The 230686-nt window shown below is 46.8% G+C and carries 185 protein-coding genes and 2 CRISPR repeat arrays (1 of these 187 running past the window's edge); of the genes, 145 read left to right on the forward strand and 40 right to left on the reverse strand.

The genetic code is table 11. The annotated features are described in order from the left end of the window. Window positions 1–110: the 5' portion of a LacI family DNA-binding transcriptional regulator gene (locus V6668_RS04930; RefSeq protein WP_036672606.1), read on the reverse strand. The gene continues 925 nt to the left of window position 1, outside the view; the window shows 110 of its 1035 coding nt (coding positions 1–110); the start codon lies at window positions 108–110; its stop codon lies off the left edge, out of view. Window positions 111–555: 445 nt separating this feature from the next. On the opposite strand from V6668_RS04930, the gene V6668_RS04935 reads away from it, so the two are divergent. The 4 genes from V6668_RS04935 (at window position 556) to V6668_RS04950 (ending at window position 5713) form a co-directional block, all read left to right on the forward strand. Beyond that, window positions 556–1842, forward strand: coding sequence for a maltose ABC transporter substrate-binding protein (locus V6668_RS04935; protein ID WP_338707848.1), 1287 nt, complete (start codon window positions 556–558; stop codon window positions 1840–1842). A 247-nt stretch (window positions 1843–2089) separates the two neighbouring features. After that, window positions 2090–3445 (forward strand): sugar ABC transporter permease, encoded by a 1356-nt coding sequence (locus V6668_RS04940; RefSeq protein WP_047841752.1) that lies wholly within the window; start codon window positions 2090–2092, stop codon window positions 3443–3445. Continuing rightward, window positions 3442–4278: a sugar ABC transporter permease gene (locus tag V6668_RS04945; protein WP_036672604.1), complete on the forward strand. Its 837-nt coding sequence runs from the start codon at window positions 3442–3444 to the stop codon at window positions 4276–4278. Before V6668_RS04940 ends, V6668_RS04945 begins: the two co-directional genes overlap by 4 nt. A 148-nt stretch (window positions 4279–4426) precedes the next feature. After that, entirely contained in the window at window positions 4427–5713 is a 1287-nt protein-coding gene (locus tag V6668_RS04950; RefSeq protein ID WP_338707849.1) for an MFS transporter, read from the forward strand. A gap of 148 nt (window positions 5714–5861) precedes the next feature. On the opposite strand, the gene V6668_RS04955 is transcribed toward V6668_RS04950, so the two are convergent. Continuing rightward, entirely contained in the window at window positions 5862–8018 is a 2157-nt protein-coding gene (locus V6668_RS04955) for an alpha-amylase family glycosyl hydrolase (protein ID WP_338707850.1), read from the reverse strand. Between the two features lie 447 nt (window positions 8019–8465). Here V6668_RS04955 and V6668_RS04960 point away from each other — a divergent pair, with 447 nt between their 5' ends. Genes V6668_RS04960 through V6668_RS04970 form a run of 3 tightly spaced genes read left to right on the forward strand, consistent with a single transcriptional unit; the run spans window position 8466 to window position 12633 of the window. Next, the gene (locus tag V6668_RS04960) at window positions 8466–9845 is read left to right on the forward strand and encodes an alpha/beta hydrolase (RefSeq protein WP_338707851.1); all 1380 of its coding nucleotides are present in this window, start codon (window positions 8466–8468) and stop codon (window positions 9843–9845) included. Then, entirely contained in the window at window positions 9842–11260 is a 1419-nt protein-coding gene (locus tag V6668_RS04965; RefSeq protein WP_338707852.1) for a hypothetical protein, read from the forward strand. The genes V6668_RS04960 and V6668_RS04965 overlap by 4 nt, the downstream gene beginning before the upstream one ends. Next, complete coding sequence (locus V6668_RS04970; RefSeq protein ID WP_338707853.1) at window positions 11254–12633, forward strand: fatty acid--CoA ligase family protein; 1380 nt, start codon at window positions 11254–11256, stop codon at window positions 12631–12633. The genes V6668_RS04965 and V6668_RS04970 overlap by 7 nt, the downstream gene beginning before the upstream one ends. Window positions 12634–13062: 429 nt before the next feature. Here V6668_RS04970 and V6668_RS04975 read toward each other — a convergent pair whose 3' ends face one another. Continuing rightward, window positions 13063–14835, reverse strand: a complete 1773-nt coding sequence (locus tag V6668_RS04975; protein ID WP_338707854.1) for an alpha-glycosidase — start codon at window positions 14833–14835, stop codon at window positions 13063–13065. Between the two features lie 223 nt (window positions 14836–15058). Further along, window positions 15059–15640, reverse strand: a complete 582-nt coding sequence (locus V6668_RS04980; RefSeq protein WP_047841757.1) for a hypothetical protein — start codon at window positions 15638–15640, stop codon at window positions 15059–15061. Window positions 15641–16065: 425 nt separating this feature from the next. Here V6668_RS04980 and V6668_RS04985 point away from each other — a divergent pair, with 425 nt between their 5' ends. The 13 genes from V6668_RS04985 (at window position 16066) to V6668_RS05045 (ending at window position 36077) form a co-directional block, all read left to right on the forward strand. Continuing rightward, on the forward strand, window positions 16066–17079 hold the full coding sequence (locus tag V6668_RS04985; RefSeq protein ID WP_338707855.1) for an iron-siderophore ABC transporter substrate-binding protein: 1014 nt from the start codon (window positions 16066–16068) through the stop codon (window positions 17077–17079). A 97-nt stretch (window positions 17080–17176) separates the two neighbouring features. Then, window positions 17177–18190 (forward strand): FecCD family ABC transporter permease, encoded by a 1014-nt coding sequence (locus V6668_RS04990; protein ID WP_036606207.1) that lies wholly within the window; start codon window positions 17177–17179, stop codon window positions 18188–18190. Then, window positions 18187–19230: an iron ABC transporter permease gene (locus V6668_RS04995; protein WP_338707856.1), complete on the forward strand. Its 1044-nt coding sequence runs from the start codon at window positions 18187–18189 to the stop codon at window positions 19228–19230. Before V6668_RS04990 ends, V6668_RS04995 begins: the two co-directional genes overlap by 4 nt. A 13-nt stretch (window positions 19231–19243) precedes the next feature. Beyond that, complete coding sequence (locus V6668_RS05000; protein WP_100526515.1) at window positions 19244–20065, forward strand: ABC transporter ATP-binding protein; 822 nt, start codon at window positions 19244–19246, stop codon at window positions 20063–20065. 542 nt (window positions 20066–20607) lie between these two features. Beyond that, a complete protein-coding gene (locus V6668_RS05005) occupies window positions 20608–21630 on the forward strand; it encodes a hypothetical protein (RefSeq protein ID WP_338707857.1) in 1023 nt (340 codons plus the stop codon). Between the two features lie 166 nt (window positions 21631–21796). Continuing rightward, window positions 21797–23152 (forward strand): diaminobutyrate--2-oxoglutarate transaminase, encoded by a 1356-nt coding sequence (locus V6668_RS05010; protein ID WP_338707858.1) that lies wholly within the window; start codon window positions 21797–21799, stop codon window positions 23150–23152. A gap of 11 nt (window positions 23153–23163) precedes the next feature. After that, window positions 23164–24579, forward strand: a complete 1416-nt coding sequence (locus V6668_RS05015; protein ID WP_338707859.1) for an MFS transporter — start codon at window positions 23164–23166, stop codon at window positions 24577–24579. Further along, a complete protein-coding gene (locus V6668_RS05020) occupies window positions 24557–26344 on the forward strand; it encodes an IucA/IucC family protein (RefSeq protein WP_338708892.1) in 1788 nt (595 codons plus the stop codon). Before V6668_RS05015 ends, V6668_RS05020 begins: the two co-directional genes overlap by 23 nt. Continuing rightward, window positions 26319–28298 (forward strand): IucA/IucC family protein, encoded by a 1980-nt coding sequence (locus V6668_RS05025; RefSeq protein WP_338707860.1) that lies wholly within the window; start codon window positions 26319–26321, stop codon window positions 28296–28298. The genes V6668_RS05020 and V6668_RS05025 overlap by 26 nt, the downstream gene beginning before the upstream one ends. Continuing rightward, window positions 28295–29071, forward strand: a complete 777-nt coding sequence (locus tag V6668_RS05030; protein WP_338707861.1) for an HpcH/HpaI aldolase family protein — start codon at window positions 28295–28297, stop codon at window positions 29069–29071. The genes V6668_RS05025 and V6668_RS05030 overlap by 4 nt, the downstream gene beginning before the upstream one ends. After that, window positions 29068–30477, forward strand: coding sequence for a type III PLP-dependent enzyme (locus V6668_RS05035; protein ID WP_338707862.1), 1410 nt, complete (start codon window positions 29068–29070; stop codon window positions 30475–30477). The genes V6668_RS05030 and V6668_RS05035 overlap by 4 nt, the downstream gene beginning before the upstream one ends. Further along, entirely contained in the window at window positions 30437–32284 is a 1848-nt protein-coding gene (locus tag V6668_RS05040) for an IucA/IucC family protein (RefSeq protein WP_338707863.1), read from the forward strand. The genes V6668_RS05035 and V6668_RS05040 overlap by 41 nt, the downstream gene beginning before the upstream one ends. Before the next feature lie 313 nt (window positions 32285–32597). Further along, window positions 32598–36077, forward strand: coding sequence for a glycoside hydrolase family 2 TIM barrel-domain containing protein (locus V6668_RS05045; protein WP_338707864.1), 3480 nt, complete (start codon window positions 32598–32600; stop codon window positions 36075–36077). Between the two features lie 114 nt (window positions 36078–36191). Here the strand turns inward: V6668_RS05045 and V6668_RS05050 are convergent, their stop codons facing one another. Then, a complete protein-coding gene (locus tag V6668_RS05050; protein ID WP_100526525.1) occupies window positions 36192–36641 on the reverse strand; it encodes a hypothetical protein in 450 nt (149 codons plus the stop codon). Between the two features lie 169 nt (window positions 36642–36810). Here V6668_RS05050 and V6668_RS05055 point away from each other — a divergent pair, with 169 nt between their 5' ends. Then, window positions 36811–37284: a DUF4362 domain-containing protein gene (locus V6668_RS05055; RefSeq protein WP_100526526.1), complete on the forward strand. Its 474-nt coding sequence runs from the start codon at window positions 36811–36813 to the stop codon at window positions 37282–37284. Between the two features lie 106 nt (window positions 37285–37390). Here the strand turns inward: V6668_RS05055 and V6668_RS05060 are convergent, their stop codons facing one another. Beyond that, window positions 37391–37666, reverse strand: coding sequence for a hypothetical protein (locus V6668_RS05060; RefSeq protein ID WP_100526527.1), 276 nt, complete (start codon window positions 37664–37666; stop codon window positions 37391–37393). Window positions 37667–37783: 117 nt separating this feature from the next. Here V6668_RS05060 and V6668_RS05065 point away from each other — a divergent pair, with 117 nt between their 5' ends. The 8 genes from V6668_RS05065 to V6668_RS05100 all read left to right on the forward strand — a co-directional run bounded on the left by V6668_RS05065 (window position 37784) and on the right by V6668_RS05100 (window position 47889). Continuing rightward, the gene (locus tag V6668_RS05065; RefSeq protein ID WP_133120404.1) at window positions 37784–38137 is read left to right on the forward strand and encodes a hypothetical protein; all 354 of its coding nucleotides are present in this window, start codon (window positions 37784–37786) and stop codon (window positions 38135–38137) included. A 407-nt stretch (window positions 38138–38544) separates the two neighbouring features. Then, entirely contained in the window at window positions 38545–39429 is an 885-nt protein-coding gene (locus V6668_RS05070) for a DUF4183 domain-containing protein (protein WP_133120405.1), read from the forward strand. 82 nt (window positions 39430–39511) lie between these two features. Beyond that, window positions 39512–39796 carry a DUF4183 domain-containing protein gene (locus V6668_RS05075; RefSeq protein ID WP_100526530.1) on the forward strand — a complete coding sequence of 95 codons (285 nt, stop codon included), beginning with the start codon at window positions 39512–39514 and terminating at the stop codon, window positions 39794–39796. 255 nt (window positions 39797–40051) lie between these two features. Further along, entirely contained in the window at window positions 40052–41227 is a 1176-nt protein-coding gene (locus tag V6668_RS05080; RefSeq protein WP_338707865.1) for a WXG100 family type VII secretion target, read from the forward strand. A 15-nt stretch (window positions 41228–41242) separates the two neighbouring features. Beyond that, window positions 41243–41722: a hypothetical protein gene (locus tag V6668_RS05085; protein ID WP_036606221.1), complete on the forward strand. Its 480-nt coding sequence runs from the start codon at window positions 41243–41245 to the stop codon at window positions 41720–41722. 257 nt (window positions 41723–41979) lie between these two features. After that, window positions 41980–45117: a DEAD/DEAH box helicase gene (locus V6668_RS05090; RefSeq protein ID WP_076319377.1), complete on the forward strand. Its 3138-nt coding sequence runs from the start codon at window positions 41980–41982 to the stop codon at window positions 45115–45117. A 53-nt stretch (window positions 45118–45170) separates the two neighbouring features. Beyond that, complete coding sequence (locus V6668_RS05095) at window positions 45171–45992, forward strand: hypothetical protein (RefSeq protein WP_036606223.1); 822 nt, start codon at window positions 45171–45173, stop codon at window positions 45990–45992. Window positions 45993–46029: 37 nt separating this feature from the next. Further along, window positions 46030–47889 carry a DUF2075 domain-containing protein gene (locus V6668_RS05100; RefSeq protein ID WP_036606224.1) on the forward strand — a complete coding sequence of 620 codons (1860 nt, stop codon included), beginning with the start codon at window positions 46030–46032 and terminating at the stop codon, window positions 47887–47889. 72 nt (window positions 47890–47961) lie between these two features. Here V6668_RS05100 and V6668_RS05105 read toward each other — a convergent pair whose 3' ends face one another. After that, a complete protein-coding gene (locus V6668_RS05105) occupies window positions 47962–48303 on the reverse strand; it encodes a helix-turn-helix domain-containing protein (RefSeq protein ID WP_036606225.1) in 342 nt (113 codons plus the stop codon). A gap of 141 nt (window positions 48304–48444) precedes the next feature. On the opposite strand from V6668_RS05105, the gene V6668_RS05110 reads away from it, so the two are divergent. From V6668_RS05110 to V6668_RS05140, 7 genes are all read left to right on the forward strand, one after another. Beyond that, entirely contained in the window at window positions 48445–48960 is a 516-nt protein-coding gene (locus tag V6668_RS05110; RefSeq protein ID WP_051446973.1) for a hypothetical protein, read from the forward strand. Between the two features lie 578 nt (window positions 48961–49538). Next, the gene (locus V6668_RS05115; protein ID WP_051446974.1) at window positions 49539–50663 is read left to right on the forward strand and encodes a WXG100 family type VII secretion target; all 1125 of its coding nucleotides are present in this window, start codon (window positions 49539–49541) and stop codon (window positions 50661–50663) included. A 1-nt stretch (window position 50664) separates the two neighbouring features. Next, window positions 50665–51141 carry a hypothetical protein gene (locus V6668_RS05120; protein ID WP_338707866.1) on the forward strand — a complete coding sequence of 159 codons (477 nt, stop codon included), beginning with the start codon at window positions 50665–50667 and terminating at the stop codon, window positions 51139–51141. A gap of 40 nt (window positions 51142–51181) precedes the next feature. After that, a complete protein-coding gene (locus V6668_RS05125; protein ID WP_338707867.1) occupies window positions 51182–51679 on the forward strand; it encodes a hypothetical protein in 498 nt (165 codons plus the stop codon). 225 nt (window positions 51680–51904) lie between these two features. Continuing rightward, window positions 51905–52231, forward strand: coding sequence for a nucleoside triphosphate pyrophosphohydrolase (locus V6668_RS05130; protein ID WP_036672582.1), 327 nt, complete (start codon window positions 51905–51907; stop codon window positions 52229–52231). After that, window positions 52215–54656 (forward strand): DEAD/DEAH box helicase family protein, encoded by a 2442-nt coding sequence (locus tag V6668_RS05135; protein WP_036672581.1) that lies wholly within the window; start codon window positions 52215–52217, stop codon window positions 54654–54656. Before V6668_RS05130 ends, V6668_RS05135 begins: the two co-directional genes overlap by 17 nt. Before the next feature lie 463 nt (window positions 54657–55119). Further along, window positions 55120–55719 carry a hypothetical protein gene (locus tag V6668_RS05140; RefSeq protein ID WP_307539568.1) on the forward strand — a complete coding sequence of 200 codons (600 nt, stop codon included), beginning with the start codon at window positions 55120–55122 and terminating at the stop codon, window positions 55717–55719. A gap of 147 nt (window positions 55720–55866) precedes the next feature. Here the strand turns inward: V6668_RS05140 and V6668_RS05145 are convergent, their stop codons facing one another. The 3 genes from V6668_RS05145 to V6668_RS05155 are packed head-to-tail and all read right to left on the reverse strand — an operon-like array spanning window position 55867 to window position 58872. After that, on the reverse strand, window positions 55867–56655 hold the full coding sequence (locus V6668_RS05145) for a MerR family transcriptional regulator (RefSeq protein ID WP_338707868.1): 789 nt from the start codon (window positions 56653–56655) through the stop codon (window positions 55867–55869). Next, entirely contained in the window at window positions 56630–57556 is a 927-nt protein-coding gene (locus V6668_RS05150) for a DUF2268 domain-containing protein (protein WP_338707869.1), read from the reverse strand. The genes V6668_RS05145 and V6668_RS05150 overlap by 26 nt, the downstream gene beginning before the upstream one ends. A gap of 59 nt (window positions 57557–57615) precedes the next feature. Beyond that, complete coding sequence (locus tag V6668_RS05155; protein ID WP_076319379.1) at window positions 57616–58872, reverse strand: MFS transporter; 1257 nt, start codon at window positions 58870–58872, stop codon at window positions 57616–57618. A gap of 276 nt (window positions 58873–59148) precedes the next feature. On the opposite strand from V6668_RS05155, the gene V6668_RS05160 reads away from it, so the two are divergent. Then, a complete protein-coding gene (locus V6668_RS05160; RefSeq protein WP_076319380.1) occupies window positions 59149–60447 on the forward strand; it encodes a galactokinase in 1299 nt (432 codons plus the stop codon). 166 nt (window positions 60448–60613) lie between these two features. Next, window positions 60614–60895, forward strand: coding sequence for a hypothetical protein (locus V6668_RS05165; RefSeq protein ID WP_076319381.1), 282 nt, complete (start codon window positions 60614–60616; stop codon window positions 60893–60895). A gap of 102 nt (window positions 60896–60997) precedes the next feature. On the opposite strand, the gene V6668_RS05170 is transcribed toward V6668_RS05165, so the two are convergent. Continuing rightward, the gene (locus V6668_RS05170; RefSeq protein ID WP_076319382.1) at window positions 60998–61534 is read right to left on the reverse strand and encodes a hypothetical protein; all 537 of its coding nucleotides are present in this window, start codon (window positions 61532–61534) and stop codon (window positions 60998–61000) included. A 209-nt stretch (window positions 61535–61743) separates the two neighbouring features. On the opposite strand from V6668_RS05170, the gene V6668_RS05175 reads away from it, so the two are divergent. Further along, window positions 61744–62106, forward strand: a complete 363-nt coding sequence (locus tag V6668_RS05175) for a hypothetical protein (protein WP_076319383.1) — start codon at window positions 61744–61746, stop codon at window positions 62104–62106. A 128-nt stretch (window positions 62107–62234) separates the two neighbouring features. On the opposite strand, the gene V6668_RS05180 is transcribed toward V6668_RS05175, so the two are convergent. The 3 genes from V6668_RS05180 to V6668_RS05190 are packed head-to-tail and all read right to left on the reverse strand — an operon-like array spanning window position 62235 to window position 65990. Further along, entirely contained in the window at window positions 62235–63398 is a 1164-nt protein-coding gene (locus V6668_RS05180) for a Ger(x)C family spore germination protein (protein ID WP_076319384.1), read from the reverse strand. Further along, window positions 63395–64897 (reverse strand): spore germination protein, encoded by a 1503-nt coding sequence (locus V6668_RS05185; RefSeq protein ID WP_338707870.1) that lies wholly within the window; start codon window positions 64895–64897, stop codon window positions 63395–63397. The genes V6668_RS05180 and V6668_RS05185 overlap by 4 nt, the downstream gene beginning before the upstream one ends. Further along, window positions 64869–65990, reverse strand: coding sequence for a GerAB/ArcD/ProY family transporter (locus tag V6668_RS05190; RefSeq protein WP_047841796.1), 1122 nt, complete (start codon window positions 65988–65990; stop codon window positions 64869–64871). Before V6668_RS05190 ends, V6668_RS05185 begins: the two co-directional genes overlap by 29 nt. Window positions 65991–66186: 196 nt before the next feature. Here V6668_RS05190 and V6668_RS05195 point away from each other — a divergent pair, with 196 nt between their 5' ends. From V6668_RS05195 to V6668_RS05310, 24 genes are all read left to right on the forward strand, one after another. Next, the gene (locus V6668_RS05195) at window positions 66187–67080 is read left to right on the forward strand and encodes an NAD(P)-dependent oxidoreductase (protein ID WP_100526557.1); all 894 of its coding nucleotides are present in this window, start codon (window positions 66187–66189) and stop codon (window positions 67078–67080) included. 277 nt (window positions 67081–67357) lie between these two features. Further along, window positions 67358–68089, forward strand: coding sequence for a nuclease-related domain-containing protein (locus V6668_RS05200; protein WP_036606252.1), 732 nt, complete (start codon window positions 67358–67360; stop codon window positions 68087–68089). 265 nt (window positions 68090–68354) lie between these two features. Then, window positions 68355–69245 carry a hypothetical protein gene (locus tag V6668_RS05205; protein WP_338707871.1) on the forward strand — a complete coding sequence of 297 codons (891 nt, stop codon included), beginning with the start codon at window positions 68355–68357 and terminating at the stop codon, window positions 69243–69245. A gap of 227 nt (window positions 69246–69472) precedes the next feature. Next, window positions 69473–71248, forward strand: coding sequence for a cache domain-containing sensor histidine kinase (locus tag V6668_RS05210; RefSeq protein WP_338707872.1), 1776 nt, complete (start codon window positions 69473–69475; stop codon window positions 71246–71248). Further along, a complete protein-coding gene (locus V6668_RS05215; protein ID WP_338707873.1) occupies window positions 71245–72309 on the forward strand; it encodes a response regulator in 1065 nt (354 codons plus the stop codon). Before V6668_RS05210 ends, V6668_RS05215 begins: the two co-directional genes overlap by 4 nt. A gap of 272 nt (window positions 72310–72581) precedes the next feature. After that, on the forward strand, window positions 72582–73499 hold the full coding sequence (locus V6668_RS05220) for an ABC transporter permease (protein ID WP_047844113.1): 918 nt from the start codon (window positions 72582–72584) through the stop codon (window positions 73497–73499). Window positions 73500–73513: 14 nt separating this feature from the next. Continuing rightward, on the forward strand, window positions 73514–74383 hold the full coding sequence (locus V6668_RS05225; RefSeq protein WP_036606256.1) for a carbohydrate ABC transporter permease: 870 nt from the start codon (window positions 73514–73516) through the stop codon (window positions 74381–74383). A gap of 60 nt (window positions 74384–74443) precedes the next feature. Next, window positions 74444–76099, forward strand: coding sequence for an extracellular solute-binding protein (locus tag V6668_RS05230; RefSeq protein WP_338707874.1), 1656 nt, complete (start codon window positions 74444–74446; stop codon window positions 76097–76099). A gap of 343 nt (window positions 76100–76442) precedes the next feature. Further along, the gene (locus V6668_RS05235) at window positions 76443–76889 is read left to right on the forward strand and encodes a tellurite resistance TerB family protein (RefSeq protein ID WP_036606259.1); all 447 of its coding nucleotides are present in this window, start codon (window positions 76443–76445) and stop codon (window positions 76887–76889) included. Between the two features lie 35 nt (window positions 76890–76924). Continuing rightward, window positions 76925–77518 carry a TerD family protein gene (locus tag V6668_RS05240; protein WP_101314690.1) on the forward strand — a complete coding sequence of 198 codons (594 nt, stop codon included), beginning with the start codon at window positions 76925–76927 and terminating at the stop codon, window positions 77516–77518. 90 nt (window positions 77519–77608) lie between these two features. Beyond that, complete coding sequence (locus V6668_RS05245) at window positions 77609–78184, forward strand: TerD family protein (protein ID WP_036606264.1); 576 nt, start codon at window positions 77609–77611, stop codon at window positions 78182–78184. Window positions 78185–78277: 93 nt separating this feature from the next. After that, window positions 78278–78859, forward strand: a complete 582-nt coding sequence (locus tag V6668_RS05250) for a TerD family protein (protein ID WP_036606267.1) — start codon at window positions 78278–78280, stop codon at window positions 78857–78859. Window positions 78860–78889: 30 nt separating this feature from the next. Next, on the forward strand, window positions 78890–80146 hold the full coding sequence (locus V6668_RS05255; protein ID WP_338707875.1) for a TerD family protein: 1257 nt from the start codon (window positions 78890–78892) through the stop codon (window positions 80144–80146). Between the two features lie 209 nt (window positions 80147–80355). Beyond that, the gene (locus tag V6668_RS05260; RefSeq protein ID WP_051449850.1) at window positions 80356–81558 is read left to right on the forward strand and encodes an HpcH/HpaI aldolase/citrate lyase family protein; all 1203 of its coding nucleotides are present in this window, start codon (window positions 80356–80358) and stop codon (window positions 81556–81558) included. Further along, window positions 81488–82921 (forward strand): phosphoribosyltransferase family protein, encoded by a 1434-nt coding sequence (locus V6668_RS05265; protein ID WP_338707876.1) that lies wholly within the window; start codon window positions 81488–81490, stop codon window positions 82919–82921. Before V6668_RS05260 ends, V6668_RS05265 begins: the two co-directional genes overlap by 71 nt. Next, a complete protein-coding gene (locus V6668_RS05270) occupies window positions 82918–84069 on the forward strand; it encodes a cysteine protease StiP family protein (protein ID WP_338707877.1) in 1152 nt (383 codons plus the stop codon). The genes V6668_RS05265 and V6668_RS05270 overlap by 4 nt, the downstream gene beginning before the upstream one ends. Beyond that, window positions 84069–84917, forward strand: coding sequence for a hydrolase (locus tag V6668_RS05275; RefSeq protein ID WP_338708893.1), 849 nt, complete (start codon window positions 84069–84071; stop codon window positions 84915–84917). Before V6668_RS05270 ends, V6668_RS05275 begins: the two co-directional genes overlap by 1 nt. After that, window positions 84918–85967: an ATP-grasp domain-containing protein gene (locus tag V6668_RS05280; protein ID WP_100526564.1), complete on the forward strand. Its 1050-nt coding sequence runs from the start codon at window positions 84918–84920 to the stop codon at window positions 85965–85967. Window positions 85968–86114: 147 nt separating this feature from the next. Continuing rightward, the gene (locus V6668_RS05285; RefSeq protein ID WP_338707878.1) at window positions 86115–86867 is read left to right on the forward strand and encodes a hypothetical protein; all 753 of its coding nucleotides are present in this window, start codon (window positions 86115–86117) and stop codon (window positions 86865–86867) included. A gap of 11 nt (window positions 86868–86878) precedes the next feature. Then, on the forward strand, window positions 86879–87982 hold the full coding sequence (locus V6668_RS05290; protein ID WP_036606281.1) for a toxic anion resistance protein: 1104 nt from the start codon (window positions 86879–86881) through the stop codon (window positions 87980–87982). Between the two features lie 140 nt (window positions 87983–88122). Beyond that, window positions 88123–88689, forward strand: a complete 567-nt coding sequence (locus V6668_RS05295; protein WP_149846317.1) for a hypothetical protein — start codon at window positions 88123–88125, stop codon at window positions 88687–88689. A gap of 365 nt (window positions 88690–89054) precedes the next feature. Continuing rightward, window positions 89055–90863: an ABC transporter ATP-binding protein gene (locus V6668_RS05300; protein ID WP_338707879.1), complete on the forward strand. Its 1809-nt coding sequence runs from the start codon at window positions 89055–89057 to the stop codon at window positions 90861–90863. Then, window positions 90844–92682: an ABC transporter ATP-binding protein gene (locus V6668_RS05305; RefSeq protein WP_074093724.1), complete on the forward strand. Its 1839-nt coding sequence runs from the start codon at window positions 90844–90846 to the stop codon at window positions 92680–92682. The genes V6668_RS05300 and V6668_RS05305 overlap by 20 nt, the downstream gene beginning before the upstream one ends. A 274-nt stretch (window positions 92683–92956) precedes the next feature. Beyond that, the gene (locus V6668_RS05310) at window positions 92957–93292 is read left to right on the forward strand and encodes a hypothetical protein (RefSeq protein ID WP_282319252.1); all 336 of its coding nucleotides are present in this window, start codon (window positions 92957–92959) and stop codon (window positions 93290–93292) included. A 102-nt stretch (window positions 93293–93394) separates the two neighbouring features. Here V6668_RS05310 and V6668_RS05315 read toward each other — a convergent pair whose 3' ends face one another. Beyond that, a complete protein-coding gene (locus tag V6668_RS05315) occupies window positions 93395–94999 on the reverse strand; it encodes a bifunctional UDP-sugar hydrolase/5'-nucleotidase (protein WP_338707880.1) in 1605 nt (534 codons plus the stop codon). Between the two features lie 258 nt (window positions 95000–95257). Here V6668_RS05315 and V6668_RS05320 point away from each other — a divergent pair, with 258 nt between their 5' ends. The 5 genes from V6668_RS05320 (at window position 95258) to V6668_RS05340 (ending at window position 99468) form a co-directional block, all read left to right on the forward strand. After that, window positions 95258–96262, forward strand: a complete 1005-nt coding sequence (locus V6668_RS05320; RefSeq protein ID WP_422395242.1) for a phosphate/phosphite/phosphonate ABC transporter substrate-binding protein — start codon at window positions 95258–95260, stop codon at window positions 96260–96262. Window positions 96263–96439: 177 nt separating this feature from the next. Then, window positions 96440–97237, forward strand: coding sequence for a phosphonate ABC transporter ATP-binding protein (phnC, locus tag V6668_RS05325; protein ID WP_036606306.1), 798 nt, complete (start codon window positions 96440–96442; stop codon window positions 97235–97237). Continuing rightward, window positions 97234–98085, forward strand: a complete 852-nt coding sequence (gene phnE, locus V6668_RS05330; protein WP_036672541.1) for a phosphonate ABC transporter, permease protein PhnE — start codon at window positions 97234–97236, stop codon at window positions 98083–98085. Before phnC ends, phnE (V6668_RS05330) begins: the two co-directional genes overlap by 4 nt. Further along, window positions 98082–98888, forward strand: coding sequence for a phosphonate ABC transporter, permease protein PhnE (gene phnE, locus V6668_RS05335; protein WP_127547295.1), 807 nt, complete (start codon window positions 98082–98084; stop codon window positions 98886–98888). The genes phnE (V6668_RS05330) and phnE (V6668_RS05335) overlap by 4 nt, the downstream gene beginning before the upstream one ends. Window positions 98889–99207: 319 nt before the next feature. Further along, complete coding sequence (locus V6668_RS05340; RefSeq protein ID WP_076253377.1) at window positions 99208–99468, forward strand: hypothetical protein; 261 nt, start codon at window positions 99208–99210, stop codon at window positions 99466–99468. 533 nt (window positions 99469–100001) lie between these two features. On the opposite strand, the gene V6668_RS05345 is transcribed toward V6668_RS05340, so the two are convergent. Further along, a complete protein-coding gene (locus tag V6668_RS05345; RefSeq protein WP_422395268.1) occupies window positions 100002–102788 on the reverse strand; it encodes a DUF5689 domain-containing protein in 2787 nt (928 codons plus the stop codon). 223 nt (window positions 102789–103011) lie between these two features. After that, complete coding sequence (locus V6668_RS05350; protein ID WP_076253376.1) at window positions 103012–103488, reverse strand: RNA polymerase sigma factor; 477 nt, start codon at window positions 103486–103488, stop codon at window positions 103012–103014. Window positions 103489–103704: 216 nt separating this feature from the next. Between V6668_RS05350 and V6668_RS05355 the strand changes: the two genes are divergently transcribed. The 17 genes from V6668_RS05355 (at window position 103705) to V6668_RS05435 (ending at window position 125111) form a co-directional block, all read left to right on the forward strand. Beyond that, a complete protein-coding gene (locus tag V6668_RS05355; protein ID WP_036606313.1) occupies window positions 103705–104418 on the forward strand; it encodes a response regulator transcription factor in 714 nt (237 codons plus the stop codon). After that, window positions 104415–105881 carry a sensor histidine kinase gene (locus V6668_RS05360; RefSeq protein WP_076319400.1) on the forward strand — a complete coding sequence of 489 codons (1467 nt, stop codon included), beginning with the start codon at window positions 104415–104417 and terminating at the stop codon, window positions 105879–105881. The genes V6668_RS05355 and V6668_RS05360 overlap by 4 nt, the downstream gene beginning before the upstream one ends. Further along, window positions 105878–107041, forward strand: a complete 1164-nt coding sequence (locus V6668_RS05365) for a hypothetical protein (protein ID WP_338707882.1) — start codon at window positions 105878–105880, stop codon at window positions 107039–107041. The genes V6668_RS05360 and V6668_RS05365 overlap by 4 nt, the downstream gene beginning before the upstream one ends. 216 nt (window positions 107042–107257) lie before the next feature. Then, complete coding sequence (locus V6668_RS05370; RefSeq protein WP_036606319.1) at window positions 107258–107941, forward strand: ABC transporter ATP-binding protein; 684 nt, start codon at window positions 107258–107260, stop codon at window positions 107939–107941. An 18-nt stretch (window positions 107942–107959) separates the two neighbouring features. Continuing rightward, window positions 107960–109330, forward strand: a complete 1371-nt coding sequence (locus V6668_RS05375) for an ABC transporter permease (RefSeq protein ID WP_083677543.1) — start codon at window positions 107960–107962, stop codon at window positions 109328–109330. 28 nt (window positions 109331–109358) lie between these two features. Beyond that, window positions 109359–110435, forward strand: coding sequence for an efflux RND transporter periplasmic adaptor subunit (locus V6668_RS05380; protein WP_076329418.1), 1077 nt, complete (start codon window positions 109359–109361; stop codon window positions 110433–110435). 570 nt (window positions 110436–111005) lie between these two features. Beyond that, complete coding sequence (locus V6668_RS05385; RefSeq protein WP_179086583.1) at window positions 111006–113450, forward strand: glycoside hydrolase family 6 protein; 2445 nt, start codon at window positions 111006–111008, stop codon at window positions 113448–113450. An 853-nt stretch (window positions 113451–114303) separates the two neighbouring features. Continuing rightward, window positions 114304–116640, forward strand: a complete 2337-nt coding sequence (locus V6668_RS05390; protein ID WP_076329479.1) for a rhamnogalacturonan lyase — start codon at window positions 114304–114306, stop codon at window positions 116638–116640. Between the two features lie 366 nt (window positions 116641–117006). Then, window positions 117007–118020: an AraC family transcriptional regulator gene (locus tag V6668_RS05395; RefSeq protein WP_338707883.1), complete on the forward strand. Its 1014-nt coding sequence runs from the start codon at window positions 117007–117009 to the stop codon at window positions 118018–118020. Between the two features lie 188 nt (window positions 118021–118208). Continuing rightward, window positions 118209–119714: an alpha-glucosidase/alpha-galactosidase gene (locus V6668_RS05400; RefSeq protein WP_338707884.1), complete on the forward strand. Its 1506-nt coding sequence runs from the start codon at window positions 118209–118211 to the stop codon at window positions 119712–119714. Between the two features lie 451 nt (window positions 119715–120165). Further along, a complete protein-coding gene (locus V6668_RS05405; RefSeq protein WP_036672526.1) occupies window positions 120166–120525 on the forward strand; it encodes a PadR family transcriptional regulator in 360 nt (119 codons plus the stop codon). Next, complete coding sequence (locus V6668_RS05410) at window positions 120522–121217, forward strand: permease prefix domain 1-containing protein (RefSeq protein WP_036672524.1); 696 nt, start codon at window positions 120522–120524, stop codon at window positions 121215–121217. The genes V6668_RS05405 and V6668_RS05410 overlap by 4 nt, the downstream gene beginning before the upstream one ends. Further along, the gene (locus V6668_RS05415; RefSeq protein WP_036672522.1) at window positions 121214–121771 is read left to right on the forward strand and encodes a DUF4825 domain-containing protein; all 558 of its coding nucleotides are present in this window, start codon (window positions 121214–121216) and stop codon (window positions 121769–121771) included. The genes V6668_RS05410 and V6668_RS05415 overlap by 4 nt, the downstream gene beginning before the upstream one ends. Window positions 121772–121903: 132 nt before the next feature. Next, window positions 121904–122674, forward strand: coding sequence for an amino acid ABC transporter substrate-binding protein (locus V6668_RS05420; protein WP_036672520.1), 771 nt, complete (start codon window positions 121904–121906; stop codon window positions 122672–122674). 112 nt (window positions 122675–122786) lie between these two features. After that, window positions 122787–123446: an amino acid ABC transporter permease gene (locus V6668_RS05425; protein ID WP_036672518.1), complete on the forward strand. Its 660-nt coding sequence runs from the start codon at window positions 122787–122789 to the stop codon at window positions 123444–123446. A gap of 33 nt (window positions 123447–123479) precedes the next feature. Then, the gene (locus tag V6668_RS05430; protein WP_036672516.1) at window positions 123480–124235 is read left to right on the forward strand and encodes an amino acid ABC transporter ATP-binding protein; all 756 of its coding nucleotides are present in this window, start codon (window positions 123480–123482) and stop codon (window positions 124233–124235) included. Between the two features lie 534 nt (window positions 124236–124769). After that, window positions 124770–125111 (forward strand): DUF4190 domain-containing protein, encoded by a 342-nt coding sequence (locus V6668_RS05435; protein WP_338707886.1) that lies wholly within the window; start codon window positions 124770–124772, stop codon window positions 125109–125111. Between the two features lie 131 nt (window positions 125112–125242). On the opposite strand, the gene V6668_RS05440 is transcribed toward V6668_RS05435, so the two are convergent. From V6668_RS05440 to V6668_RS05450, 3 genes are all read right to left on the reverse strand, one after another. Beyond that, window positions 125243–127429, reverse strand: a complete 2187-nt coding sequence (locus V6668_RS05440) for a YhgE/Pip domain-containing protein (RefSeq protein WP_338708895.1) — start codon at window positions 127427–127429, stop codon at window positions 125243–125245. Window positions 127430–127506: 77 nt separating this feature from the next. After that, window positions 127507–128085 carry a TetR/AcrR family transcriptional regulator gene (locus V6668_RS05445; RefSeq protein WP_338707887.1) on the reverse strand — a complete coding sequence of 193 codons (579 nt, stop codon included), beginning with the start codon at window positions 128083–128085 and terminating at the stop codon, window positions 127507–127509. Between the two features lie 343 nt (window positions 128086–128428). Continuing rightward, window positions 128429–128911: direct repeats of the CRISPR family, unit length 33 nt; unit sequence GTCGCACTCCGTATGGAGTGCGTGGATTGAAAT. Window positions 128912–129758: 847 nt separating this feature from the next. Beyond that, window positions 129759–129968, reverse strand: coding sequence for a helix-turn-helix domain-containing protein (locus V6668_RS05450; protein ID WP_338708896.1), 210 nt, complete (start codon window positions 129966–129968; stop codon window positions 129759–129761). Between the two features lie 365 nt (window positions 129969–130333). On the opposite strand from V6668_RS05450, the gene V6668_RS05455 reads away from it, so the two are divergent. From V6668_RS05455 to V6668_RS05510, 12 genes are all read left to right on the forward strand, one after another. Continuing rightward, complete coding sequence (locus V6668_RS05455) at window positions 130334–130684, forward strand: hypothetical protein (protein WP_017690358.1); 351 nt, start codon at window positions 130334–130336, stop codon at window positions 130682–130684. A 638-nt stretch (window positions 130685–131322) separates the two neighbouring features. Continuing rightward, on the forward strand, window positions 131323–132114 hold the full coding sequence (locus V6668_RS05460; RefSeq protein WP_338707888.1) for a hypothetical protein: 792 nt from the start codon (window positions 131323–131325) through the stop codon (window positions 132112–132114). Between the two features lie 615 nt (window positions 132115–132729). Then, window positions 132730–135186, forward strand: a complete 2457-nt coding sequence (cas3, locus tag V6668_RS05465) for a CRISPR-associated helicase Cas3' (RefSeq protein WP_338707889.1) — start codon at window positions 132730–132732, stop codon at window positions 135184–135186. Window positions 135187–135263: 77 nt separating this feature from the next. Further along, window positions 135264–135986 carry a type I-C CRISPR-associated protein Cas5c gene (cas5c, locus tag V6668_RS05470; RefSeq protein WP_100526597.1) on the forward strand — a complete coding sequence of 241 codons (723 nt, stop codon included), beginning with the start codon at window positions 135264–135266 and terminating at the stop codon, window positions 135984–135986. Further along, a complete protein-coding gene (cas8c, locus tag V6668_RS05475; protein ID WP_338707890.1) occupies window positions 135983–137911 on the forward strand; it encodes a type I-C CRISPR-associated protein Cas8c/Csd1 in 1929 nt (642 codons plus the stop codon). Before cas5c ends, cas8c begins: the two co-directional genes overlap by 4 nt. Then, window positions 137912–138781, forward strand: coding sequence for a type I-C CRISPR-associated protein Cas7/Csd2 (gene cas7c, locus V6668_RS05480; protein ID WP_338707891.1), 870 nt, complete (start codon window positions 137912–137914; stop codon window positions 138779–138781). Beyond that, window positions 138768–139427, forward strand: a complete 660-nt coding sequence (gene cas4, locus V6668_RS05485) for a CRISPR-associated protein Cas4 (RefSeq protein ID WP_338707892.1) — start codon at window positions 138768–138770, stop codon at window positions 139425–139427. Before cas7c ends, cas4 begins: the two co-directional genes overlap by 14 nt. After that, window positions 139424–140455, forward strand: a complete 1032-nt coding sequence (cas1c, locus tag V6668_RS05490; RefSeq protein WP_338707893.1) for a type I-C CRISPR-associated endonuclease Cas1c — start codon at window positions 139424–139426, stop codon at window positions 140453–140455. Before cas4 ends, cas1c begins: the two co-directional genes overlap by 4 nt. Before the next feature lie 9 nt (window positions 140456–140464). Then, window positions 140465–140755, forward strand: coding sequence for a CRISPR-associated endonuclease Cas2 (gene cas2, locus V6668_RS05495; RefSeq protein WP_074093754.1), 291 nt, complete (start codon window positions 140465–140467; stop codon window positions 140753–140755). Between the two features lie 193 nt (window positions 140756–140948). Then, a CRISPR array of direct repeats spans window positions 140949–141655; the repeat unit is 33 nt; unit sequence GTCGCACTCTGTATGGAGTGCGTGGATTGAAAT. Window positions 141656–141932: 277 nt separating this feature from the next. After that, window positions 141933–142193 carry an AbrB/MazE/SpoVT family DNA-binding domain-containing protein gene (locus V6668_RS05500; protein WP_100528578.1) on the forward strand — a complete coding sequence of 87 codons (261 nt, stop codon included), beginning with the start codon at window positions 141933–141935 and terminating at the stop codon, window positions 142191–142193. 2 nt (window positions 142194–142195) lie between these two features. Continuing rightward, a complete protein-coding gene (locus V6668_RS05505; protein WP_338707894.1) occupies window positions 142196–142594 on the forward strand; it encodes a PIN domain-containing protein in 399 nt (132 codons plus the stop codon). Window positions 142595–142989: 395 nt separating this feature from the next. Further along, window positions 142990–143766 (forward strand): hypothetical protein, encoded by a 777-nt coding sequence (locus tag V6668_RS05510; RefSeq protein ID WP_338707895.1) that lies wholly within the window; start codon window positions 142990–142992, stop codon window positions 143764–143766. 183 nt (window positions 143767–143949) lie between these two features. Here V6668_RS05510 and V6668_RS05515 read toward each other — a convergent pair whose 3' ends face one another. Then, window positions 143950–145686: a methyl-accepting chemotaxis protein gene (locus tag V6668_RS05515; protein ID WP_036606543.1), complete on the reverse strand. Its 1737-nt coding sequence runs from the start codon at window positions 145684–145686 to the stop codon at window positions 143950–143952. A gap of 581 nt (window positions 145687–146267) precedes the next feature. Here V6668_RS05515 and V6668_RS05520 point away from each other — a divergent pair. The 10 genes from V6668_RS05520 (at window position 146268) to V6668_RS05565 (ending at window position 161579) form a co-directional block, all read left to right on the forward strand. Further along, window positions 146268–146477: a tautomerase family protein gene (locus tag V6668_RS05520; RefSeq protein ID WP_100528580.1), complete on the forward strand. Its 210-nt coding sequence runs from the start codon at window positions 146268–146270 to the stop codon at window positions 146475–146477. Between the two features lie 56 nt (window positions 146478–146533). Further along, complete coding sequence (locus V6668_RS05525) at window positions 146534–147451, forward strand: ABC transporter permease (protein WP_197997778.1); 918 nt, start codon at window positions 146534–146536, stop codon at window positions 147449–147451. A gap of 12 nt (window positions 147452–147463) precedes the next feature. Further along, a complete protein-coding gene (locus tag V6668_RS05530) occupies window positions 147464–148342 on the forward strand; it encodes a carbohydrate ABC transporter permease (RefSeq protein ID WP_100528582.1) in 879 nt (292 codons plus the stop codon). 42 nt (window positions 148343–148384) lie between these two features. After that, window positions 148385–149422: a response regulator transcription factor gene (locus tag V6668_RS05535; protein ID WP_100528583.1), complete on the forward strand. Its 1038-nt coding sequence runs from the start codon at window positions 148385–148387 to the stop codon at window positions 149420–149422. Beyond that, window positions 149419–151257, forward strand: coding sequence for a cache domain-containing sensor histidine kinase (locus tag V6668_RS05540; protein ID WP_338707896.1), 1839 nt, complete (start codon window positions 149419–149421; stop codon window positions 151255–151257). The genes V6668_RS05535 and V6668_RS05540 overlap by 4 nt, the downstream gene beginning before the upstream one ends. Window positions 151258–151288: 31 nt before the next feature. Next, window positions 151289–152056: an SDR family NAD(P)-dependent oxidoreductase gene (locus V6668_RS05545; RefSeq protein WP_100528585.1), complete on the forward strand. Its 768-nt coding sequence runs from the start codon at window positions 151289–151291 to the stop codon at window positions 152054–152056. 34 nt (window positions 152057–152090) lie between these two features. Beyond that, entirely contained in the window at window positions 152091–154499 is a 2409-nt protein-coding gene (locus V6668_RS05550; RefSeq protein WP_338707897.1) for a DUF4962 domain-containing protein, read from the forward strand. A 141-nt stretch (window positions 154500–154640) separates the two neighbouring features. Further along, a complete protein-coding gene (locus V6668_RS05555) occupies window positions 154641–156191 on the forward strand; it encodes an extracellular solute-binding protein (RefSeq protein ID WP_338707898.1) in 1551 nt (516 codons plus the stop codon). A 95-nt stretch (window positions 156192–156286) separates the two neighbouring features. Next, window positions 156287–160603: an alpha/beta hydrolase fold domain-containing protein gene (locus V6668_RS05560; RefSeq protein WP_338707899.1), complete on the forward strand. Its 4317-nt coding sequence runs from the start codon at window positions 156287–156289 to the stop codon at window positions 160601–160603. Window positions 160604–160934: 331 nt separating this feature from the next. Continuing rightward, entirely contained in the window at window positions 160935–161579 is a 645-nt protein-coding gene (locus V6668_RS05565) for a Vat family streptogramin A O-acetyltransferase (protein ID WP_017690335.1), read from the forward strand. Between the two features lie 330 nt (window positions 161580–161909). On the opposite strand, the gene V6668_RS05570 is transcribed toward V6668_RS05565, so the two are convergent. Continuing rightward, window positions 161910–162182 (reverse strand): HU family DNA-binding protein, encoded by a 273-nt coding sequence (locus V6668_RS05570; RefSeq protein WP_036606368.1) that lies wholly within the window; start codon window positions 162180–162182, stop codon window positions 161910–161912. 99 nt (window positions 162183–162281) lie between these two features. Continuing rightward, entirely contained in the window at window positions 162282–162482 is a 201-nt protein-coding gene (locus V6668_RS05575) for a cold-shock protein (RefSeq protein ID WP_017690333.1), read from the reverse strand. Between the two features lie 168 nt (window positions 162483–162650). On the opposite strand from V6668_RS05575, the gene V6668_RS05580 reads away from it, so the two are divergent. The 7 genes from V6668_RS05580 (at window position 162651) to mglC (ending at window position 172452) form a co-directional block, all read left to right on the forward strand. After that, window positions 162651–163553, forward strand: coding sequence for a tyrosine-type recombinase/integrase (locus V6668_RS05580; protein WP_076329431.1), 903 nt, complete (start codon window positions 162651–162653; stop codon window positions 163551–163553). A 335-nt stretch (window positions 163554–163888) separates the two neighbouring features. Next, window positions 163889–165622: a response regulator transcription factor gene (locus V6668_RS05585; RefSeq protein ID WP_076329432.1), complete on the forward strand. Its 1734-nt coding sequence runs from the start codon at window positions 163889–163891 to the stop codon at window positions 165620–165622. A gap of 26 nt (window positions 165623–165648) precedes the next feature. Then, window positions 165649–167436, forward strand: coding sequence for a sensor histidine kinase (locus tag V6668_RS05590; protein WP_076253497.1), 1788 nt, complete (start codon window positions 165649–165651; stop codon window positions 167434–167436). Further along, the gene (locus tag V6668_RS05595) at window positions 167423–168601 is read left to right on the forward strand and encodes a substrate-binding domain-containing protein (protein ID WP_338707900.1); all 1179 of its coding nucleotides are present in this window, start codon (window positions 167423–167425) and stop codon (window positions 168599–168601) included. The genes V6668_RS05590 and V6668_RS05595 overlap by 14 nt, the downstream gene beginning before the upstream one ends. 174 nt (window positions 168602–168775) lie before the next feature. Beyond that, window positions 168776–169837, forward strand: a complete 1062-nt coding sequence (locus V6668_RS05600; protein WP_338707901.1) for a galactose ABC transporter substrate-binding protein — start codon at window positions 168776–168778, stop codon at window positions 169835–169837. Window positions 169838–169911: 74 nt separating this feature from the next. Next, window positions 169912–171417, forward strand: coding sequence for a sugar ABC transporter ATP-binding protein (locus V6668_RS05605; protein ID WP_338707902.1), 1506 nt, complete (start codon window positions 169912–169914; stop codon window positions 171415–171417). A 15-nt stretch (window positions 171418–171432) separates the two neighbouring features. Continuing rightward, the gene (gene mglC / locus V6668_RS05610) at window positions 171433–172452 is read left to right on the forward strand and encodes a galactose/methyl galactoside ABC transporter permease MglC (protein WP_338707903.1); all 1020 of its coding nucleotides are present in this window, start codon (window positions 171433–171435) and stop codon (window positions 172450–172452) included. Window positions 172453–172730: 278 nt separating this feature from the next. On the opposite strand, the gene V6668_RS05615 is transcribed toward mglC, so the two are convergent. Continuing rightward, a complete protein-coding gene (locus V6668_RS05615; protein ID WP_338707904.1) occupies window positions 172731–173066 on the reverse strand; it encodes a hypothetical protein in 336 nt (111 codons plus the stop codon). Between the two features lie 415 nt (window positions 173067–173481). Here V6668_RS05615 and V6668_RS05620 point away from each other — a divergent pair, with 415 nt between their 5' ends. Further along, complete coding sequence (locus tag V6668_RS05620) at window positions 173482–174897, forward strand: ATP-binding protein (RefSeq protein WP_051446985.1); 1416 nt, start codon at window positions 173482–173484, stop codon at window positions 174895–174897. Window positions 174898–175576: 679 nt separating this feature from the next. Here V6668_RS05620 and V6668_RS05625 read toward each other — a convergent pair. The 7 genes from V6668_RS05625 to V6668_RS05655 form a co-directional block, all read right to left on the reverse strand. Further along, window positions 175577–177409 (reverse strand): ABC transporter ATP-binding protein, encoded by a 1833-nt coding sequence (locus tag V6668_RS05625; protein WP_155985020.1) that lies wholly within the window; start codon window positions 177407–177409, stop codon window positions 175577–175579. After that, window positions 177402–179186: an ABC transporter ATP-binding protein gene (locus V6668_RS05630; protein ID WP_036606385.1), complete on the reverse strand. Its 1785-nt coding sequence runs from the start codon at window positions 179184–179186 to the stop codon at window positions 177402–177404. Before V6668_RS05630 ends, V6668_RS05625 begins: the two co-directional genes overlap by 8 nt. Window positions 179187–179269: 83 nt before the next feature. Continuing rightward, entirely contained in the window at window positions 179270–179704 is a 435-nt protein-coding gene (locus tag V6668_RS05635) for a MarR family winged helix-turn-helix transcriptional regulator (RefSeq protein WP_036606386.1), read from the reverse strand. 314 nt (window positions 179705–180018) lie between these two features. Further along, window positions 180019–180966 (reverse strand): iron-hydroxamate ABC transporter substrate-binding protein, encoded by a 948-nt coding sequence (locus V6668_RS05640; protein WP_036606387.1) that lies wholly within the window; start codon window positions 180964–180966, stop codon window positions 180019–180021. A 61-nt stretch (window positions 180967–181027) separates the two neighbouring features. After that, window positions 181028–182044, reverse strand: coding sequence for a FecCD family ABC transporter permease (locus V6668_RS05645; protein WP_036606388.1), 1017 nt, complete (start codon window positions 182042–182044; stop codon window positions 181028–181030). 2 nt (window positions 182045–182046) lie between these two features. Next, window positions 182047–183120 carry a FecCD family ABC transporter permease gene (locus V6668_RS05650; RefSeq protein ID WP_081745833.1) on the reverse strand — a complete coding sequence of 358 codons (1074 nt, stop codon included), beginning with the start codon at window positions 183118–183120 and terminating at the stop codon, window positions 182047–182049. Between the two features lie 99 nt (window positions 183121–183219). Further along, complete coding sequence (locus tag V6668_RS05655; RefSeq protein ID WP_036606389.1) at window positions 183220–184950, reverse strand: AraC family transcriptional regulator; 1731 nt, start codon at window positions 184948–184950, stop codon at window positions 183220–183222. 476 nt (window positions 184951–185426) lie between these two features. Here V6668_RS05655 and V6668_RS05660 point away from each other — a divergent pair, with 476 nt between their 5' ends. Both V6668_RS05660 and V6668_RS05665 read left to right on the forward strand, forming a co-directional pair. Next, window positions 185427–186428 (forward strand): Gfo/Idh/MocA family protein, encoded by a 1002-nt coding sequence (locus V6668_RS05660; protein ID WP_036606390.1) that lies wholly within the window; start codon window positions 185427–185429, stop codon window positions 186426–186428. 21 nt (window positions 186429–186449) lie between these two features. Then, window positions 186450–187073: a pyroglutamyl-peptidase I gene (locus tag V6668_RS05665; RefSeq protein WP_036606392.1), complete on the forward strand. Its 624-nt coding sequence runs from the start codon at window positions 186450–186452 to the stop codon at window positions 187071–187073. Window positions 187074–187973: 900 nt separating this feature from the next. On the opposite strand, the gene V6668_RS05670 is transcribed toward V6668_RS05665, so the two are convergent. Further along, on the reverse strand, window positions 187974–188816 hold the full coding sequence (locus V6668_RS05670; protein WP_338707906.1) for a 1,4-dihydroxy-6-naphthoate synthase: 843 nt from the start codon (window positions 188814–188816) through the stop codon (window positions 187974–187976). Further along, window positions 188813–189715, reverse strand: coding sequence for a futalosine hydrolase (locus tag V6668_RS05675; RefSeq protein ID WP_422395243.1), 903 nt, complete (start codon window positions 189713–189715; stop codon window positions 188813–188815). Before V6668_RS05675 ends, V6668_RS05670 begins: the two co-directional genes overlap by 4 nt. 1219 nt (window positions 189716–190934) lie before the next feature. On the opposite strand from V6668_RS05675, the gene V6668_RS05680 reads away from it, so the two are divergent. The 11 genes from V6668_RS05680 (at window position 190935) to V6668_RS05730 (ending at window position 202850) form a co-directional block, all read left to right on the forward strand. Then, window positions 190935–191324, forward strand: a complete 390-nt coding sequence (locus V6668_RS05680; RefSeq protein WP_036606399.1) for a GntR family transcriptional regulator — start codon at window positions 190935–190937, stop codon at window positions 191322–191324. After that, window positions 191317–192219, forward strand: coding sequence for an ABC transporter ATP-binding protein (locus V6668_RS05685; protein ID WP_076319422.1), 903 nt, complete (start codon window positions 191317–191319; stop codon window positions 192217–192219). The genes V6668_RS05680 and V6668_RS05685 overlap by 8 nt, the downstream gene beginning before the upstream one ends. Further along, window positions 192194–194221: a hypothetical protein gene (locus V6668_RS05690; RefSeq protein WP_076319423.1), complete on the forward strand. Its 2028-nt coding sequence runs from the start codon at window positions 192194–192196 to the stop codon at window positions 194219–194221. The genes V6668_RS05685 and V6668_RS05690 overlap by 26 nt, the downstream gene beginning before the upstream one ends. A 286-nt stretch (window positions 194222–194507) precedes the next feature. Further along, window positions 194508–195614: a hypothetical protein gene (locus V6668_RS05695; protein WP_338707907.1), complete on the forward strand. Its 1107-nt coding sequence runs from the start codon at window positions 194508–194510 to the stop codon at window positions 195612–195614. A gap of 92 nt (window positions 195615–195706) precedes the next feature. After that, window positions 195707–196720 carry an alpha/beta hydrolase gene (locus V6668_RS05700; RefSeq protein ID WP_338707908.1) on the forward strand — a complete coding sequence of 338 codons (1014 nt, stop codon included), beginning with the start codon at window positions 195707–195709 and terminating at the stop codon, window positions 196718–196720. A 52-nt stretch (window positions 196721–196772) separates the two neighbouring features. Beyond that, the gene (gene nikR / locus V6668_RS05705; protein ID WP_338707909.1) at window positions 196773–197309 is read left to right on the forward strand and encodes a nickel-responsive transcriptional regulator NikR; all 537 of its coding nucleotides are present in this window, start codon (window positions 196773–196775) and stop codon (window positions 197307–197309) included. A 286-nt stretch (window positions 197310–197595) separates the two neighbouring features. Next, window positions 197596–199254 (forward strand): ABC transporter substrate-binding protein, encoded by a 1659-nt coding sequence (locus tag V6668_RS05710; RefSeq protein WP_338707910.1) that lies wholly within the window; start codon window positions 197596–197598, stop codon window positions 199252–199254. Between the two features lie 42 nt (window positions 199255–199296). Then, the gene (locus V6668_RS05715; protein ID WP_338707911.1) at window positions 199297–200292 is read left to right on the forward strand and encodes an ABC transporter permease; all 996 of its coding nucleotides are present in this window, start codon (window positions 199297–199299) and stop codon (window positions 200290–200292) included. Beyond that, window positions 200289–201296, forward strand: coding sequence for an ABC transporter permease (locus tag V6668_RS05720; protein ID WP_338707912.1), 1008 nt, complete (start codon window positions 200289–200291; stop codon window positions 201294–201296). Before V6668_RS05715 ends, V6668_RS05720 begins: the two co-directional genes overlap by 4 nt. Before the next feature lie 2 nt (window positions 201297–201298). Next, window positions 201299–202255: an ABC transporter ATP-binding protein gene (locus tag V6668_RS05725; protein WP_338707913.1), complete on the forward strand. Its 957-nt coding sequence runs from the start codon at window positions 201299–201301 to the stop codon at window positions 202253–202255. Beyond that, window positions 202245–202850 (forward strand): ABC transporter ATP-binding protein, encoded by a 606-nt coding sequence (locus V6668_RS05730; RefSeq protein WP_338707914.1) that lies wholly within the window; start codon window positions 202245–202247, stop codon window positions 202848–202850. The genes V6668_RS05725 and V6668_RS05730 overlap by 11 nt, the downstream gene beginning before the upstream one ends. Before the next feature lie 191 nt (window positions 202851–203041). On the opposite strand, the gene V6668_RS05735 is transcribed toward V6668_RS05730, so the two are convergent. Then, on the reverse strand, window positions 203042–204235 hold the full coding sequence (locus tag V6668_RS05735; protein ID WP_338707915.1) for a MalY/PatB family protein: 1194 nt from the start codon (window positions 204233–204235) through the stop codon (window positions 203042–203044). Between the two features lie 411 nt (window positions 204236–204646). Here V6668_RS05735 and V6668_RS05740 point away from each other — a divergent pair, with 411 nt between their 5' ends. After that, entirely contained in the window at window positions 204647–205336 is a 690-nt protein-coding gene (locus V6668_RS05740; protein WP_338707916.1) for a stalk domain-containing protein, read from the forward strand. Between the two features lie 130 nt (window positions 205337–205466). Here the strand turns inward: V6668_RS05740 and V6668_RS05745 are convergent, their stop codons facing one another. Beyond that, the gene (locus V6668_RS05745) at window positions 205467–207476 is read right to left on the reverse strand and encodes a S9 family peptidase (protein ID WP_338707917.1); all 2010 of its coding nucleotides are present in this window, start codon (window positions 207474–207476) and stop codon (window positions 205467–205469) included. Window positions 207477–208039: 563 nt separating this feature from the next. Between V6668_RS05745 and V6668_RS05750 the strand changes: the two genes are divergently transcribed. The 6 genes from V6668_RS05750 to V6668_RS05775 all read left to right on the forward strand — a co-directional run bounded on the left by V6668_RS05750 (window position 208040) and on the right by V6668_RS05775 (window position 212197). Next, a complete protein-coding gene (locus tag V6668_RS05750; protein WP_338707918.1) occupies window positions 208040–208597 on the forward strand; it encodes an STM3941 family protein in 558 nt (185 codons plus the stop codon). Between the two features lie 46 nt (window positions 208598–208643). Further along, window positions 208644–209507, forward strand: coding sequence for an aldo/keto reductase (locus V6668_RS05755; RefSeq protein ID WP_165789840.1), 864 nt, complete (start codon window positions 208644–208646; stop codon window positions 209505–209507). 194 nt (window positions 209508–209701) lie between these two features. Continuing rightward, entirely contained in the window at window positions 209702–210088 is a 387-nt protein-coding gene (locus V6668_RS05760) for a GntR family transcriptional regulator (protein WP_036606428.1), read from the forward strand. Further along, window positions 210081–210779 carry an ABC transporter ATP-binding protein gene (locus V6668_RS05765; protein ID WP_338707919.1) on the forward strand — a complete coding sequence of 233 codons (699 nt, stop codon included), beginning with the start codon at window positions 210081–210083 and terminating at the stop codon, window positions 210777–210779. Before V6668_RS05760 ends, V6668_RS05765 begins: the two co-directional genes overlap by 8 nt. Continuing rightward, complete coding sequence (locus V6668_RS05770) at window positions 210776–211516, forward strand: hypothetical protein (protein WP_338707920.1); 741 nt, start codon at window positions 210776–210778, stop codon at window positions 211514–211516. Before V6668_RS05765 ends, V6668_RS05770 begins: the two co-directional genes overlap by 4 nt. A 180-nt stretch (window positions 211517–211696) precedes the next feature. Then, window positions 211697–212197 carry a hypothetical protein gene (locus V6668_RS05775; protein ID WP_036606430.1) on the forward strand — a complete coding sequence of 167 codons (501 nt, stop codon included), beginning with the start codon at window positions 211697–211699 and terminating at the stop codon, window positions 212195–212197. Between the two features lie 105 nt (window positions 212198–212302). Here V6668_RS05775 and V6668_RS05780 read toward each other — a convergent pair whose 3' ends face one another. Continuing rightward, window positions 212303–213187: a WYL domain-containing protein gene (locus tag V6668_RS05780; protein WP_338707921.1), complete on the reverse strand. Its 885-nt coding sequence runs from the start codon at window positions 213185–213187 to the stop codon at window positions 212303–212305. Then, entirely contained in the window at window positions 213135–214490 is a 1356-nt protein-coding gene (locus tag V6668_RS05785; RefSeq protein WP_338707922.1) for a WYL domain-containing protein, read from the reverse strand. The genes V6668_RS05780 and V6668_RS05785 overlap by 53 nt, the downstream gene beginning before the upstream one ends. A gap of 345 nt (window positions 214491–214835) precedes the next feature. Here V6668_RS05785 and V6668_RS05790 point away from each other — a divergent pair, with 345 nt between their 5' ends. From V6668_RS05790 to V6668_RS05810, 5 genes are all read left to right on the forward strand, one after another. Further along, the gene (locus tag V6668_RS05790) at window positions 214836–216329 is read left to right on the forward strand and encodes a TROVE domain-containing protein (RefSeq protein ID WP_338707923.1); all 1494 of its coding nucleotides are present in this window, start codon (window positions 214836–214838) and stop codon (window positions 216327–216329) included. Window positions 216330–216355: 26 nt separating this feature from the next. After that, window positions 216356–217156 (forward strand): nucleotidyltransferase domain-containing protein, encoded by an 801-nt coding sequence (locus tag V6668_RS05795; protein WP_338707924.1) that lies wholly within the window; start codon window positions 216356–216358, stop codon window positions 217154–217156. A gap of 428 nt (window positions 217157–217584) precedes the next feature. Then, complete coding sequence (locus tag V6668_RS05800; RefSeq protein WP_338707925.1) at window positions 217585–219201, forward strand: 3' terminal RNA ribose 2'-O-methyltransferase Hen1; 1617 nt, start codon at window positions 217585–217587, stop codon at window positions 219199–219201. 65 nt (window positions 219202–219266) lie between these two features. Next, complete coding sequence (locus V6668_RS05805) at window positions 219267–221876, forward strand: polynucleotide kinase-phosphatase (RefSeq protein WP_338708898.1); 2610 nt, start codon at window positions 219267–219269, stop codon at window positions 221874–221876. Between the two features lie 95 nt (window positions 221877–221971). Then, entirely contained in the window at window positions 221972–222604 is a 633-nt protein-coding gene (locus V6668_RS05810) for a copper amine oxidase N-terminal domain-containing protein (RefSeq protein ID WP_338707926.1), read from the forward strand. Window positions 222605–222736: 132 nt separating this feature from the next. Here V6668_RS05810 and V6668_RS05815 read toward each other — a convergent pair whose 3' ends face one another. Beyond that, the gene (locus V6668_RS05815; protein ID WP_338707927.1) at window positions 222737–223129 is read right to left on the reverse strand and encodes a RidA family protein; all 393 of its coding nucleotides are present in this window, start codon (window positions 223127–223129) and stop codon (window positions 222737–222739) included. Between the two features lie 275 nt (window positions 223130–223404). Between V6668_RS05815 and V6668_RS05820 the strand changes: the two genes are divergently transcribed. Next, entirely contained in the window at window positions 223405–223656 is a 252-nt protein-coding gene (locus V6668_RS05820; RefSeq protein ID WP_076251279.1) for a hypothetical protein, read from the forward strand. Between the two features lie 60 nt (window positions 223657–223716). Here the strand turns inward: V6668_RS05820 and V6668_RS05825 are convergent, their stop codons facing one another. Beyond that, window positions 223717–224637, reverse strand: coding sequence for an AEC family transporter (locus tag V6668_RS05825; protein WP_338708899.1), 921 nt, complete (start codon window positions 224635–224637; stop codon window positions 223717–223719). A 121-nt stretch (window positions 224638–224758) separates the two neighbouring features. Between V6668_RS05825 and V6668_RS05830 the strand changes: the two genes are divergently transcribed. The 3 genes from V6668_RS05830 to V6668_RS05840 all read left to right on the forward strand — a co-directional run bounded on the left by V6668_RS05830 (window position 224759) and on the right by V6668_RS05840 (window position 227703). Beyond that, the gene (locus V6668_RS05830) at window positions 224759–225274 is read left to right on the forward strand and encodes a mismatch-specific DNA-glycosylase (protein ID WP_211081847.1); all 516 of its coding nucleotides are present in this window, start codon (window positions 224759–224761) and stop codon (window positions 225272–225274) included. A gap of 259 nt (window positions 225275–225533) precedes the next feature. Further along, window positions 225534–226109: an RNA polymerase sigma factor gene (locus V6668_RS05835; RefSeq protein ID WP_062832928.1), complete on the forward strand. Its 576-nt coding sequence runs from the start codon at window positions 225534–225536 to the stop codon at window positions 226107–226109. After that, the gene (locus tag V6668_RS05840) at window positions 226087–227703 is read left to right on the forward strand and encodes a hypothetical protein (RefSeq protein ID WP_338707928.1); all 1617 of its coding nucleotides are present in this window, start codon (window positions 226087–226089) and stop codon (window positions 227701–227703) included. The genes V6668_RS05835 and V6668_RS05840 overlap by 23 nt, the downstream gene beginning before the upstream one ends. 237 nt (window positions 227704–227940) lie before the next feature. On the opposite strand, the gene V6668_RS05845 is transcribed toward V6668_RS05840, so the two are convergent. After that, window positions 227941–229002 carry a LacI family DNA-binding transcriptional regulator gene (locus tag V6668_RS05845; protein WP_338707929.1) on the reverse strand — a complete coding sequence of 354 codons (1062 nt, stop codon included), beginning with the start codon at window positions 229000–229002 and terminating at the stop codon, window positions 227941–227943. A gap of 330 nt (window positions 229003–229332) precedes the next feature. Here V6668_RS05845 and V6668_RS05850 point away from each other — a divergent pair, with 330 nt between their 5' ends. Beyond that, the gene (locus V6668_RS05850) at window positions 229333–230652 is read left to right on the forward strand and encodes a glycoside hydrolase family 125 protein (protein ID WP_338707930.1); all 1320 of its coding nucleotides are present in this window, start codon (window positions 229333–229335) and stop codon (window positions 230650–230652) included. Window positions 230653–230686: the final 34 nt, after the last annotated feature.

Consider the following 230686-nt stretch of genomic DNA (forward strand, 5'->3'; position numbering starts at 1 on the left):
TTCACTTTGAGAGACGTTTTGGTGCTGATTCTAGGATGGTTGGAAATCACCCGTGACACTGTAGAAGGGGAAACACCCGCCAATTTGGCAATATCCTTGATCGTAATCATGTAAAAAATCCCTTCTGAACAATCGTATAAATATTCTCCTATGGTAATCCAAAGGATACGAGAAATCAATTGCTAACTGCCGAGTAAGGGATGCACGTGAAGTGAAATTAAGGAAGAAAGAGTCAGAACAAGGAAACAGGAAATTACTGTAGGTAGAAGAAGGAAATTGGTTAAAATTGAGCAAATATGGCTTGTGCAAACGTTTGTGCAAATAAAGATCGTTATTGTATGATGTGATTGTTATTGTAGCGCTTACATCAGTGGATTTACATACTTCTTGGCTTGTTTACCCCTACATATTTAACCGATAGGTCATCTTGTCTCCCGTTTGAGCAAACGTTTGTACAAAAGAGGATATGGGATGCAAAACCTGACAACATACGCAGACAAAAGGGTGAAAAGCGCGAACTTTGTTGGACCAAGCAGAGGGAAGGGGACATTTTACATGAGAAAATGGCAAGGGGCAACATTGTCCGTCATGATGGCTTTTACACTGGCTGCGTGCGGGGCTGGAGGTGGAAGTCCATCTCCAACCACGGCAGGTGAAAATCCGGAGGAAGTTGTAGAGCTGACAGCCGAGAACCTTCAGCCTGAAGAAGGGGCAACCCTGGTGATCTGGGAGGATAAAAATCAAAGTACCTTTATTGAGCAAAGGGTCAAAAAATTCGAAGAAAAATATGGGGCAACGGTCAAAATGGAGGAATTACCTCCAACCGATCAGGTAACCAAGCTGACGACGGATGGCCCAGCGGGTCTGGCGGCAGATGTGGTTGTTTTCCCACATGATAAGATTGGTAGCGCTTCAGAGGCGGGACTTATTCTGCCCAATGACATATTCGAAGCAGAGACCGCAGAGAACACCAGCGACAACGCACTGAAGGCAGTGACGTTCAAGGATATCCTGTACGGCTATCCGTACAGCGTGGAGACCTACGCCCTTTTCTATAACAAGGCACTCTACCCAGAAGCTCCGAAAAACTTTGATGAGATTATCAGTTTCGCCAAGACGTTCAATAATGTGAAGTCCAATCAGTATGCGCTGATGTGGGAATTGCAGCAATTCTACTATAACTATGCATTCCTGGCTTCACAGGGCGGTTATATTTTTGGAGACAACGGGATGGATAGCACGGATCTCGGTCTGAATAACGAAGGAGCCCAGAAGGGTGGACAGTTTTTGCAGACGCTGAAGTCGGAAGTGCTACCGCTCAAGATGGGTGACGTGAACTATGATATCAAAAAAGGATTATTCTCCAGCGGCAAGCTGGCTATGGACATTAACGGTCCGTGGACCATTGCCGATTATCGCAATGCAGGTATTGATTTTGGCGTTGCTCCGCTTCCGGCAATCGATGGCAAACCGATGACCTCCTTCTCAGGTGTTAAAGCCTATTATGTGAATGCATTTACACAATACCCGAATGCGTCGAAGCTCTTGGCAGCGTTCCTTTCCAATGAAGAAGCTCAGATGGAGAACTTTGACCTGAACGGTACACTTCCTGCGAACAAAAACGTAGCTGCTGATCCGAAGTTGCAGGAGGACCCGATCAATAAGGCGTTCCTGGAACAGTTCAACAACTCGACCCCAATGCCTTCGCTTCCTGCCATGGACAGCGTATGGGGACCGATCACGTCGGCCATTACGGATATCTGGGATACCGATAAGGACGTGAAGGCATCGCTGGACAATGCCGTGAAACAGATCCAGGAAAGCCTTGCCACCGTCCAATAAGGACGAACGACGAGTGCGAAGATATGCATAAGAGCTGCATAATTGAACTTCATATTTACACCAAAACGTAGAGGACAGAAGAAAGCTGAAGAAGTGAAACTAAAAGCTTTCTGAAAGAAAGCTACTTCGGAAGCATAGGCTCGCCTTTATCACCCATCGGAAGCTTGTTCTGTCATCGGAGTGGTCAGTGTAAGTACACTTTTGTTCAATGTATACAGGTTAGCAATAGGCAGGGAGGAGAGAGCGAATGCAACAGCAGCATGTCCCGGTGCCTGTTGGACCGAACAGGGAAAGACAGCATCGGATGACAGCGGCTATATGTTCCATCATACTGCAAGGTCTTGGACAGCTGTACAATCGACAATGGATTAAGGGAATTTGTCTACTGTTACTGGAGGGAGCAGGGCTTGCGTACCTGCTTCCTCGGCTGTCACAGGCCGTATGGGGCATATGGACACTGGGGGAGAATACACAGCGTTTTGTCAAAGTGAATGGGTCCACCGTACTTCAAAGGGGAGACCATTCCATCTTTTTGCTGCTGGATGGCATTATCGTATTACTGGTGTTTTTTGTGTTTATTCTAATCTACATTCTGAATATTCGGGATGCGTACGTCACGGGACTCGCCAGGGAGGAAGGGAAACAGACCTTGGGCGCAGCGGCATCGCTTCGAAACATGATGGACAAAAACTTTCCGTATCTGTTCCTGTCCATCCCGGCACTAGGTATTCTTTTCTTCACCGTTATGCCCATCCTGTTTACGATCACGATCGCGTTTACCAACTATTCAGCTCCGGATCATATTCCGCCAGCCAAACTCGTGGACTGGGTGGGCTTCAAGACGTTCAGTGATCTGATTCAATTGAAATCCTGGAGCCAGACATTCTACGGTGTACTCACTTGGACGGTCATCTGGGCCATTCTGGCGACAGTCACCACCTATTTTGGTGGTGTACTTGTAGCACTGTTGATTGAACAGCGGGGCATACGCTTCAAGAAGCTGTGGCGGACCATTTTTATTCTGCCTTATGCCATCCCGCAGATCATCTCCTTGCTGCTCATGCGTAATCTGTTCAATGGTCAGTTTGGTCCAATCAATACGTACATGAGAGCGTTTGGACTGGAGGGATTACCCTGGCTGACAGATCCGTTCTGGGCCAAGGTTACCGTCATTGTTGTCAACATGTGGATCGGTATTCCGGTCAGTATGGTGCTGATTCTGGGTGTACTGACGGCCATCCCTCGTGATCTCTACGAGGCTGCCGAAGTGGACGGAGCATCTGCGTTTCAGAAGTTTCGGATCATTACGATGCCGTTCATTCTTTTTGCCACAACCCCGGTACTCATCATGCAGTTCGCCGGAAACTTCAACAACTTCAATGTCATCTTCCTGCTGACCAACGGAAATCCATTGCGGGGAGACTACCAGTACGCAGGGGCAACGGACCTGCTGGTGACCTGGCTCTACAAGCTCACACTCGACAATAACAAATTCAATATGGCTTCAGCGGTAGGTATCATCATTTTCCTCATTATCGCTTCATTCTCTATCTGGAACTTCCGCCGCTCCAAATCATTCAAGGAGGAGGACATGATTCAATGAAGACACGTAATAATCCGCTGCGTCTGGCTCTGAGTTATGTGCTGTTGCTGATCATCGCCGTTGTCTCCATCTATCCGGTGCTCTGGATCGTTCTCTCTTCCCTGAGACCCGGCGCGGCATTGTTTAGTGAACGGTTATGGCCAGAAGCATTCACGCTTACTCATTACGGTGAGCTGTTCAATAACCCGTCCTTTATGTACGGCAGATGGTATATGAATACGCTGAAAATTGCCTTTTTCACGATGATCTTCTCCACGTTGATGGTGACACTTGGGATGTATGCCCTGTCCCGCTTCCGCTTCCGTGGACGTAAAACGATTCTCTCCACCATGCTGATCCTCGGGATGTTCCCGAGTTTCATGAGCATGATTGCCATCTATATCATTTTGCTGCAAATTAAATTGCTCGACACCCATGCTGCGCTCATCCTGGTCTATTCATCAGGAGCGGTACTGGGCGGATTTATCGTCAAAGGTTTCTTTGACACCATCCCGCGTAGCCTGGACGAAGCGGCGCGCATGGATGGTGCGAGTCACCTGCGAGTATTCACCAGCATCATTCTGCCCTTATCCAAACCAATGCTGACTTATGTGGCACTAACCAGTTTCACCGGTGCGTGGATGGACTTTATCTTCGCCCGGCTGGTGCTGCGGACGAAAGAGAACTGGACCCTTGCGGTAGGCATGTGGGATCTGGTCAACCGTTATCAGGACAGTAACTTTACGATGTTTGCTGCGGGGGCGGTACTGATCGCTATTCCAATTACCCTGCTGTTTGTTTTCCTGCAACGATTCCTGGTTCAGGGTCTGACGGCAGGAGCTTCGAAAGGGTAATCCTGTGCCATAACAGCATAGTCAGCCGCGATACCTGCGGCACGCCAACCAGGCACTTCCGTGATGTCATGTCTTTATCGACTGGCAATGCTGCGGAAGTGCCTGGTTCTGCATGGGCTCGAATCATGATTAGGGAGGAACGTGATGTATGGGCATGAACCCGTCCAGTAAGCCCGAGATTATGGGATACCAAGATGGACAAGCTGCATTGCATAATACTAAAGCTCCACCAACACTTTGGCGTAATGTTACCTTTCGCAGGATATTGTACGGCTACGGCATCTCGGTCTTCGGGGATTGCTTCAATGGGATTGCGATTAGCCTGTGGGTGTTACAGACCACAGGCAGTGCAAAGAGCATGGCGGCCGTACAGATCTGCAATATGGCTGTCAGTTTTCTGTTTGGATCGGTGGCGGGTACGGTTGCAGACCGATTGGATCGCAGGAAGCTGATGCTGGCCTCGGATGTATTTCGGGGCGTAATGGCTGTACTGATTGCGATTAGCTTGTTCGGCTGGCATGCGCCGTTCCCAGTGGTGCTGCTGTTGCTCTCACTCTCCATGTTTTCAAGCTTGTTTCAGGCACCTGCATTCCACGCCTCTGTAGCAAGTATGGTGGGCAGAGAACATATTCAACAAGCGACCGGAACCATTCATATGGTGGATAATCTTGCCCGAATCAGTGGACTAGCCGCTGCGGGAGTGGCTGTTGCTGCTTTTGGCGGGTTCGTTGCCATATTAATTACAGGAGCAACCTTCCTGTTGTCTGCAGTCTGTGTGCTGATGACGGGTCGCTTTCCTGAGGTACAGCGATCCGGTAGTCAGCAGACCACGTTTGCTCAGGAATGGCGTAGTTCGTTTGGCTACATCTATCGGAATCCTTTGATCCGATCCATCGTATTGCTCAATCCGTTGCTGATTTTATTTTTCATGTCGGCCATGATGCTGGTTCAAGTGATGGCGGTCAAGGTATGGGAGGCGAATCCGGTACAGTTTGGATTAATTGAGACCTGTATTCCGCTGGGATACATGATTGGCTCTGCGCTACTGATTGCTTCGGGGAAACGATTGAAGCGAAGAGGGAGATGGGTGTTTATCGGTCTGATTGTGTTGGGGCCGATTTATATTTTTTTGGCGAATGTATCCTCTCCAATCATGGCGTTGCCGTTAATCGTGGGCGGAGGTGCGATGTTCGCGTGCTGTACGATGCTCACCCAGATTATGCTGAGGACAGCCGTTCCGGACGAGATGCAAGGAAGGGTCTATGGTGTAGTTGGAACAATCACCAGTACAGCGCCTATTCTGGGATTGACGATTGTCTCCGTATTGGCAGATCAATGGGGGGCAGCTTCTGTGCTGCAAGGCGTGGGCATATTACTGCTGGCGACAGGTATTCTGGCCGCTACAACACTGAAGTCGATCCGAACCTATCATTAGAAATGTGAGATATAGATCCAATCTATATTAGTTGAACTATAAACATTTACACGATCATTTGTTCAATTTATATAGCATAATCCAACAGCTAAACCCGGACCATACGCTGCGTTAGCGTAACTCCGGGTTAGCTTGTGGACTGGATATTCTATTGCCAGTTTACATTGACTGTGGCTGTACCGCTGGTTGGTGTGGTGAACGTGTGGTTGGAACCACCTTCCCACGTAATGGTTGCACCATTTTTCTTGAAGAATTTGAACTCCAGTTGTTTCCCGGCTGGCACGCTCACATCATAGTACCAAGTTGGGTAGGCGTGGATGACCTGATTGAAAGCAGGGCCGATAGCTGTTGTGCCCGTACTCCAGTTGCCCAGTTCTGCAACATTACCTGTTAGATAGATGTTCTGACCCAGTGTGGTGGAAGCATTGTTAATGACAAATCGTACAGTGACCTGATCACCCGTAAGGATGGTGAAGTTGTTATACGCATTGCTGTTAACACCGTTCGCAGCTACTTTCACAGCATAATTGCCTGCGGCAACCGCTGGGATCGTCACTTTGATCTGCGTATCTTCCCAGGATGTGATCGCAGCACCGGTAACGGCTGTTGTACCGAAGTATACCGTACCTTTGGTGGAGCCAAATCCACGTCCGCTAATGGTAACGACATTACCCGGTTTGCCCATCACCGGACCTACATGTCCGATCGTTGGTGTAGTTTCGCTCGTTGTATACTGCCATACCGCTGTTGCTCCGGCTGCCAGTGTGAAGGAAGAGACGTTGCCATTGGTGGAAGTGATGTTATTACCGTTCAGTGCACCGCCCAGTACATCGGTGTAGTTGCCTGTTGGCAGTGAAGTGCTTAGATTCGCAATGCTTGCTGGTGTGGAGAGATTACGGTTCACCGCAACAACAGCTACACTTTTGCCAAATTTGCGTTCATAAACGTACACATCATTATTGATCCAGCGTTGCTGAGTAGAGCCATAGGCGATTGCTGGATTGGATTTGCGCAGAGGGGCCAGTTTGCTGATCACGTTGAAAGCAGTGGTTGTTTTGGAGAAGGAAGGCATTTTGGCCCGATTATCAGGGTCTCCGTTACCCGTCAGATACTGCTCGGTACCATAATAGATGGCAGGTACGCCGCGTGAAGTCAGCGTGAAAGCCAGCGCTTGTTCAAGACGACGGTTGTTGACGGCACTTGTTTTGAACCGATCCATATCATGGTTGTCGATGAACGTAACTTGGTCATTCACCTGATTGTAATCTGCCGCTGTGCCTGTAATCATCGAATCCAGAGCATACATGTTGGATGTGTTATCCCGGAAGACATCACGTACGGCAGAGTTAAAGCGGAAATCAAGCAGGCTCATCCCGGATTCGTTGGCAAATTCCGTGTTATCCGCATCAGATGCAGCGGAGCCCAGGAACCATTCACCAAAGGTGAATACAGGTTTATGTGCATAGATGGAGGACATCCAGCTCTTTTGCCAGCCGAGAGGCATATGTTTCACCGCATCAACGCGAATACCATCCACGCCCATATCGAGCCATAGCTTGATTGCATCTTTGAAATATTGATCAATAGTACTGTTATTGTGATTCAGGTCAGCGAGGTCATAGAGGTTTTTGTAGATACCATTCTCCAGGGAGGAAAAATCGGAGCCGCCGTTGTGATGGAAATATCCATTTGTATCATTTGTGTATCCGCCAACAAGATTACCGTTGTCGTATAACTTGCCATTCTCCGCAAAGGAGGTATCTGTTTCCATGGCAGGAGACGTATGGTTCGGTGCAAAGTCAATGACGATCTTGATGCCTTTGGCATGAGCGGTGGAAATCAGATTTTGAAAGTCGGCCATCGTTCCGAAATACGGATTGGTCTTCTTGAAATCCCGTGCCCAATAGCCATGATACGCCGTGTTGGTCACGCCGCTGTAGTTGATGGTGGCGAAGATATTTTCGACCGGCTGGGAGATCCATAATGCCGTAACGCCCAGATCGCTGAAATAGTTATCGTTGATTTTGTTGATCAAACCCTGCCAGTCGCCGCCGCAATACAACTTCAGGTTGCTACAAGTGGCATCGTAGGCAGCTCCAGTTGGGTTGTTGGAAGGATTGCCGTCCAGGAAGCGGTCCGTAAAGATCTGATAGATGACGTCTGTACTGAAGTTCTGCTTGTTGGTAACTGCGGTATCGGCATCGGCATAGATCGCTGAAGCAGGCAGATAGGGAAGTGCGCCCCCTGCAAGTAAACTGAGTGTCAGTGTTGTGCTGAGGAGTACACGTTTGGCCATTTGAAACATAGTAATCCACCCTTCTCGTGAATGTAGTAGTTTAGATAAACAACCAACCCGGCTCTTGAATAATAGCGTTTTCAATACAGCGAAGTGTTACGCAGTGGATTGAAGACTTCCCTCCTTTTGACACGCCAACAACCCCGGCATCTCCTTCGGGAGTTACCGGGGTTGTCCTAAACCGCTCAGGTTTAAAAGCATGGCCCTCGAGTTATGATCACAACGTTATCGTAAGAAATATTGGATCTTATGTCAATAACTTTTTTGGGAGCATTTATTTTCTATTTTTATGTTTACAAAAGCACGTCCGGGGATTTAAACTATTCGCAGATTCACAATATAAGGGCTATGTATCCCGGGACACTTACGTGTTTTCTAGGACAACCCCGTCTCTTCTGAGGCGGGGTTATTTGTATTATGCAGTCGAATTGGGAGAAGAGAGGCGGTTGATGATCGTTGAGTACCCATTCTGTCATCGAATGTTTGGAAGGCATTCAGGCGTCGCGGCTGGGCAATATCCGCAACATTTATGTGTACCTCCCGCCCGGTTACCATGAGCAGACAGCTCGGCATTATCCGGTTCTGTACGTTCATGCGGGGCAGCGGGCTTTTGGTCCATCCGGGCCAGGCAATGAAACATGGAATATGGACCAGACAGCAGACGGTCTTATTTCCTCCGGGCAGATTGAATCACTGATTATTGTCGGCATTACGCATGTTCGTCCAGTCACGCACAACGAATTCTACCACTTCATTGCTCCGGAGAGAGAGGCCGTGAGTGTGGGGTGCTCAGGCATCGCCTATGAGCATTTCATCATTCATGAGCTCAAGCCGATCATTGATCATCGTTATCGGACGTTACCAGACAAGCATAATACCGGGCTGTTAGGTTCATCTGCCGCGGCGCTTTGTACATTGCACATGGGGATGCGAAATCCGGAGGTTTTTGGAAAACTGATCATGATGTCGCCATTTTATGTGGATGTGCAGCTGGACGAAACATCGGAGAGCGGGCTGTTGGAAGAAGACATGTATCGCTTGCCAGAGGAGGTACCCGCCGTTCGAATATGGATGGATATTGGAGATACGGAAGGTCTGTTTCTGCCTTCTCAGGTCAGAAGGGTAGCTCATCAATTACTTGAACGCGGAGTAGGATCGGATGAGGAGTTGGCGTTTCTGGAACAGCAGGGTGCCTGCCATCAGGAAGGTGACTGGGGAGCACGCGTTCACCTCCCGTTACTGTACATGTTCGGCCACGTAGGTAAGCCCTCCTCGCTCGAACTGCTTGGAAGGGATGTCATCGGACTAAAGGGTGGAATGACCGTGTGTATCAATGCACAAATGCACTACGAGAGTGGATTGGTTCAGAGTCTGCTGCATGGGAATTATACTTCGAGTGACCCAAATGTGCTTCAGGTTCATGCGAGTGGAGAGTTGGTTCCTGTCGGTATTGGAAGTGCATCCATCACGCTGACTATGGGGGAACTGTCTGCTACACGCATCTACACTGTCGTTCCTGAATTGTCCACTCATGTGGAGGTCTGCATTCATGCAGACGTAGCTCCCGACGAAGACTCGGAGGAGACGATATATGGTGGGATGGGCATGAAGCTTGTTCGTTCCGGTAAAGGTCGATATGAAGGTAGTTACCGAGTCCCGCGAGATAGTGGGTTCTCCTTCCGGTTTACTCGCGGTTTCCGTCGTTTCGAGACCGATGTGGATGGCAAACCTATTGCCAATCGGGTATTTCGAGCGACAGATGATATGTCTGTGCATTACCTAATCCAATCCTGGGGCAGTACGTCAGCCAAAACGGGAACAGGAGGCCCAAAATGATCATTCCTTCATTCGCTCCAGTGCTGGACATTCCTTATTATTATCCCTGCAATTTTCCTCTGATTCATGAAGTGCTCCATCGACAAGGATCCATCACAAGTCTTGCACTGCTGGCGGCAAGTCGGTTGTACAGCCTTCCTTCGTGCGGGGATAACGGACTGGTGAAGCCTTATTTTCACAAACTGGATTATGTAGAGCCAATCTGGGAGATGTATGGTCAGCGACAGCTGGAAAGCTTCGAGGAAGGCAAGACGCAGATCCGGCAGTATATTGGCGAAGGTGGGCTTTTTTTGGCTACAGGAACCAGTTATCATCTGCCTTACTGTGAGGATTATCAGAATCCCGAGTACATTCGCAAACACGTGAAGCAAGGTTCCCGACTACATCTGGTAGACCATTGGATTGCTGTATATGGTTTGGAAGATGAGCATGTTCACGTCTACGATCCCGTGCCCTCCAAGTATAAGGGAAAGGTTACTCAAAGGGCCTTTCATGACTTCTGGAAAGGAAACCAAAGCATACCCGAGCTTGCTCAGGCGAAGCGCAAAGAAGAACTCCGAACGTATGGAACCATGGACATTCGGGCGACTGTGAAGCTGGACTCTGACGGTTACCGAGACATGTTGATCCAGGCGTTAACAACGCAGATTGGAGAATTTCTGACAGGCCGGACGATTACACAAGGAGAGCGCAATTTTCATTTTGGACATGCGGTATCGCTACAACTGTTACATGCACTGCATGAGGTGAATGAAGGGGATCCGGCCAATGAAATGTTAATATCGGGTCTGTTGTTTGATATGCGATGGAGTCGATATTTTCTTCGAGATCTTCTTCAGGAGTCTGCCTTATGGCTCGGTTCTCCACTTGATCAATATGCGAGAGAATTCAGCGAGATCATTGTACGTTGGGAGAAGGCCTACAATATGCTTCAGGTCAGTCGGATAAAACAGCGTGAGCAGTGGAAAGTACAGCTAACAAGTGTAATTAAAATGTTGGTCACCGATGAATGGCAATGGTATGAGTCACTTCGACAGTCCATACCTCAGGCAGATTGCTTCCCACGTCAGGCCGTGTTGATGATTGGACAAGAACACAGGGAGGATTTGCTCCGTATCGTATTGGATAGTTGCCGGGAGTTAAACGCGTACCATAATACAACGATTCCACTTGGTGAGGGTGGTAACGCTCCACTGTACGGACGAAGTGGGCAACTGGATTCGCTGGAACTCGTGTCATTGCTTGCAGTGGTAGAGCAGGGAATTGAAGATCGATGGGGTACGGGGATGGGAGCCGCACTGGCGGAGATGGCTGCTGCTTCCATGCCGGAAAGCCCATATCAGACCGTAGGTTCACTTGTTGATTATCTCGCACAGCAATGGGCGCCTGCCGGTGAGGAGGATGCAAGATGTTGAACCAATTCTTGCTTGAACGATTCGCGGAGCAGGGACAGCAACCTGCGCTGATCTGGAAGGAACAGGAGTACAGTTACCGTTGGCTGCTGGAACAGGTTGGCATCATGAGTGAGCGGATTACAGCAGAAGGGCTGAATGGGCAACTTGTAACGCTGGAGGAAGACTATTCCCCCTATGCAGCGGCAGCGTTGGTTGCTTTGCTCGGACAAGGGTGTATCGTGCTCCCCATGGATCGGAACCTGGTTGAAGCCAAACGAGAGGAATATATCCAGCTGGCACAGGTGAAGTGGCGTTTGGGCGTTGAAGAAGGCAAGTTGTGCATTCGGCAAACATGTGAATTATCTGGAGAGGTTCCTGTGTTGTTATCCTCGCTGGCACAGGAGGGCGTAGGCGGACTGGTACTCTTTTCATCTGGATCAACCGGAGTAAGCAAAGCGACTGTCCATCGTGCAGATCGGCTGTTACATGGTTTTCGGCGGCAGGTTCGGCCCTTGCGAACGATTCCATTCATGATGTTTGATCATATCGGCGGTGTGAATACCATGCTGCAATCCCTGTCCAGTGGGGGCTGTCTCTGTATCATTGCGGATCGTTCTCCCGAAGAAGTGTGCCGAACGATTGAGAAGTTTCGTGTGCAGGCGCTGCCTGTCTCCCCAACATTCATGAATCTGTTGCTGCTGGGTAGAAATGATGAGGGGTATGATCTGTCGAGTCTCGAAGTTGTGTCATACGGATCGGAAGTGATGCCTGAATCCGTACTGGCAGCCTGGAACCGGAGATTTCCACAACTAAGGATGATACAAGCCTATGGCATGTCTGAACTTGGCATTCTGCCAACCCGCTCCAAAGAGCCAGGCTCGTTGCTGTTTTCCATTCAAGATGAAGGGGTCAAGTATCGGGTGGTGGAAGGAGAATTGCAGATTCACACGGAAACCGCGATGATTGGATATTTGAATGCACCTTCACCTTTTACAGAGGACGGGTGGTTACGTACTGGGGATGAGGCCGTGCTGGAGCAGGGGTACATTCGTATTCTGGGCCGCCGTTCCGAGATCATTAATGTAGGGGGACGGAAAGTGTATCCTGCCGAGGTCGAGGGTGTTCTGGAAGAGATGGAATGTATTGAAGCGGCTGTAGTTTCGGGAGAACAGAGTGGTATCACGGGTCAGAGGGTGAAGGTGACTATCCGGCTGGCTACAGAATGTACTCTCACCGATCTGCGGCGATCCATCTGGGAATATTGTCAGGACAAGCTGCCTTCATACAAGATTCCGCAGAAAATCGTAATTACACAGGGAGCGCTCGTAAGCTCAAGAATGAAGAAAATACGAAAACCAATGACTTCGACACCCTTCGCCTCGGCTGGAAAATAGGTCGCTGCCTCGAAGAGTTTCACCTTGCTTGAATCGGTATCGCTAACGAACCTCAGACATCGTATTGAGGGGATAAACAAGAAAAGTAAAACCTAACGAATCTCAGTAACGTTATTGCTTCAAAAATACGGCTTCTGGTCTCGAAAATCGACGTATTGGACGAAATAAGGTCTCTCTGATTCGTTAGGCATTTAACCCGCGTATAATGAAGCAAATAACGTGTGCTGGGTTCGTTAGGATATGACGTATAAGATGCACAAGACATACAAGACATACAAGACGTATAAGATACAGAAGAGGCTGTCCTTGGTCTGATATGCTCCCCATACAGTAACAGGATTTTATTATTTACCTGTCTACTTTATGGGGAGCATATCACCTAGGGGACAGCCTCTTTGAAGTTATTTTTCCTTGTTAGCTGTATTTATCTCAGGCCTCAGCTGGTTGTTTCACCTCAAGTTGCATCAGTGAGAATCCGTATGCTTCCAGATTGAGGGTCAGTTTATTTTGCCGAGCTTCCACGGTGTTGGATGTGAACAGATTTCGCCAGACGTTACGATCTCCCAAGGGGAGTTCAAGGGTACACGGCTCATCACCCGCATTAAGAACAAGAAGCATGCGCTCTCCCGTATGCGAATCCAATCGTTCGATGGCAAGACAAGGGTCTCCGGCTTTTGCATATACAATCTTCAGTTCCGTGCTGCACAGGGCAGGGTGCTGTTTGCGAAGGGAAATCGTACGGGTGAAGAATTCCAGAAGATCGCGATTCTGTTTGGTCTCATCCCATTCCATACACTTGCGGCAACCCGGATCATATCCCCCATCAAGTCCCACTTCATCTCCATAATAGATACATGGCACACCTGGATACGTAAGTAGTAACGTAACGGCAAGTTTCATCTTGCGCTGGTCTCCATCACATAAGGTCAGCAGTCTGGGTGTATCATGACTTCCGAGCAGATTGAAGGACGCTTCGGTCACAGGCTGTGAATAGGCTGCGAGCAGTTTGCCGATCTCATTGGCAAATGCGAGTCCGTCGAGCTTGCCGTGCACCGTATAGTCCAATACCGAATTGGTAAACGGATAATTCATCACGGCATCGAACTGGTCTCCCTGAAGCCACATGAGCGAATCATGCCAGATCTCACCGAGCAGATAGGCGTCAGGTTTAATGGCTTTTACCGTCTGACGGAATTCGCGCCAGAACTGATGATCCACCTCATTCGCCACATCGAGCCGCCATCCGTCAATGTCCATCTCCTCAATCCAGAAACGTCCTACCTCTAATAGGTATGCCTTCACTTCAGGGTGTTCCGTGTTCAGTTTCGGCATGAGCGGTTCAAAGGCAAAGGTGTCATAAGTCGGTATACCATCCTCCACACGCGGCGGCCAATCTTTGATATAGAACCAATCTGCGTAGGGAGAGGCAGCTCCATTCTTCATGACATCGACAAAAGGAGGGAACTCTCTGCCGGAATGGTTGAACACCGCATCCAGAACGACACGTATGCCGCGCTGATGACAGGCATCCACGAACGCCTTGAACTGTTCATTGGTTCCAAAGTGAGGATCAACCTTCATGTAATCGCCTGTATTGTATTTGTGATTCGTCGTGGCTTCGAACAACGGACAGAAATAAATGGCATTGATGCCGAGCTGACTTATATGATCCAGATGATCCAGCACACCTTGGAGATCGCCGCCGAAGAAGTTCACCGGTGTAGGTTCTCCTCCCCAGGGTTCAGCATTTTTGGGACTGAGGGATGGATCACCATTGGCATAACGTTCAGGGAAAATCTGATAAAACACAGCGTCCTTAACCCAGGCAGGCGGTTCAAAAATGTCGACTGGATTCATAAATGGAAAATCAAAGAATTCGAGCGGATGATCAGGCAGCGCCTGCTCGAATCCGCGCTCCGTCATCCAGACCGATTCCTCTCCTTGAATCAGTTGGAAACCATACCGTAATCGGCGATAGGGAGGTGAAGTCTCAGCTTCCCAATAATCGAACATTTCATCCCGGGCAAAGATATGCATAGGGGTGTGTGTGATCGTCCGATCCCAGGCATATTTGTCTCCCGTAATCGCAATCACCGCATCCAGGTCCCCACGTTTGGACCGAAGTCGGAGGTGCATGGTCGAGCGGTCATACGCATAGGACCAATTGAGTTTGGGGCGATGGTAAACGGCTTCAAGAATCATGTAAATCACTCCTCGTCAGATGATGAAATTCAGATAAAAGTGGCCATTAAACGCAAAAAAAGGCACAACCTCAATTGTTCACGAGGTTGTACCTTTCGGCAGCATAGCCTTTTGATTATAGTGCTATTATACGAACTAACTCAGCAAAAGAAAACACTTTTTTTCCTTAAATTTCAAATTGTTTTATTCGAAATGTAGGACGCATATCTGCAATTACTGTTTTTTATAAATCAAATCCAAGTTTATTGGCGTATGCAGAGAATTCTTTGTGAAATTTCTCGATATTTTTCTTGCCGGTAGCAATTTTGGCATTGGCTTGTTTCAGGACAGCGCTGTTTACCGTTGTTTTGGAGACAGATTTTTTAGCGAGTTGGAATCCTTCCAGCTGTGTATAGCTACCTTTGATCAAGTTGGCATGGATTTTTTGCAATTCCGCATTTTGCGGTTTGATCATCTTCAGCTTGGATACATATTTGGTGTAGTTAGGAATCGCTGTATTGGTCAGTTTCAGGAAAACGGACTTGCGATTGGATGATGTGATGTAAAATCCACCTCCCAAAGCATTGAAGGCTCTCTCCTCATATACCGATGCCATATCCAACTGATCAAGGTAGCCCAGGAAATCTTCTTCTTCGACTGTAGGGATCGGTTCTTGTTCTGACGTGTCAATTTCTTCATAGTATTCGTCTTCCGAATATGTAGTGGTTGAGTCATCCGCAGCAGCGGCATAGGACCCTACAGGTGCGAACACCCCGCCGAGCAAGACAAAACTCATAATGATTGATAGTACCCATGATTTCTTCACGTGTTAATATCCCCTATCTATAGATGTGATTTTATTCCAATGGATAATCTAACATAGTACAACAAGAAATTACAGGAATTGTTTTACAGTAAATTCATCAGTCAAACGCATATGAATGAATAATGAGTCACTAGCAAAAAGGACATGTATTAGATGAAACTAAAAGTAAAAAGAGAGATTTGTATATTTTGTAGGTAAGAAAAAAATTACATATATGGTTTGTGTGGAGGCGTATTGTATCGATATATATTGTATTGGTTTAGTTAATTTATCTTTATTTAATGTTGTTTTATGAAGTTACAGAGTTCGACAGGGAGTGAGAAGTTTTTCCAAATAAAATGCTTGTATAATGATTTCATCTCCATTACAATACAATTGATAATGAGATTCAATATCATTTAGATAAAAAAGGGGAGACGGATTTCATGTATAAAGTAAAGAAAAAGCTATACATTTATGCAGCACTTATTCTGATGATTTCATTACTTGCTGGTTGTGCTTCTGGTGGAAGTGCCGAGACAACAAATACGTCCAGCCAAGCTGCAAGCAGCAATGAGAGCAATAATGAAAGTGATACAACTGTCAGTACGACTGAAGATCAGACCCGAGTGATCAAACATGCCATGGGCGAAACCACAATCAAGGGAACCCCGCAAAAGATCGTGACACTGTTCCAGGGTGCGAATGATGTCGTTGTTGCACTTGGCGTGAAACCGACAGGCGTGGTGGAATCCTGGGTTCAGCAGCCAGTCTATGAATATCTGAGAGCAGATCTGGACGGAGTTCCACAAGTAGGACAGGAATCGCAACCCAATCTGGAAGAGATCAACAAGTTGAAACCCGACTTGATTATTGCTACGAAGATCAGACATGAAGAGATCTATGAGCAACTGTCGCAGATCGCACCAACGGTAGTGACGGAGACGCTTTTTGACTGGAAAGAAACGGTGAAAACTGTTGGGGAAGCGATGAATAGGGTTGAGCAATCGGATAAATTGTTGTCTGATTGGGATGGCCGTGTAGCTGATTTCAAAGAGAAAATGGGGGATCGTCTGCCAATTGAAGCAACCATCACGAACTTTAGAGCCGATCAAGTTCGTATTTTCTACATGGGATATGCAGGTAAGATTCTGAATGAACTTGGGTTCACTAGACCTGCCGGACATGACGCAGACACATGGGGAGTTGAATTGACTTCCAAAGAAAACATTCCAGATATGAATGCAGACATGATCTTCAACTTCAATTCAGGCACAGAAACAGATGCCATTCAGAAAAATTATGATGATTGGACCAGCAGTCCACTTTGGAAAAACCTTGATGCAGTCAAAAACAACCAACTGGTTCAGGTCGATGAAGTGGCCTGGAACATGGCAGGTGGATACACATCGGCCAACATGATGCTGGACGATCTATATAAGCAGTTCAACCTGAACTAACTAACAGGAGCAGGACCTGCCATGCACCAGAACATTCGTTAACGAAGTGTATGGGCAGGCAGGTCTTTTATCATTTTACAGATGAAAGAGTGAGAGTATGTTTCCCCTTTTTACAAAGGCAAGCGCCAAGATCTATGGACTGGTTGGTTTATTCATATTACTTCTACTTGCTTGCCTAGCCAGTATGATTCTGGGACGTACGCATATCACGTTTCAGATGGCATGGGAAGCACTGCAATTCTATGACGAGAGTTCTGTGGAACATGTGGTTCTGCTGACGGAACGGTTGCCACGTACAGTTATTGCTGCTGTTGTAGGAGCAAGTTTGGCCGTGGCGGGTGGGCTGATGCAGGCATTGACACGTAACCCGCTGGCATCACCGAGTGTGTTCGGAATTAATTCTGGTGCGATCTTTTTTATTGTTATTGCCATTGTTGTATTGTCCGTATCTTCGCTCACCACCATGATGTGGTTTGGTTTTGCAGGGGCTGCTGTAGCCGCGGCAATTGTATATGGGCTAGGTTCCCTCGGTCGTGATGGCCTGACACCGATCAAGATTGTACTGGCAGGGACGGCAATCTCCGCGTTATTTGCCTCGTTCACACAGGCCATTCTGGTGCTGGATGGAACCGGATTGCAGGATGTACTGTTCTGGCTTGCCGGTTCAGTAAGTGGTCGGACATTGGATATGTTATATCCTGTTCTGCCGTACATGACAGCCGCAGCTATTGTCTCTTTGTTCATGGGCAGAGCCATCAATCTGCTGTTGACGGGTGACGATATCGCCAAAGGCATGGGACAGAATGTACTTCTAGTCAAGGTGCTCATGGGAATTGTTACGGTATTGCTGGCGGGTGGTTCGGTTGCCGTAGCCGGTTCAATCGGTCTTGTCGGTCTGGTTGTCCCGCATATCATGCGTGCACTGGTGGGAAATGATTACCGCTGGCTCGTTCCTTACTCTATTGTAGGGGGAGCGATTCTGCTGCTGTCCGCGGATGTGGTTGCAAGGTTGGTGATCATGCCGCAGGAAGTTCCACTCGGTGTCATGACTGCACTGATTGGCGGACCCTTCTTCGTGTATATTGCCCGCAAGGGGGTGACGAAGATATGAGGAAGGTGTTGACTTTTCGCAACAAAAAAGACACTGTCTCAGTGCAAATGGAACGAAAATCACTGCTTGTCATCGGTGTATGTATCCTCTTGTTCCTGATGGCAGGAGTGGTCGGTACCAGTGTAGGCAGTGACTTTATTTCTCCGCTGGATGTGCTCAGAACGATATTTGGTCTGAATGCAGGAGAGCATGACTTCGTCGTGCTGACCTTAAGACTGCCACGGGTGTTATTATCTCTGCTCGTAGGAGCAGCCCTCGGTATGTCAGGCGCACTTCTGCAAGGCATTATCCGTAATCCGCTGGCCTCACCGGATGTCATCGGAATCACTGGCGGTGCAGCTGTTGCGGCTGTAGGTTTTGTTACATTGCTGGGCGGGGCGGTAAGCATCAAGTTGTTACCACTGTTCGCCATTGTCGGTGCGCTTGTGACTGCATTGATCATCTATGTGCTTGCCTGGAAAAAGGGAGTCAGTCCGATCCGCCTGGTGCTGATCGGAATTGGAGTGTCAGCCATTACCGGAGCTGGAACGACCTTTATGCTGATTCTGAGTCCGTTCTACACGGCAGGTCAAGCCTATATCTGGCTGACAGGAAGTATATACGGAGCATCGTGGACCGATGTCCGAACGATTTTGCCGGTTATCGTAATTGTTATACCGCTGGCGATCTGGTTCGCCCGTAGCCTGAATGCACAGGAGTTCGGGGATGATCTGGCCACAGGGCTGGGTGTAACTGTACAGCGGCATCGTTCAGCGTTGTTGTTATGCAGTGTACTGCTGGCGGGAATCGCCGTTGCGGTTGCCGGAACCATTGGTTTTGTAGGCCTGATCGCTCCACATATTGCCCGAAAGCTGGTTGGACGGATGTTTGGCAGTATGCTGATTGTGTCTGGACTGGTTGGTGCTCTGCTTGTATTTGCGGCAGATCTGATTGCCCGCACTGCCTTTCTACCGCTGGATGTTCCCGCAGGGGTATTCACCGCAGGCGTAGGCGCACCGTTTTTCCTGTATCTATTGTTCAAGAATCGAAATCAGTTTTGAGGAGGAGAGAGCTGTGAGTATTCTGGAAGCCAAGGAGCTTACGATCTCCTATGGAGCAGATCCCATTATTGAAAATTTGAACCTGACCATTCCCAAGGGACAGATTACCGTCCTCATTGGCAGCAACGGCTGTGGCAAATCTACGCTGCTGCGTACGATGGCCCGGTTGCTGAAATCCAGCTCCGGTTCGGTGCTGCTGGATGGCGAAGAGATTGCAAAGCTGCCGACCAAGGAGATTTCAAGGCGCATGTCCATCTTGCCGCAGGGTCCGACCGCTCCAGAAGGATTGACAGTGAACCAACTGGTCAAGCAAGGACGTTATCCACATCAAACATGGCTGAAGCAATGGTCACGAGAGGATGAGCGTATGGTCAAGCTGGCACTGGAGTCCACACATCTGACAGAACTCGCTGATCGACCTGTGGATGCATTGTCCGGTGGACAGCGTCAGCGTGCCTGGATTGCGATGACACTTGCGCAGGGTACCGAAACGCTGCTATTGGATGAACCTACAACCTATCTGGATATGACACATCAGATTGATATCCTCGATCTGTTGTTTGAGTTGAACGAACGGGAAGGACGCACGATTGTTATGGTACTTCATGATCTGAATCTGGCATGTCGTTATGCGCATCACATTGTGGCTGTTCACAACAAGTCGATCTACGCAGAAGGCAAACCGGAAGATATTGTTACACAGGACATGGTCCGTAAAGTCTTCCAGATGGAGTGTGAGATTGCGGTTGATCCACTGTTTGGCACACCAACCTGTATCCCGCATGGAAGGGGAAGGAAGCTGAATGGAGAACAGCGTTATACACAACTGGCTTAAGGATCAAAAAGTCCGTTTTTGATTCGTTCAATAGTTATTCAAAACTCTACATCGACTCCATTGTATGATCATGCAGATGACAAATTAGGCAAGCCGTTGGTAAAACCATGTCCCAGGCTTGCCTGGTTTGTTGTGCCTATTATTCGATAAAAGCATACCTGCATCGACTCAAACCCACACTAATTTAAATCTTATTTTTCCTTAAAAGTTTATTATTGACAATATAGCTCGATTTGCCATAAAATAGATTTTATATGATATTGATAATCATTATCAATATTAAACTACAATAAAAATTGATGAACGTATGAGCAATATAAGTTGAATTAATCATTTACATGCAACGGAGAGGACAGAAAAAACCTGAAAAAGCGAAGCGTTCGCCTTTATCCCCGGATTTTTCCCTTGAGAAAAGGGAATCAAAAAAATCTGGGGATAACAGCGATTAGAAGGTTGTTCTGTCATTGTAGTGTCAGCGTAAATAATCTTTAATTCAACTTATATAGGAGCGAGTACCTTCATTCGATCGAGGAGGATTTTCAGTGTTTCCGAAAGGGATTCATAATCTGCAAAACCGACTCATTATAAGCAAAGCGAGAGAAATGGGCATTACCTGTGAGCCACTTCTTGAGGGATGCGAAGATTTCCTGAAGCTGTCTGTAGGGGACCAAGAGATCATCATTAACAAAACCAGATCTCATCGTCTGCCGTTAATCGCTGGACTGCTCGCGAAGAACAAGCAGGCATGTAATATGTTGCTGCATGAACAGGGAATGCCTGTACCATCATTTATCGTGATCCCAGAGTTGGGAAGCGAAGCAGTAGCTTTTCTGAATAGATACGGCTCTATTGTAGTGAAACCGCTAGATGCGAGCAGCAGCATGGGCGTGACGCTGGATGTGCGTACTGAAGAAGAACTGGAGACAGCCATTCATCTTGCGAGTGTCCACGGCAGCAGCATTATGTTACAGCAATATGTGACCGGGATCGATTACAGGGTGCTGATCATCAACGGAGAAGTGGCGGCTGTGAACCAGTATCGGCCTGTCTATGTTGAGGGAGACGGAACTTCAACCGTTCGAGCGTTAATTGAGCAGTTGAATCAGGAACGAATCGAGATGACACTCATTGGCGAGTATGAAGCGTTTCCCGAGGTTAATGCAGAAACGGAACGACTGCTGGAGGTATTACATGCACAAGGGACAACACTGGATGAAGTTCCTGCCGCGGGAAAAGAAATTGAGTTATACAATCTCCGCAATTCTGCCGCCGGAAAAATCAGTGAATTCTACAAGGATTGTACCGAAATCATTCATCCCGAAAATGCCCGGATGATCATTCAGGCGGCGAAGACTCTTCAGATCGATGTAGCAGGAGTTGATGTTCGTTGTTGTGATATCCGCACTCCAATCTCCAGAGAACAAGGGGGCATTCTGGAAGTGAATGCTTTGCCAGATCTGACACACCACGTCTTTCCCCATGGTGGAACAACTCGTGATGTGGTTCGGTTATACCTGGAATACCTGTGTCAGGAGCAACTTGAATATAAGATATGTAGCTTATAACAACGTATAGATGACAATATATGACGGATGACAGATAACGGATACCATCATTTAATTCGGACCTCACCATGATTTTGAACCAATACCATGTCATATGCAAAATGTAGAACAAGAATCACAGGCAGCAGGTTCAGCCTGAATCGATTATAAGGAGCGTTAGAGGGCTATGTCAGTAGAGGTGCAGACGGAATATCTGAAGATGCAAAATGAGAAGGAATCCAATGCAAGATCGTACCCGAGACATTTCCCGCTTGTCATTAACAAGGCCCATGGGGTGAAGATTACCGATACGGAAGGCCGCGTATTCTACGACTGCCTGGCTGGTGCAGGAACATTGGCGCTGGGGCATAACCATGACACGGTGGTCAACGCCATTCGCGATGTTCTGGATCAGCAGATTCCGCTTCATACACTGGATTTGGCAACGCCGCTGAAACTTTCATATATGCAAGAACTGTTTTCCATTCTCCCGGCAGAGATGCGAGACAAAGCCAAAATCCAGTTCTGTGGTCCAACCGGAGCGGATGCTGTAGAAGCAGCCATTAAGCTGGTCAAATATGCTACAGGCGGCAAGTCCATTCTTGCCTTTCAAGGTGGTTATCACGGTTCAACCCAAGCGACGATGTCGATGAGTGGTAATCTGAGCAAGAAACAACATCTGCAAAGCCTGCTGCCCGATGTACATTTCCTGCCGTTTCCTTATGAATACCGTTGCCCATTTGGTGTTGGTGAAGGCATGACGGCCCGGTTGAGCGCACAGTATATCGAGAACCTGCTCGATGATTGCGAGAGCGGTATTGCCGCACCGTGTGGGGTCATTGTGGAGACGGTGCAGGGCGAAGGCGGGGCGATTCCGGCAGACATTGAATGGCTCAAGGAGTTACGCCGAATCACAGCGGAGCGAAGTATTCCCCTCATCATCGACGAAGTGCAGACAGGCATTGGACGGACAGGCCGAATGTTTTCGTTTGAACATGCAGGGATTGTACCCGATGTAATTGTCTGCTCCAAAGCAGTTGGCGGAAGTCTGCCGATGTCTGTTGTCATCTATAAAGAAGAACTGGATCAATGGCAACCTGGTGCACACACAGGCACGTTCCGTGGCAATCAGCTGGCCATGGCAGCGGGACTTGCGACACTTCGTTATATTCGGGAACAGGATGTTTTGTACAACGTACAACTGCGCAGTGAGCAGTTCATGAATCAACTGAATGTAATGAAAGAGCGGTATGCGGAGATTGGTGATGTGCGAGGCAGAGGACTGATGATTGGCGTTGAAGTGGTTGATCCAATGGGACGCAAGGATCGTCTGGGACATTATCTGCCTAATGGAGCGCTGGCTGAGTCTATTCAGCGTGAATGTTTCAAGAATGGATTAATTGTGGAACTGGGTGGGCGTCATTCAGCTGTTGTTCGTTTTCTGCCGCCGCTGAATATTACAGAGCATGAATCGGGTGCAATCCTTGCGATCTTTGAGAAATCGGTAGCTGAAGCGATTGCCTTAGCAACAGCCGCATGCTGAAGCTTTCCCTGATGAAAAGGCATGCAGTATTACTCGCGATTCTGATCGGTGCTTTTTCGCTGGTGCTGACCAACAGTGCATTTAACCTGCTGCTGCCTTATTTTGTGCAATACTATCAGATCTCTACGACAGCAGGCGGGTGGATTATCGCGCTGTACATGCTGGCTATGACGTTAACGATGCCGCTGGCTTCCCTGATTGTGGACCGACTAGGGCGTAAGCAGACGTATATGTTGGGCATCAGTATCTATGGACTGTTCTCGGTAGCAGGTGCGTTGTTTTATCACTCTATTGAAGTACTCTTGCTGGTTCGTTTCATGCATGGCGTTGCCGCGGGGCTGATGATTCCGTTATCACTTGTGCTGTTGTTTGATGTATACGGACCGGAGGTACGAGGGCGAATTACCGGAGCGTGGGGCTTGCTGCTTATGCTCGCTCCGGCTGCCGGACCAACACTGGGGGGCTTCATCATTCAGTATGGACGGCTTGAAATGTTGTTCTGGCTCAATGTGCCGTTAGCTGTGTTCTCGTTGATCGGCTGCGGTCGAGTCATTCAAACCTATATCCCTGCCCGTAGGAAAAAATGGCATCCATCCAGTGTCATAATGCTGATCTGCGCTGTAGGTGCCCTTAGTCTGGGGGTACAGTTGTACGCAAGTCCTGTCGTGGCAGTATGGGTACCTTGGATGCTGATTGCGCTCGGTGTGGTGCTGCTCATGCGTTTTGTCCAGACAGAGAACGGTCGCAAGGAACCGCTGATCCGGTACCAGTTGCTGCGGCGTAATGCCGTCTTTCCGCTGACCGTGCTGATCTCGACCATTCAGGATTGTGTCATGTTTGGCGTGATCTTTGCATTGCCACTATTGTTCCAGGACGTCTTCCACCTGTCACCGGCCCTGTCCGGTGCACTGTTCATTCCCTTATCGATCTGTACAAGTCTGTTCATGTGGATTGGCGGCAGCTTGCTGGATCGCGGTCGGTCCATACATTTTATCGCATGGGGGACGTTGCTGGTGTCGATATCGATCTTGTCGTTTGCGGTTCTGCCCCTGGGAGCATCGATCTGGATCATAGGGATGCTCATGGCATGCCGGGGAATTGGCGTTGGCCTGTCAGGTATGAGCATCTCTGCGATTGGTCTGCAAGCATTAGCAGACGAAGACATGCACGAAGGGTCGGTGTTATCAACCACGATTGAGCGGCTGGCTTCTTCGTTTGCGGTGATGGGCTTGACCCTGTATTACGATATGCGTTGGCAATGGCTTGCCGGGGCAGGAACGTCCATGGAGATGGCAAAATGGGGAGCGCTCAAAGAGATCTGTATCGGACTTGGCTGCGCCATACTGCTTACACTTCCCCTGGTCTTACTTATAACCCGAAAGAAGGTTGGCATCATTGTTCGAGATGGAAAACAAGCTCCGGTCTGAGGCTGAGCAGCAGGCCCATGAACATTCGTGCAAACTGCTGTTGAACTGTTACATCCGTGAGCTTGCGCTAGAGAAGGAAAGCGATATTTGGATCAATCCGAACACGCTGTCGTACACTGTTACTTTTCAAGCCAGTAGGTTGAAGGTGACAGGACGCTTGTCTTATTACTCTGCGATGGGGGAGCATGAATACCTCAGCATGGAATCTGGCGGGGAAGCGGTGCATTATGGCGACCTGGTTCGTTGGATCACATCTGAACTAAGCGGGAATGGGGAACAGGGAGCGAGTTCGGGTCAACATGGAATGATGAAAAGTGTGATGGAAATGAAGCGTTCACTTGAGCTGGAGAATGTACATCCATTGGGTGAGAATATGAATCATGTAGAGGCTTCATATGCCAAAGATTTTGCACAAAAGGTAGATAACAGTGTCGGTAACCTTACGTTGTATATCGAACAAGCAGCCGGTCTCGACATCCATGACTATCGCACATCTGAACAGTCACTGTTGTATGGTCATCCGTTCCATCCGTTTCCGAAGAACTCCAAAGGCTTCAGCGAGGATGATGTGCAGAAGTACAGTCCGGAGTTAAGGACATCATTTCAACTCTGTTATATCGCCGTGAGGCAGGATGTCTACGTGCAGGAATGGGTCGATGACGAGGCGGCAATGGATTTGCATGACCTCCTGCGGAGCCATGTGGAGCCTATTTTAAAAGAAAAGAGTGAAATGTATGGGCTGCTGCCTGTCCATCCATGGCAATACGCATACATATCACGATTGTCCGAGGTACAGTCCTATTTTCGAGATGAAAAATTAATTCTACTCGGTAGTGCGGGGCCTATCGTCTATCCAACTTCTTCGGTCCGTACAGTTTATGTTCCCGAATGGAACTGCAATATCAAGCTGTCACTGAACATGCAGATCACCAACATGATTCGCACTAACAGTGCTGAGCAGATGCGCAGAACACTGGATGCCTCCAAGTACGTCAGGCAGCATGACTGCTTCGGTGCTGAACCGAACACGCATATTGCGTATGAGACAGGCGTAGCGACTTGTGCTTTTGAAGATGAAGAGTTAACCAGTCTGTTTACGATAGCTTATCGGCCCATTGAGTTTGATGTTGAGAATACGTATGTCTTATCCAGTCTGGTTGAAGCACCGCTTCCCGGGATGCGGTCGAGACTGATGGCGATGCTGGGTGGTGGACGTGACATTGCCGAGCGTTGGCTGGAACGTTATCTGAAATGTTCTCTGCTGCCGATTGTACGGGCGGCGGGAGAGAAAGGCATTCATTTTGAAGCTCATTTGCAGAATACCCTTGTGACCTTAAAGGATGGGTTGCCTGTTGAGTTTATCGTCCGCGATCTGGAAGGGGTCAGTGTGGATGAGGAACTTATAAGTGAGCAGGATCGTGCAACGTCCGATTTATTATTTTATTCGCGAGAGAAAGCCTGGGCGCGGACATCGTACTATTTTATCGTCAATCATCTGGGGTCTCTGATTCATGCGATGGCGCGAGATGTGAACGTCCCGGAGGAGCATTTCTGGAAACAGGTACGTGAGGTACTTGTGGAGGAGCTGGAACGAACGGGCAATGCATATGTACGACATCTGCTGACAACGGATGCATTTCTGGCCAAACAAAACTTGGTGAGTTGTGTAAGAGGGATCAGCCAGACCCCGGCCTACGTGCCGGTGAGCAATGTAATGAAACGAATGGGGAGTGAAGTGCGTGGGAGTCGTGGGATACAGGGCTGAAGCAGGCGGCAAGACAGAAGCAGTCTACGTGGGTGTACAGGAACGGATCATGCGGCAGACACTGGAGGCGATGTGGTTCGAAGGCATTCTGGACAGTCATGTAAGTGGGAGCGAATGGCGAACCGAGGGACTTACATCTTCTGGCGATTCTGTGGCGTACACGTGTGAAGCCGAACGGAAGTTTTCATTTGGCCGGGTGAAGGTGAAGAAGGGTTCGATTCAAAGGGAAGGTGTACCCTGCACCGATCTGGATCTGTTTCTGGAGGAAATTGTGCTGAACGCGTTGAAGGGTGCAAATGTCACGGCTTTTATCCAGGAACTGCTCGAAACGATGGCAAAGGACAGCCAGTGCCAAGCTATATTGCCCTTGAACATTCCGAATGAAGATCGGCATTATGATGCGCTTGAAAGTCACATGACCGACGGTCATCTGTACCACCCGAGTTATAAGTCGAGGCTGGGATTTTCTTTGAAAGACAATCTGGCCTATGGCCCAGAATTTAACTCGAAGGTTTCATTAGTCTGGGTTGCTGTGAAAAAAGAATTGGCTCAGACCGCTGTATCCGCGGGTTATAGCTCGGAAGAACTGGTGGGACAACATCTGACCGCAGAGGACGTACAGCGATTTCAACAGATACTGCAACAACAAGGTTTTACGGACACGGGTGAGAACGTCAACGCATATGCGGCGAGTGCAGATCAGCTTGGGAGCAGTGCCGAGGTTGGTGAAATAACAGCTGTTCAAGATAGCTTAATAGGCTCTAGCGTTGGCAGCAAAGACAGCAAGGTAGATGGGGAAATAGGTTCTAAGGCGGGTGATCGATATGTATTCATTCCGGTTCATCCATGGCAGTGGGAGCACCAGTTGGAATCGGTATATGCCCGTCAGTTGATGGATGGAGACATCGTGTATCTTGGTCCATCGTCTTCGCCTTATCGTGCACAGCAGTCGATCCGTTCGCTATCGAACCGGGTAAATCCGGAAGCACCTTACATCAAGTTGGCACTAAGTATCACTAACACGTCGAGCACACGCATTCTGGCACAGCATACGACTCAGAACGCGCCACTGATCAGCGATTGGCTGGATGAACTTGTTCGTGAAGATGAGCTGTTGCAGCAGGCGCAGTTTGGCATTTTGAAAGAAATCATGGGACTGTCTTTCCGTTATGAGCAGTTGCCTGTAACTCAGTATGGACGAGCCTACGGTACACTCGGTGCCATCTGGCGGGAGAATGTTTCTGTTCACCTGAAGCAAGGTGAGACGGCGTGGCCGCTGAATGCATTGATGTTGGTGCAGCCGGATGGTGTTCCATTTATCCAAGATGCTGTAGAGCGACATGGTGTGGAAAAGTGGAGTGAGGCCCTTGTTCGCACAGTTACACTGCCGATTATTCATTTGCTCTATGCACACGGGATTGCGCTGGAATCTCATGCCCAGAATATTATTTTGGTACTGGAAGATGATCTGCCGAAACGAATCATTATCAAGGATCTGCATGATGGCGTTCGCTATGTACCAGATCAACTGTTGCACCCGGAACGGGCACCGAAGCTGAACCCCGAGCCGGAAACCCACCGCAAGTTCAATCGATATTCCTTCATCTATGCCGGAGATGTGTCGGAAGTCCGGGACTATACGTATGATGCATTCTTTTTTATTTGCATGACAGATATTGCGCTGGCTTTGGAGAAGTTTGGGTTGTCGGAGGAAGCGTTCTGGCAGCTGTGCGCAGGTGTAATTGTGGATTATCAGCGAGAGCACCCGGAGTACACGGATCGATTCGCTGCATTTGACCTTTTTGCCGAAGATGCACTGATCGAAGAGATGACCAAGCGCCGTCTGTATGGGGATGGAGAGTTATATTTCCGCAAGGCGAGCAATCCGCTCAAGATATCAAAGGATGCACTTGAATCACAGGGAACACCCGAATTAAAAGGAATCGCCAAATGAGAATTAACACGCTGAAGGAAAAAATTGCACGTAAACAGCCGGTTTATGGCCTTTTTGTATCGATCCCACACCCGGTGATCATCGAGATGATCGGACATGCGGAATATGATTTTGTCATTATTGATTTGGAACATGCCGCAACATCGATGGAATCGGTGGAAGAGTTGATCAGGGCGGCGGAACTGGTCGGCCTAACCCCGTTGGTACGTATCTCGAAAGTGGAGCGAGCGGAGATTCTTAAGGTGCTGGATTGTGGCGCACAAGGCATCGTCATTCCGCATGTCGAGCAACTGGAGCAGGTGGAAGAAGCGGTTCGTCATGCCTACTACCATCCGGTTGGCACGCGGAGCTTGAATAGTGGTCGTCCCGGTGTATTCGGGAAATATCCGCTCACGGGATACATTGGGGAAGCGAACGAACAAGTGATGGTTGTACCCATGATCGAAAGTGTGGAGGGCGTGCGGCAAAGTACACAGATTCTGTCTCACCCTCAGGTGAGTTTTGTATTGGAAGGGGCAGCGGATCTGTCGCAATCCCTCGGTGTGCCATGGCAGACAGAGCACCCGGATGTGAGACGTGCACTGGATGAATTGCATACTACCGCTCGGCAGTGCGAAGTACCTTATGCAACGGTCACCAGAGGTGTGGAGGATATGTCGCTCTGGACTGAGCGGGGAGTACATATATACGTGCTTGGTGATGATCGGAATACGGCGTTTCGGGCGTATGCCCAAAAACGGAATGACTACAGGAATGCGGGTGGGCAGATATGAAACCTGGTGTATGGCATACGATAGATGAACTGCAACGCGGAATGGAAGATCCGGTATGTGCGTATGTATACGATCTGGCTGGCATTCAGGAACAGGTGAGTCAGATGTTGGGCAGCATGCCTGGGAATACACAATTGTTCTACGCGATTAAGGCGAATCCTGATCCGCAAATCATTGAGGCGCTGCTTCCATTGGTGAAGGGTTTTGAAGTGGCTTCAATTGGAGAGCTGCTGAAGGTTAGAGCGGTAAGTCGCGAGGTTCCAATTCTGTTTGGAGGTCCGGGTAAAAAGGAGAGCGAACTGAGGCTGGCGATCGAGCAGGGCGTGAGCTACATCCATGTAGAGAGTTTGCTGGAGTTGCGCCGCATCATTGCGATTGCGAAAGAGCGAGCGAAGGATCAAGAGCATGGGCAGGAGCAGGGGAGCAGGCAGAAGCAAGAATGGGAGCAGAAGCTAGAGCAGAGATATACGCAAGAGTATGGAGAGGAACTGATGCAAGGCCTGAATCAAGAACATGAGCCGAAACACAAACAACAACAGGGTCTAGCGCAGGAGGTTCGCATTCTTCTTCGAATCAATCTGCGGAGCAGTACGTTACCTCGGACGAAGATTGTCATGGGCGGTGGGCCGAGTCCTTTTGGAATCGATGAAGAGGTGGTGGAAGAAGCCATTGAACTCATTCGTGTGGAAGGCGCGGGTGTGGTTCGGTTAAGCGGGTTCCATTTTCACTCTTTGTCTAACAATATGGACGCCAGGCTGCATGCCGAGATGATCGAACTGTATTTGCAAAAGGTGGAGCAGTGGCAGCAACAGTATGATCTTCCTGTGGAAGTGGTGAATGCAGGAGGTGGGTTCGGTGTCACGTATGATGGCAGCCCCGGATTCGACTGGCCCTTGTTCACTTCCCTGCTGGAGCAAAGTGAAGCCAGAGAGCGCCTTGCTTCACGCGGAGGTCAGCTGTATTTTGAATCGGGTCGACTACTGGTGGCAGACCATGGGTACTACGCATCAGAAGTTACGGATATCAAAACCTCTCATGATCAGTATTTTGCCGTGTTAAGAGGAGGTACGCACCATAATCGTCTGCCTGCTTCATGGGGGCATAACCACCCGTTCCAGATTATGGAGACGGACCGTTGGAAGCATTCATTTGCCCGTCCAGAGGTAAGAGATCGTCGAGTCCATATCGTAGGTGAGCTATGCACGCCCAAGGATCGCATGCATTCTGATGCGGAGGTAGCACTGCTGCGCGTGGGAGATATTGTTTTGTTTGAAAAGTCTGGGGCTTATTGCTGGACCATCTCGCATCATGATTTTCTGGGGCATCCGCACCCGGCATTCCATTATCTAACGGAGGACAATAATCATGTCAACACTGATGAAACGTTCCAGTCTGCAAGCCGCTGAACGCCGGATTATGGCGGATCTGATGAATTCATTTTTGTCGGAGCAATTAATCCCACTGGGGAATCACCCGTTCATTGATTTTGCCGCAGCACCTGCACCGTTCCGTCGATTGTACAAGGGATATGACAGCGAAGAGCATAATCAGAATGTAGCTTCTCGCTATAGATTGCACACTCAAGGCGTGCTGTGTCTGGTTGAAACTGGAGTAAGACAGGGGACTCAGTGGGTTCAGGGTTCACCGATCTACGAGGAGAAAACTGATGGAAGCTGGGTTCTCCTTGATACTCCGGCAGAAGTTGGACGTGCGGTGTTACAGAGGGCTTTGTCGGATAAGGACTATGCGCAGCCTGGGGTGGCGGAATTCCTGATTAGTCTGGACATTGCTGTGGAGCAGTATGCTTTGGGCTGGGAACAAGTCCAGTATCTGTCCGCTAATGTCCCGGCTTCTGCGTATGAATGGTTTATCAAAGGTGAGCGCGTTGCGGCATTGCGGGATCGTCCATTTCACCCATCGTCCAAAGCCAAGGTGGGATTCAACGCAGAAGATGTAACTCGGTATGCAGCAGAATTCGGGAAGGCGATTTCGCTGCGCTGGGTGGCTATACGGCTGGATGCCGTGCAGCAAGGGTGTGAAGATGGATTGTCCATTTTGGATATGTTAGACGATGTTCAGCGCGGAGTGGTGGAAGCAGAGTTTACCCGTAAAGGAATCACGTTGGACGAATATCTACCGATGCCTGTTCACCCGTGGCAATTGGAACATGTGATTCTGCCCCGTTTCACTGGGGAGATCGAAGAAGGCAGCATTGTCGTATTGGACATAGAAGTGGGCGACGTACAGGCCACATCCTCTCTGCGCTCGATGGCTCCGTCAATTGAATCCACCCTAATGCTCAAGCTACCGGTTAGTGTGCTGTCTCTGGGGGCTGCTCGTTATCTTCCGGTAGTCAAACTTCTGAATGGTCTTGCTGGAGAACGCATGTTAAGGCAGGCCGTTGCTTGTGACGAGACGTTGAAGGACAAGGTGTATATGTGTGAAGAGCAGAACTGGTGGGGCTTCATGCCAGAATCCATGGGACTGTTCGATGATCATCCCCGCCATCTGGCTGCACAGATTCGTGTGTATCCCACTGAGTTGTTGGGTGATGCTTACAAAGTAATCCCAATGGCCACACTGGGTGTGAATCTGGAAGGGCATCATCTATTAACGGAGATTCTGGGGGATAACCTGAGTAGCACGGATGTCCTCTACTTTTATACCAGCATAGTTACAACGTTTTATGATATCGTGATGCGCCTGTTCAAGGTGGGTGTTGTACCTGAGATTCATGGTCAGAACTGCTGTCTGGTGTTGAAGGATAATGAGGTAAAAGGTCTCTTGTTCCGCGATCATGATTCGGTGCGTTTGCATCAGCCTTATCTGGATAAACATGGCATTGCAGACCCTGCCTATCATATTCGTCCAGGCTACTCGAACAGCCTGTATAACGAGACGATCCAGAAGTTGATTTTCTATGTGCAGTCTTTGGGGACGCAGGTGAATCTGGCTGCGATCATGGAGGCACTTAGCGAAGTGTATCACATCCCGGAAACGAAGTTATGGGAGATCACGGAGCAGGCTTGGAAGGAAGCGCTGCAACATGTGCAGCTTCCCGAATCCGACCGGGCCGCGCTCGCTCATGCGATATTCGAGAGCAGGGAGTGGCCCGTGAAGTTAGTTGTCCGTCCGCTGCTTGAAGCGGATGGGGTGCCTGGTGCGATGCCATCGGGCAAAGGCATAGGGTGGAACCCTTTTTACAAGGGATAGAGGTTGAGTAGTGTTGGTGTAGGAGTGTATAGAGAAGAAGTACGTGCTATAGGATAGAACTAGAAGGTGACTCGTTTGACGGGTTGCCTTTTTGGCTTGTTGTCATCGAAAGTTACTATGTTTGGAGGGAATAAAACGTTCATCATTATGGCTAAAAAATCTTATGAAATGGAGGTATAGGAAAGAGACTGATGATATAATCGGGTTATGTGTTATAGTCATACTTGTGTATTACCGAAAAGGTTTTCGGAAAAAGCGACATCTACTGTTGTAACCGCAATCATAATTTACTTCAAGAAAGTGAGAATCTACCATGAATCAGAAGAGACTTTTTAATGATGGATGGCAATTTGCGAAAAGCAAGCTGGATGTTACGGAACCTGCGGGTCTGGTGTATGAACCTGTGGAGCTTCCCCATGATTGGCTGATATATAATACGCTTGAACTGTATGAGGACAGCATTGGATGGTACCGCAAGACGTTCCATTACACGAAGGATGGGCAGCAGCTTTTGCTTTGTTTTGATGGCGTATACATGGACTCTTCGGTGTATGTGAACGGGCAGCTGGTTGGGGAGTGGAAGTATGGATATTCTGCTTTTGAACATGAGATCACGAATGCACTGGTGGAAGGCGACAATGAGATTGTGGTCAAAGTGGTGCATCAGAGCCCGAACAGCAGATGGTATTCCGGGGCCGGAATCTATCGCCATGTGTGGCTGAAGACGAGAGACCGCAACCATATTGTTACGGATGGAACGTATGTATCTATTCAGCAACAACCGGTTGGCTGGCAAGTGGAAGTGGATACGGAGTTGAACCTGGAACAGAATCAGCAAGCAGAACTGGTGCATACGATCTTGTATGAAGGTCAAGTGGTGGCATCCAGCCAAGCGAATGTTACGGCTTCGGTGGGTGAGAAAGCAGTTGTATCAGATAGCCAACAGATCATTGTGGAGAATCCAAACTTGTGGAGCCCAGATGCACCGCATCTGTATGAACTGGTGACGGAGCTGCGGTTGAACTCGAATGATCAGGAACAACGGACAGTTGAATCGGTGTCACAGCGCATTGGATTCCGGGATATCAAGCTGGATGCCAATGAAGGGTTCCACCTGAACGGAGTCAAGATGAAGCTGAACGGCGTGTGTGAACACCACGATCTTGGGGCGCTGGGAGCTGCTTTTAACCTAACGGCACTGCGCAGAAGATTCGTTTTGCTCAAAGAGATGGGCGTTAACGCCATCCGCACCGCGCATAATATGCCTGCCAAAGAGTTCATGGAACTCGCCGATGAGATGGGTATGCTGGTTGTGTCGGAAGCCTTTGATATGTGGGAACGTGCTAAAACCCCATACGACTATGCGAGATTTTTCCCGGAGTGGGTGCATACGGATGTGAAGAGTTGGGTGAAGCGTGACCGTAACCATGCCAGTCTGATCATGTGGAGTATTGGGAACGAAATTTACGATACCCACGCCGATGAACGTGGACAGGAAGTAACCCGAATGCTGATGGATTATGTGCTGGAATTTGATCCAAAAGGCAATGCAGGCGTAACGATTGGTTCGAACTACATGCCTTGGGAAAATGCACAAAAATGCGCAGATATCGTGAAGCTGGCAGGTTACAACTACGCGGAAAAATATTATGACAAACATCATGAAGAACATCCGGATTGGATCATCTATGGTAGTGAGACGTCATCGGTGGTGCAGAGCCGCGGCATTTATCACTTCCCGTTCGAACAGCCGATTCTGGCAGATGATGATGAGCAGTGCTCGGCTTTGGGTAACAGTACGACGAGCTGGGGCGCGAAGTCGGCAGAATACTGCATTTTGGCAGAGCGGGATACACCGTATTCACTGGGGCAGTTCCTGTGGACTGGGTTCGATTATATTGGAGAGCCGACACCGTATCATACGAAGAATTCGTATTTTGGACAGCTGGATACAGCAACGTTCCCAAAAGACTCTTATTATATCTACCAAGCGGCTTGGACGGATTATAAGAAAAGTCCGATGGTTCACCTGTTCCCTTACTGGGATTTCAGCCCGGGTCAAATCATTGATGTACGCGTGTGCAGCAACGCGCCGAAGATTGAACTGCAACTCAATGGTAAAACCATTGGTACGTACGATATCGATCATGCCAATGGAACACAACTGTCCGGCTGGTGGAAGGTGCCTTATGAAGAGGGCGAGCTGAAAGCGATCGCTTACGATGAGAACGGTCAGATCATTGCAACCGATGTGCAAAGATCCTATACGGATGCGAAGAAAATTCGTCTGCAAGCGGATCGGGAGCAGCTACATGCGAATGGGACAGACCTCATTTTTGTAGAAATTGATGTTGAAGATGAATCGGGTAATCCAGTTCACAATGCAAACAACCGCGTACAAGTTCAGGTGAGTGGTGCAGGACGATTGCTGGGTCTGGATAACGGGGACAGCACGGACTACGATCCATACAAAGGGTTGAGCAGAAGACTGTTCAGTGGCAAACTGATGGCCATCATCGGAGCGACAAATGAAGCTGGAACGGTACGGATTGAAGTTTCTTCCGAAGGGTTGGAAGGAGCAACGGCTGAATTTGAATCTCTAGTTGTGACGGCTGAACTTAATGACGTGAAACAAGTACAACCTGTCTTCATGAACAATGAAGAACGTCCGGTGCTTACGGGAAATGCTCAGGAGATTCCTTTGCGGAAAATCGAGATCATCAGTAGTGCAGGACAGTTGCTCGATCCGTCCAACCCGGAGCTGGTCGTAACCGCCAAGCTGTATCCGGAGAACACCTCCTACCGCGACATCGAGTGGGCTGTTGTGAACGATGCAGGAATTGAATCCAACATTGCCAAGGTGGAAGCTGTTCAAGCAGAAGCGGGCGACAACGGTGAGCATCAACATGCGGTGAAGGTGTCGGCTATAGGTGACGGGGAGTTTAGACTTCGCGCAACCAGTACCAACGGTACGGATAAAACGAAACTCATCTCGCAGCTGGAGTTCAAGGCGGACGGTCTCGGCACAGCCTACAAAGATCCATACGGCTTCATCACGGGTGGACTGTACGATTACACCAAAGGTGAGGTTGGTAACGGCAATGAGCGCGGGGTAGCGACAAGTCGGGATGGAGAGACGCATGTAGGTTTCCGTAATATTGACTTCGGACCGTACGGCTCCGATACGATTACCATTCCAATCTTTACGTTGTCCACGGAGGACTACTTCATTCAGATCTGGGAAGGCATGCCGGATGAAGAAGGAAGTACGATGATCGCAGATGTGGTTTATGACAAAGAGTCCATTTGGAATGTGTACCAGGAAGAGACGTACCAATTGTCCAAACGCCTTAGCGGGATCACGTCGATCTGTTTTGTACTGAAACAGAAGATTCATATTAAAGGATTTTCCTTCGAACGTCAGAGTCGGGCCTTTGAACAGAATGCGGCTACATCCTGTGACCATCTCTACGGAGATACGTTCAAAATCGAGGGTGATGGAGTAGAGGGCATCGGGAATAATGTATCGCTGGAGTTTGAAAACATGGACTTTACGGCAGAAGGTACATCAAAGCTCGTGATCTACGGTCATTCACCAATTGATAAAAATACGATTCATATTCGCTTCGCAGGTGCGGACGGCCAGAGCAACCAGCTGGTTGAATTCACCCAGTCAGGTGGATATGAGGAGCGGGTGTTTGAGCTTGAGCAAGTGACAGGTGTGCAAAAAGTAAGCTTTATCTTCCTGCCAGGCAGTCAGTTTGACTTCGGCTGGTTCCGATTCGAGAAATAAATGTGATCGAAATATAAAACCCCTTCAAGCAGGCATCGGTTCATGGGAACATGGATCTGAATCGCTTGCGTGAAGGGTTTTTCTTGTTCTTGTATGTAGGTGTGAGAGAAAACATCAATGAAACTGCTCTGCTTCAACTGAGAGATCTAAGTGATGGCCTATTCTGCTATAAATGTACAACTTAATATCCGTGTCTTGTAATGCAAGCAGATTGATCGTTTTATCACTATTTTTGTTGATAGATGTTTCCATAGGTTCACTTACTTCATCTACATACATCTTCACATATACCGTGTGGTTGCTGTTGTTTTCAATCGATATGTTGGCATGTGTTCCATTCGAAGCAACCATTGTGAAGCTGCCGTTGTATGAGGAACGACCTTCATGTTGAGTTGGGGCAATGAGCAGAACAGATGTAGATGTTGGGAAGGAGCGCTCCATTTCATGGGCTAATCCCTTTGACTGCCGTTCGTTCGTTGAAGCTAGAGTCGCTGTATCGGCCGAATGGGTGGATATGAGTACAGATAGAGCCAGTGCTACACCGAGCATTGTTTTTAACGTCATTAAATTAACCCCCTGCTGAATGATAAATCATTAAAATTTTCGTTCCTGTTTATACATTTCTATGATTCTAAACGTTCGGGACAGTGAGGGAGTTACAGATAAATGACAAATTAAGCATAGTCATGCAACAAAGGATAGTATTGAACCGTTTCATACATGAGGTGATGGAATGAGAAAAAGTATGCTTATCCTATCGTTAGCTTTAATGCTGTTAACTGCCTGTCAGGCAAATGATCCATCAATGAATGCTTCCGGAATTACGCAAGCTTTTCCAGAAATTATCGAGCCCCATAATCCAGAGCAAGCGGAGCAAAGCGGGGATGTGGTTGTGCTTCATGGAGGCATACGGAACGAAGATAAGTGGAACACATTTATGAAGAATGTGGAGAAAAAACATCAGGATCAGGTTCGTGTAACGATGTATACCATTGAAGGTGGGCCCATTATCCAGGAATTGATCTATGATGGTACAGCTATTCAATCGACTTACGATAACTCAAGGGATGCCTACGGCTCCAAACAGGGAATGAAGACTGACACCTGCAAAGGGATCGGGACAATGAAGAGTGAGCAGGGACATATTTTTTACGTGTTAACCGGGTGTGAGAAGGAAGAGAACCCCTTTTGGATGCCTAAGTTGTAAATGAGATGTATCCACATGCAAATTCTTAATAAAAACTGTGAAGCCGAGGCTGGTATGCAGGTTTTTGTTTCTATTTGAAAGGTGAAAAATCGAGATTTTATCTGTACTAAGCATTGGACTCTTTATTATAAAACCCATATGTCAAATCATTCTCAGACTGTCCATCGCCCTGAATTTCATAACCCAACTGCACTTCATGATCTGTATAGGTTGCATTATGCATTGTGATGGTAAGCTCATCTACTGTTTTGGTTTGAAATGGGATGTTTGAATCGGGAAGTGCGGATTCTTCTTTATTAGTTACAGAAAAATAAAGCACAAGTTGAAGTATCAATATTATAAGAGCAATAATGATAGCGATGATGATATTCCTTTTGTTCAAAGTGCATCTTCCTTTCAGCGAATAGATTTTTTAATGAAGTGAAATTAATAGTTAATAACCAATTATATCATATTTTGGGTGATGATATAAATGAAGAGGCTTTGGGTGTTATGTATTTTGATACTTTTAGTGACAGGGTGTGGTCAGAACAATAGAGAGAAAGCCATTGATTATCTAACGCAAAATCAAAGAAATGATGCATCACTCATTGTATTTACCGACCGACCTTCGGAGCGACCATTTATTGTTGAATTACAGACGCAATTAAATGAAGTAAATAACGAGAATTTGAGGGCAGAAGGCCCAATAACTAACGTAACCTTTTATAATGTCCGTGATGAAAATAAGTTTAATTATGAGGAGATTTTTGGTCTGAAATCATATCCGTACATGATCCTGTTCGAGAAAGGCGAGATTACACTGGAGACGCAGGAACCGGAAGAGATCGTTCAGCATTTTAAGGAGAGGTAAGAGTCTACTGAAAAGAAGTTTGATCCCGATGGATCGGCTAAGTTAAACATAAAATGTGATCTGTGAGGTCCTACTGGGGAGACAATGAAGCCATGCTGGCAAGACAAAGGACAACTGTAGTAGGACTCTTGTCTTTTTTATTGGGCTTCCCCCATAGTTATTCGCACACTCTCCGAATGTGCTAAGGACATAGTATAGGGCATATATACTGTGTGCCTTGGCCTAAGGAGATGACCATTTTGAAGTATCTGAACAAGAGGACAGCCACCCTCAACAAATTAAGGCCCAGTCGTTCTACGCCGAAATGCAGAAACAAACACTTGGGAAAACGAAAGAGATGCCATATTATCCGTAGATCTAATCGGAGAAAGCGCTGCTCACTGAAGCGTCCATTAAAATCACAGAAAATGGCCCGTGACAAAAAAATCATTGCATTACCGAGAGGGGGAGGCAGCAACCCGGTATGTTGTGAGCCTACCCCCCTGCTCGCTCCGTTGAGACAACGTGAATTGGAGACTGTGAGCTTCCCTGGAACGAAAGGTGTGCCCGGTGCCCAAGGCCCCGCAGGCCCTCACGGCGGGCCGGGTCAACAAGGGGTTCCCGGAGCGCAGGGTCCCGCAGGCCCTCAAGGTGAACCGGGTCAAGTGGGGCTTCCCGGAGCACAGGGTCCTGTTGGTCCTCACGGCGGGCTGGGTCAACCAGGGCTTCCCGGAGCGCAAGGCCCTGCAGGTCCTCAGGGTGAGCCGGGTCAAGCGGGGCTTCCCGGAGCACAGGGTCCGGCAGGCCCTCAAGCTGAGCCGGGTCAACCGGGAATTCCGGGAGCGCAAGGTCCTGTTGGTCCTCAGGGTGAACCGGGTCAAGCAGGACTTCCCGGAGCGCAGGGTCCCGCAGGTCCTCAGGGTGAGCCAGGTCAACCGGGAACTCCCGGAGTCCAAGGACCAACGGGTCCCCAAGGTGAGCAAGGTCCGCCGGGCAGCGTACCCGGAATTGAAATCATTCCTAGGGCAAACCGTTACTTCTATTTTCCGGACACCGATCTGGATTTGTCGAACTCGGTTATAATTTCTGCCACAGAATTCACAAATGACGATGGCGACAGCATAACCGAATTTGCCGGGGGTGGACTTACTAGTTTCAACAATCTTTATATAAACGGGATCGTCCAACCAGGAAACTCATACAGTGTAAGTGCGGAGAGGTTGTTTTTTTCGTCACAAAACGGTGTGATCTTTGCAGGGACACCTATCACTATAGAGATAATTATAATAACAGCCAATATCATAAATGGTTAAAATTGGTTTTAGTTGCTGGTTCCTTTGCCTTCACTACTCCCAAACCTACCACATATACTATGTTAGGTAGGAGGTGAGAAACATGCCACTTGTGACACCCTTTCAGAACAGTTTAAGATTTGCTGCAACCATTGGTGATGGGACCGGCACTGGGGTAACGTTTGCCATTGCTGCGACTGCTTTTACAAACGACGCTGGTGTAGCTGCAACCGCATTTCCAGGCACCTACAACTACTACAATCTTTATATTAATGGCCTTATGCAAACAGCAGATACGTCCTCGGCTACGACGACTACAATTACAATTCCCGGTGGAGATGCATTAAATGATGGGACTCCAATTGTCGTACAATTTGTAGTGTCTTAAAGAAGATTTAATCCTACTGTATCGTTATCTTGTGCGACTTCTATCTGTGATAGAAGTCGTTCTTTTTGTACAAGATATCCAGTCGACTCAACAGCATTCATCCATGCATTAATGTGCAAAAATAGTTACCCAGGTTGTTGCCCAACTACCGGATAACCTCTGAGGAAATGATCCTTCCGTTTGATTCCAATCCTCCTTCTCACTTGTTAAAATTTAGGTACATAAACTACGGTCAGGTTGGCGGGTGATAAGGAAATGCAGAGAATCGAGGTACATCCCGATCTATTGGAGGAAAAGGCCCGGTTGGTCCAGCAGAAGAAACAGGAACTGGAGCGAATGGTCTGGGAACTGGAGAAATCCATTTATATGTTGCAATCCGATTGGTCGGGTGTGACAGGAGAGCGATTCTTTTGGGATTTTATGCAGGTGAAAGAAGTGTTCCCGACTACACTCGGGCTGTTGGACGAAATCCAGAAAGAGTTAACGTTTATCGCCATGAACTTTAGAACAACGGACGGCTCAGGTGAGGTCGCGCTGTACATTCCAGAAGAGCTGAAGCGCAATTTCGCTGTAGGGCTGCTTGATAAATCAGTAGGAGAAACAATAACGGGAATGGGGCAGACGGCAGAAGCTTTCTTCGATAACCCGTTCAGTACAATAGGCAGTGTGGCATATGCCATGACAGTGGGCAAAGTTGTAGACGTTGGGCGAGGTATTCAGTTTGCATGGGATACCGCTTGGGGTACAGGAACAGCGAGGTCAGATATAGAGCAATTTGTAGAAGAACAGAAGAAGCAGATCGATGAGAATGGTGCAGGGTATTACGGTGGGGCGATGACGGGACAGGCCCTGGCGTATGTTTTGTTTGGCAAAGCATTTCGTTCAAAGGACGACATTGGGTCGGGCGGAGGCAAGCCTGAGTCGAATAAGGAGAAAGGAAACGACAGGACGGGTAGAACTCATTATTTAGAATCTGTTAATAAGTTTGAGGATCAAATTCGAAATAAACCCTTGGAACACGGGCAATTTTTTGATAAGAATGGTAATTTAATAGGAGAAACGGTTGTTGGTACTGAAAAGTCTATAAATATAAGTAACCATAAAGATGTAGCTAAAGATACGGTATTTACTCATAACCATCCAACTAACGGGCCTTTCAGTCTTGAAGATATAGCCACTGCAATAGATTTTAATATGGCTGAGATAAGAGCTGTTTCTCCAAATGGTACTAATTTGAGTATGAAACGAGGGGCAGAAGGTTGGAAAGAAAATGCAGAAGACATAGGAATTATATTCGCTAATATTCAAAAAGAGCTAAGAAGTGATCTAAAAGCACAAGAATATTTCAAAACTGGTAATAAAGATGCAGTGTGGGATATGCTATTTGACAGAGTTGCTAAAAAAATAGGTGGGGAATATAAAAAACATTAAAAGGTAGGTTAAACAATGAATAAAGATTTTCTTTACACTAAGCCCTATGTTCCCGGGATAATAGACGATACACCAGTGGACCTCGAATCGTGGTTTCTAGATGATTCAAGAGAGAGGATGGAAGAGAAATTAAGAAATATTTCTCTGAATGACCTAATCATTGAGTTAATTAATATATTTAAAGACGGAGACCCGAATTATCAAGTTCTCTTAGGGTTATTAGGAGAAAAAGTGGTTAAGGAGGCTAGAGAAGACAAGATTGTCTATTGTCTAGGTGATATTTTGCGTGCTGATGACGATATAAAGAGAATTGAGATTGAAACTGATGATGAGGGTCTGAATATAAAGAAAATGAACATTTTTGTTATTCCAGCCGCGCTTTTGGTACTTCAAAAGGAGATAACTAGCCTTTGTGCTGATATTCAAACTCAAAAAACAAGCGATTACTTATCAATCTTTATTAAAGATAAGATGATAACCTTATTTTCAATTTAAGAGAGAAGACTGTCATACTAACTTATAATTCTAAGTGATACAGTGAAAAGATGATATGAGTTGCGCACATCTATGCACGATTTAAAGTCATATCATTAAGCACTTCTACCAGACCACAGGTAAAGGTGCTTTTTCCTATGAAATCAAACAACTAATGAAATCTTCCACAGATTGGTCGATAATATAGAAGAAGCAACTTTCAGCTAACATATACATAGAGAACTATCCACAAATCCTAACTCTCGCGAGGTACATTCATGAAACAAGGCATATATGAACAGCTTATCAACACCATCACCAGACAGGAGATTTCGGCGCTGGACCCGGATGTGTATAACATTGGGACCGAGAAGTTGAATGCAGAGGAAGCGCGCAAGCTGCTGTCCACGTATTTGGCGGCGGTAACCCGGCGAGCGCTCAAGATTGTGCGGGAACAGACGGAAGATAAAACGGCAGTATTGGCGCAGATTCGAACGTGTAATGAGATTATTGCTACCTTGAAAGGTACGCTGGGGGAAGAAGAGTACAATGAATTGCAACTGGATGAGCAGGGGGAAGTGTTGACCCATGTGTATTCCAAGCTGAACAGCATTCGTGCAGTCCGGGATACCAAAATCGTTCGTCCAGATACGCCCATCTCCCAAAGTTCTTTATTCACAGGTGCAAAGTCCGAGCCGAGTATGTTATTGGAGTTGCAAAAGGAGATCGTGACAGCCGATCGGATCGACTGGTTGGTGTCATTTATCAAATTCAGCGGACTTCGCCTGCTGCTGGAACAGCTTCAACAGTTCACGGCTAGTGGCGGGAAGCTGCGGATCATCACGACCACCTATATGGAGGCAACCGACCTAAAGGCCATCACTGAACTCAGCAAATTACCTAACACAGAGATCCAGATTTCGTATGATACCAAAGTGACCCGGCTGCACGCCAAAACGTATATTTTCCACCGCGATACCGGGTTCACAACAGCCTATGTCGGCTCCTCTAACCTATCCAACCCAGCGCTGACCAGTGGTATGGAGTGGAACCTCAAGGTGACGGAGAAAGATTCACTCGATGTGCTGCGCAAGATTGAAGCGACCTTCGAGAGTTACTGGAATGACCGTGAATTCACGCGATATGTAGCTGAGGATGAAGGGCATGAGGCACAGTTGAAGGCGGCTCTGAATCGTAAAAAAGATCAGTCCAACCACTTTCACCTCGACATCCAGCCTTACGATTACCAAAAAGAAGTGCTGGAACAGCTGAACGCCGAGCGTACGTTGTATGGACGAACCCGCAACCTGATCGTCGCCGCCACAGGCGTTGGCAAAACGGTCATCTCTGCCTTCGACTACAAGCGATTCCGGGCAAGCCATACGGGAGCAAAGCTGCTTTTTGTTGCCCATCGGGAAGAAATCTTGAAGCAAAGTCGGGACACGTTCCGGTATATCCTGAAGGATATGAACTTTGGTGAGCTGCATGTCGGGAATTACCGAGCAGAGGCGCTGGATCACTTGTTTGTTAGTATTCAGAGTCTTAACTCCATGAAGCTGACGGAGATCACTAGCCCAGACTATTACGATTACATCATTGTGGATGAATTCCATCATGCGGCTGCACCTTCATACCAGAAGCTGTTGTCCCATTACGAACCGAAGATTTTGCTGGGACTCACCGCGACGCCTGAACGGATGGATGGCAAAGACATTACCGCCTACTTCGATCATACGATTGCCGCCGAGATCCGTCTAACCGATGCAATTGACCGCAAGCTCCTGAGCCCTTTTCAATATTTTGGCGTCACCGATACTGTCGATCTATCTCAGGTGAAGTGGTCGCGTAAAGGCTACGATCTGAACGAACTGGAGAAGCTCTACACTCATAACAAAATCCGTGCCAACCAGATCATCCAAAGTCTGAACAAATACGTAACCGATCTGGACGATGTGAAGGGGCTTGGTTTCTGCGTAGGGGTGGATCATGCAATGTATATGGCAAAAATATTTAACGAAGCCGGCATTCCATCCATGGCCCTGCATGGCGGGTCGAGCGAACAGGAACGTCATTCTGCGAAAGGACAGCTGGTGAACGGGGAACTGCGCATGATCTTTGTCGTTGATCTGTACAATGAGGGCGTGGATATCCCTGAGGTGAACACCATCCTGTTCCTGCGTCCTACCGAGAGTCTGACCGTATTCCTGCAACAGTTGGGACGTGGACTACGGATGGCGGATGGTAAAGAGTGCCTGACCGTGCTCGACTTCATCGGGCAAGCGCATCAGGAGTACAGGTTCCAGGATAAATTCCGCGCCCTGATTGGCGCTACCAAACATTCCATCTCGTACTACGTCGAGAACGGCTTTTCGAACCTGCCTCGCGGCACGTTCATTCAATTGGAAAAACAAGCGAAGGAATACGTCATGCGCAACCTCAAGCAGATGAGTCGTAATCGCAGAGCGTTGATCCAGAAGCTGCAAACGTTCCAGCAAGACACCGGACTACCGCTGACCTTGGCTCATTTTGTTGAACATCACGGGATGACACTAGTTGAATTGTATGGTGGACGTACGGGCAAAAGGTATTTCCGCGGCATGTTGGCCGAAGCCGGATTAACAGCACCCATCGAAGATGAATACGAGGAGTACATCCGCAGACTGCCGTCTGTGCTTACGATTAACTCCCGAAGCTGGCTGACGTTCCTGATCGACTTTATTGAAAAAGGCAAAGAAGCAACCACCGCCGATGAACGGCGCATGTTGATTATGTTCTATTACACCTTCCATCGAGCTGCGCCCGAGAAGCTAGGACTGACCAGCATCGAAGAGGGTGTGCAGCGTGTGCTGTCTTGTGAAGCATACCGAGCAGAACTTGTGGATATTTTTAAATATAATCTGGCTCATCTGCGATTTGTGGATAAAAGCAATTCGTTCCCGTACACTTGTCCACTGGATATCCACTGTCTGTACTCTATTGACCAAGTACTTGCCGCCTTCGGTTACTGGAATGCCCAGCAATCACCTGCCTTCCGTGAAGGCGTGAAGTATTTTGCAGATGAACAGACCGATATTTTCTTCATTACGTTGAACAAATCGGACAAAGATTTCTCACCCTCCACATTGTACGAGGATTATGCGATTAACGAGCGTCTATTCCACTGGCAGACACAGAGCAGGGTGTCGGAGCATACAGCTACCGCGCAGCGGTATATTCATCACCGCCAGACAGGCCACCGGATCGTGCTGTTCGTGCGGGAGTATAAGGAGGAGCATAACTATACCTCTCCATTTGTTTTCCTGGGCGAAGCAGATTATGTGAGTCATGAGGGGAACAAACCGATGAGCTTTGTATGGCGACTGCGGGAAGAGATGCCTGCGAAGATGGTGGCGGTGGCGAATAAGTGTATTGTTTGAAGATTATTTGAAAATATAAGTTATATTATAAGTTGGAATGGAGCTGTAAGAAAGTGTGGAGTCAAATTGCGGAATGGTCAATAATATCAAAAATTAGTGGTCTGGGCAGTATAATTGTTTTCATTGGAACTTTAGTTGCTTTTATAAGAAAAAATCAAATAATAACTACTGTAACGTCTACTAAAATCGAGCAATTATTCTTCACTAAAGAAAAGAAGTTATATGTTAGAATGTTTAAATTTTTCATGAATTTTATTTTTTCTGTTTTGTGTAGTTGCCTTATAATTATTTTCTTTTACGAAATTAAAATTAGTTCGTCCATTGTCTACTATATTCTATGGGGAACTATTACTAGTTATGTTGTTCTAATTTATGTATCTTATTTTAAGATAGATGTTTTTGATAGATTACTTCCAAAAGCCAATAAATTTATTGTGGTATCCATAATCTTTATTTTTCATATTGGATGTTTGTTCTCATTTATACCTGGTTTTTTAGTTGCGACAATTTTAGAAAGTCAATTATCTATAAACTTTAATATAATTGAACAGTTGTTAGGTTCTATTATAGCTATTCTTTTAACCATTACCTTCGTGAATATTTGTTTTGTTGCTTTGACAATTCAGACAGCAACGCAACTATTGAAGAAATACAATAAATACTCTGAGGAGTGTTTTTACATTAAGGCTAAGGACAATATAAAATGGTATATCTATTATCCTATTGATAATGAGTATTTTTTACTTGGTAATGAGTTACATATTGAGGAAGCGACAGTATTCCGCACAAAACAACGATCAGAGATACTCTCTGAAAAAATTTATTTTTTAAGATTATTGAGAAACGGAGAAGAATCAATAGATTATCACATATAAAAATCAGATGAATTAATTCAATTACAGGCGGCGCATCATGATTATCTACAGCAGTAACGCATTAGCTTTCCGGGAATCAGTTGATAACAACCAAATTACAGTTCAGATTGAAGAAGCATTCATTAAAGGCATGGGAAAAAGACCTAATCAAGGGGAAGTACGAGCTTGGAACAACTCTATGCAGTTTATGGAGAAAATTATCCGTAATTCGAAGGTAGCAGATGACTGCGGAATATTGATTGAATATAATATTCCTTCTACAAGTAAGCGGATAGATTTTATCATTGCAGGTCAGGATGAACAGAAGAATGATAACTTTGTGATCGTTGAGTTAAAACAATGGGATTCAGTAGAGGCTATGGATCGAGAAGATGTAGTAAGGGCTTTTATAGGAGGTAGGACAAGAGAGACACCGCATCCTTCGTATCAAGCTTGGTCATACAAACAATATTTGAGTGATATGAATGAGGCTGTATACTCTAAAGATATTAACGGATACTCATGTGCATATCTACATAATTACAGAAAAGTTCAGCCTGACCCTCTCCAATATAATCAATATCAGGATATCATCCGTGAAGCTCCTTTGTTTCTAGCTGATGATGCATCTAAACTTCAAGATTTTCTGAAAAGGCATGTAGGTGAAGGAAATGGAGTTAATTTACTTTATTTAATTGAGAACGGTAAGATTCGTCCTTCCAAGAAGCTAATCGATCATATCGATGGATTATTTCAAGGGAACTCTGATTTTGTTTTACTTGATGAGCAGAAGGTTGCATACGAGGCCATTATGAGCCTTGCCAAGCAAACAGATGTAAAACGCACAATCATTGTGCAAGGTGGGCCTGGAACAGGTAAATCAGTGATATCTATGAATGCCCTTGGTGGATTACTTAAAAATAAGTTGAATGTTAAATTCATTGCCCCGAATGCTTCATTCCGGACGGTTATGGTAGAGACCTTGACTCAGCGACAAGCTAGAAACAAAACTAGGACAAAGATGTTATTTACGGGATCAAGTCAGTTTTACAAAGAGCCAGCTGATATGTTCGACGTACTTGTAGTGGATGAGGCGCATCGTTTAAAAGGTAAAGGAGCATATCAATATCTTGGGGAGAATCAGATCGAGGATATCATAAAAGCATCTAAAGTGAATGTGTTTTTCATAGATGACTTTCAACGTATTCGTCCTGAAGATATAGGTTCTATAGACGAGATTAAACGTTTAGCTGCCCTATATGATTCGGAAGTGCATGAATATTCACTAGCAGCACAGTTCCGTTGTTCTGGAGCAGAAGGATTTTTGAATTGGGTTGATGATGCTTTACAGATTCGTCCCACCGCTAATTTCGATGGTTGGGATCAAGATTCTTTTGAATTCAAATTAGTAGATACGCCTAACGAAGTATACGATCTAATCAAAAGTAAAAACGATCAGGGATATAAGGCGAGGATGTTAGCAGGATTTGCTTGGAATTGGACAGCTGATAAAGAAGGTAATCGCAATGGGGAAATTCCGGATGTCACTATTGAAGAACATCGTTTTGCTATGCCTTGGAATGCACGTTCTATATCAAGCACCTGGGCAATTCATGAGAGTGGTATAGATCAGATCGGGTGCGTTCATACATCTCAAGGTCTTGAATTTGATTATGTAGGCGTAATTATAGGGAATGATCTTAAATTCGATTCGGAGAAAATGGAACTTTATTCAGATTATGATGAGTACAAAGATAGAATGGGAAAACGAGGGCTTAAATTTAAGAATGAGGAACTAACAAAACTTATCAAAAATATTTATAAAATTTTGATGTCTCGGGGTATGAAAGGTTGTTATGTTTACTGTCGGGATCAAGAATTGATGAATTATTTATGTAGCAGAGCAAATTCAAAATGATGTGTACCATGGACTGTGCAAAGTAGAGAGAAACCCTATCCGTCCATAAATGGACGGATAGGGTTCGTGCTTTCACATCAATATTCCTTTAATAACATTTTTGGCTACTCGAATATTATCAGGAGAAGAATCTCTTAGCAGTTGTACAATTTCTTTGATTTGTTTCTCATCTTCAGTTACTTCAAACTCTTCTTCTATATAAGCAAATAATTGAATCAAATTAACATCCAAAGATTCAGCGATCTTTGCGAGGTTTACCAAAGAAACATTCTTTTCTCCACGTTCGATCTGTCCTATGTATGAAAAATGAAATCCACCTTTTTCTCCGAGGGATTCCTGTGAATACCCTCTTTCTTTGCGTAGTGCGCGAATTCTGGCTCCGACCAGCTTCAGAACTTCTCTGTCCTCGTTCATGGTATTCACCTCTCTATGTTCAAAAGTGTAGACAAGTTTCCTCAAGGTAAACACCAAACGAAGAATACAAATAATCTAATTGATTACTATATGTATCATTTTATTGTATAATACTGGTATTAACTCTTTGGAGGGATGACAATGGCAAGAAATTGGTCCATAACCGTAGCACATTGTAATCACCAAGTAGATTTTACCCCACGTTTGCAAGACCATGATATCTCCACACAACCTAGTTCCAAACATACTCCTGCTTACCACATGCTACGTACCACAATAATGGCCTACCACCAACATGCTAAGTATCATCTCAAACTTTCCGCCATCATGTGTAATCACAATCAGTTTAAAGCCTGCCTAATTCTATGTGATTGGGCTCTAGCTTCCATGATTAAGGCGCTTTATATCCATAAGTATCATTCAGTTCATCCCCCCAAAGAACTCACCATGAATGAAATCTTGCCTTTAGTGCATACGGACACTGAACTCGGATTGGATATTGCATTGTTCATCGGCACGATGCAACATATGTCATCTTTGGAGGATTGTCCACACGATCAACCACTAAAACTAAACAACATCGAAAGTCTTATTCAACGAACGGAAGAGATATTGGATGATCTATCTGCACGTTTGATGAAGGATTCATCAGAGTAAGATGTTTTTTTAATTGATCATTTGGGTTAAATGTTTGATTTATCTATGTTACGCTTACAAGATGACATCATCCAAATAAAGGATATATGATGCAGAGAATACAAAGGATGCTCTTTGCTTTGCGTCTAGAAAGTAGGTGTACATTTTGAAAAGAGTGATTGCTATCGTGTTTTTCATATTATCTATATTGGAATTGGTTACTCTAATCCTAATTGGTAAAAGCATGATGACTGGATACATGGAACCGAGTACGTTTAGAGGGATAATTTCATTCCCACTAGGCGCTACGTACCTCTCGATCTGGATGTTCTTTTCACGGCAAGAGTTTACCGGAGGACGAGTCGCGGCACAGATCAGTTTTACAGCGGCATTGTTAACGGCGTGCCCGTTGGTGTGTTTGTTAATTATTTTCTGTTAAATCAAGAGATTAAGAAGATTTCCTTTGAATTAAGACCTACGAAGTACGTTGTTGGAAATATTGTTATGGTGAGAAAGGAAAGATTAGGATGTTAGAAGGATGTATATACATCAAGCTTCTGCTAACATGGTAAAATCCTATTTCAAACGCGGAGAATGATATGAGTACAATTAAAGTGACACCAGAGCAACTGTTGTATGTATCCAGACAGATCGAGCAGGGTAGGCAGCAGTTGGAGGGTATACGTAATGACCTGACCGCACGGATCGGATTCATCCAGTCTCAGTGGGCGGGAGCAACACAAGAACGATTTTTCTATGATTTTCAGCAGTCACGTTCAGTACTTGATCGAGCACTGGAAAGTATGGTTAAGTCATCCCAAGATCTGTTCGCGATTGCTGAGAGATTCGAACAAGCAGATCAGGAACAGGTGAGCTTGGGAGCCGTTGCTGGACAGATTGCTGTCCATACAATGATGAACCATAATATAAGTAACACAGAAGAACAACGACGAATGGTATATAACCCTTTGTTTGGAGTTAACATGCCTGCCAGTGAAGCAGAGGATGGGATGCCAGGGCAAAAGGAGTTTGTTAAGTATTGGGAACAGGGTGGTACCTATGAGGAAATGAGGGCTGGGCCTAAGCAACCGGTGTCTAGTGGGGGAGATATATATGATGAACAGATCAGCGCATTTAAGGAAGGTCATCATCCCGTAACTGGAGAATCCATACCTGCATGGCAAGCAGCAGTTTCTATTGGAGGTTTACAGACTGCTAAGCTCGTGTTGGCTTTTACAGGAACGTATAATAGGGGTTATAAGGTTCCGAAAGATGGATCAGTTCTATCAAAATCTAGGTTAGATGGTGTGAGAGAGAGGACTTCTTCTAATAAAAGTCCCACGCCTGAACATGGAACTAAATTAACCAAGGAATCGACTACTGTAATAGGGAATTCGGCGGTTCTAAATACGATGGAATCGAAGTCGAAATTTTACAAAAAAGAGCTAGCGTACGATTGTTCGGAAATTGCAGATGATTTAGCTCATGCGGCAGGTGGGAGAGGCGAGATTTTCACGATTAAATCGAGGACAGAATTAAAGGATATCCAAGTTAAAGAGTATGGGGAGATGAAATCATACGTTTACCATACTGTATATTCTGATGGCAAATATATATATGATCCTCGTCTGACTAGTGATCCCGTTCCTGTAAAGGAATACATGGATACAGTGAGTAGACAGAACAATGGTGATATTGTAGTAAGTAAACGTACTCTCAAATGAGGTGGATAAAGTGTCAAAAAGTATTTACATGAAAAGTAAAGAAGAGGTGCTTATGCCGGAACTTATGGCGTATACCTTGGCCAAATTAGGTTCGTATGAATGGAATAGAACAGAGATGTATAATCCGAATCGGATATATGAGAAACCTGCGGGTTTTTATTTTAGATTCCATAACGCTGATCAGCTTTACGAGGAATTAAAGCATTGTATTCAGCACTTTAAGGGAAACCTTGAGTGGATGATCTATGTAAGTCCTTTAACCAAAAATCAAAATTATGTCATTGAGCCAGCGGATGTGCACCATGCTAAACAAACTGAGGCATATCAAGTGAATTTGGAACTTGAGGAAGTGCTTCAAGATTCATATAAAGAAATCTGTGAGCAAGCCATTCAAGACATTCCATTGTTATGTAATCATATTGAGCAATGGTTTGGGTTGGAACATAAGCAACTACATGCGCCTACAATACCGAATTAATGTGATATGAAGAATTACCTGATGTAAGAGGGTCTGTATTGTGCAAAGTTTAGAAATCATTTTAATTGATTTTAACAAAAATAATCTGGATCGATTCATTAAGAATGATTTGAACATTCAGGCGGATCAGATCAAAAGTTCTCACTTTTATGATAACCGTAGTGAAAACGATATTGAATTTCAGCAAATAGAGAGCCTTGAAGAGATTCTTTCTCCTAAGGGAACGGGAAATGTATTGTTGTCTCAGCTTAACCGGGGTCATACCTTTAACGACGTGATGATTGTATTCTCATTTGATGAGGAATTTGGAGATATTGTAATTAACTTTCCTGGAGAGGAATTGTTCAGCGGAGAAAATTCAGAGACAACGTTAAAAGCTCAGAAGTTAATAGAGTATATTCTTGATATTAAGAACAAGTATGCAATTGAGAAGGTTAGAATCGGTTATGAACCAGCTATGGATGATGACACTTGCTTGGTCGAGATTGATAAAGAAACAACGAATATTAATGCTATTATCGCAAAACTGTTGGCTTAGAATCCTTCTTAACCAGAGTTTGATGCAGAACAATTAGACTTTAATTGGCAGAAAGCCCATTTCAACTCGAATACGAGTAGTCATGGGTTATTCTCATCTCCTCAATCGAATCTACTGCACTACAAAATCAATCCTTCCCTTACCACGGCAAATGGTATAATGGCAAAAAGGGAGATTCTAGCGCGAGGCTCGAAGGCTCTCACAGCAGAAAGGATGTTATACCACATGCCTACATACAACAAATTGGTGCGGGACAAGATCCCGCATATTATCACATCCAGCGGTAAGGAATGCCGCACACGCATTCTGGACCCGGAGGAGTATAAGCAAGAATTAAGAACGAAGTTGCAAGAAGAATCGGATGAGTACGTAAATGCAGCGAGTGATCAGGAAGCCCTAGAAGAACTAGCCGACATGCTGGAGGTCATCCGGGCGTTGGCGGAGGTACACGGGGCGAATGCGGCCCAGTTGGATAAGCTTCGAGCAGACAAAGCCGAGGAGCGTGGTGGATTCCAGGAACGGGTGTATCTGATCGATGTCGACGAAGCTTAACGTTAAACTCATTACAGATAACTTGGCAGACGAACTGATTGCCCGGATGCAACATGCATCCGGGATTTATATTATGACGTCCTTTATTATGCAGTCTGGTGTGAAGCTGCTGGCCCCGCACTTAAAGCGGGCGGCGGAGCGTGGGACCGAGGTGCGGATGCTCGCGGGAGATTATCTGTACATAACACAGCCAGAAGGATTGCGGGCGCTGTGTGAGGTTCATCCCCGAATTGAGACACGGCTGTGGCGAAGTATGGGCACTTCTTTTCACCCGAAAGCGTATCTGTTCGATCATGACAACGGGGAAGGACTGCTGATTGTCGGCTCGTCTAACTTTTCGTTCACGGCGCTCAAGACGGGGTATGAATGGAATCTGGCGATGAATGCGGAAGCGGAGCCGTATACGTTCCAGATGGCTTTGGACAAATTCATGCAGAGCTTCTACCACGAGACAACCTTGCCAGTGAACCCGGATTCGATTGCGCTGTATGAGGAAGAGTACCGCAAATATCACCAGAAGAACCCGGAGATGATCCAGCGGATCATGGAGATGGAAGAAGCAGAGTTCGAGACGGGGCTACCTGAGGACAAAGAGGAAGAAGCCGCCGAGCTGTCGCTTGCCCCGATTCAGCCGCGTTTGGCGCAGTTGGATGCGCTTGAAGCACTCCAGGGCACGATGGAGGAGCAGTACGACAAAGCGATGGTCGTCATGGCGACCGGGCTTGGCAAAACGTATCTGGCGGGTTTCTTCGCCCAGCGGTTCCAGCGGGTGCTGTTTGTGGCGCACCGGGAAGAGATTTTGTTCCAGGCGAAGAAGTCTTTTCAGCGGATCATGCCGGAGCGCAGTCATGGGATCTATAACGGACAGTACAAGGATGGGGCGGCGGATTGTGTGTATGCTTCGATCTTTACGCTGAGTATGCAGAAGCACCGGGATGGATTTGCGGTGGATGCCTTTGATCTGATTGTGGTGGATGAGTTTCATCATGCGGCGGCGAAGACGTACATGTCAGTGATTGAGCATTTTCAGCCTAAGTTCCTTCTGGGCATTACGGCTACCCCGGATCGGCTGGATGGCAAGGATGTGTATGCGCTCTGTGATGGGAATGTGGCTTACCAGATGCATTTTATTGAAGCGATCCGGCGAGGTTGGCTGGCGCCATTTCAATATTACGGGGTATTCGACGATACGGACTATTCGCAGATTCGCTGGATCGGGACAAAGTATGATGAAGAACAGCTCATGGCCGTTCAATTGCAAGAGGAGCATGTAGAGACGATCTATGCAGCCTGGGTCCGACACAAGCAGACGAGAACGATTGGTTTTTGCTCGTCGATCCGTCAGGCGGATTATTTGGCTGCGTATTTTCGCAGTCAGGGGGTGAAGGTGCTCAGTCTTCATTCGCGAACATCGGAAATGTCGCGGGAGGAAGCGATTCGGCAGCTTGATGCGGGTGAGTTGGAGGTTGTGTTAACGGTGGACCTGTTCAATGAAGGTACGGATATTCCGAGTGTAGACACGCTACTCTTTGTGCGTCCAACGGAGTCGCTTACGGTGTTCACTCAGCAGGTAGGTCGCGGTTTGCGGCTGGCGGAAGGCAAATCACATTGCGTCATCATTGACCTGATCGGGAATTACCGCAATGCGGATGTAAAGTTGAGTCTGCTGGATGTGCGCGGGGAGCTGGAGGGAACCGCGAAAGACCGGGATTCGGCTGTACCGGAAGTTCCAGACAACTGCGGGATTCATCTGGAGACCCGAGTGGTGAATCTGCTTCAGGAGCTAAGCCGCAAACGGCTGCCGCGCCGCGAGAAGCTGCATCAGGATTTTTTGGATGTGAAGCGAGAGCTGGGGCGTATTCCGACTTATCTGGAGTTGCATCTGATGGGGCGTTCGAAGAGTATCGGATATCGAAGCGATTTTGGTTCCTATGTTGGATTTCTCTATTGGGCGGAGCTGCTGTCCCCTGCTGAGGGAGAGGTGTACGTCCGGCATGAGGCGTGGCTGCGTGATGTGGAGAAGACACTCATGAACAAAAGCTACAAAATGATCGTGCTGCTGTACATGCTGGAGCGAGGCGAAGCGCACTGGATGGACCCGATCACGCCGGGGGAGATGGCGAGTTTTTTCCATACGTACCTGACGGAGAAGGAATATCGGAAACGGAAAGACTTTTCGGACAAAGGCAAACTTGCGCTATGGGAATGGAATGAGAAGACGGCAACGGAGATTGAAAAGTTGATTATCGACATGCCAATGTCCAAGTGGAGCGGGGCGAAGAGTAGTATGACCCGTTTCGAGAATGGCGTGTTCTCGCTGAATGTAAAAGTGCATGATAGGGAGGAACAGGCAGTGTTATATCGCTGGACACGGGAAATATGTCTGTATCGGCTGCATACGTATTTTGAGCGAGGAAGTTATTGATAAGTAGCGAGAAGAAGTTCTTATACAGTCAGTCAAATTGAAATTTTACTTGGCAAATAAAAATTTACCAAGAAGAGAAAGCAAAAAGCGTACCAATGGAGTAGTGGTACGCTTTTTGCTTACTTGAAATTAACTTTTTGTAGTTCACTTATATTATTCGAATAGGGGGAACTGTCTAATAATTGCAGAGAGATCGAACAACAAATATATCAACTTAAAAAAGATTAGACATTATTAATATTAAAAGAGGGTTTTATTTTAATTTATTGAATAATATATAATATATGGAAGTGGTATCGTGATAAGGAGGTGAACTATTTAGACTTATTTTTTATTAAAAAGTAGATTGTGCCAGAAACTAGTCCAGCTAAGATAAGAAGGCTAACAACGAGAATAAGTATATTATTCCACACAATGTGCATTGTCGAAACCCCTTTCATAATAATTTTTAGGAGGTTTTAAAGTGAAGAAGATCAGTATGTTATTGACATTATTCTTGGTTTCAATATCCATTTCCGTTCTTTTTACTAATTCAGCCCACGCAAGTACAGGTGAGGAAGATACAGCCTTAAAAATACAAAATATACTAGATAAGTATGAAGTGAACGAACCATTTTCTGACGAAGATACACAATATTTAAAAGAAAACTCAGCTTTAAACAATAATATAACATATATTCAAAATAAAGGGGACGTATCAGTCTTTTCGGTATCAAAGAAATTTTTCACAGGTAACAATAAAACATTAGCTTTAACTGGTTATGTAGAATACGATAACGGATTCGGTAAAAATAGTTGGAATTTCTATATGGACGCATGGGACACAGCTGGCATAAAAAGAAACATCCGAGCAGAAGTTAAAATTGATTGTGTAGGTATTGTAAATTTTGAAACTGGAGCAATAGGTAAAATCTATAACAATACAGTAAGCCAGACATCGTCTGGCAAAGTGGATTTCCTTACCTTAAATAAGTCTGATTCATTCACAGGCCTACCTATGTTTGTTTATTATTATCCAAAGGCTACATTTGACGGAGTTGATTTAGCCGGTGAGTTCAGATAAAAACATTTCTAGAAATTAAAATATCCATCATCAAACCCATGGCTAAGGTGCTCTAGCCATGGGTTTATTAGATTGATCATTTACATAATGGGGCGTTTAATTGATATTACCATTGTTCCGTGTTTTTTCAGTGCGTTCTTTCGGAGGTCACCTAAAATCTTTCACACCTGATACCTCCCCAACCTCCACATAAACCATAATCGCTTGATACAAAAACCTCAAAAAATTCTCATCGTCAAACTGATCAAAATAACCCGCATAGCGACGATCCGTCGTATAGGCTTCAGCAATACACCTCAGAATCTCAATATCACAGACCATAAACTGCTCCAGACAACTCTTCCATTTACGCACTAACGCTTGTACCTCACCAGAAGCAGGGGACAGATCCTGATGTTTCGCCAATTCCCGAAATACCTGCTCTACGTTGACCGAGAACTGCTGGTAGGCTATTTCTTGCTCTTCCGCAGACAGCTCGCTCACATTAGCTTCGAATTCCTGATATTTCTCGGTGTCTCCATAGACAAACTTTGCCTCGGATTCATATTGCTCTTGAATAGACAGAATGGAAGAGTCATCAAACAGATTAAGATGAGAGATATCCGTTCCATCCACATACTCGTCCAACTGGTCGATGATGGTTTCGAGCTTTTGTTTTCGTTGAACGAGTGTACTGCGGTGCTCTCTCAGGATTTCTTTCTGTTCGTCTTTGGAGAGTTGCATCATGGCTGCAATGTCTTTTAATGAGAAATTCATTTCTTTGAACAAGAGAATCATCTGCAGATTCCCCAGTGCCTCTTGATCATAATAGCGATAGCCGTTGTCCTCGACTTTGCTCGGTTTCAATAGATCCGTTTTATCATAATAATGTAATGCGCGTTTGGTGATGCCAGTAATCTGAATGATATCTTTAACGGTGAAATAGGGTGTCTTCATTCCAAAATTCCTTTGTTTCAGCAAGAATGACACTTGCCGGAGTGATGGTTGCTTGGGTAATCGGTGTACCTGTTTTGTTCAGATAATATTGGATTAAGTGATAACCGCAAGAATAGCCAGCCGCATAGGGCATACCTACGGGCGTGAAGTTTTGCATGATGGCAAGTTCATCGCCGTATAGATACGGATTAATTTGGTCAAAACCGGTGACATGCAGCTGGTCTTTCATCTTCGGTTTGATTACTTTATTCAAAGTCTCCATATCCGTTTTAGCTACCCAGGGGCCTAGCAACTCTTCTCCATACAGGGATGTCGCAAAGCTCTCGGCCAGCCCCTCACTAACAACCATTTCCCCAAGCGTAATCTGTGGATTCCACTGGATATATTGATACCTTACGTTATGATTGCATTCATGGGCTAACACGGATTGCATACGAGGTAGAGTATACCTATTGGGGATCAGGTTCGCAATAATATAACCCGGGATTCCACCATCTCCGCTGATGCCTTCGTTCATGGTGAGTGATGGACTGTTCTTGTCGCCTAATAAAATCGTGTATAGATATTCGGAGACCGATAGCTCAATCCCATGATCTGTAAAGGTGGATAGACTCGTACGAACAGCTTCATGACACTGTTGCCAAAATGCCTCAGACGAAATCGCTGCTAACGATTCGTTAATCTCAGGTGTGATATCTGCTGGAGCGATATTCATAAAGTTATTCATCATAATCACGTCGAAGCCGTGAGGCTCTTGAGAGCGAAACGGGATCTGTTGAATGTTCCATTTGTTCATGAATGGACTCATCATTCGCTCGCGGTATAACTCCAATTTCTCATCGGGTGCAGCCTGGATGATCTCCTCATAGATTTGATCTGAACGTAACGCGGTAATCTTCATCTTTAATCTCTCCTTCATGTAAGCTTGAGATCATTATCAAGTATGACCTAACGTAACAGTCAAGCGTTGAAGTTACGCTGCTGGCTCTCTGAACGGTTCTTCATCTTCATAGTGAACACCAGACCAGACAGGATATAGATCAGGCTTAACAAGAGGTAAGGGAGTTGCAGCGAGAATACGCGATCAAATGTCGTTTCACTAACCCGCACCAATAATCCGCCGAGAAGCGTACCAATGGCACTGATCCCAAAGGACAAAAAGCGAAACACACTTCCGACCCGGCCAAGCATCTCATTAGGAACGGAACGTTGCAGGATGGAGGAACGGGTAACATTGTAGACAATAATGAAAAATGCAGCACAGAAATACAGGCCGCCTACCATATATGCATTTGTAGTAAGACCCACCACACCGTAGATGATTCCCATGCACAGAATGGAGGAAATAATCAATTGTTTTGTACTCCATTTCTTACGCATATATGCAACAGCCTGGCTCCCTACAATGCTGCCGATTGTTGCAATGGAGATGAGAATACCGAATGCAAAAGCATCCAACTGAAGCACATCTCGTACAAAAAAGATCTGAGTAGCCAAGATAATCGAATACATCAGCGTAATGGTGACAGATAGAATGGCTAATCCGCGGAGAAAACGATCATGATAGACATATTGAATACCGGACCACATCTCACGTTTCCAATTTTTCATCGGGCGAACTTCCTTCTTGGTTGTTTCCGTATCCCCTGGGTAGAAGTTTCCCTTCAAACTGATTAAAAAAAGCAGAGCAACTACAGCCGTTACGGCGTCTATGGCAAAAGGAAAAACAATATGCAGGGTGATAATGAACCCTCCCAGGGCAACGCCCAGAATATCACTTGTGATTAACTGTCCGGCGGTGAACTGCCCATTCGCTTTTTCCAATTTACTCTCATCTACCAGTTGAGGGATGACCGTCTGCACCGTGCTGTCGAATACAACTCGGCTCAGGCCAATACCAAACATGAACAGAGCCAGAATCGGAATGCTCACCCATCCTCCCCAGATGCATAACGTCAGTCCAAGCAGAAGGAGCATTCGAGTAAAACCTGCGCCAATCAGCATATGTTTGCGTGAGTAACGGTCGATGAGGACACCTACAGGAAGACTGAATAGTAGCCAGGGTAAACGAAGTGCCGTCATGGTGACAGAAGCATACAGCGTATCGCTTGTAAGGGTTGATATGAGCCAAGGAACCGCAGCCAGTGTAAGTCCATCACCCAAAAATGTAAGCGAAAATGCACCGAATAACTTGGTATAGTTTGACTTGATTTTCATCGTTCCCTCCACCAATAAGATGTTAAGCATAGCAACTCCGAGGTTGGAAAATAATGTGTTTTCACTTATACCAAATTTAAGTTATTACAAAATGGTTTTCAATCCTATTTTTACATTAAATAACTTCACAAAACGCTTACAAACTTTCAATTCTACCCTACCTTTTCCGCTACGAAGCTGAGATAATGGGAGAGGAATAAGGTATGAAACAGACGCGACAACCATGTTTACCAACAGTCTAAAAATAAAAGCTGCATATCCATAGGAGGATTATTAATGACGACACAACCATTGAATCTGATCCAATCCACGGAGGGCCAAGCGTTGCTTGCCCAAATGTATGGACAATCACAAGTAGAGGAACAGATCGCACGTTACACGAAGCTGAACGCAACGTTTGAAGAGTACTTTGGCGCACAAGAAGGAAGCAAGTTGTTCAGCGCATCAGGACGCAGCGAGATTGGCGGCAATCATACGGATCATAACCATGGTAAAGTGCTGGCGGGCAGCATTACGCTGGATACGATTGCAGTGGCTGCACCAACTGCGGATTCCGTTATTACGTTTTACTCAGAAGGCTATGACAAGAAATATGTAATCGATCTCACGAATCTTAAACCAAATACGGAAGACGATGGCACAACAGCATTGATTCGCGGTATGGCTGCAGGATTTGGAGAATTCGGATATAAGGTAGGCGGCTTCCAGGCGTACCTCTCAAGTAATGTGTTCTCAGCATCTGGGGTGAGTTCCTCGGCGTCATTTGAGATGCTGATCTGTACGATTTTGAATCATTTCTATAACGATGGAGCACTGGATGTTGTGACCTTGGCCAAAATCGGTCAGTATGCGGAGAATCACTATTGGAACAAACCTTCGGGTCTGCTGGATCAGATGGCTTGTGCGTACGGCGGACTCATTGCTATTGATTTTGAAAATCCTGCACAGCCGGTCATCGAGCCTGTTCAGTGGGATTTCCAACAAAACGGCTACTCATTGGTCATTGTGAATACGGGCGGTAACCACGCCGATCTGACGGAAGATTACGCTGCTGTGCCATATGAGATGAGAGCGGTTGCTCAGGCGCTCGGCAGTGAGTATGTTCGGGAAATTACAGCTGACGCAATCTACGCCAACCTCAAGAAGGTTCGTGAAGCTGCTGGGGATCGTGCCGTGCTGCGTGCACTTCATTTCCTGGAGGAAAATAATCGTGTCGATGGTCAGGTTCAGGCGTTGCGTGATGGACGTTTTGCTGATTTCTTGAAACTGATTACGGCGTCCGGGAACTCATCATGGAAGTGGCTGCAGAATGTATATCAGAGTGGTGCTGTGAAGGAACAGGAGATTGGCATCGCGCTGGCACTGACCGAGAATTATCTGCAAAACCTGGGTGATGGCGCTTGTCGTATTCATGGTGGTGGATTCGCAGGGGTTATTCTGACGATCCTTCCAAACGAAAAAGTAGAAGAGTATATGTCATGGATGCACGACATGTTGGATACGCCGATTATCGTCGTTAATGTGCGTGCACAGGGTGCGGTATGCTTGAATGCATTGATCGCTAACGCGAGCTAAATAGCACTCAGTTAAATAGTTCTAACATGATTCTACGAAGTCTGGGCTATGCCCGGGCTTTTTGGATTGTCCATTTTTTTTTAAAACTTCAAACCTTGAAGGTCTGTAATGTGTTATTTAAGTAGTGGCTATATCTCAATAATGTTCTTATGAGAGGAAGGGTTAGATGAGTACACCTACAGTGGCTGGGCAGGAAGAGGCTCAATTATACGAGGAGTTGCGGCATGCGATCGATGAATTCGAAGAGGGCGAGCAGCGGCAAATAGTTCTGAATCAAATGATCAGACGGCTCAAGTTTGCCAAGTGGCGTAAAGATCGGATGCGCAAGGTCGATGCATACTGTCAAAAGATCAAGCCCGCGACACTTTGGATCATATTAGCCACAGGCGCACTTGCACCAGTCTTGCTGTTTAGCATGTTCATCTGGGTATCGTTGTGGGTGGAATGAAGCTGTAGAGAAGAGTGTACATTATGAAGTTAATAAAAAAGAACCGTTAACCATCGGATTATCGTATTCCGACTGTAACGATTCTCTGAACTATCTTTAGGGTTAGTGGGACATTTGCGTAGACTTACCGTCTAAAGATTGCACTTGTCCCTGGATATACTGGTGGTAATCGCGGAAGCTGCTGATGTGATGCAAGGAATCGGAATTCTCGGACTGAATTTTAATTTTGCCGTCCTGAGGCAGATTTTTCATCTCAGCAATGACGGATTTGGAACCTTGGATATCGCCGGACATGTCCTGGATTCGCTGTAATAATGCCGGATGTCCTTCATGTTGGAGCATTTCGGCGAGCGGTCTCATTTCCTCCAACTTTTGACTCGACCGTTCAAGTGTGGTCATCACTTTGTCTCCATCTGTACTTGCGCTAAGCGAAACCATTCGGTGGATGTGATCTTTCTCCATGCGCTCAAGCGCTTCAAGATGGGAAGCTTCCAGTCGTTTGGGATCGCTCCAACTCTCCGATCGAACGGTGTCATTCTGTTGCTGGGAAGCATTATTCGCAGTGCCATTGCCACAGCCCCATAACAGAGTTGAGCAGGTTAACACGGCTCCAACGGCGATGATACTTTTTAACCTCATGCTGTCACTCCTTCAATAATTTCCTGAAGGTAGTATGAGCAATAATATCCAATATCATGCTTCATCTTTTCATTTCTTTCCCATAATAACCTTTAAAAATGGAGCGTACATACTTTTGGCTACGGATAATCAAAGTGATAGTAATGTAGCAAATGACCCCAATAAGTGAAGTTACAATTGCAACGTTATGTAATGAGGTGAGAAGCTTTATGAATCTTTATACTAATAACATATGGCGCTGGACCATAAATCTTCTGTATCCCGCCATTATCTTTGTCTTCCAGAGCTGGGGACCGATATTGGATTCTTGGATAGGTCCTATTTTGTTCGTCGCGGTGTTCTGCTTTCTATGGAGCGATGTAAAAGACATGTTCGTTTCGACAGGATTGACATGGTTTATTGCCATCCCGTGTTGGTGGTATTGGATTGAGCGTCCGAAACCATCGTTTGGTGCGGAGAATTTTGCCGCACATCTATGGTTAATTGTACTTATGTATATTGTTTTTGTGCTCATTCCTCAGACCTTAATCCTGACTACTCGGTTGCGGGTGATGCATTATTATAAGAAGTAAAAGTTAATGGAATGGAAACTTCGCTGTCATAGATCTGCATGATCCGAACTGCAAACGAGCGACATTCATATACACAAACACCCCTTATCCGTCGTTCCATACCGGACAAGGGGTGTTTTACGCGTTTCCTACACTTTCCTTTTATATTTCCCTGTATATGGGATGGTGAGATGGATTTTCAGATCTTTAATCGAGTCTTCGGTAAGCATCATCTTGCTGCCATTGTTGGATAACTTACGCCAGAGTTTCGGATTTTTGCGATACAGCTTCTCCTGAAGACCGTAAATATCCACACCACGCTCAAGGCCGTGACGATAGGTCTGCATGATCTGCTCCCGCAACTTCACTTCACTAATCTGGATCATCTCTTCATACGAGGTGGGCACCAGGTATTCGTACAGGGCAGTGAGGTAGTGGGCGTCAATGTTGAACGTAACGTCTTCACCCTGAATAACAGGTTTAATTTTGATCTTTGGTAATCCTACACTGAGTGCCCCATAGATCGTTCCATCCTTCTGCACAAGCAAGGGAGCACGACGCATGTCTTTGATTAGCCAGTGATAACCGGGAAGCTGACTGCGTGGAAAGTATTCAAAGTCATAGCCAGTCTTTTCAAAAAAGGCCCCTTCCACCAGAAACAAATCATGTTTCTTCTCATTCTCAGCCCACTGGGTATCGTTCAATGCAATACTTGGCAGATACGTCGTGGTAGCGGGATCATTATGTGTTGCAATGAGCTTAAAGCTAAGCACAGGCGGGTACAACGATTCTTCCATGTACGTGGGAAGTGGATTGTGAAGAATGCTGTCCAGTGGCGACATATTATAGATGGACGTTGCACTCAGGATTTTCTCCAGAGGCGCTCGTGTTCCATACACCCAGGTTGTATAACGGGATTCTGGAAACCGTCCCAGCATGTCGAACACTTCTTTGATATGTTTGCTGGTCAGCACACCTTCGGCCATAACGATGGCTGTCACATGCCCCCAAGCCATGTGTAATTGAGCCGTACGGAACAGTTCGTTCAGCGCCAGACTCATGGTTTTCCCTTCGGCATGTCCGACCCATACAGGCGGTGTATCAGCACTTTTGGTTGAACTTTCACTTTTGGCGACACTGGCAAAATCCAGCGTTTGTACATACAGGTGATACATGCCGTCCTTATAATCAATCCCAAAGGCTTTGGCGTAGTCCACCTGTTGAATCTCAAAGGCACTCCAGCACCCACTTGTCATCACGCACATCGATAGGCTTAACAAACCCAGCAAACATCGCTGTAACAAGTGTTTCATCGTTCGTTCCCTTTCTTGCGGGGCTCCTGGGTCTCGAGATAGACGGGTCTTCGTTTACCTAACCCCTTTGGCAGTTTGAATAATGAAGCTATCGCTTGTTTGAAATGAAGGGGTGTTAACGGCGTGAGATACGGAATGCCAAATGATTTGAGATCGGTCAGGTAGATAAGGAACATAATCAACGACAGGATGAACCCATAGATGCCGAGGGATGCCCCCAGGACAAAACAAAGGAACCGCAGGATCAGCACAGAACTGGTCATGACCTGATTCACAATGGTTGCTCCAGCTACGACAGTAACTGCGATGATGACAATCATGAGGGGAGAGACCATGCCGGCTCGAATGGCGGAATCTCCGATAATCAGACCTCCAACGACAGTTAGTGTCTGGCCGATGGCACTTGGCAAACGTACCCCTGCCTCACGGAACAGCTCCATCAGCAGCATAATGAGAAACATCTCCATTCCCGATTCCATCGGAAGTCCCATGCGTCCAACCGAGATCGTTGCGACTAGAGGAAAGGGGATCTGATCCATATGAAAGGATGTCAGCGCAATATAAAAGCCAGGTAGGAACACGGTGATCATCAGGCCAAGAAAGCGCAGCATCCGTCCTACGTTCACAGGCAAGAAGGGAAAGCTGGCATCCTCCGGTGATTTGAGCAAAAGAAACAGATTGACTGGCCCAATAATGGCGCTGGGATTGCCGTCTACAATGAGGATAAAACGTCCATTCAGGAGACATTCTGCAGCAAAGTCAGGCCTGCCCGTATAATGGGTGACGGGAAACAAAGTAATCTTCGAAGGCGACAGCAATTCTTCCAGTTCATTGGCGGTCAAGATGCGTTCGGTCTCAATCTTACGCAACCGATCCTGGACGTCTTCGATTAGCTCCGGATTGGCGATATTCTTGATATACATCAATGCCACCTTGGTTGCAGAACGTGTACCGATCAGTTCGATATTACAGGCCAGTTGGTTCGTACGCAGACGGGTGCGTATCAAGGCAACATTAACGGCAAGTGGTTCAATGAACCCATCTCTTGCCCCGCGGATCGAAACTTCGGTGGTCGATTCCTCCGGTGTTCGAGTAGGGATGTTAGATATATCAATACTCCACATGGTTTGAAGGGAAGGAATACAGATCAACATATGGCCTTCAAAAACACGGAGAGACATCAGTTCAGTTCCAAATGCCGGATCTTGGAGATCCATTCGGGTCCAATCTAGGCTGATGCACTTTTCAATATCGGATGTACGGATAAAGTGTGTATTTTCATATGTTCGTTTGAGTTCCGGGAGAATAATATCGTAGATCGCTTCACTATCTACCATACCGCTGCAATAGGTCATAATGAGTTGCATCGGAGGTTCTCCGATCATATGACTATTGATGATGACATCATCAGATCCGGCAAAAAAGGTATTCAGGTTATGCTCGTTCATTCGGAACGGTTCAACGTCAGGATTATTCTTGGGTTGGGTTGAGATCGGCACGTTTGGGAGCCTCCTTGTCCTTTTTGTGGATTAATGCGGCAATGGTCAATATTACGGTAACGATGGATACATAAGCGAGCATGACCGGGAACTGAATATGGTCCACATAATAATCCACGTAATCAATGCGCCACCATTGCATCGCCATGAAGCTCATGATGACGGTAATGGTGAGAATCGCGATATATCGTTTCTTCGGTCTGCGGAAATTCAGCAGATCCACGATGAGATACATGGATATGGCGACCCTTGCGAAGGAACCACTGAGCCACTGATAGATGGACAGAAAATCAACGTGTTGCAAAAGTTTGCCGATATTCACAAGTTTCCATTGCTCATAGGGACTGTTTCGTTGTTTGGCTGCTTCTTCGGGACCAAATTCCACGATGGCTCCGATGGTTGGTCCGATCGCCATACTGAGCATAAACACGCCAAGGATCAGAACGTGCCACCAACGAATTTTGCCTTTGACTTCATGTTGGAACAACATAAGAATCCAGATTTCCATAAGCCCGGCAAGAGAGTAGATCATGCCCCGCCACACGGGACCCATACCGTTCTCCATAATCGGGAACAATAGACTGTAGTCTTTGTATTTCATATTGGCGGACATTACAAAATAACCTAGCAAAATTACAAAGGGCAGCAGCAGACTGGAAGTCATCGCAATGGAGCGTATGCCTTTAGCCGCTGCCCACGCGGCAACCAATGCTCCGCCACCTGCCAGAACATAGGGAGGTGTGAATTGAAGATACGTTGATACGGTCCAGTTGGTTGTCTCATACAGCGTATGCGTGCCAAGCGTGAATAGCAGAATGGAAGCGGAGATCCGGAAGATCCAGGAAGGGACCGCCCCGAATTCTCGAGTAATCCAATCTGTTAATCGTTGTCCACGTACACGGCGAATAATGATGTACATCATACATAGAAACAACATAAAAAAAGGTCCTGCCGCCACGACAGACAACCATCCGTCTCTGCCGCCAGCTTCGAGAATTGCTGGAATGGACAAGACATGGCAGACCAGTCCGGCACTTAATAAAATGATGGAAAAGGATAACCAGATGGTAATTTGACCTTTTTCACGACTCATGCGAATCCTCCTTTCCAATGAAGGAAGTTTCCGTTAGGTTGTACAGCATACAGGAAGTTGATTCCTTTTTCAGATTTTTTCACAGAAAGCGGCAAACGAGATGGACGAGCCAGACAGAAAGCTTTAACATACAGATATAGCAATGTCCGAAGACAAGCACTGAGCGAAGTATAGAGAAATAGGGAGGAAACCGGCGATGACAAATACGACGAAGACACCTGGAGAGACAAAAGTTGGCTTTATTGGTACAGGCGTGATGGGTAAAAGCATGGCTGGGCACATCCAGCAAGCGGGATATCCGCTGCATGTGTACACACGAACTGCTGCCAAAGCGGAAGCGTTGGTGAAAGAAGGTGCCGTATGGCATGACACACCAGGCAAACTGGCAGCTGCGTGTGATGTCATCATCACAATGGTGGGGTATCCGAAAGATGTAGAGGAGATCTATCTCGGTAAGGATGGTCTCGTAGCCAATGCCAAACCGGGTTCATATCTGATTGATATGACAACATCCAGTCCGCTACTGGCTGCACGAATCTTTGAAGCTGCGGAAGCCAAAGGACTGCATGCACTGGACGCGCCTGTGTCGGGCGGTGATATCGGAGCGCAGAACGCGAAGCTGTCCATTATGGTTGGTGGTAGTTCGGAGGCCTTTGAAGCCGTGCGTCCGCTGTTTGAGCAGATGGGCACCAACATTGTGTTGCAAGGCAAGGCGGGAGCCGGGCAGCATACCAAAATGTGCAACCAGATTGCCATTGCCTCTGGCATGATGGGTGTATGCGAAGCACTTGCCTATGCCAAGACGTCTGGTCTGGACGCGGAGACCGTGCTGAAGAGCATTGCTACCGGTGCAGCCGGAAGCTGGTCGCTCAGCAATCTCGGTCCGCGCATGATCGCAGGCGATTATGAGCCTGGATTCTATGTGAAACATTTTATCAAAGACATGGGAATTGCACTGGAGTCTGCAAAAGCGATGGGCATGAAAACGCCTGGGTTGGCCCTGGCCGAATCCCTGTATCAGGAAATAGCGAATAATGGTCTGGAAGAGAAGGGTACTCAGGTGCTCTACACCTATTATCTTCAGGCTTAACAACCAAGAGAACAGCAGCGTATTCTTTTTCTATTCAGGAAAGGGTTGCGCTGTTTTTTTTAATTTTGCGGCTTGTTTATGCGTCTAAAGTCACGAAATTGGTTAAATATTCATATGTGCTTTGCGTATTGGAGAGATTTTGATCGTTTTCCCTTTATTTTTACCCCGCTTTATCCGACATAAGTAATAGAAGTTTACATAATGAATGTGTCAAAGGATGTTATTCCTCCTGTAATGGTCACCCGTAACCCACACTATAATAGAACGGAGCTTGCCCATGTTCAAGAAAATCCTGTCTCTGTTCAAGACACAACCAGAGCTTGCGAACCAGATTACAGCCTCCGCTTCAGCGTTACCATCAACGACAACCATTCCCCCGCGTATGGTCCGTAGTAAGCGCAAGAAAAAAGCGGAAGGGGATTGGACACGCCAGCCGGAGGAGCCTAGTACAGCAGATCAGCTGATAGGTCTTCCAAGTCAATATAAAGTGCTGAATGACCTGCTCGTTACCAATCCGAAGTCACGCTCCGGTTATTCGCAGATTGATCATGTCGTAATCGGTCCTCGGGCAATCTTCGTGATCGAAACCCGAAATCTGACGACAGGTGAGATTCGCGGCGGAAGAAGAGAGGCCAATTGGTCGGTCAGCAGCAGCCGGGTCAAAATGTACAATCCACTCATGCAGCATCGTGCACATGTGGAAGCCATCCATGCACACCTCGGAGACTACAAAAGAGTACGCCTTGTCTCCATGGTGACTTTCACCAACCGTTGCCGCATCAGTGTTGATCCTGCTGTGAGGTATGTGAACTCGGATGAACTGATCATCTACGATCATGAATTGGTGGAAACGATTCAGCGGAAGACGGAACGACTTGAGAGTGAGGTTCCCGAAACCGTATTTCAAGAGAAGGATATCCAGGCGATCTACGCTCTGTTATCATCGGTCAATTCCACCGATCCTCAGATTCGGTCAGAGCATATGGAGAAGGCTAAAGGTATCAAATAATTACGCTTTACGAACACTGTTGTCCATACGGGCGACAGTGTTTTGTGTTGCGGTGGTAGTTAATGTGCGAGTAGTAAAAGGCTTTAGACACAGGTATATCGTCGTATACAACCGATTTTTAACTTATGATAGAATGTAGACCATGTCCAATTGTGTGAATCAAGCATGTTATATGAAAGGATATTTCTGTAAGTGGGTGTTCAAGTCTTGGAGCAGGGGTTAATGGTTCTCAGGAATATACATACGATAAGGGGAAGATTATACGATGAAATGGAATTATACGATAAAAATGTTCACAGTTATGCTTGGTTTGACAGCGATTGTGACAGCTTGTGGTGGCGGAGCGAAAGAGACGTCATCACCGGAGTCTGCTTCCGGTACAGAAGTTGCTTCATCAGAAACAAACAGCTCGAATGCTGCCGTCACAGAAACCGCAGCAACCGGTTCGAAGGGGAGTGAGCAGACAGGTTCAACTACAGATGAATCTTCTTCAACTGACGACGGCAAGATTGGAAAGGACTCTACACTGGAAGAGTTGAAGCAGCAGTATGCCGATAAACTCGGTTATATCCGTATCCCGCTTACGGATCATCCGGTGCGTCGGGTAAGTGAGGCGGGTTCCAAAAACATTAATGTAGCCAACTACAGTGATGCCGTTGTGGACATGAATGCAGAGGTTCCAATCCATTCCGATTCGCAGCGGTTGATTGATGATGCCTTTCCTTTTTTTACAACCGTACAAGCACCTGATGAATCTTATATAACTTGGGAAGAAGCAACCAATCTGGAACGTGCCATGGTGAAAACACTGTTTATCGCCCGTGAAGGTCTGCTGATTACCGAAGATGCGATGAAAAATAAGGATTATAGCAGTACATCATTCCAGGATTCGATGGATTTCTTCAGGGTCACAGCGAAATTTGAATCCATGGCACCTGTTGCACAGCATCCACGTGACATTACGTTGAGTACGCTATACGACAAAGCACGCACGTCATGGGGCAAGCTTGCTGCGATGGACCCGGAGCAGGATGAAGCGGCGTTTGCCGAGATGTACAAGACGACGAGAACCGATGCCAATAATGCCATGGGGTTGCTTAACGTTCTCTTGTCTACCAATGAAGAAGAACGGGTCAAAGAGATTTACGGGGAATAAAAATGCCGTGATCCAGAGTTAATCTGGAACATCCCGGTAACATGTCTGGATCACATGCCTTCAAACTCTGACTACCGCTTGAAGCGGGGTCAGGGTTTTTCTGGTTTTTTCCAATAGGTGTATGATATGTTTTTAGGAGTAAGACATGTACGGAATATAGGTGAGGTGTGTGAAAGATGTGGTGGATGAACTTTTGTAAACGCTTTAAATTTAAAACGAAGCTAATCTTGTTTTTATCTACCGCAACGGTCTTAATCTCCGGAATCACAGGGTTGATCACCTATCGCATCCATATCGACCTGTTCAATGAAGAGGTCAGTCGCCAGTATGGTCTTACCGCAGAGCAGATTCTTGCACGTCTGGATTCGAGGGTACACGACATGTATAAAGTCACCGATTATATCACACTGAATCCCTCCGTAAAAAATGCCATCAAAGCACAGACCTCTGGCATCTCGTCCTATGATCAGATGAAGCTGGAAGATGAACTGGATGATCAGTTGTATCAGGTAAGGCTGGATGCACCGGAGATCATGGGGCTCCGCATATATGACCTGAAGGATAACATATTTAATCTCGGCGCCTTTGCTGGCTCATTTCAACAGATGGATCCTTCCTATCTAGCAGAGATGGTTCATAGACTGGAAGGAACGGGCGGCGAATATGGTTGGAATCGTTTGGGGCCGGATGCTTTCTTGCAGGAGGAACAATCCAATTGGATTCTGGCGGGACGATTAATGCGGTCTGTTGATCTGGAGACCTATGGCGTCATGCTAATTCTGTTTAACACCTCGTTGTTCGAATCGTATCTCAAAGATCTGCGACTGAATGAGGAAGTTGCTGTCTACTTGTTTGACGCAGATGGTGAGCTTCTATATGCCTTTCATAATCAGGATGCGGATCCACCACCACTGACCGAGCTAAGCCTAGGGGCGACGGAGATCAGGGACGAGCAGGGAACAACCCAATTGTATACGAAGCAAACGTCAGACAAAGCGGGCTTCACCCTGGTCAGCAAGGTCTCACTCGCTCAGATTCAGAACAAGGGAAAGATCATTGTAAAAGTTGCTGTGTTCTCTGCGGTAGCCAGCATATTATGCTCCTGGTTCATCATTACCGTAATTAGCGGCAGACTGTTGCGTCCACTTGCGAGTCTAGTCAACGCGATGAAAAGAGTGCGTGATGGACAGTTCGATACACGGGTACGGATCGAGACACGGGATGAGCTCGGTTTCATCGGTGAACGATTCAATGCAATGGCTTCCCGGATTGATACGCTTATACATGAAGTGTACGAGCGCGAACTCAGTGAAAAAGAAGCTGAACTCAAAGCTATTCAGGCCCAGCTGAATCCCCATTTTCTGTATAACACGCTGAGCATGTTTTTCTGGAAGTTCTATATGCTTGGTGATGAGAAATCGGCTCGCCTGGTCACTGCCTTGTCCGAGATGTTGCAGTATACGCTGGAACCTGTGCAGCAACTGACGACCGTGCAGGATGAGATGAAGCAAATAGATCACTACCTGCAGATTCAGCAGGCCCGGTATCAGGAAGCCTTGTCGATTGAGATTGCCGTTCCTGCTGAATTGCTTCGCTGTCAGGTGATCCGGCTGTTGCTTCAGCCCATCGTGGAGAATGTTTTTGTTCATGCCTTCTCGGACAAAAGGAACAACCGCCATCTGGAGATTCGTGGCTCGCGGCATACCGGGCATGAAGGAGAGCCGGATCTGCTCATCATTGAAATTTCAGATAACGGCTGCGGTATGCACGCATCGGTCATTGAACGCATTATGACGCCAGTGGCACATGCAGATGAGGAACGTCAGCACATTGGCATGCGGAGTGTACTTCGAAGAATTGAGTTGATTCACGGTGAACCCTACGGTGTACAGATCGAGTCGACTGTGGGAGAGGGTACGCTAGTACGTCTTCGTTTGCCTTATCAGATCGGTGAGGACTTATGCCGGGAAATTCAGGTGACTGAGAGGAGTGAGTTCTGTTGAATGGACGTATGCTCGTAGTGGATGATGAAGCATTATTTCGTCAGGGTCTGATTCATCTGGTTCGCAATAACCCCCTCGGGTGGGAGGTTGTTGGGGAAGCGGCCGATGGAGAAGAAGCGATACAGGCTGTACACAGCTACACACCTGATCTGATCATTACGGACATCAACATGCCTGTGATGGATGGTCTAGATTTGGCTGAACGTATACACGAGAGTGGACTGGACATTATGATTATCATTTTGACAGGTTATCGTGAGTTCGAATATGCACAGCGTGCCATCCGGTATGGGGCAATTGAATTTTTGTTAAAACCGTTCTCGCTCGATGAAGCATGCCAGGTGTTACAAAAGGCACATGAACGATATCGCCGAAAACAGTCCGACATTCGGATCAGGGAACAATACAGCCAGGTGGACCGTACCGAGAGACTGCGAGAGGAACTGACTTTGTTGTTGCTCCACCACCAATTCGGATCGATAATGAATCGGATCGAGATACTGCTGGAAGAAGTATCCGGGATGAGCTTGTCACAAGGCAAAGCGGAGATTCATATGCTTATGAAGGTCATGACGGACTTACTGGTACAACAGCTTCAGCCTCAGGAATCCAGTGGTATGGACTCAACTGCCCCAGATCCACTGCTCTGGATTCATACCATACCTGAAGTCATCGCTTGGGCCAGATGCAAGAGCGAAGAGTGGGTGGATATGCTGATGCGGCTAACTCAGGAACAGCAGGATCATGTCGTTACACGTGTTATACAGTATATTGAAATGAACTATTCCAGCACATGCACGTTGCAGGTCGTGGCTGCCCATGTTCATGTGACACCCAACTACTTGAGCCATTTGTTCAAAAAAGAAACAGGACAAGGCTTCAGCCAATATGTCAGCAAGCGCCGAATCGATAAGGCGAAGCTGCTGCTGCACAGCACTCGGCAGAGCATGGCAGATATCGCGGAACTGACCGGGTTCGATAACTCCAGTTATTTTACAACTGTATTCAAACAGATGACGGGGATATCGCCCCGCGAATATCGCAAGCAAGTCGCCAAGTGAAGTGCCCGGTAGCAATCCCCCATGAACTGCTGCAGGGTCTCAAATTAAAGAGAAGCCTTCTCTTAATATCTGTTCGTTTCCAAGGTCAACCCCACCATGTGGGGTTATTTTTGCGTAGAAAATTATAAAAGGATCGTTAAATAACAAATGTTTACGCTTACATTTTTATCTACAATACAACTATAGTACATCAACAGCAGAGAGGAGTGATGGATGTGAAGGGGGAACTGACCGCAGGTCCGCCGTCTGGATTACAACCGCCGGACAGTGAAATGAAGCATCGGATTCGGCAGCAGCGGCTTCGACGATTCAAGATGAATATACCGTTAATCTTGATGTTTGTTCCGGTGATTATGTTCTACCTGACCTTTCGTTATGCACCCATCGGAGGGCTGGTCATGGCCTTTAAGGATTACAACTTCTATGATGGACTGTGGAACAGTCCATGGGTGGGCTTTCAGCATTTTCAGACGCTGTTCAGTGATCCGCGCACGGTGGAAATTATTCGCAACACCTTGTTCCTCAGTCTGTTAAGCATCATTATCGGGTTTCCCATTCCGATCATTCTGGCCATTATGCTGAATGAAGTGCGAAACATGGCCTTTAAGCGAACGGTGCAGACGGTGGTCTATATGCCACACTTCTTTTCCTGGGTCATCATTGCGATGATGATCATGACGGTGTTCTCTTTGGAAAATGGGATCGTCAACCGCTGGGTCGAGGCCTGGACGGGAGCGCCTTATCCGTTCATGTACAACAAGGGTTCGTGGGTAGCGGTGTTTGTTGGCTCAGGGATCTGGAAGGACATGGGCTTTAATGCCATCATTTTTCTCGCGGCACTAACGACCATTGATCCGAGTCAATACGAGGCTGCACAGATGGATGGGGCCAGCAAAATGCGCCAGATCTGGCATGTTACCCTTCCGGGTATACGCTCTACCATTATTCTCCTGCTGATTCTGTCGATGGGGCGGGTGATGGAGGTCGGATTCGACCAGGTGTATATGCTTCAGAATTCCAATGTCAATGAGATAGCGGATGTAATTAGTACCTATATCTACCGCACCGGTCTTCAGGGAGCACAGTTCAGCCTGACAACAGCGATGGGATTGTTCGAATCACTGGTTGCATTTATCCTCATTTTTAGTGCAAATTATATCGCGCGTCGATTTAACGAAGGTTTGTGGTAGGGAGGGAGAACAGCATGAGAAAAACCAAAGGAGAAAAAGTCTTTTATCTAATCAATTATGTATTGTTGTCATTGGTTGCCGTCAGCTGTATCCTGCCCTTACTGAACATTGTTGCCTTGTCATTTAGTGATGCGAGAGCGGTTGTTTCAGGTCAAGTGGGGTTATGGCCCGTCGATTTCACCTGGTTCTCCTATCACAGCCTAATTACGGGAACGCCGATTCTGAATGCATTCTGGAACAGTGTGGAGATCACATTGATCGGTACAGGGCTCAGCATGGCGGTGACGATTATGGCGGCATATCCGCTGTCACGTAGACATTTTTATCACCGGCGCTTCTTTACGATGGCGATGGTGTTCACGATGATTTTTAACGGTGGACTCATCCCGACTTATTTGGTCGTGCAAAATCTCGGTCTTGTGAACAGTTACGGCGCGCTTTGGCTACCGGGTCTGGTGAGCACTTACAACATGCTGATTATGCGATCTTATTTTGAAAATCTGCCGGGGGAAGTGGACGAGGCTGCGCGCATCGATGGTTGTGGTGAACTGGGGCTTTTGTTCCGAATCGTGTTGCCATTATCCAAACCTTTGCTGGCAACTATTGCTCTCTTTTACGGCGTGGGTTACTGGAATTCGTTCATGAGTGTGATGATTTATATCAATGATACGTCCAAATACAACATGACCGTGCTCGTCCAAAATATGATTATGTCCAATCTGAATGTACAGGATTTTACCGATCCAACGATGATATCGAATCTGACCCCGGAAGGCATCCGGGCAGCAGCTGTCATTGTGATGGTCATACCCATTTTGGCAGTGTATCCGTTCTTGCAGAAGTACTTCGTTAAAGGGGTCATGCTTGGATCAATTAAAGGTTAAAGCAGTCTGTGGGTTAACCCGCATGAGTTCATATTACAGGAGAGAAAGAGGGTCTTATCTATGGCGTTAACGATGAAGGCATGGATGAAGTCGGGTCTCGTTCTGGGCTTGATCGGTGGTTTGCTGGCGGGATGTACAGGAGGTAACGGTAGCGAACAGGCGGAAGGCGAAGGCAACAGGGGGAACATTACGTCAACGATCTATGATCGGGGCGCGGTCCCAAGCGGCATGGGTACGATCGAAGATAATATGTGGTCCAAGTGGATTAACGAGAATGGCCCGGCAAATGTAAAATATACAGCAGTTCCCCGCTGGGAGTCCCAGTCGAAACTTAACGTATTATTCGCTTCTGGCAGTGCACCGGATATCATTTTTGAATTCGGTACGCCCATCCGTAACACACTGTTTAATCAAAAACAGCTGATGCCACTGGATGAGTTGATCGAGAACTCGAGTGTGGAATACAAAGCCTTGATGGAGAAATATCCCCAGCTCAAGAAGGCTGGCATCAAAAGCGATGGTAAGCTCTATGAAGTGGGACGTATGAACGAGGTGTTTCCACTAACGAGCTTTTTCATTCGGGAAGACTGGTTGGAAAAGTTGAATCTGGAGGTACCGACTAATGAGGAAGAGATGCTGGCGGTAGCCAAGGCCTTCACGGAGAATGATCCCGATGGAAACGGAGCTAAGGATACATACGGCATCGGTGGATTCCAGTTCGGTGATACAGCGGGTCTATTCCGCTATATGTACAACGCCAACTGGGTGAATGTGAAGGACGGAGAGATGGTGGTTGGTCCCAACAACATGAAAGAAGCCACGGCATTCAAACGTGCATTATATGAAGCAGGAGTAGTGGATAAGGACTTATTGACCGACAAGGACGGGGCCAAGGCGAAGCAGGATTTCCTGAATGGCAAAATCGGTATGTACGCGGCCATGACTTCGGATTATACCGGGTTTGCGGCGAAGGAACTGGATACGCTGATGCAGAATGTTCCTGAGGCCAAATTAAAGGTCATCGCTCTGCCAACCACGTCCGTAGGACAGCACACGATGGTGTGGAATAACCCGGTTCAGATGACTGCAGCTGTGAATGCACGAGCCAAAAATCCGGAAGCAGTTATGCAATATATCGATTTTCTGACCAAAATAGAGTCAGGCCGAACCTTCAAAAATGGATTTGAAAACACGCATTATACGCTGAACGATCAAGGCTGTCCGCGGATCTCGGATCAGGAGAAATACAAGCAGGAGATCAGCTGGGCAGGCGATTACGCCATGTTGTACAGCCGTCTGGAGGAAGGCAAATGCGGGTACACAGAAATGCTGTTCAGCGAAGAGATCCCGTCGCAGAAGGAAGGACTTCGACTATTCAAGGAAGCGCGTGAGGTATACATGACGGATCTTCCGGTAGGAGAGGGTGTTACCCATTCGGAACATATGCCGCAGCTACCCAAGGATCTTCAGGTGAAGTTGACCAATGTGACAACAGCGATCAATGATATCTTTACCCGTTCCATCATTGGCGGAAGCAAATATACAGTCGAACAGGCTGCAACGGAAGCACAGCAGAAGTGGGAGCAAGGCGGGGGCCCGGAGATTGAAGCATGGTACAAAGACTGGTGGAGCAAGGAAAAGGATAATGTACTAGTCTGGGACGACTTCTATGAAATCTATGAACAACAACAGGCTGATTTTGAAAAATCGGAATAAATTCACGGATTCAAATCATTCATGAAATTTATAATTTTGGTGTTGGTAGAAATAAGCGCTCTGATCCCCTGATCAGAGCCTTTTTATGTTTGGGCTTCAAATTGGGGAATATTTGCCTGAAAAATGAAGTGAATAGAAAGTTCTCGCATCTTGCTTGAAACTATATCCAGAACGATGCGTATCATAAGGTATTAATTGTTTTTTAATGTAGAAAATTGCCGTATTTCAGAGTATAGTTAAGGAATAATTTAACTTATATTCAACATGATGTAGACATGAAAGTTACTGAAAAATCTTGAAAAAAATGTACGGAACATCAGGTTGAAACTATTGGAGGTTGAGTATGAGTTCATTTAAAAGCTGGTTAAATTCAACAAAACAAGGACTTGAAGAGCAAGTCAAAAAGTTTAAAAATAAAGATTTTATGGATGCCGTGGTTGCAGGTTGTGCACTGGTTGCTTTTGCAGATGGTTCCATTGATGAAGCGGAAAAGAACAAGATGGCCGGTTATATCAACCTGAGTCAGGAATTGAAAGTATTTGATATGGCTGAAGTGATTACACGTTTTAATCATTATGTCGCGAACTTTGAGTTCTCTCCAGAGATCGGGAAGCAGGAAGCACTGAAAGCCATTGGGAAATTCAAAGCCAAGCCGGATGTAGGACGCGTTATTGTGGGTGTATGCAGTGCGATTGGTTCAGCTGACGGCAACTTTGATGATCAGGAGAAAAGAGTCGTTGCCGAGATATGCATCGTACTTGGACTGAACCCGAGTGAATTCAATCTCTAAGTAGCTATTTTACATATGAAGGGAGGTGAAAATCAGTGGCAAGCATTAATTTGGTCAAAGGACAAAAGATTGATTTAACCAAAGGCAATGCAGGACTTACTGAGGTGATTGCTGGTCTCGGTTGGGACCCGGTAACTGCCAAAGGTTTCTTTGGAAGAAAAAAACAAGCGGATATCGATTGTGATGCATCGGCGATCATGTTGAATGAGGAAGGCAAGTTGGTGAAGGACTCCAACCTGGTTTGCTTCCACAACAAGCAAAGTGCATGTCGTTCGGTTATCCATTCAGGTGACAATCTAACAGGACAGGGAGACGGTGACGACGAACAGATCAAAATGGATCTGTCCCGTATTCCTGCTGATGTTCATAAAATATTAATCGTTGTTAATATCTACGATTGTGTCAATCGCAAGCAAGATTTTGGCATGATTGAGAAGGCTTATATTCGTATTCTGGATGGTAAAAATTCCAGTGAGCTCGTGAAGTTCAATCTATCCGAAAACTACACAGGTTCAACGGCGTTGATCTGTGGTGAATTGTATCGTCATGGAGGCGAATGGAAATTCTCGGCAATTGGAGAGGGTTCCCATGCGGTACATATCAATGAACTCGCTCGCAGGTACTCCTAAGTACAAGATTTAACCTAAATCGACAATAATCCTGATATTCATATGTCACGATAACTACAATACACTTAAATAAGCGAGGATGATCATACGATGGCAATTAATCTCTCTAAAGGTCAAAAAATCGATCTGACTAAAACGAACCCAGGTTTGACAAAAATCACAGTAGGCCTGGGATGGGATACCAATAAGTATGATGGCGGAAAAGACTTTGACCTGGATGTATCGGTATTCTGTGCCAATGCAAACGGTAAAGTAGAAGGCGAGAAAAACTTCATCTTCTTCAACAATCCACAAAATGAAAATGGTTCTGTTGTTCACACCGGTGACAACCGTACAGGAGATGGCGATGGTGATGATGAGCAGATCAATATCGACCTGCCTAACGTACCCGCAAATGTAGAGAAAATTGCATTCTCCATTACGATCTACGAAGCTACAGAACGTAGCCAGAACTTCGGACAAGTCTCCCGTGCTTATGTGCGAATCGTCAACGAAGCAAACAGCGAAGAACTGATTCGTTTCGACCTGGGAGAAGACTTCTCCATCGAAACAGGTGTAGTTGTTGGTGAATTGTATCGTCATAGCGGTGAGTGGAAGTTCAGTGCCATCGGTAGTGGTTACCAGGATGGATTGGTTGGATTGACACGCGACTACGGTTTGCAATAGGACGTACAGTACGACTTACAGGATGGGAAGAACCGTCTCCTGGACGGTTCTCCTTTTCATTTAATCACATATTTTGGAAAGGTGGAAAAACAAATGACGATCAGTCTTGCCAAAGGACAACGTATTGACCTGACTAAGACGAATCCGGGCCTTACCCGTGTGGTGGTTGGTTTGGGTTGGGATACAAACAAATATAGTGGTGGAGTCGACTTTGACCTGGACGCCTCGGCTTTTTTGTTGTACGAAGATGGAAAAGCCAAAGGTACGGATGACTTTGTTTTTTACAACAATCCAAGCGGCGGTGCGGGTTCAGTAACACATACCGGTGACAATCGTACGGGTGAGGGTGACGGCGATGATGAGCAAGTTGTCGTTGACTTCAGCAAAATCCCTGCGCACATTCACCGGATCGGTATTACCGTAACCATCTATGATGGAGATGGACGAGGGCAGAATTTTGGACAAGTCTCCAATGCTTTTGTTCGTGTTGTAGATGCTGCAAGTGATCGGGAAGTGCTTCGTTTCGACCTCGGAGAAGACTACTCTACCGAAACAGCTGTAGTGTTCTGTGAGTTTTACCGTGCAGGTGCGGACTGGAAATTCCAGGCGGTAGGCAGCGGCTTCACTGGTGGACTATCTGCTTTATGCAAAAATTACGGGCTGGATGCACAATAACATAACTTGGCATAGAAAGGTGATTCTGCTATGGCGATTTCTGTCGTGAAAGGCCAGAAGAGTGATCTGACCAAAACCAATCCGGGCTTGTCCCGTCTAACGGTAGGCATTGGTTGGGAGGCAGCCTCGGGTGTAGAGCTGGACACATCAGCATTCCTTCTGGGTTCAGACAATAAAGTGGCTGGAGATGAGGATTTTATCTTTTATAATCAGCCCTCTACCTCGTTCATCACGTATATGGATGGTGGACAGGTTGGTGGCGAGAAGAAACAATTCGCCATTGATCTTGGCAAAATCCCTGCCCGAATTGAGAAAATCGCCTTCAGCCTGACGATTCATGACGGTGAAGCACGACGCCATCATTTTGGACAGGTTCAGCATGGTTTTCTACGGTTTGCCAATGCAGCTACAGGTCAGGAAGTAATGAGATATGATCTGGGAAGCGGTTTTACAGTGGAGACCGCGATTGTCATCGGTGAATTGTATCGTCATAACGGAGAATGGAAGTTCAATGCAATAGGGTCGGGTTTTGCAGGTGGTTTGAATGCACTCTGCGCTAACTTTGGTGTGGATGTGGATGGTGGATCAGACCCTGCACCAACGACTTCAACCGTTCCCCCGACAGCTGTACCGACTCCACCACCCCCGGCACCCACACCAGAACCGACGCCTGCTCCTGTGAATTCGATCAATTTCAGCAAAATTGAATTGAAGAAGAAGGGCGACACCATTAACCTCAAGAAAAATGCGGGGGGACTTGGTGAAATCCTGATTAACCTGAACTGGAATCAACAGGGTAGCAAAGGGTTGTTTGGTCGTAGCAAGAGTGTGGATCTGGACTTGGGCTGTCTGTTCGAGATGAAGGATGGTACACGAGATGTGATTCAGGCATTGGGACAAACGTTTGGTTCACTGAATCGTTTCCCTTATATTGCACTAGATGGGGATGACCGGACGGGATCGGTTAAGACGGGAGAGAATCTGCGGATTAATGGTGCCCGTATCTCGGAAATTGAGCGCATCTTGGTATTTACCTATATTTATGGTGGTGTGGCCAACTGGTCTCAAGTAGACGGTGTGGTAACTATCCAGCAGAAGGATGGCCCGGATATCATTGTCCGAATGAATGAATACGGGAGCCCGCTTGGCATGTGTGGCATCGCGATGTTACGCAATGTGAACAATGAGACATTCAGTATTGAACGAATCGTGCAGTTCTATAATGGCCATCAGGCGTTGGACGAGGCTCATGATTGGGGAATGCAGTGGGTTGCGGGAAGAAAGTAATCATTTGAATTTAATCAATATATAAACGCTGTATCGGTCAGCGCCATTGCAAGGATACTGTTGACCAACGTTATCCTCGATAATAGACCATCAATCCCTCCAGACTAAGGAGGGATTGGTTTTTATGCCCCGACAGCTGGAATCAACTATTGCAGATTGGCTATTGCCAAAGGTGCGAGGAGGAGACAACCCTGAAATATTTTAACTTTTTGAGTCTGGAAGAAGAAGATACTTTATTTTTCTCTTCACCCGTCTCGTTCAATCACCGGACTTCCAAAGATCTACTGGCATATGCTGTTGGGGCTGCTTTATATATGCCCGCGACGCGCACACATATCGCGGACGACATTATGAATGGTAAACATGAAGGTCTGACGACCATTATTATTGATCTGGAGGACGCTGTGGGTGACGACCAAGTAGAGTTTGCCGAGCAGTGTCTGGTACAGCATCTAACTCAACTGATGACTTATATGGAGACAGGCATGCTGAGTCAGGATCAAATGCCTCTTCTGTTTGCTCGTGTACGTTCACCACAACAGTTGGAACGTCTCATTGATACGTTGGGAGAATTGGTGTCCATGCTGACAGGCGTGGCTTTGCCCAAGTTTTGCGTGGGCAATGGAAGAGCCTATTTCGACCAGATCCGCAAGTATAATCAACGGAAGCCGGATCATTATCCCGTTCTCTATGGAATGCCTATATTGGAAACGGCTTCAATTATATATCGGGAGACACGTTGGGAGACCTTACTGGGCCTTCGTAACATCCTCGATGAAAATGTTGAATATGTGCTCAATGTACGCATTGGTGCGACCGATTTCTCCAGCCTGTTTGGACTACGCCGAAGCCCGGAATTGACCATATACGATATCGCCACGATCCGTGACTGCATCTCGGATATTATCAATCTGTTTGGACGAATGGACAAGCCGTATGTGATCTCGGGTCCTGTCTGGGAATATTTCAGTCAGCGGGAGCGCGTGTTCAAACCTCAATTACGACAGACTCCATTCGAAGAAACCCTGGGCAAATCAGGGCTGCATCTGAGAATGAAATATATTACGAACACAATGGATGGATTGATGCGTGAAGTCATGATGGACAAGGAAAATGGAATTGTAGGCAAAACGATCATTCATCCTTCTCATATTAAGCCCGTACAAGCGATGTACGTTGTTACACATGAGGAATATTCCGATGCCCAAGACATCATCGCCCGTAATGACGGTAGCCTGGGTGTGTTCAAAAGTAATTACTATAACAAAATGAATGAGATTAAACCACACTTGAGCTGGGCGAATCGAATTCTAATCCGATCACAAATATATGGGGTGTTACATGAACAGCAGCATTTTGTCGGGCTCTTGCCCAAGCACGAACAACAACATAACTACGTTCCCAATTCTTGATCAATTCAGTCTGAACGTTCAGGTTACACATAACCCGCTGCAACTTCCACTAGAATCTCTATTTTCCATGGCTGCACGCATCAATAAGAAACGTTCATTTCTGTTTGTAAGCAGACTGCTGGGCAAGCACATCCCGGTTAACCCGTATACCTCGCTTCTGAGTGGCGCGGCATTGGCTGTTCTGTTATATGAGCACCTGACTGAAAAGACGGAAGAGACGAAAGTTCAGATCACCGAGTGGAAACGGGAAATGGTCGAGGGGCTGATTGATCCCCAACAAGCCCGGCAAGTGTACAACATGCTGTTGCAAGAAAGCTTGAGTTTGCCGGAAACGATTCGTTTTGTTGGTTTTGCCGAGACAGCGACAGCGTTGGGTCACAGCATGTACGAGATGTTTGCTGATCAAGCTTCTTATATTCACACCACTCGCGAGTATGTTCCAGCGATGCATCCAGATATTCAATTTGAAGAAGAACATTCCCATGCGATGGCTCATCGTTGTTATGCGTTGGATCATGAAGCTTTTGCAGGAGAAGGCCCGATTGTTCTGGTGGACGACGAGATTACGACGGGCAAAACGACGTTGAATATCATTCGGGATATTCAGGCCAGATACCCCCGGAAGCAATATGTGATTGCTTCGCTGTTGGACTGGCGTACGGAAGCGGACGAACTTCGGTTTGTCGAACTGGAAGCTGAACTGGGGATTACCATTACACCGTTAAGCCTGTTGAAGGGTCGCATTGAAGTAGTGGGTACTCCACATTTGGAACCAACACAGCAAGATGAGCAGCTATTTCATCCTGCCGTAACGCTTCAGACTTCTACCGTTGCCGATGACTTCGAACAGCTACATGCCACTTCGGAGGATGGTGAAGGCAAACGCAGCACAGCGAGCTACGTCCAACATACGGGCAGGTTTGGTATGCAATCCCGTCATAATGGCGAATTGCGCCAGGAGATTAGCCGGATTGCAGAACGGCTTCGGACGCAGCGTACGGGAGAACGGACTTTGGTGATGGGAACAGGGGAGTTCATGTACATTCCGATGCGTATTGCTGCCGAGATGGGAGAAGGCGTGTTGTATCAATCCACTACCCGCAGTCCAATCCATACACATCCGGCTCCAGGATATGCTGTTCGTAGTGGTGCCGGATATGCCTCACCGGAAGACGCATCCGTTCGTAACTTTATCTATAACATCGCCCCGGGACAGTATGATGAGATTTTTGTTCTGCTGGAGAGACAGATGTCCGAAGAACGAATGGAACCGATGTTGAAGGTACTGGGGCAGTTGGGGTGTGGACACATTCATATTGTATATTGCGGCTTGCCAGAGAAGACAGGGGACAACGAGCAATGAACTTAACTACATTGGAGCTAATCAGACAACGTGAGATTCCGTCTCCCGAACCGATGGGCAGTTATGCTGCATCGGACGTTGTTTTCCTACTGAAGGATATCAGTCATGTGGATCTGGAAAAGGGAACGGGTGAACGGGAGCAGGCGATCCAATCCGGGGTTCATTATTCGGAGATGCTGCCCGTGGAATACCAGCCCACAGCAGAATACATCGAGCTGTTCCATCAGACACTGGAACAATCCGGTGCAAGAATTGCACGTCATACCGCCATTGTGGCTGAGAAGATTGTAGAGCGCAGGGGACTGAATCTTGTGCTGGTATCTCTGGCTCGAGCCGGAACACCTGTGGGCATCCTGATCAAACGTTATATTGAATTGAAATACAAAGTGACGATTCCGCATTATAGTATTTCTATTATCCGTGGCAAGGGTATGGACGAGAACGCAATTTTATATATTTTACAGCAGCATGGTCTGGGAACAGCTATTCAGTTTGTAGACGGTTGGACAGGAAAAGGGGCTATTCGCAAAGTGCTGAAAGAATCCTGTGACCAAATGGAACGGACTTATGGCATAAGTCTCGATGATGATCTTGCCGTGTTGGCCGATCCGGGGCAATGCTCAGGCACCTTTGGGACAAGGGAAGATTATCTTATTCCTAGTGCTTGTCTGAATTCCACGGTATCGGGACTGGTGAGCCGTACAGTACTTCGCGATGATCTGATTGGACCGGCAGATTTTCACGGGGCCAAATGGTATCGTGAATGGTCCTCTGCGGATGTGTCGATCCAGTATGTGGATACCATCGCTCAGCATTTTCCGCAGATGATGGAACAAGTGGAGATTCGCTCGGACGACAATGCTACCAGTACTTCGGAAATCACCTGGAAAGGCTGGCAGGATATCGAGTCCATCCAGCAATCCTTTGGTATTGCGAACATCAATCTAATCAAACCTGGAATCGGAGAAACAACCCGAGTGTTATTGCGACGGGTCCCCTGGAAGATTCTTGTGGACCGTCTGGATAATCCGGATTTGCAACATATCATGATGCTCGCCAGAGACAGAAATGTGCCGGTTGAGGTATATCCGGGATTAACCTATTCCTGTTGCGGCATTATTCAATCCCTGGGAGGTGGCGGAGAATGATGATCTACGCAAGTGATCTGGACCAGACGCTGGTGTACTCCCGTCGTGCGCTCCGTATTCCCGAAGATACACCGGGACTTGTTCCCGCAGAGTGGATTAACGGCAAGTTGTCCGCTTTTATGTCAGCATATGCACTGGAGCGGTTGCAGTCTTTGCCACAAGACATTGTATTTATGCCGGTGACGACACGTACAGTGGAGCAGTACCGGCGCATTCACATTTTTCAGAGCGAATGTATTCCGAAATATGCGGTGACGAGTAATGGTGGCAACATCATTGTTGACGGTCAGGTAGACGATGAATGGAATCTGTATATTCGTTCTTTGCTTCGTCAGCAGGCAGCTACTCCCGAAGAGATCCTGAATTTATTTGACGATGTGCTGAGCCCGGAGTGGGTAATTAATCAGCGATTGTGTGATGAGCTGTTCTTTGCATTGTTGATCGAACGTGACAAGCTTCCAATGGAGCATATTGCGGAAAAGATTCGGGTGTTAGAGACGCTGGGATGGGAGAGTTCGATTCAGGGGCGGAAGCTCTATCTGGTGCCTTCGCCCGTGAACAAACGAGCTGCAGTGGAGCATATTAGGCAACGCATTGGCGATGTGCCTGTGATTGCTTCGGGTGATTCCTTGCTGGATCGTTGTTTGCTGGACTTTGCGCACTACGCCATTGCTCCGTCTCACGGAGAGTTACATGTGGAGAGACAGCGTGTACCTGAGCAGGTACCGTATCAATTTACGGAACAATTCGGTGCTTTTGCAGCAGATGAGATTCTCGATTACGTTCACCGTATTCATAACGATCAACAGACCCAGATAGACCATGCCGAGATAAGGGAGACCGTATAAATGAAAAAAATGAAGATTTACTTCAACCGTTGGTTCTCTGTAACGTATCATTATATGAATGCGATTCGGGACAATGAGGACGGTATGGAATTTGAGATCTACGGTACTCATCCTGATCCTGGACATATGGCATTACAGGGCTGTGATGTTGCAGAAGTTGAACCGCGTCTAACGGGCCGGGAGTATGTTGATTTTTGCCTCGACTTTTGCCGTCGTCATCAGATTGATGTGTTTATTCCACGCTGGAACATGCTGGACATCAGCAGACATATCTCCCTGTTCGAAGAGATAGGTACAAGAGTTATCGTATGCTCGGACACGGAATTGCTGGAACAATTGATGGAGAAAGACCGTTTCTATGAATCAGTGCGTGAGAAAGGCATTATGGAGATTCCGGATTATTTCACGGTTAGTAATGCTGCACAATTCCAGCAAGCCTATGAGGCGCTACGTGCACGTGGACACGATGTATGCTTCAAACCATGTAATGGTGAGGGTGGTATGGGATTCCGAGTGATTAATAATGAACGTGATCCGTTGCAGGAGTTGTTCGGATACGCGCTTAACTCCATTTCGTATGAAGATGCCCTGCGTGCGTTCTCTTCTGCTCCGTCCTTTCAAAATGTCATGGTGATGGAGGTACTGGAAGGATATGAATACAGCATTGATTGTCTTTCGGATCGCAATGGGAAACTTATAACGGCTATCCCGCGTAGAAAAGAAAGAGGACGTTTGCGCTTGCTTGAAGAAAACGAGGAATTGCTGGCGATTGCCCGCAATGTGGCAGAGGTATATCAGATTCCTTATAATTTTAATATACAGATGAAATATCGCAAGGATACACCGAAGCTACTGGAGATTAATCCGCGTATGTCGGGTGGGTTGCACATGTCTTGTCTGTCGGGCGTGAACTTCCCGTATCTGGCGGTCAAGTCTGCACTTGGCCATGATATTGGACCACTTCATCCGAAGTTTGGCATACTGGGAAGTCATATCGAACAGCCATTTATAATCGACGTTCAGAAGGTAAGCGGAGTACACCACGTCTAGCTGAGAATTTCCCTCAACATTGACACCTTCTGGATGGTTTTTTTACAATACGGATGAGAGGTTATTCAAAAAGTCCATCTTCTTGGTACTGAAAATCAGACTTTTTGAATATGCACTGTATGTGTTGTTAAGGCAGGAGGACAAGTAATGTTACGGAAAACGAAGATAGGTATAGGCGCATTGGTCGGTTATGGTCTCGCGGCGATCTCGAGTCCCTTTCTACCGGATGTCATCACGTGGGCAATTCCGGCACTGGCAACTGTGGTCGGAGGATTGATTCCTTCACGTTCCACGTCACGTACACAGGTCCAGGGTTCGTCATCAGCCCCTGTACCCATTACAGATATCGGAAATGAACCATCCCGCTTGAATGGTGGACAAGCACCGAGCACAGTGCCAACAGGGGCACGAGAAGCTTCTCTGGCAGAGCCCCAACCGAGTTCCACTCCCGCACAGCATGCGGGCACAGAACAAGCGAAGCCTTCCCGGACTGAACCAGATCCTGTATTTGATCCAGTGATTGAATACCTGGAAGTTCTGGAGGACATGATCATCTCCGAAGGTCAGAAGAACGAGCTGGATAATGAGATCGTGGAGAAATCACTGGCGTTGTTTGCCCGTTTGCAGCGTGTGATCCCTTCCCTTCAGGAGTTAAATAACGGAGATATCAACCATACGGTGCGCAGACTTATTTTGAAAGACCTGAACGGTTTTATTAATCCATTTTTACGTTTAAGTGGAGAAGCCAAACGTAATAATCGGCGTATGCTGCTGAATGGTCTTCGAGACGTGGATTCCAAGATATCGGATATTGTATCAACGATTGAACATAAAGACTTAATGGAGCTCCAGAACAAAGCGGAACTAATACATCAACGGTATAACAGCTCTGAATTATAGGAGGGATTGGCATGGCAACGGAATGGGCTCAGTTGAAGCAGGAAGATGAGCAACGGATTAACCAGGAAGCAACACAGCTTATTCAGAAAGTGTCCCAAAGTGATCCGGCTCATCTGGATACCTTAATGGATGATATCGGCAAGTTGGGCGTGAAAACACAAGAGAGAGCAGGGCAGACTCTCAAGTTGCTTGATCGTCCAGTCAATGAACTGATGTCCGGGAATCGGGCAGAGGTATCAAACATGATCCTGAAGCTCCGTGATGAATGTGAGAGTTTGCAGCAGAGTAAAAATGTGAGTTTTGTCGGGAAGTTGTTACGTAAAAGCCCGTTGAAAAACTACGTATACCGTTATCAATCCGTTCGTACGAACATTGATGCCATCATTAACGGGTTGCGGGACGGCAAGGACAACCTGGAAGAAAGCATCGTGAACATGCGTCAATTGAAACGTTCTTCCATTCAGGAGATCTACAATCTGCAGACCAAAATCTCTTTTGGTAATCAATTGAAAGCATTGTTTGAAACTGAGATCGCAAAGCCCGAGAACGAGAATCGTAAAGCACATCTGGAGCGTGGGTTGCGCAAAGTGGTTACACGTACCCAATCCATGACAGAGATGATTATGCTGTACAATCAGGCGATCGCAGCTACCGACATCATTAATGATAACAATGACAAGTTGATTGATTCAGTGAATAATGCCATTGATAAAACAGCGAATCTGATCACCGTTTCGGCCATGATTGCTATGGCACTCAATGATCAGGAGAAGGTCATTTCTGCTGTGGAAGCGACGAATAAGACGATTGAAGATCAATTCAAGGAGAACGCCAGATTGTTGAAGACAACAACAGAGAAAACAAATGAACTGTTGTCCAAACCGGCGATGTCCCTTGAAGCCGTCAATCAGGCGATGGGTGATCTGATGTCTGCGCTGGATTTGTCCGAGCAGTCTAATCGCCGGATCATCGAGAGTTGTAATGACTATACCAACAAGATGACAACCCTTAACGCTAAAATGAGCGATCGACTGGGTCTGGAAGGGCCAAAAGCTGCTGCCATTCCGGAGAAAAATAAACCGGATTCCAGTGCATTAGGATCTTTCCTGGATTAGGGTAATAGGGCGAGACTCGCTGCATAAGCCAGGAGATTGCTAGATGTATATCTTTCTACGAGGGACGCCGAGTGCGTCTCTTTGTTTCATTTGATAGGATAAAGCTAAAATCTGGGGTTATACGAAGGAGCTTGCTGAACATGCTGGACTTTTCATTCGAGATTATTGATGAGACCAAGATTAATATTCAATACAAATATGGCAGTGAGTTCTTTAACTTTAACCTGTATTATGCAAACGGGGAGTGGACACTGCATCCATTTGACGGCATACTGATCCAAAACCGTGAAATGTGCAGTCTGATTGTATCTGAGCTGCTCCGTAACAAAGATTTTCATGTCATGCTGGCCAAAGAGAAAATCATTTTATCCCAACTACGTACGAGTGTTAATCTCCAGTCCAATGAGCCGGATGAATGGGTTGCAGATCGGAGAAACTCAGATTATTCCAGACATGATGATGAGTTGATGGATTACATAGGGAACCACAGTTTCGAAGACATATTACAGCTTGAGCGAGAACAGATTGAGGCCAGAGTGCAATTCTTCCAACAGATCATTCAGAGAATGTTTATGGAGGGGCTTGGACCGGAAGATGCTGATTTTATCAAAGTTCAGGCCGTGATTCGGATATATAAAGAGACATACGATCGCCTGGGAGAGTTGAATGATGACTACCGGGGTGATCGTGGACGCAGAAGATGGTAGTGAACATCTCGCTTGGTATGTAAACAGATAACTATATTTCTGCAAAGTTAGGCAGATGACCTGAGTGTAGATATGCATTTCTTTTGATCTGAAATATGTCTGTGAGCGGGCGAGCTGTAAGCACTTAACTAGTGTGGGGAAGGGAGACCTTCCTTTTTTTACTGCCAAAATGAAGAGAAGTTTATTGTATTGGGAAAAGTAGGGTAATAAGAATAGAAGCGGCATTGTAAAATACGCTATAATAACCATATGTGTACATAGAAATGATTACATATTGGACGCTGTGGAGAAAACAACATGTCTAATGGAGGCTCTGAGCTGGAACGTGTTATCGGTTTAGGGTGCTCCGAGCCGGAGGAATGCTTATGATCAAGCTGTTGTACTACTTGAAGAAGTACCGAGTTGCCGCGATTGCAGCCCTGGTCATGATGTTAATTGAGCTTGCGGTGGAGCTGGCTCAGCCTTATCTGATCTCCAAGATCATTGATAACGGGATTCAGCAGGGAGACCTTTCTGTCGTCTGGTTGTGGGGCGGTGTGCTGGTTGGCAGTGCTGTTGTGGCTTTTGCTGCCGGAATTGCGAGTTCGTTCTTTGCATCCCATGCAAGTCTGGGGTTCGGATACGATCTGCGGGAGAAGTTGTATGAGAAAGTGCAAACGTTCTCTTATGCCGTCTTTAACCGGTTCGCGACGTCGTCCCTGATTACCCGATTAACGGGGGACGTGACCCAGGTTCAGGACACCGTCTTCATGAGTCTGCGATTCATGACACGTGTGCCCCTGGTGGTGATTGGTAGCATGATTATGGCAGTAATCGTGAACCCGAGGTTGGGTCTGCTGCTGGTTGTCATGGTGCCTGTACTGCTCATTGTTGTAGTGTGGATGATCAAAAAGGCAGCGCTGCTGTTCCGCAATGTGCAGCGCAGACTGGATGCCGTCAATGGAGTCATCCAGGAGAATCTGACAGGCATTCGGCTGATCCGTGTCTTCGTACGGATGAGCCATGAGATCGAACGCTTTGCCGGATTCAGCGGCAAGCTGATGAAAGGCACAATTTCCGCGCTGCGCTTGACGGAGACCACGATGCCGTTCATGCTGCTGATGATGAACGTTTGTATCATCGCCGTGTTATGGTTTGGACGAGTCGACATTGCCTCCGGTAATGCAACCGTGGGTGAAGTGGTCGCGGTGATTAACTATCTGCTTCGCACAATTGGTGCCATGTCTGCGTTGTCATGGATTCTGGTAACCTTCTCCAGAGCAAGCGCTTCGGCGCAAAGGCTGAATGAAGTGTTTAATACGGAGGACACGTCGGAGACTGAACAGAATAAGGCAGAATCAACGTCTGCACCATCTGCTGGATCTATGAAATCTTCGCATTTTCCGCAATCTGTATTCCCGGCGAAGAAACAGCGCGCTGTTCAGGGAGCGGTCGAATTCCGCAGTGTAGGCTTCAGTTATCCGAATAGTGAAATTACAGTACTGGATAACATCACATTTACGGCAAAAGCGGGGGAGCGTATTGCCATTATGGGAGCAACAGGCTCAGGCAAATCCTCGCTGGTACAGCTTATTCCGCGTTTATACACAGAGGTTCAAGGAAAGGTACGGATTGATGGTGCCGATGCATCAGAGCTGGATCTGTCCATGCTGCGTGGTGCGATTGGTTATGTGCCTCAGGAGGTTGTCCTGTTTACCGGTTCCATCCGGGAGAATATTGCCTGGGGTCAGGAAGATGCTACCTTGGATGAGATCGTGGAAGCCGCGAAGCGCGCGCAGATCCATGAAACAATTGAGAATTTACCAAACGGTTATGATACATTGCTGGGTCAACGGGGAGTGAATTTCTCCGGTGGACAAAAGCAGCGACTTTCCATTGCACGAGCACTGGTACGTAGACCAAGAATTTTGATTCTGGACGATAGCACAAGTGCGCTGGATGTGGCTACAGAAGGCAGACTGCTCGATGCGCTGGAGGAATTGTCGTGTACCACGTTTATCATCACCCAGAAGATCAGTTCAACCACTTCGGCGGACCTGATTCTGCTGCTTGATGATGGACAACTCATTGGGCAAGGAAAACATGAAGACCTGATGGAGTCGTCAGAGCTGTATCGTCGAATCCATGAATCACAATACGGGGAGGGTGCACAGCATGTTCAAAGCATTCATTGAGCCTTTCCGTCAGCCGCCACCGCCGATTGATCCGGAGACGTTACGATCAGGCGGTGGTCGCAAACCCAAGGCACGGGCGAAGAACTGGTCCGGTACATTAGGTCGTATCTGGACCTATCTGGCACGGCGCAAGGTTAAGCTGTCCATGGTACTGTTGATGGTGTTTGCCAGTTCCGCACTCGCTTTGCTTGGCCCATACATGGTAGGGGTGGCCGTGGATGATTTCATCGCGGGCGAAGCCGGGGCAAGCTGGACTCGGTTTCTGATTGGATTAACCGCAGTGTATGTCTTGTTCTCTCTTACATCCTGGTTACAAAATATATGGATGATCGAAATTGCACAGGAAACCGTGTTCCGCATGCGGTATGATCTGTTCTCCCATCTGCACAAATTACCGATTCCATTCTTCGGTAAACGCCAGCAGGGGGAGATTATGAGCCGGGTGACCAATGATATCGAGAATGTCAGCGGTACGTTGAACAGCTCGGCGATCCAGATTTTTTCGAGTGTATTAACACTGCTCGGAACGTTTGGGGTTATGCTCTGGCTCAGTCCGCTACTGACCCTGCTTACCTTTATCGTTGTGCCTTTGATGGCCATCGGCATGCGTTGGATTACGCGCAGAACGGGACCGCTCTTCAAGGAGCGGCAACGGAATCTGGGTGAACTCAACGGTTATATCGAAGAGACGTTATCCGGGCAGCGGATCATTAAGGCATTCTCCCAAGAGGAGCGGGTGATTCGCGGTTTTGAGGAACGAAATACCCGCATCCGGATTTCCGGTTTCTGGGCACAGACGATCTCTGGTTTTATCCCGAAACTGATGAATGGATTGAACAACCTGAGCTTTGCGATTGTGGCGGGCATCGGTGGTATTCTGGCGATTCAGGGTTCCGTTACGGTTGGGGTGATTATTATCTTTGTGGAATATGCCCGTCAATTCACTCGTCCGCTGAATGATCTGGCGAACCAGTGGAATACGTTATTGTCCGCGATTGCGGGGGCTGAGCGCGTATTCGAGGTGCTGGACGAAGATGAGGAAGCGAAGGATGAAGGGGCAGCGATATCTCTGGACAAGGTAGAGGGAGCCGTTCGTTTCGACAAAGTATCCTTTGGATACGATGAAGGACGTAACATTTTGCATGAGATCAGCTTTGAAGCCAAACCGGGGGAGATGATTGCCCTTGTGGGTCCGACCGGAGCGGGGAAAACAACATTAATTCAGCTGTTATCCCGTTTCTATGATCCAACAGGTGGCACATTAACGGTAGATGGTCGCGATATGACCACCATTCGGCGTGAGAATCTGCGGTCACATATGGCATTTGTACTACAAGATTCATTTCTGTTTCAGGGCACAATTCGGGAAAATATTCGGTTTGGCCGTCTGGACGCAACGGATGAAGAAGTGGAAGCAGCCTCCCGGCTGGCGAATGCCCATTCCTTCATTGTGCGAATGAAGGATGGATACGACAAAGTGCTCCAGGCCGACGGTAGCGGCATTAGTCAGGGGCAGAAGCAATTACTCGCCATTGCCCGGGCAATCTTGGCAGATCCATCCATACTTGTACTGGACGAAGCGACGAGCAGTATTGATACTGTTACGGAGATTAAAATCCAGGAAGGGTTGCAACGCCTGATGCAAGGCCGTACCAGCTTTGTCATTGCCCACAGGCTGAACACGATCCGTCAGGCAGACCGAATTCTGGTGCTGAAGGATGGGCAGCTACTAGAGCAAGGCTCGCATGATGCATTGCTGGAACAAGGCGGTTTCTACAGCGAGCTGTATTACAGTCAGCTGCGTAAAAAGGCGCAATAGTCATTTTGGATAATATGGGACATGTATTAGAAAACTTGTAGGTATGTAAAATGAGCAGGGATGAGGGCACGATGCTCCTCACTTCTGCTCTTTTTGCATATTTTATTGAATAAACGTGGGAAATGGAACTGTGATTGTATGTTAAAATAAGGATATATTGGAATAGGTCCGTTTTTGGACGGTTGCCAGCGGTTTTGAAGCATGAGAATGAATTTTTACACGTATGCCTGTAGTCAGTCATGTGATGCATTAAAAGAGAGGAGGGCAATGCGGAATGGAATTCAAATTTGGGAATGTTGCTATTCTTCTACCCCCTGTTCACATTATTATTATCGCAATCATTATTATTTTCATTCTAGTAAGGTGGAGCAAGCAGTTAGAAACAAGACGTTTTACGGTTTTCTTTTACTTTTTAATTAGTACGTTCATTACGCCAATTTATTCTCAAAGTACAACAAATGGTGTCTTTGAGCTATGGATCCCCGCAGGGTTTATTTTGGTTTTCTTTTATTTGATTCGTAGCGAAAGATATCATCCATCTAAAATGAAAGCGAGTATCTTAGGATTTTCAATAGCATTATATCAGTTAATCCTTCAATATGTCGGATGAAGGGACAGGACAGGATAGGATAGGATAATTCAACAAGAACAAGTAAGCAATAGGTTGAAAACAAAAGAGCAGATCCTGATCACAGGACCTGCTCTTTCTCATTTAACTTCCGATAACTTTCCAGTTATTAGCCTGCTCCACCGTTAACGGCTGGTGTCTGCGGATGTAATCTTCCACCAGTGCGGCCATGTCCGTGGCACCTTCGTGTAGTACCTTTTTGCCCGGATACATTGCATAATCCCCGCCGCCAGCAGCGCGGTAGCTGTTCATCACCACAGAGTACATGCCATTCATGTCCATTGGCTTGCCTTCATGTTCCAACTTCACAACTCGACTGCCAACAGGTTGGGAGATATCTAGCTCGTATTCCATGCCAGCCCACATATCGTAATTATAATGTTGAGGTTTGGGTTCCATATAAGCCGGATTAACTGCCACCTCACCAGAAGTATTCACTTCAAAGTAACGTGCCGTTTGTTCCAGTGCCTCCCGGATATCCTGACCACTCAACTCCAGCACCGTCAGAGTATTAGGATAGATGAAGTTGGATAACACGTCCCGAACGGTGATGTGACTCCCGAAACCGCGAGCTTCTTCACTCAGCATGGCGGTATTGGAGAGCTGCGCTCCAGTCGCTTCCATCTGCACTTGATGTACAAAAGCAATGAATGGATGTGCCTTGAGTCGCAGAGCCGTAGCATTGGTGATGGATAAATCCCCAGCCACCTCGCCAATGGGTTGATCAAGCCATGATTGTGCCTCAGTTTCCAGCTCTTCCGTCAGTTTCATGACGGTTGCATCAGGTTCAACCTCATGATGTTCATCCAGAAGTAACAACCGAGCCTGCTTATCTGTAATCTGCCACTTGCCGCCCGATGATTGTTCCAACTGAAGGGATACATGCCCCGCACCATTTCCACTGAAGCCTGTCTGAATGACGGTTACACCATGAATATTAGCGGTAAACTGACGATGCTGATGTCCGGTAAGCAACACATCGATGCCTTCGATGTCCCGACAGATGGCATAGCCTTGATTTTCCCCAGTTAACCGTTCGGTGGGCTCGCCTGTCTCCAGATCACTCTCAAATCCGCCGTGATAACTGACAACCATTACATCTGGTTGTTCATGCTCATGGATATAGCTAACCCATGCACGAATAGTTTCCAAGGCATCAAGGAACCGTAACCCCTCAATATTTTTCGGGTGCTCCCAGTTCGGTATGTAGTGCGTAGTTGCGCCCAAGAGGGCTACTTTGACACCCGTAGATAAGGTTTTGATTAGATACGGAGGACCGAAGGCAGGTACGTCTGGTTGCTCATCTTTTACAATATTGGCAGACAGCCAAGGGAAATTGGAAGCTTCAACTGCTCCGCGCAACAGACTCTGACCATAGTTAAACTCGTGATTGCCCATCACCGCAGCATCATAACCGAGTTCATTCAGTACCGTTATGAATGGATGCACCTCGTTTTTGGAAACCTGTGAAGCTGCATAGGAGGCCAAGGGTGATCCTTGCAGCAGATCCCCGTTATCCACCAGCATCAATTCAGGTGAACGTTCACGTTCCTTACGAATCAGGGAAGCCAGCAGGGCAAGCCCAGCTGGGCGGTAGGCATTGGTATTGTAATGAATGGGACGGATCGCCCCGTGCAGATCACTGGTATACAGAATATCGAAGCTTGCCGTATGGTTTGTGGATGTCATTTTACAATCTCCTCTAATATATAAGTTCAGATATATGGAATTACTATAAAACGGAGAAGAATGAATAGCTTGAAGAACCGAAGTATGCGCCGTTATCTCCGATGTTCTTCTTATATCTTCAACCATAATGAGCCTATTCTAACAGATACAAGTCGCGCTGACAGCCTGACAGGAAACTTTACAAAACTCCAAATTTCGTTTCACATCGCGCTAATATTTGGCAACTATAGTAGATAAGTACTGAAAAATAGAAACTCTTTGGAGGGTGTTCGTTTGAAGAAGTCTGCTTTATTTTTACCATTGTTGATTTTGGTTCTGTTTCTGAGTGCTTGTGGGTCTAGCAGTAGTACAGCAGGTTCGGCTAACGGGGATAATTCGAGTTCGAATGCATCCGGTACGTCTACGGCAGAGACAGAGAAAGAGAAAGCTGTCGAAGGTTATGTGCCAACTGAACTGACGGTTCAATTTGTTCCTTCCCAGAACGCAGATACGCTTGAAGCCAAAGCGAAACCGCTGGAGAAGTTGCTTGGTGACAAACTGGGCATTCCGGTAAAAGTCAGCGTATCCACGGACTACAACACAATTATTGAAGCAATGGCGTCCAACAAAGTAGACGTAGGTTTCTTGCCTCCGACAGCTTATGTACTGGCTAAAGAAAAAGGCGCTGCGCAGGTTATCTTGCAAGCACAACGTTTCGGTGTAAATGATGAGACAGGTGCTCCAACCGAAGAGTTGGCGGATTCCTATAAATCCATGTTCATTGTAAAAAAAGACTCTCCGATTCAATCCATCGAGGACCTTAAAGGTAAAAAAGTGGCTTACCAAAACGTAACGTCTTCCGCAGGTTATGTATGGCCAGCAGGTCTGTTGCTGGACAGGGGCATTGATCCATTAAAAGATGTAACACCTGTAACGTTGAAAGGTCATGACCAAGGTGTTATCGCTGTATTAAACGGTGACGTTGATGCAGCAGCTATTTTCCAAGATGCCCGCAACACGGTAGCTAAAGACTATCCGACTGTATTTGAAGATACACGTGTACTGGCGTTCACTGAGCCTATTCCTAACGATACCATTGCCGTTCGTACAGACATGAATGCAGATTGGACTGCGAAGATCAAACAAGCCTTCATCGATATCGGTAAAGATACTGAAGGTCACCAGATCATCAAAGAAATCTATACGCATGAAGGTTATGTAGAGTCCGATGATAGCAAGTTTGAGATCGTTCGTCAGTATGGCGAAAAAGTGAAAGGTGAATAATTTTGATCCGAAAGTAGTTCGGGATCTGTTCACTTTGTAGTAGCTTTCTTGGATGGGAACAGCTTAATCGTAGCAATGGACAGGCCAGTTCAGCGTGATCTACGCTGCGCTGGCTTGTGCCATTATAGCAAGGACTCATGTATGGTTGATCATTATGAATGAAAGAAGGATATTGTCATGATTGAGCTTCATAACGTTACCAAAACTTACGCTAACGGCACCAAGGGCCTGGATAATATTAATCTGAAATTTGAGCAGGGTGAATTCATTGCTGTAGTGGGTCTGTCCGGTGCGGGTAAATCAACGCTCTTACGCTCCATTAACCGACTGCACGACATTAGTGAGGGAGAGATTCTGATTAACGGAAGCTCCATCACGAAGGCACAAGGCAAACGTTTACGTATGATCAGACGTGACATCGGCATGATTTTCCAGAGTTTCAATCTGGTGAAACGGTCCAGTGTACTACGTAACGTACTCGCTGGACGGGTTGGATATCATTCCACTATGCGCACCATTATGGGTCGTTTTCCAAAAGAGGATATTGAACTGGCGTTCACTGCGCTGGATCGCGTGAATATTTCGGAGAAAGCTTATTCCCGTGCAGATCAGTTGTCTGGTGGACAGCAACAGCGTGTCGCTATTGCTCGTGTACTGGCACAGGAAGCAAAAATCATTCTGGCCGACGAACCGGTTGCTTCACTTGACCCGCTTACAACAAAACAGGTCATGGATGACCTGAAACGCATCAATCAAGACCTTGGGATTACGACGATCGTCAATCTTCACTTTATTGATCTGGCGAGAGAGTATGCGACCCGTATTGTCGGATTGCGAGCAGGTGAGGTGGTCTTCGACGGCCCGGTAGAAGAGGCAACGGATGAGCGCTTTGCAGAAATTTACGGCAGACCAATTCTGGCTGACGAATTGTTGGACAAGCAGGCTGTGCATGAGCAGGGAGAAGTTGTGGTATGAAGGGGCAGTCCAACGTGCCACTTCAGAATTCAGGCGGAGTGGGGAAGGAACCTGGTTCCAGCCCGGCTCAGGTTGTGAATCGCCCAAAACCGCCTGGGCGTACGAAACATTTGCTCACCTTAGTGATCATTCTGCTCCTTCTGTGGGCCAGTGCCAAGCAGACGGATGCCAGCTTCACGGAGTTGTTTGAAGGTTTTCCCAACATGCTGGATCTGCTTAAGGAGATGTTCCCGCCCCGGTGGAGTTACTTTGATAATATTGTGCAAGGCATGCTTGAAACGATTCGAATGGCCCTGATTGGGACAACCATTGGTGCGATTATTGCGATTCCAGTCTCGATTATCTGTGCCGGTAACCTGATGCCAAGTCGCTGGATCTACTATCCGGCGCGCTTTCTGCTGAACCTGATTCGGACCGTGCCGGATCTGCTGCTTGCTGCTTTGTTCGTTGCTGTGTTTGGTCTGGGACCTATTCCCGGAATCTTGGCACTGGCTGTGTTCTCGATAGGTCTGATCGCGAAGCTGACGTATGAGACGCTGGAAACCATTGATCAGGGGCCGCTGGAAGCGATGACGGCTGTTGGTATGAACCGAATTCAGCTCATTGTATATGGCGTGGTGCCGCAACTGGCTGCCCAGTTCACATCCTATGTGCTGTATGCCTTCGAAATTAATATACGTGCTGCTGCCATTCTGGGACTGGTGGGAGCCGGAGGGATTGGACTCTACTATGAGGCCACACTTGGGTTCCTGGAGTATGACAAGACCAGCGTAATCATTCTGTTTACCCTCGTCATCGTTCTGGTCATTGATTATGTAAGTACTAAGCTGCGGGAGAAATTGCTATGATGAAAAATGAAATAAGCCGCATCCGGCCTAAACCACGGAAGAACCCGCTACGCTGGGTCATTGTGTTACTGTTAATCCTTGTGTATGTCTGGGCGCTTGCCGGTGTACCGTTTACTGGTTTCAAGGAAACTGCCGCTCAGATTATGAAAGCCATTGTAGCCGGAATTTTCTCACCGGACTGGGAGTTTGTATATTTGCCTGAGGGAGAAGACCTGCTGCGCGGACTGCTAGACACGTTGGCAATCTCCGTACTAGGTACTGTAATCTCGGCCGTGCTCTGTATTCCATTTGCCTTCTGGTCTGCCCGTAACATGAGTGGGCATCGTTCCATCTCGGGTGCAGGCAAAATGGTACTCAGCTTTATTCGCACGTTCCCTGAGATTATCATGGCCTTGTTGTTCATCAAGGCAGTAGGCCCCGGATCGTTCGCAGGGGTACTCGCCCTTGGGTTGCACTCCATCGGCATGTTAGGCAAGTTGTACGCAGATGAAGTTGAAAATATCGACTATGGCCCATCTGAGGCGCTGCTTGCCTCCGGAGCCAATCGTATGCAGCAGTTGTGGTTTGCCATCCTGCCGCAGGTTATGCCTGGATTCCTAAACTATACATTGTATCGGTTCGAGATCAATGTACGTTCCGCGACCATACTGGGGGTAATCGGAGCAGGGGGGATTGGTACACCACTGATCTTTGCATTGAGCACCCGGAACTGGCCGCGAGTAGGTATAATCCTGCTGGGTATAATCGTGATGATCACGATTATCGACTTGATCTCGGGTTATATTCGTAAGAAGCTGGTGTAGCGTTAATGTGGCGTTATGAATATATTAGATGATAAATTATGATAAGTTGATAGCGTAAGAAGAGAGGGCTATTCGGTGCCAGAATATTGGCAGGGGATAGTCTTTTTTGGTGTCTGTAAATAAACATCGGTGCATTCTTGTTGCTCAGCTAACCGTTGAGGAATAAGAGTGTTCCAAGAATATGCATCACAATGATTGAGTTATTTTCCAAATCCATGTAATATTAATAGGTTTCTATATAAAGGGAATTAAGGATATTAATCAATACTCCTCTTAGATACCCATACAAGAAATGAGTTTTTCGAAAGGAAGGTGACCTATGGAAATATTTTATTTTATATGGATTGTATTTATGGTATTGATATTGCTGTACAGAATGATCTTTCAGAAGTTTAAAAAACATAACAGAGAAAATATTGGACTCAGTGCAATCCTGATCATTTTCACGGGAAGCAGTTATACGTTTACACAGATGAACTTGATTTTTGTCATTAGTGTCATCGCCGTGGCCGTTTATTGTGCTGTATGGAACAGCATTCTATTTGTTAGAAATGGATATGAGCCAGAACGTTTGAAATGAACCACCAGGGTTCTATATCGTTGTTAAGGTATTTAGAAAATGTAAACTTGCAGGAGCTGGGCTAAGGAACCTGAGAGGCCCTATTTAGCCTTATAAGGCATCACTGGAATTCTAACGAATCGTAGTGGCGCTATTTGTTGCGTTTTGCCCGATTTAACCCTTTGGCAACTGAAATGTAGTTAAATAGCGATGCTGAGGTTCGTTAGATTTTAAAATTCGGCCCAAATGGCCGAATAAGGTCTGTCAGGTTCGTTAGCATTAGGAAAGTGAAACGACTAGGAGAGCCCTTAGTGTAAGTGAGTACTTTCTTGTCAGAGGTCCGATATCTACTTTCTTGCCAGAGGTCCAGTATCTACTTTCTTGCCAGAGGTCCAGTATCTACTTTCTGGACAGTGGTTCAATGTCTGCTTTCTGGAAAATGTCCAACTGTACTCAGCCAAAAAAAAACCGAAACCATGTTGCCCTGTGAATCAGGGAATGTTGGTTTCGGTTTTTTAGTTGCTTGGTTAAACGTTAGGCTTCTTAGCTGAGACTTAGCTAGCCAAAGGCAATGCTTTAGTAACTTGAACCGTAATTGTCTCGGTGCTGGTTACACCTGCGGCGTTGATCAGCTCAGCACGGTACGTGTACGTTCCGTTAGCGCGACCCGACAATTCAGTTGTAGCACTTTGGGAAGCTGGTGTTGCCGCGTTCAACGCTTGTGTATCAATCAATACATCATTCTCATAGAGACGGTACTCGGTTGCGTTTGTACCCCACCAGAGGTTCATGGATACGTTATAGTTGCCGTCACCATCCCAGTTGTTTTGGGACAACGTAGCTTTGCCTGGAGCAGCATTGGTTACTTGTACCGTCAGCACGTCACTGCGTGTTGTGCCTTTGTCATTGGTCAGCTCAGCTACATAAGTATACGTGCCGTTGGCTTTGCCTGTAATGGCGGTTTTGGAGGACTGAGCCGATGGCGAAGCTGCAGTCAACTTCTGCGTATCGATCAGAACGCCATTCTCATACAGTTTGTACTCAGAACCATTTTCGCCCCACCAGAGGTTCATGCTTACGTTGTACGAACCTTCGAACAGGCCAGAGGTATATCCATTATCAGAAGAAAGCACCGGTTTACCCGGTGCTCCTGCAGCTGGAGTGGAAGGCACTTCGCCGCCACCTTGCTCTTCAGCAGGTACAAAATCATTCAAGCTTCTAGGTTTCAATTGATATACATCTTTGAAAATAGCGGAAACGCCTGTGATATCGATTTTGTCACCAGCAGCATAAGGGAAGGAAGTCTCCGTCACACCTGTACGGGTGTCTACACGGATGTGTGTGCTCGTTCCATCTGCTGCTACCGCGTCGAATTCAAAAGATCCAACTGGTGTAGCACTGATGATATTCTCAATCGTTACATTTTTCAATTGAACCAGTTGACCTTGGTTCGCATCTGTAATTGCAGTAACCTCGATTGGAGCAGGTACAGAAGCCGTACCTGTTTTCTCAATCGCAACGATGTCGGTAAGCTCGAACTCGCTGTTATAGATGGTTGTTGCTGCCGTTACTTTCACCTTGTCACCTGCATGGAAGCCGCTAGTATGCTGGAATACGTAGATTCCGGCAGTTTCATCTTGAAGATAGAAGGCTTGTCCACCAAATGCACCTGGCTCTGTCGTCACAACACCTTCGATAGTTACGGTAGTACCAACAGCTTTGGTACGTGCTTCAGCAACGGTGATAGCCGCTGGAATCGGTCCTTCTTCTTCCGGAAGCTGTTCTGCTGGCACATTGCCAACAGTCACGGCATTGGTGATCAGGTTGCTGCCATTCAGACGCAGACGCAAGCTCGCAGCGCCAGTTGTACCTGGTTTGATCCGGACGTTCAGATCTTTGATTCCGCGACCTTGGCTGTCCGAGGTTACACTGAATGTGGAGCTATACCCGTACGAAGTTGGCCAAGTACCACTTTCATTCTGAATCATGGCGACCTGTGTTCCACCAGTCAGATAGATACCGGCACTATAACCGGATACGGTTGTGTTGGGAGCCATGTTCTCCACAACTACACGAATCTGGAAGTCTTCTGCATTCGGAAGGGTATCCTGTTTCACGAAGCTGTATGCAGCGTTCGCACTGGATGCAGGCCCACCGTAAGAACCAGCTTTGAATGTGGAACGATCGTACCACTTGTATCCGGCAGCAGGTGCGGACCAAGGTTCAGCTTGTGGTTCTGTGGAAGCAGCCGGCTCTTCGAATGGCAGCAGCGCTGTAGCTGTGTCCAGTTCAAGTCCGTTCACTTCAGTTAGGCTTGTGTAGTTCTCTTGTGTAGCAAGCCAGTTTACGGTGTTCACGAGCAACACGGCATCATCGGCTTCTTTAAAACCGTCATAAGTTGTTTTGCGTGTGCCTGTCTCTTCACGCAAGTATTTTGGTGATGCATCTTCTACTGGAGAGGAGTCACCGATGAAGGCAGCTTTACCTGCGCCCAGCTTGGATACAGCCACGTAAGGACCTTCTTCAATCCCGCCGCCGTTGTAGACACCTTGGTCTACCGCGTTATTCCATTTTGCGTTGGTTTTTGGCAGGTACACAATACCTTTTGCCTTTTCCGGATCGGTGATTGCAAGTGTTGAACCGGCGTGCATGGCTACAGCCGATACGCCTTCTGTGATGCCGAAGGCTTGATCTGCCGGTACAACGATATTGGCGTTGATATCGCCAAGTGCGTTATAGCGGAAACGTACGCCGAAGTTATCGGACAACCAGTCCGAGCCGGTTACATTTTGCATCGCTTCAGAATTACGCTCATCGGTGCTCATACCTTTGGCCGGATCTTCGAATGCTCCCCGACGATAGCCGTTGATGACTTCAGAGCCATCCCAGCGGTTTTTATTACGGTCTGCATTATAGTGATCTCCAACAAAGAAGATGCTACCGCCCGTTTCAACATATTGTTTCAGTGCTGCTTGTTCGGATGTTTTGAAAGGAATTTGAGGCTCTGCAATAACGAATACGTTATACTCTTTCAGATCATCATAGGTAAATGGAGTTGTCTTGCGAAGTTCTTTGACATAGTAACCATCATTCGCGAGTGCATTCCCGAAGTCGGAGAAACCTCCATCAATGACCCAGTCTGCAGCTCCAGCCGTTTGGCCGTGAGAGTTGTCGAACAATACTTTTTTACCTGCATTTTGGTTCACAACCTTTGCCTGGATGAACGGTGCCGGGTCTGTCGGTCCTTCCGCATGAACCGATGCATCTCCGTTCCATAATCCGACCTGAAGCGGCAAAGCCATGGACAATGCCAGGAGTGATTTTAAAAATACTCCTCGCATACCTGTTAATTTACCCAACCAAATCCCTCCCAAATATTAGTTGATTCATGAGTTCGTCCATATTCTACCACATGAAAATCTCACATAGTCATAACAATTTGTAAAAATTAACTCGATATTTGTAAAATTGGGTCTTTTGACATATCCATAGGTATTTTGGTCCCGTCATAATCCATTCATTTCTGCGTGCATATTGATTTTACGCAAATAAAAAAGCCATCTCTTATGAGATGACTTTGGCCCGAATTCGATTGACGGCATGGAAGACAGAGGATTTAATCATGCCTTCACTGCGATTCACCAGCTCTGCCGTTTCCTTAATGGAGTATCCATGGATGAGGCGAAGTTCTAATATTTTACGATGTTCGGTGTTGTTAATATGGGAAACAAGATCATGAACACCTTCGCTAATTTCAAGGTGGGATGTATCGACGTGATGGGTAGGTACCTCCAGACGACTGTCTCGTCTGAGTGTACGGGTTCGCCTGCGGAAGCTGTCCATCGCCAGGTTACGGGCAATGCGTTTGAGATAATAGAGAATGCGATCTTCAGGGATATCCACGGTAACGTTCATTAGTCGAATGAAACAATCCTGTGCCAAATCTTCTGCATCTTGCGGTTGTTTGACGATATGGGATAGATACCTTGTGATTTCTGATTTATAGTTGACATAAGCATCATTAATTTGTGTGCTGTTCATATGATGTGAATCCCCCTTGGATACAGATCAGGCTTCGGTCCGGTCTGGTATGAGTCTCTTTATGATCCAAGTATATCGGGTGGTTGTTTCCAAAAGGTTCAGAGTTGTATCGGAGTTGTAACATTTCGTGCTTCCCTCTATTCAAGCATACCGCTTGGGATACAAAATAAAGGCAGATGAAGGAAATTCATAGAGCAGGGAGATTACGAAAGTATCATGAGACAAAAAGAGATTTTAATTATTGAGGACGAGGAGTCCATTCGCGATATTTTGTCCTATTCGTTACGTAAGGAAGGATTTGAGATCAAGGAAGCAGCTACGGGAAAAGAGGGGCTGGATCTGCTTCGGGATTCGAAGCCGGATCTGATCCTGCTGGATCTGATGCTGCCGGATATGAGCGGTTTTGATGTGTGCAGGCAACTATCTGTGAACTCCAAGATACCTGTCATCATGATCACTGCGAAGTCGGACATGCTGGACAAGGTACTTGGCATGGAGCTTGGGGCGGATGATTATATCACGAAGCCTTTTGATATCCGTGAGGTGGTTGCGCGCATTCGGGCGATTTTTCGCCGGATTGATCTGATCAGCGAGACACTGGAGAATCAATCCTATGAGGTGGTAAGGCTGGGCAAGCATATTGAGATCCGCAAGGATGAACGGGAAGTGTGGAAAGACGGGGAACGGGCCGGACTCACGAATAAAGAGTATGATCTGTTGTTATTTCTCGTGACCCATCATCGTAAGGTGCATACACGTTCTGAACTACTGGACAAGGTATGGGGATTTGATTTTGCAGGGGATACCCGAACGGTGGATATTCATGTGCAACGGATTCGCAAGAAACTGGATAGTGGTGTGCAAGGAATATCGATGATTGAAACGGTATTCGGTGTGGGGTACAAGCTGAATATTCAGGTACAGACATGAAGTGGACGATCCAGTTCAAAATGGTGGTGTTATTCTCGGTCATTGTCTTTATCGGGTTCTCCGTCCTGCTGATTCTGTCCAATAAGGTAGCTCAGGAGAATATGTACCGGGAAGTGCATGAGGATATGGTGCAATCCAAAAGAAATCTGGACATCGCGCTGAATCAGTACTTCCTGATACATAACAAACGCATGAGCAGAGACTCGCTCGAAGCAGGGAGTCGCGAGCTCGCGGAGCAGATTGGATCAGCCGTTGGTGGGGAGATTGTAGTATATGGCCCCGATGCTTCGCCATACGAATCTGTTGGCAGCGAGGTTAACGTTGCTAAGCGGTCTGACCATCCTGATGTGGAGGAAGCCGTACATTCCCGGATTGCTTACACCACAGTTGTGGATAAGGGTCGGGTCACAGCCAGTCTGTCCTTCCCTCTCCAGATGGATCAACAATTGATTGGAATCGTACAGATGAAGAAGGATTACACGGAATTGTTCAAACGCAACCTTCGTTTTCAAAATACGATCAAGCTGTTTGCAGCGGTTATTTTCGTATTTGTATTTATCGCATCCATCTTTATTTCCCGGAAAATTACACAACCCATCCGTGTACTGACAAAACGTTCTGCGGAAGTGGCCCAAGGAAGTTTGAATGCGGACATTCAGATTACAACCAAGGATGAGATCGGTGAACTGGCTTCAAGCTTTACCGTCATGATTGATCGGGTTCGGGAGCAGATTGATGTGATTGAGCGAGAGCGGGACGAAGTGAAGCAAGTACAGGCCAGAAGCAAAGTCTTTTTTGACAATGTGACACATGAGTTGAAGACACCCTTAACGACGATTCTGGGATACGCCCAGATTTTGCGGGATAACGGATTTACCGACCAGGACTTTTTTGACAAGGGCATGAATTATATCATCAAGGAAAGCCAGCGTCTCAACACGATGGTTGCGGATATTCTGGAGGTCTCGGTCTCCTCTGCGGTCATTCAGGCATACCGGTTCGAACGTATCGATATATCAGATATTATTCGTGAAGCTTGTGAGGACATGTCGATTAAGGCGAGCAAGTACAATATAGGCATTCACTATGAGCTAGAGGAACATCAGTATTTACAGGGAGATCGGGATAAGTTGAAAGAGGTCTTCCTCAACATCCTGGATAATTCGGTCAAGTACAGTGATGTGAACTCCATTATCGAAGTACAATCCTTCCGGTTAGGTGATTCTATCGCTATTATGATCCGTGATCAGGGGGAAGGAATCGGTGCTGAAGCGCTCCAACATGTATTTGAACCCTTTTACCAGGATAAAGGAATCAACAGGGCCGAGAAAGGCAGTGCCGGGCTGGGTTTATCTATTGTGAAGAACATCGTTGAGCGTCATGGAGGAACAGTGGAGATGAAGAGCATCATGCGGGAAGGGACACAAGTGAATATCAGTCTTCCGGGGGAAATGAACGCATGAGACATTCTGGATTTTGGCGTAAAAACCGTGACAGATTGATGCTGTCAGGGTTGTTGATCGCATTTGTCAGCGGGATTTTTGGGATTGGGAGCCTGTTCAGTCTCGGAAATCTCAAACCAAGAACGGTGATTTTGCCAAGTGAGCAGTTCAACAGCCGTCTGGCACCACCACCGAGCAGTACGATTCAGATCGAGTCGGCTACCAAGATTCCAAATGACTTTGCGATCTTTGATTTTAAAGTGGTAGACCGGAACACGATTATATTAAATCAGCCGGAATTTTCCTATTCAGGGCTCAAGTTGTCTCTCCTGCATCTGGATGATAAGGAAGTGAAGAACATTGCGGCTAATACGGATTACGGTGTAACGATCAGCCCGGATCACAAGAAAATCATTTACTCCCAGTATCGGGCAGGTCAGACGCAGAAGACAACGTATGAGTATATAATACAGAGCGGGGAACGTCGCAAGCTTCCGTACGACAACTCGTATTATCGAGTGTTTGTAGGGAACGAATCCTACATCGGTCAGGATGATCTGTTATTTAAACAAGTTGATCTGAGCCAGGGGACGAGTCATGTCATCTACACGTATGAAGAGCTGATGAGCATGTTCACAGGACCAAAACAAGGGAAAGGTTCGAGTGATACGTTTATCGTTATGGATGTGTTGCAGGTCAGTGAGGATCACCAACAGTTTTATATACTGGTGATGCTGAAAGACAAGTATGCCATCTATCGTGTATCGCTTGAGGATGAGCATGAAGTGAAGGCGTATGCTGCAATGGAAGACATCCAACAGTACAAGTTGCTGAAAAATGGTGACATGCTCATCCAGGGAACGATGAATAAGGTTCAGGGGCTGTATCGGTATCACGCATCGGAGGAGCAGTATGATTTGGTATTACAAGGTTCCATCTGGAGCTTCGATCTGGATGCAGATGAATCCCGAATAGCTTACTTTTTCCCGATGGACAGTCAGAATCAGAAGAATGAGTTGCATGTTGCCTACCTGAATGACAGCAAGATTTCGTCGGATACGGTGATCTATCGCAATATTGATAACTTCATCAGTCTGAAATGGAATGACGATGAATTATTTGCTGTAAGCAGCTCAGTGGATAAAAGTGAAATGTACCGCTTTAGTTTCAGAGCCTGGTAAGCTGCGGAAGGTATACGAATATAAGACCTTGGTCTGATGGAGCGATAGCTGCTCTGTGGACAAGGTCTTTTTTTGTTATGACATGTTACAAGTTGGATACAACTCGGGCCAGCCCGGATACATCTCCACCCTATAATGATAAGGGAATGTGCTACGCGAATCTTTACGTAACAATCTCTGTACATATTTAGCAAGTAGAAAGGAAGACATGTAGTAATGCTTCAAGTTGAACAATTATCCCATTCGTTCCGCAATGGCCAGGGAACCGTGCCGGTGCTTCAGGATATCAACCTGACGATTGGAGAAGGCAAGATGGTAGCCCTGCTGGGCAGTTCTGGTTCGGGTAAATCCACACTGCTGAATCTGATGGCGGGGCTGATGAAACCGGATCAGGGCAAGATTCTAATTGCGGGACAAGATATTGTACGTTTCAGTGAAAATCGCCTGGCTGAGTTCAGGCGCAGTCATATCGGGTTTATTTTTCAATCCTATGAATTGCTGTCCAATCTTACGATCCGGGAAAATGTAGAATTACCCTTGGTGTTTATGGGGATAAGTCCTTCGAAACGCAAAGCAAAAGCATTGAAGCTGCTGGAACAGGTTGGACTGGGTGAAAAAACAAAATTGTTCCCGTCCCAGTTGTCGGGCGGTCAACAACAACGTGTCAGTATTGCACGCTCGCTCATTACCGAACCCTCGGTGATCTTTGCAGATGAGCCAACGGGAAATTTGGATACCGAGACGGAGGAAGAGATTATTGCGATTTTGCAACAGCTTAACCGGGATATGAATACAACCTTTGTCATTGTGACACATGAAGCAGAGGTCGCGGAGCAGATGCAAGTTGTGCTTACACTGCAACATGGAATATTGGTTGAAGAGGCTGTAAGGGAAGTTTGAGGCAAAAGGAGAGGAAATGTGAGAATACGGGATGTAGCACGTATGGCCTGGGGACAGATCATTCGCAGAAAAATGGTCACACTGCTGTGCATGATGGGGCTGTCCATCGGCTCTGCCGCCATGATCATTGCACTTAGTGTGGGGCAGTCTGTACAGACCTATAGCGAGAAAACATTGAACGACAATTACAAGATGGATGAAATTACGATTACGCCTAATGAGGGCATTCGTACCGGCAACGGCAAGGGGAATGGTCAGACATCGAAGTTTGAACGGGGAGCATTGACGTTGGAAAAGATTCAGATTATCCAAAGACTTCCTCATGTTGTTGCCGTGGCTCCCATGTTAAAGCTGGATTCGCTGGAAATGGTGCTTCCGGATGGTCGCAGCACGTATGTTGAGGTCATTGGTACCCAGCTGGAGACCCTGGGCGGGTTTGGATACAAGTATGCTGAGGGACGTGGGGCAGAGGATGGTCGTATGGCGGTAACCAGTTATGGGGCTGCATTTGGACTCGTGGACCCCAAAGTAACTCAGAAGTTATTCGAGCAGTTGAATGCTGATCCATATAACAACGAGCTTTTGGAGCAGTTTACGGAAATGTCAGCGAAGCAGGATCAGTTGGTTCAGCAGCTGGTTCAGTTCCGATATGAAGATTATGCGAATGCGAGCAAAACCAAAATGAGTGGTTCTATACGTGTGTCTGGAGAGTTGACGAAGCCTTCCAACATGGATGAGATGAGCGCTCAAAACGATAAAAAAGTATATCTGCCGCTCGATACAGCTCGTGCATTGCAGGATGAGCTTGGATTACAGCAGGCCGACAGCAGTGCGGCCAAGCATCTTAACTCGGCTCTGGTCAAGGTTGAGGATAAACGTTATGTATCCCAGGTGGAAGAACAGATTAAAAAGCTGACGTTAAACACACAGAGTAATCTGTTCCAAGAGGAAGCGATGGCAGGTCAATTGGCGATGTACCAAAAAGCGGCATTGGGGATCGGTGGTTTTATCATGCTGCTGGCCTCATTATCCATTATTGTAGCGATGATTATGTCTACGCATCAGCGTCGTAAACAGATTGGTGTGATGAAGGTGCTGGGCGCAAATCTGTGGCAGATCCGTCAGATGTTTATTACGGAAGCAGCGATGCTTGGATTAATGGGCGGCGTGGCTGGTGTGGGGATCGCCTTTGCTGCCCTCGGCGGGGTGAACAGTCTGCTGGCGAGTCAGATGGCAGATCAGATGAATGGTCCGATGACCGTCGTTATTCAGCAGTCGGCTCTGCCACTTGGCATCGTTTTTGCTGTGCTAGTTGGCATTGTATCAGGTATATATCCGGCAATCAGCGCATCTCGGACCAATGCATTAACTGTGATCAAATCAATGTAATTTTATCAGCGAAAGGGAAATTGGGCACATGAAGAAATGGATTAAAATTATCATCACCGTTGTACTTTTGGCAGGTGCAGGGTACTGGCTGTATGAAAAGTACAAGCCAAAACCGGAGGCGCCTATAGAGATTCCACCCCCGATTACCTTTGATGTGACACAGGAAACGATGACGCAAACGATACAGGTGAAAGGGAAATCCGTATACACCGATCAGACGGATATCTTCGCTCCGTATGCTTCCAACATCAAGCAGTGGCACGTGAAAAGTGGTGAGCAGGTGAGCAAAGGCGATATCCTGTTTAGCCTCGATACTTCCACGTTACAAACGGAAGTAGAACAGTTGCAGAGTGATCTGGAGAAAGCTCAGCTGGAAAACAAGATGAATCAGGTTACCCTGGATCAGGCGAATATGAGTGAGTCCCTTGGCGTGACGGAAGAGGAGCGCAAGAAGGCATTTGCAGATCGGGAAGGTAAACGCCTGACGAATGAATTGAATCAAAAAGCGTTGGTCCTCAAGGAGAAGGAGATACAGAAAAAGCAGGCAGTTATAAGTAAGTCTGTTGTGTATGCTTCCGCTTCCGGTATATTTCAGATGAATGAAGAGGATAGCAAGACACGTGCGGTGACGGAAGGACAGCTGATTGGGTCTATTACAAACATCAGCAAACTGAAATTTATGACGATTGTTGGTGAGGAAGAAATGTTCAGGCTCAAGGTGGGCATGCCAGTTAAGGTGCGAATGACAGCGCAGAAAGACCTGCAATTCACCGGGAAGGTGAGTAAGGTGTCCAAATTCGCCCGCAAGAGTACCGATACGGACCTCAAGCAAGCTTCACAGTTTGATGTGGTCATTGATCTGAAGCCTGACGCCAGAATGTATGGAGGCGTGAGTCTGGAAGGCGATATCGAGACAATGCGGAAGGATAAAGTGACGGTAGTGTCAAGCCTCGCGATCATGCGGGATCAGACCGAGCCTTACGTACTGTTAGACAAAGGCAATGGACAGACCGAGTCGCTGACGATCCAGGCTGGAATGGAATCGGGGGACAAGACAGAAGTAGTTAGTGGCTTGAAACCGGGAGATATTGTCGTTTTGCCTTAGATGTAGGAATATAAGAACAAGACATTATATGTAATGACTAGCTAGACGAACGGTTAATTCGGCATTGTAAAACACGAGGTTCATTGTGGCAGATTGCCACGATGGACCTCGTGTGTCTTTTGGAGCAAGGGATGTCCAGATTCCTGCCTGAATTATGGAAAAAAATATAATTAAATTTATATAATTCAATTTACAGTAAAATTTACATGTCGTATAATCAGAACATAAGGAGGTGACACCGAACATCATGTTTGTAGATGGATAGGCGAAGGCCTTTTTTTTAACCGTTTGAAGAAAGCGCTTACCCGATTTAGGATTCAGACATCCCATAAGTCATTGTTCACACTTCTTCATGTCTAACACACGTTCAACCACACCCACCATATTATACTCATTCACATGATTCGCCCTCACACACCATTTGTTTGCTCAAGATTCCAGTGATACAACCATTTCTTTTGGAGGTGATACAACCAACTCATCCGAACGTTCTCTTCGTGCTAAGCATCATAATGACACAGAGGATCAGACATGAGTACAACCCAATCTAACTAAAGGAAAGGTGGAACTATGAAGACTAAATTGAAAACCAAATCGAGAGGTAAGAAGATCCTGCGCAAAGGTGTAAAGCAAATGTTGGCAGCAACGCTGCTCGCGGCGGGGATTTTCCCTGGACTGTCTCCAGGCTTGGCTCAGGCGGCTGAAGCACATGTGGATAATCCATTTGTAGGGGCAACGGCCTATCTGAATCAGGACTATTCAGCTCTCGTGGATACATCCATTGCACTGACCAACGATGCGTCGTTGAAGGCCAAGATGGAGACCATCAAATCGTATCCAACCGCAGTATGGGTTGACCGGATTGCTGCAATCTATGGCGGTACGGACAACGCTGGTCGCAAAAGTGTAGAGCAACATCTTGATGCCGTTCTCGCTCAAAAGAAACCGGGTACACCAATCACCGCTTCATTTGTTATTTACAATCTGCCCGGACGGGATTGTCATGCACTTGCATCAAATGGTGAGCTTCCACTAACACAGGCGGCACTGCAGACCTATAAAACGGATTATATTGATGTGCTCGCAGATATCTTCGCAGATCCGAAGTATCAGGATATTCGCATTATTGCTGTCATTGAACCGGACAGTCTGCCTAACCTTGTGACCAACCTGAGTACACCAGCTTGTGGTCAAGCCAGCTCAACAGGTATCTATGAGGCGGGTGTGAAGTATGCATTGGACAAGCTGCACGCCATTCCAAATGTGTACAACTATCTGGATATCGGCCACTCCGGCTGGCTTGGATGGGATAACAACCGTTCTGCAGCAGTCGCGCTGTATACAAGTGTTGTGCAAGGGACAGCCGCAGGTCTGAGCAGTGCAGATGGCTTCATTACAAATACAGCAAACACTACACCGCTGGGGGAGCCGAACCTGTCTAACCCTGATCTCAATATCGGTGGACAACCGATTAAATCTGCCAAGTTTTATGAGTGGAATCCTTATTTTGACGAAACCGATTTCACTGCTGCGCTGTATGCCGATTTCGTACAAGCTGGCTGGCCAAGCAGTACAGGTTTCCTGATTGATACTAGCCGGAATGGGTGGGGCGGGGTGGACCGTCCAGCATCTGCTACGGGCAGCAACATCAACGATTATGTGAACTCCGGACGTGTAGATCGCCGGGAGCATCGGGGGAACTGGTGTAATGCCAGTGGCGCAGGTATTGGTGAAGCACCTAAGGCTGCACCAGGACCAGCGCATCTGGATGCTTATGTATGGGTGAAACCTCCGGGTGAATCCGATGGCTCCAGCTCCGAAATTCCGAATAACGAAGGCAAAGGTTTTGACCGGATGTGTGATCCAACCTTCACAACTCGGGATGGTGTATTAACAGGTGCATTGCCTAATGCTCCGGTATCGGGTCACTGGTTCCATGATCAATTCGTGGCACTGGTGAAAAACGCATTCCCTGTACTTCCTGCAAGTAACGGTGGAGGCAATCCTCCGGGCGGAACAACAGCTCCGGCAGCACCAGCAGCATTGACAGCTTCTGCCGGTAACGCTCAAGTCTCCTTGACGTGGACTGCTTCTACAGGGGCTACAAGTTATAGTGTGAAGCGGGCACTGAGTGCATCAGGTCCATTCACAACAGTTGCAGCTAATGTAAGTGGAACATCTTACAGCAACACCGGCCTGATCAATGGTACAACCTATTATTATGTGGTAACGGCAACAAATGCAGTAGGTGAAAGTGTTAACTCTGCAACAGCAACAGCTACACCTGTTGCAGGTGTAACGGCGCCAGCTGCACCGACTGCTCTCACAGCAACTGCAGGCAATGCGCAGGTGAGCCTGACGTGGACAGCTTCTACAGGTGCAACAAGTTATGATGTGAAACGCGCGCTGAGTGCAACAGGTCCGTTCACAACGATCGCGACGAATGTGAGTGGTACGTCCTACACCAACACTTCCCTGACGAACGGCACAACGTATCATTATGTGGTAAGTGCAGTGAATGCAGCAGGGCAAAGTGCCAATTCCGCTGTAGCTTCCGCGACACCTCAAAGTGTCGTTGTACCAACGAGTGATCTTGTCGTGCAATATCGTGCTGGAGATACCAATGCTCAAGATAGCCAGATCAAACCATATTTCAACATCAAAAATCTGGGCAGTACTGCTGTGAATCTGAGTGACCTGAAAATCCGGTATTACTTCTCCAAAGAAGGTTCGGCTGCGATGGATTCTGCCATCGATTACGCTCAAGTTGGCGGAGCCAATATCCAGCGGACCTTCACAGACTCGTATGTGGAGCTGAGCTTCACATCTGCAGCTGGCAGCATTCAGGCTGGTGGACAGACTGGAGACATCCAGCTTCGCATGTACAAAACAGACTGGTCCAACTTTGACGAGACGAATGACTACTCTTTCGATCCAACGAAAACATCCTACCAGGATTGGAATAAGGTAACACTCCACCAAGGTGGAAACCTGGTATGGGGCATGGAGCCTTAAACTTTATTTGTAACTGTCTTAACCGCGATCCTCAGTGTGTTAGAGGATCGCGGTTTTTTGCTATGCATTACAAGAGTCATTTTAGATTGAAGTTCTCACATGAAAATGTATTTAGAATCGCTTGAAGATCCGTAATTAGGATGTGAGAGTGAATGTATTAAGCTGGGCTGTCCTCTGGTCATGAAAATGATCAGGGGGAGGGGGCAGCCCTATTTCTTTTCTAACGAACAGAGGGCACGCTATTTAGTTGAATTGATGCATTTGAAAATTCTAACGAATCGTAGACACGCTATTCAGTTAATTTGGGTGGATTCTGCCCCGTTTAGACCCGATATGGTCCAAATAAGGTTGCTGAGATTCGTTAGGATTCGTTGTTGGAGTTTAACGCCCTAATAGGGTGTTTGAGATTCGTTAGAAAAACTTGGCGGTGAGCTTAAATCATCCTTACGACTGAAGCGTCATCGGGTTGATTTTCCAAACGACTCCTAAAAACACTGATTATTAATCGTTTTGGACGGATATTTGCCTAGGGTCTGGCAGACAGGATGTCTATAATAGAACCCGATGGGCGGGATTCCCTCGCTCGGATTGGAAAGAGAATGGAAGGGGGACCGCACTCTGGTAGTCGGGCAAGCTGATTTCTCTTTTTTAATTTTGTAAGCGTAATCATTATGGTGAGTCTGGTCCGTCGAAGAAGGTCTGTACGAATGATCGAACGTCTAATCATCATCAATGTGTATAAGCGTCACCTATTCTGTCTCAAGGAGCGTGAAGGTAGATGAACTCAGGAACAACAACGCCGGTACATAAAGGATCGGTGTCAGGTCGGCAATTCGGTCGCAAGAAGACTCGTATGCCACTTGCAGCCAAGGTGCTCTCTTCGGCACTCAGCGTAGCTTTGCTCATTGGAGGAACAGCTGGCGTTACGGGAGCGGAAGCTTCGAACGGTAATGGGGCGACGGAGGCTGGCCTGCAATCACATAAGGGGGGCAGTCACGTGAAAGAGATTCAACTGGAATATCTGGATCGGGGACTGGTGGCTGCATCGACATCTGAAGGTGTTTTTCTCAGTTGGAGATTGCTTGGTGACGAGGCCACAGGGTATAGCGACAAAGGGCTGACAGGTACGGACTTTAACGTCTATCGTGATGGCAAAAAGATCGCTACCGTCACCGACAGCACCAACTATGTAGATGCCGCGGGTAAATCGTCTTCCCGTTATGAAGTGGCAGCGGTGAACAAGAAGGGCAAGGAGAGCAAACGCAGTGCATCCGTCAAACCTTGGGCGAACGGCTATGTGGACATTCCACTGCAAAAACCCGCTGATGGCGTGACGCCTGCGGGAGAAGCTTATACGTATTCTGCCAATGACATGAGTGTGGGTGATGTGGACGGGGATGGTCAATATGAGTTTTTCGTCAAATGGGACCCTTCCAACGCCAAGGACGTATCGCAAAAAGGGTACACAGGTAAAACCTACATTGATGCTTACACCTTGGACGGTCAGTTGTTGTACCGGATCGATCTTGGGGTCAATATCCGTGCAGGTGCTCATTATACACAGATGCTAGTTTACGATTTTGACGGAGATGGCAAGGCCGAGATGATGTTCAAGACCGCTCCGGGCACGAAGATTATCAAATATAACAAAAAAGGAAAAGTGACATCCGAGAAGTACATCACACTTCCGAAGCAGGATCGCAAGGCAGGGTACTCAAACGAAGATGATTATCGTTTAAGTGCTGATGGGTACTACGATCATATGGTGGATATGTTCAGAAACTGGCATAAGCACGACGAGGTTGTGAAGGGGAACTGGCCTGCGACATTAGAAGAAGCTTTTGGAATCGAGAAAAAATATAATTACCCATTATCTCAGCAGGATGCCGAGAGTCTGGCCGACTACTTCATTGATGTGTACGCGGTAGAACGCAGTAACCGCAATGAGCTGCGCAAGTTTGAAGGTTTTATCGTGGATGGACCCGAGTACGTTACGGTATTTGAAGGTAAATCGGGCAAAGAGCTGGAGACCATCCCATATGAACCTGAGCGTCATGATGATGGCCTGATGTGGGGCGATTATGCGATGGCACGGATCGAACCGGGGAATCGGGTGGACCGTTTCCTGGCAGGCGTGGCGTATTTGGATGGCAAGAAGCCGTCTGCAATCTTTGCACGCGGATACTACACACGTTCAACGATGGTTGCCTACAATTGGGACGGCAAGAAACTGAAAAAGGAATGGAAAGTGGACAGCGGTTGGACGCCGATGAAGAACCCGTTCAATGATGGGCCGCATGGTGTGGATGGCACAGATCCGCAGTACGGCTCCATTACTACTCAGGGAGCGCACTATTTCAGTGTGGCGGATGTGGATGGAGACGGCAAACAGGAGATTATCTATGGCTCCGCTACGATTGATCATGACGGCAGCGTGCTGTACAGCTCAACAGACCTGATGCCTGCCGAGAGTGCTGCGCCGGGAACCATTGCCCGTCTGGGGCATGGCGACGCACTTCATGTGGCAGATATCGACCCGGATCGTCCGGGACTGGAGATTTTCATGGTTCACGAGGGTGGTCCGTGGGCGCCATACGGTTATTCCCTGCGTGATGCGAAGACCGGAGAAGTAATCTATGGTGGGTACACGGGGAAAGATACCGGACGCGGCATGGTGGGTGATGTTGATCCGACTCGTCGTGGACTTGAGACATGGGCTGTAGGTTTGTGGACAGCTAAGGGTGAGAAAATCAGTGATCAAATGCCGGGAACGAATATGAATATCCGTTGGGCTGGAGATATGACGACACAGATCGTAGATGGTGCGATTGATGTTACACCAACCATCAAAGACTGGAATCGTGGCACGTTGCTGACGGCAACAGGCACATTGACTAACAATCACACCAAAGGTACACCTTCTCTTGTAGCTGATATCTTCGGGGATTGGCGGGAAGAGATGCTGGTGAGAACCACGGACAGTTCCGCGATTCGTATCTATCTGAGTACCGAGAAAACGGACCGCAAGTTGTACACGCTCATGCATGATGCGATGTATCGTGTGGGCATTGCCGGACAGAACAGTGGATACAATCAGCCGTCCTATCCGTCCTTCTACATGGCATCGGATATGGACTGGTCAAAAGTGACGCTGCCTAAGTTCTACACGCCAGGTAAGGGCGGAAAGTAAGCAGGCCGGAGTAATAATAGCTAACAATAGCAACATAACATGTGTTCATGATCAGACTGTAACGTAAGGAAGCATCAGTTTTTAAGAGTTAGTATTAAAGCTTAGAAGCTCTGGAATCCCCATGTGTCTCGGCACATGGAGGTTTCAGAGCTTTTTTACATAAGGATCTGCGGGCAGAGCTTGGCTTGTTCCCAGCCATCTATGTTACGTCATTCTTTTACATCGTTGGAGTTTAGATGCTCGGTAGTATTTATCTAATTAAATAATACAATGAGGCTTCTAACGAAGACAGTTTATATCCAGCCGACAGAATTGTTACAATGGAGAAAAGTGAGGATCGATCGTTGTAGGAATGGAGGTATGGATATGAGCATTACGAAGCACTGGACAGGAAGCCTGTATCAGGAGGCATTGCGAACGGAGGACTGCGGGCCGCGTTTCTACGCGTACTATTACAAGCAGTGGGACAACTATCGTATGTCCTATCACCATCATGATTCCACAGAGATCATGTATATTATTTCGGGAATGTGCCGGGTGGATGTGCAGATGCCGGATGGGGGCTCGGAGCAGGCTGTTTTGAAAAAAGGACAGTTCATTATGCTCGACGCAGGTGTCCCGCACCGTTTGCTGGTGGAAGATGGTGTCCCTTGCCGGATGCTCAATGTGGAGTTTGGATTCTCAAGCTCACCTCCCGGACAGTTATCCATCCGTCAGCTCGCGCAAGAAGAGGAAGAAGTACATGTTTTATTGGCTAATGCTTCGCCATATCTGGTACTGCCTGACCCGGAAGAGGTGTACCACATTATGAAAAGTCTAGTGTTAGAACTCGATCAGCGTGGTCTACTGGAGCAGGGAAGATCAACTGTGCCGATGAGGATTATTCCACCAGAGGAAAGGTTACATTACCGTGAAGCCCGGAATCTCTCGTCACCGGAACAGGGAATACTGGTGCGTACACTGTTTATCCAATTGCTGGTCCGTGTTGCACGTCTGCGCGGAGAAATGAGCCGGAGTGCGCCAGATCAGGCGGAACTGTACGTCAAACGAACCATTGAATTCATGCATCACAATATGGATCGCAACATTCAGATGAAGGATATTGCGGCAGCCGTTAATCTGCATCCAGGCTATTTACATCGTATTTTTCGTCAGCACACGCAGCGCACACCTACCGACTACCTGACGATGCTTCGAATGGAGAAGGCCAAGATGCTGCTTCAGCAGACCAATATTCCGATTTCGGAAATCTCTGACTATGTTGGAGTAGGCAGTCGTCAGTATTTTCATATGTTGTTCAAAAAATATACAGGTCGTACGCCGGTTGAATTTCGCTCCTCTATGGAACGACATGTCAGTCAGTACCCGTTGGATGAATGAGCCGATTGCAGTTATTTCGAATACAACTGGATTATTGGAGCTAGCGCGTAAAAGTTAGGATTTTTGACAACAAGATCTTGAACAGGTCATGATTTTGATAACGCTTCCCTATATGCGGTTGGTACAATGATTTCATGAAGAGAGTTATTAACCGAAGCGAAAGATTCGGATTAGGGGAGGACATAGGGATGTCTTTTAAAGTGGCGTTTATCGGGGCAGGAAGTATCGGATTTACACGGGGATTGTTAAGGGATTTGCTCACGGTACCCGAGTTTAACAACATTGAAATTGCGTTCTGCGATATTAACCAACACAATCTGGACATGGTGACTGAGCTGTGTCAGCGGGATATCCGTGAGAATGGATTGAAGATTCAGATTCAGCCAACAACGGATCGGAAAGAAGCGTTGAAAGATGCGAAGTATGTACTGTGTACGATTCGTGTTGGGGGACTGGAAGCATTTGCAACCGATGTGGATATTCCACTGAAATATGGTGTTGATCAATGTGTCGGCGATACGCTGTGTGCAGGCGGCATTATGTATGGACAACGCGGAATCGCCGAGATGCTGGACATCTGTAAAGATATTCGTGAACAGAGTGCACCCGACGTACTGCTCTTGAACTATTCCAATCCGATGGCGATGCTGACATGGGCTTGCAACAAGTACGGCGGTGTGCGGACGATCGGACTGTGTCATGGTGTACAGCATGGTCATCATCAGATTGCGGAAGCTTTTGGATTGAAAAAGAGTGAAGTGGATATTGTCTGTGCCGGCATCAACCATCAGACCTGGTATATCCAGGCTTCTCATGAAGGTAAGGATCTTACAGGTGATCTGCTCGAAGCCTTCGAAAAACATCCCGAGTACAGCCGCACCGAGAAAGTGCGGATCGATATGCTGCGCCGCTTCGGTTACTACAGCACGGAATCAAATGGTCATCTGAGTGAATATGTGCCGTGGTACCGCAAACGTCCGGAAGAGATCAACGACTGGATCGACCTCGGCAACTGGATCAACGGAGAGACGGGTGGATATTTGCGGGTGTGTACCGAGGGGCGCAACTGGTTTGAAACTGATTTTCCAAACTGGATGAAGGATGAACCGATGCAATTCATTCCGGAAAAACGGGGCGAGGAGCATGGTTCGTATATTATCGAGGGACTGGAGACCGGACGCGTCTATCGCGGACATTTCAATACCGTTAATAATGGAGTCATCTCCAACCTGCCGGATGATGCGATTATTGAAGCACCGGGATATGTGGACCGCAACGGCATCTCCATGCCACGTGTAGGCGATCTGCCACTCGGTCCGGCTGCGGTATGTAATGTGAGTATTTCCGTGCAACGCCTCGCGGTTGAAGCAGCGGTCAACGGAGATGACAAATTACTTCGTCAGGCGTTCATGATGGACCCGCTGGTGGGTGCCGTGTGTAATCCAAAAGAAATTTGGCAGATGGTCGACGAGATGCTCGTTGCACAGGCCGAGTGGTTGCCGCAGTACGGAGATGCGATTGCAGCTGCAGAAGCAAGACTTGCTGCAGGTGACTTGATTCCAACAAATGAATATGAAGGTGCAGCACGTCTGAAGGTGAAAACAGTGGAAGAGATGCAGCAGGATCGCGATGCCGCGAACAAAAACGCGGGGGAATCCGATAAAGGGAAAGATCGCGAGAAAGTGCAGCAATAGATAAAAATGCGTAAGGGCCTCTCCGAAATGGAGGGGCCCTGTTTGTTTCTATTTTTTTTCGACACCACGGATAACAAAGGCAAAAGAGGTATCACCCAAGGAAACCTGGGAATTTTGAGGGGAAGTCCAGCGGGCAAAGGCTCCATAATAATGAGTACCTTTTTCCTGCGCTAACTGGAATGAACCTTCTCGCAAAGAGTTGAGGGTGAGGCAGTTTTGTTTGTACCATGACTTGGAGTAGGATTACAGCCGGATAATATAAGCAAAGTTGAAAGAAATAACAATGGGGTCAATGTTCTTATCGGATTGAAGAATTTTATTTGCAAGAGAGGAATGTTGCTAGTGTTACTCTTGCGATGCATATTTACCATGTGATACATATTACCTTTACAGACATAGTAATATGTCTTATAGTATACACAGGACGAAAGAAAGTCGGTGAAACTCGTAGATGGATGTGCAAGTGATTAACAGTGATCTGATTCGGGGCAATATTGACCCCATCATTCTGAGTGTACTTATACCCGCAGATAACTATGGTTACAGCATTATTAAGGAGATCTATCGTAAGAGCGGAGAGCAGTTTGAATTGAAGGAACCTACGCTTTATTCCAGTTTGAAGAGGCTAGAGAAGAGTGGATATGTGGAGTCCTACTGGGGGGGAGAGACGCAGGGAGGACGACGCAAATATTACCGAATTACAACGCAAGGCCTTGAAGCCTATAGAGAGCAGGTTCATGCTTGGCAAGCAGCCAAGGCACTGATTGATTGCATGATTGTCACTGGAGAAAAAGGAGATGAAGACCTATGAGATTGGATGCTCGCATCACCCGTCATGTGAATCGTTTGTTCGCTCACGCACAAGATACATTAGACAATCGAGAATTAAAAGAAGAGATTCACAGCAATCTCGCTGCGCGGATTGACGATTATATCTCGCAGGGTATGAGTGAAGAGAAGGCGTTCCAGACCGCCATTCAGCATATCGCTGGTATGGATGAAGTGATGAGTGACCATCGAAGGGTACAACGTGTTCCTTACTGGACAGCGTTGTTGCAGTCTGCTCTGATTTATAGCCTCATAGCCTGGATCATTACCATTCCAATGAGAGTGCTGATGCAAGGCTCCGCCATAAACAATCTGCTTATGATCGTGAGTCTCATTGTTGGTGGCACATATGTATTGTATCTGTTGATCAACAAGTCGAACGATTCTGCAACTTCCGTGAAAACAACGGTTATTCGAATCCCTGCCTTAGTGCAGTGGAATCGCAGGATATGGTGGTTGTGGGCAGCATTAATACTCGTACTATGGGGAACGCAGGCAGCGTTGCGATTCGGAAGCAACATCTGGTTTAATCGACCCATTCAGGTGGATGGACCCTATCAGTTTGCTGTGATCGTCATTGCCTTTGCCATCCCATTACTGAGTGTCATTATTCCTTTGGTTGTGCATCGGGCGTATCGGATTGTTAGTAAGTATGAAGTGAGTGATGCGTTATGAGAATTAGAAACATATGGATTATAACACTTGTTGTGTTGGGCATCAGTGGCTTAGTGATTGTTGAGGGCTTCGTTAATCCGAAGATCGAGGCGAAACAGGCTCGGTACGAGGAAGAGCAGCAGAATCCGCTGACACATGATTTTGCCGCTTTAGCCAAATATCGCAGTCCCTACATGGGTGATAATTCAAACCTTAGTCATCTGAATCAGGCTTTACCTTTACGTGAAAGATTGAATGGTTACCAACTGTATCCGGAGACCTTCACGGTCCAAGTGAATTATAGCTTGGATACGCGTGAGATGGATACAGAGGAACTTGAGCGGATACTTGTATATAATGCGGTTGCGAACTTCGTTATGATCGATAATCTGGAGCAGATCGTCTACCAGTTTGAGAATACCAGCCATACCTTACGTCGTGAATCTGCCCAACAATGGACAGGTACGGAATTAAAGGAACTTCAGAACCCGGAGCTATGGAATTCGACTGTACGCGAGAAGCTGGTAGAACCGGCACAAGTGAAAGAGGCTTTTTCACAGATTGTTGACAATTAAACTGCATGAAATAGAAGGAAATAGGCAAGAGACTCGACTCTTCTCCCATGCTATGTTATTATAAATCTCTGATAACGTGGTAACGAACTAAAGCGTTTGGGTTTTGGTTATAGACATGGAGGGGTTCGAGAGATGAGAAAAAAAGCGATTCTACTATTATTCATTAGCATATGTGTATTGATTGTGGCTGGTTGTTCCAGTTCCGCAAGCAAAGACGATAACACGATTGTTGTAGGAATTGATGACAAGTTTGCTCCAATGGGTTTCCGGGACGAGCAAAATGAAATTGTTGGTTTTGATATTGATTACGCAAGAGCTGCAGCGGAGAAAATGGGTAAAGAAATCACATTCCAGCCGATCGACTGGTCTTCCAAAGAGTCAGAGCTGAACAGTGGCCGGATCGACATGATCTGGAACGGGTACACCATTACGGATGAGCGTAAAGAGAAAGTACTCTTCACGAAGCCGTATCTGGAAAACAGTCAAGTAGCTATTACCTTGGCAGACTCGCCAATCACAAAGCTGGATGAACTTGATGGTAAAAATGTGGGATTGCAGGCGCTGTCCTCCGCGGCAGATGCACTGGCAGCAAGTCCTTTGAAGGATAAAGTGAAAGCTTCCGAATTTAAGGATAACGTGCTTGCACTAACGGATCTGAAGACAAAACGTCTGGATGCGGTCATCATTGATGAAGTGGTAGCGAGATACTACATGTCCAAAGAAGAGGGAACATTCAAACTGCTGGATGAATCTCTTGCACCGGAACAATATGGCATTGGTATCAAAAAAGGCAATGAAGAGCTTCTGAATCAGCTGCAAAAAGCGTTGGATGAGCTGAATGCAGACGGAACAGCTGCTAAAATCTCCACCCAATGGTTGGGTGAAGATAAGGTTCTGAAATAGGCAGGTTACACACCTGTTATATAGTTAGAAACAAAACGGACCCCGTATTCCATGCTGGAGCGATTTATGCCCCAGAGGAATGCGGGGTTAACAGATTAGAGGAGACAACACAATGAGTTGGGATTATTTATCGACCATTTTAAAACCTATGCTAGAGGGTGCACAGACCACCATTTTCATGTTCTTGCTAGCGATCGTGTTATCTGTACCGCTTGGATTTGCGGTCACGCTTGCGATGAGAAGCCAGATTAAACTGCTGGCGTGGATTGCCCATACGTATGTATATGTGATGCGAGGAACACCGCTACTGCTCCAAATTCTATTCTTCTGCTTCGGTTTACCGTTGCTTCCGGTGATTGGAGAGTATCTGGTGTTTGATCGTTTTGTTGCAGCGGGGATTGCGTTCATCCTGAACTATGCGGCGTACTTCGCTGAAATCTTCAGGGGCGGACTGCTTTCCATTGATAAAGGGCAACATGAGGCAGCGAAGGTACTGGGGTTAACAAAGTGGCAAACGATGACTAAAGTCATTATTCCTCAGATGATTCGTGTAGTATTGCCCGCAACGGCCAATGAATCCATTACGCTCATCAAGGATACGGCACTGCTCTATGCCGTGGCTGTACCTGAGCTGTTGTATTACGCCCAAGCGGCGGTAAATCGCGACTTACAGCTGACACCTTTCTTCGTGGCGGCGGTTATGTATCTGCTCATGACACTCGTACTCACCGTGCTGTTCAAGCTACTTGAGAAGCGGTTTTCATTTGAATAAATTAAATCTGATCAATCAAAGGACTGTCTGCATATGACACATATAATAGAAGTAAATCAGTTGAGAAAATCATTCGGTGCACTTGATGTACTGAAACAGGTATCTTTTAACGTGGAACCAGGCGAAGTAATTGCCGTCATCGGACCTTCGGGTTCGGGGAAAAGTACGATGCTGCGCAGCCTGATTCATCTGGAGGATATTTCGGGTGGAACGATTCGCATTCAGGATCAAACGTTGGTTGATAATGGCCGTTACGCGGGTGCCGCAGATATTCGCAAGATGACGGATCGTATGGGTATGGTGTTCCAGCATTTCAATTTGTTCCCGCACCTGACTGTACAAGATAATTTGGAACTTGCACCGAAAACTTTGAAAAAAGAAAGCTCAAGCGTCATTCGATATCGTAGTCTGGAATTACTCGGCAAAGTAGGGCTGTCGGACAAGGCCGATGTCTACCCTGGTAATCTGTCCGGTGGACAGAAACAGCGTGTAGCTATTGCCCGGGCACTGATGATGCAGCCGGACATTCTCCTGTTTGATGAGCCGACGTCGGCACTCGATCCAGAGCTGACCGGGGAGGTATTACGCGTAATCAAACAACTGGCACAGGAAAATATGACCATGATGATTGTCACGCATGAGATGGGCTTCGCCCGTGACGTTGCGGATCGTGTATTTTTCATGGATAACGGGGAAATTGCAGAGGCAGGTCCACCAGAACAGATCTTCGGCAATCCGAGGCTCGCACGTACCCGGACGTTTTTACAGCGGGTGAAAGTGGAAGGATAGAAGGTATTCCAAATCTAAGAAATGTCAAAAGAACGCAATCCTATGAGTAATAAGGGAGTGCGTTCTTTTTTTGAAAGTAATGGCTTATGTCCACAGGTATATGTTCCAGATAATCAGTACAAGGGTCAACAAGATATAAGTTGCTACATTCCAATGGGTTCGAATTCTAAATGTCGTATAACTCATGATTCCAAACAAAATAATACTAAAACATAGAACAGCTACATTATTTCGATAAACAGCGATGATCACAAGCATCAAAATCATAAGTATATTCATGACTTTATCGATTCTCATCGTAGTGATCCCCCAGAGATATTCAGAAAAGTATTACGACTATAATAATATCTATATGTTAGAAGTATTCTTGATTTATATCATCACAAGGATAAACGGTTCTTAAATTCATATCCTTGAAGTACAATCTATAAGATTATGGATTTATATGGTAATTTATAATTAACACAATATGGATATTGTTTTTCCTAATAATCGATTATAATGAACATACTTAAAGAACAGGGAGGATTTACCTTGGAACATCACGAAAATGATGTAGATCGTTATTATAACGACACATTGCCACCACCGCCTTATGTAGTACCAAAGACCAATAGCAAGTCGATTGTATCACTAGTTTTGGGGATACTGTCCGTCACGATTCCTTACGTGGGAATTTTAATGGGAATCGTCGCGATTATATTTGCATCTTTAGCCTTCAAAGAGATCAGAGTTCGCATGGAGCAAGGCAGAGGATTAGCCATTGCTGGACTTGTTTGTGGAATCATCGGTACAGCGATGTATGTATTACTTATTTTGCTCGTGCTATTGTTTAGTTTCGCTATCTCAAGTTCTGAAATTTACTCTACATACTAGAAATATGAAGTTAGCAAACTTAGATTGTAGCTAAAACTAAAAAAAAGCGAAGGCGTACCTTAGCTCACACCTCTTGTTATCTAGAAGAGGGTGGGCCTTAGGTACATGCCTTTGCTTTTTAATTTACGAATTTACAGGTGAAGTGCGACTTCACTGCTGACGTTTTCGTTCTCCGTGGTGCGATGCATCAGGAAATACGTTAGGGTTCCTCCAAGACCAATCACGGCGAAGATGCACAGAATGCCGATCTGATCCCAAGCCACGCCGAACTGACCACTTGATATAACGGCTTTATACCCGGTTACCGAATACGTCATTGGCAGCCATGGATTAAACACTTTCAACCAATTCGGAATAAGTTCCAACGGGAATGTACCGGCACTGGTTGTCAGTTGGAAGATTAACATGAGAATTGCCAGGAAGCGACCGGGATTATCCAGCCAAGTAACCAAAGCCTGAATGATGTACATAAAGCTCAAACTGGTGACAAAGCTGAATAAGAGGAACAACGGAACGCTATGAACCTCCAGACCCAATACGGACAATACGAGCCAGGAAGCGAGAAGGGACTGGACAGCACTCATGATCGTGAAAGCAAGGGTTCTGCTCACAAAACGATTCCAGCTACTCGCATCGGTAACCGTACTGCCGCGTGTGGGTACAACTAGCGTTGCAATCAATGCGCCGACAAACAGCCCCAATGAGAGGAAGTATGGCGAGAATCCTGTACCGTAGTTGGGCACTTCATTATGTTTATGCTCTTCCACCTGAACGGGCTGTGCATACATCTTCACAAGTTCATCCGTCTTTTTCACACTGCTCGTTTCAGCTGTCGCTTCATTTAACTTGGTGGCAAGTTCGCTAGAGCCGTCGGTTAATTTGGCAGTGCCTTCTTTTAATGTTCCCGCACCATCATCCAGCTTGCGGGAACCGTCGGCTATGGTGATGATTCCGTCTGAAAGCTGGTTCATACCCGTAACCAATTGGCCTGCACCTACATTTAACTGACTCGAACCATCTGCAAGTTTGACTCCTCCGGCTGCTGCTTCGGTCAACTTGGCGTTAAATTGTTGAAGGCCCGTTGCAAGCTGCTTATGTCCGGTCGATAATTGTGTTGCTCCTTGTAAAAGTTGCTGTTCACCCTGCACTAGTTGGGTGCTGCCTTGATGCAGTTGCTGTTGCGCAGCCTGGAGGCGTTTGCCGCCTTCCACTAATTGCTGTCCGCCTTGATAGATCTGTTCGCTACCAGTGGCAACGGCCTGACTTGCTGCCAGCAATTGCTGAACAGCAGGGCTCGCGGCAAGCTCGGGACTCGCTTCGGCTAATTGGGCAAGACCTTGCGCAACGGCCTTAGCACCTTCACTCACTTTGCTACTGCCTTCGACTGAGGTTTGCAATCCGGCTGCCAGTTTCGCACTTCCTTGCTCGGAAGCCGCGAGTCCTGCATCCAACTTAGCCGCGCCTTCCTGAGCGGATTGAATGCCAGCCTGTAACTGTTTGCCACCTGCTTCAGCCTGCAATGCACCGTTACCCAGCTTCGTGCCTGCTGCCGCCAATTGGGATAATCCATCGGACAGAGAGTTGGCTCCTGCATGAAGCGTGCCGATTCCTTGTGCCAAGGTAGCTGTACCCTCTTTTAACGGTGCCACACCTGTTTCTAGTTTGTCGGTTCCATCCGCCAGTTTGGACAGGTTCTTTTTCAATGTGGCAGCACCGTCATCCAGCTTGGTTGCGCCCTCGTTGATCTTGTCAGCACCAGCTCCGGCATCTGATAAACCGCTAGAGATCTTCTCCACCTGATCCAATAACGTTTCGGTATACGATTCTGTGACTTTGGCAGAGACTTTGGAGCGAATTTGTTTGACCGCCGTGCCGCCAATCTGACCCGCGAGGAAGTTGTATCCTTCATTGGGTTCGTAGATCAGGTCGGCCGGCTCGGGGTGCTCATCCATCAGGGTTGTTGCTTTGGTGGAAAAGTCCTCCGGAATCACAATCGTCATATAATACAAGTTGTTTTGCATACCTTGTTCTGCTTGTTCACGAGTCACGAATTGCCAGTTGAAATCATCACTTTTTTTCAATTCATCGACCAGATTCTGACCGACCTCCAGTGATTTGTCATTGTAGACTGCACCCTGATCTGTGTTGACCACGGCTACAGGTAATTCATTCATTTTGCCATAGGGGTCCCAGAATGCGTTCAGGAACAGGCCACTATACAGCACGGGAATGAACAGTACAACGAGAATCGGAATGAATACTTTGGGTTTCTTAAAGGCGGATTTCAAATCCTGTGCAAATACAGTTAATGATTTCATCATGTTCTCTCCCCATTATCACGCTACTCCGTTAGTACTATCTCTAATTTTAAAAGGGTTAAGCGACACAGCTTTCTCTATGTTGGGGATAATCCACTCTTGAGAAAGAGGCCCACAAAATCCTTGATCTGATCCTTATGCAGCGTAGGATGCGCTTTGTTCCAATCCGAGGTTAAGGTGACATACAGCTTCAGCAGGACAAAAGAAACCAGCTTGGGATCGTCTCTGCGAATCTGCTCTAATTCCATGGCACGGCTGACCTGACGCTCCAGATATTCGAGAATCGCTGTCTCTACTTTCTGCAGACCTTCCTTCGCCTGTGGCGTGCCGAACTCGTTCACTTCCTGGAACAGTTTGATTAACAGCTCATGCTCCTCCCTATACTCCAACAAAGAATCCATACTCATATGCACGTTATCCAGAAAGGAATTCTCTTCTTTCACCGTCTGCTCTGTAATCTGTCTCATATCCGCAATGATCGAGCGCAGAATCTCGCTGAACAGTTCTTCTTTATTTTCGAAAAAAGTATAGATCGTTCCCTTGCCCACATTGGCAAGTCTCGCAACCTGCTCCATCGTTGTGGCCTTGTAACCAAACAAGGCAAAGGATTTCTCGGCAGAATCCATCACCTGTTGCCTTCGATCTATCGTTTTCATCGCATATACACCTCCTTGTAGGTTGAAAGGATAATGGGTAAGGTAAACCCTATTTTTTGACCAATTTACTATTATGGTCAGTTGGTCGTTAACAACTGTAGCACTTGAGCAGGGAAGGTGGATGTGATCTTTGTCATAAACGGATAGGACAGGTGCGAATGTGATGCTCACATGAAAACCCTGGGGGATTCGCACCTCAGAATTTGTCGAAATGGGCAAAATTGTTGCCTTAAGGCAACATGTAGGCATAATTTGATTGAATAATGATATGGAAAGTCATAGAATAATAGTGAAAATACGTGTTTTTGATGGGTCAAATCGTTAAAATACGTACTTTTTCGCTGTCGCACTCCGTATGGAGTGCGTGGATTGAAATTGGACACGAATTCGGCTCTCTTAGCCTTTTTTACGTCGCACTCCGTATGGAGTGCGTGGATTGAAATATCGGGGCGTTAATTATTGGTATGGCGGGATGGTGTCGCACTCCGTATGGAGTGCGTGGATTGAAATTTGATAATCGTAAACAGTATGAAGTGCGTGGATTGAAATCGTTATCCAGGAGAGCTTTGAGAAAGATGGTCTAGGTCGCACTCCGTATGGAGTGCGTGGATTGAAATACCCTTCCAATCGCTCGTTATACGCTACTACCTTAGTTGCACTCCGTATGGAGTGCGTGGATTGAAATTAGCATGGGCTTTTATGATTATGTTTAAGGGTGGTACACGTCGCACTCCGTATGGAGTGCGTGGATTGAAATTTATCGCGGCTGTATGGGCTGGTATTAAGTTAGGGGTCGCACTCCGTATGGAGTGCGTGGATTGAAATTGTTAAGGAAGGGCTTCAGAAGCTGTCTAGCGAGGTCGCACGCGTGGATTGAAATGGTCTCCCAAAATAGGAGGATATACAAGATATGGTCGCATTCTGTATGGAGTGGCGTGGATTGAAATGTACTCATTTCGGGATCACCAGCTTCTGTCCCGGCGTCGCACTCTGTATGGAGTACGCGGATTGAAATCCTAAAAAGATTGATTTGGGTGGCCTGATTGGTAGTCGCACTCTGTATGGAGCGCATGGATTGAGTTACTCTTAATGATTTCAGGAAGTGGTTCGGGGAAGTGTCACACTTTATATGGAGTGCGTTGCTGGAATCAAAGTGCATGTATTGAAATTGGAGGAGACAATGGATGTACCTGAACGTGGTACTTATATTCAGCGCTGTTGGTGTAGAGTTTCATGTATATTTTTTAAAAGAATTAGTGGGTTCAAAAATTCTGGTACACAGTATAGATAGACCATCTATTATTTTCGAGGTGATAGATGTGAGCTTGTCTTTTTAGATTACTGGACGCCCGATTTTGGGGAACATTGAACCTTAATGGAATTAAGAGAGGATCTTTTATTCAAAAGTTATAAGAAATGATATTATATGTGCTAAATCAGGATAATATGAATTACCGTTATTAAAAAATAATGATTGGAACTCGTGTAGCATGAACATCAAATTATCTTATTGGAAAGGAGCATCGGTTGTGGTTTTAAATATCGTAGATCAAAGTGAAATGTAGGCAAGTTAACTTCTATAAAGTAAATCTGCACAAACAAAACTCCTTTTTTCAAATTCACTAAAAAGAAAAGTCTCTCGCATCGTATAGATTTGAGATATCCACTTACATTTACTCCTCTATAAATTCAACAACTTCTTCAATACGACATTGTAGTTCTTCGCAAATACGCGCAATCACACTTAACGCAACAAACTCTCCATTAGACATTTTGGCTAGAGTAGAAGGTGAAATACCTAGTTGAGTACGCAGGTAAGTTTTATTCTTGTCCTTTTTTATTAGGGTTATCTCCATTGGTTTATAGCTAGGTTTTAATGCCATCATTAACCTCCAAGAAAAGTGTGTATATACGTGTATTTTATTGAATATGGACTATAAATACAAGAAGTCGTACTTTTTGTATAAATTAGCATTGAATAAAAATCTAACTTGTTATACTATATGTATAATAAATCGAACTTTTAGTTCATTAAAAAGAATTTATTTATTTTTGAAATATGGAGGCGATATCTCAAAATGAAAAATTGTTATGCATGAAAAATGATTTTTGATTTAAGTAGATATATTAGAAAATTGTGAGGCATTTGCTGAGGCTGTACGTAACAAACATCTAATTATACTAATCTAGTAAGTTGCAGAAATATGAGATTTTGATAACGATCTAATGAAAAGAGGTGTTCCTGAATATGTCAGATCGTATTGAATTAGCTTCTGTAGTGATAGGTCCTTTTGACGACGTTCAGGATTTTTATATTTACCAAGGATATGTGATGAATGAAAGTTATATCTTTTTCCTTGACGAAGGTTCACTATGGCTACGGCATGTGCACAAAGTTGCTCACGTAGATCACTTATATATTAATGGAGATACCGGAGGAATAATTCTGGCTGAGCACCCTCAAGGAAATGTAAAAGAACTGATAGAGTCAATCGTGGATAGATTGTGCGGAATGGATGCGTTGACTTTTCTCACGGATGTCCTTTTGTGGACTCCAGAACGTGTTGACATGAACTTGAAGCTTGATCGATTTCAATAAGAAAATGATATTATATTATGATACGATGGTCATAGTAGCATTATAGAATGAGATCAAATACATTGAATATTGTCTTTGGTTCTTTAGATGTCGATATATGAAAATAAAATTTCTAAAGTAACAAAGATTAGACCTGTAAATAGCTCTATTTAATGGTGCGAATGTTAAGCTCACATAAAATCTCTAGTAGATTCGCACCTCGAAAATTGTCGATTAAGTTTTTACTGGATTATTTGTATTAAGATGAATTTATTATCATTTACTAAATGACAGAATAACGTTAAAAACATCTTTTTTGAAACGACTATACGTTACTTTCTGCTGTCGCACTCTGTGTAAGTACGTGGAATGAAATCTTTGTAGTAGCGTTGTTACAGGTACGGGTGTCTGATCGCACTCCGTATGGAATGCAAATCGAATCCCTAAAAAAGTCTTACCTTTCTCATGCTAAGCATGGATAAGTGGGTAGGACTTTTCTATTTCAGAGAAATAAAAAATATTAAGTATAGAAAAAATACTGAAAACTGAAATGTGCTATTAAATGCAGCATATTTTAAGATCTTTTGTTAAACAATAGATTTGACCTATGGTAGAAAAATCAATATAATGTTATTAATTGTAAAATAAGGAGGAAGGGTATGTCGAGGTATTATGATGGATACGGATTAGACTCGACTGTGACACTTCTCAGAATAGCTTATGGTCTTGACAACTGGAGAGAGGTCGTTAAGTTAGGTGAAACACTTTATGAAGAATCACTTCGTATATATAATTTACAAATGTTGACTAAGGAACAGGACATCGTTGAAATACATACGCAACGGGCAATAGTATATTACATTGGATACAGTCGTTTGATGCAAGGAATAGCGTATCAAAAACTACTAGAGTTTGATAAAGCTAGGGAATGCGTATTACAATATAGTGATTTTCAGTGGATTAAATTGACTAATCAAGAGACACTTAATGAAATTGAATTTTATAGCGATATAGCCAAGATCAATTTAATGGTTTTGGATTTACTTGAGGGTAATGCTACAAAGCTTGATGAATACGTAGCTTACATTCAAAAGTCAAAAGGTGAGATCATGTCTGGAATATTAACTCTCCTTGAAGCCAATCGTTTAAATAATTTACCTATTCAGAAGTTTGAGTATCTATTTGAAAAACATCGTTTGATTAGTGATACTACCATAATGACTGATATTGATGTTTCTTATTATCTAAAATTTAGTTTTGAGTTGGCGATCTACTATACCCGTAATGGTAATGATTCCGATGCAATCGACATCTTACTGAATTGTTTGGCAATATCTCCTAAAATTAATCAGAATAAGATAAAATATGTAGCCTTTTTTGAAAAAATCAGAGAGCAGGCTACACATGCACAGATTAACACTTACAAATCTATCTTAGAGGGGATGTTATGATGAAGAAAAGAAATGCTCTAAATATGGTGTATTCAATTGTTTTGGCGACGTTAGCAGCAATCCCAATTGAGAGTTTAATCCAGTTATTTAACCATGGCGTTGGTCATTAAGTTTAAATAATCTACTGAATTAGAAAATCTGTCCAAAGTATAAACTATACCCTAAAGAGTAGACACTTTAAAAATGTTTCTCTATGGGGTATTTTTGTTTTATGCTACGATTTAAGATTAACTCAGGAGTAAAAACATTTATGCGTTACTTTCTGCTGTCGCACTTTATACGAGTGCGTGGATTGAAATTTCCTTCCTAGGTAGGTTGATTGGTGCCCACTGTGGTCGCAATCTATACAAATGCACTAAAGTGGCAATCACAAGTCAAAAGACTTACCATCATCTACACTAATCTGTAGCATGAGGTGAGTTTTTTTATATTTGATTTGATACAGTTTTGACGTAGCTGCAGAAGTATTACTGCCTTCTTAACAAATTACATAATATTCTAAAAATATAGGGTTTATAGAAGGAAAATGTATTTTAGTGTCGAAATTTACAATGCGAGTCTTTTTGCCTATGGATCTGGGATTAATGTCATGAAATTCAGTGGAGGTGAAGTGGTGTGACCTATATTGCGCATATCTGTCAAAAGGATGGAAGAATACAAACCGTTCAGGATCACTTAGTAGAGGTTAAGCAAGGTGCGGAGCAGGCTGGAGAGAAGATCGGCGTTAAATATTTGGCAGGGATTGCTGGTCTTCTGCATGATATGGGCAAAAATACAGATCTTTTTCGAAACTACATTCAGGAAGCTGTCGCAAACCCGGATGCCCCTCCTCGCAAAGGTTCAGTTGATCATTCGACTGCTGGTGGCAAGCTGCTGCACAGCCTTTACCATGGAAGCGGCACAACGCTGGAGTCAAAGTACACAGCGGAGTGGATTGCCAATTGTATTATCTCCCATCATCAGGGTCTAAGAGACTACATATCACCTGATAAAACTTCACCTTATATGGAGCGAGTCATTTCCAAGGAACTAGATCAATATGAGCAAGCGAAAGAAGAATTTTTCAAACACAATGCCCCAGACCTACTCAACCATATGTTTAAACAAGCGATTGAGGAGCTTCAACGATACATAAAGATCATCAAAGAGCATAAACTTCCGCCGATTGCAGGAGCACTGCTTATCAAGTATATGTTTAGCTGCCTGATCGACGCGGATCGAACGAATACAAGGCGATTTGAAGAAAATGAAACTTTAGCAGAAGAAATCAATTACAAGACTTTTTTTCAACAAAGCTATGAATTACTATCTCAACATTTAAGCAAGCTTGAGCACAGCAGTATAGTAGACACACCCATTAATCGATTGCGACGTGAAATGTCCCGGCAATGCGAACAATTTGCATATCGTCCATCAGGAGTGTACACCCTTTCCATACCAACAGGCGGGGGGAAAACGCTTGCCAGTATGCGCTATGCGCTAAGACATGCCATTGAACATAACAAACAGCGAATTATATATATCGTTCCGTACACCACCATCATTGAACAAAATGCGGCTGAGATCCGCCATATTTTGAAGAACGATGACATGATTTTGGAACATCATTCCAACGTGGTGGATGACAAGGATGACGAACGCCATGAGGGGGACGAAGGGGAAACCCTGGATTTGCGCAAAAAGAATCTCAAGCTTGCCCGTGATCATTGGGATCGGCCGATTATTTTTACGACAATGGTTCAGTTTTTGAACACCTTTTATGCCAAAGGAACCCGAAACGTCCGCAGATTACATCAGCTTTCCAAGGCAGTCATTGTATTTGATGAAGTGCAGTCGGTTCCGGTTCATTGTATCTCCCTCTTTAATGCTGCACTGAATTTCCTGCATGTGATTGGGAGATCCAGCCTGTTGCTCTGTACGGCTACTCAGCCTGCATTGGATTTTGTGAAGCACAAGCTACATTTCTCCAAGCAACCGGAGATTATTCAGAATTTAGATGAGGTCGGCCGAAGCTTCAAACGAGTTGATTTACAGGATCTTACGCGGGAATCACTTTCGGGCTGGGGTGCAGAGGAAGTATCTTCTTTTGTCCAGGAACAGATGAGGGAAGTGGACAGTGTGCTGGTCATTTTGAACACAAAAACAGCGGTCCGTAAACTGTTTGAACAGTTGAATGAGGTGAAATGGCTAAGAGAGAGTGGCGTTCAGGTGGTTCATCTGAGCACCAATATGTGTGCAGCACATCGCAAAGAGGTTTTATCCGGGGAGTATGGCGTAATTCCGAGATTGGCAAAGGGTGAACGTATCATCTGTGTGAGTACACAGCTTATTGAGGCGGGCGTGAATATCAGCTTTGATTGCGTGGTTCGTTCCTTGGCTGGATTGGACTCGATTGCTCAGGCGGCTGGACGATGTAACCGGCATGGGAAAGATAAGGTTCGTAATGTGTACATCATTCGCTCATCGGATGAGGTATTAACGAATCTGCCTGAGATTCAAATTGGTGCCGAGAAAACGGAACGTGTGCTTCAGGAATTCAAGAATGACCCGGGTTCGCTCGGCGATGACTTGTTATCTTCAAAGGCAATGTCTCGTTATTTTGAATATTATTTTAACGATATTGGAGACAAAATGCATTACCCCATTCCTAAGCTTGAACAGAACTTGTTTGATCTTATGGACCGTAATCGTTATTACGTGGATGCCTATAAGAAGAAGCATGATTGTAAGCCAGAGGTTGTGAATCATTATGCGATAGCTACGGCAGAGAAGTATTTCGAAGCCATATCCACGAACGCGACGCCCGTAATTGTTCCGTATGGAGAAGAAGGAAAAGAATTGATTTTGGACCTGAATGGAGCAATTGAACCTGGTGAAATGAGTGAGTTATTACGCAAGGCTCAACAGTATACGGTGAATATCTACGACCATGAACTCCGGGCATTGGAGAAAAATGGAGATGTGAGACCTCTTTTACATGGGCATGTTCTTGCATTGAGAGAACCAGCATATTCCGATGATTTCGGCGTGGAACTTAAGGGTGAAGGTGCTTGGGAACCTATGATGATCTGATCATTTGATTCATTACATCTGGGAGATTCATGACACATGTTTCTCCCTTTTATACCCCATAGAAAGGAGCTGAAACGTTGAGAAATCAAATCGAATTTGAGGTTTCGGGAAAATATGCGCTATTCACCGATCCACTGACCAAGTTGGGCGGAGAAAAATTCTCTTATCAGATTCCTACATACCAAGCCCTCAAAGGGATTGTTGAATCTATTTACTGGAAGCCAACGCTGACCTGGATTGTAGATGAAGTCCGTATTATGAATCCAATTCAGACCGAATCAAAGGGTATGCGTCCGATTGAATATAGCGGGGGCAACACACTGGCCTATTACACCTATCTAAGAGATGTGCGTTATCAGGTGAAGGCTCATTTTATATTTAATCCGCATCGTGAAGATTTGATACATGACCAGAACGAACATAAACATCACAATATCGCCAAACGAGCAGTTCAGGTTGGGGGACGAAGAGATATCTTTCTGGGGACCCGTGAATGTCAGGGGTACGTTGAACCGTGCCAGTTTGGTGAAGATGACAGTTTCTATGATCGTATAGGTGAGCTTGATTTTGGCACGATGCTGCATGGAATCAGTTACCCGGATGAAACAGGAAGCAATGAGCGAGAGGTTCGTCTGTGGAAAGCGAAAATGCAGCATGGTGTCATTCAATTTATCCGTCCGGATGAATGCACATTGGTGCGCAAAGTGGGAGAAGGTACAGCTAAAATATTCGATGCAGGGAATATGCAATCTGTAGATGATCTTCATTCAGAATGGTTTGGAAATGAGGTGAGTGAATGAGTTGGCTTGCCAATTTAAGCAGAACGTATGATGATCACGCTAAGGTTGTCGGACAATTTGAAATGAAGAAAAATGGCAAGGAATACGCTCTGATTCCAATCTCGCACACAACACAGACCGCCCATATTGAAGTTCATCTGAATGGAAAAGGAGATATCGTAAATGCCAAAGTGGTAGAAAAGAATGATGGCAGTACGATTATTCCTTGCACCGAAGCTTCCGCAAGCCGAACGAGTGCGCCCGTACCGTATCCGCTTTTTGACAAGTTATCCTATGTTGCAGGAGATTACACTCAGTTCTGCGGAGAGGTCAAGGGAACACCATATCAGGATTATTTAAACCAACTGAAGGCTTGGTGCGAATCTCCCTTTAGTCACCCTAGAGTACAGAGTGTACTTCACTATGTCAGCAAAGGTACACTCATCGCTGATTTAGTGAACAGAGGCATACTTCATGTGGATAGCCAAGGTAAGCTGCTGGAGAAGTGGATCGCAGGGCCTGGCGACCAGGAAGGGAAAAAGCCTGACATCTTCAATGTCATCGCAGCAGATCAGAGTGGGGCATTTGTTCGATTTGCTGTAGATATTCCAGGAGAACCCGAATCCAGATTATGGCGTGATGCTTCGGTACAGCAGTCTTTTATCCATTTTTACGAGATGAGTTTGCAGGACAAGGATATCTGTTTCGTGACAGGTGATTACCTACCAGTTGCTGATAAACATGCTTCTCGCATACGTCACTCAGGAGACAAGTCCAAGTTGATCTCAGCTAACGACTCTAGTGGATTTACGTATCGGGGGCGTTTTCGTACCAGTCGTGACGCAGCTGTAGTAAGCTACGAAGCTTCACAGAAAGGGCATAACGCTCTGAAGTGGCTCATTGATCGACAAGGAACCACCATTGATGGCAAAGTGTTTCTGGTGTGGGGAAGCACAAGTCTGGATATGCCAGAACCTCAAGAAGATGCATTTAGCTTGTGGGATGAGGATGATGAGGAAGCATTTGCTGGCGGGGACACAACGCATAAGGAGTTTGCTTTGCAAATCAGGAAGGCGATTGGCGGTTACCGATACGATGGGGAGTATAACTCTAAACATGAAGTGACTTTGATGACACTGGATGCGGCCACACCAGGGCGAATGTCGATTATGTATTATCGGAGTTTAGATCAGAACGAGTATTTGGATCGAATATTAGCTTGGCATGAGAGCTGTTATTGGTTACATCGTTATCGGAAAAATAAAAATGACAAACCCGTCTCGTTTGTTGGGGCGCCTGCGACCAAAGACATTGCATTTGCAGCCTATGGTCCACGAGCCAGTGACAAGGTAGTTAAGGGATTAATGGAGCGAATGCTCCCATGTATCATAGATGAGCGACCCATTCCGCTGGATATCGTTCGCAGTTCTATCCAACGTGCATCCAACCCGGTAGGCATGGAAAATTGGGAGTGGGAGAAAACACTGAGCATTACTTGCGCACTTGTTAATAAGAAGGAGGGGTATGGAGTGAGTCTGAATACAGAAACAACGGATCGTAGCTACGTATTTGGCAGAATGCTTGCCATTGCAGATGTATTAGAGAGAAGTGCTCTGGGTAAAGAGGAAAAACGAGCGACAAATGCCATTCGATATATGAACGCCTTTGCACAACGACCAGGCAGAACTTGGAGCATTATTCAATCTAATCTCCAACCTTATCAAGCGCGGATGGGGACGGGTGCCAGATATTATAATTCGTTGCTGGATGAAGTTGGAGATAAACTACAGTTGGAAGATTTTACAGACAAGCCACTTACGGGATTATACTTACTAGGCTTCTACAGTCAGCGTAACGATTTATATACAAGTAGGAAAGATAAAGAAGCCGCAGCTACACTTGATAAAGACGATGAAAACCAATTGAACGAACAAGGGGATAACTAAATGAGTACACTTGATCACAAAATCGATTTTGCTGTTGTACTGTCTGTTCGTAATGCCAACCCGAATGGTGATCCATTGAATGGAAACCGTCCTCGTCAGAACTACGATGGCTTAGGAGAAATCTCGGATGTATGTATAAAGCGTAAAATTCGTAACCGCCTTCAGGATATGGGAGAGTCCATTCTGGTGCAATCCGATGAAAAACGGAATGATGCTCACCGTTCCATTAAAGATCGTGTCGATGCCAATGAGAATGTACAAGAGCATGCCAAAGGTAAAAAGGCAAATAAGGATTTGTATGCAGAAGCCGCTTGTCAGTCCTGGATTGACGTACGTAGCTTTGGACAGGTATTTGCTTTTAGCGGCACAGATGTATCTGTGGGGATTCGGGGTCCGGTATCGATTCATACAGCGGTTAGTTTGGATCGGATTGACATCTCAAGCATGCAGATTACGAAGAGTGTTAACTCTGTCACAACAGCTAAAGATCCAGATAAAAAAGGTTCAGACACGATGGGCATGAAACACCGCGTAGATTTTGGAGTGTATGTTTTTTATGGAAGTATCAACACGCAACTGGCAGAGAAGACCGGATTTACATATGAAGACGCGGAGAAAATTCGTGAATCACTGAGAACCTTATTCGAGAATGATACGTCTTCGGCTCGTCCCGATGGAAGTATGGAGGTTCACCAGTTGTATTGGTGGGAGCATAGCTCCAAAATGGGGCAATATTCATCTGCCAAGGTACATCGCTCTTTGAAAATTGAATTGAAGCCAGACGTAGCCGAAGCGAAGTCTTACGATGATTATAATTATACGGTGGTGCCGCTGGAAGGCTTGACAGTCCAAGAATATGAAGGACTATAACGAAGAGGATTATCTGCTGCTTTCGGGTATTCAGCATTTTAACTTTTGCAGAAGGCAGTGGGCATTAATTCATATCGAACAGCAGTGGGAAGACAATGTGCGTACCATTGAAGGAGATCATTTGCATCGAAAGGCAGATCAGCCAGCGCTTCGTGAAAAACGAGGCGATAAACTAGTGGTTCGAGTGCTTCCGGTGCAATCGAGGGAACTTGGAATCACAGGCATCTGTGATGTGGTTGAATTCATTCGTGATCCATCTGGAGTTCCGCTTGCAGGAGAGGAAGGCTTATACCTTCCTTATCCTGTTGAATACAAACGTGGGAAACCCAAACGAAATGATTCCGATCACTCCCAATTGGTAGCACAAGTCATGTGTCTTGAAGAAATGCTCGTATGTGATATTCCCAAGGCCTATTTTTATTATGACGAGATCAAACATAGGGTTGAAGTCATCATTACTGCGGCAGATCGGGAACGAGTGAAGGCAAGTATTCAAGAGATGAGACATTATTTTGAACGGAACCATACACCCAAAGCGAAAGCCGGGCCACATTGCCTGAGTTGTTCTTTGAAAAATATTTGTGTACCTGATATCTTGAACAAACGCTCCGTTTCAAGTTACATCGAAAGCAGGTTGAATGAATGAAAAAGCTGCTGAACACCTTATTTGTAACATTACCCGATACATACCTTGGACTGGATGGGGAAAACATTGTGGTGAAGCAGGAGGAAGAAATTCTTGCTCGCTATCCGCTACATAATTTGGAGGCCGTTTGTACCTTTGGCTATGCTGGAGTAAGTCCAGCACTGATGGGGGCTTGTGCGTCACGCAATGTTAGTTTGACATTTATGACACGAACGGGGCGATTCCTCGCACGGGTGATTGGTGAGGATCGAGGAAATGTGGTTCTTCGCAAAGAACAGTATCGTATCTCGGACGATGAGGTGCGTAGTGCGCGGGTTGCTCGTAATATGATTACAGGCAAGTTATACAACAACAAGTGGATTTTGGAACGAGCCACACGGGATTATGCACTACGTATCGACACGGAACGAATCAAGAAGGTTACGGAGTCGCTAGGTGAAACGATGAAGCTGTTGCGCGAGGTGGAGCAATTGGATATATTGCGCGGATTGGAAGGATCGGCTGCCGTGCAACATAACTCTGTGTTCGATGATCTAATTCTACAGCAAAAAGAATCGTTTTATTTTTATGGACGTAGCCGACGTCCTCCGCTGGATAAAGTGAATGCACTATTATCCTTTGCCTATACCCTGCTCGCTAATGATATGAAGTCTGCACTTGAATCTGTCGGACTTGATGCATATGTCGGTTTTTTGCACAGGGATCGTCCTGGCAGAGCTTCTCTTGCATTGGATATGATGGAGGAACTTCGAGGAGTGTACGCAGACCGATTTGTACTTTCTCTTATTAACAAAAAAGTGATTAACGATAAAGGCTTTTATGTAAAAGAAAATCTTGCAGTCATTATGGATGATGAAACACGAAAGAAAGTGTTAAAAGCATGGCAGGAGCGCAAACAAGAGAAGATTATGCATCCGTATTTGAATGAAAAAATACCTTGGGGGCTTGTGCCCTATACCCAAGCTTTATTGCTGGCGAGACATATACGTGGGGATCTGGATGAATATCCTCCGTTTCTGTGGAAGTAGGTGTGACGATTGCTTATTTTAATTACGTATGATGTAAGCACGATAGATAGCGAAGGCCGAAGAAGACTATCTAAAGTGGCGAAAAAGTGTGTGGATCACGGTCAGCGAGTGCAGAACTCGGTGTTTGAATGTATACTGGATGCTGCCCAATTTAGACGATTAAGATTCGAACTGGAAGAATTAATTGATAAGGATACAGATAGTCTTCGTTTCTATAACTTAGGTGATAATTACAAAAGAAAAGTTCAACATGTGGGTGCCAAAGATTCCTATGATATGGGTGATCCGTTAATACTTTAGCAGGTGCGAATGCCAAGCTCACATGATTTCCCTGGGGGATTCGCACCTCGGAATTTGTCGAAAAGGTCTTTATTGTGACCTTTTGGCAATGATTTATGATCGGAAATTTGTGATAACCGTTTTAAAGAAGTAGAACTATCGAAAATACGTTAATAGTTATTCTTCAAGCATAGTTATTACGTCACTTTTCGCTGTCGCACTCTGTATGGAGTGCGTGGATTGAAATTCGTAGATACTCCCAATACAGATCATAATCCCGAGTCGCACTCTGTATGGAGTGCGTGGATTGAAATTTCTGGAAGACTATCCACAAGTGGAAGTTGTGGAGTCGCACTCTGTATGGAGTGCGTGGATTGAAATGTCTTCAGTATAAACAGAAGGCCGTTTCTTACCGTCGCACTCTGTATGGAGTGCGTGGATTGAAATCGTTTAACCTCGCGATATTCACGTTCAACTCCGCCGTCGCACTCTGTATGGAGTGCGTGGATTGAAATAACTCTGCGATCTCTCTTTTTTCGTTTTCTATTCGTCGCACTCTGTATGGAGTGCGTGGATTGAAATTCGAATCACGCTCATTTCTTTTAATAGATCGGCGTCGCACTCTGTATGGAGTGCGTGGATTGAAATCACATAACACCGAATATTGTACCAATGGTGGATGGGGTCGCACTCTGTATGGAGTGCGTGGATTGAAATCCCGCATCACACCGCCCTTCGCCAGTTATGAAGCTTGTCGCACTCTGTATGGAGTGCGTGGATTGAAATGTCTCGTTACTGACAGATCAGTTGATAGATGGGCAGTCGCACTCTGTATGGAGTGCGTGGATTGAAATTTTCATTTCGGTTAGTATCTTTTCATAGTCTGACGTCGCACTCTGTATAGAGTGCGTGGATTGAAATATTGTCCTTAATGACCATGTTAATGGGAAATAACTCACATTAAAGAAGTACATTGGAACGGCAAATACCTACTTATGACTGGGAAGTTGAAGTTTATAATTCACATGAACATGTAAAACAGCTTTGGGCTTACATATTGACGCTGAAATTACTCAGCATTAGAAATTCAATTCCAATTGACTATACTTGGAATGTATATTACCCAACGTAAAAAGTAATACTTGAACATAAAAGTAGTACATTGTAATATAGGTAATAGAGTAGGAGGTAGTAGTGTATGAGTATGTATGAATCAGGTAAGGTAACTTCGAAAGGACAAGTTACAATTCCAGTTGAGGTAAGGAAACAACTAGGTATAGCTACAGGCGACAAAATTATTGTAATTATCCAAAATGGCGAAGCAAAATTAGAAGTTAGGAAACAGAAAAAGCTAACTGATCTTGTAGGAATCTTAAAGACAGGGCAAGAACATGATCTTCAGGAAGCTAGGAAGTCAGCGATTGACTGGGTGGGGAACAGTTACAAAAAAGGGGAATAGCAATGGATTTTTTGGCTGATACAAACATACTAGTACGGTTGTTCACTCAAGACGATAAGGAGCAGTTTGAAAAAGTTTCTGAAATGCTAGATAGCGGAGATTTTCAGATAATTGTTTCATCACCAGTAATTATTGAAACATGTTGGGTACTGAAATCACATTACAAGCATTCTAATGTTGATGTAGGAAATGCCCTGCTTAGTCTATCGCAAATTGATAACATTATCTTTGAGGAAGATTACATGAAAGATGCGTTAAGGCTGTTTGTTGAAAAGGGTAACGTTGACATTGTGGACTGTTATCTTAGCGCAAAATCAAAAACAATTAACATGCCAGTAGTAACATGGGACAGTGATTTTAAGAAGCTGGGATGCGAGTATTACAAGCCAAATCAACTTTAAATGTTGTTTAGGTAATTGAAACCAGCGGTAGCAGGAACATTACAGTAAATAATGCTGGTACAAGTATTCTAAATCGTACTCTGTATGGAGTGCGTGATTGAAATTTTGGTAAGAGGACGAGAATGGATTTTGTATCTAACTGAGCTCCTAATACCTGTAATAAAAACACAGATAGTTGTACTGTCTGTGTTTTTTGTATAACGACGGATAGAACTACGAGTACCTGTTTTTTGAATGATACAGAGATGTAGCTTGCATGAAGTGCACCAAGGAGGAGCACATTGGCCCAATAACTATTCCCTGTTCTTAGGCGTTTATTGAGTTGAATAGCTGATTGAAGAAAGCTCGTAACTATGTCTTAGTTAAATTCGTCTAATAGATTGAGGTGATTGAGAATGAAACCATTTAAATATTGGAGCCAGCGTTTGAGTATACTTTTGATTCTAGTCATTATTGTTGGCTGTGGAACATCGAATAAGGGAGAAATAACATCCAAACCCCAGGAAACGATTACGAAAGAAGTTTCAAAGGAATCAACGAAGCGATGCCCGGGAACCCTTGAATGGATTGATTTTCTGATGTTCAATGATGTTACATATTTTCAAAACAACGAAGGGGCCAAAGTGGTACCTGCAGAGCAAATTGGGGATAGGGTAGGGGAAGTGAACTACATGCTGAACGAGCATGCGTGTGCGGATCACGTGACCCAGAATGGTGATGCGGCATATCTTCCAATTGGAACTGTTATATATGAACTGAAAGGTTATAAGTCGCATTATCGCGTAGTAGCGAATAATAAGGTTTACGAAGCAAAAGAAAATCCCAATGCTAAGACAATGGGAGACCTGATGGACATTGAAGACAAAGTGGAAAAAGTCAGCCTTGAAAGCGGGAACGATGGCAGCCCAATCGGTGACTTCCCCCAGGAAGCCGCATCCGAATTCATGAACGAGCTTTTGCCGTTGCGATATGTTGGCTTTAATGAGGTGTACAAGAAATCCAAGCATGAGACAGGGATTTTTTTACGTGTGCACCTTCAAGATGGAACATCTTTTCGAATGGTTTATTATCCGAAAGCGAATGCTTTCTCAGCAGGTGCATTTGGAACAGAAAAGATACAATCATTAATCGTTTCTCAGAGAAAAGAAATTAAAGCAGCTGCAGGATTATAGTGGATTGGAGGTTCAACAATCAGTTGATGACACCACTGTCTGTTAAATGATACCGGGAAGTATAGAACTAGAACCTACCTACCCTACCCTGGTAACAACAAAAAAACCAAGGCTTTGAGTTCAGTCACTCATGAGCCTTGGTTTTTACTGTGTCTTATTATTTTTATCTATATCCTATTAATTCTATTCTGCACGTACTTTAAAGAATGAGATCAGTTCTTGCAGTTGCTCGGATACAACCGAGAGCTCATCGGAGGCACTCACAATGGCTGCCATGGAGGCTTCCTGCTCATCAATTGACTGCTCAATTTGTTTACTGCTGCTTGCTGCCTTGCTGACATTGGCAGACAGTTCATCGGCCGTGGCAGACATTTCCTGTGTACTTGCCGAGATCTCTTCAGTAGAACTGGAGATATCCTGAATCTGGTTTGCAACTTTATTCGTAGCAGTCAGAATATTCTCGAAGAATACGCCAGTCTCTTGGGTAACTTCCAAGCCTTTGGTGACTTCCTTGGAACCCAACTGCATCGCTTCAGAAGACTGCATGATATCCCGTTGAATTTCTTCAATTAACTGTCGAATTTGCTTCGCTGATTCCTGAGATTGCTCTGCAAGGTTACGTACCTCACCTGCAACCACCGCAAAACCTCTTCCTTCTTCACCTGCGCGGGCTGCCTCGATTGAAGCGTTAAGTGCAAGCAAGTTAGTTTGTCCAGCAATCTCCGTAATCACGTTAACAATGTTGCTAATCTGGTTCGAGTTGTTTTCCAAAGACTGAATCGAATTTGACGTATTTTGCACCGCACCGGAGATCAGGCGCATCTGCTCAATGACTTGTTGCATCACCACATTACCTGTGCTGGAGCGCTGCTCCATGCTGAGTGCTTCATCTGCCACATCGGCTGAGCTGCTGGCGATCGTCTGCACTACCGTTGACATTTCGGTCATGGCGCGTGCGTTCTCCACAGTGGCTTTGTCTTGTGACACCAGTCCAGTAGATATTTCTCGAATATTGGTGCTGATGGATTGAATGTTCACATTATTTTTCTCGGAAATGCCCAGTAGTTGTTTGGAAGATTCCGAGAGGTGATGTGAAGCATTCTGTACTTTATAGATGGTTGTATTGAAGCGATGGATCATCGCATTAAACTTCTCGTTGATGATACCCAGATCATCTCGCCCGGTATCGATGGTTACGTCCAGATTACCCGTGCTTACTTCTTCGATACCTTTCATCAGATTGCGGATCGGAAGCAACGTTCTTTTCAGCAAAATAAATTGCAATACCATGAACAGGATCAGGAAACCGATCAGGAACATCAAACCGTACGTAAGCAGTTTGTTCAGGCCTTTTGGAACGGCACTTGCATCTACATCGAAGTAAAGAGCAGCATACATGGAGCCGTCTGCGTTATTAATCGGATAGATCAGAGTGGTCCAGGTTCCGTACTCATCCGTGTAGAAATCACTGAAGGCAGGTTTTCCGTCCTTTTTCATCTGTTCCAGCACTACGACGTTATTCTGAGGCAGCGGGTACATGGCACCTGCGGGTAGATTACCTTCCTCGAATGGTTCCAACAGATTCGTTGGAATCGCGATGATGGACGTTCCGTTTCCTTGCTCAAGTTCTGAACCAAAAATGTACGCTTGCGCGATGTTTGGATAGAATTCATGGATGGAATCGAGATAAGTTTTCATTTCCAGCTGTACAGGACCGGAGTAGCTTTTTTCCTTAGCTGCTTCTGCCACTTTGGCAGTGTCGAGATCATCGTACCATTTCTGGGTGATGACGGTAGCCTGGTCGTGCAACTGTTCAACCAAGATATTTTTTTGCAATTGATACGCGGCAGTAATCAGAATTACACCGATCAACATGATGCTGCCGAATGAAATCACCAAATTTTTGATGAAGAAAGGCATGGTACTCCAGCGAAGCTTATTAAACAAGATGGTTCACTCCTTCTACGATTGTGAAAATGCACTATACCTGGATGGGATGCTATACGCTATGTAATCTAATGAATATTTAGTGGAAAATTGTTATCGTGCAACTTCTATAATTCTGATTTTTGCTGTGGTTACGTGACATTTTCTCATGCTTCAGTGTGCTTTTTGCATTGTTTCAAGTTCTACTTCACTTATAGGACCCCCAGGTAAGTTACTCGTAGATTATATCGTTATAAAGTCATATTAATATTAGCTTTTAGAGAAAAAATGGTTCTAAGGTACTGGTTCTGTGGGCGTGTTTTCATTTTCGATCTTTATTATTACGTTTGTTAATGCAAGGTTCTAGTGAGATAGATGAAATTAATTACTATATATCCCAAAAATATTATGTTCCAAGAGGCCCCCATTCGTAAGGGGGCTTTTTGGGCTTACTTGTCATGACCTAAAGAAAACACAAGTGAACGAAAAGACAGTCCATTGTTACCCTTTCGCAGGAACGCTAAGATGAAGTTGTTAAAGCGTTTACATCACGTAATGAAGGGAGCTTAAATCGGATGCCAGAAATTACGATCAGGCTGTATGAAGGCAGGACGGATGAGCAAAAGCAGGAGATAGTGGAGGTGTTCACACGCGAGCTCTCGCGTATTATCGACCGTGAGCCGGATTACATTTCCATCGAATTTAATGAGATCCCATGGGACGAGAACGTTCCTGATAACTTGAGAAGCACGCAATCACACAAGCAGGGAGGGGAGAAGACGTGAAGCCGGCAGATGTCGTGCCACCAAGCCGGGGTGCAACCGGACTTCACTCGTCTAGTCTGGGCGTTCGGCTCGGAGATGCGGGACGTTATCTGTGGCGATACCGGATACTATATCTGCTCTCCTTACCGGGTATCCTGTATTTTTTCCTCTTCAAATATGTACCTTTATTCGGTTCAGTGATTGCCTTTCAGAACTACAACATTTTCAAAGGCATCACCGGAAGTGATTGGGTAGGTCTGGAGCATTTCCAGAAGATGTTCAGCCATTATGATTTTTTAAGAATCCTTAATAACACACTTCTGCTTGGACTATATGATCTCGTGATTGCATTCCCGGTACCGATCTTACTGGCGATTCTGCTGAATGAAGTGCGGATGATTGTGTTTAAGCGTTTGCTGCAAACGATTGTATACATGCCTCACTTTCTGTCCTGGGTCGTCATTAGCGGTATCTTCATGGGTATTTTCTCGATGGATGCCGGGGTGGTCAACAAGGCACTTGGATTTCTGGGCATGCAACCGATCTACTTCCTTGGAGAAGACTCGTACATTCGTTCCATTCTGATCGGTTCCGGGATCTGGCGCGACTCCGGGTACGGCACGATTATTTTCCTGGCTGCCATTGCGGGCATCAATCCCGATCTGTATGAGGCGGCAGAGGTGGACGGAGCTGGACGTTTGAAGCAAATATGGTCGATTACCCTGCCATCCTTGCTGCCAACGATTATGATTTTGTTGCTGCTGCACATCGGGAAGTTCCTTGATCTGGGCTTTGAGCGTGTGTTTGTATTCCTGAATCCGCTCAATCTGGAATCTGGCGAGATTCTCGATACGTACATCTACAAAGCCGGGCTTCTCTCACAGCAATACAGCTATACAACAGCCATCGGGTTGTTCAAGTCGGTCGTGGGCTTGATGCTTATTCTACTCGGTAACTTCTTTAGCAAAAAAACAACCGGCGAAAGCCTGTATTAGGAGGCGAGATGGATGCGTACCCCCAGTGTCCGTTACCGTATATTTCGCATTGGAAATCTCGTTTTTCTTACGCTGCTCTCGTTAACGATGATTCTGCCTTTCATTAATGTACTGGCCCAATCACTTAGCAGCTCGGAAGCGATCATGGGCGGAAAGGTCAGCTTCTGGCCTGTAGCTTTTACCTGGATCAATTACGAATATGTATTCGGCGATGCTGCCTTCTGGCGGGCTTTTGCGGTATCGGTTGGGGTAACGTTAGTGGGTACGCTGGTCAATCTCGCCGCAACGGCATCACTCGCGTATCCCGTGTCCCGTCCAGAGTACAAGGGGCGATCTCTTATTGTCATGTTTGTCCTGGTGACCGTCGTATTCTCGGCGCCGCTCATTCCGAATTTTATCCTGATGAAGGAGCTGCATCTGGTCAACAATCCACTGGTGCTGATTGTGCCAGGAGCGATTAACGCCTTTAACTTTTTCGTCATGCGTTCGTTCTTCTCACAGCTGCCGGGTGAACTGATCGATGCCGCCCGCATCGATGGCTGTGGAGAGTTTGGCATCATCTGGCGTATCGTTATTCCATTGTCTAAACCAGCCATGGCATCACTCGGCATTTTCTATGCGGTGGGCCACTGGAATGCGTATTCCACCGCGCTTTATTATCTGAATGATCCCGCCTGGTGGCCGATCCAGGTCACACTCAAGAAGTTGTTTGAGAGTGACGATATTTCCGTCGATCCGGGTTCTGCCGTCTATAGCACCCTTGCACATACATCGCCGGAAGGCATCAAAATGGCAACCATCATCATCGCCACCTTGCCAATCATTATCATATACCCTTTCCTGCAAAAGCATTTTGTAAAAGGAATCATGGTCGGCTCCGTCAAATCTTAACTACAAGCAGCATACAGATCTGACGGAAACGGGGGAATGGCGATGTTCAGAATCTTGATTACGGACGATGAACCGATGATTCGGATGGGTCTGGCGAAGATGATTGAGCAAGCAGGACTGTTTGATTGTGAGATCCGGCAGGCGGCGCATGGGGAAGAGGCCCTTCAGGTGGTGAAGGACTTTCAACCACACATCCTGTTCACGGATATTCGCATGCCAACGATGGATGGCATTGAGTTGTGCCGACGTTTATCCGAGCAAGGCAGTACGATGCGCATTATTGTTGTCTCCGGTTATTCAGACTTTGAATATGCAAGAGCCTGTATGGATTATGGGGTAAAACGATATCTGCTCAAGCCAGTGGGACGACAGGAGCTTCATGAACTTCTGCTCAAATTGCTGGCATCCGAAGAGGATAAACCTACGGTATCCCTTGTACCCGTGAGGGAGCTGAATGATTGGGCCATGCGTCTGGAAGAGGCTATATGGGAGTTAAGGCAATCCGATGTGACCGAGCTACTCGCAGCATGGTCGAATCGTTATCCGGCATATGCCCTGATGCCTGAGCAGACTGCGGAGCTTTTTCAGGAATTGCTGGAATTGATTGTGGCCCGCATGAACGCCCGTGGCAACGGAACGATGAGTACGTCCAGTAAGATAATTGTAAGCGTTTCCTCAAGAGAGTGCTTCGAGGCTCTGGGCAACGAGATCCACACGTTAATGAAGACGATCAAGGAAAAGCGTAGTGGCAAGCGCAAGCATCCAGTGGAAGAAGCAAAGGCTTATCTGGAGCAGCATTTGCGCCGGGAAGTGTCACTGGACGAGATTGCTTCCAAGCTTGGACTGAACTCTTCCTACTTCAGCCAACTGTTTAAACAGACGACAGGTCAGACCTTTATCCAATACCGGATACGCAGCAAAATGGAACTGGCCAAACGCATGCTGGAACAGCCGGGCAACCGGATTACGGATATATCCTACGAAGTGGGGTATGCGGATCATCCCCATTTTACCAAGACATTCAAGAAAATTACCGGACTGACCCCGTCCGAATATCGCAGTAAGTTGGGCATTGAATGATGAAGCGCAGCCTGTCGATCCGCCTGTTCTTTCATTTTGCCATCGTCATTACGTTGTCCCTGTCTGCCATTGGCTTGTTTACCTATACCTATGCCTCGACTGAGATGAACGATCAGCTGGCGGACAACATTGCCCAAACGATGCGTAATACGGCGTACCAGACCGATCTGTATTTGCAAAATTATGATCGTGCTACCTACTCCATTCTCTCGAACGGAAGTGTGAAGCACTTTCTCGATATGAATTCGGAGGATAGTTATGCCTATTACGAGTATAGCCGTCAGATTAAAAGGAACGTGTTCCCGCCTGTTTTTATGTTATATCCACAGATCAAGTTCCTGTATGTTATCGGGGAGAACGGGCGGGTTGTCATCGATGACAACCAGAATTCAGCGGGCATACCCGATATCGATGCTGCACAGCAGTATAAGGAGTTGCTCGCTGCAACACCTGCGAATGGCGAATCGACTTTGCTCACCCGCAGTATTCGCAGTGGACAGAATGCAAATGTCATTACGATTGCGCGCCGGATCAGGGGGGTGTCCTCCTATACACCAAACGGAGTGCTGGCGATGGAAGTGAATGTGCTGGAACTTGACAACATCTGGGGAGAACTCGATCTCGGTCAAGGGGGCTATCAGTATGTGATGGATCAGAACGGAAATGTCATCTACACTCCTGGGGACGAGGAGGCGCAGACCGTGATGTCGTCCAGCACCGTGGACAGACTTATGCACATGGAGGCAGGGTCACTGGAACAGAACACGGATGGCACCAAACGGCTGTTTATATCGGAGCTATCTGCCTATTCGGGCTGGCGCTTTGTTGCTTCCGTGCCACTCTCGGAGCTTCAAAGGCCGATTGCAACGATCCGCTCAGCTACATTATGGGTTGGTGCAGGGACCTTGCTCGCTGCGCTTGTGGTGGCCTACCGGATCGGAGCATCTCAAGTAGAACCCATTCGTGTGCTGATGAACGGAATGAGACAGACGGAGAAGGGAATCTGGAACAAGGTGGAGATGAAGGAAAGGCGCGATGAGATCGGAGTGTTGATTCGCAGCTATAATCTGATGGTCAGCCGTTTGTCGGACATGATTGAGAGTGTATATGAGTCGGAGTTGCGCCGCCAGAAGTCGGAAATTGAGCTACAGCACGAAGCGTTGGAACGACACCGTGCGGAATTTCAGGCGCTCCAGTTGCAGATCAATCCACATTTTCTCTACAACACATTGGAGACTATCAAATGTTATGCCGTTGTACAGGATTCCGAAGAAATTACGCAGATGGTTGAATCGATGGCTCATATGCTCCGTTATTCCATTCAGACCAATCTGGAGGAAATTACGGTTGCCAATGAGTTGAAGCATGTGCTGGCCTACCTTTCCATCATGAAACATCGCATGGATCGGGAGCTTGAAGTTGAGGTCATCATTGCACCGGATCTGTTGTTGGAAAAAATGGTTCGTCTCACCCTCCAGCCCCTGGTGGAAAATGTGCTGCAACATGCGTTTCCACGGGGCATGGAACCGGGTCATTTTATCCGCATCGATGCTCGGCGTCTGGATGATCGATTTCTTGTCATCGTTCAGGATAATGGCATGGGCATAAGCAATGAACGTCTGGAGAAGCTGCGTCGCCGTCTGGAACTGAACCGTCTGGCAGGTGAAGACACCGATGATGTTTATCATCGTGGTGGCATCGGACTTATGAATGTACATCGCCGGATTCAGCTCGTATTTGGAGAGACGTACGGCTTGATGATGGAGAGTGAGGAAGGCTTGGGAACGACCATTAAGATGGCGCTTCCGGCGGACCAGCACAGCAAGCGTATTTAATTGAAACCAATAACAAGGAGGAAGATAAAACATGAATATCAATTTACAGAACAAAATTGCATTGGTAACAGGTTCCAGTGGAGGTATTGGTGCTGCTATCGCTGGAGCGTTGGCTCGGTGCGGGGCGAAGGTCGCTGTGAATGGTCTGCATAATATGGAGCGGGCGGAGGAAGTTGTGACTGCCATCCGGGATGCTGGTGGTGAAGCGGCGGCATTTCAGGCAGATGTGACGGATACGGATGCGATCAGAGCGATGGTTGAAGAGATTACACTCCGTTTTGGCGGTCCAATTGACCTGTTGGTTAACAACGCGGGACATCTGGTGGAGCGGAGCCCCATTGAAACGATGAGTGAGGAGCTGTACAGCCGGATTATGGATGTCAATCTGAAGAGCGCCGTCTTTGTCTCCAAAGCAGTCATTCCTGGCATGAGGGCGGCTGGTGGCGGACGAATTATCAATCTGACCTCCGTAGCGGCTCATAATGGAGGCGGGCCGGGTGCAGCGATTTACGCAGCATCCAAGGCGGCTGTCATGGCGTTAACCAAAGGGCTCGCCAAAGAGCTTGCCCCTGGCGGGATTACGGTGAATGCGCTCTCCCCAGGCTTCATCGGACAGACGGCTTTCCATACTACGTTCACCTCGGCAGAAGGTCGGTCTTCTGCGGTAAGCAGCATCCCGCTTGGACGGGAAGGGACTCCCGATGATGTCGCAGGAGCGGCGTTGTACCTGTGTTCCGACCTGGGTTCTTTTATAACTGGAGAGACGCTTGAAATCAATGGCGGCATGTATATGCGTTGATAATACAACATTGCGATAAGGAGGGGACAAAACGATGGAAGTGAAGCGAAAGCTTGCAGAAAGATCGTTGTACCAACCCATCAGCGGGCCGTTCCATGTGGACTATGCGCCTGATGAGCATACCGTTCTGGCAGAGAATCCGCCAAGGTTTACCTGGATGGCGGCACAGCAGGAGGATGAGAATGCCTATCTGCTGCAAGTGTCGGCGAGCCCTTCTTTTCAGGAAGAAGAGACGATGACCTTTGCGCCGCTCCCGTATAACTTTTTCACGCCAGACCAGGTGTTTAGACCTGGGGATTATTATTGGCGATATGCGCTACTTGTAGATCACCCAGTGCAGCAAGGGAGTGAATACGAAGCGCATGTCTCACAAGGGAAACAAGGAAGTGAAGCCGAAGGGCATGCCTCGCAAGGGAAGCAAGGGGAAATGTCGGCTTGGAGTGAGGTGCGGCGGTTCACTGTACCAGTGGGATTACCCGAGACACCGCTACCTTCCCGGGAGCAGCGATACGATTCCACAGACATGTCTCACCCCCGGCTGTGGCTTGGTGAGCGTGGGTTGAATGCACTTTCGGATGCCATTGCGTCAGATGCTACATATTGCGGCTGGGATGCATTTATGGCAAATTCCGTGGAGCCGTGGGCAAAACGTGAGCCCATTCGTGAACCGCAGCCTTACCCGGAGAACAAACGTGTCGCCCCGCTCTGGAGGCAAATGTACATTGACTGTCAGGAAGTGTTATATGCGATTCGTCATCTGAGTATCGCTGGGCGAGTGCTTCGAGATGAACGGCTACTTGATGCGGCGAAAACTTGGCTGTTGCATGTGGCAGCTTGGGATACGGAGGGAACGACCTCCCGCGATTATAATGACGAGGCGGCTTTTCGGGTTGCCGCTGGGCTTGCTTGGGGTTATGACTGGCTGCATGATGAGTTGAACAGTGAAGAGCAGGAAGTGGTAAGGCGCAGTTTGCTGCGGCGGACAGAACAGGTAGCCCAGCATGTGATGGTTCGCTCGAAGATTCATCATGTGCCCTATGACAGCCATGCGGTGCGTTCATTATCCTCCGTGCTTGTACCTTGCTGTATGTCCTTGTTGCATGAGGAGCAGCAGGCTGCGCAGTGGCTGGATTATGCGATCGATTATTATGCCTGTCTGTACTCCCCTTGGGGAGGCAGTGATGGAGGTTGGGCAGAAGGTCCGATGTATTGGACAACAGGCATGGCCTATGTGACCGAAGCGATGAATTTGCTGCGAAACTATGCGGGCATCGACTTTTTCCGTCGGCCATTCTTCCAGCGTACCGGAGATTTTCCTTTCTACGTGTACCCGCCCGATGCTCGGCGCGCCAGCTTTGGGGACCAGTCTACGCTGGGTGACCCGGTAAACTTGAAAACAGGTTATCTTGTCCGCCAACTGGCGGGGGTTACAGGCAACCGTTGGTACCAGTGGTACTTTGAGCGTGTACGTCAATCCGATCCGGGGACAGAGGGTGCTTTTTATAACTACGGTTGGTGGGACTTTAACTTTGACGAATTAGTATACCGCCACGATTATCCGCAGGTGGAGGAAGAGTCGCCTGTGGACATCGAGCCGCTGAAGTGGTTCCGTGATGTGGGATGGGTAGCCATGCATCACCGGATGGACGATCCGGATGAGCATATGATGCTTCTGCTCAAGTCAAGCCGTTACGGCTCGATCAGCCACAGTCATGCGGATCAGAATAGCTTCACTTTGCATGCATTCGGTGAGCCGCTCGCGGCGGATACGGGCTATTATATCGCCCACGGCAGCTCCTTCCACCGGGAATGGCGCAGGCAGACACGCTCCAAAAACAATCTGCTGATTGGTGGAACAGGCCAGTATGCTGAGAACAACAAGGTGCTGAATATGGCCGCAACCGGGCAGATCGAAGAGGCCTATTGGCGGGACGGCGATGGTTATGTGCGCGCGGTAGCGACCGATGCCTATGCCAGCACCGTCCCCCATGTGAAGCGTGTTGTACGGGAGATTCATTATCTGCAATCATCCTATTTCGTCATTGTGGACCATATTGACCTGGAGAAACCGGACAGCGTTCAATGGCTGTTCCATGCACTGCACCCGCTACAGCTGAAAGGGCAGAGCTTCCGTCTGAACGGTATTAAGGCGGGGCTTGAGGGGACATTTGTATATGCTTCCTCCGGTGAGCTAGCGCTTAGCCAGACGGATCAATTTGCAGAGGTGGACCCCTCGGAGTACGAAGGGCTGGAAAGACATTATCATCTGAGCGCGGAAACGCGGCCTGCCACAAGTCATACAATAGTTACGCTGCTTGTACCATATAAGATCGAGGAGCCGAAGTATGTCCCCTATTTCATCGATGATCAGGATCACGGCATCCATCTCTATTTTACCGACAACGGTGTAACAAAGAAGATCGAGGTATCCAAGACGTACTAATAAGTGTGGACCTAAAGAAAACGCAATCTCATCTAAAACATCCCCATTGTTGCAGGCGGTGGGGATGTTTTATCATCTTCATGAAAGCGCTTCACATATAAGCGATACCTAAACCTAAATCAGGATGAAAAGAGGGGTAGCATGAAAAAGTGGATGGTCACAGGCATGGCGCTATTGCTGGCGGCAACCTTCATTGCGGGATGCAGCAAGGGAAGCGGGGCGGAATCCGGTGAGAATGGGGGAGACGGCAAGACAAGGTTCTCCATGTCACTGCGAACGCTGGCGTATACGTATGTGGAGAAGTCACCGGACATCAACCAGGATAAATGGGTGAAAAAGCTGGAGGAACTGACCAATAGCGATCTGAAAATCGTTCTCGTGCCTCATAAGGAATATGAGCAGAAAATGGTCCAGATGTTTGCCACCAATGATATTCCTGATGTGGTGCAGGGTGATGGCGGCGTCAACGGCAAGGAGATGGCCGGTTCGGTCGAAGCCGGAGTATTCCAGCCGCTGGATGAGCTGTTGCAGCAGTATGGGCAAGATTTGCTGAAAGCCGTGCCGAAGGAAGCCTGGGACCAGGTCACCCATGACGGCCAGATCTATGCCATCCCCGAATATTTATCCAATCCATCCCGCCGGGCAACCTGGATTCGTAAGGATCTGCTGGATCAAACGGGATTGCCTGTGCCCACCACGGTGGAGGAAACATTGGAAGTGCTACGTGCCTTTAAAAAGCTTGGCGTGGAGAATCCATATATGGGGCGTGAAGATTTCAAATATGCGGATACCTTCTTTGGTGCCTATGATGTGCAGCAGTTCCTGTCCATGATGGAGCAGCAGGGCGACCAGATTGTACCCAAGTTCATGGATAACGAAAATATGCAGCAAGCCCTGACGGTTTATAAGACGATGTACGAAGAAGGGCTGATTAACAAAGAGTTTGCGACCATCAATTCGACGGTATTCAAAAATACAATTCTCTCCGGTAAGGCGGGCATGTGGTCCATGAACGCCAACGAACTGATTCAATGGGAGAAGCAGATTAAAGCGTCGGTTCCCGATGCCAAAATCGAAATTATCCCTTCCCCTGTTGGTCCGGACGGTAAAGGTGGTTATTATCTGTACGGTCCGGTGACACGTGCCTACTTTATCAATAAGGATGCGGCTGATCCGGCTTCCATTATCCGTTTTTTTAACTGGATGGTTTCCGATGAAGCAGAGAAGTTTTTCACGTACGGCACGGAAGGAGAAACCTACACAGAGGATAATGGCGTCATTTCTTACACCGCTCCAACGGATTCCGCTGGCGTGGATGAAGAGCGTTACCGTCAGTCTTTCTTATGGTTTGTTCAGGACACAACGTACAATAAAGGCTCGTTATCGCTGACAGAAGAAGGCAGGAAACTGATGAATATTTACGATACGATTTTAGCCAAAGAAGGCCGGGATGGCATCAACTTTGATCCACGGTTGGAGGCCTTTGTGCAGAATCCCGAGATTGCTCCCAATTCGGATACACCTCCTCAAGTATTGCTCACACACATGATCAAGATGGTTTACGGTAAGGAGCCCATCTCCGATTGGCCGAAAGTGGTTGAGGAATGGAAATCCAAAGGTGGCGATCAGGCCATCGAGGAAGCTACGGAGAAATTTAAGAAGGGTGAGGGAGTGTCAGCCCCGCGTCGCTAACTATATAAGTTGAACAATACATTTACACGATCACAGCGATCGGAAGGTTGTTCTGTCATTGGAATGGCAAGTCAGCTGAATACGGAGGGATACAAATGAAAGACTTGTTCAAAACGTGGACGAAGCGGGCTGTACTTGTTGCCATATCTTTCATACTCATTACCGGTATCGCCATTCCTGTGCATGAAGTCCGGGCGATGGAAGACGATATTCCTCATTCTGTTATCCATGCTGCACAGGAAGAAAATATCCCGGAACCCGAGGGGCCCGAACTGGAGATTTACGCGGAAAACTTTGATGATCCCGACAATTTTGGCTCTACGGGCGGAATTGCATTGAAGGCACCATGGCGTCAGGACGGTGCGGGCGGGAGCAAGGCCAAAACGTCTTCTTCAACAACCGCACCATCCCAACCCAACATGGTCAAGATAGATGGAACCGATGCACTCGCGCTGCCACTTGATCTGACCGGATACGGAAACATCCGGCTAAGCTACTACACAAGAGCTTCCTCCTATATAAGCGGAAACGTGATTATTGAATGGTCGAAGGATGGAGGAATTTCCTGGACGACGTTGGAGACGTTTCAACTTCCCCCAGGAACTCCAGACATGAAGAATAAGGAAGGCAATACCTTAAAAAGCTGGACGCTGGGTTCCGAAGCGAACAATAACAGTACAGTGAATATTCGATTTCGGACAGGAGATACCATGCAGGCCAACATGTATATCGACAATGTTGCCATTTACGGTCAGGTCATTCCGGGAATAACGCCTGCCCCTTCCCCAGTGCCGCCTGGAGAAGAGAATACTGAGTTTACGCCACCGCTAGGAGTGACTTTATACGAGGATGTGGAGATTGGCATGGCTGGTGGGCGGGCGATGTATTCATCCATTGCCGTTCCCGAGACAGCGGCAACTGAACCGATGCCAGTTATGATCTATATTCACGGAGGTGGGTGGAATCACGGGGATCGGAAGCAGGCATTGAACTCCATATGCAATTATGTACTCAAACGTGGTTACATCGGTGTATCTCTGGACTACCGGCTCACGCCTGAGGCGCCTTTCCCTGCCCAGATTCAGGATGTCAAACTTGCTATCCGATATTTGCGGGCCCATGCCGCCCAGTACAATCTGGACCCAAGTCGTATCGGAGTCTGGGGATCATCTGCGGGCGGTCACCTGGCCGCATTACTTGGGACCACGGGGGACCTGGTCGCTGGTGATCCCGTCGTGCTTGATACAGGAGTCACGGTAGAGGTACCGGATCTCGAAGGTTCTGGCGGCTGGCCTGAGTATTCGGACAAAGTGCAGGCGGTTGCCGACTGGTACGGACCCGCTGATTTTACGACGACATTTGCCAATAACTATAGCTCGGTCACGGCTCTGCTTGGCGGTCATCGCGCATTGGATGTACCGGAACAGGCCAGACTTGCGATGCCGGGCACGTATGCCTCACCGGATGATCCACCGTTCTGGATTCGCCACGGGGATGCTGACGCCACCATTCCATACACGGACAGTGTTACTTTTGCAGAGCAGCTTCAATCTGCGGGTGTGCCGATTGTGGATGTGAAGATTGTACCCGGTCAGGGCCATGGATTTACAGGTACAGCTTCCGAGAATGCCAATGCGGAGGCATGGGCCTTCTTGGATGAACATGTGAAGAACCGGATCGTTACGGAGCCAATTATTTTCAAAAGAAATCCCGCAGACACTTCTTATGTAGATGAAGAAGAACGACCGTTGATGGAGAAGGTCATCGCCAGCAAGCTGCCAAGCGACGATGCGGCGATTGATAGCAGCAAGCCTGATCTGAATTTCAATCAGGCTACAGGTTCCAGCACCGGATTACTAAGTATTTCTTCGACTACTTCCACCAAGAAATATGTATATCTCAAATTTGATATGACCGGAAATGAGCCGGAAGGAGATCGTTATCAACTGCGGATTGCAGCGAAGAAAGGCACTTCGAATACCGATACGGAGTTGTCCCTTTACGGTTTGGATGCCACAGACTGGAGTGAATCATCACTAACCTGGTCGAATGCTCCCGTCCAAAGTCTGAGCGAAGCTTCGCTGCTGGGCACATTCCAGGTCACGGCAGATCGGAATGGAAGTCCGGCAGTTTATGAAGTGGATGTAACCGATTATGTGAAGGAACGTGCAGATGTTGGGCAAGTGGCATTTTTGCTCGCGGATGCGGGATCAACAGGTGTTTCCGTTAACGTCTATACCAAGGAAGCCAACGGAACGAGCAATCCGCGTCCGCAGTTATCTGTCATTGCTTTAATCGAAGAAGGCAGTGACGCGCAGTCACCAGAATGGGAGCAGGGAGCTGAACTGGAGATTCGCAACTGGGGAACGGATTTTGCGGAACTGAGATGGCCTGCTGCCAGTGACGATACGGCTGTATCTGCCTACCGAATTTATCGTGATGGAGTTCTGCTGAGCGAACAAGGTAAGCAGTCATTCCGGGACAGCGGACTTGAAGCGGAAACACCATATACATTTCAAGTGAGGGCGATTGACGAAGCGGGCAACGTCAGCAGTGCTTTATCAACCGAAATGACAACCCTTGACGGCCCGGTATCATCCCTGCCTGTGGCTTCCGTCACGGCAAGTGGCAGCGACGGCAACCTGGCGACCAATACCCTCGACAATAACAGCTATACACGCTGGTCTGTTGCAGGAGAGGGGCAATGGATCACATTTGATCTGGGGCAGGTACAGCCAGTGGGTTATGTTGGGATTGGTTTTTACAAAGGGGATATCCGAAAGACATCTTTTGAGATGGAATCGTCTGTTGACGGTGAGCAGTGGACCCAGATATTTAATGGCGAAAGCAGTGGAGATACAACCGAAATGCAGGCGTTTGATATCCCGGACACTTCTGCACGTTATGTGCGAATCACCGGACGTGGCAATTCCGATGGAAGTATTTACACAAGTCTGAGCGATGTGCATCTGTATGCCCCTTTTGCAGGGGGAGGGACACCTGTGGCTCTGATTCCATACATCGTGCCCCAACCACCTGAAGGGACGATGCCCTTTATCGCACCAGGTCTGACGGAAACAGATGGCACACCACATGCTGTCCATGCTCCACATGCCGTGACCGGACGTACAATTGATGTACGGGATTATGGAGCAGATCCTGCTGACAACACGAGTGATGACCGCCCTGCTATACAGGCTGCGATGGACGAAGCCAACGTTGGGGATGAAGTGTTTTTACCTGATGGAGTGTACAATTTGTTATCCGGGCCGGATTTGAGCACCAATCTGATGCTCAAATCCGGAGTGAATCTGAGAGGTGAGAGCCGTGAAGGAACTGTGCTCAAGACATCGCTGAATCAGGTGACGGGAAGTGCCGTTCTGAAAGCATCGGCTCAGCATAGCATTCTCGTATCCAACATGACCATAACTTCAGTCTGGTCCGGCAGCTACACGACCGATCATCAATCCAATAACCCCTCCGCAGGAGGGCCGGATAGCATGATCCATATCGCCAATTATGGCGAGGCACCATCGTATGACATTACGATTGACGGCGTAATTGTGGAGAAGTTCAAACGAATGGCGATCCGCATTGAGCACAGCCGCGATGTTGTTGTGAAGCATGCAACCTTCCGCAATGCAACAGATCTGGGCCCTGGAGGTTCAGGTTATGGCATTTCGATTCAGGGAACGGCCAAGACCGATCGGCTCGGATTTGACAATGATACATTATGGAACGTGGTGGAGGACAGTACATTTGAAGGTCCCTATCTCAGACATGGAGCACTGATTCAGTTTGTGGCTCATAATAACGTGTTACGTGGCAATACGTTTAACGGAACAAAGTTGGACGCCATCGACCTTCATGGTGAACTGGAGTATTTGAATGAAATCTCCGGCAATGTCATTACGGACGTATTGACAGGCGCAGGGATTGGGCTCGGCAATACCGGGGGTTCGGCTCCCAGCAACCACAGCAAGTCTGGCAAAGGGAACTACATTCATGACAACACAATTACGAACAGTCGAATTGGTATTTCGGTAACCATGGGTACCCCCGATACCCTAATTGAGGATAATCTCATCGAGAATACTAAAGTGATTGCAGAGGCAGCGGGGATCAAAGTGTTGAACGGACCGGGCACGGTGATTCGCGGCAATATAATTCGTAACAATACGGCGAGCGGTTACTGGGGTGTGAGGCTTGAGCGCGACAAAGGTGATGCCGGAGCAGGCAATATCGGCGAAGGGGACCCTGAGAATGTGTGGATTGAAAATAACCTTATTGAAGGGAATGCAAACGGAATCGGCCTCTTTGCCGGAGTAAACATTCTAATGAAGGCCAACATTTTAAACAACATGAATGAGGACTACTACAAAGCAGCAGGTGTTACAGTTACCGAGTTATAAAGAATCAGAACAAGTGGCCTGGCAGGCGTCTATATAAGTTGAAGCTCAATATTACACCATACTGCAATCGGAGTGATAAGGTGTAACATTTATAGTTCAACTTATGTAGCCTGATGGGCTACTTTTTGTTATGAATCCTTAATTTAAGATTCACTAAAGGTTCGTCCTATTCACAACAGGCTGCCGATTCTGTCCATGAACAGCTCAAGTCGGTAGAGCAGATCAAGGCATCTGCGGCTATTTTGTCTGATGTGTCGACAGAGCTGCAGACCTCACTTAGTCCGTTTAAGATTTAAGATCTGTTACAATAGGGAAAAGGAGGGACTACAATATGGCCCCTGATAAAACAAAACTTTTCCCGAATGAGAATATCCGTACGGTATGTTACATTCAAAACCTGCCGCCGCGTTCCAACGTGGACATCGGTGATTATACGTATTATAGTGATAACACAAATCCGCCAGAGCAATTCTATGACCGGATACAGCATCATTATGACTTTATTGGTGATCGCCTGGTCATTGGCAATTTCTGTGCAATTGCGGAAGGTGTGACATTCATTATGAATGGTGCGAATCATCGGATGGAGGGTATGACCACGTATCCGTTCAACATTTTTGGTGGAGGATGGGAGCGTGTGACACCTACACTGGAACAACTTCCATATAAGGGTGACACGGTACTGGGGAACGATGTATGGCTTGGACAAAATGTAACGATCATGCCTGGTATCACGATTGGAGACGGGGCAATCGTTGCCTCCAATTCAACCGTTGTTAAGGACATTGAACCCTATACGATTGTTGGTGGTAATCCAGCCAAGACTGTTAAAAAGCGTTTTGACGAAGAGACGATTGCACTGCTGCTGGAATTGAAGTGGTGGGATCAGGATGAGGAATGGCTGGATACGCATTTGGAACGTCTTGTCTCTACATATGATCTACAGATCTTGCGCGAGCTTCTGAACAGCAAATAGGCTGGATGTGCATTGTGCTTAAAAGACAAATAAGCTGGTTCCTGACGGAGCCGGCTTCCAAGCAAATCAGGCCCTGGACCGTTTTGAGCGGATCAGGGCCTCTTGTTGTCCAAGATGAAATGTTAATTTAACGGGTGGGTGGTCGTAGGGTACAATCAGACTTTGTTGATGGGGGCTTCAAATGAGTGTGATTTTCTGTATGATCCGAGTTTGTCTGTTTGCCTGAATAAAAGTTAATGATATCATCAACGGTAGTAAACACGACATTTAAATCCATATTATCATTGTGTGTTTGAATAAAAACCTCTTTTCAATAAGTTGTTGCGTTGTTTAATTTAAAGCTTCTTTCATGCTTAAGCCTGCTGTGAATACAGGAACTTTACCTGCAGGTAGTTGAATTTCTTTGCCTGTTTTCCGGCTTCTTCCCGTTCTTGCCTCACGCTTCTGCACTTCAAATTTCCCGAATCCGACCAGTTGAACTTCTTTGCCTTCTTTGAGAGCTTCGAGAATCGAGTCCAGTACAACGGTTACAGCTTTTTCAGCATTCTTCTTGGAGAAACCGCCAGCCTTAGCTACTTCTGTGATCAATTGTTCTTTATCCATGGGGAATACCTCGCTTTCATTCTTGGGATGTGGAAACTTTGCTGTGACACATATGTGTAAATAAAAAGCTGCCTTATTAATAAGGCAGCTTTCATATAATTAAAGTTTAGTAACGTTCTCAGCTTGTGGTCCACGGTTACCTTGAGTTACTTCAAATTGAACGCGTTGACCTTCGTCCAAAGATTTGTAACCTTCACCTTGAATTGCACTGAAATGAACGAATACATCTGTTCCTTCTTCAGTTTCGATAAAGCCGAATCCTTTATCCGCGTTGAACCATTTCACTGTACCTGTTTGCATGTGATTCCTCCAAAAAATAAGTTTTTAGCCGATCATTATGACGAGTATAATTTAAAATTGACACTCACCTGGTGCATTTAAACCACGAACTTGATGTCCGCTAATGTATCGATTAATATGATAATACCATGTCCGCTAATATAAGTCAAGATTTGGAGGTATTTTCTAATGAATCAGTCATCAGGGGTTTCGGTGCAGCGGGAACCGACAGTAGAGGAATTCATACATATGCTTGCTAAAGAGGGGGAATTGCATCCCAAAACCGTGAAGGAATATGCAAGTGATCTGAAGCACTTTATCGAATGGTACAAGGAAAGCACCATGCTCAGCGCAGAGTTTTCACTGCGAATTGAAGATGTGGATACATCCACTTTAGTCAGTTATCGTGAAGATGCTCACCAAGTTATGTTATTGAAACCAGCCACCATTAACCGGAGATTGATTACGCTGAAGCGTTTTTTCAAATGGGCTGTCTTGGAATCCAGGCTCAGTCATGACCCTTCCAAACCATTAAAATTCATTCCGGAAGACAAAGTAAGTCCACGCCGAATGACATTGGAAGAAGAGCAGGCATTCCTCGCAGCAGTGGAGTATGGTAATTCACTTCGTGATCAGACCATCCTGACCCTTATGTTTCACACAGGCTTGCGAACGATGGAGGTATGCAACCTCAAGCCTCATGATATCGAAATTGGTAGACGAAGCGGTCACCTGACAGTGAGCGCAGATAAACGCAACGTGCAACGTAAGATCCCTCTGAAAATGCAGTGTGTTGTCATGTTGAATCAGTACTTATCTGATCTTGCTACCGATCATGCGTATCTTTTTCCTTCAGAGAAGACAAACGATCGTTTAACGGAGAGAGCACTGCGCCACCTGATTAAAAAAGTAATGATAACAGCAGGGCTGGAAGGACTGAGTTCACACGACCTGCGTCATCGTTTTGGCTACGCCATGGCTGAGCATACGCCACTGCACCGTTTGGCCGAGATAATGGGACACACCAACCCAGATACAACAATGATTTATTTTAAAGCATTAAGTACGAATCATCGTAAAGAACAAGAATGAATTCTGAATTATAGTCAGAATCAAAACACCTCTTAATTAGAAGTACTTCGAAATTTTCCGTGTTTGTATTACTTTAACCTACCTTTAGCATTCATATACGATCCTTCACATTTCACTTAGGCACTGCCCGACAGGGTTGCCTTACCTCTAACAAAGAAAGCGATTACATATCCCTGATAATATTGTATATTATGATGGCAACCTTGGAACAGATCAACATGATCCTGTGCATTTTGCTTCAATTCGGTGACAGAAAGAAATCAAATGATTCACAATGCTACATATATATTCGTTGATAGGGCATAAGGCCGGCATCAAAAGGGAGGAATCCAAACGTGTACCGGGTACTGCTGGTGGATGATGAAGAAGATGTGCGTGAAGGACTTGTTGTAGAGGTCGATTGGGAAGCGCTCGATCTGCGGATAGTCGGTTTGGCTGAGAATGGGCGGGAAGCATTGGAGATGGCGGAGCGGGTAGAGCCGGACATTGTGGTGACCGATATCAGCATGCCATTTATGAATGGTTTGGAACTCGCACAAAGATTGAGGAAACGTAATCCACTCGTGAAGGTGGTCATTTTGACTGGATATGATGAATTTGATTATGCGAGGCAAGCCATCTCGTTAAGTGTGGATGAATATCTGCTGAAGCCGTTCTCGGCAGGGCATCTCACCGAACTGCTCACAAGATTGCGCGCCCAGATGGCGGCTGAAGTGGCTGAGCGTGAAGATGTACAGCAACTGCGTGAACACTATCATACCAGTTTGCCTTTATTACAGGCAGATCTGATGGCGACCTTGCTCCATCGACAGAAATCCTCAACATATATTCATAGTAAAGCCAAACAATGCGGATTGGATCTGACAGGGGAACGTTATGGGGTGTCCGTATTGACACTGCATATGGATGGAGATGTGCAGAAGGAGAAGTCTGAGGGAGTATTCAGCGAGCCCCCACAGCGACATAACAAAACAACATCCGAGGTAGCGGATCAGTCTGAGATATTCATTCCCGGAGGTTCCTTGCGTCAATCTGAGGATGCTGAACTGAAGCGCTTTGCTGCACTTAACATTGCGGCAGAAGTTTGGGCGGAGCATGGGGCTGGTCATGCCTTTATGCATCAGGAGACGATTGTCCTGCTCTATGTGGATCGTACGGGCGGTACAGATGGAGTGAAGCGGCAACAGAAGGCATTAGAAACTGTGATGCGCAGCATCAACCACTATTTACGTATCCCGGCTACGGTGGGCTCTGGTCAGATTGTGGATACACTCGCGGATGTGAATCATGCCTATGAAGATGCCCTGCTGGCATTGGATTATCGACTTGTGCCCGGGACGGATTCAATTATATACATCGCGGACGTGGAGCGACAGACAGCGGGCAAACTGCGGTTCGACGAGTTGAAGCAGCAGACGCTGACACGTTGCCTTAAGGCGGGTACACAAGCGGAGCTGGAGGAAGCACTTGCGATCATTTTCCGGGAAATTACAGTGGAACACGGGCGAAGTGATATTCAGCTCTATTTAATTGAAGTATTAACAACAGTGTGGAAGGCAGCACAGGCATCAGGGGAAGCGATGGAGGACATCTTTGGTGCAGGGTTCCAGTTGTATGCGGATTTGTTCCGACTGCCGGGACTCACTGAGGCACAGAAGAAGGTACAGGAGGTCTGTCTACTCGTGCAACATCGCATTGCGAGCGGACGGCAGCATGTATACAAGGATATTGTCGAGCAGGCGTTGGTCTTCACGAAAGAGCATTATGCCGACCCGGACCTATCTATTCAGAAGGTGTGCGGACATTTGCATATCAGCTCCGGTTATTTTTGTGGCATTTTCAAAAAAGAAGTACAACTTACCTTCCTGCAGTACCTGATGCAGATCCGAATGGAGGCAGCGCGTGAGCTGCTTCGCTCGACCGAGCTGAAGTCGTTTGAGATTGCGGAGCAGGTTGGCTTTGCCGAACCCAATTACTTCAGTTTTTGTTTCAAAAAACATATTGGCATCTCGCCCAAAGAATATCGTAAACAGGCTTCCCAGGCGGCAAGTGAAGGTTCGATCCGATGAATTTCTTGTCCAGATGGGTGAAGTCCATGGGACCTCAATTACGCTCTCGTCTGCGTTCGTCCAGAGTCAGCAGTATCCGGTTTATTATTACGTGGTCCTTTTCCGTCTTCATCGTCTTGGTGCTAACTATCATGGCGATGCTTCTGCATGACAAGTTCACGCAGGCTGCCGAGCGAAGTGCGGAACTCACGACGAGACAGATTGTGGATCAGGTCAGTTATAACCTGGAGGATTACGTCCGTAGTATGTCTCATCTGTACCGTGCCATTGAGGAACACATGCTGCGTGACGGGACATGGGAAGGGGAACTGGTGGACAAACAGCTTGACACACTGCTCAGCAGTCGTGAAGATATCATCTCGATTACTCTGCTTGATTCCACGGGGAAATTGCTCAAGAACCGACCTACAGCCGAATTAAAAACCAGCGCCCATGTGACACAGCAAGGGTGGTTTCAGTCTGCGCTTCGTGTGCCGGATCACCTGAGTTTCTCGTTACCTCATATTCAGAACATGTACACAGGCCCATATAAATGGGTCGTTTCCATGAGCAAAGGCATAACGATACGGCAAAATGGTCAGGATCGGCAGGTTATCCTGCTGGTCGATATCAATTTCAAACAGATGGATGAACTGAGCCGTCGGGTCAGTCTGGGGCAACGAGGATACGTGTATATCATCGATGAGAGTGCGGGCAATATCGTGTACCATCCGCAGCAACAATTGATGTATATGGGACTCAAAAGCGAGAATATCGAACAGGCTTTGGTGGCTTCCGGCAGTTACGAAGATGAAGCAGATGGGCAGAAAAGGCTGAATACCGTAAAGTCCGTTGCCAATATCGGGTGGAAAATCGTCGGTGTTGCTTATTTGGATGAGATTATGACAACGCGTCAGGAAGTGAACGGATATCTCATTCGTGTATTGGTCGTTGTACTGGTACTGGTCATTCTTGTCTCGCTGTTCTTATCCTCCAGTCTGACTCGCCCGATTCGGCGAATGGAACGTAAAATGAAGGCCGTAGAGCGCGGGGATTTCAACGTGGAGTTGCCGATTGAAGGGCCGCTGGAGGTGGAACGTCTATCTCGTCGCTTTAATCTGATGGTCAATAAAATTCGCACCCTGATGGATGAGATCATCCATGAGCAGGAACAGAAGCGGCGTCTGGAGCTGGAAGCCTTGCAGGCCCAGATCAATCCACATTTTTTATATAATACTCTGAATTCAGTAGTGCGCATGGTAGGCATGAGTCGCAATGAAGAAGTGATTACGATGATCACGTCTCTCTCTCGCCTATTCCGCATCAGTCTTAGTCAAGGCAAAACGATTATCACGATCAGGGAAGAGCTGGAGCATGCGCAGCATTATTTGACGATTCAGCAGATGAGGTTCAAGCGCAAATTCAACTTTACGATTAAGGTAGATGATACGCTTCTGGATTGCCTGACATTAAAGCTGGTGCTCCAGCCCCTGATTGAGAACGCCATTGTTCATGGCATCGAGTACCACATGGACGAAGGAAGTATTGAGGTCGATGTTTATCGTGAGGACAACAAGCTGGTGTTTCGCATTACAGATAATGGGGTCGGCATGACGGAAGAACAGATGTCGGGATTATTAAGTGGTCGTCCTGTGGTCAAAAGTGGTGCAGGCTCCGGCGTAGCGGTGCGCAATGTGCATGACCGAATCCGGCTCTATTATGGGGAGGGCTTCGGACTTGAATTTGCAAGTGAGTTGGAAGAAGGCACCACGGTCTGGGTTCGGATTCCCATTCAATGGCAGCAGAAGGAGGGCGAGCCTGATGACAGACAATAAGGAGAATAGGAACGATATCCACAGCCACAGAGTTGTAGGGTCATACATTCGTACGTTTTGGAAAAAGGTTGCTGCGAGCTTCCCTGGAATCCGGAAACGTCGGTTAGTAACCCTGACAGTTGCAAGCTGCTGTCTGCTCATATGCAGCGCCTGTGGCTTATCGAGTCCCGATGCTACGGCAGTACCGCCACGTATTGCGCTCATTACGCCAGCTGGGACAGGGGAACTTGCGGAAGCTATCCGGCTTGGCGCCGAAGCGGCTGCCAAAGAGAACGGAGCCGAACTGATTACTGTGGAAGCATACCCTTCCGATGGTGATGTGTACACGCCTGCCATTCTGGACTCTGCTGGAAGTCATATGCAGGTTAAGCAGGCCAATGCAGGCCGTGGAACGTTGTCTCGCAGTGCGCGAGAGCAGGCTCAAGTGGAGGCCGCCGCATCGGCTCTGAAGCAGGGGGCATCAGCTCTATTGGTTGATCCCCTAAGTGAGAAGGCCCTTAGTGACATCATTCAGGAGGCACAGACAACAAATTCCGATGGAACCATTGTTCCTGTCATTGTGCTTAACGATGAATTTCCCGTGAAAGGCATCACCAGTTTCATCTCGATGGATAATGTTGAGGCGGGAAGACAGGCCGGCCAGGCTATGGCGGAGCTTCTGGAAGGGAAAGGGCATGTGGCTTTATTAGGCCACGATCCTCTTAATTCTGGTCTTATTCAGAGAGAGCAGGGAGTTATGGAAGCCTTGGGACAGTATCCTAATATTCAAGTGGAACCCAAATCGATATGTAATACACGGGATGGATGTTGGCAGACTGCGAAGCAATTGCTGGACCAGCAGGAGGTGGATGGCTTCATTACTCTTCAGGAACTTGCTTCTCTGGGAGCAGCCGATGAACTGAATCGACGCAAATCTGCGGAAAAGGTAAGGATTGTTGGATTTGGAAGTGAACAACAGCAACTGGAGCAATTGCAAGAAGGGGTCTTTGATCATCTCATTGTCCAGAATGGATACAGTGCAGGTTATCTGGGATTGAATCAAGCCGTTGCGCGGCTGAACAATCAACAGGTGCAAGCGAGAGTGTTACTTGAGACCAAGCTGGTTAGTACAGACAATATGTTCTGGATGGATAACCAGAAGCTGTTGTTTCCTTTTGTACAATGAACCAATGCTGGAACGAGTGCCGGAACGAATACTGAATGAAGAAATTAAGGTGTTTGTTAACTTGAGGAAGATTTCGATAGAACAGGTGAAGATATTGTATTCGAATTTAATGTAAACCCTTTCATAATAAAGACATCGGTGAAGCCGAATGAACTTGGGGGAGGTCATTAGGATATGAAGAAAACATGGATGACACTGTTGATTACGGCATGTATGGTTGTGGCGGCGGGGTGTAGCAGCGGCGGAGACAGCGCAGGTGGAAGTACGGGAACAGATACAGGAGGCCAGACAACAGCCGGTACGGAAACGCCCAAGATTGGTGTTGCCATCTACAAATTTGACGATACATTCATGACGGGTGTACGTAATGCCATGACCGCAGCAGCGGAAGGTGTCGCGACTTTGGATATCGTGGATAGCCAGAATGCACAGCCGACCCAGAATGAGAAAGTGGATCTGTTTGTGTCCAAGAAATACAATGCAATGGCCGTGAACCCGGTGGACCGGACGGCGGCAGGTGTCATCATTGACAAGGCTAAGGCAGCGAACATTCCAGTGGTATTCCTCAACCGTGAGCCAGTGGCTGAAGATATGAACAAATGGGATAAAGTGTACTACGTAGGAGCAAAAGCGGAGGAGTCCGGTACGATCTCCGGTCAGCTGATTGTGGATTACTGGAAAGCACATCCGGAAGCGGACAAAAACGGCGATGGCAAACTGCAATACGTCATGCTGAAAGGGGAACCGGGTCACCAGGATGCAGAGCTTCGGACCAAATATTCGGTTCAGGCGATTCAGGATGCCGGTATCGAAGTGGAAGCACTGGCGGAAGACACGGCGATGTGGGATCGGGTAAAAGGTCAGGAGAAAATGCAGGCGTTCCTGGCTTCCCATGGTGACAAGATTGAAGCCGTTCTCGCAAACAATGATGACATGGCCTTGGGAGCCATTGAGGCATTGAAAGCAGCCGGATACTTCAAGGACGGCAAATCCATGCCGGTTGTAGGTGTGGATGCAACAGCTCCAGCCATTCAGGCTCTCCAGGATGGCACAATGCTGGGCACGGTGCTTAATGATGCCAAGAATCAGGGTGCAGCCACGGTGGCACTGGCTTCCGTACTTGCCAAAGGTGAGACACCAACAAAGGAAAATACCAAATACGATATTACAGATGGTAAATACGTCTGGATTGCATACAAAAAGATTACAAAAGACAACATCGCCGACGCCCAATAACAGCACGAGACAGGGACGTCCGACATTCGGGTAGCGTCCCTTTTTTGCCGGTCATATGGAAGGGAGGAACCAAGATGGAGTCACCTTACCTGCTGGAGATGAATGGAGTTTCCAAAGCATTTCCGGGTGTGCAGGCACTAAGTCAGGTCACATTGAAAGTGAAACCGGGGACGGTTCACGCCTTGATGGGAGAGAATGGAGCGGGGAAATCCACACTTATGAAATGTCTGTTCGGCATGTATCACCCGGATGAAGGAACGATACGTATCGAAGGAAAGGATGTGGATATTCCGAATTCCAAAGCGGCACTTCAGCAAGGCATATCCATGATTCATCAGGAGCTGAATCCGGTCCCGCATCGTCCGGTGATGGAGAATATATGGCTGGGTCGTTTTCCGATGAGGGGAATACTGGTGGACGAGAAACGGATGTATACCGATACGCTGGCGCTGTTCAAGGACTTGAACCTGGATATTGATCCGAAGGCTCAAGCTGGAACACTGTCTGTCTCCAAGATTCAATCCATGGAAATTGCCAAGGCGGTCTCTTTTCAATCCAAAGTCATCGTCATGGATGAGCCAACTTCTTCCCTGACAGGCAAGGAAGTGGATCAGCTCTTTACCATTATTAATGAACTGCGCAGTCGCGGTGTATCCATTATCTATATTTCACACAAGATGGAGGAGATCCTGACGATCTCGGATGAAGTGACAATCATGCGTGATGGTTTCGTTGTCGGGACATGGGATGCTGCTGATCTAACAACAGATCTGATCATTACACGTATGGTTGGCCGTGATCTGGACGAACGTTTCCCGGAACGGACGAACGTACCCGGTGAAGTGATATTAAAAGCCGAGGGTCTGACATCAAACCAGTCCAAATCGTTTTGTGATGTATCCTTTGAGCTGCGAAAAGGTGAAGTGCTTGGCATTGGCGGCCTGGTTGGAGCACAGCGGACAGAACTGATTGAGTCCTTGTTTGGACTGCGTGGACTCGTTTCAGGTACAATTTCGATTCATGGGCGCAAGGTGAAGATTAACTCCCCCGCAGCAGCGAAGCGTCATAACATCGCGTTGCTCACGGAAGAAAGAAGGGTTACAGGGATATTCCCTGTATTGTCAGTGTATGAGAACACGATCATTGCCAGTCTGGGGCGCTACCGAAATCGCGTGGGCTTGCTGGACGAGAAAAAGGGCCGCGAAGAGGCACGTGAGCAGACGCAGAAGTTCAGAACCAAAACGCCTTCAGTTAACACGCTGATTCGAAACCTGTCTGGCGGTAATCAGCAGAAAGTTCTGCTGGCCCGTTGGTTATTGACCGACCCAGAGATTCTGCTACTGGATGAACCGACACGTGGAATCGATGTAGGAGCCAAGTTTGAGATTTACACCATTATTACGGAACTGGCTCGTCAGGGCAAAAGCATTATCATGATTAGCTCAGAGATGCCTGAGCTTTTGGGTATGTCGGATCGCATTATGGTGATGAGCGAAGGGCGTCTCACCGGAATCGTGGACGGAGCCGAGGCAACAGAGCAGGATATTATGAGGCTGGCCGCGCAGCAGCGGATGGCTTAGTCAGGAGGGAAACAGATGAACACACAGATGATCAATCAAGTGAAACAATATGTAACACAACGCGCCATCTTTATCGTACTGATCCTGCTCATTATTGGTATTGCGATTGCTGATCCGAATTTTCTGGCCTTCTCCACACTGCGGGACATCTTACAGCAGTCCTCCACACGGGCCATTATTGCGCTCGGTGCAGCCTTTATCCTTGTCACGGGCGGGGTCGATCTATCCGCTGGACGGGTGGTTGGTCTGACAGCGGTTGTATCGGCATCGATGCTGCAAATTGACGAGTATGCGAACCGGTTCTTCCCCGATCTGCCCCATTTGCCGGTGTTGTTGCCGATTCTGGTTGGAATCACTGCAGGTCTATTCGTGGGTTTGGTCAATGGACTTATTGTAGCCAAATTACATGTGCCACCTTTTATCGCAACGCTGGGTACCATGGTTGCCGTGTATGGACTGAACTCCATTTATTTTGATACGGAACCCAACCAGTCACAGCCGATCGGAGGATTGAGACCCGATTTTACCGTCATTGGCTCTGGATACATTGATCTGGGCGGGGGTTATTCCATCCCGTATATTGTCCTCATTGCTATTGCGGTGGCATTAATCTGCTGGGTGATTTTTAACAAAACACGTCTCGGCAAAAATATGTACGCGATCGGTGGCAACATTCAGGCGGCGCATGTATCCGGAATTCATGTGGCTCGCAACCTGGTGACGCTGTATGCCATTGCAGGTGCACTGTATGGTCTGGGTGGTGTGCTTGAGGCAGCGCGCACAGGTGGAGCAACAAACAATTACGGTAACATGTATGAGCTGGATGCAATTGCCGCATGTGTGGTAGGCGGCGTATCAACGGCAGGTGGTATTGGAACGGTACCCGGGGTTATGGCGGGTGTGCTGATCTTCGGGGTCATTAACTATGGTCTGACGTTTATCGGTGTAAGTCCATACTGGCAGTTGATTATCAAAGGATTGATCATTGTTGCTGCGGTGGCTTTTGATATCCGTAAGTATATGGCGAAGAAATAAGATGAGCCTCAAGAGTTACACCGTTGTACTCCGAGTGCAGTACCATCTTCCGATCGCCCTTATCCCCTGATTTTCTTGATTCCCTATATTATAGGGGAAAATCCGGTGATAAGCGTATGCTTCCGATGTAGCTTTCTCCTAGAAAGCTTTAGGCGAACGCTATCGCTTCTTCAGATTGGTTCTGCACTCTACGTTATGGTGTAAAAATTCCATTCATCTTATATGGTAAAGCAGCAAAGAAGCCAGCCCTCGGGATATAGAGAGCTGGCTTTAATTGTTTAACCATTGACCATCCAATCGATAACGGGGATAACTGGTCCAATGATGCATAAGAGCAACATGAATCCGGCGACGTTATAAGATACACTTGTGCCATAATGCGAACGATTTTTTTTGGCGATCAAGAAGGCAGGAATCCAGAAGAGGGCTGCTACTACAAAAGGAATGTGAAGTCCTTGAGTTCCGTTGCTATAAATCGGTATGTTTATTAAGTTAAAAAGATAATGACTGATCATAAAATTTGTTTTGCCCCATTGGAAATTAAAGGCGAGACCCATCAATAGTACGAGTAGAGATAGAGTACCCAGACCGAAAGGTTTTCGTTGTGTTGTCATGTGATATCCTCCATAAGAAAGTATTTATCCTAAATTAATCCATTAATGTATTGTACCACAATAATGATTTATGCGAAGAGGAATTGTTTCACTTTTGTTGATTACAATTACATCATATGTCCTATTGCCTTCATAATTTATACATTCGTGCGAATTTGGCGAGCCTCCACTAATCGACAACATCAGCTAATCATAATCGATATAATACATGTACATAAGTTATTTGATGTGAGTTTTATGTCAAAGGGGGCGAGGCTGTTTGCTTAGTTACACGATGAAAATGGTGATATTCCCGCTAGGTTGTCTGCTTGTCATTCTGTCCTCTTATGTTCTCAGGCTTACCCCTAATATGGCAATAATGTCACTTTCGGCGACATTATTGGTAGCAAGTATTTATGGGGAGAGACGATATCCTGTGCTGCGAAAATTTCAGTGGATTTTTCTCGGGATATTCCACTATTTCAGTGAACTGAACTGGTGCAACATGCTGTATTATATGCTCATTATTTCAATGATCCAGGACAAACCAAGGTTGACGCAGACCTTGCCGATTTCGTTGCTGCTTATGCTGCAATATACGTTGATTCGGCTTTCGTATGTGCCTGTAGATACATATGCTTTGCTGGTTTCGTTATTTGACCTGTTAACCTCGGTTGTTATCATTTTTTTGTACCATACCTTAATCAACAGTGAGGTCGAGAAGCGTAGGCTTCGGGAAAAAAATCGGTTCCTGACCCTGCATGATCCGCTTACCGGACTGTTGAATTACGAAGGTTACATGGAGGTGTTACATAAGACAGTAGAAGAGCAACGGTCTTTTTTGCTTGTCCTTCTGAACGTCAATAACTTTAGCGGCTTTAAAAAAGAGTCAGAAGATCCTTGGTGTACGGTAATCACAGGTACAGGCCAGATGATCAGCAATCATTTCACCGAGGCCTATGGCATATCCCGGTATGCAGGAGACCGATTTGCGGTCGTTTTGCCAGAGATACAGGATGTGGAAGAACGAATGTCGTCACTACTATCCGTGCAACTTCAAGGACTCCAGGTAAGCTACAGCATCTCCCTGTACCCGGAAATGTCGGATTCGTTGCAGCACTTTATGACGGTAGCCGAGGATAGGCTGCTTCAACAACAGCGCAGCAAATGGCTGAAAAATGAAGAAGAAGTATTTCGTTCCGAGAGACTAAGGGCTGTAGGTGAACTGGCCGCGGGTATGGCTCACGAAATTCGGAACCCGCTTACCGCAATTCGGGGATTCCTGCAGCTGTCCCGTGGACAAGCGTTTAATATCGCGCCATGGTATGAAGTGATTATGGGTGAGGTGACAAGAGTAACCGATCTGACGGCTGAATTTTTGCAGTTTTCCAAACCACATGCGAATCACATGAAGCCTGAACATTTGGGTCACTGCCTTGAACGAGTGATGTCTTTGACCGAGTCAGATGCGGCATCCCGAGGGCATCAAATTACGCTTGAAATGACTAATGAGCCAGTTGTGATCATCATGGATCGAGATAAAATTGTGCAGGTATTGATCAATCTGATTCGTAACGCTTTTGAAGCAATGACAGACCCTGGTGAGGTCCATATGGATTTGTTGCAGGACGGAGACGCAGTGCTCATTTCAATTACAGATACAGGAAGCGGCATTCCGGAAAATTCGCTATCCACCATCTTTAATCCATTTTATACAACCAAAGAAGAAGGTACGGGACTGGGACTTGCGCTCTGCCAGAAAATCGTTCAGGATCACAATGGTAAGATTACCGTCCATAGTGAAATGGGGGTTGGTTCCACCTTCACGCTTCATCTGCCAATGGAGACGTAAATCATATAACTTACCAGAGATAGCAATTAAGTAGTCATTAGACAAAAACATAAAAACGCCGCATGGGTCCAGAAGAACCCCGTGCGGCGTTTAATATTTCGATTAATAAAGTTAATGTGTGGAGACCACATCGGTTCCGATCATTTTAGATATATAAGAGTGTGACTTTAAATTCAAGTAAGCGATATGATGATGGAGGTCAGCGTATAAAAGTCTGAAGTTCAAGCCGGTTGATCCTGGCGAATGGGTAGTCGATTTTCTAAGGAACATAGGACGTCTTATTTGGCCTTCAAGTCCTTACTTTAATTTGTAAGAAACTTCAGACACGTTATTTCCCAACATCCCATGAAAAAACGCTGAAAATGGCTGTTTATTTGGATATAACGTGTCTCAGGTTCTTTAGATTTCTGAGGGAGCTTCAAAAGCTTGAATAAGGCGCCTCAGATTCGTTAGTTTACGCTCTTGCTCTGTTCCAACCGCGAGCTGGACGATGTCCTCAAGCCCGCCCCGGCACGGAGTGGAGCTTTTCATTTGGAATAGATTAAATCCACTTTTGTGGCATATTGATCGCTTGTTCGCACGCGAAGGACATGTTCTCCCACATTCAGGATACAGCACATTCGCTTGCTCCGTACGCGCTAAGGTCCACTTCGGCATGGATTAACTTTGCAGAGTCGCTTTAGTTCGACTTATTGAGCTGTCCCTGATGTAACTGATAGTAGAATCCTTGTTGCTTCATCAACTCATCATGGTTGCCCCGTTCAGCGATCTGTCCATCATCAATGACGAGAATCTGATCGGCTTCACGAATCGTGCTCAGTCTGTGGGCGATGACAAAGCTGGTACGGTCTTTCATTAAAGTGCGCATCGCTTCCTGAATGTGCATCTCCGTGCGCGTATCAATGCTACTCGTTGCTTCATCCAGAATAAGAATGGCCGGATCAGCCAGAATTGCCCGGGCAATGGTCAGCAGTTGTCGTTGTCCCTGACTCAGGTTGCTTCCCCCGGAAATGATGGGGGTGTCGTAACCTTGTGACAGTTTTCGGATGAACGAATGTGCATTCGCCAGCTCAGCCGCTTGCCTGATCTGTTCATCGGTTGCGTCGGGCTTGCCGTAGGCGAGATTGTCGCGAATGGTACCCGAGAACAGGTAGGCATCCTGAAGTACAATGCCGAGTTGCCGACGGAGTTGATCCTTCTCCAGTTCCGAGATGTTACATCCATCGATGGTAATCCGTCCGCCTGTAATCTCGTAGAAACGGGGTAACAGGTTGATAATGGTCGTTTTGCCTGCGCCGGTGGGTCCAACAAGTGCAATCATCTCCCCAGGTTTTGCAGTAAAACTGACCTTCTTCAAAATGTCTCGCTCCGCACTGTATCCGAAAGAGACGTCTTCAAATACCACTTTACCTTGAATCTGGTCCAGTTGTTTCTTCTGTTCCTCTACGTATTCGCTAGGCGTATCCATAATGTGAAACACACGTTCAGCACCTGCAATTGCAGCCTGAATCAGATTGTACTGATTGGCCAGATCGTTGAGCGGCCGCTCAATCTGGCGGGAGTAAGCGAGAAAGCTGACGATCAGTCCGATGGACGTCATTTCATGATAAGCCATCCATCCACCTACAGAAGCCAGTATGGCAAACCCGATATTATTCATCACGTTCATCGTAGGTCCAACCAAACCCGAAACGGTCTGGGCCTGTGTGCTGGAAGTGCGCAGTTTCTCGTTCAAATTCTCAAAATGTTGATGTGCCTGATCCTGACGGTTATAAGCCGCTACGACTTTTTGTCCAGCAATGGTTTCCTGAGCATACCCATTAAGCTCACCAAGCAATTTCTGCTGGGCTGTGAAGTGTTTACGTGTTCTTGACGCGATCAGGCGAGTGGCGATGGTAATCAACGGTACAGTCACCAGACTGAGCAGGGTAAGCCGTACATCAAGTGCAAACATGATCGACAAGGAACCAACGAGCAGGATGGCACTGGACATCAATTGGGTTACGCTTTGATTCAGCGTTGTAGATACGTTATCGATATCATTGGTCGCCCGGCTCATGAGATCCCCGCTTTGATTTTTATCAAAAAAATGGACAGGCAGCTCTTGTAGTCGGGAGAACAATGCATGTCGCAGATCCTTAACGGTCAGTTGGGACACACCAATCATGACATAGGATTGAGCCCACATCAGGAGTGAGCCAAGGACATACACACTCAGCAAAAGAAGACATTCCTTCAGCAAACCCGCTGTTACTTTGGGCACAATATGTTCGTTTACGGCGCGGCCGAGAAGGTAAGGTCCTGCCAGATTGAGCAGTGTTCCAAGAGCCGTCAGCACTAATGCAGCGATAACTCCTTTGCGATGACGTCCCATGTACGACCATACCCGAATCAGGGCGTGGCGAGCATTTTTGGCTCTGACTTTGGGAACAGGTCCTCTGCCCGCTGGTCCGGGTCTTCCGATGGGAGGCACGACCGTTTGTTGTATGGAGGAAGATGCAGGTTTAGCCAAATTGAACATCCTCCTTCCGTTGCTGCGAATAATAGATGGCTTGATAGTGTGATGAATGAGCCATAAGGTCATCATGTGTGCCTCTGGCAACGATCTGTCCTTCATCAATGACATATATACAGTCTGCATCCTTCACGGAGGAGATCCGCTGTGCAATCAAAAAGGTCGTGCTGTCTTTCATCAAGGACTGCAAAGCCTTCTGAATGCTCGCTTCCGTACGCAGATCAACAGCACTGGTGCTATCATCCAGAATCAGTACTTCCGGTCGCATGAGCAGGGCGCGTGCAATGGATATCCGCTGTTTCTGTCCACCGGACAGATTGACCCCGCGTTGACCCAGCTCCGTGTCATACCCATCTTTCAGTTTCATAATAAAATCATCCGCTGCCGCAGCTTGTGCCGCAGCACGCAATTCAGCATCCGTTGCACCGGGCCGGCCGAAGCAAATGTTATCCCGGATGCTGCCGCTGAACAGGATGGATTCCTGTAGCACAATGGACACACGGCTGCGAAGATCCTGAAGATCCCAGTGGCGAACGTTCACTCCATTCACGAGCACTTCACCCTGCGAAGCATCGTATAGACGGGGAATCAGCTGCACCAGCGAGGTTTTGCCTGAACCTGTTGAACCGATCAGGGCCACTTTCTCACCCGGGCGAGCCTTCAGGTTAATGTCAGTGAGTGCATGGTCTCCGTCATAACGGAAAGATACGTCTCTGAACTCCACTTGACCGCCTGTGTGGGAGGGAAGAGAAGACGTTTGGTTTCGGGACTGATCACGAGTAGACGGGGATGACTGTACATTCCCGGAGTTATCGGTTCCCGATTGAATATCCGGCTGTGTATGTAACACCTCGTTGATCCGTGCAGCAGATACCTTGGCACGGGAGAAACTCATCATCATCATGCCGATCGACGTGAGGGACGAGAGTACAACCGTGACATAGTTGATAAAAGCAATCAGATCTCCGGCAGCAATATCGCCTCCGACTACCTGGAAACCTCCAAACCACAGCACCGCTACAATGGTAGCGTTCAGCATCAGGCTGAGTACGGGTGCATTCAGTGTGACAATACGCCAGGCTTTGACGGCAGTTGAGGTGTAATCTTCATTGGATTGTTTGAACCGCTTTTTCTCCAGACGCGCACGTGCAAACGCCTTGACGACACGAATGCCGGCAAGATTCTCCTGAAGCACAGCGTTGACCTGATCAAGCTTGCTCTGCACACTGGCGAACAGCGGATAGGAAGCTTTTATCAGAATAAATAAAATAATAAACAGCACCGGTACAGTTGCAATAAGAATCAAAGCTAGCTTTACACTGATCGTAAACGCCATGATGATACTACCGATGATTAGCATTGGTGAACGGATAAACATCCGTAGCAGCATCTGTACAAAGGTCTGCATCTGGGTAATGTCACTGGTCAGACGAGTGATCAGAGATCCTTCCTGAAACGTATCCAGATTGCGGAAGGAGAAGGTTTGAATATGGTCAAACAGTTCTTGGCGCAGATCTGTGCCGTATCCAACGGCAGCTTTACTTGAATAGAGTGTACAGCCTGCGCCGCCAACCCAGCCGATTAACGCAACAAGTAGCATGATCAGACCTGTAGTCACGATATGGGGCAGATTCCCTGCAAGTACACCATCATCCACGATGCTGGACATCAGCTTGGGCTGGAGCAGGTCCATGGTAACCTCAAGTACCATGAGCAGCGGGGCGACGATTGCCGCCGACTTATACGGGGTCAAGAATCGTTTTAACGTCCACAATAGGGAATCACCTCAATCTTCATAGCATAAGTGAATCAATTTCATAATACCTTTAGCTGCTTCAATCGCGAATCTGCATCACCTCAAGATTCACGCAGGTTTTGGAGCATACGATGTGCAAGTGCAGACATGATCTCGGATTCTTCCGGTGTAAAATCTTTCTGGGCTTGCTGTTCCAATTTCTGAATCACTTCTCTCAATTCTTGTAGCGCGGAGCGCCCCTGATCCGTCAGGTATACCCGCAGACTGCGCATATCTTTTGGGTCTGCTTCACGTCTCACATAACCGGATGATTCCATGCGCTTGAGCATCACGGTTACCGTTGCGGGACTGCGCTGAAGTTGTTTGGCCAGGTTTTTCTGGGATTGGCCATCTTCCCGTTCAAGCTGGAACAGCAAAGGGGGCTGCCCCGGGTATAACTCGGGGTGGTTCACAAGTTTCTCATGAACCTTGTAGCGTTTCAGTTTCACGAGTTCGGATAGCTGTCCCATTAACCGATCATTTTGGACTGGGTTCATATCATCTACTCCATTTCTACCTTCATTCCATCTTCTCGGTACTGAAAACCAGACTTTTTGAACATGCACATTTAGTTAGTCGACTAAATAAATCTTAAGTTTGATTTGAAATATCGTCAAGTGAATACAAGTCGTTAATTTTGGATTTAAGGTATTTCCAGGTCGATTGGCTGGAAAGTAAACAAGTAAAATAGATAAGAAAAAAACAAAAACCTCTGCTTTGAGCGGAAGAGAGTATGATAACTAACTCTGTTCCGGTCTCTAAGAGAGGTTTTTTGGTATTGTGACACGTTAAGTGTGGAGTGTAAGGAAAATCATTTTTTGGAGAACATTTCTTTGGCTTCATCCATGGCCATTTTATTACCGATCGATGAATAATCCAGCCAAGGTTGTGCGCCAATCGTGTAGACATGGCCGGCTTTGACTGCTTTCAGACCTTGCCAGATCGGATTGTTTTGCAGCTCCTTGAACATGGTCTGGGCTTCATCATCCGAATTCACAACTACAAAGATCACATCTGCATCATAGTCCGGCAATATTTCACGAGAGACGACTTGATACGGTTTAGTCGAATCGATATCTGTGATCCCTTTGGCAGGAGTCAGACCGAGATCCTCATACAAAATGGGACCCATGGGACGGCGTGTACTGAATACACGTAATTCTTTAGCAGTAACACGGATTGCCATCACAGTCCCATCACCAATCGTGTCATGAATCAGAGATTTCACTTCTTCCGTTTCGGTTGCGTAGTCCTGAATGTATTGCTCGGCTTCCTTCTCGCGATTTACGAGTTTGCCAATGTCTTTCAGATGGTCGCGCCATGTACCGTCATCCAGATTGAAGACATGCACCGGAGCAATTTTTTCGAATTTGGCAATATCACCACCGGAGAATTCTTCGTCCAGATAGATCACATCGGGTTTCAGGGCAAGCAAAGCTTCCATATCCGGGTCTTTAACCGGACCAAGTGGCGTTGTATTTTGAAGTTGATCAGCAACATGGGACAGGAAACCTTTGGCTTCGCCACCGATAACGGAACCAACCGGAGTAATGCCGAGAGACAGCAGATCATTGGTCAGATGGATCGACATGGAGGCAATACGTTGCTCTCCCGAACTTGCACTGTTGTCTTGATTCTTGGTTGAAGTATCCGTGGACGAACCACCAGAAGCAGATGATGAATTATTGGTCGTTCCACAGGCTGCAAGCACAAGCACCAGACAGATACTCATGACAAGCATAAGATTTTTCTTTAACATGGGTAATCACATTCTCCTTGAACATCTCTTGGATGTCTTAATTGTTTTTTTGAAAAAAAGATCACTTGCTTCGTACTAACAGGTACAAAAAGTAAGGTGCACCAATCGCAGCAACCACCACGCCTGCCGGAATGGCATTAGGCTGAAAGATCGTTCGCCCGATTGTATCGGCGGTCACCAGAATAACCATACCGATGAGTCCGGCAGCAGGGATCAGATGCCTATGCATCGGACCGACAAGCCTACGCGCCAGATGCGGCGCTGCCAGACCGATAAAGCCGATTCCACCAGCCATGGATACACTGACGGCAGACAAGGCCACGGCACAGAGCAGCAAAATAACACGCTGGGATCGAACAGGCGTCCCAATACTGGTTGCGGCAGCATCACCAAGGTTGAAGGCATCAAGCGTTTTGGATCGACTCCAGATGTACGAGATACATAACACCACCCAAGGAAGCAAAGCTTGTACATGAATCCAATCCCGGCCCCAGACGCTTCCTGCCAACCAGCGAGCGGCAAAGGAATAGGTGTCTTCATCCAGACGCAGGGAAAGGTAGAGTGTCAACGCATGGAACCCGGCCGCTACCGCGATTCCCACCAGAATCAGCTTAATGGGTGATACGCCGTTGTGCCGATCATAAGATAACAGCATGATGATCAGGGCGGCAGCAACACTGCCTGCAAAAGCAAACAACGGGATCAGCAAGGCCACAGAACCATCCATCGTAAAGGAGAGACTAACAAACACCATTAGTCCAAATGCAGCCCCTGCATGTAATCCCAGAATGCCCGGGTCCGCCAATGGATTGCGGGTGATCCCTTGCAAGGCTGCTCCGGCAATACCAAGTCCTGCTCCGGCCAGTACAGTTACCAGGATGCGAGGCAGTCGGTAATCAAACAGTACAATCTGATCATCCGAACTGCCATTACCAAACAAAGTCTGTAACACAGCCGCTGGGGAGAGACGAATGGTTCCCGTGTTCAGGCTGATCACAATAACGGCAATGGCGATACAGAGCAGCGTGATACTGACGACTATCGAACGTTTACCTCGTGAAGGTGTATTAAAATTCATCGCTACAAGGCCCTCCTTTCTTTACGGGCCAGATAGAGGAAGAAAGGTACACCGACAAAAGCGACCATAATGCCTACCGCGAGCTCCTCGGGCGGGTTCACGATGCGTGAGCCCAGATCAGCGAGCACCAGTAATATCGCTCCAAGCAGAGAAGACATCGGAATGATGAGTCGATAATCCACACCCACCAGTTTGCGTGAGATATGAGGGATGACAAGTCCGACAAATCCAATCGAGCCTACTGCCGACACGGACACACCAGCCAGCACAACAACCGCTGCGAGGGCGAGAAACCTCGTCCAGCGCAAGTTAATCCCGAGATTAATCGCTACTTCTTCACCGAGTGACATAAGGGATACACGCCGGGCGAGTGGCATGATCAGTACCAGCGTCACGAGCAGCACGGGAAGGATTAACTTCAGATGCCGCCATTCTATTCCGCCAAAACCTCCCGCATACCAGAAGGCCAGATCCTGACTCAGGTCAAAATAAATGGCAACACCTGTGCTGAGCGAGGTTAACATGGCTGCAATAACCGCTCCGGCAACGGTCAGTCTGATGGAATTCAGACCACCAGGTGCTGCCATTCCAAGCAGGAAGATAAGCAGTGTGCCCAGAACAGCTCCCACGAATGATAAAAACATAATCCAGCCGTATGGCAGTCCGGGCCAAAAGGCAAAGCTCAGTGCTACGACAAAAGTGGCTCCAGCATTAATGCCCAGAATGCCCGTGTCTGCCAGCGGATTACGCGTAATGCCTTGCATTAAAGCTCCTGCAACGGCAAAGGCAGCGCCGATAATAACCGCGGCAAGGACACGAGGCAGCCGCAGCTCATGAATAATCTGATGTGGTGTCAAAGCTGGGTTGTACTGAAATATGGCAGCCCATACGGTTTCCAGCGTTAGCCCTTTGGCACCTAAAGAGATTGCGACAAACATACTTAGCAGCAGTATGGCTATGGCAGACAAAAACGTCAGCCCAACGGTCACTGCAGATTTTCTTGAATTAGACGGACGATGTGGCAGTCCCGGATGTTGAATACGGGTCACTCCTTTGGTACCAACAACGTATTTCATTGTTATTGATTATCATTATCAATTAGTGATCATTATAGAATCTTAATTCAGGCCCGTACATGGCATAAATTAAGATTCTGGAGATGGACATTTTTTAGATTACAAAAGTGAAGGTTTGTTCGTCAACATAGAGAGCGCTTCATCGAGCTGGATGTTGATGGAATATGGAGCATATACGACCCATGAATTCCAGTCGATGAGATGTACACGTCCGTTTTTTACCGCAGGATGGCTGTTCCACAGTGGATTCGAAGCCATCTCTTTCAACAGTGTTGCCTTTTCATGCATAGAATTAATCGCCAGTACCAGCACATCTGCCTCCAGTCCGTCCCATTCTCCTGGTGTGAAGGGCAGCCAGTTGAATCCAACGCCGGGAGATTTGCCAGCCAGTTCGGTTTGAATGCGCTGAGGAGCGGCCAATTGCAAGGTTCGATAAAAGACATGTCCAAAGTTCCGATGGCTGTACATCCGTGGACCTTTAGGTGTTAACGTGCCAACGGCAACGGTGATGTCCCCGACGAATTCCTTGATTTTTTTGCGTGCACGCTCTGCCTTGCGTTCATGTCGATCCAGCCAATCTGTGGCTGCCTGGGTACGATCCACAATGGATGCAATCTGATGCAGATGACCAAAGACGTCTGTCTGGTTCCAGGCAATCGTAATGATGGGCGCGACATCGCCAATATGCTCCATCGCTTTGGCAGCTGCATTGTCCTTGGTCAGAATCAATTCAGGATTCACATCCAGGAAAGCCTGACGTCCCTGTTCCCAAGGTTCATAGGCGTGGAAGGGCAGCGTCAGCGATTTGGGCATATGAGGAAGATGGCCTTGGATCTGAGCTGCGCATGGCGTGATGCCAAGTGTCATCAGGTGGTCCGTGTATGGATAGGAGAGCGACACGATATTTCGGTGGACCTGCTTCGAATAGGAAGTTGGCGCATAACCGGCATGGTTTCGGAAACGTCGGCTGAAATAAAATTCGTCACGGTAACCCACTTTACGAGCCACATCACGGATACGCAGATCGGAAGTGAGCAGCAATTCCTTGGCCCGGTTCATACGCAGATGAGTGATGTACTCAATCGGATTTTTCTGCATGCGGCTCTTGAATAGCTGCGAGTAATAGGACGGGTGCATGTCAGCCAGTTCAGCCAGCTTCTCCAGCTTGATCTCGTGCATATAGTTTTCGCGCATGTATTGCAGGGTGGACCTGAGCCACTGTTCGGGTTCATCCTGCCCAGCCCCCACGTCAGTCTGGTCTTCTTGAGGCCAGAGCATATGTAACAGTTCCGTCAGGAAGAGCTGTGCTTTCAAGCCCCTTTCCAAACCTTCATTGCTTAATTGTGTAAGCTGTGCGGCAATGCGCTGTATACCGTAAAATGGGCCCTGAATCCAGCCTGTAACAGGTGAACTGAGCTCACGTTCGTAGATTCGTCTGGCTTTTGTTTTCTCCGTAGCCCGATACATATCAAAGTGAATGATATACAGTTCAATATCATGGTCTTCATCACTAAACAGTTCAATTGCAGTTCCTGGTAGGGACAGAAAAGCTGATTTGCGAACCACGTGAGATTTGATTCCATTCATGATCAGTTGGCCTGTGAATTTGTGCATGTATATGAAGGTATGATGAGCTAACTCAGTTGTGGACCAGCGCCATTTCTCACGGGTTATAATATGTTCTGCCTGACGAAGTTCGATCAGGGTATCATTCAAGAATGTATCCAGGTCTGCTCGGATTGAGGATTCCTTTTCTGAATTGGGACTCGTCTGCTGGTGCAACGTGTGTGGATTCATGCCGCTGTGGGCGGTAGCGGGGATGGTAGTCATGTTGCTATGCGACCTCCTCTCTTTGGAACAGTTTAGGTAATAATTGAATCTGGAACGTACCATATTTTCTCGGACCTGAACGTCTATTGATACGTTTGGCATGATGTAGTGAATACTGGCTGCCTTGTCAAAAGCACGTTTGCAGTATAGCCAGATGTTTTATGAATAGCACAGGGTATATGATCCCGTTATCAGATGTGATCGATAGTTTAACCAGATTGTCGCTAGTTACAAGTATGTTTACGGACAAGACTTCTTGGCCCTAGTCTGCTGATAATCTTAGCAAATCTACTGGAGAATTGAAATGTACACAGATATGTTCGAGGCCCTGATGAGCTTGAAGTCTATTGAAAGCACATAATCGAAATCGTTTTCTGACGTAAGCGTTTCTTTTTGGTAAAATAAAGGGGATAACATGTTGGCCTGATCTGAATCATGAACCTTTTCAACTCAAATTGCAGTAGGGAGGCTTTAATATGACAGAAGTAGTGGGACGGGACAAAGTACGCTGGGGCATTATGGGCACGGGATGGATTGCATCCCAGTTTGCAAGGGATCTGGAGCATGCGGGAAACGCTGTGAAAGCAGCGGTAGGTTCACGGACAGCGGGAAGTGCGGAGAAGTTTGCAGCTGAATATGGTTTTGCACGCGCTTACGGTTCTTATGAAGAGATGCTGCAAGATCCTGAGGTAGATATTATCTATGTGGCAACACCTCACCCTGTGCATAAGGAGAATGTAGTGGCTTGTCTGGAGGCAGGTAAAGCGGTGCTCTGTGAAAAGCCATTTACGATGAATGCACGTCAGTTGGAGCAACTGGTGGAGACGGCACGGGAGCGTAACCTTTTCCTGATGGAAGGGATGTGGACACGCTTTTTGCCACCGATCGCTCAAGCCAGAGCATGGATTGCAGAAGGACGAATTGGTGAAGTACGTTTGCTCCAGGCAGACTTTGGATTCCGTGTCGGCTGGGAGCCGGAAGGAAGGTTGCTTAATCCGGATCTGGGTGGAGGCGCATTGTTGGATGCAGGGGTGTACCCGATCTCCTTTGCATCGATGATCTTTGGCGAACAGCCCCAGCATGTATGGAGTACAGCCAATATCGGTGAGACGGGTGTGGACGAGCAATTTTCCGTGTTGTTGTCCTATTCCGAGGGACGTTCTGCATCACTGAGTGCTGCCATTCGTCTGAACCTTAGCAATGAAGCGGTCATATACGGTACGGAAGGCAAGATTCGTCTTCCTTTATTCTTGGCGGGTAAAGAAGCCTATCTGCATGTGAATGGTCAGGACGAGCCGGAGAAGTTCACGGATGATCGAACATGTATTGGTTATGCTTTTGAGGCAGAAGAAGCGGGACGTTGTATCCTCGAAGGTCGGATGGAGAGCAACACCATTAAACTGGACGAATCCTTGGAAATCATGAAGCTGATGGACACGATTCGGGGCCAGTGGGGATTACGTTACAAATCGGAGTAAACAGACAGGAGCTGACGTGTGATGGTGAAGATTCTGATATCCGGGTTTGAACCTTTTGGCGGGGATGCGGTGAATCCGACGGGGGTATTAATGGATGCTCTTGCAAACGAAGTGATCGAGGGTGCTGAGCTAAAAACAGTACTGTTGCCCGTGCACTTCGATGAATGTGCAGACCTGCTGATCGCAGAGATGGAAGCCTATCGGCCAGATGTCGTTATCGCCTGTGGGCTGGCCAAGGGCAGAACATCCATCACACCGGAGCGGATCGCCGTGAATGTCAAAGATATTCCGCCAGGCTCCTACGCGGATAACCAAGGACAGCGTCCTATGGACGAGCCAATTGTAGATGGCAGCCCGGACGGTTTGTTCTCCACGTTGCCCATACGTGCCATGGTGAATGACATGTCCGCAGCGGGTATTCCAGCTACCGTGTCCAATACAGCAGGTACATATATCTGCAACAACACAATGTATCGAATACTGGATTATATTCGAGTAGGGCAACTTCCAATCCGTGCCGGATTTGTACACTTTCCTGCCTCCACAGAGATGGCTGTGTTGCAGCCTTCCGTTCCGTCGCTTCCTATTCCAATGATGCTGGATGCGCTGCGGATCATGATCCGCACGGTTGTGGCTGATTCGTAGGGGATGGTTGCGATCGTTCGGCTGCGGTTGCAGGAGAACGTAGGCGAGGGTTAGATTCGTAGACCGCAGTTGTGAGAGGGAGAGCAGTGGGGTGGATGATGGAGTACAGTAGGGTTCAAGATGACGTGGAGAGCGTGTAGTTGCATGGTTTTTGTCTGCTTCGATCTTGGGTTGAGCAGAGTGTTAGATATGAGTATAAATATGAAGTTGAATAGAGAGTAAAAAAAGAGCTGTCCCATCGTCATAAGTCTGACGTTAGGGGACAGCTCTTTCTATTTCGTGTGTCATGTGTCATGGGTAGTGTAGTCCAACATGGTTAGTGAGGTCACTAGTTTGCAGCAAAGAATCTTGATGAAAGTTTTTTGCCTAGTTAAAAATTAGACTCTAAAACCGCAAACCGCAAACCTCAAATCCGAAACCCATTAAGGCTTATACAACTGTTGTTGGAAAGTAGGAATTCAGCAAAACAGGTACGGGGCAGTTAAAGGACAGACTCCGATTCGTGCCCTCCTGAATGCGACCTTTACTAACCCTAAGTAACTAAGCTCTTAAGAAACAAGACGCAAGGACACCACCATCACCCTGGCTAGCTAAGTGGTTTGTATCCACGAAAACCCCGAATAGACTTCTACGAAGCTTACTCCTCAGAACACCTTGGAACGGACTCAAACGAACCGAGCACACGCTATTCTAGGAAAATCTGCACATACCAATTTCTAACGAATCGTAGGATCGTTATTGGGTGGAATGAAGCGAATTTGTTGGTGATATGAACGAGATTTAGCCGAATACGGTGTCTGAGATTCTTTAGAATTCTCATACCACGTTATTCGGCTAAATAAGATGTGCTGTGTTCTTTAGATATAGAGCGAAGTGAAACTAACTCAAATTAAATCAAAGTTAGATTCGCAACAGATCAAGGTCGAACTCGGGAACGAGTCCTTCTTTCATGGCGCGGCCAAGCAGTGCAGTGATTGCACCGTAACCATCATCACCCAGGTTGGCGCTGAACTCGTTAACGTACAGGCCGATATGTTGTGCAGCTACGTCAGGGTCCATTTCTTGGGCATGTTCCATAACGTATGCTCTCGACTCATCCGGGTGCGCCCATGCATATTCAACGGAGGCGCGTGCCCATCCGGCGAGGGCAAGAGCGTCCATGTTGCGACGTGCGATGATCGCTCCAAGCGGGATCGGAAGGCCTGTGTCGCTTTCCCACCAGTTCCCGAGATCTGTCATTAGTTTGAGATCATAATTCTGGTACGTGAAGCGTGCTTCATGGATGACAAGTCCGGCATCGATCTTGCCGTCACGAACAGCAGGCATGATCTGGTCGAATGGCATGACAACAATCTCGCCTACACCGCCAGGAACATTTTGCGCTGCCCACAGACGGAATAATAGATATGCTGTCGAGCGTTCACTTGGCACAGCAACCCGTCGTCCAGACAGATATGCTGGATCGGTCGTGCCATTTGCGGTCAGAACCAAAGGACCACAGCCTCTGCCAAGTGCGCCTCCAGCAGGAAGCAGAGCATAGTCAGATAACACGTATGGCAGTGCTGCATAAGATATTTTCATCACTTCAGGTGTGTCGGGTCCATCCGGATTTGCTGCCAGACCATTGGTAATATCAATATCAGCATAACGGACATCCAGCTTAGGTGCGCCCGGGATTAACCCGTGCACCCACGCGTGAAAGATAAATGTATCGTTTGGACAAGGGGAAAATGCAATTTTCATGATGTAATAACCTCCCGTAAAATGGAACTTGCGGCCTGGAGCGCATCGAGGGCGTCCTTGATGCGCCAAGCGTCGCGGTCGCGTGGACCGACCGCGTTGGATATGGCCCGCAGTTCGAGTGCTGGCACGCCGAACTGCTGGGCAGCTGTTGCCACGCCGAAGCCTTCCATGCCTTCGGTGGCGGCATCCGGCACGCGGCGCAATAGCTCCGCAGCCGTCTCCGCTGTTCCGGTCGCCGTGGACACGGTGACCGCAGTGCCTCCGCTGACAGCGAGCCCAGCCCGCTTCAGCTCATGGCGCAGGCGAGCGGCAAGCTCTGCGTCCGCCGCCACAATGGACGAGCCGAATCCGAGCTCGTCCACACTAAGGAAGCCGTCTGGCGTCTGCGAGCCCAGATCGGCAGCAACCATGGCGTCGGCTACCACGAGGGAGCCGACGCCTGCCCGGCCGGGGAACCCGCCGCCGATGCCGGCACTGATCACCAGCATGTAGGCTGGTGATCCGGCTCCGGCAAGGGGCCCCGGCCCATCCGATGTGGCAGATGCCTGTGCCACATCGGATGGGCTTGGCGCAGTGGAACCCTGCGCCAACGCCCTAGTGCTCGCAGCCGCTACGGCATATGCCAATGTAGCGGCTGTTCCTGCTGCGGCCGAGGCTGGGCCAACGCCAGCAGCGATGACGTCAAATCGTTCCGCGGCCGTATTTCCCAAACCACGGAGGACCGCATCTTTCTCCGCATCAACCGCGGTTACAATTAACACACGTTGTGATGAATTTGCTTTTACCGGACTAGTATCTGAAGTCGTTGTTGCCCCGCTTAATTCTCCCTGTTGGTCACTAGTCTCGAATGAGGCGTTCGCTTTATTATTCTGATCTTTATCCTGTCTATGTTCATTCATCTCGGATTCTCCTTATGAGGTATTAGAAGTGTAACATATGCCTCCATAGTATCTTTCTTACAGCAAGCTTCTAGTTACACTTCTTAGGGTTACTACTTACTTCTATATTTTCGTGTAGATGTATAGTTCTGCTTATATAAATGGAATTCGGGCATATATTTGTCCACTACCAAGGGACATTTATCTTAATTTTGTCTTTCAAAGAGTGGACACTTTTTCTAAAAAGATACTATATCCATCCAGGAATATGAAACACTACATATAGATGTTTTCGGATATAAAATTAAAAATGATCTATATGTAGAATATCAATTCCGAAGTGCTTTCTCATGTCCGTGTCCACCCTTTGAAAGACATATCTACAATATGTATGCTCAGTGCGGACAGCTCGAGTTGGCCCTCCAAACGAACAGATAAACGATTGAAAAGGCTGGAGTCTGCCCGACCCATCCAACGCGAATCATATATAGCCTTAGGATTTTAGACCAACAAGCCAAATGAATAACGGGCCCAGTCTACACTCGACCACTGCATAGTAGCTTATTTGTGCAAACCCGAATTTAAAGCAAATACACAGTTTTGCTAGCTCTGATATAGCTGACCACTTTCCGACCTACCGTTTGTGCAGACAATAGATCTATAACGCGAGACAACACAACACAACTAACGCAAAACAGACCTAACAATCAATCAGGTTAAACGCGCACAAAAAGTAACAAAGATAAAGTGATTATTGAACAATATTTCATCTCCATCATAACGGAAGGGGAAAGACCTGAACAACCTTTGCATGTAATTCTGTCAAAAGCGGTCAAGCAAAGGTTGCGGGTAGCCGTCTCACTTCGAGTAGCCACATCTAGCCACATCGCTTCAGATAGCCGTTTTGCCTCACTTTATGTGAACGCCACCCTGATCGAGCCCCGTCGTAAGCCAGAATGAACCTGCTTCCAAAAATTATATATGTCATTTAAACCATATAATCTTTCTTTATTAACGTACTCCCAATAAAACAAGAAGTCAAAGTCAACAGTTGACAATCTGATTTAACTGTATTAATAATAGTAGTACAGTTAATACACCTAAGAGTTGAATATGTACGGCACTACAGCTGTACAGCTTAGGTAACGCCTTTTTCACCTAGATAACTACACATACACCTCAGATACAATCATTTATAACCCATGGGTTATTTCACACATTTACAGAAAGGAGGTGCGGGATGTTCGAATTAGATGTACGCAGCCGTAAGGCGATCTACGAGCAACTAGTGGACAAAGTCAAAGAAATGATCGTATACGGTATTCTAAAGCCCGACGAGCAGCTTCCTTCCGTTCGTGCATTATCCACGCAGCTGACCGTGAATCCAAATACGATTCAGAAAGCGTATCGTGAGCTTGAACGTGAAGGTTACATTTATTCTTTGCAGGGAAAAGGGAGCTTCGTATCATCGTCAGTGGAACATCCGAATGAAGCCATGAGAGATGAGATCAGAGAGTCTCTGGTGAAGTTGATTGCAGAAGCTTCGTATTCCGGTTTGACCAAAGCGGATATGACGCTTTTGTTTGAGGAAGCGATGGCCCGTATAGAGAAGGAGGAGCCTCATGATTGAGCTGAATCAAGTCGTCAAAGCATTTGAACAGGAAAAGGCAGTGGATGGCGTAACGATGCACATACATAAGGGGTCGATCTATGGTTTGCTCGGTTCCAACGGGGCAGGAAAGACATCGCTGCTCAAAATGATGGCTGGTATTTACCGTCAGGACAGCGGGACTGTTCGTATCGAAGATAATGAGATTTATGAAAATATGGATCTCAAAGGCCGCACAATTTTTATGGCAGATTCACCCTACTTTTTCCCGCAATCTTCAATAACTCAGATGGCTACATTTTATCGTTCGGTATATCCGCGCTGGAATGAGGAACGGTTCAAGCAACTGGCTACCGTGTTCAAACTGGATGTAAAACGCAAGCTGCATCGCATGTCCAAAGGCATGCGCCGTCAGGCAGCCGTATGGCTGGGACTTAGCTGTATGCCTGAAGTGCTACTGATGGATGAGCCTATTGACGGCCTTGACCCGGTCATGCGCCAGCAGATCAAAAACTTGCTGTTCCAGGAAGCGGCTGAGCGTCAAGTAACCATTGTCATCTCATCGCACAACTTGCGTGAGATTGAAGATCTGTGTGACCATGTGGCGATTATGCACAAAGGCCGAATTATTGTAGAGAAAGATCTCGATGATCTGAAGGCGGATACGCATAAAATCCAGGTCGCTTTCCGCCACCCGGACCATGCCAAAGCCATGGATGAGCAGATTGATATTTTGCATGAAGAGAAACGGGGAAGTGTATCCCTGTACATTGTCAAAGGTAACCGACAACAGGTAACGGATCAATTCCGTATACATGATCCATATCTGCTGGATGTACTGCCTTTGACGCTCGAAGAAATCTTTATATATGAAATGGAGGACGCAGGGTATGATATTCAACCGATTGTTCTGTAACCGGGGCATCCTGATCCAAAATTTCAGACAGCATGGATGGATAGGCATTTTATATCTCATCACATTGTTGTTCTCACTTCCGTTATATATCGCTACCGAGTACAGGGATGTGCCACAGCAGATTATAAGTTTGTTTCAGGCCAATGGTGAAGTGCAGATTCTGTTCGCTATCACACTGCCCGTAGCGGCTGGAATCTTTCTTTTTCGGTACATTCAATCTGGTGCACCTTCGGATCTGTTCCATAGTTTGCCGTTACGTCGTAAACATCTATTAACGGTGAATCTGTTGACCGGATTTGTCATGATCCTGATTCCAATCTGGATTACAACTGCGATTACCGGCTGGGTATGGGCGGTACTGGATCAACCTGCGTTTCTGTTTGATGGCAGTACAATCTGGATGTGGGGCTTGAGCATGAGTATCTACTCGCTGTTTATGTTCATGCTAACTGTGGCAGTGGGCATGTGTATTGGTCAATCTGTATTGCAGGGACTCACCGTGTACGCACTCGTCTTGTTACCTGTTGTCGTATGGTTCATTATGTCACTTCATCTCCAGCATTATTTGCTCGGATATGTTTTTGAAGAAGTGGGCTTTAATGCGGAGAAACTCTCACTTGTCCTGCGTGTGGGTTCGATCAGTAACCTCCCTGTAATCCGTCAGGAGTTAATTATCTATGCGATATTTGCAATCCTGTTTATTCCTCTAACCTATGTACTTTATGCGAAGAGACAGGTTGAATCTGCTACCCAAGCAGTTACGTTTAAGCTTATAAAACCTATATTTCGCTTTGGATTGATGTTTACATTGGTTCTGATTGGCGGAGGTTACTTTACAATGATTGCTCCAAGAGGATCAGCTGGATGGGGAATCTTCGGATATATCCTCGGCGGAATTGTAGGTTATATCGTTGCCGAGATGATTATTCGCAAAACATGGCTGATCTGGAGCAGCAGGCTGCTACCCAAGCTGATTCTATATGGTATCATCGCTGGTCTGATACTGTACGTACCTATTGCCGACTGGAATGGATACGCCGCTCGAGTGCCTGAAATGAGCAAGGTGAATAGCATCAAGCTTGGTGGGGAGAGTTATACCTACAGTAACGGTGTCAGTCAGAAAAAGGACGATGCTCACCTCTATTCTAATGATCCGGAATACATGGGGGCAGTTATCGCTCTTCATCAAAAAATTGTTGATTCCGATCTTCCTTTACTGGATGATCCAATTAATACAGGTATGCGTAATGACGAGTCTATATTAATTAACTACAAGCTGGATAACGGCAAAGTGATGAAACGTAAATACTACATTCCAGAAGCGGAATTCCATCAGGAATTAAAGGCTCTGAAACAGTCCCAGGATTACAAAAGAGTCGCCTTTGAAACGTATAAGCTGGATGAAGATGCGTTAAGTTTCGGTATTCGTTCTGCCATAAGTTCATACCGGAAGGTTTATATTAGCAATCCGGAGCAAGTCCGTGAGTTCAAAGCATTGTTGAAACAGGACATTTTTGATCAGACCTATGAAGAACAGCGCTCCCCGTGGCAGTCGTTTGCTTACGCGGAGATGAATCAGGACTCTACTTCGAAAGATCCATTTCAACCGAGGGAGATGTGGAATTTTGAGATCAAACCTAGCTATGATCGGGTATTGGCTTGGCTGAAGGAGAACAAGTTATACGACCAGTTACTTGTCCAGGCAGATGAGATTGTCTCCGCTCAGTTTGCGAAGCAGGAGATTAACAGTCCGGGTTCGCTTCAGTGGACTACTCCGCAGCCTGAATATATCGATGGAAATCTAAGTGGTAACAAACAGATAGCGACTAAAAACAAAGAAATCATTAGGGATTTGCTCAAACGTCAACGGTCTGGTTATCTAACAGAGAAAGATACCGTTTATCAGATCAAGTTGAATGTAATTCGTGGCGAGAACATCTATATGATGCTGAAAGAAGAGGATCTGACCGAGGAAATGAAAGCTATTTTGGTCAATCAATAAGCTGGGCTGTATCAGTTGTTAACTATAAGCGGGAAGGGTTCTCCCGTTGATCGAAAGTTTTATTCAACCAGTGAAACCAGATTTACTTGACCAGACACAGTGAATGGAATATATTAGAAAAAGGAAAGGTTCGAGCGACTCGTTCAATCGAATCTCATATGGAACGGCTTATGAGGGAAGCACCCGTAAGAGCAGGCAAATGCCTGACTTGCGGGTGCTTTTTTGTCGTTCGCTGATTTCGTTGGCTATTCTGCTAAATATTTTAGAAGAAAGGGTGTAGAGACGCATGCAAACAGAAGCATGGAAGGAAACTATAAATGAACAGGAGGAAATGGAGTGTTGTTCTTCCCTATTGGAACGATCAAGCTCTCATAACTTCATAGAACATCACGGTTTAGTAGAAGAGAAGAAGGGGCGACAGCATATCGAAGATACAACTACAGAAGATATAGCTTTAATGGAGACGAGTGACATTCTATTCCCTTCTCCAATAGCAGGTAGCCATAGTCACATGATGGAACAAAGTAACGTCCGGCGTCGTCAATTGCCATCGATGACTCATCTTATTTTTGGATCACGCCTGCTTATAGGGCTTGTGATTCTGTTCAGCGCAGGCACGATCTATTTTGCTTCTTCAGTGGAGGCTGCGGGCATAGATCTTGGCGTAACCGCGCAGAAAGCCTGGGATTCCGTTTTGAACAAAGCCGATGCACAAACCAAGTTAAGTTTGAAGCAAGCGTACGAGAAAGTGGGGAACTGGAAGGCTCAAGAGCAGGTTTGGGAACAAAAAATAAAGACACTTCATGCCGCCAATACCGCGGAATTGGAGCGATTACGTGTAGAAATAAGACAAATCGATGATGCGAAGGTCGCAGCTCTAGCTGAAAAGGTGAAGCAAACACAAGCCCGATATGAACCACTATTCGCCCTCTATAGTTCAGTCAATAGACAGTTGGATGCAGCCAAAGCCATCAAAAATAAGGAATGGAGTGCAGCGATCCGCACACAGGCAGATACGTTGAGACCCGTTGTGAAGCTTGCCAGAGAAGACATCCGGATCAAGAAAAAGGAACTTGCTGAAGCACGTAAACGGAAGAGCGCTGAAATAAAACGTTTACGAGCTATGCTAGCAGGGGCCGACTCCGCGAAGAAACAGATTCAAACGGCTAAAAAACAGGCGAGTCTGGCAAAAGAACGATATTCCAAAGCTCTACAACAGTTCAAACAGAGTACAAAACAAAGCCAAACGTCACGTGTACTCAGCTCATTGAACACCTTGGCGTCTGTAGCAGAGAAGTGGGCAGGAACAAAACAAAGTATTCATACACTGGAGCAAAACGTATCCACTACGTATGTGAAAGTCAGACAGGAAATCGCCAAGAGACCCAAATAAGAGGAAACCCGGTCCTCTCTGCAACGTACACAACTTTAGATGTAAAGACGCTTCGATGATGATGGAACGAGGTGGAGCTATTGCAGTCCAAGTTGGAAACGAAACGTACGGGGGCAAAAGGTTTTAAACGTAAACGTTACTGGATTCCCAGCGTTGTACTAATTTTGATCATAGGTTTTATTGGGATTGGTACACAATGGACACCCAAAATAACGGTATTTTTATTAAAATCATTAATTGAAACTGCTAATACAGACACAAATAGCAAGGACACTATGCTCTCGGGTGGGATAACTCGTGTTGTGGATGTACCCTATGCAGACGAAGGGCGTAATGACAGTACACTGGATATCTATTATCCTTCCGTAACATCGGAACCTTTGCCTGTTGTGTTGTGGGTTCATGGTGGTGGATGGGTCTTGGGTGACAAAAAGGATATCGCAGATTATGCCGTACAATTAGCCAAACAGGGTTACGTTGTGGTCAGTATGAATTATGCGCTCGCACCGGATACGAAATATCCCATTCCCGTGATCCAGACGAATCAGGCTTTGACTTACGTGAAGAACCATGTCAGTGAGTATCACGGTGACCCGGAAAACATATTTCTCGCAGGCAATTCGGCAGGTGCCCAGATTGCAAGTCAGACTGCGGCAGTGGTGACCAATCCATCTCTCGCCAAGCTGATGAACATAACACCAGCCGCCCAGCCGGAAGAGTTGCGTGGGGTTCTGCTATTCTGTGGTCCATACAATCTAAGCACGGTAGCCAATACAGGCTTTCCACTCATACGGACATTTCTCTGGTCATATACGGGAGTCAAAACATTCGAAGACTATCCACGTCTGCATGAAATGTCGACCGTGCTTCAGGCCACAGCAGAGTACCCGCCTGCATTCATTACCTCAGGCAATGATGACCCGTTGACCAGTCAATCGATTGAGCTGGCACAAGTATTGAAGCGCCTTGATGTTGAGGTGGAAACCTTGTTTTTCTCAAACTCATCAGAGAAGCTGGGACATGATTATCAATTTGATCTGGAGAGTGACGCTGGACAACAGGCGATACATTCGGCAGTACGATTCATGCAACAGTATAGTCGATGAGCAGACAAGTCTGTGGTACACTCGAAGCAAATGAGGGCGCAGGAGGAGAAGTATGGCAGATAAAGAAGATTTGACCCGGTTCGGGGTGGCGTTTCCTACACCTCTAATTGAGCAGTTTGACCAGTATATTGAGGAACAGGGATACAAAAACCGATCTGAGGCTTTCCGTGATCTTGTTCGCAAAACATTACTTCAACCTTCTGCATTACAATCCGACCAGGATGTGGCAGGCACCATTGTGATGGTCTACGATCACCATATCAGTGATCTTCCCATTCGTTTGATGGAGCTGCAGCACGAGGCGCATCATGACATCATTTCCAATATGCACGTGCACCTGAACCATGACCAATGCCTGGAGGTTATTGCCGTACGAGGGAATCTGGGACGATTGCATCATTTGCATCAACAGATCCAGGTACAAAAAGGTGTTTTGTATGCGGAGCTGTCTGTGACTTATGTAGATGAACTCAACAAACTGGCTCATGCTCAGAGTCATCAGGATGGCAATCCGGATCAAAGTCTGGATCATCACAATCAAGGTGCGGGTCAGCATGGTCACAGTCATCATCATCGCTCTGCGGAGTAAGACAAATACAGGTGTAATTTCTATGAAAATATAGCAAATCTAAAAAAACAGACTATTGGTTAGATGCCAACCGTCTGTTTTTTTTGTTTGTTATAATACCTGACTTTATAGAGCGCTACAAATGCTCAGTTATACAATTTTTTATTTATTAATTCTGAAATATGAAAAAATATGGATTACGGAGTTAACTTTGTTGACATATGATTTGTATTTTGTGCTACAATTTCTCTAAAAAGTAACACGAAAAAAGGGGGTGCAGCACATATTTAGAGGGGGAACGACCAGAATGGGCAGATTTTCATGGAGATGGGGAAAACGAAAAGGTAGAACAGGATTAGGTATTTTGCTTGTATGTTCCATTGGTTTATCTGGTTGTGCACAGAGCACAGCGCCAATAGCTTCATCAGCAGAGAATGGACAGTCAGTTCCAACGTCAACCAAAGACGAATTGGTGCTGGCGGTTGGCACCGAGCCGGAAGGTGGGTTTGATCCAACAACCGGATGGGGGCAATATGGGTCACCACTTTTCCAAAGTACCCTGCTGAAGCGGGATGCCAAGTTACAGCTGGTTAACGATCTGGCTACCACATACTCAGTTAGTGAAGATGGGCTGACCTGGACGGTTACACTTCGGAACGATGTGAAATTCTCTGATGGGGAAGCCCTGACGGCTGAGGATGTAAAATTTACGTTTGAAACAGCTGCCAAGAGTGGGTCTGTGATTGATTTGACGAATATGGCTGATGTGAAGGCACCTGATGATAGCACGGTCGTATTTACACTGAAGTCGCCGCAGTCTACATTTATCAGTCTGCTGACAACACTTGGCATTGTGCCTGAACACGCCTATGGGGCTGATTATGCAGAACATCCGGTCGGATCAGGACCGTACAAGCTGGTTCAGTGGGACAAAGGACAACAGGCCATCGTAGAAGCCAATGAAGAATATTACGGTAACAAGTCTGTATTCCACAAACTCACCTTCCTCTATCTGGATGAAGATGCAGCCTACGCCGCTGCGCAGGCAGGTACGGTGGATATCGCTGCTATCCCGGCAGCGTTTAGCAAACAACAGGTGAATGGCATGACATTAGAGGCCGTGAAAACCGTAGATAACCGTGGCATCATGTTCCCGATGCAGCCTGCTGGTGCCAAGTCGGGCGATGGTCTTCCCGCAGGGAATGATGTGACATCCGATTTGGCGATTCGCCAAGCGGTGAATGTCGTGATTGATCGTGAGGCTTTGGTTGAGGGTGTACTGGAAGGGTACGGTCGTCCAGCGTATTCCGTCAGTGATGATCTGCCTTGGAGCAATGCAGAAGCTGTATTTACAGATGCCAATCTCGAAGAAGCGAAGCGCATTCTGGCGTCTGGTGGCTGGGTGGATGCGGATGGTGATGGTATCGTCGAGAAAAACGGCGTTAAGGCCGAGTTCAATCTGCTTTATTTTGCAGGTGATTTAACAAGACAATCTCTGGCACTGGCTGCTGCGGATATGGTAGCCCAGGCGGGAATCAAAATCAATGTTGAAGGCAAAAGCCGTGAAGAGACAAAAAAGATGGCTTACTCCAACGCTGTATTATTTGGTTGGGGCAGTCATGACCCTTTGGAAACCTATAACCTCTATAGCAGTACTCACAAAGGAGAAGGGTATTACAATGTGGGGCTGTACAGTAATCCTGTCGTGAATTCTTGGATGGACAAAGCTCTTCAGGCAACAAGTGAAGAAGAGGCATTACCATTCTGGCAGAAAGCGGAATGGGATGGAACAACAGGTTTCAGTTATCAGGGTGATGCGCCATGGGCATGGCTCGTAAATATAGATCATCTGTATCTGGTTACGAATGGACTGAACATTGGCGAGCAGCAGATCCACCCCCATGGTCACGGCTGGCCGGTGACAACCAATCTGGAGGAATGGTCCTGGGATAACAGTACAAAGTAGGAAACGTACCGGTAGCTTTAGCCTGAATTGGGGAGAGATTGGATGACAGGCAGGAATGGATGGGTCAGATTTGTTGGTTTTAAAATGTTGCGACTTGTATCTCTATTGGTTGGAGTCAGTGTGTTGTCTTTTATATTAATGCAATTCTCTCCTGTTGATCCGATCGAAGCCTACATTGGTGGAGGCATGATCAGGGTAAGCGCCGAACAGCGCAGTTTAATCGAAGAACGTTGGGGATTGAATGAATCTCCCGTGGAACGATTACTAACCTGGGGACAAACGCTGATTCAGGGAGATCTGGGGACATCAATGATCTACAGACAACCTGTAGCGGATATTATCCAGGAACGATTCATGAATTCTGTCGCACTTATGGCTGTAGCTTGGATATTATCCGGCATCATTGGTTTCACTCTTGGTGTAGTTGCCGCCATGAGACGGGATTCGAAGCTGGATCGCCTGATCTGTTGGTATTGTTATACGCTGGCTTCCACGCCAGTATTCTGGATTGCGCTGTTGTTGCTGATGCTATTTGGTGTGTGGCTTGGATGGCTTCCGGTTGGGCTTGGAGTACCCGCTGGGATGTCAGCTGATCAGGTTACATGGGGAGATCGGGTTATTCATATGATTTTGCCAGCGTTGACTCTCAGCCTGACCGGGGTAGCCTCTATTGCTTTGCATACCCGGCAGAAGCTCACAGATGTGCTCGAGTCAGATTATATTCTGTTTGCGAGAGCGCGAGGTGAGCGTGGATTTCAGCTGTTCCGTCGACATGGGTTCAGACATGTTGTTTTGCCAGCCATCACGCTGCAGTTTGCTTCGTTCAGTGAACTGTTTGGTGGGGCTGTGCTTGCAGAACAGGTATTTTCATACCCCGGCCTTGGTCAGGCGACGGTTCAGGCGGGGTTGCGTGGAGATGTTCCACTGCTGCTTGGACTTGTGATGTGCAGTGCGATTTTTGTTTTTACAGGTAATATGGTTGCAGACATTCTGTATCGCTTGATTGATCCACGGATGAAGGAGGAGCTGATGTCATGAAGCAGACGGTAGAACGCTCCTCCGAGCAGACGGCAGAAACAGCCGAAGTACAGAAAGTGAAAACTGCGTATCAAGAGGTAAGGTACAACATTAATACAGGGTCTCTACAAGCTGAGACTGGAAAAGGAACAGGAGCAACACCCCCTACGAGAAAAGATTATACGACTGCCAGCAATCAACGTTTCCGCAACCCTCGCCAAAGAGCGGTGATCTGGGGAAGCCTCGCGGTGATCTGGATTGCCGTTGTGTGGTTGACGGGCAGGCTGCTTCCGGCTGGTTCTACGCTGACTTCACTAATGGATCGGAATTTGGCTCCAACCTGGGCGCATCCATTTGGAACGGATTGGCTCGGAAGAGATATGTTCATGCGTACGTTAAAAGGATTGGCAACCAGCATTCAAGTGGGATTGCTTGCTGCATGTGGTGGCGGATTGATCGCACTGCTGTTGGGTTTGGCTGCTGCTTCAAGCAAGGCTGCTGACCGGGTAATCTCATGGATTATCGACTTGTTCCTCAGTGTGCCCCATCTGGTATCGCTGGTTATGTTGGCCTTTGTATTCGGTGGAGGTCTGACAGGAGTGGCGGCAGCGATTGCGCTGACACACTGGCCGAATCTGGCTCGGATTGTACGAGCGGAGATGATTCAACTGAAATCCGCAGAGTACATTCAGATTTCACACAAGTTGGGTCAATCGCGGTTACAGATTGCGATGCAACATATGCTGCCACATCTGGTCCCGCAGCTGTTCGTGGGCATATTGCTAATCTTTCCCCATGCGATTCTGCATGAGGCAGCCATTACGTTTCTGGGGCTGGGGTTGTCTCCGCAACAACCGGCAATTGGAATTGTTTTGTCAGAGTCGATGAGATATTTATCTGCTGGTATGTGGTGGCTCGCCTTTTTCCCCGGACTGGCATTGTTGCTGGTTGTTCGTGCGTTTGATGTATTGGGCAACAGTCTGAAGACATTGACGGGTACAGGTAGTTCAAGGGAGGTGAGGTGAATATGGCTCTTCTTGATATTGAGGGAGTGTCGGTGTCATTTCGGCGCACTCGTGGTTGGTTTGGGCACGAACAGACTTATGTCATTCAGAATCTGGATCTTTCCGTAAACAAGGGCGAGATCGTGGCTGTTGTAGGCGCAAGTGGATCGGGTAAAAGTGTGCTGGCGCAGGCCATTATGGGTATTCTGCCTGCCAATGCCAGGTTAGAGGGACGTATTAGCTATAGTGGCGAGCCTTTGACCCCGGAGCGGCAGCTTCATCTGCGTGGTGATGAACTGATGTTGATTCCACAATCCGTCAGTTATTTGGACCCGCTGATGAAGGTGGGAAGGCAAGTTCAGCCGGTAACCCGAGATTCCGGACAGAAACGAGGCTTCATAACTCGATCCCACTTGAAAAAGACGGAGCAGGAGCTGACGGATCGTTATCATCTTCCTCAAGGAACAGCCGGGAAATATCCGTTTGAGTTGTCCGGAGGTATGGCAAGGCGGGTGTTGATGGCGACAGCAACCTCAGGTCAGCCCAAGCTAATCATTGCCGATGAGCCGACACCAGGTATTCATCCCGAAGTGTTGGCCGAGACGATGAGGCAATTTCGTGAGCTTGCAAATCAAGGCGTAGGTATCCTGTGGATCACCCATGATATCACGACAGCCCTCACGGCAGCCGATCGCATCGCTGTATTTTATGCGGGTGCCAATGTAGAGACGGCGACGGTTGATGATTTTACGGGGATTGGAGAACGTCTGCGTCATCCATATACAAAAACGCTCTGGAATGCGTTGCCGCAGAACGGATTTCAGCCACTCCCAGGCTCCCAGCCGTTGGCAGGTCAAGAGATCACGATAGGATGTTCATTTGCTCCCCGATGTAGCGTAGCAACCGTTGCATGTACCCGCGAACGTCCAGAACTTCGTAAGGTACGGGGTGGAGAAGTGAGGTGTTTCCATGTCACTTGAAGCACGGGACGTGAGTTACCGTTACGATCCGAAATCGTGGGTGTTCCAGCAGATGAATATGCAGGTGAAACAAGGCGAAGTCGTGGGCTTGTGGGGACCAAGTGGCTGTGGAAAAACAAGCCTTGGACGCATCCTTGCAGGATATGCCGAACCTGTGGCAGGACAAGTGCTTCTGGATGGGAAACCACTCCCACGTACAGGAGTATGTCCGGTTCAGCTGGTATTCCAGCATCCGGAGAAAGCTGTGAATCCACGCTGGCGAATGCGCCGCGTGTTGCAGGAGGCGTCTGTGCAGGATGAACAGTTGCTCGAAGCATTGGGTATTCAGCAAACCTGGTTGGACCGTAGGCCGAGTGAATTATCGGGTGGAGAACTGCAACGTTTCTGTGTGGCGCGAGCACTCGGTACAGCGACACGTTATGTGATCGCAGATGAGATGACAACGATGCTGGATGCCATCACTCAGGCACAGATCTGGCATACCGTGATGGAAGTGGCTCGCCAGCGTGATCTGGGATTACTGATCATAAGCCATGATCGGGATTTGCTGAACAGGTTGTGCGACAGAATTACACCGATGCCGATATCGATGTGACTGTAATTTTAATTATGTTTTGAATAAATAAAATGATCGAATACAAAGGGGTGCCCCTTGTGAAGTCATTGACCATGAATATGAGTCATGGACTTGACTACGGGGCACCCTTTTTTCTCTTTTGACAAATATTCACCATTTAACAAACAGTACACGTTTTGTTCGCAACGTACACAGATGTAACTGGCAGCTTATTTGCCCGACACATTGCTTAACAACACAGATAATCTGCGCATCGCCTCTTCAACCGTGGAACGTGGACAGGCTACATTAATACGCATGAACCCTGTGCCCTCTGTTCCAAAGAAGCTCCCGTCATTGAAAGCAAGCCCTGCTTCATGAAGAAGCATATTGCATAGTTGTGCATGTGGAATATTCAGCTCCCGGAAATCCATCCATAACAGATAGGTCGCTTCGGGCAGATGCATCTTAATCTGAGGCATATGTTCCGCAACATATTGCTGTACATACGCCATATTTCCACGGATATAGGCAAGGCACTCATCCAGCCATTCCTCGGCATCATTGTACGCAGCTTCGGTTGCAACAGCCCCCAGTGTGCTGATATTGGCAAGTCCCATCGTTTTTACACCCTGCGCGAACGATTCTCGCAACTTGGCATTGGGGATGATGATGTTGGATGTGCAGAGGCCAGGAATGTTGAACGTTTTGCTTGGAGCCGTACAGATGATGCTTAGATCAGAGACGGCGTCCGAGATCAGGGTCAGTGGTGTATGAGTTCCGCGCTGATGAACAAGATCGGCATGGATTTCATCTGAAACCATCAGTACGTTGTATTGCAGACACAATGACGTAAGCCCTTCAAGCTCTTCATGAGTCCATACCCGTCCAACCGGGTTATGAGGACTGCACAGAATCAGCATTTTGACCCGACCGGTCTGTAAGCTGGATTCCAGTTGTTCCAGATCCAGCGTGTAATGACCGGTATTCTCTACCAAAGGATTGGTGATCAGTTCACGGCCCTGACCACGTACTACTTCATAGAAGGGAGCATACACCGGGGTTTGGATGACTACAGCATCTCCAGGATCGGTGAATCGTTGTACAGCAATGCTGAGTGCGGGCACAATACCTGGAGTGAATACGATCCAGTCATCGTTAATTTTCCAGTTGTGACGCCGTTCCATCCACCCTGCAACAGCTGCATGATACGCCTCAGTCCGCACTGTATAACCAAAAATCCCGTGCTCCATCCGTGTTTGCAGGGCCTGAATGACGGATGGTGGAGCAGCGAAATCCATATCGGCCACCCACATCGGAAGCGCATCAGCAGCGCCGAAGATATCCTCAAGCGCATCCCATTTTTCTGATCCGGTAGAGATCCGGTTAATAGGCTGGTCAAATGTACTGTTACTGTTGTTCATCGTATTTAATTCCCCTTAAGTTCCGTTCCTTCGACCACAAATCGACAAATAATTATCTAATACATTGGTTAATTTCGCAACTATTGTGCGTGTATGATTAGCTTCATATGTATGGTCTGGAATTCAGGACTTTATTCATATAAGAACAACTTAACGAGCGAGAGTACAGCGGGAATACGACAAAGACTATTTTTGTACGCCCTTGGTCCTGTTTTGTCCATTTATCGTTTACAACCTCTTGTCAGATGCTATTATATTGCTAACATTTGGTGGAACAACGGGCTGTTATCTGAATAAGCTCGTACCCATACATGATGAGCATAACTACATGAGTCTTTCGCGTACATCGAGCGATCGTCTTGAATCGTATTATGCATAAGGCTGACATTTGAACTCAGGAGGCGTTTAGGGATGAAAAGCAAAAAGTGGTTGATTGCTGCGGGTGTGTTTGGCATGGTGTTAACCGGATCGGCAGGTGTATATGCAGGTACACAACTGGAGACAATCAAAGCTTATCTGAACCATGGGCTCGCCATCGAAGTGAACGGACAGAAATTTACACCGACAGGTGACCAGGGCAAAAAGCTTGCGCCAATTACATATCAAGGCAGTACATATCTCCCCGTTCGTTCGATTGCAGATGCGTTGAAGACCGAAGTGAAGTATGATTCCCAAAACAATAAAGTAAGCATCGGCTCTTCAAGCTCTTCTGGTGGGTCAACATCCACAGGCAACAGTGGAACGACATCACCATCTACAGGTACGAACTCACAGGCGGCAGGTGTGAAGTCCAAGTATCTGCCAGCAGATTTCCCATTACCGAAGGATGCGAAGGCAACAAGTCTTATTGAGAACATAATGGATGGTAACAAAAAAGTAGTGCTCACGTACACAACCAAAGAAACGTTGCTAACCGTTGGAACATCCTACAAAGACTACTACCAGACCAAAAATTTGAGTCAGAACACTCAGGATATCCAGGCAGACGGCTTCAGCATCGTGGGTCGTGAAGATGGCAAATATGCCGTGACCATCACAGGTTCGGTGTCTGCAACCAACAAGGATCTGAATGAAATCACCGTAGTGTGGGGAGAAGAGTAATCTTTCCTTCTATAAAAAGTGAACAGACAAAGCCGCCCGTTGAAATCATAACAGATTTCATTGGACGGCTTTTAGGGTTGAATCCATATCTGGTTCTATACTCTGAATTAATAGTCTAAATATTAGTCCGTTACAGGTACTCGTTGAACCATCCGGCAATATGCTCCAAACGGCGTACCCTCAAGTGAGGGTGACCTCCGCGGGACAACTCGTGGTTTGCCCCTGGGAAACGAACAAGTCTTGTGGTCTGCTTGCGCCGTTTTAATGCAATGAACAACTGCTCGGCTTGTTCAATTGGACACCGCAGATCCTGTTCGCCATGCAAAATGAGCAGCGGAGTACTGACGTTTCCGACATAAGCGAGCGGGGAATGTTTCCATAGTTTTTCCGTGTCATCCCACGCGTTACCGCCAATCTGGTCTTCCGTGAAGAAATATCCAATGTCACTTACACCGTAGAAGGATAGCCAATTGGAGATGGAACGCTGGGTAACAGCCGCCTTAAAGCGGTCCGTGTGTCCTACAATCCAGTTGGTCATGAAGCCACCATAACTGCCCCCGGTTACGCCCAATCGTGATTCATCGATAAACTCATACTGGGACAGGGCATAATCCACACTCTCCATGAGATCGCGATAATCGCCACCGCCATAATCTCCGCGACAGGCGTCTACAAACTGCTGCCCGTATCCGAGGCCACCGCGTGGATTGATATACACAACAGCGTAGCCTTGTGCGGCGAGAATTTGGAACTCGTGCATAAACGTAAAACCATACATCATGTGCGGGCCGCCATGAATCTCCAGAATGGTCGGGATTTTGACCCCGTCAACCATGCCATGAGGTTTTATAATCCATCCTTGCAGCCGCAGGCCATCTGAGGAATTAAACCAGAAGGTTTCTGGTGTACTAAGGTGGATCTCATCCTCAAGCTGTGGATTGCTGCGGGTGAGCTGAATCGGTTCTACCTCAGGATCTTCTGGTTGTTCATATATATATAGATCACCAGGATTTAGTGTATCGGCTACAGCGGCAACGATCTGCCCGTTTTCCAACTCGGCAAATTGATAAATCTCCCGTTCGTCAGGCCATATATAGTCGGCACTGCTGCCGTCTCGAGCGAATTTGGCGATGCGTACACTACCATGGATGGTCGCCAGACAGAAGATTGAAGAACCATCCCTGCTGAATACTGGCCCCGTGGTTGTCAGATGTGAACGCATGTCGCCAACAATGCTGTGATTCAACTGTACGTCCCAATCCGTGCTCAGACATACGAGTTCACCACCTGATATCTGAAGGGTGTACAACTTCACAAGCGTGGCATTTCCATAGGAACGGTCACTGGCGAGCAGTGCAAGAGATTGTCCATCCGGTGCAAAGGCCAGTCGGCTGAACGTATACCCTTCCGGGGTCAACTGTTGCACATCCGATCCGTCTGCTTTGGCAAGGTACACATGATTAGTCAGGGTGTAATCATTATGGTCCTCGCCTTCTTCAGGCATCTGCGCAATCCAAGCGATGGATGTTCCGTCCGGGGACCAGGCGTAGTCTCCGACGTCATAATGACCTGTAGTTACAGGAATTGCTTCCGCATCGATCGGTGCGAGAGCGAAAAGGTGGGAACGTCGACCGTTCCACAATCCACTGGCATCTGACTTCATGCGAATCCGGTCTACGACATGTTCTTGCAGCAGTTTGGGTTTATCGTCTATAGGATCTGTATGTTCTGATTCTTCATTTTCGCTCATATCCACGGATGATTTCGCAAGTATGGTATGACCATCCGGTGACCAGAGCAGAGAACTGACGCCATGTTTCAGGTGACTGATTTGCTGTGCTTCTCCGCCATCTGATGCGATAATCCAAACTTGGGATTTCCCATCAACCTCTCTTAGAAAGGCCAACTGAGACCCATCGGGCGACCAGGCAGGGGAATGATCCTTCTCACCAGAGGTAAAGGGCCTGTCCTTCTGACTCCCCAGATGCAGCAGTCTCAGGTGAGAACAATAACCGTCACGTGCTTCATTCGTTTTCCGGCTTACATATACCAGTTGTCCGCCTTGAGGGGACGGAGTTGGATCATTAACCCATGTAATCTGATAAAGATCTTCCGATGTTATGCCGCGCTGACTCATCATTGTTTGTCCTCCCACCATGAATTAGAATCGGTTAATTTCCTAACCTTTCCATTTATATTAACGGAAAGCTAGGGACAGGACAATAAGTGTAATGAAGGAGGGGCAAGACATTTAACAATGTATATTCATTGAATTAAATATTTGCACGTAACGTAGAGGACAGAAATAACCTGAAGAAGCGGAGCGTTCGCCTAAAAGCTTTCTGAAAGAAAGCTACATCGGAAGCATAGGCTATCCCCGGATTTTCACTTTGAAAAAGTGGAATCGAAAAATCTGGGGATAACAGCGATCGGAAGGTTGTTCTGTCATCGGAGTGACCCATGCAAACATTCTTTAGTTCAATTCATATAGGTGTGTTAAAAGGATTTGCTCGAAGGATGACGAATCCTAATGTTGAATAAGCGCAGAAATGACGAAAAATGGTCTTAATTCAATGTTTAACATTGGTTAATTTGGTTTAATGTACAATGCAATTCCTGTTCTACATTTCAGGTATTTGGTTCTTAGCCATTCGTTTATATAGAACTCGTATGATTCAGTCGCAATGGAGGAGGAACGTCACGTTGAGCACATCCTATGAGCAACATGTGGAATATCCAAACCGGAAACGAATGGCGTGGCTCACGGCAGGGGCAGCACTTTTTGTGGCAGCCGGATTTTTTTTGATTTTTGATCGTTCTTCAGTTACGAATGATTCCATCCTTTCGGATGTGATTGGACTTCTATCCATTTTGTTTTTTGGGCTATGTTTCTGTTACAGTCTGGTAAAGATGATCAAGAAGGAACCTTCTTTTGTAATCGATGAGGATGGGTTTGTGGATGCATCTTCTTATACCGCAGGAGGAGCCGTGGCCTGGAAAGACGTTGAGAATATTTTTATGTATGAATTGATGGGACAGAAAATGATCGGGGTCAAGTTGCGGGACGAGAAAGCCTTTCTGGATCGCCAGAACGGGATGAAACGCAAGTTGATGACGGTCAACAGTAATATGGTCGATGCGACCATCAGCGTTGCCCAAAGTAGCCTTACAGTACCACTTGATCAATTGTATATCATGATGATGAGCCACTGGAGACATGTGAGTGATAACATGATTTATGATTCGTATAATCGTCGTTAGAGAGGTCAGAATGTCCATAAGTCTTCAGAATGGAGGAATATAGATGATGCATGGTAATCAAACACGCACGATTCTACTTCCGGATGGAACTGCCCTGCCTGCGATAGGACAAGGCACATGGAACATGGGAGAGAAGCAATCCAGCCAGCAAGAAGAAGTACGCGCACTGCGTTCCGGTATTGAACAGGGAATGACCGTGATTGATACGGCGGAGATGTATGCAGAAGGTGGGGCAGAGGTTATTACGGGAAAGGCCATCTCGGGCCATCGTGACGAAGTTTTTCTCGTATCCAAAGTGTATCCCCATCATGCGGATCGCAAGCAGATGATTACGGCCTGTGAACGTAGTCTTAAGCGCTTAGGAACAGATCGCCTGGATCTGTATTTGCTTCACTGGCGAGGGGGAGTCCCCCTCGAAGAGACGGTTGAGGCTTTGGAGCAATTAAAGCAATCCGGTAAAATCCTTCGCTGGGGTGTATCGAATCTGGATACAAGGGATATGCAGGAGTTATGGAGTCTGCCGGAGGGGTCTCAGTGCATGGTGAATCAGGTGCTTTACCATGCAGCTTCGCGTGGTATCGAACATGATCTGCTTCCCTGGATGCGGGAACGGAGCGTTCCTGTAATGGCGTATTGTCCACTGGCACAGGGTGGCAGACTTCGAAGTGAACTGTTGGAGCATCCAGTCATTCAGGAGATTGCACAGGATCGAGGAGTTACGACTTCGCAGATCGCATTAGCCTGGGTGATCAGGGATGGAGATGTGCTGGCGATTCCCAAGGCGGTACAGCTGAATCATGTGGCAGACAATGCAGCAGCAGTGAATATCGTTTTGACACAAGAGGAACTTGCCCGTTTGGATGAGGCATTCCCTGCACCTAAAGGCAAAGTACCTCTAGATATCGTGTAAAATAGATAACAATACGATTAATAAAGTTATGCAGAGCAGATCTTCACGATCTGCTCTTTTTTTGTATGGATATCGATAGCAGAAGCTTGCCCATCAATTGAGCGAATATATATTTTAACAAATGGGCTTTACAACACTATTTCACTAGTGTACTATATAACTAATACACCAGTACAGAGGGGAGCGAGAGCTTTGTGACTATAGAATTTGATAACAATTTACCAATCTATCTGCAGATCATGCAGTACATCAAAAGACAGATTGTAACCGGGACACTTCAGGCAGGAGACAAAATTCCTTCGGTTCGTGAACTGGCGGCTGAACTACAGATCAATCCAAATACAGTACAACGGACATTTCAGGAGCTTGAGCGGGAAGAAGTGGTCGAAACCAAACGGGGCTTGGGCAGATATGTGACCAGTGAGGAGCGGAAGATTATGACGATCAAAAAAGAGATGGCCGGTGAATTGCTGGAACGCTTTCTGACCGGAATGCAGGAACTGGGGATCGAAGAGCAGGATATCTTATCCATCGTAGCCGATGCCGTTGCGGAAGGAAAGGGAGGAACAACGCATGAGTAACATCCTTGAACTGAACCAGATCAATAAAACATATGGCAATAAGAAAGCGCTCAGTAATATTACACTGGATATTGCTCCAGGACGTATTGTAGGTCTGCTGGGTAGCAACGGTAGTGGAAAAAGTACGCTCATGAAGCTGGTTGCAGGTTTGTTGCATCCGAGCAGCGGAACGATTCAAGTCACAGGTAAGTCTGTTGGGCTGGAGACGAAGGCGTTGGTTTCATTTATGCCGGATCGTCCATTAACCGAAAAGTGGATGAGAGTGCGGGATGCGATTGCGTACTATCGCGATTTCTATGCTGATTTTGATGAGGAGAAGGCGCGGGAGATGCTGGACTTCATGAACCTTGTCGAGAGTGACCGGGTACGGCATCTGTCGAAAGGTATGAATGAACGACTACAACTAACACTGGCACTTTCTCGTAAGGCTCGTCTGTATTTGCTGGATGAACCGATTGGCGGGGTAGATCCGGTTGCGCGAGGCAAGATTCTGGATGCGATCGTCAAATTCTATGATGAAGACAGCAGTCTCATCATCTCCACGCATCTTGTGAATGATATCGAACGGATTTTTGATGAAGTGGTCTTTATTCGCGAGGGCGAGCTGGTGATGCGGGAAGAAGTGGAAACGCTCCGTTTGAAATATGGGAAAAGTGTGGATGAGATGTTCAAGGAGGTCTATGCGGAATGATGACATTATTGAAGTATGACTTTAGAAGGAACTGGAATACACTGTTGGCGGGGCTAGTTATTTTGATTATCGCGCAAGTGGGACTTTCCCTTTTCGTGTCTGAGGTCACAGGGATTGTGCTTGGCATTATGGGATATGTTGGAGTAGGTGTGGCTATTTATGTGAAAATGATCAAAACATACACGTCCAATATCCGATCATATAATCGCCGTCTGTTACCCGTAACGGGCCTGTCACATGTGTTGTCTCCCTTGATCTTTGGAGCCCTTTGCGGGTTGGGGTTAGTCATTATATTCGCGACTCATGCCTACATCTATATCTCAATGAAGCTACGAATGAACATGGCTACCAATATTGATCTTTCGGGTCTGCATGTTTCGGATTATATTAGTTTGTTGCTGTTTAGCGCATGGGTTATGGTATTCATGACCGTCATTATCTTCCTTTCGATCTCGATTGCAGGCAGCTTTCGTTGGAGAACTGGGCCATGGATTGGAATCGTTGCATTCTTTGTCCTCGTTAATCTGCTTGGCTGGTTGGAAAATATCATTACGACAGGACGTTTTAGTCCAAATGAAATGTTCCGGTACACGGAAGAAAGTACAGGGATCTCGATCACAGCCAATGGCGTATTATGGTCGGACGGCATGTGGGGAAGCAATGTATTTGAAGTTATTGTGGCGGTCATCTTGGTGTGGGCTACCATTTACCTAAACAACAAAAAAGTCGAAGTCTGATAACAGGATAACTTGAACGTGATGCGAGCAACCAGGGTTGCTCGTTTTTTTACATCCAGTAATAATCCACTTTATGAATCCATTACCATTAATTATACGTATATATAGATATATTGTGTGCTCGATGCGAGATTAGGTTAAAGAGAACAAAAGGATATGTAAGCGAAAGGAGGAAGCGTTATGGAACTATACTTCAGGGATAACTTTTTTAACGCGGGTTACACCGAGATTATGAATCCAAATCAGGAACAGGCAGGGCATCTGGATTTGAAAAGTGTCTTTGGTTCTTCGCTCGATGTATCGGATAACAGTGGATTGGTCTGCAGCGGTAAATTTCGCATGTTAACGAATCGTTGGGATATCACTGCAGCAGATGGGAGACATCTGGGTGTGCTTCGGGCCAGATTTAGTTTTTTTAGTAAAAAGTATGAATATGACGCAGGATCACGAGGTACATATGATGTGTCTGCCCCAGCATTTTCGCAGGAATATGATATAAGTGGCAGTGGTGGCCGCATCGTGGCCAGTTTCCGTCGCACCAGCGGCTGGTTTAGTTCAGGGGCATTTGTATTAGATAACCAGTCGGAACAACTGGACACGTATGAATTAATTGCAGTGGTCATGGGCGTGCACGCGATTAACAAAAGACGGAACTCGGCAGCTAGCAGTGGAGGAACGTAGTTTAGGCGCAGGTATACCAAAAAGGTTTGGATGAGATTCTCCAGACCTTTTTGGTATATGGGTTTGCTTTTGAGCAATAGTTATGGTTAACCCAATCTTACAAAATCATTGACCATCGGCTTTCGCAAGGGAGCCTTCCTCACGTTGGCGGTGCTGAACTTCATTGGAGTGTTCGAAATGCGTATCAGGATCTTTTTCCGCATAACGGGCTAATGCCTTCGCAGCTGTTTCCGACATTCGCTCCCGCAGCACTGTGTGGTCAGCAATTCGAACCCGTTTGCCGAGAAAACGCATTTTGGATAAGACGTAATCCATCTCATTGCGCGGAACGGTCAGCTCGATCCGATATGTCTGCTTGGCTTCCAGGTACTCGACCTGTTTTTCGAAGCAGGAGAATGCATAGAGGATTCGGGACAGTTCCTCATTGAACTCGGGCAGTACGTCGATGGTGATGGTCGTTTTACGCTTCTCTGTTATCACAGCAATTCGGGCAGTGTAGCCAGAAGCGGTATCCGGTTCAACCGGTTGGGCTTCCACGGTAACGATGCTGTGCAGCTTGGTCGACATTAGTTTGTCGAAGCGAGGCACATACCAGAGCACGTACCATTCTTTTTTGACCATGGAATACTCCAGTTTGTACGGGAAACCAAATTCATCATGGCTCGTGCGTCCATTGCGGACGCGACCCGTCATGCGAAATCCCTGATGATGCAGAATGATTAGCCGTAACTGTCGAAGCAGTGGGTGAGAGACATTATTTTCTTCGCTTTTGGCTTTTTCAGTCAGGTAATCTTGAAGGTTCAGATCCTGCTCACCATTCAGCATGTTATACATTTTATCCAACGTTACAGCGCTCAGCGCTTCTCTCGCAGCAGGGTGATTCAGCATCATGCGAAGCCAGGCCCGTTCCTGTGAGGTCCAGGTGAATAGTCCGGTTTCATTCAGTCGTGTCATCATCTGGTAATTGAACATCTTCTCGAACAGGTTCATAATATTCCGCAATCTCCTTCCATTCCTTAATCATCTCCTGGCGTAGTCTCTGAGGCGCGATTACTTCGCAGCTTGAGCCAAAACTCCGCAACCACGGTTTGATCTCAGTGGTACCGTTGACCTGAATTTCATAGAGAAAGGTATGATCCGTTTCGGGTATAATTTTGCCCCATTGACCTTGCAGACGAACCCGATCCAGAATGAAGTTGCGCTGACCACGCTCCGGGTGGAAAAAGCGAGCTTGAACCGTCACGGTATTTCCCGTATCCACGAGCCAACTGTAGCGACTAATGTCGGTCCACTGCTGCTTCAGTTCGAGCATGTATTGCTCTTCTACTGAATCCTGTTCCTCCAGCTGAGTTATGCCTTCCATGCGGAATTTCACAAAGCCGCGCCGGCCCTGATATCCAATTACATACCAACGACCATACTGATGGTCATAGATCACTTCAAGGGGTACGATCTGGTTGGATCGACCACCTGCTTCCCGTTCAAAGCGTGGATTCGTATTCTGTGAACTGTAGCTGGATGGTTTTTTCGGTGAATAGTATAGGAACTGCACACGTTTACGCTGACGAATCGCACTAAGCAGCGTGTAGAGATGAGCTTCGTCCAGGATACGAGAATAATAGTGATACTTATAGATATAGGGCTCGGTAGCTTCTTCTTGCGGGAAACTTGCCGTAATGGCTTTTTTTAAACTGTCGCGCAATAAGTACCCCTGTACGGAAGGAACCTGGGTGTTCGCCATCATATCCACAAAATCATACAACTCCAGCTGTTCCTCCACTGTCAATTCGGTAAGGACGTCCTGTTGTAAAGCATATCGATACGGTCTGCCACCCGGCTCTTTTCGGATAACCCCAACCTCTTCCAGATACTTCAGATCGGAACGAATGGTTTTCTCGTCAGGTAACGCCAGATCCTCCGGCAGATCAGCACAGCAGGCGTCCAGCAGTTCCATCGCGGTCAGGGTTTTATGTTGTAAGGTATGCAAAAGGACAGAAAGCCGCTGAACTTCAGTCTCTTTCATCGACTTGGCGCGGAAGAGGAAGAGCAACATAGGCTCTGCCGACTCCCCGTATTGGAAGCGGACGAGATCTGCCATTTCCCGGCCTGCTTCGGCACTTGAGCGTTGGTCGGCGACGGTCTGCATGATTTCTTTTAATCTGCGATTGGTTTTATCAAAGGTATGTACGGATATGCCAAGCCGCTCGGCATATTGTTTGCGGTTATATGCACCGCTTGTTAGGGATAACATGCGTAAGAACTGAATTTCTTTGTCAAAACTCTCTCTTGCCATGAACATTCACTCCTTGTTATCCCTTCATTGTAGCAGGATGAGTGGCAGGTTTCATTTTAAACTTATGAAGGTCGTCATACTTTTACCATGTTCGCGTGTAGATGTGTGAGGCATAATGAGGTTGTGAAGCGGGGCAGCAACAAGCGCTGTGGATCAAGGTTCCGAGGCGCCAGGGAGGGTTACTTCGACTGTTAATCGACCAGGTCGTTGGTTCGAATCCAATCGCCGCCGTTCATGGCGGTGTAGCTCAGCGGTAGAGCGGGTATTATACCTTCCCACCTTTTTCCTCGGACCATTTTATTATGAAAGAACAGCAAATAGACTCACACCGGGAGGTCATGAGTGATGAGCAGAGCGAAACAATTATTTAATCAACCTCAGCCAACGACACGTAATCATGGGGGCTACGGAGCCTATGAGCGATTGGTGGAGGAACAATATATACAGATGTTGATTACCAATACATTGAACAATACTTTTTATGCAGATACCCAGCAACTGATGGACGATGCGATGGTCAGTCATCAGGAGATGGCTGAGGTCGATGCAGGGTTTATGGCGCGGGCGCTGGTCTATGCTCGTAATGAAGGTTTGATGCGGTTACAGCCTCTATACGGGCTGGCACTGCTGTCCAAGGTGGACCCGGATCAGTTTGCAAAGGTGTTCTCCAAGGTCGTACAGACACCGGCTGACTTGGCCGATTTTCTGACGATTCTAAGAGGAACTGGTCGGGGACAGGGTGGTCGAGCGGTTAAGCGTCAGGTGAGTCAATTTTTGAACGGCATTACTGAATATTGGGCGATCAAATACAACGGGCGTGGGCGTGGATACAGTCTGGGCGATATGATCGCTACAGCACATCCCAAGCCGATAGATCTGAAGCAAAAAGCCTTATTCCGTTATTTGCGCGGGCATGAGGTGGATCTTACGGAACTTCCGCAGTTGCAGGCGCTGGAAAAGCTGAAAGCTACACCAAACCCGGCAAGTCGGATGCATCTGATCGAGAAAGGTAAACTCCCGTATTCGGTGGTCACCTCGATCATGCAACCGACACGTACGGTGTGGGAGGCGTTAATGTCACAGATGCCGACTTTTGCGTTGTTGCGCCATCTGAATGCAATGGATCGTGCGGGAGTTTTTGAAAAATCGAAAAATATCGATTACGTAACAGGTCGTCTAACGGATGCAGAAGCCCTGCGTAAGTCGCGCATCTTACCTTTCCGATTCGCCAGTGCGTATGAAATGATTGCGAGGGAAGAGTTGCGGGATGCTTTGCGGCAAGCGGTGGAACTATCCATTGGCAACCTGCCAACACTGCCGGGAAGAACGGCTATTTTCCTGGATCGCTCCGGTTCCATGCAAGGGGATTATTTGCGGATTGGTTCGGTGCTGGCACTGGCGCTTTATAAACAAACACGAGGTAACGCCCTGTTCTGGTTATTCGACCATATGGTTGAAGATGCTCGTCCGAAGATGAATGAGAGCATTCTTTCCCAAGCTCACCGTATTCGAGCACAAGGTGGAACAGACACCGGTCGACCGGTGCGGGAACTTCGGGATATCGGAGAAAAAGTGGATCAGATCATTATGATCACCGATGAACAGCAGAATGAAGGCAGCCCGTTATATGCTGAGCTTGAGCGATATCGCCGAATGATGAATCAGGAGTTGAAGGCATTTATTGTGGATATAGCACCTTATCAGCAGGCCATGGTACCGCCACGGGATGGCAAAACCTTTTACATCTACGGTTGGAGTGAAACGGTATTGACGTATATTGCCGAGACTGTGGCAGGATATGATACACTCGCGAACCGGGTGAGAGAGATAGAGATTTAAATTGGGGAATTTGGAGGGGACGGACCATGACCTACGTTCATGAAGAAATGAGAGATACGATTAGACAACAGCTGAAGCAGATTGAACAGGAGGAGCAGGTACGGATCATCTATGCCTGTGAATCTGGCAGTCGGGCGTGGGGGTTTCCTTCCCAGGACAGTGATTATGATGTGCGTTTTCTGTATGTAAGACCGCTGGAATGGTACTTGTCGATTGAGGATAAAAGGGATGTTATCGAACGCCCCATCAGTGATCAGCTCGATATTAATGGTTGGGATCTGCGTAAGGCTTTGAAGCTGTTTCGCAAATCAAATCCACCGTTACTGGAGTGGCTGCAATCCCCCATTCAGTATGATGAACAGTATAACGTGGCACAGCATATCCGTGCACTGTCGCCTTTGACCTTCTCGCCCAAGTCCTGCATGTATCATTATCTCAATATGGCAAAGGGGAACTTCCGCGATTATTTACAAGGTGAGCAGGTGAAGATCAAAAAGTATTTCTATGTTCTACGTCCATTGCTCGCTTGTGGCTGGATTGAACGTTATGATGCGATGCCACCGATGGCATTTGAAGATCTTGTGCAAGAACTTGTACCTGCGACTACACCGCTATATACGGAGATTCATGAATTGCTGCGCCGGAAAAAGGCGGGCGAGGAACTGGATCTGGAGCCGCAGCTGCCAGCAATACAAGCTTTTTTGGCGGAGAAGATCGAGCATTTTGAACGAATGGCTGGCCAGATGGAGAATGAGCAGATTATTCAATTTGAAGAATTGGACCGGATTTTCCGTTTTGCATTGCAAGAGGTGTGGGGGAACAATTAGGACGTTTCTTCTCACCCAGGCGAGCGATTCGATGATGGATGTCCGCGTCCCGAACGTTTTAAAGTTCGGGTCGGCTGGCTGAATGTGAAGAATCACGAGGGAGAGTATGTTCTAAGAAACACAGGATGTCTTATATGGCCTCCAGGGTGCCTTTTTAAAATGTAAGGAACATGGGACACGTTATTGTCCGAAAAAGTCGGATAAAAGGCTGGGAAATGGCGGTTTAGCCCCATATAGCGTGACTTGGGTTCGTTAGGTTTCAAGGGGGCTTCTCATCATGAAATAAGACTCCAGCGATTCGTTAGCGCTCCATCATGCACTTGTGCTGCTCTGGCTCCGGGACGTTTAAGAACGCTTGGGCTTTCAGCAGGTTTGCAAGAAACGCACTAGTGCGTGACGACATTTTTCATATATAAGGAGGAGAACTGATGCATCTGATCTTGAAAGCAAGCGGCGCTGACGCGGGAATTGTATCCCATTTATTAGCGAAGAATCCGCTGAATATATATGACCGCGTAGACAAAGGTGTGCGTGTAAGAATGGTGTACACTGCGGCTACAGAGAACGAAACAGAAGTACTAATTCATGCCGAGCCTGATCCTGTGGATCTGGTCAGAGGTACACCTGATGGGTATGACATTACGCAATATATCAATGATCGTGAGTTCGTAACCAGCAGCCTGTTCTGCTCTTACATACGTGGGGCGCTAGGAACAGCCCTGAATGGTAAGCCCAAGGAAGACTATGTGCAATGGGTAGGGAATGCTTTCGAGTTGGAACTGACCTTTGGCCCAGTGGCTTCCGATCTGCCGGATCGAGTGGTGGAAGAATTATTCTCGCCATTAGGATACGCCGTTTCGGTGGAGCGTGGAGAGCTGTCGTATTCATTTGATCTGAAAAATAAAAGCACGGTTCGCCATATCATCCTGCGTGGACGTAATACGGTACAACATGCACTGCGTCAGCTTTTTCTACTGATTCCAGTGCTGGATAATTACAAACATTATTTCATCAGTGAAGATGAGATCGATAAAATCAAACGGTATGGTGAAGGGTGGCTGGATGCTCACCCACTGAAAGAACTCATTGTGAAGCGTACGCTACGATTTGCCGAACTGATTCGACAGTATGAGCGACAAGAGGGTGCTTTGTCTGCGTCTCTTGGACAGGAGAGAGGAATAGGTCACATCTCGGAAGCGATTATTCAGGAGAAAAAAGCAGGGCATCGGGAAGAAGGAGAAAAAGAGTACCTGGGGTCCGAGTCCGATAGCGATGAGATGCAACTGAATGCAGATTCTAGAGGTCCAGGTGAATGTACGGATGCAGATGTAGATACAGAGATAGAAGATGGTAATGCAAAGATTGCTGATGTAGATACAGGTACAGCTGGAGGAGATGGCGGGCAATCTGAACAATCTGAGCCTCCTGTGCGGTTAAACGAGTTGCGTTATCGTGCGATTACAGATGTGGTTGCAACGTTGCCAGTCAAACGGCTTATTGTTGATATGGGAGCGGGTGAAGGCAAGCTGTCTGCCCGTTTGGCGTACATTCCCGGTGTGGAGGCAATTCTGGCCGTTGAACCTTCAGGGCAGTCGCGGCTCCGGGCTATGGAGCGCTTCGCGAAGCTGGAGGGTCGTTCTGGAGTGGTGGCTATGCCGGAGCCAATCATCGGTTCACTGTTTTATTTTGACGAGCAGATGCAAAACCAGGACGTTATGATTCTGTGCGAAGTGGTTGAGCATATCGAGGAATATCGTCTGAACGGAATTATGGATACAATCATGAACGATTATCAGCCAGAAGTGCTGCTGGTCACTACACCAAACAAAGAATATAACGAAGTGTATGCAATGGAGCAGGAAAGTTTCCGTCACCATGATCATCGCTTTGAATGGACTCGTGCGGAGCTGGCTTCCCGGTGTGAGGAATGGACGCAGGACGGGAACTATGGCTATGAAATTAAGGGTATCGGTGAGCATGTAGAGGGCTATGGACAACCTACCCAACTGGTCATTTTTGAACGGAGAAAGGAGAGTCTATCATGAGTGGAAAAACGGGTTCTAGCGAAACAGCTAGTGTGGGCAGAGGACAGCAGGATCGGAAAAATGAGATGAAGGAAAGACAGCGGGAGATCCGTCTGCCCTATGCAGGTATCGTCGTTCTTGTTGGCCCGTCCAACAGTGGCAAAAGTACGATGTTGGATCGTCTCGTTGCAGAAAGTGTCATTCGCCGCACAGAAGCCGTCTCGTCAGATCAATTCCGCATGCTGGTTGGAGATGATGAGTATGTGGATTGGAAACAACGTCCCCGCAGCGAAGCGAATGTGATCTATGCGGAGTATCAGCAAGTATCGGCCAAAGCATTTGAGGCGATGGAGGCGATGCTGGCAACCCGCTGCCGTCTGAACAAGCTGACCTGGGTGGATGCGACACATCTGTATCCCGAGGATCGCGAGCGCCTGATTCAGCTGGCAAGAAAGGCTCATGTGCCGGTAATTGCTGTGGTGCTGGATATCCCAGAAAAAGAACTGCTGGAACGTGATGCCCGGCGGGAGTATCCGCGTGGACGTCAACGGGTGAAGCAACAGGTACAGCAGTTCAAGCGCACATTACGCTCGATCCGTGAGGATGGCTTCGATGCCAGTTATGTGCTGAAGCGGCCGGATGAGATTACGTTTGTCCGCACATCCAATCCACTGGTGACCGACATGGGTACAGGTATTGATATCATCGGAGATATTCATGGCTGTTACGATGAAATGATGGAAATAATCGTGCGTCTTGGGTATGTGGACGAGGATGGAAGTGGTCTGTACCGTCACCCTGAAGGACGGAAATTGGTTTCCGTTGGTGACGTAACGAGCCGTGGGCCAGAATCATTAAATTGTCTGTTGTTCTGGCAACGGCATTGTGCCGCCGAGCTGGCCTACATGATTGACAGTAATCACGGCTGGAAGATCGCGCGTTATCTGGATGGTCGTGACGTTACGTTGAGTCATGGTGACGAACGGGTGGAGATGGAACTGCTACAGTTTGAGCGGGAGCAAGGCCAAGAGACAGCAAAGCGAGTACGTGCAGAGCTTAGGGCATTTCTGCTTGATGCACCATCTCATCTGGTCTTTTCCCGGAACGGGGTAAGACAGGTGGTTGTAGCACACGCGGGAATTCGAGATCATTTTATCGGAAAACAGTCCAAACGCATTCAGGATTACTGCCGATATGGTGATGTAGAGGGTACGGATGAGCAGGGTCGGCCTGTGCGCAAGGATTGGTACGTGGATCACAATTCGGGTGAATGCATCGTCTGGGGACATGATCCCCGTCCATATCCTACGATTGTGAATGATACGGTCAACATTGATCAAGGTGTCGTTTTTGGTGGCATGCTCACTGCTTGGCGAATGCCAGAACGTGAGGCAGTCAGTGTTCCGGCGAAGCAGGATTATGCGAGGGATCCGGATAGTCCATTAAAGCGCTGGGAACAGCGGCGTTTTGCTCCTCCCAACATACGTAAGTTCAAGGAGGGTTTCACGGTTCAGACAGCATCCAAACTTGATGTGTTTGTGCACGGTGAGGTGGCGAAGACGGCAATTGATACGTTTTCCCATTATACTGTACCGCTGGAAGAACTGATTTACATCCCGCCTACGATGAGTCCGCCGCCGAGTGTCTGTTCTGTAGAGGGATATCTGGAGCATCCACAGGATGCGTTCCATTATTATCGCTCACAGGGCGTTACCCGTATGGTTGCCGAGAAGAAACACATGGGCAGCCGGGCCATTTTGCTTCTTTTCCGCGATGAGCAAGCTGCGGTGCAACGAGTGGGTAGGCCGATGTTGGGGAACATTGTGACCCGGACGGGCCGATCCTTTTTTGACCCTTCGACAGAGCAAGATGTGCTTTGCAGATTACATGCGGACTTGACCTTAGACGGTTATTTTGAGCGTCATCAAACGGAGTTTGTATTGCTCGATGCGGAGATTGTACCTTGGAATCTAAAGGCGCGTGAGCTGATTGCTTCACAATATGCACATGTGGCTGAAGCCTCTATGATGGATCGCTCTACGGTGCTGGACAAACTGCGCGAAGCTCAAGCAGCAGGTCGTAACGTAGAGGAGTGGTTGCAGGAAACAGTAGGTAAACTCACTAATTCCCAAACGTTCCGCGATGTATTCCAGAAATACTGCTGGGATGTGGATGATATCGGGGACATTCGGATTGCGCCGTTCCATACACTTGCACATAGCACGGGAGCATTTTGGGAGCAAACACATGAATGGCATATGGAACAAAACCGTGAGTTCGCCCGGATGTCGACCTTGATGATGGAGACGGAATATCGCGTGATCGCAAGTGAGGCAGATGAAACGGATGTCATTCGTTGGTGGGATGAGATTACGGCGGAAGGACATGAGGGGATTGTGATCAAACCCGAAACATTCCGCTCCTGGAATAACAACAAAATCATCCAGCCTGCGATAAAAGTACGAGGACGTGCATATTTGCACATTATCTATGGTATGGATTACCTGGCACCCGAGAATCTGTCCCGACTTCGTAAACGCAAAACGTCCAAAAAAGAACGTCACGCCTTAATGGAGAGTGCCTTGGGCATGGAGGGGATCGAGCGCTTTATACGCAGAGAGCCAGTGGAACGAATTCATGAATGCGTGCTGGCGACGCTTTCGCTAGAATCAGAGCGAGTAGACCCGCGTTTGTAAACTGTTATGTGAAAATAAATTTTGTTATTAACCTATATTGTATGGGTAATTATGGTATGATACTCTGGCTAAACTAATTGCTGGAGGTTATCCGTATGCGTATCAAAGTAATAAGCAGTTTGCTTGCCATTTTTATGATTTTTGCTACTGTTGCGTCTGCCCATCCGGGAAGAACAGATTCGAGTGGAGGGCACACCTGTCGTACCAACTGTGCAAAATGGGGGCTGAAACAAGGGGAATATCACTATCACAACGGAGGTTCTTCTTCGAGTTCCAAATCTTCCTCTTCAAGTTCATCCAGTTCAGGAAGTACCAAGAAAAGTAATAAGTCTTCAACGGCAACCCAAAAGAAAGCCACTCCTAAACCAGAATATATCAAGTCTGCTGTTCAGGTGAAGGTGAATGGTTCCAAGGTTATTTTCACCGAGTCTCCAATTATAATGAATAACACGAATCTCGTACCTCTGCGTGAGATGGCCAAAGCAATGAGAGCCAAAACGTCTTGGGACAGTAAGACTCAGACCATTACCGTTACCAAAGACAAGTACAAGCTAATCTTTACCTTGAGCAGTAAAAAGGTGAAGGTTAACGGGAAAGAAGTCACCCTACAGGCAGCACCCAAAGAAATTAAGGGAACGACGTACATTCCCCTCAGAGTTTTGGTAGAAGGGCTTGGGGCATCCCTCACTTCATCTGGTAATACGCTGACGGTGAAAGTCAAAGAATAAGAATAAGAATTCATAAAGAAGCAGGTTCGGAGTTTATCCGACCTGCTTTTTTTGTGTGTGTATGAACTTCGTTATAGTGAGTAATTTATCAGGCTATTTTACTTGGCGCTGCAACTTTTGACATGACCTGGATCAGTCGGTATGAGCAACGGCGCGAATCTCAATCAGTTGATGAGGGAAGGCGAGTCCGGATGTCCCAACCATCGTAACAGCCGGACGATGAGTACCGATGTACTCTTTATACACGGCAACAGATGGCTCAAGATGCTCCTGCGGGTGAACCAAAAAAATCTCCAATTCAGCAATGTTCGACTTGGTCACGTTGAATCCTGCGAGCACGCGATCCAAGTTATCCAGTGTCTGGCGGACCTGTGCTTCAATATCATCAACACCAATAAACGTCCCCTGCATATCATGCGAAAATTGACCTGCAATGTAGATCATACCATTAATGCTGTATCCCTGAGCAACGCTGAATGCCTCTTCCCACGGGACCCCGTGGCTATATATTTGAGCTGTAGTCATAAGTTTCTCTCCTTTGGAATTCAAGATATGGTTAGTATAAACGGAGAAAAACGACTTGGGCAGTACGCACTTTCATGACAGTGACTATCCATTAGGATAGCGTGAACAAGGTGTTTGTGAGCCTAACGACTCATTTCAGAGAATCTTTATATCAGGATATTTAATTTAGGTATAACTAACTTAAGTCCTATATCCTTCCACTAGAATCTGGGTAATAATTATAGTAGGCAAGTGATTAATGGAATCTCATAACGTAACGATAGGGGGTAACCTGTATGGCATCTGTGATTCTGCTGGTGAAACAGACGGAGGACGATGAGAAGGTTATTTATCGCTTCGGACCGAATGAGCGAAAGATGGGACTTATTGAGATGAATAAGATTAAGGAAAGTGTGAAGGAACTGGAACCTGTCCAGGTGGATGGGGTAAGCCCGAGTTTTTTCTTTAACCGAGCCGCGCAGCGACTGGTACGATGTTTATTCAGGGAAGGCGGCAAGTTCCCGGAACGAACGACGTTTGAATCATAGTTTCAGCACCACAAAATAAGTCCACAACCCTGCTCATGGGTCATGGACTTATTTTTCATTTCAGAACGTTTTGGCATAAGAGATCAGTGCCGTAATCGTAATGATGTTCAAGAGCGTTGAGATTAGTACTGTCTGGGCTGCAAAATCGGGTTCGTTATCGTATTCTTCTGCGAGAATGGATGCGTTGACACCCGTCGGCATACCGGAAGCGATAATAAGTGCCTGTGCAGCGATACCTTCCAACCCAAGCAGTAGCACAATTGAAATCCCGATAGCCGGGCCAATCAGAAGGCGCAAAAATGTGCTAATATACACATCAAGACGGTACAGTTGAATTGGATATTTTACAATCTGTGCTCCGAGCGTCAACAGTGCCACGGCAACCATACTTTGCTGCGCATAGGTCAGCGGCATGGACAGGAACGTAGGCAAGGGAACCTTCCACATGTGGAACAGAATCCCCAGCAAGAGTGCATACGGAACGGGCATTTTAAGAAATCCAATAATCACCGCACGGTAATTACCTTTGAGCTTTGCGCCCTGAATGGACAACACGCCATAGGTGAATGTCAGTAATGCCTGCAAAGACATGACCAGTGCCTGAATGGAAGAGGCGAGTGGATCGCCGCGGAATACCAGTGCATTGATGGGCAGTCCATAGTTGCCTGCGTTATCCAGCATAATACTGTTGTTGAAAGCAGCCTTCATGCCTTTATTCATCCGAAGCGAGCGCGCAAATACAGAACCTACAATATAGAGAATCAATACATATATCACGTAAAAGAGTGTCACGGTCCCAAGCAGTTCGCCCGACATATCCGAGTGGTACATGCTCATAAAGACGGCTGCGGGGGTAATACAATAGAAATTGATTTTGGCGAGTGTGTACAAGTCCAGCTTGAACACTTTTTGCATCCAGGACCCGACGGCGATCAGGAGAAAGACGGGCAGGACGACTTCTAGCATGATGTCTGCAATCATTAGTTCAGCTTCCTTTTTCATGAAAATTTCAATCCGATTTCGAAAATGCTTTGCTTATTATATCATTTTATACACACACGAAAGATGTAATTAGTTAAAAAAGATAAGGGGGCTTCCTATCATGATTCCAGATCATCTGGATGTTGGTTTATCGATATTGTTTATTGGTTTCAATCCGAGCATTACGTCTGGAGAGACAGGTCATCATTATGCTTACAAAGGAAACCGGTTCTGGCGCATCCTTGAACGGTCGGGGTTAACCCCGCGTTTATACGATGCACAGGAGGATGGAGAGTTGCTGAAGCTGGGATATGGGTTCACAAATATTGTGGCCCGTCCCACCAGAGGTATGGAAGATATTACGAAGGAAGAGTACGCTGAAGGGCGACAGATTTTACGGCAAAAGCTGGAGAAATACCGACCGGACATCGCTTGTTTTGTCGGAAAAGGTGTATACACCCAGTACAGCAAGCGTGCCAAAGTGCAATGGGGATTCCAGGACGACCCGGTCGTCAAGGAGATTCAGGAGTTCGTCGCTCCGTCGTCCAGTGGGCTCGTGCGCATGTCGATGGATGAGATTGTGGCGATCTATTCCCAGCTTGCTGATTTTGTTGCGGAGAAGAACAGGGAAGATTAGGAGGCAAGTAAGACAGGAGAGAGAAAGATAGCAAGAATATACTGCCACGGAATGTGGATTCGGGGTTCCAGAAAATTACTCACGAAACCTGCAGAGAATGTGCAGCGGCAATCACAGAATGTAGGTATGCAGAGTTCACCCAGTCGGCTTTGCCGATAAGGGCGAATTCTTTTTTTTGGATAAAGTGAGAGGTTTCGGGAACGGCTTCCGTCTATATAGTACAGAACCATGCATGGAAGCTGTAGAGAAGGGGGATTACATGACTCAACAGATACCGGAGGAGGAGCTTATTCAGCGCATTGTTGCAGGGGATAAGCAGTTGTTCTCCGTGCTTGTGGATCGATATAAAAATAAAGTCTACGGCATCATGCGCGGAATGGGCGCAAGTCATCCGGATGCACAGGATCTCGCTCAGGATACATTTATTCGTATCTATCGTTATCTCCCGTCGCGGCGGGAAGGAAGCAGCTTCTCCTCTTGGGTGTACACCATTGCGGTGAATCGGATGCGGGATTTTATACGGGAAAAGAAACCCGTCATGTCTCCAGTCGATCAAGGGATCGAACCTGTCAGTAATGAAACACCTGAAAAGCGTGTGCTGCATAAAGAGATGCAGCGTGAAATATATCGACAGCTCGAACAGTTACCTGAATCGTATCGCCTGGTGTTATTACTGAAGTACACAAACGAGTTGAGCTATGAAGAGATTGCAGACATTACAGGCATGAGTTCAACCAAAGTGCGCAACGCCCTTTATCGCGGGAAAAAAACGCTGAGGAAGCAAATGGAACGCAAAGGAGGTTTAGCTACGTATGAAGCCTATTTCAAAGGATGAAGATCGGTTATGGGAGGAGCACCTGTACCGTGAGGAGCCGGATGCGGATTTTACGCTTAAGGTCATGCAGAAGCTGGATGGCGTATCTATGGAAAATGGAGAAGATGAGCATCCATTCGTGAAAAAATCCAAGAGAGCGCCTTGGATGCGCCGGACTGGAATTGCTGCAGCGGCAGTTGTGATTCTTGCGGGAGGGGGGTGGTTTGCTTTTGACCGAACAGCAGAGCCAGCACAACCTGCGGTAAATGCTGTAGATCGCCCGCCACTACAGAACATCCCTGTGCCTGAAGAATTGAAATATTCCTATTTTGCAGATGATTACAAACGTCTTAAACCTCTCGGACTTGTGTTTAATCCGGATATCAATATCAATGACCAGGGCTACACGCTTAAAATTGAAGACGTGCTTGTAGACCGATCTCATATGGTAATGACCATGCAACAAACAACACCTGATGGATTAGGGTTATCACGGTCACTGTCTGCGATGGGGAGAATTCATGTTACGGATGAAGAGGGACGACAGATTGCCACTCTTGCAAGAGATACCAGAACTAAGGGTTCCGTAACTGAACGATTGTTATTCCAGTTTCATGATGAAATTCCGGATCAGGTGGTCGTGCGGGGTGAACTGCGTAATCTAAATGTGGGCAGATATTATGATTACGAGAAGAAATCCTACGAAGATAGAGATGTTACGGTGGATTGGAGCTTCCAATTCAATATCGATATGACCAAAGCCAAATCATTGGCTGTTGAAAATTCTATGGATAACACATATACGACGCCAGAAGGACTAAAGCTTGATATGACACAGCTTGTACGCACGCCAAACGGAACCCGGCTTGACCTGAATGTGAGTCTGGATGATGAACTTCGTGCCAAAGTTAATGAGGATTGGGCGAACTATATGAGCATCATCTACCATCTTGAAATTCCTGAAACAAATGAATACCGAATTTTCAATGGGATAAGACCAGATTCGCGTCAAGCCAAGTTTCGACTCCAAGATCTGAGTGACTTAAGAAATGGTGGGCCGTTGAAGTTGTCGGAGACATGGGACCCTGCATTTGTTACGGTAGATGCGAAGAACATTCGCTTTGTTTTGGATGGTTACACCCTCCCGGTGAAGGAAGAGAAATCAGTGGAAGTTGATCTGGAAAAAAGACGTAAGGACGATAACAAATTTTATACATTCGTAGCATTTGAACAGCTTGGCGATAAAATATTAATCTATGATTTTGATTACGAGCCGGTGATGGAATCGTATGATCCTCCGAAGATTGATGTAAAGAAAGGGTATTCACTAGTTCTAAAGGGAAGTGGGACGTTCCGAAATGCTTTCATGGGTGATCGCTGGGTTGCAGTAGATTCGGATGGAAAAGAGTATCCTGTTGAAGTGAACGGTTATCCGGATCAACCTAATAATAACGGTGAATACGTTGAAGATGATCTGCAATTAAAAATTCGGGGGTTTAACGAAGAAAAGGGTACAAAATTCACTTTGAAAAGAACCGTAGTCAATAGAGAGTATCGCGATGTGAATTGGGAAGTGGATCTTCCGTCGTACAATAGCTTGCCTTGGCTGAAATAACCACTAGTACAATTCCCAGACATAAAGTAAATGAAGCTTCGAATAGGTGATATAAGGATGGGTGGATGGATCAGTAGACTTAAGTGTGAATGTAAAAGAAATATAATGATATAAGCCTAATATACGAAAAGGCCCTGCATAATGGTATGCGGGGCCTCTTTCGTATGCACCAGATTTACCGGGAATGCGTGTACCTAACGAATCCATCCTCAGAAAAGAGCAGTTACCCTTTCTGAATTATGCCGATTCCCTTGGAATCAACGTAGTCGATAACATAACCGTCTCTTTCGGCGTCCCCGGTCGTTCGATCCGGCGCTGTAAAGCTTCCACTGCACGTTGTCCAAGCTCCTCTTTGCATAGGTTAACCGTGGTCAGTGGTGGGGAGGACGTAACGGCAGAATGTACATTGTCGATACCGATAACAAGGCAATCTTTAGGTGTAGAGATACCCATCTCCTGTAATTTTTGCATCCATTGCAAAGCAATATCATCATTAACACCAATCCAGGCATCGGGACGTTTGTCATCTGGCATGTTTTGAATTGTGGTAGCCAATTGGTTAACCCATTCCTCGTTCTCATACGGAATATTCCATTCTCTGAAGCTGGTCGTATGACTGGTGTCCACATGGAAATGGTTCAGAGCCAACTCAATCCCGATTTTCCGCTGGGCAAAGCTCGCAGCACGACCATCATCTGTGATGAGGCCGATCCGTCGGCAATTCAGAGACATTAGATATCTAGCGACGGTGATGCCAGCTTCCAGATTATCATGGCTGATCGTATCACAATTCAGCAGGGGTTCCTGATGATCTACCAAAATAATAGGCCGACCCGTCTGAGAGAGTCGTTGCAGAACCGTATGCGGGAAAGCTCCCATGACAATAATCCCGGCACAACGTTCCCAGTCCAAGTGAGGAGCAATAGCTTTTTCGGGAGAGGTGTTCTCGTCCGTCACTCCGAGTGAGGGAGATACAATGGCATGATGCCAACCACGCTCATTACAGGCGGAGATCATGCCTGACAGAACACGTTGCCAGTAGTGGGGTTCACCGCGGTTGAGCTGATTCATGCAAATGAGAACAAACGGTGGATCGGACGGATCTGCATGGTTTGCAGTAGCAGAACTATTGCTAGTACCTGGAGTACTTTGGCGATACCCCAGTGCCCGAGCGAGTTCCAGAACCCGTGCGCGTGTTCCTTCACTGACACCCGTCTTGCCACTGAGTGCGCGGGAGACGGCATATTTGGATAATCCGAGCTGGTCAGCCAGCGTCTGAATGGATACTTTGCGTGACATATCATTACTCCTTCATTTGACGATCATCTTCTGACACAGTACACTTACAAATAATAATGTTATTATAATTTATCATAACAAAAATAACAATATAATTAGAGTGTTAGCTCCAATCTATATATGTTCAACTGAATATTTACACGATAACGGAGAGGGCAGAAATAACCTGAAGAAGCGAAGTGTGCGCCTTTATCACCGGATTTCCCCTTGAGAAAGGGGATCGAAAAATCTGGGGATAACAGCGATCAGAAGGTTATTCTGCAATCGGAGTGCTGGTGTAAAAAATTATTAGCTGAACTTAAATAAACCAATTCAAAGGAGACAACATCTATGGAACAGTTCAGATTACCGAAAATCCCTATGCCGCATCTGGAATTGCCGCAAGCTGTGCAGGATATTCTGACTGAAGCGGACGAGCGTTTGCAACATCGACCGAGATTGCTGACTCAGTTTCGCAATTGTTTTCCGAATACACTGGAAACGACCACGAAGCTGCTCGATGATGGAACAACCTTTGTGATTACAGGAGATATTCCCGCCATGTGGTTAAGGGATTCCGTAGAGCAGGTCATGCACTATGTTCCACTTGCGAAGAATGATGAGAAGTTGCAGCGTATCATTGGAGGTCTGATCAAACGTCATACGTTCTACGCTGATAAGGATATCTATGCCAATGCATTCAATGAAACGGCAAATGGATGGCATTGGGATGCCAATGATGAGACGGAGATGTCACCCTGGGTATGGGAACGGAAGTTTGAATTGGATTCCCTCTGTTTCTCCATGAAGCTGGCTTATACATATTGGCGGGAGACTGAACTTACGGATATATTTGACGAGCGCTTCAAGAAAGTGATGGAGAATATCGTACAACTATGGGAGACGGAGCAGCATCACGCAGAGCGTTCATCTTACCGTTTCATGCGGCGCAATTGTCCCGCCCATGATACGCTGCGTAATGAAAGATTGGGTATGCCGGTGAATTATACGGGGATGATTTGGTCCGGATTTCGTCCGAGTGATGATGCCTGTGATTTTCATTATAATATTCCGGCGAACATGTTCGCTGCGGTAACCTTGCGCCAGATGGGGGAGATCGCGAAGTGGGTGTTCCGGGATGAGCAGCTGGTGAGTCAAATGGCTCGTTTGGAAGAAGAAATACGACATGGCATTTCCCTGTACGGTACTTACCGTCATCCGGAGTATGGACAGATCTATGCTTATGAGACGGACGGTTACGGCAACTTTTGTCTGATGGATGATGCGGGCACACCTGGACTGATGTCCATACCGTATATGGAGTATGCTTCAATTGAAGACAAGGTGTATCAGAACACACGTCGATTTATTCTGAGTAAGGAAAATCCGTTCTATTATGAAGGGAAGGTAGCCAAAGGTATTGGCAGCCCCCATACCCCTCCGGGATATATCTGGCACATGGCGTTATCTATGCAGGGTCTGACCGCAGACAATGACGAGGAAATACTGGCGATGATTGAACTACTGGAGAACACGGATGCAGGTACTGGATATATGCATGAGGGTTTCCACGCCGATGATCCCAACACGTTCACCAGACCATGGTTTGCCTGGTCCAACAGCCTGTTCTCGCAGTTGGTGTATAAGGCAATGAAGAAAGGGATTATATAAAATGATGAAAGTTCAAAAAAAAACTCACTGCTCG

It is taken from the genome of Paenibacillus amylolyticus (genome assembly GCF_036894225.1).
GTDB lineage: Bacteria > Bacillota > Bacilli > Paenibacillales > Paenibacillaceae > Paenibacillus > Paenibacillus amylolyticus.

Excerpts from the sequence above, each read along its gene's own strand:
- V6668_RS04935 (WP_338707848.1), top strand. The coding sequence starts at position 556 with ATGAGAAAATGGCAAGGGGCAACATTGTCCGTCATGATGGCTTTTACA.
- V6668_RS04940 (WP_047841752.1), top strand. The coding sequence starts at position 2,090 with ATGCAACAGCAGCATGTCCCGGTGCCTGTTGGACCGAACAGGGAAAGA.
- V6668_RS04945 (WP_036672604.1), top strand. The coding sequence starts at position 3,442 with ATGAAGACACGTAATAATCCGCTGCGTCTGGCTCTGAGTTATGTGCTG.
- V6668_RS04950 (WP_338707849.1), top strand. The coding sequence starts at position 4,427 with ATGGGCATGAACCCGTCCAGTAAGCCCGAGATTATGGGATACCAAGAT.
- V6668_RS04955 (WP_338707850.1), bottom strand. The coding sequence starts at position 8,018 with ATGTTTCAAATGGCCAAACGTGTACTCCTCAGCACAACACTGACACTC.
- V6668_RS04965 (WP_338707852.1), top strand. The coding sequence starts at position 9,842 with ATGATCATTCCTTCATTCGCTCCAGTGCTGGACATTCCTTATTATTAT.
- V6668_RS04970 (WP_338707853.1), top strand. The coding sequence starts at position 11,254 with ATGTTGAACCAATTCTTGCTTGAACGATTCGCGGAGCAGGGACAGCAA.
- V6668_RS04975 (WP_338707854.1), bottom strand. The coding sequence starts at position 14,835 with ATGATTCTTGAAGCCGTTTACCATCGCCCCAAACTCAATTGGTCCTAT.
- V6668_RS04985 (WP_338707855.1), top strand. The coding sequence starts at position 16,066 with ATGTATAAAGTAAAGAAAAAGCTATACATTTATGCAGCACTTATTCTG.
- V6668_RS04990 (WP_036606207.1), top strand. The coding sequence starts at position 17,177 with ATGTTTCCCCTTTTTACAAAGGCAAGCGCCAAGATCTATGGACTGGTT.
- V6668_RS04995 (WP_338707856.1), top strand. The coding sequence starts at position 18,187 with ATGAGGAAGGTGTTGACTTTTCGCAACAAAAAAGACACTGTCTCAGTG.
- V6668_RS05010 (WP_338707858.1), top strand. The coding sequence starts at position 21,797 with ATGTCAGTAGAGGTGCAGACGGAATATCTGAAGATGCAAAATGAGAAG.
- V6668_RS05015 (WP_338707859.1), top strand. The coding sequence starts at position 23,164 with ATGAAAAGGCATGCAGTATTACTCGCGATTCTGATCGGTGCTTTTTCG.
- V6668_RS05020 (WP_338708892.1), top strand. The coding sequence starts at position 24,557 with ATGGAAAACAAGCTCCGGTCTGAGGCTGAGCAGCAGGCCCATGAACAT.
- V6668_RS05030 (WP_338707861.1), top strand. The coding sequence starts at position 28,295 with ATGAGAATTAACACGCTGAAGGAAAAAATTGCACGTAAACAGCCGGTT.
- V6668_RS05035 (WP_338707862.1), top strand. The coding sequence starts at position 29,068 with ATGAAACCTGGTGTATGGCATACGATAGATGAACTGCAACGCGGAATG.
- V6668_RS05040 (WP_338707863.1), top strand. The coding sequence starts at position 30,437 with ATGTCAACACTGATGAAACGTTCCAGTCTGCAAGCCGCTGAACGCCGG.
- V6668_RS05045 (WP_338707864.1), top strand. The coding sequence starts at position 32,598 with ATGAATCAGAAGAGACTTTTTAATGATGGATGGCAATTTGCGAAAAGC.
- V6668_RS05050 (WP_100526525.1), bottom strand. The coding sequence starts at position 36,641 with ATGACGTTAAAAACAATGCTCGGTGTAGCACTGGCTCTATCTGTACTC.
- V6668_RS05055 (WP_100526526.1), top strand. The coding sequence starts at position 36,811 with ATGAGAAAAAGTATGCTTATCCTATCGTTAGCTTTAATGCTGTTAACT.
- V6668_RS05070 (WP_133120405.1), top strand. The coding sequence starts at position 38,545 with ATGGCCCGTGACAAAAAAATCATTGCATTACCGAGAGGGGGAGGCAGC.
- V6668_RS05075 (WP_100526530.1), top strand. The coding sequence starts at position 39,512 with ATGCCACTTGTGACACCCTTTCAGAACAGTTTAAGATTTGCTGCAACC.
- V6668_RS05080 (WP_338707865.1), top strand. The coding sequence starts at position 40,052 with ATGCAGAGAATCGAGGTACATCCCGATCTATTGGAGGAAAAGGCCCGG.
- V6668_RS05085 (WP_036606221.1), top strand. The coding sequence starts at position 41,243 with ATGAATAAAGATTTTCTTTACACTAAGCCCTATGTTCCCGGGATAATA.
- V6668_RS05090 (WP_076319377.1), top strand. The coding sequence starts at position 41,980 with ATGAAACAAGGCATATATGAACAGCTTATCAACACCATCACCAGACAG.
- V6668_RS05100 (WP_036606224.1), top strand. The coding sequence starts at position 46,030 with ATGATTATCTACAGCAGTAACGCATTAGCTTTCCGGGAATCAGTTGAT.
- V6668_RS05105 (WP_036606225.1), bottom strand. The coding sequence starts at position 48,303 with ATGAACGAGGACAGAGAAGTTCTGAAGCTGGTCGGAGCCAGAATTCGC.
- V6668_RS05110 (WP_051446973.1), top strand. The coding sequence starts at position 48,445 with ATGGCAAGAAATTGGTCCATAACCGTAGCACATTGTAATCACCAAGTA.
- V6668_RS05115 (WP_051446974.1), top strand. The coding sequence starts at position 49,539 with ATGAGTACAATTAAAGTGACACCAGAGCAACTGTTGTATGTATCCAGA.
- V6668_RS05130 (WP_036672582.1), top strand. The coding sequence starts at position 51,905 with ATGCCTACATACAACAAATTGGTGCGGGACAAGATCCCGCATATTATC.
- V6668_RS05135 (WP_036672581.1), top strand. The coding sequence starts at position 52,215 with ATGTCGACGAAGCTTAACGTTAAACTCATTACAGATAACTTGGCAGAC.
- V6668_RS05145 (WP_338707868.1), bottom strand. The coding sequence starts at position 56,655 with ATGAAGACACCCTATTTCACCGTTAAAGATATCATTCAGATTACTGGC.
- V6668_RS05150 (WP_338707869.1), bottom strand. The coding sequence starts at position 57,556 with ATGAAGATTACCGCGTTACGTTCAGATCAAATCTATGAGGAGATCATC.
- V6668_RS05155 (WP_076319379.1), bottom strand. The coding sequence starts at position 58,872 with ATGAAAATCAAGTCAAACTATACCAAGTTATTCGGTGCATTTTCGCTT.
- V6668_RS05160 (WP_076319380.1), top strand. The coding sequence starts at position 59,149 with ATGACGACACAACCATTGAATCTGATCCAATCCACGGAGGGCCAAGCG.
- V6668_RS05165 (WP_076319381.1), top strand. The coding sequence starts at position 60,614 with ATGAGTACACCTACAGTGGCTGGGCAGGAAGAGGCTCAATTATACGAG.
- V6668_RS05170 (WP_076319382.1), bottom strand. The coding sequence starts at position 61,534 with ATGAGGTTAAAAAGTATCATCGCCGTTGGAGCCGTGTTAACCTGCTCA.
- V6668_RS05175 (WP_076319383.1), top strand. The coding sequence starts at position 61,744 with ATGAATCTTTATACTAATAACATATGGCGCTGGACCATAAATCTTCTG.
- V6668_RS05180 (WP_076319384.1), bottom strand. The coding sequence starts at position 63,398 with ATGAAACACTTGTTACAGCGATGTTTGCTGGGTTTGTTAAGCCTATCG.
- V6668_RS05190 (WP_047841796.1), bottom strand. The coding sequence starts at position 65,990 with ATGAGTCGTGAAAAAGGTCAAATTACCATCTGGTTATCCTTTTCCATC.
- V6668_RS05195 (WP_100526557.1), top strand. The coding sequence starts at position 66,187 with ATGACAAATACGACGAAGACACCTGGAGAGACAAAAGTTGGCTTTATT.
- V6668_RS05200 (WP_036606252.1), top strand. The coding sequence starts at position 67,358 with ATGTTCAAGAAAATCCTGTCTCTGTTCAAGACACAACCAGAGCTTGCG.
- V6668_RS05205 (WP_338707871.1), top strand. The coding sequence starts at position 68,355 with ATGAAATGGAATTATACGATAAAAATGTTCACAGTTATGCTTGGTTTG.
- V6668_RS05220 (WP_047844113.1), top strand. The coding sequence starts at position 72,582 with ATGAAGCATCGGATTCGGCAGCAGCGGCTTCGACGATTCAAGATGAAT.
- V6668_RS05225 (WP_036606256.1), top strand. The coding sequence starts at position 73,514 with ATGAGAAAAACCAAAGGAGAAAAAGTCTTTTATCTAATCAATTATGTA.
- V6668_RS05230 (WP_338707874.1), top strand. The coding sequence starts at position 74,444 with ATGGCGTTAACGATGAAGGCATGGATGAAGTCGGGTCTCGTTCTGGGC.
- V6668_RS05235 (WP_036606259.1), top strand. The coding sequence starts at position 76,443 with ATGAGTTCATTTAAAAGCTGGTTAAATTCAACAAAACAAGGACTTGAA.
- V6668_RS05245 (WP_036606264.1), top strand. The coding sequence starts at position 77,609 with ATGGCAATTAATCTCTCTAAAGGTCAAAAAATCGATCTGACTAAAACG.
- V6668_RS05250 (WP_036606267.1), top strand. The coding sequence starts at position 78,278 with ATGACGATCAGTCTTGCCAAAGGACAACGTATTGACCTGACTAAGACG.
- V6668_RS05255 (WP_338707875.1), top strand. The coding sequence starts at position 78,890 with ATGGCGATTTCTGTCGTGAAAGGCCAGAAGAGTGATCTGACCAAAACC.
- V6668_RS05265 (WP_338707876.1), top strand. The coding sequence starts at position 81,488 with ATGAACAGCAGCATTTTGTCGGGCTCTTGCCCAAGCACGAACAACAAC.
- V6668_RS05270 (WP_338707877.1), top strand. The coding sequence starts at position 82,918 with ATGAACTTAACTACATTGGAGCTAATCAGACAACGTGAGATTCCGTCT.
- V6668_RS05275 (WP_338708893.1), top strand. The coding sequence starts at position 84,069 with ATGATCTACGCAAGTGATCTGGACCAGACGCTGGTGTACTCCCGTCGT.
- V6668_RS05280 (WP_100526564.1), top strand. The coding sequence starts at position 84,918 with ATGAAAAAAATGAAGATTTACTTCAACCGTTGGTTCTCTGTAACGTAT.
- V6668_RS05285 (WP_338707878.1), top strand. The coding sequence starts at position 86,115 with ATGTTACGGAAAACGAAGATAGGTATAGGCGCATTGGTCGGTTATGGT.
- V6668_RS05290 (WP_036606281.1), top strand. The coding sequence starts at position 86,879 with ATGGCAACGGAATGGGCTCAGTTGAAGCAGGAAGATGAGCAACGGATT.
- V6668_RS05295 (WP_149846317.1), top strand. The coding sequence starts at position 88,123 with ATGCTGGACTTTTCATTCGAGATTATTGATGAGACCAAGATTAATATT.
- V6668_RS05300 (WP_338707879.1), top strand. The coding sequence starts at position 89,055 with ATGATCAAGCTGTTGTACTACTTGAAGAAGTACCGAGTTGCCGCGATT.
- V6668_RS05305 (WP_074093724.1), top strand. The coding sequence starts at position 90,844 with ATGTTCAAAGCATTCATTGAGCCTTTCCGTCAGCCGCCACCGCCGATT.
- V6668_RS05310 (WP_282319252.1), top strand. The coding sequence starts at position 92,957 with ATGGAATTCAAATTTGGGAATGTTGCTATTCTTCTACCCCCTGTTCAC.
- V6668_RS05315 (WP_338707880.1), bottom strand. The coding sequence starts at position 94,999 with ATGACATCCACAAACCATACGGCAAGCTTCGATATTCTGTATACCAGT.
- phnC (WP_036606306.1), top strand. The coding sequence starts at position 96,440 with ATGATTGAGCTTCATAACGTTACCAAAACTTACGCTAACGGCACCAAG.
- phnE (WP_036672541.1), top strand. The coding sequence starts at position 97,234 with ATGAAGGGGCAGTCCAACGTGCCACTTCAGAATTCAGGCGGAGTGGGG.
- phnE (WP_127547295.1), top strand. The coding sequence starts at position 98,082 with ATGATGAAAAATGAAATAAGCCGCATCCGGCCTAAACCACGGAAGAAC.
- V6668_RS05340 (WP_076253377.1), top strand. The coding sequence starts at position 99,208 with ATGGAAATATTTTATTTTATATGGATTGTATTTATGGTATTGATATTG.
- V6668_RS05345 (WP_422395268.1), bottom strand. The coding sequence starts at position 102,788 with ATGCGAGGAGTATTTTTAAAATCACTCCTGGCATTGTCCATGGCTTTG.
- V6668_RS05350 (WP_076253376.1), bottom strand. The coding sequence starts at position 103,488 with ATGAACAGCACACAAATTAATGATGCTTATGTCAACTATAAATCAGAA.
- V6668_RS05355 (WP_036606313.1), top strand. The coding sequence starts at position 103,705 with ATGAGACAAAAAGAGATTTTAATTATTGAGGACGAGGAGTCCATTCGC.
- V6668_RS05360 (WP_076319400.1), top strand. The coding sequence starts at position 104,415 with ATGAAGTGGACGATCCAGTTCAAAATGGTGGTGTTATTCTCGGTCATT.
- V6668_RS05365 (WP_338707882.1), top strand. The coding sequence starts at position 105,878 with ATGAGACATTCTGGATTTTGGCGTAAAAACCGTGACAGATTGATGCTG.
- V6668_RS05370 (WP_036606319.1), top strand. The coding sequence starts at position 107,258 with ATGCTTCAAGTTGAACAATTATCCCATTCGTTCCGCAATGGCCAGGGA.
- V6668_RS05380 (WP_076329418.1), top strand. The coding sequence starts at position 109,359 with ATGAAGAAATGGATTAAAATTATCATCACCGTTGTACTTTTGGCAGGT.
- V6668_RS05385 (WP_179086583.1), top strand. The coding sequence starts at position 111,006 with ATGAAGACTAAATTGAAAACCAAATCGAGAGGTAAGAAGATCCTGCGC.
- V6668_RS05390 (WP_076329479.1), top strand. The coding sequence starts at position 114,304 with ATGCCACTTGCAGCCAAGGTGCTCTCTTCGGCACTCAGCGTAGCTTTG.
- V6668_RS05395 (WP_338707883.1), top strand. The coding sequence starts at position 117,007 with ATGAGCATTACGAAGCACTGGACAGGAAGCCTGTATCAGGAGGCATTG.
- V6668_RS05400 (WP_338707884.1), top strand. The coding sequence starts at position 118,209 with ATGTCTTTTAAAGTGGCGTTTATCGGGGCAGGAAGTATCGGATTTACA.
- V6668_RS05405 (WP_036672526.1), top strand. The coding sequence starts at position 120,166 with ATGGATGTGCAAGTGATTAACAGTGATCTGATTCGGGGCAATATTGAC.
- V6668_RS05410 (WP_036672524.1), top strand. The coding sequence starts at position 120,522 with ATGAGATTGGATGCTCGCATCACCCGTCATGTGAATCGTTTGTTCGCT.
- V6668_RS05415 (WP_036672522.1), top strand. The coding sequence starts at position 121,214 with ATGAGAATTAGAAACATATGGATTATAACACTTGTTGTGTTGGGCATC.
- V6668_RS05420 (WP_036672520.1), top strand. The coding sequence starts at position 121,904 with ATGAGAAAAAAAGCGATTCTACTATTATTCATTAGCATATGTGTATTG.
- V6668_RS05425 (WP_036672518.1), top strand. The coding sequence starts at position 122,787 with ATGAGTTGGGATTATTTATCGACCATTTTAAAACCTATGCTAGAGGGT.
- V6668_RS05430 (WP_036672516.1), top strand. The coding sequence starts at position 123,480 with ATGACACATATAATAGAAGTAAATCAGTTGAGAAAATCATTCGGTGCA.
- V6668_RS05440 (WP_338708895.1), bottom strand. The coding sequence starts at position 127,429 with ATGAAATCATTAACTGTATTTGCACAGGATTTGAAATCCGCCTTTAAG.
- V6668_RS05445 (WP_338707887.1), bottom strand. The coding sequence starts at position 128,085 with ATGAAAACGATAGATCGAAGGCAACAGGTGATGGATTCTGCCGAGAAA.
- V6668_RS05450 (WP_338708896.1), bottom strand. The coding sequence starts at position 129,968 with ATGGCATTAAAACCTAGCTATAAACCAATGGAGATAACCCTAATAAAA.
- V6668_RS05455 (WP_017690358.1), top strand. The coding sequence starts at position 130,334 with ATGTCAGATCGTATTGAATTAGCTTCTGTAGTGATAGGTCCTTTTGAC.
- V6668_RS05460 (WP_338707888.1), top strand. The coding sequence starts at position 131,323 with ATGTCGAGGTATTATGATGGATACGGATTAGACTCGACTGTGACACTT.
- cas8c (WP_338707890.1), top strand. The coding sequence starts at position 135,983 with ATGAGTTGGCTTGCCAATTTAAGCAGAACGTATGATGATCACGCTAAG.
- cas7c (WP_338707891.1), top strand. The coding sequence starts at position 137,912 with ATGAGTACACTTGATCACAAAATCGATTTTGCTGTTGTACTGTCTGTT.
- cas4 (WP_338707892.1), top strand. The coding sequence starts at position 138,768 with ATGAAGGACTATAACGAAGAGGATTATCTGCTGCTTTCGGGTATTCAG.
- cas1c (WP_338707893.1), top strand. The coding sequence starts at position 139,424 with ATGAAAAAGCTGCTGAACACCTTATTTGTAACATTACCCGATACATAC.
- V6668_RS05500 (WP_100528578.1), top strand. The coding sequence starts at position 141,933 with ATGAGTATGTATGAATCAGGTAAGGTAACTTCGAAAGGACAAGTTACA.
- V6668_RS05505 (WP_338707894.1), top strand. The coding sequence starts at position 142,196 with ATGGATTTTTTGGCTGATACAAACATACTAGTACGGTTGTTCACTCAA.
- V6668_RS05510 (WP_338707895.1), top strand. The coding sequence starts at position 142,990 with ATGAAACCATTTAAATATTGGAGCCAGCGTTTGAGTATACTTTTGATT.
- V6668_RS05515 (WP_036606543.1), bottom strand. The coding sequence starts at position 145,686 with ATGCCTTTCTTCATCAAAAATTTGGTGATTTCATTCGGCAGCATCATG.
- V6668_RS05520 (WP_100528580.1), top strand. The coding sequence starts at position 146,268 with ATGCCAGAAATTACGATCAGGCTGTATGAAGGCAGGACGGATGAGCAA.
- V6668_RS05530 (WP_100528582.1), top strand. The coding sequence starts at position 147,464 with ATGCGTACCCCCAGTGTCCGTTACCGTATATTTCGCATTGGAAATCTC.
- V6668_RS05535 (WP_100528583.1), top strand. The coding sequence starts at position 148,385 with ATGTTCAGAATCTTGATTACGGACGATGAACCGATGATTCGGATGGGT.
- V6668_RS05540 (WP_338707896.1), top strand. The coding sequence starts at position 149,419 with ATGATGAAGCGCAGCCTGTCGATCCGCCTGTTCTTTCATTTTGCCATC.
- V6668_RS05545 (WP_100528585.1), top strand. The coding sequence starts at position 151,289 with ATGAATATCAATTTACAGAACAAAATTGCATTGGTAACAGGTTCCAGT.
- V6668_RS05550 (WP_338707897.1), top strand. The coding sequence starts at position 152,091 with ATGGAAGTGAAGCGAAAGCTTGCAGAAAGATCGTTGTACCAACCCATC.
- V6668_RS05555 (WP_338707898.1), top strand. The coding sequence starts at position 154,641 with ATGAAAAAGTGGATGGTCACAGGCATGGCGCTATTGCTGGCGGCAACC.
- V6668_RS05560 (WP_338707899.1), top strand. The coding sequence starts at position 156,287 with ATGAAAGACTTGTTCAAAACGTGGACGAAGCGGGCTGTACTTGTTGCC.
- V6668_RS05565 (WP_017690335.1), top strand. The coding sequence starts at position 160,935 with ATGGCCCCTGATAAAACAAAACTTTTCCCGAATGAGAATATCCGTACG.
- V6668_RS05570 (WP_036606368.1), bottom strand. The coding sequence starts at position 162,182 with ATGGATAAAGAACAATTGATCACAGAAGTAGCTAAGGCTGGCGGTTTC.
- V6668_RS05575 (WP_017690333.1), bottom strand. The coding sequence starts at position 162,482 with ATGCAAACAGGTACAGTGAAATGGTTCAACGCGGATAAAGGATTCGGC.
- V6668_RS05580 (WP_076329431.1), top strand. The coding sequence starts at position 162,651 with ATGAATCAGTCATCAGGGGTTTCGGTGCAGCGGGAACCGACAGTAGAG.
- V6668_RS05590 (WP_076253497.1), top strand. The coding sequence starts at position 165,649 with ATGGGACCTCAATTACGCTCTCGTCTGCGTTCGTCCAGAGTCAGCAGT.
- V6668_RS05595 (WP_338707900.1), top strand. The coding sequence starts at position 167,423 with ATGACAGACAATAAGGAGAATAGGAACGATATCCACAGCCACAGAGTT.
- V6668_RS05600 (WP_338707901.1), top strand. The coding sequence starts at position 168,776 with ATGAAGAAAACATGGATGACACTGTTGATTACGGCATGTATGGTTGTG.
- V6668_RS05605 (WP_338707902.1), top strand. The coding sequence starts at position 169,912 with ATGGAGTCACCTTACCTGCTGGAGATGAATGGAGTTTCCAAAGCATTT.
- mglC (WP_338707903.1), top strand. The coding sequence starts at position 171,433 with ATGAACACACAGATGATCAATCAAGTGAAACAATATGTAACACAACGC.
- V6668_RS05615 (WP_338707904.1), bottom strand. The coding sequence starts at position 173,066 with ATGACAACACAACGAAAACCTTTCGGTCTGGGTACTCTATCTCTACTC.
- V6668_RS05635 (WP_036606386.1), bottom strand. The coding sequence starts at position 179,704 with ATGAACCCAGTCCAAAATGATCGGTTAATGGGACAGCTATCCGAACTC.
- V6668_RS05640 (WP_036606387.1), bottom strand. The coding sequence starts at position 180,966 with ATGTTAAAGAAAAATCTTATGCTTGTCATGAGTATCTGTCTGGTGCTT.
- V6668_RS05645 (WP_036606388.1), bottom strand. The coding sequence starts at position 182,044 with ATGAATTTTAATACACCTTCACGAGGTAAACGTTCGATAGTCGTCAGT.
- V6668_RS05650 (WP_081745833.1), bottom strand. The coding sequence starts at position 183,120 with ATGAAATACGTTGTTGGTACCAAAGGAGTGACCCGTATTCAACATCCG.
- V6668_RS05655 (WP_036606389.1), bottom strand. The coding sequence starts at position 184,950 with ATGACTACCATCCCCGCTACCGCCCACAGCGGCATGAATCCACACACG.
- V6668_RS05660 (WP_036606390.1), top strand. The coding sequence starts at position 185,427 with ATGACAGAAGTAGTGGGACGGGACAAAGTACGCTGGGGCATTATGGGC.
- V6668_RS05665 (WP_036606392.1), top strand. The coding sequence starts at position 186,450 with ATGGTGAAGATTCTGATATCCGGGTTTGAACCTTTTGGCGGGGATGCG.
- V6668_RS05670 (WP_338707906.1), bottom strand. The coding sequence starts at position 188,816 with ATGAAAATTGCATTTTCCCCTTGTCCAAACGATACATTTATCTTTCAC.
- V6668_RS05675 (WP_422395243.1), bottom strand. The coding sequence starts at position 189,715 with ATGAATGAACATAGACAGGATAAAGATCAGAATAATAAAGCGAACGCC.
- V6668_RS05680 (WP_036606399.1), top strand. The coding sequence starts at position 190,935 with ATGTTCGAATTAGATGTACGCAGCCGTAAGGCGATCTACGAGCAACTA.
- V6668_RS05685 (WP_076319422.1), top strand. The coding sequence starts at position 191,317 with ATGATTGAGCTGAATCAAGTCGTCAAAGCATTTGAACAGGAAAAGGCA.
- V6668_RS05690 (WP_076319423.1), top strand. The coding sequence starts at position 192,194 with ATGATATTCAACCGATTGTTCTGTAACCGGGGCATCCTGATCCAAAAT.
- V6668_RS05695 (WP_338707907.1), top strand. The coding sequence starts at position 194,508 with ATGCAAACAGAAGCATGGAAGGAAACTATAAATGAACAGGAGGAAATG.
- nikR (WP_338707909.1), top strand. The coding sequence starts at position 196,773 with ATGGCAGATAAAGAAGATTTGACCCGGTTCGGGGTGGCGTTTCCTACA.
- V6668_RS05710 (WP_338707910.1), top strand. The coding sequence starts at position 197,596 with ATGGGCAGATTTTCATGGAGATGGGGAAAACGAAAAGGTAGAACAGGA.
- V6668_RS05715 (WP_338707911.1), top strand. The coding sequence starts at position 199,297 with ATGACAGGCAGGAATGGATGGGTCAGATTTGTTGGTTTTAAAATGTTG.
- V6668_RS05720 (WP_338707912.1), top strand. The coding sequence starts at position 200,289 with ATGAAGCAGACGGTAGAACGCTCCTCCGAGCAGACGGCAGAAACAGCC.
- V6668_RS05725 (WP_338707913.1), top strand. The coding sequence starts at position 201,299 with ATGGCTCTTCTTGATATTGAGGGAGTGTCGGTGTCATTTCGGCGCACT.
- V6668_RS05730 (WP_338707914.1), top strand. The coding sequence starts at position 202,245 with ATGTCACTTGAAGCACGGGACGTGAGTTACCGTTACGATCCGAAATCG.
- V6668_RS05735 (WP_338707915.1), bottom strand. The coding sequence starts at position 204,235 with ATGAACAACAGTAACAGTACATTTGACCAGCCTATTAACCGGATCTCT.
- V6668_RS05740 (WP_338707916.1), top strand. The coding sequence starts at position 204,647 with ATGAAAAGCAAAAAGTGGTTGATTGCTGCGGGTGTGTTTGGCATGGTG.
- V6668_RS05745 (WP_338707917.1), bottom strand. The coding sequence starts at position 207,476 with ATGATGAGTCAGCGCGGCATAACATCGGAAGATCTTTATCAGATTACA.
- V6668_RS05755 (WP_165789840.1), top strand. The coding sequence starts at position 208,644 with ATGCATGGTAATCAAACACGCACGATTCTACTTCCGGATGGAACTGCC.
- V6668_RS05765 (WP_338707919.1), top strand. The coding sequence starts at position 210,081 with ATGAGTAACATCCTTGAACTGAACCAGATCAATAAAACATATGGCAAT.
- V6668_RS05770 (WP_338707920.1), top strand. The coding sequence starts at position 210,776 with ATGATGACATTATTGAAGTATGACTTTAGAAGGAACTGGAATACACTG.
- V6668_RS05775 (WP_036606430.1), top strand. The coding sequence starts at position 211,697 with ATGGAACTATACTTCAGGGATAACTTTTTTAACGCGGGTTACACCGAG.
- V6668_RS05780 (WP_338707921.1), bottom strand. The coding sequence starts at position 213,187 with ATGAACCTGTTCGAGAAGATGTTCAATTACCAGATGATGACACGACTG.
- V6668_RS05785 (WP_338707922.1), bottom strand. The coding sequence starts at position 214,490 with ATGGCAAGAGAGAGTTTTGACAAAGAAATTCAGTTCTTACGCATGTTA.
- V6668_RS05790 (WP_338707923.1), top strand. The coding sequence starts at position 214,836 with ATGAGCAGAGCGAAACAATTATTTAATCAACCTCAGCCAACGACACGT.
- V6668_RS05795 (WP_338707924.1), top strand. The coding sequence starts at position 216,356 with ATGACCTACGTTCATGAAGAAATGAGAGATACGATTAGACAACAGCTG.
- V6668_RS05800 (WP_338707925.1), top strand. The coding sequence starts at position 217,585 with ATGCATCTGATCTTGAAAGCAAGCGGCGCTGACGCGGGAATTGTATCC.
- V6668_RS05805 (WP_338708898.1), top strand. The coding sequence starts at position 219,267 with ATGAAGGAAAGACAGCGGGAGATCCGTCTGCCCTATGCAGGTATCGTC.
- V6668_RS05810 (WP_338707926.1), top strand. The coding sequence starts at position 221,972 with ATGCGTATCAAAGTAATAAGCAGTTTGCTTGCCATTTTTATGATTTTT.
- V6668_RS05815 (WP_338707927.1), bottom strand. The coding sequence starts at position 223,129 with ATGACTACAGCTCAAATATATAGCCACGGGGTCCCGTGGGAAGAGGCA.
- V6668_RS05820 (WP_076251279.1), top strand. The coding sequence starts at position 223,405 with ATGGCATCTGTGATTCTGCTGGTGAAACAGACGGAGGACGATGAGAAG.
- V6668_RS05825 (WP_338708899.1), bottom strand. The coding sequence starts at position 224,637 with ATGATTGCAGACATCATGCTAGAAGTCGTCCTGCCCGTCTTTCTCCTG.
- V6668_RS05830 (WP_211081847.1), top strand. The coding sequence starts at position 224,759 with ATGATTCCAGATCATCTGGATGTTGGTTTATCGATATTGTTTATTGGT.
- V6668_RS05835 (WP_062832928.1), top strand. The coding sequence starts at position 225,534 with ATGACTCAACAGATACCGGAGGAGGAGCTTATTCAGCGCATTGTTGCA.
- V6668_RS05840 (WP_338707928.1), top strand. The coding sequence starts at position 226,087 with ATGAAGCCTATTTCAAAGGATGAAGATCGGTTATGGGAGGAGCACCTG.
- V6668_RS05845 (WP_338707929.1), bottom strand. The coding sequence starts at position 229,002 with ATGTCACGCAAAGTATCCATTCAGACGCTGGCTGACCAGCTCGGATTA.
- V6668_RS05850 (WP_338707930.1), top strand. The coding sequence starts at position 229,333 with ATGGAACAGTTCAGATTACCGAAAATCCCTATGCCGCATCTGGAATTG.